This window comes from Rhodococcus sp. BE178 (assembly GCF_050433545.1).
Classification (GTDB): domain Bacteria; phylum Actinomycetota; class Actinomycetes; order Mycobacteriales; family Mycobacteriaceae; genus Prescottella.
The window spans coordinates 344,359-575,044 of record NZ_JBNPXA010000002.1 but is presented as its reverse complement, the minus strand read 5'-3'; the positions used below and the strand labels follow the sequence as shown (position 1 = coordinate 575,044).

The 230,686-nt window shown below is 69.0% G+C and carries 207 protein-coding genes, 1 tRNA gene and 1 pseudogene (2 of these 209 running past the window's edge); 123 read left to right on the top strand and 86 right to left on the bottom strand.

Going from position 1 to position 230,686, the window contains the following annotated elements:
* Positions 1-782, bottom strand: partial view of an alpha/beta hydrolase gene (locus J2X34_RS06685; protein WP_114722625.1) — the 5' portion only. Its footprint begins 253 nt before the window's first position; only the first 782 of its 1,035 coding nucleotides appear in the window; its start codon is at positions 780-782; its stop codon lies off the left edge, out of view.
* A gap of 294 nt (positions 783-1,076) precedes the next feature.
* Here J2X34_RS06685 and J2X34_RS06680 point away from each other — a divergent pair, with 294 nt between their 5' ends.
* The 10 genes from J2X34_RS06680 (at position 1,077) to J2X34_RS06635 (ending at position 12,538) form a co-directional block, all read left to right on the top strand.
* On the top strand, positions 1,077-1,829 hold the full coding sequence (locus J2X34_RS06680; RefSeq protein WP_114722626.1) for a YebC/PmpR family DNA-binding transcriptional regulator: 753 nt from the start codon (positions 1,077-1,079) through the stop codon (positions 1,827-1,829).
* 112 nt (positions 1,830-1,941) lie between these two features.
* Positions 1,942-2,517 carry a crossover junction endodeoxyribonuclease RuvC gene (gene ruvC / locus J2X34_RS06675; RefSeq protein WP_114722627.1) on the top strand — a complete coding sequence of 192 codons (576 nt, stop codon included), beginning with the start codon at positions 1,942-1,944 and terminating at the stop codon, positions 2,515-2,517.
* Positions 2,514-3,119: a Holliday junction branch migration protein RuvA gene (ruvA, locus tag J2X34_RS06670; protein WP_114722628.1), complete on the top strand. Its 606-nt coding sequence runs from the start codon at positions 2,514-2,516 to the stop codon at positions 3,117-3,119. The genes ruvC and ruvA overlap by 4 nt, the downstream gene beginning before the upstream one ends.
* Positions 3,116-4,255 carry a Holliday junction branch migration DNA helicase RuvB gene (gene ruvB / locus J2X34_RS06665; protein ID WP_254622909.1) on the top strand — a complete coding sequence of 380 codons (1,140 nt, stop codon included), beginning with the start codon at positions 3,116-3,118 and terminating at the stop codon, positions 4,253-4,255. Before ruvA ends, ruvB begins: the two co-directional genes overlap by 4 nt.
* A 166-nt stretch (positions 4,256-4,421) precedes the next feature.
* The gene (gene yajC / locus J2X34_RS06660) at positions 4,422-4,757 is read left to right on the top strand and encodes a preprotein translocase subunit YajC (protein ID WP_114722629.1); all 336 of its coding nucleotides are present in this window, start codon (positions 4,422-4,424) and stop codon (positions 4,755-4,757) included.
* 138 nt (positions 4,758-4,895) lie between these two features.
* Positions 4,896-6,596, top strand: a complete 1,701-nt coding sequence (gene secD, locus J2X34_RS06655) for a protein translocase subunit SecD (RefSeq protein WP_429516398.1) — start codon at positions 4,896-4,898, stop codon at positions 6,594-6,596.
* Between the two features lie 4 nt (positions 6,597-6,600).
* Entirely contained in the window at positions 6,601-7,782 is a 1,182-nt protein-coding gene (secF, locus tag J2X34_RS06650; RefSeq protein WP_114722631.1) for a protein translocase subunit SecF, read from the top strand.
* A 1-nt stretch (position 7,783) separates the two neighbouring features.
* Positions 7,784-9,538, top strand: coding sequence for an ABC transporter substrate-binding protein (locus tag J2X34_RS06645; protein ID WP_114722632.1), 1,755 nt, complete (start codon positions 7,784-7,786; stop codon positions 9,536-9,538).
* A gap of 8 nt (positions 9,539-9,546) precedes the next feature.
* Entirely contained in the window at positions 9,547-10,113 is a 567-nt protein-coding gene (locus tag J2X34_RS06640; protein ID WP_114722633.1) for an adenine phosphoribosyltransferase, read from the top strand.
* An 82-nt stretch (positions 10,114-10,195) separates the two neighbouring features.
* Complete coding sequence (locus J2X34_RS06635) at positions 10,196-12,538, top strand: RelA/SpoT family protein (protein ID WP_174909870.1); 2,343 nt, start codon at positions 10,196-10,198, stop codon at positions 12,536-12,538.
* Positions 12,539-12,626: 88 nt separating this feature from the next.
* On the opposite strand, the gene J2X34_RS06630 is transcribed toward J2X34_RS06635, so the two are convergent.
* Positions 12,627-13,415 carry a peptidylprolyl isomerase gene (locus tag J2X34_RS06630; protein ID WP_174909872.1) on the bottom strand — a complete coding sequence of 263 codons (789 nt, stop codon included), beginning with the start codon at positions 13,413-13,415 and terminating at the stop codon, positions 12,627-12,629.
* Positions 13,415-14,284: a peptidylprolyl isomerase gene (locus J2X34_RS06625; RefSeq protein ID WP_174909874.1), complete on the bottom strand. Its 870-nt coding sequence runs from the start codon at positions 14,282-14,284 to the stop codon at positions 13,415-13,417. The genes J2X34_RS06630 and J2X34_RS06625 overlap by 1 nt, the downstream gene beginning before the upstream one ends.
* Before the next feature lie 185 nt (positions 14,285-14,469).
* On the opposite strand from J2X34_RS06625, the gene J2X34_RS06620 reads away from it, so the two are divergent.
* The 5 genes from J2X34_RS06620 (at position 14,470) to J2X34_RS06600 (ending at position 20,882) form a co-directional block, all read left to right on the top strand.
* Positions 14,470-15,150: an MBL fold metallo-hydrolase gene (locus J2X34_RS06620; protein ID WP_429516397.1), complete on the top strand. Its 681-nt coding sequence runs from the start codon at positions 14,470-14,472 to the stop codon at positions 15,148-15,150.
* A gap of 15 nt (positions 15,151-15,165) precedes the next feature.
* Positions 15,166-16,440, top strand: a complete 1,275-nt coding sequence (gene hisS, locus J2X34_RS06615) for a histidine--tRNA ligase (RefSeq protein WP_429516396.1) — start codon at positions 15,166-15,168, stop codon at positions 16,438-16,440.
* Positions 16,441-16,486: 46 nt separating this feature from the next.
* Positions 16,487-17,068 carry a hypothetical protein gene (locus tag J2X34_RS06610; RefSeq protein ID WP_114722743.1) on the top strand — a complete coding sequence of 194 codons (582 nt, stop codon included), beginning with the start codon at positions 16,487-16,489 and terminating at the stop codon, positions 17,066-17,068.
* 99 nt (positions 17,069-17,167) lie between these two features.
* The gene (locus J2X34_RS06605; RefSeq protein ID WP_174909878.1) at positions 17,168-19,771 is read left to right on the top strand and encodes a helix-turn-helix transcriptional regulator; all 2,604 of its coding nucleotides are present in this window, start codon (positions 17,168-17,170) and stop codon (positions 19,769-19,771) included.
* 106 nt (positions 19,772-19,877) lie between these two features.
* The gene (locus tag J2X34_RS06600; protein ID WP_174909880.1) at positions 19,878-20,882 is read left to right on the top strand and encodes a malate dehydrogenase; all 1,005 of its coding nucleotides are present in this window, start codon (positions 19,878-19,880) and stop codon (positions 20,880-20,882) included.
* 26 nt (positions 20,883-20,908) lie between these two features.
* On the opposite strand, the gene J2X34_RS06595 is transcribed toward J2X34_RS06600, so the two are convergent.
* From J2X34_RS06595 to J2X34_RS06580, 4 genes are all read right to left on the bottom strand, one after another.
* Positions 20,909-22,270 (bottom strand): hypothetical protein, encoded by a 1,362-nt coding sequence (locus J2X34_RS06595; protein WP_429516395.1) that lies wholly within the window; start codon positions 22,268-22,270, stop codon positions 20,909-20,911.
* Complete coding sequence (locus J2X34_RS06590) at positions 22,267-22,596, bottom strand: type VII secretion target (protein WP_114722641.1); 330 nt, start codon at positions 22,594-22,596, stop codon at positions 22,267-22,269. Before J2X34_RS06590 ends, J2X34_RS06595 begins: the two co-directional genes overlap by 4 nt.
* Before the next feature lie 95 nt (positions 22,597-22,691).
* Entirely contained in the window at positions 22,692-23,372 is a 681-nt protein-coding gene (locus J2X34_RS06585) for a TetR/AcrR family transcriptional regulator (protein WP_429516394.1), read from the bottom strand.
* Positions 23,373-23,420: 48 nt separating this feature from the next.
* Positions 23,421-24,851, bottom strand: a complete 1,431-nt coding sequence (locus J2X34_RS06580; protein WP_429516393.1) for a putative nucleotidyltransferase substrate binding domain-containing protein — start codon at positions 24,849-24,851, stop codon at positions 23,421-23,423.
* Between the two features lie 239 nt (positions 24,852-25,090).
* Between J2X34_RS06580 and J2X34_RS06575 the strand changes: the two genes are divergently transcribed.
* From J2X34_RS06575 to J2X34_RS06550, 6 genes are all read left to right on the top strand, one after another.
* Complete coding sequence (locus J2X34_RS06575; RefSeq protein ID WP_114722643.1) at positions 25,091-26,611, top strand: amino acid permease; 1,521 nt, start codon at positions 25,091-25,093, stop codon at positions 26,609-26,611.
* Between the two features lie 25 nt (positions 26,612-26,636).
* Positions 26,637-27,470, top strand: a complete 834-nt coding sequence (locus J2X34_RS06570) for an urea amidolyase associated protein UAAP1 (protein ID WP_114722746.1) — start codon at positions 26,637-26,639, stop codon at positions 27,468-27,470.
* Positions 27,470-28,144, top strand: coding sequence for an urea amidolyase associated protein UAAP2 (locus J2X34_RS06565; protein ID WP_114722644.1), 675 nt, complete (start codon positions 27,470-27,472; stop codon positions 28,142-28,144). Before J2X34_RS06570 ends, J2X34_RS06565 begins: the two co-directional genes overlap by 1 nt.
* Positions 28,141-30,123 carry a 5-oxoprolinase/urea amidolyase family protein gene (locus tag J2X34_RS06560; RefSeq protein ID WP_114722645.1) on the top strand — a complete coding sequence of 661 codons (1,983 nt, stop codon included), beginning with the start codon at positions 28,141-28,143 and terminating at the stop codon, positions 30,121-30,123. Before J2X34_RS06565 ends, J2X34_RS06560 begins: the two co-directional genes overlap by 4 nt.
* A gap of 124 nt (positions 30,124-30,247) precedes the next feature.
* Positions 30,248-31,732, top strand: coding sequence for an MFS transporter (locus J2X34_RS06555; RefSeq protein ID WP_258557967.1), 1,485 nt, complete (start codon positions 30,248-30,250; stop codon positions 31,730-31,732).
* A gap of 14 nt (positions 31,733-31,746) precedes the next feature.
* The gene (locus J2X34_RS06550) at positions 31,747-32,304 is read left to right on the top strand and encodes a TetR family transcriptional regulator (protein WP_258557968.1); all 558 of its coding nucleotides are present in this window, start codon (positions 31,747-31,749) and stop codon (positions 32,302-32,304) included.
* Between the two features lie 58 nt (positions 32,305-32,362).
* On the opposite strand, the gene J2X34_RS06545 is transcribed toward J2X34_RS06550, so the two are convergent.
* Positions 32,363-32,911, bottom strand: a complete 549-nt coding sequence (locus J2X34_RS06545) for an AAA family ATPase (protein WP_114722748.1) — start codon at positions 32,909-32,911, stop codon at positions 32,363-32,365.
* A 144-nt stretch (positions 32,912-33,055) separates the two neighbouring features.
* A complete protein-coding gene (locus J2X34_RS06540) occupies positions 33,056-33,379 on the bottom strand; it encodes a hypothetical protein (RefSeq protein WP_114722647.1) in 324 nt (107 codons plus the stop codon).
* A gap of 270 nt (positions 33,380-33,649) precedes the next feature.
* On the opposite strand from J2X34_RS06540, the gene J2X34_RS06535 reads away from it, so the two are divergent.
* On the top strand, positions 33,650-34,696 hold the full coding sequence (locus J2X34_RS06535; protein ID WP_429516392.1) for an alpha/beta hydrolase: 1,047 nt from the start codon (positions 33,650-33,652) through the stop codon (positions 34,694-34,696).
* A 664-nt stretch (positions 34,697-35,360) separates the two neighbouring features.
* Positions 35,361-35,768: pseudogene (locus J2X34_RS06530) on the top strand (M23 family metallopeptidase); the annotation flags it as partial.
* A gap of 115 nt (positions 35,769-35,883) precedes the next feature.
* Here the strand turns inward: J2X34_RS06530 and J2X34_RS06525 are convergent.
* Complete coding sequence (locus J2X34_RS06525) at positions 35,884-36,249, bottom strand: RidA family protein (protein ID WP_114722649.1); 366 nt, start codon at positions 36,247-36,249, stop codon at positions 35,884-35,886.
* A 119-nt stretch (positions 36,250-36,368) separates the two neighbouring features.
* On the opposite strand from J2X34_RS06525, the gene J2X34_RS06520 reads away from it, so the two are divergent.
* On the top strand, positions 36,369-37,394 hold the full coding sequence (locus tag J2X34_RS06520) for an Rv2578c family radical SAM protein (RefSeq protein WP_114722650.1): 1,026 nt from the start codon (positions 36,369-36,371) through the stop codon (positions 37,392-37,394).
* A 9-nt stretch (positions 37,395-37,403) separates the two neighbouring features.
* Here the strand turns inward: J2X34_RS06520 and J2X34_RS06515 are convergent, their stop codons facing one another.
* The 3 genes from J2X34_RS06515 to ypfJ all read right to left on the bottom strand — a co-directional run bounded on the left by J2X34_RS06515 (position 37,404) and on the right by ypfJ (position 41,213).
* Positions 37,404-38,555 (bottom strand): acetyl-CoA C-acetyltransferase, encoded by a 1,152-nt coding sequence (locus J2X34_RS06515; protein WP_114722651.1) that lies wholly within the window; start codon positions 38,553-38,555, stop codon positions 37,404-37,406.
* Between the two features lie 119 nt (positions 38,556-38,674).
* Positions 38,675-40,213 carry an AMP-binding protein gene (locus J2X34_RS06510; protein WP_429516391.1) on the bottom strand — a complete coding sequence of 513 codons (1,539 nt, stop codon included), beginning with the start codon at positions 40,211-40,213 and terminating at the stop codon, positions 38,675-38,677.
* 58 nt (positions 40,214-40,271) lie between these two features.
* Entirely contained in the window at positions 40,272-41,213 is a 942-nt protein-coding gene (gene ypfJ, locus J2X34_RS06505) for a KPN_02809 family neutral zinc metallopeptidase (RefSeq protein WP_429516390.1), read from the bottom strand.
* Positions 41,214-41,380: 167 nt separating this feature from the next.
* On the opposite strand from ypfJ, the gene aspS reads away from it, so the two are divergent.
* Positions 41,381-43,162: an aspartate--tRNA ligase gene (gene aspS / locus J2X34_RS06500; protein WP_114722654.1), complete on the top strand. Its 1,782-nt coding sequence runs from the start codon at positions 41,381-41,383 to the stop codon at positions 43,160-43,162.
* 200 nt (positions 43,163-43,362) lie between these two features.
* Positions 43,363-44,541 (top strand): kinase, encoded by a 1,179-nt coding sequence (locus J2X34_RS06495; RefSeq protein WP_114722655.1) that lies wholly within the window; start codon positions 43,363-43,365, stop codon positions 44,539-44,541.
* Positions 44,542-44,547: 6 nt separating this feature from the next.
* Here J2X34_RS06495 and J2X34_RS06490 read toward each other — a convergent pair whose 3' ends face one another.
* A complete protein-coding gene (locus J2X34_RS06490; protein ID WP_114722656.1) occupies positions 44,548-45,309 on the bottom strand; it encodes a TetR/AcrR family transcriptional regulator in 762 nt (253 codons plus the stop codon).
* A 63-nt stretch (positions 45,310-45,372) separates the two neighbouring features.
* Here J2X34_RS06490 and J2X34_RS06485 point away from each other — a divergent pair, with 63 nt between their 5' ends.
* The 12 genes from J2X34_RS06485 (at position 45,373) to aroQ (ending at position 57,446) form a co-directional block, all read left to right on the top strand.
* Complete coding sequence (locus tag J2X34_RS06485) at positions 45,373-45,906, top strand: hypothetical protein (protein WP_429516389.1); 534 nt, start codon at positions 45,373-45,375, stop codon at positions 45,904-45,906.
* A gap of 95 nt (positions 45,907-46,001) precedes the next feature.
* The gene (locus J2X34_RS06480) at positions 46,002-46,160 is read left to right on the top strand and encodes a hypothetical protein (RefSeq protein WP_181818826.1); all 159 of its coding nucleotides are present in this window, start codon (positions 46,002-46,004) and stop codon (positions 46,158-46,160) included.
* Between the two features lie 53 nt (positions 46,161-46,213).
* A complete protein-coding gene (locus J2X34_RS06475) occupies positions 46,214-47,629 on the top strand; it encodes a replication-associated recombination protein A (RefSeq protein ID WP_114722658.1) in 1,416 nt (471 codons plus the stop codon).
* Positions 47,630-47,833: 204 nt separating this feature from the next.
* On the top strand, positions 47,834-50,518 hold the full coding sequence (alaS, locus tag J2X34_RS06470) for an alanine--tRNA ligase (protein ID WP_429516388.1): 2,685 nt from the start codon (positions 47,834-47,836) through the stop codon (positions 50,516-50,518).
* Between the two features lie 137 nt (positions 50,519-50,655).
* Entirely contained in the window at positions 50,656-51,129 is a 474-nt protein-coding gene (ruvX, locus tag J2X34_RS06465; protein WP_254622984.1) for a Holliday junction resolvase RuvX, read from the top strand.
* Positions 51,126-52,589 carry an endolytic transglycosylase MltG gene (mltG, locus tag J2X34_RS06460; protein ID WP_429516387.1) on the top strand — a complete coding sequence of 488 codons (1,464 nt, stop codon included), beginning with the start codon at positions 51,126-51,128 and terminating at the stop codon, positions 52,587-52,589. Before ruvX ends, mltG begins: the two co-directional genes overlap by 4 nt.
* Positions 52,589-53,410: a shikimate dehydrogenase gene (locus J2X34_RS06455; RefSeq protein ID WP_429516386.1), complete on the top strand. Its 822-nt coding sequence runs from the start codon at positions 52,589-52,591 to the stop codon at positions 53,408-53,410. The genes mltG and J2X34_RS06455 overlap by 1 nt, the downstream gene beginning before the upstream one ends.
* Positions 53,411-53,518: 108 nt before the next feature.
* The gene (locus J2X34_RS06450) at positions 53,519-54,100 is read left to right on the top strand and encodes a prepilin peptidase (RefSeq protein ID WP_174909923.1); all 582 of its coding nucleotides are present in this window, start codon (positions 53,519-53,521) and stop codon (positions 54,098-54,100) included.
* A gap of 60 nt (positions 54,101-54,160) precedes the next feature.
* Positions 54,161-55,348 carry a chorismate synthase gene (gene aroC / locus J2X34_RS06445; RefSeq protein ID WP_114722750.1) on the top strand — a complete coding sequence of 396 codons (1,188 nt, stop codon included), beginning with the start codon at positions 54,161-54,163 and terminating at the stop codon, positions 55,346-55,348.
* A 4-nt stretch (positions 55,349-55,352) separates the two neighbouring features.
* Positions 55,353-55,907, top strand: coding sequence for a shikimate kinase (locus tag J2X34_RS06440; protein WP_114722664.1), 555 nt, complete (start codon positions 55,353-55,355; stop codon positions 55,905-55,907).
* A 4-nt stretch (positions 55,908-55,911) separates the two neighbouring features.
* Entirely contained in the window at positions 55,912-57,021 is a 1,110-nt protein-coding gene (gene aroB, locus J2X34_RS06435) for a 3-dehydroquinate synthase (RefSeq protein ID WP_114722665.1), read from the top strand.
* Positions 57,018-57,446: a type II 3-dehydroquinate dehydratase gene (aroQ, locus tag J2X34_RS06430; protein ID WP_114722666.1), complete on the top strand. Its 429-nt coding sequence runs from the start codon at positions 57,018-57,020 to the stop codon at positions 57,444-57,446. Before aroB ends, aroQ begins: the two co-directional genes overlap by 4 nt.
* A 107-nt stretch (positions 57,447-57,553) precedes the next feature.
* Here the strand turns inward: aroQ and J2X34_RS06425 are convergent, their stop codons facing one another.
* The gene (locus tag J2X34_RS06425) at positions 57,554-58,234 is read right to left on the bottom strand and encodes a B-4DMT family transporter (RefSeq protein WP_114722667.1); all 681 of its coding nucleotides are present in this window, start codon (positions 58,232-58,234) and stop codon (positions 57,554-57,556) included.
* A 134-nt stretch (positions 58,235-58,368) separates the two neighbouring features.
* Here J2X34_RS06425 and J2X34_RS06420 point away from each other — a divergent pair, with 134 nt between their 5' ends.
* The 16 genes from J2X34_RS06420 to J2X34_RS06345 all read left to right on the top strand — a co-directional run bounded on the left by J2X34_RS06420 (position 58,369) and on the right by J2X34_RS06345 (position 76,131).
* Positions 58,369-59,487 carry a M24 family metallopeptidase gene (locus J2X34_RS06420; RefSeq protein ID WP_429516385.1) on the top strand — a complete coding sequence of 373 codons (1,119 nt, stop codon included), beginning with the start codon at positions 58,369-58,371 and terminating at the stop codon, positions 59,485-59,487.
* Between the two features lie 16 nt (positions 59,488-59,503).
* Positions 59,504-60,067, top strand: a complete 564-nt coding sequence (efp, locus tag J2X34_RS06415) for an elongation factor P (RefSeq protein ID WP_114722669.1) — start codon at positions 59,504-59,506, stop codon at positions 60,065-60,067.
* Complete coding sequence (gene nusB / locus J2X34_RS06410) at positions 60,068-60,607, top strand: transcription antitermination factor NusB (protein WP_114722670.1); 540 nt, start codon at positions 60,068-60,070, stop codon at positions 60,605-60,607.
* Positions 60,608-60,777: 170 nt separating this feature from the next.
* Positions 60,778-61,389, top strand: a complete 612-nt coding sequence (gene pyrR, locus J2X34_RS06405) for a bifunctional pyr operon transcriptional regulator/uracil phosphoribosyltransferase PyrR (protein ID WP_114722671.1) — start codon at positions 60,778-60,780, stop codon at positions 61,387-61,389.
* Positions 61,386-62,327: an aspartate carbamoyltransferase catalytic subunit gene (locus J2X34_RS06400; protein ID WP_429516384.1), complete on the top strand. Its 942-nt coding sequence runs from the start codon at positions 61,386-61,388 to the stop codon at positions 62,325-62,327. Before pyrR ends, J2X34_RS06400 begins: the two co-directional genes overlap by 4 nt.
* Before the next feature lie 56 nt (positions 62,328-62,383).
* Positions 62,384-63,703, top strand: a complete 1,320-nt coding sequence (locus tag J2X34_RS06395) for a dihydroorotase (protein ID WP_114722751.1) — start codon at positions 62,384-62,386, stop codon at positions 63,701-63,703.
* Entirely contained in the window at positions 63,703-64,245 is a 543-nt protein-coding gene (locus J2X34_RS06390; protein WP_114722673.1) for a transporter, read from the top strand. Before J2X34_RS06395 ends, J2X34_RS06390 begins: the two co-directional genes overlap by 1 nt.
* Entirely contained in the window at positions 64,242-65,402 is a 1,161-nt protein-coding gene (carA, locus tag J2X34_RS06385; RefSeq protein WP_114722674.1) for a glutamine-hydrolyzing carbamoyl-phosphate synthase small subunit, read from the top strand. The genes J2X34_RS06390 and carA overlap by 4 nt, the downstream gene beginning before the upstream one ends.
* Entirely contained in the window at positions 65,402-68,749 is a 3,348-nt protein-coding gene (gene carB / locus J2X34_RS06380) for a carbamoyl-phosphate synthase large subunit (protein WP_114722675.1), read from the top strand. Before carA ends, carB begins: the two co-directional genes overlap by 1 nt.
* A complete protein-coding gene (gene pyrF / locus J2X34_RS06375) occupies positions 68,746-69,594 on the top strand; it encodes an orotidine-5'-phosphate decarboxylase (RefSeq protein ID WP_114722676.1) in 849 nt (282 codons plus the stop codon). The genes carB and pyrF overlap by 4 nt, the downstream gene beginning before the upstream one ends.
* A gap of 475 nt (positions 69,595-70,069) precedes the next feature.
* The gene (mihF, locus tag J2X34_RS06370; protein WP_007535578.1) at positions 70,070-70,390 is read left to right on the top strand and encodes an integration host factor, actinobacterial type; all 321 of its coding nucleotides are present in this window, start codon (positions 70,070-70,072) and stop codon (positions 70,388-70,390) included.
* 78 nt (positions 70,391-70,468) lie between these two features.
* Complete coding sequence (gene gmk / locus J2X34_RS06365; protein WP_114722677.1) at positions 70,469-71,035, top strand: guanylate kinase; 567 nt, start codon at positions 70,469-70,471, stop codon at positions 71,033-71,035.
* 105 nt (positions 71,036-71,140) lie between these two features.
* Positions 71,141-71,422 (top strand): DNA-directed RNA polymerase subunit omega, encoded by a 282-nt coding sequence (gene rpoZ / locus J2X34_RS06360; protein ID WP_114722678.1) that lies wholly within the window; start codon positions 71,141-71,143, stop codon positions 71,420-71,422.
* Complete coding sequence (gene coaBC / locus J2X34_RS06355) at positions 71,419-72,702, top strand: bifunctional phosphopantothenoylcysteine decarboxylase/phosphopantothenate--cysteine ligase CoaBC (protein WP_429516383.1); 1,284 nt, start codon at positions 71,419-71,421, stop codon at positions 72,700-72,702. Before rpoZ ends, coaBC begins: the two co-directional genes overlap by 4 nt.
* 173 nt (positions 72,703-72,875) lie before the next feature.
* Entirely contained in the window at positions 72,876-74,087 is a 1,212-nt protein-coding gene (gene metK, locus J2X34_RS06350; protein ID WP_114722680.1) for a methionine adenosyltransferase, read from the top strand.
* Positions 74,088-74,109: 22 nt separating this feature from the next.
* Complete coding sequence (locus J2X34_RS06345; RefSeq protein ID WP_258557981.1) at positions 74,110-76,131, top strand: primosomal protein N'; 2,022 nt, start codon at positions 74,110-74,112, stop codon at positions 76,129-76,131.
* Here the strand turns inward: J2X34_RS06345 and J2X34_RS06340 are convergent.
* On the bottom strand, positions 76,128-76,691 hold the full coding sequence (locus tag J2X34_RS06340) for a TetR/AcrR family transcriptional regulator (RefSeq protein WP_114722682.1): 564 nt from the start codon (positions 76,689-76,691) through the stop codon (positions 76,128-76,130). The genes J2X34_RS06345 and J2X34_RS06340 overlap by 4 nt on opposite strands.
* Before the next feature lie 83 nt (positions 76,692-76,774).
* Between J2X34_RS06340 and J2X34_RS06335 the strand changes: the two genes are divergently transcribed.
* Positions 76,775-78,325 carry an MFS transporter gene (locus J2X34_RS06335; RefSeq protein ID WP_114722683.1) on the top strand — a complete coding sequence of 517 codons (1,551 nt, stop codon included), beginning with the start codon at positions 76,775-76,777 and terminating at the stop codon, positions 78,323-78,325.
* Here J2X34_RS06335 and J2X34_RS06330 read toward each other — a convergent pair.
* Together J2X34_RS06330 and J2X34_RS06325 are read right to left on the bottom strand one after the other, a co-directional pair.
* Positions 78,322-78,669: an EthD domain-containing protein gene (locus tag J2X34_RS06330; protein WP_114722684.1), complete on the bottom strand. Its 348-nt coding sequence runs from the start codon at positions 78,667-78,669 to the stop codon at positions 78,322-78,324. The genes J2X34_RS06335 and J2X34_RS06330 overlap by 4 nt on opposite strands.
* 64 nt (positions 78,670-78,733) lie before the next feature.
* On the bottom strand, positions 78,734-79,750 hold the full coding sequence (locus tag J2X34_RS06325; RefSeq protein WP_114722685.1) for a magnesium and cobalt transport protein CorA: 1,017 nt from the start codon (positions 79,748-79,750) through the stop codon (positions 78,734-78,736).
* Between the two features lie 241 nt (positions 79,751-79,991).
* Here J2X34_RS06325 and J2X34_RS06320 point away from each other — a divergent pair, with 241 nt between their 5' ends.
* Complete coding sequence (locus J2X34_RS06320; protein WP_429516433.1) at positions 79,992-80,966, top strand: esterase/lipase family protein; 975 nt, start codon at positions 79,992-79,994, stop codon at positions 80,964-80,966.
* A 522-nt stretch (positions 80,967-81,488) separates the two neighbouring features.
* Complete coding sequence (locus tag J2X34_RS06315) at positions 81,489-82,151, top strand: ANTAR domain-containing protein (protein WP_181818828.1); 663 nt, start codon at positions 81,489-81,491, stop codon at positions 82,149-82,151.
* Positions 82,152-82,292: 141 nt separating this feature from the next.
* Here the strand turns inward: J2X34_RS06315 and J2X34_RS06310 are convergent, their stop codons facing one another.
* From J2X34_RS06310 to J2X34_RS06270, 9 genes are all read right to left on the bottom strand, one after another.
* A complete protein-coding gene (locus J2X34_RS06310) occupies positions 82,293-82,934 on the bottom strand; it encodes an MspA family porin (protein WP_114722688.1) in 642 nt (213 codons plus the stop codon).
* Between the two features lie 67 nt (positions 82,935-83,001).
* A complete protein-coding gene (locus J2X34_RS06305; protein WP_429516382.1) occupies positions 83,002-84,372 on the bottom strand; it encodes a glycosyltransferase family 2 protein in 1,371 nt (456 codons plus the stop codon).
* 49 nt (positions 84,373-84,421) lie between these two features.
* On the bottom strand, positions 84,422-85,177 hold the full coding sequence (locus J2X34_RS06300) for a hypothetical protein (protein WP_220181932.1): 756 nt from the start codon (positions 85,175-85,177) through the stop codon (positions 84,422-84,424).
* A 117-nt stretch (positions 85,178-85,294) separates the two neighbouring features.
* Positions 85,295-86,821: a polysaccharide deacetylase family protein gene (locus J2X34_RS06295; RefSeq protein WP_220181933.1), complete on the bottom strand. Its 1,527-nt coding sequence runs from the start codon at positions 86,819-86,821 to the stop codon at positions 85,295-85,297.
* 107 nt (positions 86,822-86,928) lie between these two features.
* Positions 86,929-88,716, bottom strand: coding sequence for a glutamine--fructose-6-phosphate transaminase (isomerizing) (glmS, locus tag J2X34_RS06290; RefSeq protein WP_114722752.1), 1,788 nt, complete (start codon positions 88,714-88,716; stop codon positions 86,929-86,931).
* A gap of 127 nt (positions 88,717-88,843) precedes the next feature.
* Positions 88,844-89,866, bottom strand: a complete 1,023-nt coding sequence (locus tag J2X34_RS06285) for a glycosyl hydrolase family 18 protein (protein ID WP_429516381.1) — start codon at positions 89,864-89,866, stop codon at positions 88,844-88,846.
* Positions 89,867-89,904: 38 nt separating this feature from the next.
* Positions 89,905-90,900, bottom strand: coding sequence for a dTDP-glucose 4,6-dehydratase (locus tag J2X34_RS06280; RefSeq protein WP_114722693.1), 996 nt, complete (start codon positions 90,898-90,900; stop codon positions 89,905-89,907).
* Positions 90,901-90,943: 43 nt separating this feature from the next.
* Positions 90,944-92,242 carry a nucleotide sugar dehydrogenase gene (locus J2X34_RS06275; protein ID WP_181818830.1) on the bottom strand — a complete coding sequence of 433 codons (1,299 nt, stop codon included), beginning with the start codon at positions 92,240-92,242 and terminating at the stop codon, positions 90,944-90,946.
* Positions 92,243-92,740: 498 nt separating this feature from the next.
* The gene (locus J2X34_RS06270) at positions 92,741-92,947 is read right to left on the bottom strand and encodes a hypothetical protein (protein ID WP_114722695.1); all 207 of its coding nucleotides are present in this window, start codon (positions 92,945-92,947) and stop codon (positions 92,741-92,743) included.
* A 104-nt stretch (positions 92,948-93,051) separates the two neighbouring features.
* Here J2X34_RS06270 and J2X34_RS06265 point away from each other — a divergent pair, with 104 nt between their 5' ends.
* The 4 genes from J2X34_RS06265 to J2X34_RS06250 all read left to right on the top strand — a co-directional run bounded on the left by J2X34_RS06265 (position 93,052) and on the right by J2X34_RS06250 (position 98,300).
* Entirely contained in the window at positions 93,052-94,758 is a 1,707-nt protein-coding gene (locus tag J2X34_RS06265; RefSeq protein ID WP_181818831.1) for an alpha/beta hydrolase, read from the top strand.
* A 128-nt stretch (positions 94,759-94,886) separates the two neighbouring features.
* Entirely contained in the window at positions 94,887-95,810 is a 924-nt protein-coding gene (fmt, locus tag J2X34_RS06260) for a methionyl-tRNA formyltransferase (RefSeq protein ID WP_429516380.1), read from the top strand.
* Positions 95,807-97,330: an RsmB/NOP family class I SAM-dependent RNA methyltransferase gene (locus J2X34_RS06255; protein ID WP_114722697.1), complete on the top strand. Its 1,524-nt coding sequence runs from the start codon at positions 95,807-95,809 to the stop codon at positions 97,328-97,330. Before fmt ends, J2X34_RS06255 begins: the two co-directional genes overlap by 4 nt.
* 112 nt (positions 97,331-97,442) lie before the next feature.
* Positions 97,443-98,300: a mycofactocin-coupled SDR family oxidoreductase gene (locus tag J2X34_RS06250; protein WP_114722698.1), complete on the top strand. Its 858-nt coding sequence runs from the start codon at positions 97,443-97,445 to the stop codon at positions 98,298-98,300.
* A gap of 18 nt (positions 98,301-98,318) precedes the next feature.
* Here J2X34_RS06250 and J2X34_RS06245 read toward each other — a convergent pair whose 3' ends face one another.
* The gene (locus tag J2X34_RS06245; protein ID WP_429516379.1) at positions 98,319-100,685 is read right to left on the bottom strand and encodes a phosphoketolase family protein; all 2,367 of its coding nucleotides are present in this window, start codon (positions 100,683-100,685) and stop codon (positions 98,319-98,321) included.
* Between the two features lie 274 nt (positions 100,686-100,959).
* Between J2X34_RS06245 and J2X34_RS06240 the strand changes: the two genes are divergently transcribed.
* The 15 genes from J2X34_RS06240 to tpiA all read left to right on the top strand — a co-directional run bounded on the left by J2X34_RS06240 (position 100,960) and on the right by tpiA (position 117,684).
* Positions 100,960-101,970, top strand: coding sequence for a zinc-binding alcohol dehydrogenase family protein (locus tag J2X34_RS06240; RefSeq protein ID WP_114722754.1), 1,011 nt, complete (start codon positions 100,960-100,962; stop codon positions 101,968-101,970).
* Positions 101,971-102,058: 88 nt separating this feature from the next.
* Positions 102,059-104,410 (top strand): glycoside hydrolase family 65 protein, encoded by a 2,352-nt coding sequence (locus J2X34_RS06235; RefSeq protein ID WP_429516378.1) that lies wholly within the window; start codon positions 102,059-102,061, stop codon positions 104,408-104,410.
* A 204-nt stretch (positions 104,411-104,614) separates the two neighbouring features.
* Positions 104,615-105,298, top strand: coding sequence for a ribulose-phosphate 3-epimerase (rpe, locus tag J2X34_RS06230; RefSeq protein WP_114722701.1), 684 nt, complete (start codon positions 104,615-104,617; stop codon positions 105,296-105,298).
* 44 nt (positions 105,299-105,342) lie between these two features.
* A complete protein-coding gene (ribD, locus tag J2X34_RS06225) occupies positions 105,343-106,338 on the top strand; it encodes a bifunctional diaminohydroxyphosphoribosylaminopyrimidine deaminase/5-amino-6-(5-phosphoribosylamino)uracil reductase RibD (RefSeq protein ID WP_114722755.1) in 996 nt (331 codons plus the stop codon).
* 63 nt (positions 106,339-106,401) lie between these two features.
* Positions 106,402-107,013: a riboflavin synthase gene (locus J2X34_RS06220; RefSeq protein WP_114722702.1), complete on the top strand. Its 612-nt coding sequence runs from the start codon at positions 106,402-106,404 to the stop codon at positions 107,011-107,013.
* Between the two features lie 107 nt (positions 107,014-107,120).
* Positions 107,121-108,368: a bifunctional 3,4-dihydroxy-2-butanone-4-phosphate synthase/GTP cyclohydrolase II gene (locus J2X34_RS06215; protein ID WP_114722703.1), complete on the top strand. Its 1,248-nt coding sequence runs from the start codon at positions 107,121-107,123 to the stop codon at positions 108,366-108,368.
* Positions 108,365-108,862: a 6,7-dimethyl-8-ribityllumazine synthase gene (ribH, locus tag J2X34_RS06210; RefSeq protein ID WP_114722704.1), complete on the top strand. Its 498-nt coding sequence runs from the start codon at positions 108,365-108,367 to the stop codon at positions 108,860-108,862. The genes J2X34_RS06215 and ribH overlap by 4 nt, the downstream gene beginning before the upstream one ends.
* Positions 108,859-109,317: a PH domain-containing protein gene (locus tag J2X34_RS06205; protein WP_114722705.1), complete on the top strand. Its 459-nt coding sequence runs from the start codon at positions 108,859-108,861 to the stop codon at positions 109,315-109,317. Before ribH ends, J2X34_RS06205 begins: the two co-directional genes overlap by 4 nt.
* Positions 109,318-109,349: 32 nt before the next feature.
* A complete protein-coding gene (gene uvrC, locus J2X34_RS06200) occupies positions 109,350-111,524 on the top strand; it encodes an excinuclease ABC subunit UvrC (protein ID WP_114722706.1) in 2,175 nt (724 codons plus the stop codon).
* A gap of 29 nt (positions 111,525-111,553) precedes the next feature.
* Positions 111,554-112,420 (top strand): RNase adapter RapZ, encoded by an 867-nt coding sequence (rapZ, locus tag J2X34_RS06195; protein WP_114722756.1) that lies wholly within the window; start codon positions 111,554-111,556, stop codon positions 112,418-112,420.
* Positions 112,417-113,478 (top strand): gluconeogenesis factor YvcK family protein, encoded by a 1,062-nt coding sequence (locus tag J2X34_RS06190; RefSeq protein ID WP_114722707.1) that lies wholly within the window; start codon positions 112,417-112,419, stop codon positions 113,476-113,478. The genes rapZ and J2X34_RS06190 overlap by 4 nt, the downstream gene beginning before the upstream one ends.
* Positions 113,475-114,452 (top strand): DNA-binding protein WhiA, encoded by a 978-nt coding sequence (whiA, locus tag J2X34_RS06185; RefSeq protein WP_174914673.1) that lies wholly within the window; start codon positions 113,475-113,477, stop codon positions 114,450-114,452. Before J2X34_RS06190 ends, whiA begins: the two co-directional genes overlap by 4 nt.
* A 195-nt stretch (positions 114,453-114,647) precedes the next feature.
* Positions 114,648-115,667, top strand: a complete 1,020-nt coding sequence (gene gap, locus J2X34_RS06180) for a type I glyceraldehyde-3-phosphate dehydrogenase (protein ID WP_114722709.1) — start codon at positions 114,648-114,650, stop codon at positions 115,665-115,667.
* A 16-nt stretch (positions 115,668-115,683) separates the two neighbouring features.
* Positions 115,684-116,895, top strand: a complete 1,212-nt coding sequence (locus J2X34_RS06175; RefSeq protein WP_114722710.1) for a phosphoglycerate kinase — start codon at positions 115,684-115,686, stop codon at positions 116,893-116,895.
* Between the two features lie 3 nt (positions 116,896-116,898).
* The gene (gene tpiA, locus J2X34_RS06170; protein ID WP_114722711.1) at positions 116,899-117,684 is read left to right on the top strand and encodes a triose-phosphate isomerase; all 786 of its coding nucleotides are present in this window, start codon (positions 116,899-116,901) and stop codon (positions 117,682-117,684) included.
* A gap of 111 nt (positions 117,685-117,795) precedes the next feature.
* Here tpiA and J2X34_RS06165 read toward each other — a convergent pair whose 3' ends face one another.
* The gene (locus tag J2X34_RS06165) at positions 117,796-118,356 is read right to left on the bottom strand and encodes a hypothetical protein (RefSeq protein WP_258557978.1); all 561 of its coding nucleotides are present in this window, start codon (positions 118,354-118,356) and stop codon (positions 117,796-117,798) included.
* 83 nt (positions 118,357-118,439) lie between these two features.
* Entirely contained in the window at positions 118,440-119,351 is a 912-nt protein-coding gene (locus J2X34_RS06160; RefSeq protein WP_114722712.1) for a tyrosine-protein phosphatase, read from the bottom strand.
* A 449-nt stretch (positions 119,352-119,800) separates the two neighbouring features.
* On the opposite strand from J2X34_RS06160, the gene secG reads away from it, so the two are divergent.
* From secG to ppc, 3 genes are read left to right on the top strand one after another with little or no spacing between them, the layout of a single operon-like run.
* Positions 119,801-120,034 carry a preprotein translocase subunit SecG gene (gene secG, locus J2X34_RS06155; RefSeq protein ID WP_114722713.1) on the top strand — a complete coding sequence of 78 codons (234 nt, stop codon included), beginning with the start codon at positions 119,801-119,803 and terminating at the stop codon, positions 120,032-120,034.
* Between the two features lie 2 nt (positions 120,035-120,036).
* A complete protein-coding gene (locus J2X34_RS06150) occupies positions 120,037-120,447 on the top strand; it encodes a PPOX class F420-dependent oxidoreductase (protein ID WP_114722714.1) in 411 nt (136 codons plus the stop codon).
* A 55-nt stretch (positions 120,448-120,502) separates the two neighbouring features.
* The gene (gene ppc / locus J2X34_RS06145) at positions 120,503-123,310 is read left to right on the top strand and encodes a phosphoenolpyruvate carboxylase (RefSeq protein WP_429516377.1); all 2,808 of its coding nucleotides are present in this window, start codon (positions 120,503-120,505) and stop codon (positions 123,308-123,310) included.
* A 47-nt stretch (positions 123,311-123,357) separates the two neighbouring features.
* On the opposite strand, the gene J2X34_RS06140 is transcribed toward ppc, so the two are convergent.
* Positions 123,358-123,834 (bottom strand): MarR family winged helix-turn-helix transcriptional regulator, encoded by a 477-nt coding sequence (locus J2X34_RS06140; protein ID WP_429516376.1) that lies wholly within the window; start codon positions 123,832-123,834, stop codon positions 123,358-123,360.
* A gap of 106 nt (positions 123,835-123,940) precedes the next feature.
* On the opposite strand from J2X34_RS06140, the gene J2X34_RS06135 reads away from it, so the two are divergent.
* Positions 123,941-124,813, top strand: coding sequence for an alpha/beta fold hydrolase (locus tag J2X34_RS06135; RefSeq protein WP_114722717.1), 873 nt, complete (start codon positions 123,941-123,943; stop codon positions 124,811-124,813).
* 24 nt (positions 124,814-124,837) lie between these two features.
* Here J2X34_RS06135 and J2X34_RS06130 read toward each other — a convergent pair whose 3' ends face one another.
* The 10 genes from J2X34_RS06130 to tkt form a co-directional block, all read right to left on the bottom strand.
* A complete protein-coding gene (locus J2X34_RS06130; RefSeq protein ID WP_429516375.1) occupies positions 124,838-126,163 on the bottom strand; it encodes a vWA domain-containing protein in 1,326 nt (441 codons plus the stop codon).
* Positions 126,164-126,315: 152 nt separating this feature from the next.
* Positions 126,316-127,068 carry an AIM24 family protein gene (locus tag J2X34_RS06125; protein WP_114722718.1) on the bottom strand — a complete coding sequence of 251 codons (753 nt, stop codon included), beginning with the start codon at positions 127,066-127,068 and terminating at the stop codon, positions 126,316-126,318.
* Positions 127,065-127,748, bottom strand: a complete 684-nt coding sequence (locus tag J2X34_RS06120; RefSeq protein WP_429516374.1) for an AIM24 family protein — start codon at positions 127,746-127,748, stop codon at positions 127,065-127,067. The genes J2X34_RS06125 and J2X34_RS06120 overlap by 4 nt, the downstream gene beginning before the upstream one ends.
* A 29-nt stretch (positions 127,749-127,777) precedes the next feature.
* Positions 127,778-128,398, bottom strand: coding sequence for an AIM24 family protein (locus tag J2X34_RS06115; RefSeq protein ID WP_114722720.1), 621 nt, complete (start codon positions 128,396-128,398; stop codon positions 127,778-127,780).
* 257 nt (positions 128,399-128,655) lie between these two features.
* The gene (locus J2X34_RS06110) at positions 128,656-129,114 is read right to left on the bottom strand and encodes a DUF6389 family protein (RefSeq protein ID WP_174909988.1); all 459 of its coding nucleotides are present in this window, start codon (positions 129,112-129,114) and stop codon (positions 128,656-128,658) included.
* Between the two features lie 299 nt (positions 129,115-129,413).
* Complete coding sequence (pgl, locus tag J2X34_RS06105; protein ID WP_114722722.1) at positions 129,414-130,172, bottom strand: 6-phosphogluconolactonase; 759 nt, start codon at positions 130,170-130,172, stop codon at positions 129,414-129,416.
* The gene (gene opcA / locus J2X34_RS06100) at positions 130,165-131,073 is read right to left on the bottom strand and encodes a glucose-6-phosphate dehydrogenase assembly protein OpcA (RefSeq protein ID WP_368077042.1); all 909 of its coding nucleotides are present in this window, start codon (positions 131,071-131,073) and stop codon (positions 130,165-130,167) included. Before opcA ends, pgl begins: the two co-directional genes overlap by 8 nt.
* Positions 131,070-132,611 carry a glucose-6-phosphate dehydrogenase gene (gene zwf, locus J2X34_RS06095; protein WP_114722724.1) on the bottom strand — a complete coding sequence of 514 codons (1,542 nt, stop codon included), beginning with the start codon at positions 132,609-132,611 and terminating at the stop codon, positions 131,070-131,072. Before zwf ends, opcA begins: the two co-directional genes overlap by 4 nt.
* Positions 132,612-132,615: 4 nt before the next feature.
* Positions 132,616-133,749 carry a transaldolase gene (gene tal / locus J2X34_RS06090; RefSeq protein ID WP_429516373.1) on the bottom strand — a complete coding sequence of 378 codons (1,134 nt, stop codon included), beginning with the start codon at positions 133,747-133,749 and terminating at the stop codon, positions 132,616-132,618.
* A gap of 6 nt (positions 133,750-133,755) precedes the next feature.
* Entirely contained in the window at positions 133,756-135,858 is a 2,103-nt protein-coding gene (gene tkt / locus J2X34_RS06085) for a transketolase (protein ID WP_114722726.1), read from the bottom strand.
* A 194-nt stretch (positions 135,859-136,052) separates the two neighbouring features.
* On the opposite strand from tkt, the gene J2X34_RS06080 reads away from it, so the two are divergent.
* A complete protein-coding gene (locus J2X34_RS06080; protein WP_114722727.1) occupies positions 136,053-137,042 on the top strand; it encodes a heme o synthase in 990 nt (329 codons plus the stop codon).
* 81 nt (positions 137,043-137,123) lie between these two features.
* On the opposite strand, the gene J2X34_RS06075 is transcribed toward J2X34_RS06080, so the two are convergent.
* Entirely contained in the window at positions 137,124-138,089 is a 966-nt protein-coding gene (locus tag J2X34_RS06075) for a quinone oxidoreductase family protein (RefSeq protein ID WP_114722728.1), read from the bottom strand.
* Between the two features lie 83 nt (positions 138,090-138,172).
* Here J2X34_RS06075 and J2X34_RS06070 point away from each other — a divergent pair, with 83 nt between their 5' ends.
* Positions 138,173-138,526 carry a hypothetical protein gene (locus tag J2X34_RS06070; protein ID WP_114722729.1) on the top strand — a complete coding sequence of 118 codons (354 nt, stop codon included), beginning with the start codon at positions 138,173-138,175 and terminating at the stop codon, positions 138,524-138,526.
* A gap of 72 nt (positions 138,527-138,598) precedes the next feature.
* Here J2X34_RS06070 and J2X34_RS06065 read toward each other — a convergent pair whose 3' ends face one another.
* The 5 genes from J2X34_RS06065 to mptB all read right to left on the bottom strand — a co-directional run bounded on the left by J2X34_RS06065 (position 138,599) and on the right by mptB (position 144,754).
* On the bottom strand, positions 138,599-139,573 hold the full coding sequence (locus J2X34_RS06065; protein ID WP_114722730.1) for a COX15/CtaA family protein: 975 nt from the start codon (positions 139,571-139,573) through the stop codon (positions 138,599-138,601).
* 97 nt (positions 139,574-139,670) lie between these two features.
* Positions 139,671-141,236 (bottom strand): hypothetical protein, encoded by a 1,566-nt coding sequence (locus tag J2X34_RS06060; RefSeq protein ID WP_429516372.1) that lies wholly within the window; start codon positions 141,234-141,236, stop codon positions 139,671-139,673.
* A 67-nt stretch (positions 141,237-141,303) separates the two neighbouring features.
* Positions 141,304-142,101: an ABC transporter permease gene (locus J2X34_RS06055; protein WP_429516371.1), complete on the bottom strand. Its 798-nt coding sequence runs from the start codon at positions 142,099-142,101 to the stop codon at positions 141,304-141,306.
* Positions 142,098-143,051: an ABC transporter ATP-binding protein gene (locus J2X34_RS06050; protein ID WP_114722758.1), complete on the bottom strand. Its 954-nt coding sequence runs from the start codon at positions 143,049-143,051 to the stop codon at positions 142,098-142,100. The genes J2X34_RS06055 and J2X34_RS06050 overlap by 4 nt, the downstream gene beginning before the upstream one ends.
* A gap of 14 nt (positions 143,052-143,065) precedes the next feature.
* Complete coding sequence (mptB, locus tag J2X34_RS06045) at positions 143,066-144,754, bottom strand: polyprenol phosphomannose-dependent alpha 1,6 mannosyltransferase MptB (protein ID WP_114722759.1); 1,689 nt, start codon at positions 144,752-144,754, stop codon at positions 143,066-143,068.
* Between the two features lie 195 nt (positions 144,755-144,949).
* Between mptB and J2X34_RS06040 the strand changes: the two genes are divergently transcribed.
* The 8 genes from J2X34_RS06040 to J2X34_RS06005 all read left to right on the top strand — a co-directional run bounded on the left by J2X34_RS06040 (position 144,950) and on the right by J2X34_RS06005 (position 151,866).
* Positions 144,950-145,648 carry a helix-turn-helix transcriptional regulator gene (locus J2X34_RS06040; RefSeq protein ID WP_174910007.1) on the top strand — a complete coding sequence of 233 codons (699 nt, stop codon included), beginning with the start codon at positions 144,950-144,952 and terminating at the stop codon, positions 145,646-145,648.
* 71 nt (positions 145,649-145,719) lie between these two features.
* The gene (sufB, locus tag J2X34_RS06035; RefSeq protein ID WP_114722734.1) at positions 145,720-147,165 is read left to right on the top strand and encodes a Fe-S cluster assembly protein SufB; all 1,446 of its coding nucleotides are present in this window, start codon (positions 145,720-145,722) and stop codon (positions 147,163-147,165) included.
* Positions 147,165-148,352 (top strand): Fe-S cluster assembly protein SufD, encoded by a 1,188-nt coding sequence (gene sufD / locus J2X34_RS06030; RefSeq protein WP_114722735.1) that lies wholly within the window; start codon positions 147,165-147,167, stop codon positions 148,350-148,352. Before sufB ends, sufD begins: the two co-directional genes overlap by 1 nt.
* A gap of 48 nt (positions 148,353-148,400) precedes the next feature.
* Positions 148,401-149,198, top strand: a complete 798-nt coding sequence (sufC, locus tag J2X34_RS06025) for a Fe-S cluster assembly ATPase SufC (protein ID WP_114722736.1) — start codon at positions 148,401-148,403, stop codon at positions 149,196-149,198.
* Between the two features lie 5 nt (positions 149,199-149,203).
* Positions 149,204-150,466 carry a cysteine desulfurase gene (locus tag J2X34_RS06020; protein ID WP_429516370.1) on the top strand — a complete coding sequence of 421 codons (1,263 nt, stop codon included), beginning with the start codon at positions 149,204-149,206 and terminating at the stop codon, positions 150,464-150,466.
* 2 nt (positions 150,467-150,468) lie between these two features.
* Positions 150,469-150,963 carry a Fe-S cluster assembly sulfur transfer protein SufU gene (gene sufU, locus J2X34_RS06015; RefSeq protein ID WP_114722738.1) on the top strand — a complete coding sequence of 165 codons (495 nt, stop codon included), beginning with the start codon at positions 150,469-150,471 and terminating at the stop codon, positions 150,961-150,963.
* Positions 150,960-151,370, top strand: a complete 411-nt coding sequence (locus tag J2X34_RS06010) for a metal-sulfur cluster assembly factor (RefSeq protein WP_114722739.1) — start codon at positions 150,960-150,962, stop codon at positions 151,368-151,370. Before sufU ends, J2X34_RS06010 begins: the two co-directional genes overlap by 4 nt.
* Before the next feature lie 4 nt (positions 151,371-151,374).
* On the top strand, positions 151,375-151,866 hold the full coding sequence (locus J2X34_RS06005) for a DUF1990 domain-containing protein (RefSeq protein ID WP_181818832.1): 492 nt from the start codon (positions 151,375-151,377) through the stop codon (positions 151,864-151,866).
* A 4-nt stretch (positions 151,867-151,870) separates the two neighbouring features.
* On the opposite strand, the gene J2X34_RS06000 is transcribed toward J2X34_RS06005, so the two are convergent.
* A complete protein-coding gene (locus tag J2X34_RS06000; RefSeq protein ID WP_114722740.1) occupies positions 151,871-152,704 on the bottom strand; it encodes a Ku protein in 834 nt (277 codons plus the stop codon).
* 196 nt (positions 152,705-152,900) lie between these two features.
* Between J2X34_RS06000 and J2X34_RS05995 the strand changes: the two genes are divergently transcribed.
* Positions 152,901-153,896, top strand: a complete 996-nt coding sequence (locus J2X34_RS05995) for an alkaline phosphatase family protein (RefSeq protein ID WP_429516369.1) — start codon at positions 152,901-152,903, stop codon at positions 153,894-153,896.
* A gap of 1 nt (position 153,897) precedes the next feature.
* Here the strand turns inward: J2X34_RS05995 and J2X34_RS05990 are convergent, their stop codons facing one another.
* Positions 153,898-154,983, bottom strand: coding sequence for a lycopene cyclase family protein (locus tag J2X34_RS05990; protein WP_429516432.1), 1,086 nt, complete (start codon positions 154,981-154,983; stop codon positions 153,898-153,900).
* 29 nt (positions 154,984-155,012) lie between these two features.
* On the bottom strand, positions 155,013-155,783 hold the full coding sequence (locus J2X34_RS05985; RefSeq protein WP_114722741.1) for an SDR family oxidoreductase: 771 nt from the start codon (positions 155,781-155,783) through the stop codon (positions 155,013-155,015).
* A 163-nt stretch (positions 155,784-155,946) separates the two neighbouring features.
* Here J2X34_RS05985 and J2X34_RS05980 point away from each other — a divergent pair, with 163 nt between their 5' ends.
* The 3 genes from J2X34_RS05980 (at position 155,947) to J2X34_RS05970 (ending at position 158,615) form a co-directional block, all read left to right on the top strand.
* Positions 155,947-157,578: an ABC-F family ATP-binding cassette domain-containing protein gene (locus J2X34_RS05980; RefSeq protein ID WP_429516368.1), complete on the top strand. Its 1,632-nt coding sequence runs from the start codon at positions 155,947-155,949 to the stop codon at positions 157,576-157,578.
* 105 nt (positions 157,579-157,683) lie between these two features.
* The gene (locus J2X34_RS05975; protein ID WP_114723021.1) at positions 157,684-157,926 is read left to right on the top strand and encodes a helix-turn-helix domain-containing protein; all 243 of its coding nucleotides are present in this window, start codon (positions 157,684-157,686) and stop codon (positions 157,924-157,926) included.
* A 167-nt stretch (positions 157,927-158,093) separates the two neighbouring features.
* Positions 158,094-158,615 (top strand): hypothetical protein, encoded by a 522-nt coding sequence (locus tag J2X34_RS05970; RefSeq protein ID WP_174910021.1) that lies wholly within the window; start codon positions 158,094-158,096, stop codon positions 158,613-158,615.
* Between the two features lie 158 nt (positions 158,616-158,773).
* Here J2X34_RS05970 and J2X34_RS05965 read toward each other — a convergent pair whose 3' ends face one another.
* The 3 genes from J2X34_RS05965 to acnA form a co-directional block, all read right to left on the bottom strand.
* Positions 158,774-159,430 (bottom strand): maleylpyruvate isomerase family mycothiol-dependent enzyme, encoded by a 657-nt coding sequence (locus tag J2X34_RS05965; RefSeq protein WP_254622916.1) that lies wholly within the window; start codon positions 159,428-159,430, stop codon positions 158,774-158,776.
* A gap of 170 nt (positions 159,431-159,600) precedes the next feature.
* Positions 159,601-160,170, bottom strand: coding sequence for a TetR/AcrR family transcriptional regulator (locus J2X34_RS05960; protein WP_174910025.1), 570 nt, complete (start codon positions 160,168-160,170; stop codon positions 159,601-159,603).
* A gap of 111 nt (positions 160,171-160,281) precedes the next feature.
* Positions 160,282-163,083: an aconitate hydratase AcnA gene (gene acnA / locus J2X34_RS05955; RefSeq protein ID WP_174910027.1), complete on the bottom strand. Its 2,802-nt coding sequence runs from the start codon at positions 163,081-163,083 to the stop codon at positions 160,282-160,284.
* 320 nt (positions 163,084-163,403) lie between these two features.
* On the opposite strand from acnA, the gene J2X34_RS05950 reads away from it, so the two are divergent.
* From J2X34_RS05950 to J2X34_RS05910, 9 genes are all read left to right on the top strand, one after another.
* Positions 163,404-163,973, top strand: a complete 570-nt coding sequence (locus tag J2X34_RS05950) for a DUF6676 family protein (protein WP_258558014.1) — start codon at positions 163,404-163,406, stop codon at positions 163,971-163,973.
* Between the two features lie 359 nt (positions 163,974-164,332).
* A complete protein-coding gene (locus tag J2X34_RS05945; protein WP_429516367.1) occupies positions 164,333-165,781 on the top strand; it encodes an NlpC/P60 family protein in 1,449 nt (482 codons plus the stop codon).
* A 97-nt stretch (positions 165,782-165,878) separates the two neighbouring features.
* Entirely contained in the window at positions 165,879-166,994 is a 1,116-nt protein-coding gene (locus tag J2X34_RS05940; RefSeq protein WP_114723026.1) for an AAA family ATPase, read from the top strand.
* Entirely contained in the window at positions 166,991-167,947 is a 957-nt protein-coding gene (locus J2X34_RS05935; protein WP_114723027.1) for a DUF58 domain-containing protein, read from the top strand. Before J2X34_RS05940 ends, J2X34_RS05935 begins: the two co-directional genes overlap by 4 nt.
* Positions 167,944-168,924 carry a VWA domain-containing protein gene (locus tag J2X34_RS05930; protein WP_114723028.1) on the top strand — a complete coding sequence of 327 codons (981 nt, stop codon included), beginning with the start codon at positions 167,944-167,946 and terminating at the stop codon, positions 168,922-168,924. The genes J2X34_RS05935 and J2X34_RS05930 overlap by 4 nt, the downstream gene beginning before the upstream one ends.
* A 68-nt stretch (positions 168,925-168,992) precedes the next feature.
* Positions 168,993-169,715 (top strand): 3-oxoacyl-ACP reductase FabG1, encoded by a 723-nt coding sequence (fabG1, locus tag J2X34_RS05925; protein ID WP_114723029.1) that lies wholly within the window; start codon positions 168,993-168,995, stop codon positions 169,713-169,715.
* 52 nt (positions 169,716-169,767) lie between these two features.
* Positions 169,768-170,565, top strand: coding sequence for an NADH-dependent enoyl-ACP reductase InhA (inhA, locus tag J2X34_RS05920; RefSeq protein ID WP_114723030.1), 798 nt, complete (start codon positions 169,768-169,770; stop codon positions 170,563-170,565).
* Positions 170,566-170,607: 42 nt separating this feature from the next.
* Positions 170,608-171,678 carry a ferrochelatase gene (locus tag J2X34_RS05915; protein ID WP_114723031.1) on the top strand — a complete coding sequence of 357 codons (1,071 nt, stop codon included), beginning with the start codon at positions 170,608-170,610 and terminating at the stop codon, positions 171,676-171,678.
* A 62-nt stretch (positions 171,679-171,740) separates the two neighbouring features.
* A complete protein-coding gene (locus tag J2X34_RS05910) occupies positions 171,741-172,229 on the top strand; it encodes a helix-turn-helix domain-containing protein (protein WP_258558017.1) in 489 nt (162 codons plus the stop codon).
* A 26-nt stretch (positions 172,230-172,255) separates the two neighbouring features.
* Here J2X34_RS05910 and J2X34_RS05905 read toward each other — a convergent pair whose 3' ends face one another.
* Positions 172,256-173,068, bottom strand: a complete 813-nt coding sequence (locus J2X34_RS05905) for a hypothetical protein (RefSeq protein WP_114723032.1) — start codon at positions 173,066-173,068, stop codon at positions 172,256-172,258.
* A gap of 67 nt (positions 173,069-173,135) precedes the next feature.
* On the opposite strand from J2X34_RS05905, the gene J2X34_RS05900 reads away from it, so the two are divergent.
* The 3 genes from J2X34_RS05900 to J2X34_RS05890 are packed head-to-tail and all read left to right on the top strand — an operon-like array spanning position 173,136 to position 175,628.
* Positions 173,136-173,963 carry a DUF3097 domain-containing protein gene (locus tag J2X34_RS05900; protein WP_429516366.1) on the top strand — a complete coding sequence of 276 codons (828 nt, stop codon included), beginning with the start codon at positions 173,136-173,138 and terminating at the stop codon, positions 173,961-173,963.
* A 58-nt stretch (positions 173,964-174,021) separates the two neighbouring features.
* Positions 174,022-174,453 (top strand): NfeD family protein, encoded by a 432-nt coding sequence (locus J2X34_RS05895; RefSeq protein WP_114723034.1) that lies wholly within the window; start codon positions 174,022-174,024, stop codon positions 174,451-174,453.
* A gap of 5 nt (positions 174,454-174,458) precedes the next feature.
* Positions 174,459-175,628: an SPFH domain-containing protein gene (locus tag J2X34_RS05890; RefSeq protein ID WP_114723138.1), complete on the top strand. Its 1,170-nt coding sequence runs from the start codon at positions 174,459-174,461 to the stop codon at positions 175,626-175,628.
* Between the two features lie 78 nt (positions 175,629-175,706).
* Here the strand turns inward: J2X34_RS05890 and J2X34_RS05885 are convergent, their stop codons facing one another.
* The 5 genes from J2X34_RS05885 to J2X34_RS05865 all read right to left on the bottom strand — a co-directional run bounded on the left by J2X34_RS05885 (position 175,707) and on the right by J2X34_RS05865 (position 179,393).
* Positions 175,707-176,546, bottom strand: coding sequence for an alpha/beta fold hydrolase (locus J2X34_RS05885; protein WP_114723035.1), 840 nt, complete (start codon positions 176,544-176,546; stop codon positions 175,707-175,709).
* 141 nt (positions 176,547-176,687) lie between these two features.
* Positions 176,688-177,218, bottom strand: a complete 531-nt coding sequence (locus tag J2X34_RS05880; RefSeq protein ID WP_114723036.1) for a hypothetical protein — start codon at positions 177,216-177,218, stop codon at positions 176,688-176,690.
* Positions 177,215-177,796, bottom strand: a complete 582-nt coding sequence (locus J2X34_RS05875) for a hypothetical protein (protein ID WP_114723037.1) — start codon at positions 177,794-177,796, stop codon at positions 177,215-177,217. The genes J2X34_RS05880 and J2X34_RS05875 overlap by 4 nt, the downstream gene beginning before the upstream one ends.
* A gap of 66 nt (positions 177,797-177,862) precedes the next feature.
* Positions 177,863-178,522, bottom strand: a complete 660-nt coding sequence (locus J2X34_RS05870; protein ID WP_174910046.1) for a TVP38/TMEM64 family protein — start codon at positions 178,520-178,522, stop codon at positions 177,863-177,865.
* Between the two features lie 49 nt (positions 178,523-178,571).
* A complete protein-coding gene (locus tag J2X34_RS05865) occupies positions 178,572-179,393 on the bottom strand; it encodes a PaaI family thioesterase (RefSeq protein ID WP_114723038.1) in 822 nt (273 codons plus the stop codon).
* Between the two features lie 172 nt (positions 179,394-179,565).
* Here J2X34_RS05865 and mutA point away from each other — a divergent pair, with 172 nt between their 5' ends.
* The 3 genes from mutA to meaB are packed head-to-tail and all read left to right on the top strand — an operon-like array spanning position 179,566 to position 184,725.
* Complete coding sequence (mutA, locus tag J2X34_RS05860) at positions 179,566-181,461, top strand: methylmalonyl-CoA mutase small subunit (protein ID WP_174910049.1); 1,896 nt, start codon at positions 179,566-179,568, stop codon at positions 181,459-181,461.
* A 14-nt stretch (positions 181,462-181,475) separates the two neighbouring features.
* Positions 181,476-183,737, top strand: a complete 2,262-nt coding sequence (scpA, locus tag J2X34_RS05855) for a methylmalonyl-CoA mutase (protein WP_174910051.1) — start codon at positions 181,476-181,478, stop codon at positions 183,735-183,737.
* Positions 183,724-184,725, top strand: coding sequence for a methylmalonyl Co-A mutase-associated GTPase MeaB (meaB, locus tag J2X34_RS05850; RefSeq protein ID WP_254622918.1), 1,002 nt, complete (start codon positions 183,724-183,726; stop codon positions 184,723-184,725). Before scpA ends, meaB begins: the two co-directional genes overlap by 14 nt.
* A gap of 73 nt (positions 184,726-184,798) precedes the next feature.
* Here meaB and J2X34_RS05845 read toward each other — a convergent pair whose 3' ends face one another.
* From J2X34_RS05845 to J2X34_RS05835, 3 genes are all read right to left on the bottom strand, one after another.
* Positions 184,799-185,236: a VOC family protein gene (locus J2X34_RS05845; RefSeq protein WP_429516365.1), complete on the bottom strand. Its 438-nt coding sequence runs from the start codon at positions 185,234-185,236 to the stop codon at positions 184,799-184,801.
* Between the two features lie 88 nt (positions 185,237-185,324).
* The gene (locus tag J2X34_RS05840; RefSeq protein ID WP_429516364.1) at positions 185,325-186,005 is read right to left on the bottom strand and encodes a ScbR family autoregulator-binding transcription factor; all 681 of its coding nucleotides are present in this window, start codon (positions 186,003-186,005) and stop codon (positions 185,325-185,327) included.
* Between the two features lie 98 nt (positions 186,006-186,103).
* Positions 186,104-187,162, bottom strand: coding sequence for a nucleoside hydrolase (locus J2X34_RS05835; RefSeq protein ID WP_429516363.1), 1,059 nt, complete (start codon positions 187,160-187,162; stop codon positions 186,104-186,106).
* Positions 187,163-187,370: 208 nt separating this feature from the next.
* Between J2X34_RS05835 and J2X34_RS05830 the strand changes: the two genes are divergently transcribed.
* Positions 187,371-188,090, top strand: a complete 720-nt coding sequence (locus J2X34_RS05830) for a lysoplasmalogenase (protein ID WP_181818858.1) — start codon at positions 187,371-187,373, stop codon at positions 188,088-188,090.
* Here J2X34_RS05830 and J2X34_RS05825 read toward each other — a convergent pair.
* The gene (locus tag J2X34_RS05825) at positions 188,042-189,304 is read right to left on the bottom strand and encodes a CoA transferase (protein WP_429516362.1); all 1,263 of its coding nucleotides are present in this window, start codon (positions 189,302-189,304) and stop codon (positions 188,042-188,044) included. The genes J2X34_RS05830 and J2X34_RS05825 overlap by 49 nt on opposite strands.
* Positions 189,305-189,474: 170 nt before the next feature.
* Between J2X34_RS05825 and J2X34_RS05820 the strand changes: the two genes are divergently transcribed.
* On the top strand, positions 189,475-190,017 hold the full coding sequence (locus J2X34_RS05820; RefSeq protein ID WP_429516361.1) for a DinB family protein: 543 nt from the start codon (positions 189,475-189,477) through the stop codon (positions 190,015-190,017).
* Between the two features lie 81 nt (positions 190,018-190,098).
* Complete coding sequence (locus J2X34_RS05815; RefSeq protein WP_114723045.1) at positions 190,099-190,974, top strand: class II glutamine amidotransferase; 876 nt, start codon at positions 190,099-190,101, stop codon at positions 190,972-190,974.
* A 3-nt stretch (positions 190,975-190,977) separates the two neighbouring features.
* Here J2X34_RS05815 and J2X34_RS05810 read toward each other — a convergent pair whose 3' ends face one another.
* The 4 genes from J2X34_RS05810 to J2X34_RS05795 all read right to left on the bottom strand — a co-directional run bounded on the left by J2X34_RS05810 (position 190,978) and on the right by J2X34_RS05795 (position 194,721).
* Positions 190,978-192,228, bottom strand: a complete 1,251-nt coding sequence (locus J2X34_RS05810; RefSeq protein WP_114723046.1) for a saccharopine dehydrogenase family protein — start codon at positions 192,226-192,228, stop codon at positions 190,978-190,980.
* Positions 192,229-192,270: 42 nt separating this feature from the next.
* Positions 192,271-192,651 (bottom strand): DUF2784 domain-containing protein, encoded by a 381-nt coding sequence (locus tag J2X34_RS05805; protein ID WP_174910063.1) that lies wholly within the window; start codon positions 192,649-192,651, stop codon positions 192,271-192,273.
* Between the two features lie 92 nt (positions 192,652-192,743).
* Positions 192,744-193,139, bottom strand: a complete 396-nt coding sequence (locus J2X34_RS05800) for a universal stress protein (protein ID WP_429516360.1) — start codon at positions 193,137-193,139, stop codon at positions 192,744-192,746.
* Positions 193,140-193,278: 139 nt separating this feature from the next.
* Complete coding sequence (locus J2X34_RS05795; protein ID WP_429516359.1) at positions 193,279-194,721, bottom strand: SDR family NAD(P)-dependent oxidoreductase; 1,443 nt, start codon at positions 194,719-194,721, stop codon at positions 193,279-193,281.
* A 221-nt stretch (positions 194,722-194,942) separates the two neighbouring features.
* On the opposite strand from J2X34_RS05795, the gene J2X34_RS05790 reads away from it, so the two are divergent.
* Complete coding sequence (locus tag J2X34_RS05790) at positions 194,943-196,160, top strand: S8 family peptidase (protein ID WP_114723050.1); 1,218 nt, start codon at positions 194,943-194,945, stop codon at positions 196,158-196,160.
* A gap of 145 nt (positions 196,161-196,305) precedes the next feature.
* On the opposite strand, the gene J2X34_RS05785 is transcribed toward J2X34_RS05790, so the two are convergent.
* A tRNA-Leu gene (locus tag J2X34_RS05785) sits at positions 196,306-196,391 on the bottom strand.
* 213 nt (positions 196,392-196,604) lie between these two features.
* Between J2X34_RS05785 and J2X34_RS05780 the strand changes: the two genes are divergently transcribed.
* The gene (locus J2X34_RS05780; RefSeq protein WP_258558020.1) at positions 196,605-197,930 is read left to right on the top strand and encodes a M20/M25/M40 family metallo-hydrolase; all 1,326 of its coding nucleotides are present in this window, start codon (positions 196,605-196,607) and stop codon (positions 197,928-197,930) included.
* Positions 197,931-197,963: 33 nt separating this feature from the next.
* Positions 197,964-198,494: a YbhB/YbcL family Raf kinase inhibitor-like protein gene (locus J2X34_RS05775; protein ID WP_114723052.1), complete on the top strand. Its 531-nt coding sequence runs from the start codon at positions 197,964-197,966 to the stop codon at positions 198,492-198,494.
* Positions 198,495-198,557: 63 nt separating this feature from the next.
* Here J2X34_RS05775 and J2X34_RS05770 read toward each other — a convergent pair whose 3' ends face one another.
* The 8 genes from J2X34_RS05770 to J2X34_RS05735 form a co-directional block, all read right to left on the bottom strand.
* Positions 198,558-199,628 (bottom strand): quinone-dependent dihydroorotate dehydrogenase, encoded by a 1,071-nt coding sequence (locus J2X34_RS05770; protein ID WP_114723053.1) that lies wholly within the window; start codon positions 199,626-199,628, stop codon positions 198,558-198,560.
* Positions 199,629-199,636: 8 nt separating this feature from the next.
* Entirely contained in the window at positions 199,637-199,885 is a 249-nt protein-coding gene (locus J2X34_RS05765; protein WP_429516358.1) for a DUF5703 family protein, read from the bottom strand.
* Between the two features lie 6 nt (positions 199,886-199,891).
* Complete coding sequence (locus tag J2X34_RS05760; protein ID WP_429516357.1) at positions 199,892-200,908, bottom strand: hypothetical protein; 1,017 nt, start codon at positions 200,906-200,908, stop codon at positions 199,892-199,894.
* 123 nt (positions 200,909-201,031) lie between these two features.
* Entirely contained in the window at positions 201,032-201,898 is an 867-nt protein-coding gene (locus J2X34_RS05755) for a heme ABC transporter ATP-binding protein (RefSeq protein WP_114723142.1), read from the bottom strand.
* Positions 201,898-202,956, bottom strand: a complete 1,059-nt coding sequence (locus tag J2X34_RS05750; protein ID WP_429516356.1) for a FecCD family ABC transporter permease — start codon at positions 202,954-202,956, stop codon at positions 201,898-201,900. The genes J2X34_RS05755 and J2X34_RS05750 overlap by 1 nt, the downstream gene beginning before the upstream one ends.
* Positions 202,953-203,972 carry a heme/hemin ABC transporter substrate-binding protein gene (locus J2X34_RS05745; RefSeq protein ID WP_429516355.1) on the bottom strand — a complete coding sequence of 340 codons (1,020 nt, stop codon included), beginning with the start codon at positions 203,970-203,972 and terminating at the stop codon, positions 202,953-202,955. Before J2X34_RS05745 ends, J2X34_RS05750 begins: the two co-directional genes overlap by 4 nt.
* Positions 203,969-204,649, bottom strand: a complete 681-nt coding sequence (locus tag J2X34_RS05740) for a heme oxygenase (biliverdin-producing) (protein ID WP_114723058.1) — start codon at positions 204,647-204,649, stop codon at positions 203,969-203,971. Before J2X34_RS05740 ends, J2X34_RS05745 begins: the two co-directional genes overlap by 4 nt.
* Before the next feature lie 116 nt (positions 204,650-204,765).
* A complete protein-coding gene (locus J2X34_RS05735; protein ID WP_114723059.1) occupies positions 204,766-205,701 on the bottom strand; it encodes an aldo/keto reductase in 936 nt (311 codons plus the stop codon).
* 217 nt (positions 205,702-205,918) lie between these two features.
* On the opposite strand from J2X34_RS05735, the gene J2X34_RS05730 reads away from it, so the two are divergent.
* The 5 genes from J2X34_RS05730 (at position 205,919) to mshC (ending at position 210,421) form a co-directional block, all read left to right on the top strand.
* The gene (locus tag J2X34_RS05730) at positions 205,919-206,764 is read left to right on the top strand and encodes an undecaprenyl-diphosphate phosphatase (protein ID WP_429516431.1); all 846 of its coding nucleotides are present in this window, start codon (positions 205,919-205,921) and stop codon (positions 206,762-206,764) included.
* Positions 206,765-206,800: 36 nt separating this feature from the next.
* Positions 206,801-207,505 (top strand): histidine phosphatase family protein, encoded by a 705-nt coding sequence (locus tag J2X34_RS05725; RefSeq protein ID WP_429516354.1) that lies wholly within the window; start codon positions 206,801-206,803, stop codon positions 207,503-207,505.
* A gap of 39 nt (positions 207,506-207,544) precedes the next feature.
* Positions 207,545-208,138 carry a DUF3090 domain-containing protein gene (locus tag J2X34_RS05720; protein WP_114723061.1) on the top strand — a complete coding sequence of 198 codons (594 nt, stop codon included), beginning with the start codon at positions 207,545-207,547 and terminating at the stop codon, positions 208,136-208,138.
* Positions 208,139-208,143: 5 nt separating this feature from the next.
* Positions 208,144-208,965 carry an SCO1664 family protein gene (locus tag J2X34_RS05715; RefSeq protein ID WP_429516353.1) on the top strand — a complete coding sequence of 274 codons (822 nt, stop codon included), beginning with the start codon at positions 208,144-208,146 and terminating at the stop codon, positions 208,963-208,965.
* Positions 208,966-209,179: 214 nt separating this feature from the next.
* The gene (mshC, locus tag J2X34_RS05710) at positions 209,180-210,421 is read left to right on the top strand and encodes a cysteine--1-D-myo-inosityl 2-amino-2-deoxy-alpha-D-glucopyranoside ligase (RefSeq protein WP_429516352.1); all 1,242 of its coding nucleotides are present in this window, start codon (positions 209,180-209,182) and stop codon (positions 210,419-210,421) included.
* Between the two features lie 6 nt (positions 210,422-210,427).
* Here the strand turns inward: mshC and J2X34_RS05705 are convergent, their stop codons facing one another.
* The gene (locus J2X34_RS05705; RefSeq protein ID WP_429516351.1) at positions 210,428-211,705 is read right to left on the bottom strand and encodes an ATP-binding protein; all 1,278 of its coding nucleotides are present in this window, start codon (positions 211,703-211,705) and stop codon (positions 210,428-210,430) included.
* A 211-nt stretch (positions 211,706-211,916) separates the two neighbouring features.
* Here J2X34_RS05705 and J2X34_RS05700 point away from each other — a divergent pair, with 211 nt between their 5' ends.
* Positions 211,917-212,483 carry a nucleoside deaminase gene (locus J2X34_RS05700; RefSeq protein ID WP_429516350.1) on the top strand — a complete coding sequence of 189 codons (567 nt, stop codon included), beginning with the start codon at positions 211,917-211,919 and terminating at the stop codon, positions 212,481-212,483.
* A gap of 12 nt (positions 212,484-212,495) precedes the next feature.
* Positions 212,496-213,464 (top strand): antibiotic biosynthesis monooxygenase, encoded by a 969-nt coding sequence (locus J2X34_RS05695; protein ID WP_429516349.1) that lies wholly within the window; start codon positions 212,496-212,498, stop codon positions 213,462-213,464.
* A gap of 12 nt (positions 213,465-213,476) precedes the next feature.
* On the opposite strand, the gene J2X34_RS05690 is transcribed toward J2X34_RS05695, so the two are convergent.
* The 9 genes from J2X34_RS05690 to J2X34_RS05650 form a co-directional block, all read right to left on the bottom strand.
* A complete protein-coding gene (locus J2X34_RS05690; protein ID WP_114723069.1) occupies positions 213,477-214,733 on the bottom strand; it encodes an Nramp family divalent metal transporter in 1,257 nt (418 codons plus the stop codon).
* A 191-nt stretch (positions 214,734-214,924) separates the two neighbouring features.
* Positions 214,925-215,755 (bottom strand): glycoside hydrolase family 19 protein, encoded by an 831-nt coding sequence (locus tag J2X34_RS05685; RefSeq protein ID WP_258558022.1) that lies wholly within the window; start codon positions 215,753-215,755, stop codon positions 214,925-214,927.
* A gap of 390 nt (positions 215,756-216,145) precedes the next feature.
* On the bottom strand, positions 216,146-220,318 hold the full coding sequence (locus tag J2X34_RS05680; RefSeq protein WP_429516348.1) for a TIGR02680 family protein: 4,173 nt from the start codon (positions 220,316-220,318) through the stop codon (positions 216,146-216,148).
* Positions 220,319-220,331: 13 nt separating this feature from the next.
* Positions 220,332-221,747 (bottom strand): TIGR02678 family protein, encoded by a 1,416-nt coding sequence (locus J2X34_RS05675; RefSeq protein ID WP_429516347.1) that lies wholly within the window; start codon positions 221,745-221,747, stop codon positions 220,332-220,334.
* Positions 221,744-223,192, bottom strand: a complete 1,449-nt coding sequence (locus tag J2X34_RS05670) for a TIGR02677 family protein (protein WP_429516430.1) — start codon at positions 223,190-223,192, stop codon at positions 221,744-221,746. The genes J2X34_RS05675 and J2X34_RS05670 overlap by 4 nt, the downstream gene beginning before the upstream one ends.
* Positions 223,193-223,305: 113 nt before the next feature.
* A complete protein-coding gene (locus J2X34_RS05665; protein WP_114723074.1) occupies positions 223,306-224,373 on the bottom strand; it encodes a hypothetical protein in 1,068 nt (355 codons plus the stop codon).
* Between the two features lie 254 nt (positions 224,374-224,627).
* Entirely contained in the window at positions 224,628-225,479 is an 852-nt protein-coding gene (locus tag J2X34_RS05660) for a DUF1707 SHOCT-like domain-containing protein (protein WP_114723075.1), read from the bottom strand.
* A gap of 482 nt (positions 225,480-225,961) precedes the next feature.
* A complete protein-coding gene (locus tag J2X34_RS05655; protein ID WP_114723076.1) occupies positions 225,962-227,113 on the bottom strand; it encodes an MFS transporter in 1,152 nt (383 codons plus the stop codon).
* Complete coding sequence (locus J2X34_RS05650; RefSeq protein ID WP_114723077.1) at positions 227,110-228,018, bottom strand: PAC2 family protein; 909 nt, start codon at positions 228,016-228,018, stop codon at positions 227,110-227,112. The genes J2X34_RS05655 and J2X34_RS05650 overlap by 4 nt, the downstream gene beginning before the upstream one ends.
* A gap of 51 nt (positions 228,019-228,069) precedes the next feature.
* On the opposite strand from J2X34_RS05650, the gene metH reads away from it, so the two are divergent.
* Positions 228,070-230,686 carry the 5' portion of a methionine synthase gene (gene metH / locus J2X34_RS05645; RefSeq protein ID WP_429516346.1) on the top strand. It continues 953 nt past the right edge of the window, so only the first 2,617 of its 3,570 coding nucleotides appear in the window; it begins with the start codon at positions 228,070-228,072; its stop codon lies beyond the right edge, outside the window.

Sequence of the window (230,686 nt, the reverse complement as noted above, 5' to 3'; positions counted from 1 at the left end):
CCGAGCAGCGCACCTGGGGCGTCGTACTGTCCGGGCAGTCCGTTGCCCGACGCGATGTACAGCGACAGGCCGCGAAGCTGCGGTGCGAACACGAACGGGTCGTTGCGCATCCAGGCCCCGTTCCAGGGCGGACCCCACATCGAGTCGGAGTTGTAGCCACCGGAGTCGAGCATCGCGATGCGGATCAACTCGCGCATGCCGGGAGCCGACAGATTGAGGTAGCCGGAGTACGAACCGGCGAACTTGAACTGGTCGCGGTGATACGCGGCGAGGGTCAGTGCGGCCGAGCCGCCCATCGACAGACCGGTCACCGCGTTGTTGCTGCGCGAGACGCCGCGGGTTTCGAGGTACGCGGGCAGATCCCGGGTGAGGAATGTTTCCCACTTGTAAGTGATCTTCTGCCCGTTGAAGTTGCTGGGCGCGTACCAGTCCGAATAGAAGCTGGACTGGCCGCCGACCGGCAACACCAGGGTGACGTTGTCGAGGCGGAACTGGTCGAACGCGTTGGTCTCGAAGCTCCACGCGTTCGCGTCGTCGCGGGCGCGCATGCCGTCGAGCAGGTACAGCGCGGCGTTCCCGCCGCGCGACGCCCACTGGATCTGGACCTTGATCGGGCCCATCTCCGAATTGACGAACACTTCCTCGTAGCCGCCCGCCGGCGCGGCCGATGCGACCGGGGCCCCGGCGATGGCCGCGAACAGCGGAAGCGCGAGTGCCGCTGCTGCGACACCGATCAGACGCTTCTTCAGTCGCTTCGAGAAACCTGCTCTGTCAGTGCGCATTCGTTCGCCTTTCCCCCAACGGCCTGGCATGTTGTCGTGTGCGCCCCCGCGCGAAATGCCGTTCCGTCGTCATCGATGTCCAGTCACGGATGTCCCTGGAAGGCTTCCAACGAACCGGACGGACTGTCCACCGAACCTATCAAGAGGTATCGGATCGTGACCTTCGCTCGGAGGCGGTGTATCCGGCGTGGAGAGGTATGCAGGTAGCATCGAACATCCGACAAATGTGCAGTCGATTTCGTCGTGGGATTTGTCGTATCTGCCACGGCGCACTGCAGGAAGGGGCTCCCACGAATGAGCGGCCACTCCAAATGGGCCACCACCAAGCACAAGAAGGCCGTGATCGACGCCAAGCGCGGCAAAGCCTTCGCGAAGCTGATCAAGAACATCGAGGTGGCGGCTCGTACCGGTGGCGGTGACCCGGCGGGCAACCCGACGCTGTACGACGCCATCCAGAAGGCCAAGAAGACCTCGGTTCCCAACGACAACATCGAGCGTGCGCGCAAGCGCGGTGCCGGTGAAGAGGCGGGCGGCGCGGACTGGCAGACCATCATGTACGAGGGCTACGGCCCGAACGGTGTCGCGGTGCTCATCGAATGTCTCACCGACAACCGCAACCGTGCGGCCGGTGAGGTCCGTACCGCGATGACCCGCAACGGCGGCAACATGGCCGATCCGGGCTCGGTGTCCTACCTCTTCACCCGCAAGGGCGTCGTGGTGCTCGAGAAGAACGGTCGCACCGAGGACGATCTTCTGGAGATCGTGCTCGAGGCCGGCGCCGAGGAGATCAACGATCTCGGTGACTCGTTCGAGATCGTGTGCGAGGCCGGGGACCTGATCCCCGTGCGCACCGCGCTCGTCGATGCCGGCGTCGACTACGAGTCGGCCGACCCCGACTTCCGGGCATCCGTGGAGGTCCCCGTCGACGTCGAGGGCGCCCGCAAGGTGTTCAAGCTGGTCGACGCTCTCGAGGAATCCGACGACGTCCAGAACGTCTACACCAACGTGGACGTCTCCGACGAGGTTCTCGCCGAACTCGACGCGTAGTTCCACCTCGCGCAGCGGACGCTCCGGCGCCCGGCTGCGTGTTGGTACATCCACCCGCGCCCACCTCCCGCTATGATCGAACAGCTGTTCGGAAATGGCGAGAGGTGGGCGCGTGCGTGTTCTGGGAGTCGACCCCGGCCTGACGCGGTGCGGGTTCGGCGTCGTGGACTCCGGTCGAGGTCGTGCGGTGATACCCGTCGCGGTGGACGTCGTTCGCACGCCGCCGGACATGGAGCTGTCCCAGCGCCTGCTGGGGATCTCGAATGCCGCCGACGAGTGGCTCGACAGGTACCGGCCCACCGTCGTCGCCGTCGAGCGGGTGTTCTCGCAGCACAATGTGCGGACCGCGATGGCGACCGCGCAGGCCGGCGGGGTCGTCGCGTTGGCTGCGGCCAAGCGGGGGATCGATGTGTGCTTCCACACCCCCAGCCAGGTCAAGGCGGCCGTCACGGGCAGCGGAACCGCGGACAAGAAGCAGGTGACCGCGATGATCACCCGCATCCTGGGGCTCGATACCGCGCCCAAACCGGCCGACGCGGCGGACGCGCTCGCGCTCGCGATCTGCCATTGTTGGCGCGCTCCGATGCTCGATCGGATGGCCGCGGCCGAGGCCGCCGCCGCCGAACAGAAGCGACGGTACGAAATGCGGCTGAAGCAAGTCGCCGCGGGGAAGGCAGGAACACGGTGATCGCTTCGGTACGGGGTGAGGTCCTCGAGATCGGGTTGGACCACGCGGTGATCGAGGCCGCGGGCGTCGGCTATCGCGTCAACGCCACACCCGCCACGTTGGCGACGCTGCGCCGCGGTGACGATGCACGACTGCTGACCGCGATGATCGTCCGTGAGGATTCGATGACGCTGTACGGCTTTGCCGACGCGGAATCCCGGGATCTGTTCGGCCTCCTGCAGACGGTGTCCGGTGTCGGCCCACGGCTGGCGATGGCGATCCTCGCGGTGCTCGAGCCCGTGGCCCTGCGCAAGGCACTCGCCGAGGGCAATGTCACGGCCTTGACCCGGGTGCCCGGCATCGGCAAGCGCGGCGCGGAGCGGATGGTCGTCGAGTTGCGGGACAAGGTCGAGGCCGTCCCGGCTGCCGGGGACCTGCCGGGCGCGGCGCCGGGCGGATCTCCGAGTGTCGTGCGCGATGACGTCGTCGAGGCGCTCACCGGCCTCGGCTTCCGGCTCGACCAGGCCGAGAAGGCGACCGACACGGTCGTGGCCGCCGACCCGACCGCCACGACGTCGGTCGTGCTGCGCTCCGCGCTGGCGCTGCTCGGTAAGACACGATGAATTTCGATGCCGGGCACGGCGACGAAGCGTCGGACATCCACGCCGACGGGTCTGCCGGTTCCGAGGTCACCGCCAACTTCGTCGCGTCGGACGGTGAGATCGAGGCCAGCCTGCGGCCCAAGAGCCTGACCGATTTCATCGGCCAGCCGCGGGTGCGTGAACAGCTTCAGTTGGTGCTCACCGGCGCGAAGATGCGCGGCGGGACGCCGGACCACATCCTGCTTTCCGGTCCGCCCGGGCTGGGCAAGACCAGCATGGCGATGATCATCGCGGCCGAACTCGGGACGTCGCTGCGCCTCACGTCCGGGCCGGCGCTCGAGCGTGCCGGCGATCTCGCGGCGATGCTGAGCAATCTCGTCGAGGGCGACGTGTTGTTCATCGACGAGATCCATCGGATCGCGCGTCCCGCCGAGGAGATGCTGTACCTGGCGATGGAGGATTTCCGGGTCGACGTCGTGGTCGGCAAGGGGCCGGGTGCGACGTCCATTCCTCTCGAGGTGGCGCCGTTCACGCTGGTCGGGGCCACGACGCGGTCCGGCGCGCTCACCGGCCCGCTGCGCGACCGGTTCGGCTTCACCGCTCACATGGACTTCTACGAGCCCGCCGAGTTGGAGCAGATCCTGCTGCGGTCGGCGGGCATTCTCGGCGTCGATCTCGGACCCGAGGCGAGCGCGGAGATCGCCGGCCGATCGCGGGGCACACCCCGTATCGCGAACCGTCTGCTGCGTCGCGTCCGCGACTACGCGGAGGTGCGGGCCGACGGCATCGTCACCTGCGAGGTGGCCCAGGCGGCCCTCGCGGTGTACGACGTGGACGCTCTCGGTCTCGACCGTCTCGACCGGGCGGTGCTCGGCGCACTCGTGCGGAGCTTCGGCGGCGGACCGGTCGGTGTTTCGACGCTCGCCGTCGCGGTGGGGGAGGAGCCGGCGACGGTCGAGGAGGTGTGCGAGCCGTTCCTGGTGCGGGCCGGCATGATCGCCCGGACCCCTCGCGGTCGAGTCGCGACCGCGGCGGCGTGGGCGCAGCTGGGGTTGACCCCGCCACCCGATGCCGCAGTCGGCGGAATCGAGGTGCGTGCCCGGGAGCCGCAGCTGGGATTGTTCGACTCGGGGGAGCCCGACACCGAGGAACGCTGAGCGGGTTCGTCCGGCGCTCCCGTGACGCTTGTTCGATATGAGCGAAATGGGATCGGTGCCGAATTCCCTTTCGACGGCCCTGCTAATGGCACACTGGTGGGTGGCGCGGCACCGACCCGGATCCGTGCCGTAGACGTGTGTGACAACCCTGAGGACTGACTTTCCGATGCTCGAGTTGCTGTTTCCCGTTCTGATTCTCGCTCTGCTGGTGCCGATGTTCCTCGGCATCCGGCGCCAGAAGAAGGAGATGGCCAAGACCGCTGAACTCCAGGATTCTCTGCAGATCGGTGACCGGGTGATGACGACGGCGGGGCTGCACGCCACCGTCGCCGGCCTCGGCGACGGAACCGTCGACCTCGAGATCGCTCCTGGTGTCGTCACGACGTGGTCGCGCATGGTCATCCGTGAGCACCTCGTCGACGAGGACGCCGCCGGCGACGACGTGGTCGACGAGTCTGACGAGACGCCCGATGAAACGCAGCGTCGTCTGAACGGCGAGTAGTGCGTCGGCCGCCCCCGTAGGCAGGTTCAAGCCTGCCGGCGGGGGCGTGTTCGCGCCTGGCTCGCCGAGGGGCAGTGAGAATCTGCGGCCCATTGCGTCATTCACCTGAACCGCACGTACCGAGGAGACAGACAGACCGTGGCACCTTCGACAGGATCGGTGCATCCAGTGCGCGCGCTCGCCGTTTTCACGACGATCGTCGCCGCGCTGTATGCGTTGGTCTTCTTCACCGGAGACAAGTCCCCGACCCCGGAACTGGGGATCGACCTGCAAGGTGGGACACGAGTCACACTCACCGCGCGAACGCCTGACGGCAGCACTCCCAGCCAGGACAGCCTGCGTCAGGCACAGCAGATCATCGAGACCCGCGTCAACGGCCTGGGTGTCTCGGGCTCCGAGGTCGTGATCGACGGCGACAACCTCGTCATCACGGTCCCCGGCGACGACAGCTCGCAGGCCCGTTCGCTGGGACAGACCGCGCGTCTGTACATCCGTCCGGTGCTCGGCTCGCAGCCCGCGGCCGCGCCCGGCGCGCCGGAGCAGGCGCCGAACACGCAGGCCCCTGCTCCGACGGAGCCGAACACGACTCCGGGGGCGGAGGAGCCGGCGGCGCAGGAGCGCCCGTTCCCGGCGCAGAATCCCACCGAGCCGGCACCGTCGCCGACTCCGGCACCCGAGGCTCCTGCCACCCAGGCGCCGGAGCCCGGTTCGCCCGAGGCCGCGGCCGCGGAGATCTCGAAGGCCAAGGCCACCCGTCAGAGCGAGGACCCCGCGGTCCAGCAGCAGGCGATGGCCACGCTCGACTGCTCGGCACCCGACCCGCTCCAGGGCAACGACGATCCGGCGCTGCCGTTGGTCGCGTGCTCCACTGACGGCACCACCGTGTACCTTCTCGCCCCGAGCATCATCGACGGCCAGGAGATCTCCGACGCGTCGTCCGGCTTCAACGCGCAGCAGTCGCGCTACGAGGTGAGCCTGAGCTTCAAGTCCAGTGGCAGCTCCACGTGGGCGCAGTTCACGTCGGCGAACATCGGTAAGCAGGCCGCCTTCACGCTCGACTCGAAGGTCGTCAGCGCGCCGGTCGTGCAGGGCGCGACCCCGGTCGGCAGCTCGACGTCGATCACCGGTCAGTTCACACAGACCCAGGCGCAGGAGCTCGCCAACACCCTCAAGTACGGTTCGCTGCCGCTGTCGTTCGAGGCGTCGGAGGCCGAAACCGTCTCCGCGACCCTCGGCCTCCAGTCACTCGAGGCGGGTCTGATCGCGGGCGCCGTCGGTCTCGTGCTGGTGCTGGTCTACTGCCTCGTCTACTACCGCATGCTCGGCGTGCTCACAGCGCTCTCGCTCGTGCTGTCGGGCGTCATGGTGTACGCGGTGATGGTTCTGTTGGGCCGGTACATCGGCTTCACCCTGGACCTCGCCGGCATCGCGGGTCTGATCATCGGTATCGGTATGACCGCGGACTCGTTCGTGGTGTTCTTCGAACGCATCAAGGACGAGATGCGTGAGGGCCGCAGCTTCCGTTCGGCGGTGCCCCGCGGTTGGGCGCGCGCACGTCGGACGATCCTGTCCGGCAACGCGGTCAGCTTCATCGCGGCCGCGGTGCTGTACGCCCTCGCTGTGGGCCAGGTGCGTGGCTTCGCGTTCACGCTCGGCCTCACGACGATCCTCGACGTGGTCGTGGTGTTCCTGGTGACGTGGCCGCTGGTCTACATGGCGTCGAAGTCGCGCTTCTGGTCCAAGCCGAGCGTCAACGGGCTCGGGGCCGTCCAGCAGGTCGCCCGCGAACGCAAGATGGTCGCCGCGTCGACCTCCGCATCGTCCGACATGGAGGCATGAAGCAATGAGTGAGTCGAACACCTCCGCCGTCGACACGAACGTCACCGACGCCGGCGTCAACCAGGCACTGCTGCCGCACCACAGCTGGCTCCAGCGCCTGTACACCGGCACCGGTGGCTTCGAGGTCATCGGTCGCCGGAAGTTCTACTACCTGCTGACCGGCGCGATCGTCGCGTTGTCGCTGCTGAGCATCGTCGTTCGTGGATTCACACTCGGAATCGAGTTCGAGGGTGGCACTCGCATCCAGTTCCCGACGCCGGCCGGTGTCACCACCGAGCAGGTCGAGACGGTGTACTCGGACAGCCTCGGCAACGAGCCGGTGTCGGTCCAGACCGTGGGATCCGGTTCCAGTTCGTCGATCGAGATCCGCTCCGAGGCACTCGACGTCGCGCAGGTGGCCACGCTGCAGAATGCGCTGTTCGATGCGTTCCATCCCGAGGACAGCAACGGCAACCCGTCGAAGAACGCCATCAGTGTCGCGGACGTCAGTGAGACGTGGGGCGGCCAGATCACCCAGAAGGCGCTGATAGCGCTCGTGGTGTTCCTGATCATCGTCAGTATCTACATCGCGGTCCGGTTCGAACGCGACATGGCGATCGCGGCGATCATCTCGCTGTTCTTCGACATGATCGTCACCGCCGGCGTGTACTCGCTCATCGGTTTCGAGGTCACGCCCGCCACGGTGATCGGTTTCCTGACGATCCTCGGTTTCTCGCTCTACGACACCGTCGTCGTGTTCGACAAGGTCGAGGAGAACACCCGCGGCATCCTACACCTGAACCGCCGTACCTACGCCGAACAGGCCAACCTGGCCGTCAACCAGACCCTGATGCGGTCGATCAACACGACGGTGATCTCGATCCTGCCGGTGCTCGGCCTGATGGTCGTCGCAGTGTGGCTCCTCGGTGTCGGCACGCTGAAGGACCTGGCGCTGGTGCAGCTCGTGGGCATCCTGGTCGGTGCCTATTCGTCGATCTTCACCGCGACCCCGATGCTGGTGAGCATCAAGGAGCGGTGGGGTCCCGTCGCCGCACACACCAAGAAGGTGCTGGCCAAGCGTGAGGCGGCGTCCGGTGTGAAGAGTGTTTCGGCCGAGCGGGTAGAGCCGCGGGTGCGTCCCACCGCGGGCGGTGCGCCCAGGCCGGGAGCCACGCCGACCGGAAAGCGCAACAAGAAGAGGCACTGACATGCCGGATGCGAAAACCTCCCGTCGTGCCCCCCGTCCCACCCGCCGCGTCGTCAGGTCGATCGTTGCCCTGACGGCCGCGGCGGCGGTCGGTGCGACCGCCGCCTGCGGCGAGCCCGCCGATCAGGTGCCGTCGCTGGGCTTCGCGATCGACAACGTCGTGACGACCTACAACGGCAACACCGTCGAGGGCGCGGCGACGGGTGCGCGGCAGGCGCTCGGCCGGGTGCTCACCGGCATGAGCTACACCGGTCCCGCCGGTGGGCCGGTCGCGGACACCGATTTCGGCACGGCCAGCGTGCTTCCCGGCGACGTGCTCACCGTGCAATACCGGCTCAACCCGGCATCGGTGTACTCCGACGGTGTGCCCGTCTCCTGCGACGACCTCGTGCTGACGTGGGCGGCGGGCAGTGGACGGTTCACCCGGCCCGGTGACGGCGGCACCGGACCGATGTTCGAGGCGGCCACGAGGGCCGGCTACTCCGACATCGACCGCGTCGACTGCCAACCCGGATCGAAGGACGCCACCGTCGTCTTCAAGCCCGGCCGCGGCTACCTGGACTGGCGTTCGCTGTTCGGGGCGACCGAGGTGATGCCGGCTCACGTCGCGGCGCAGGCCGCGGGTGTGCCGGACCTGGTCGGTGCAGTCCATTCGGGTGATGCCGACGCAGTCGGTCGCATCGCCGACTTCTGGAACACGGGCTGGACACTGACGCCTGGTGAACCGGATCTGACGAGACTGCCGTCGTCGGGTCCGTATCGGATCGACTCCTACACCGCCGACGGCGGGCTGGTGCTCGTCGAGAACGAGCGCTGGTGGGGCAACAAGCCCGCCACGTCCCGAATCGTGGTGTGGCCCAAGGGTTCGGATGTGCAGTCCCGCATCGACGACGGTGACATCGAGGTCGTCGACATCGGTTCCGGATCGATCGAGGGCCTGAATCTGGGCGACGGCTTCGACGTCGTGGACCAGCCGTCGCGCAGCGTCGAGCAGTTGGTGCTGGCTACGCGCGGCACCCTCGGCTCGGTCGAGGCCCGGCGGGCGTTGGCATTGTGTCTGCCGCGTCAGCAGTTGTTCGACCAACTCGGTCATCCCGGTTTCGACGTGCCGACCGGGCTGGGTTCGGGCGTGGTCGACTCCCGGATCACGGCGCCCGACACGCTCTTCTACGCGTCGGCAGTCGCGGCCGAGGGCGGGATCTACACCGATCCGGACATCCCCGGCGCGACTGCGGCGCGGGAGGAGACGGGGCAGCAGCACCTCACGGTGCGTGTCGGCTACCTCGGACCCGACGAGCGGCGCGCGCAGACCGTTCAGGAGATCGCCGCGTCGTGCGCGGGTGCCGGGATCACCGTCGAGGACGCCGGCTCGCCCGACTTCCGGCCGACGGCCCTCGGCGCGGGCCAGGTCGATGCCGTGCTCGCCGGAACGGGTTCGGCGGCGGGTGCCGCCGGCGTGAGCGCGACGACCGACGCGGCCTTCGCGTTGCACTCGGGCAACGGCGACAACTTCGGCGGGTTCGCCAATGGTCGCTTCGATCAGATCGCCGATCAGCTCGCGGTCGACGGTTCCCTGGCGGCGCGGATGTCGCTGGCGGGGGAGGCGGAGGCGATCCTCTGGAACGAGATGCCGACGATTCCGCTGTTCGACCAGCCGCGGACGACCGCGCATTCGAAGGGGATGCACGCGGTGGTGCCGAACCCTACGAGGTCCGGTGCCGGGTGGAACATGGACAGGTGGATACTTCTCAGGTGATTTCTCAGATGGATGCGCCTGAAGCTGCCACGCCGAACCTCGCGACTGCGCTGGAGAAGGCCGGCGAAGCGGTGTCGCGTCTGACGCGCTGGTGTGACGACTTCCCGACGCCCGGGGTTCGGTTCGCCGACCTGACTCCGGTCTTCGCGGACGGTCCCGGTTACCGCGCCGTGATCGACGGTCTCGCGGCGGCGGGCACCGGTGCCGACCTCGTCGCGGGCGTCGACGCTCGGGGCTTCCTGCTCGGTGGCGGCGTCGCGCTCGAGTTGGGCTGTGGTGTGCTGGCGGTGCGCAAGGCGGGCAAGCTGCCGCCGCCGGTGTATGCGGAGAGCTATGCGCTCGAGTACGGCGCGGCGACGCTGGAGATCCCGTGCGACGCGCCCGACCTGAAGGGCCGGCGGGTGTTCGTGATCGACGACGTCCTCGCCACCGGCGGAACGCTGTTGGCGGCCGCCGAACTGCTGGCCCGGGCCGGTGCCGAGGTGGTCGGCGTCGCGGTGGTTCTCGAGATCGAGGAACTGGGTGGCCGGGAGCGGTTCGAGCGGTACCCGCTGACGTCGCTCGTGCGAGTCTGAGGACTACAGTTGTGCCTGGTGGTGTTGCAGTGCCGCCGGGTCCCGAGGGACCGCCCGCAGCGCGGTGGCAGGAGGTGACGGCATGACCCAGCATCTTGATCGGTCTCAGAACACAGGTGCACCCGGTACAGGGGCGACGCCACCTGCGGAGAAGTCCGCACCCGCGCCCGTACCGACCTCCGCGTCGCGACGGGTGCGCGCCCGGTTGGCACGGCGCATCACCGGTCAGCGCAACGCCCCGGTCCGCCCGGTGCTCGAACCGCTGGTGACCCTGCACCGCGAGCTGTACCCCAAGGCCGACTTCTCGCTGCTGCAGCGGGCGTACGACGTCGCCGAGCAGCGGCACGCCACGCAGTTCCGCAAGTCCGGCGACCCGTACATCACCCATCCGCTCGCGGTCGCGAACATCCTCGCCGAACTCGGCATGGACACCACCACCCTGGTGGCGGCGCTCCTCCACGACACCGTCGAGGACACCGGGTATTCGCTCGAGGAACTGACCGCCGAGTTCGGTGAGGAGGTGGCGCACCTCGTCGACGGCGTCACCAAGCTGGACAAGGTGGTCCTGGGATCGGCTGCCGAGGGCGAGACGATCCGCAAGATGATCATCGCGATGGCGCGCGATCCACGGGTGCTGGTCATCAAGGTCGCCGACCGGCTCCACAACATGCGCACGATGCGGTTCCTGCCGCCGGAGAAGCAGGCGCGCAAGGCCCGCGAGACGTTGGAAGTGATTGCGCCGCTGGCGCATCGACTCGGCATGGCGACCGTGAAGTGGGAGCTCGAGGACCTGTCGTTCGCGATCCTGCATCCGAAGAAGTACGAGGAGATCGTCCGGCTGGTCGCGGACCGGGCACCGTCGCGCGACACCTACCTGGCGAAAGTGCGGGCGGAGATCAACGCGACCCTGTCGGCGTCACGGATCAATGCCGTCGTCGAGGGCCGCCCCAAGCACTACTGGTCGATCTACCAGAAGATGATCGTCAAGGGCCGCGACTTCGACGACATCCACGACCTGGTGGGCGTGCGGATCCTGTGCGACGAGATCCGCGACTGCTACGCCGCGGTCGGCGTCGTGCACTCGCTGTGGCAGCCGATGGCGGGCCGGTTCAAGGACTACATCGCGCAGCCGCGGTACGGGGTCTACCAGTCGCTGCACACCACCGTGATCGGCCCCGAGGGCAAGCCGCTGGAGGTGCAGATCCGCACGCGGGACATGCACCGCACGGCGGAGTTCGGTATCGCCGCGCACTGGCGCTACAAGGAGACCAAGGGGCGGCACTCCGGCGATGTCGCCGAGGTCGACGACATGGCGTGGATGCGTCAGCTGCTCGACTGGCAGCGGGAGGCCGCCGATCCCGGTGAGTTCCTCGAGTCGCTCCGGTACGACCTCGCGGTCAAGGAGATCTTCGTCTTCACGCCGAAGGGCGATGTGGTGACGTTGCCCGCCGGCTCGACGCCGGTCGACTTCGCCTACGCGGTGCACACCGAGGTCGGACACCGATGTATCGGTGCCCGCGTCAACGGCCGGTTGGTGGCGCTCGAGCGCACGCTCGAGAACGGTGAGGTCGTCGAGGTCTTCACATCGAAGGCGGCCAACGCCGGGCCGAGTCGGGACTGGCAGTCGTTCGTGGTGTCGCCGCGGGCGAAGACCAAGATTCGGCAGTGGTTCGCGAAGGAACGCCGCGAGGAAGCGCTCGAAGCCGGCAAGGACGCCATCGCGAAGGAGGTTCGCCGCGGTGGACTTCCCTTGCAGCGCTTGATGAATGCCGAGTCGATGACGGCGATCGCGCACGAGTTGCGGTATGCCGACGTCTCGGCGCTCTACACCGCGGTGGGCGAGCACAACGTCTCGGCTCAGCACGTCGTGCAGCGCCTGGTCGCGCATCTCGGCGGCGTCGGCGCCGTCGAGGAGGAGTTGGCCGAGCGGTCGACGCCGTCGACCATCCCCACCCGCCCGCGTGGCACCGGCGACGTGGGCGTGCTGGTGCCCGGAGCGCCGGGCACGGTCGCCAAGCTCGCGAAGTGTTGCACCCCGGTGCCGGGCGACGAGATCATGGGCTTCGTGACGCGCGGCGGTGCGGTGAGCGTGCACCGCACGGACTGCACCAACGCGGCCTCGCTGCGACAGCAGTCGGAGCGGATCATCGAAGTCCAGTGGGCGCCGTCGCCGTCGTCGGTGTTCCTGGTGGCCATCCAGATCGAGGCACTCGACAGGCATCGGTTGCTGTCGGACGTGACCAAGGCTCTCGCCGACGAGAAGGTGAACATCCTGTCGGCGTCGGTGACTACGTCGGGGGACCGGGTCGCGGTCAGCAAGTTCACGTTCGAGATGGGCGACCCGAAGCACCTGGGTCATGTGCTGAACGTGGTGCGCAACGTCGAGGGCGTCTACGACGTCTACCGCGTGACGTCGGCCGCCTAGCGGGTTCGAGCCTCCGGAACGGGCTGAAGGGGCCCTTCGTGCGCTGTGAGCGTACGAAGGGCCCCTTCAGCTGTGCAGGGGAGGCGTGTCAGCCGAGTTTGGCGGTCTCGATGGTGACCGGGTTGGTCGGGGCGCCGTCGCCGGGCGACGTGGAGCCCTTCACGCCGGCCGCGGCGATCTTGTCCAGGGTGGCGAGCCCCTCGTCCGAGATCGTGCCGACCACCGTGTAGTTCGGCTGGAGCAGCGAGTCCTCGAAGACCAGGAAGAACTGGCTGCCGTTGGTGTCGGCGCCGGCGTTGGCCATCGCGACGGTGCCGCGGGGATACACGACGGGGTTGTTCAGCGCGGGATCGTTCGCGGCGAACTGATTGGTCGGGTACTCGTTGGCGTACTGGTAGCCGGGTCCGCCGCTGCCGCGTCCGGACGGGTCACCGCACTGCAGCATGCCCAGGCCGGGGACGGTGGAGATGCGGTGGCAGGGGGTGCCGTCGTAGTACGCCTGCTCGGTGAGGCTGACGAAGCTGTTGACCGTGCAGGGTGCCTTCGCGCGGTCGAGGGTGAGGCCGATCGGACCCGCATCGGTGGCGAGAGCGACCGGGACGGTGCCCTCGGTCGAGACGCCCGTTCCGTTCGGAGCCTTCACGTCCTTCGCGGCCGGACCGGCCGGGGCGTAGCTGCAGTCGACCGTCGGCGCGGCGGGTGCGGCGGCCGCGGGCAGGGCCGCGAAACGGGACATGTCGATCGACGGCGCGGCCGGTGTCGTCCAGGTGCTCGATGCGCTCGTGGAGGTGTCGGTGGAGCTGTCGTTGTCGGAGGAGCACCCGGTCAGGACGAGTGCCACGCCCAGTCCGACTGCGGCTAATGCTGTGCGCTTCATCAGTCCAGTCTCACACTCGTGATCTCGACGGGCAGGTTCGGCTTGCCGTCACCGGGCTGGTTGGACGCGTCGTTTCCGGCCGCGGCAACCTTGTCGAGGGTCGCGAGGCCGGTCTCGTCGATCGTGCCGAACACGGTGTAGTCCGGCGGCAGCTGCGAATCGCCGTAGACCATGAAGAATTGGCTGCCGTTGCTGTTCGGCACGGCGCTGTGCGCCATCGCCAGGGTGCCGCGGGGGTACAGCGCGGGCGTGCTCAACGCGGGATCGCCCTCGGCGTACTGGTCGGTCGGGAACTCGTTGGCGAAGCCGTAGCCGGGCCCGCCGGTCCCGGTCCCGGTGGGGTCGCCGCACTGCAGGACCTGCAGGCTGTCACCTGTGGTGAGCCGGTGGCAGCTGGTGGCGTCGAAGTAGCCCTGCGAGGCGAGGCTGACGAAATTGTTGACCGTGCAGGGCGATTCGCCGTTGTTCAGCGTCAGGCCGATGTTGCCCTGCGAAGTCTCCATGCTGGCGCTGACAGTCGCGACGGTGGTGTCGATGCCCTCGGTGCGCGGCGGAGTGTTGGGCTTCGACGGCGCGCTGCCGTCGGGCGTGTAGGTGCAGTTCACGAGATTCGCGAGCGCCTCGGCGCGACCGGCCGGCAACGCGCCGGCGGTCTGCGTCGGGGAGGCCGCGGTGTTCTCGGAGGACTTGTCCTCGTCCTTGCCGCTCAGCGTCACCACGACGGCCCCGACCGCGACCACGACGATGACGCCGACGATCGAACCGGCGATCGTCAACTGCTTGCGCTTTCGTGCGCGCGCGGCGCGCCGTTCGAGCTGGCGTTCCAGCTTTCTCTTCGCTGCTTCCCGGCGCTGCTGATTGCTCGGCACTGCGGTAGTCCTCCCGTACGTCTCGTTCGGTTTGTTCCGGAATATCTCGTGGCACCCGTCGCCGCCCGAGGGCTTCGGGCGAGTCTGTCATTCCAACCTGAGAAGATCCTGGCGCGACGACAGCCTAGGCTGTATGCGGTCCGCAACGGACCCCGTAATCGACCCGTACTTTAGGAGCTGCCGCCGTGCTCGTCACCGGATTCCCGGCCGGGATGTTCCAGACCAACTGTTACATCCTCGCGCAGGACGACTCGACGGACTGCGTTGTCGTCGATCCCGGCCAGGACGCGGCCGAACCGTTGGCGCAGTTCCTCGCCCAGTCGGAGCTCGAGCCCCGGGCGGTGCTGTTGACACACGGCCATCTCGATCACACGTGGTCGGTGCAGCCGGTCTGCGAGCGGTACGGCATTCCGGCCTACATCCACCCCGAGGACCGGTACATGCTCAGCGATCCCGCGCGCGGGATCGGACCGACCATGAACCAGTTCATCGTCGGGGTCGAGTTCCGTGAGCCGGCCGAGGTGATCGAACTCGCCGACGGTGACGAGTTCTCCGTCGCCGGGATCGACTTCGTGGTCGACCACACCCCCGGGCACACGCAGGGTTCGGTCGTCTTCCGCACCGAACTGTCGACCGATGACGGACCGCTGCAGGTCGCACTGACCGGAGACACGCTGTTCCAGGGTTCGATCGGCCGCAGCGACCTTCCCGGGGGCAACCACGAGCAGTTGCTGAGCTCGATCGCGCGCAAGTTGCTCGTGCTCGACGACAGCACCGCAATCCTGCCCGGCCACGGTGGATCGAGTTCGATCGGCCAGGAGCGTGCCGCGAACCCGTTCCTCGTTGGACTGACCGCCTCCCAGTAAGGAAAAGTAAGCACCGTGAGTAAGTCCAGCACCTTCTCGGCCCCCAAGGGCATTCCCGACTATGTCCCGCCGCAGTCCGCGGAGTTCGTCGCCGTGCGCGACGGGCTGACCCGCGCGGCGAGGTTGGCCGGCTACGGACACATCGAGTTGCCGATCTTCGAGGACACGGGTCTGTTCGCCCGCGGCGTCGGTGAGTCCACCGACGTCGTGTCGAAGGAGATGTACACGTTCGCCGACCGCGGCGATCGTTCGGTGACGCTCCGGCCCGAGGGCACCGCCGGTGTGATGCGCGCCGTGATCGAGCACGGCCTCGACCGCGGCCAACTCCCGGTCAAGCTCAGCTACGCCGGCCCGTTCTTCCGCTACGAGCGCCCCCAGGCGGGCCGCTACCGTCAGCTGCAGCAGGTGGGCGTCGAGGCGATCGGCGTGGACGATCCGGCGCTCGACGCCGAGGTCATCGCGATCGCCGACGCCGGTTTCCGGTCCCTCGGACTCGACGGTTTCCGGCTCGAGATCACCTCGCTCGGTGACGAGACGTGCCGCCCGCAGTACCGGGAGCGGTTGCAGGAGTTCCTGTTCGCGCTGCCGCTGGACGAGGAAACGCAGGCACGAGCCCGAATCAACCCGCTGCGCGTGCTCGACGACAAGCGCAAGGAGGTCCGCGAGATGACGGCGGACGCCCCGCTCATGCTCGATCACCTCTCGGAGAGTGCGAAGTCGCACTTCGATCAGGTCCTCGCACACCTCGACGCGCTCGGTGTGCCCTACGTCGTGAATCCGCGCATGGTGCGCGGCCTCGACTACTACACCAAGACCACGTTCGAGTTCGTCCACGACGGTCTCGGTGCACAGTCCGGCATCGGCGGCGGTGGTCGCTACGACGGCCTCATGGAGCAGCTCGGCGGTCAGCCGTTGTCCGGTATCGGCTTCGGCCTCGGTGTGGACCGCACCATCCTGGCGCTCGCGGCGGAGGGCAAGTCCGCCGGCAACCCCGCGCGCTGCGAGGTGTTCGGCGTGCCGCTCGGTGACGCGGCGAAGGCGCGGATGGTCACGATCGCGCGGGACCTGCGGGCGGCCGGCATCCGCGTCGACATGGTGTACGGCGATCGCGGGATCAAGGGCTCGATGAAGGCGGCGGACCGTTCGGGTGCACGGTTCGCGCTCGTGCTCGGCGACGAGGACCTCGCGGCCGACACGATCGGCGTCAAGAACCTGGGCACCGGCGAACAGACCTCGGTCCCATTGGAAGGTGTTGTCGCGCAGATCGGTTCGATTCTTGCCGACGCCTGACGGCGCGGGTGGGGAGCAGTTCTCCCTCGACCTCATCCCGGCGTCGATGTTGGCGCCCCGCATGCGCCGGATCGCCGTCGTCTCGATCGTGATCGGGATCGTGGTGGGCGCCGTGGTGGCGTTCTTCGCCGACCCGCTGGTCGCCGTCGCCATCGGCGCCGTGATCGGCCTGCCGACCGCGCTGTCGGCGCTGCTGGCAACCCGGCGCCGAATGTGGTTGGACGGCACCGTGATCCACGCATCGAACGGGCTCCGGCACCGTCGGATCGAGGTGGGCAAGGCGGTCAGTGTCGAGTTCGTCGTCCGGGCCGGGCGGATCAGTCAGGTCGCGGTACGGATCGGGGACGGCCGGGCTGCGCAGACCGTGCCGCTCGCGCTCTACACCGCGGACGGCGGGCGCGAACTCGAGGTGCTCGGGTTACGCAAGCTCGCCGACGCCCTCTCCGCGAGCGAACTGGCACCCGCGGCCGCCGCGGCATCGCTGCTCATCGAGCAGTTGCGAGCGGAGGCCCGGGGTGCCGGTCTGGAGGAGCGCCCGCTGTACCGAGCGGTCGTACTGGTCCGCGATGCGGGCCGGGTCCCGCAGACCGTGCTCACCGACCAGGAAGTCGCGACCCTGTCGATCTGACGTCCGTGCGCCGAGACGGACTGACCGGGCGGTAACTCCCTGGTTGCGGGTTCGGTCGTTCGCTTCGCTGCGCCGCCGGACAGGATTATCGTTCGAAGCATGGTCGGACTCTGGCCCGTCCTCGATCGCAAGGCTGTCTTCGAGGACGCAGAGGAACTGCTCCGCAACGGCACGTCGTGCGGAGTGGTGCTGGTCGGTACCGCCGGGGTCGGCAAGACGACGATGGCGCGGGAGTTGGTGGGTTCGCTCACCGGTGACGCCCGATGGATCGTCGGCACCGAGTCCACCCAGTCCATTCCCCTCGGGGCGTTCGCGCCGCACCTGGCCCGCACCACGTCGCGCGACCCCGTCGTCGCGCTGCGCGCGGTGCGCGACCTGCTCGCCGAGGACGGCTCGGCTCCCGACGGCTGGGTGGGGATCATCGGGGTGGACGACGCGCACCTGCTCGACGAGTTCTCGGCGGGACTGGTCCACCAGTTGGCGGTCGGCCGCGATGCCCGGCTGGTCGTCACCGTCCGCAGCGGTGCTCCCGTGCCGGGGGCGATCGAGGCGCTGTGGAAGGACGGCCTGCTCACCCCGTTCGTGGTCCCGCCGTTCACGCGGCAGGAGATGGACGAGGAACTGCACGCGGTTCTCGGCGCTCCGGTCGAGCGGTTCAGCGCGGACGAGATCTGGGAGGCGTCGGAGGGCAATCCGCTGTTCCTGCGGCACCTCGTGGAGGGCGCGCTCGACGGCGGCACACTCCGCAAATCGGGGGGTGTGTGGCAGTTGCGGGGTCGCCCCGGGGTGTCCGCGGCCCTCGCGTCGCTGCTCGAGTCGCGCTTCGCGCGGACACCGCGCGACGCCCTCGACGTGGTCGACTACCTCGCCTTCTGCGAGCCACTCGAGCTCGAGGTACTCAGCGAACTGGTGAGCCGGCGGTCGATCGAAGAGGCCGAGCGGCTGGATCTGGTGCGCATCCGGGACGTGGGAAACGCGCACGTCGTGCGCCTGGCACATCCGCTCTTCGGTGAGGTGATCCGCGATCGTGCCGGTGTGCTCGCCGCGCAGCGTATCAAGCGGCGACTCGTCGAGGTGCTGCGCGCGTCACCCGATCCGGGCGTGGTGACCTCGATGCGCATCGCCGAGCTGGCGATGGAGTCCGGAATGGACCCGGATCCGGATCTGCTGGTGCGCGGTGCGGAGGACGCGATCGCGATGGCCAGCCTCGATCTCGGTGCGCGCCTCGCGGGTGCCGCCGTCCGGCGCGGAGCCGGCTTCGACGCGTCGTTCGCGCTGGGTCGGGCCCTGATGTGGCAGGGCCGGGGCGACGAGGCCGAGAAGGTGTTCGCGGCCGTCGACCCGGACGCGTTGAGCGAGTACGACGTCGCCCGTTGGCTCCTGACCCGCGTCGCGAGCCTGTATCTGGAGGCCGGTCGCCCGCAGGAGGCGGTCGCGCTGTTCGAGCGCGAACGGGGCCGGATCACCGACCCCATGCTCGCGGTGTCGGTGGTGGCACTGGACGCGGTCCTGCACCTGTACGACCGTCGGCCCGCGGAGGCGATCGCACTGGCCCGGCAGGTGGGGGCGGCGCCGGAGGCCCACCCGTGGGCGCGTGCCAGCGCGGTGTTCGCGGGTGTCGCGGCGCTGACCGTGTCGGGCCGCGGCTTCGAGGTGGGCGCGCTGGCCTCGTCCGCGTGGGAAGCGATCTCGCACGGCGACGGCCTGCTGCGATTCCACATCGGTTACTTCGAGGTCCAGGCACTCACGCTCGTCGGCCGGTTGTCGGCGGCACAGCAGACGGCCGCCCGGTACCGCGACCTGGCCGCCGGACAGCCGAACAGCGCCGCCCTGGCCGACGTGGCGTCCGGCGTCGTGGAACTGACGAGCGGCAGGCTCAACGATGCCGCCGAGCACCTGACGGAGGCCCTCGCGGTGCTCGACCGCGAGACGCGATCGGAATGGATGCTGCTCGCGGCCGTGAGCCTGTGCGAGGTGCGGGCCGCGCAGGGGAAGCCCGACGACGCCACCGCCGCTCTCGCGATCGCGGAACGCCATTCCGGCCCCGAACTGGCCTTCTTCGACCCGCTCATCGACATCGCCCGGGCGTGGGTGGCGGGGGCGGCGGGGGAGGTGTCCGCCGCGGTCCATGCGGCGCGCCGCGGTGCGGACCGGGCTGCGCAGTCCGGCCAGTTCGCGGTGGAGGCGCTCGCGCTCGACGTCGCGACCACGTTCGGCGACTACTCCACCGTCCAGCGGCTCGTCGAGCTCGGGTCGGTCGTGGACGGGCCGTTCGCGAAGGTGGCGGCCGAGCGAGCACGCGCGCTGGCGAAGGCGGACGGACCCGCACTCGACCGGCTCGCCGCCGAGTTCGAGCGCGTCGGCGCCCTGATCGCGGCGGCGGACATGTACGCGCAGGCCGCCACCGCGTACTCGCGGTCGAGCGACCGCCGGGGTGAACTGTCGGCGGCGGCGAAGGCGCACTGGTTGTCGTCGCGGTGTGACGGGGCGACCACGCCCGCCCTGGCGAAGGCGGCCCGCCCGCTGCCGCTGACCGATCGTGAACGGGAGATCGCGGTTCTGGTCGGTCGCGGACTGTCGAACAAGGACATCGCCAGCCGACTGGTGCTGTCGGTGCGCACCGTCGAGGGCCACATCTACCGGGCGTGCGAGAAGCTGGCGCTGAGCCACCGCAGCGACCTCGCCAAGCTCGTCCAGGTGTGAGCCGTTCCACAATCGTCGATCGACGTGTGGTGTGACCGATCTCCTTCTCCCGCTGCCGGATTCGTGGCTACGGTGGGAAGTGTCGATGACGACGCGAGGAGGCGGCATGAGCACTGCACCTGTCGGTAACGCACCAGCCACTGTCACGGTCACCGGGGCCTCCGGGCAGATCGCGTACGGTTTGCTCTTCCGGATCGCGGCCGGCGACATGCTCGGTCCCGAGACCCCGATTCGCTTGAGATTGCTGGAGATTCCCGCTGCGGTCAGATCCGCGGAGGGTGTCGCGATGGAACTCGAGGACGGTGCGTTTCCGCTGCTCGACGGAATCGAGATCACCGACGATCCACTCGTCGGCTTCGACGGGTCCGACATCGCGATGCTGGTCGGGGCGCGTCCCCGCACGAAGGGCATGGAACGCGCGGACCTGCTGTCGGCGAACGGCGCGATCTTCACCGCGCAGGGCCGGGCGATCGAGGCCCGCGCATCGGACGACGTCAAGGTACTGGTCGTGGGCAATCCCGCGAACACCAACGCGCTGATCACGATGAACAATGCTCCCCGCGTGCCGCGAACCCGGTTCTCGGCCCTGACCCGGCTCGACCACAACCGGGCCATCGCGCAACTCGCGCACAAGACCGGTGAGCCGGCCGCCAGCATTCGTCGGATGACCATCTGGGGTAACCACTCGGCAACTCAGTACCCGGACCTGTTCCACGCTTTCGTGGGCAACAAGCCCGCGGACGATGCGGTCTCGGATCCTGCCTGGATCGAGGACGACTTCGTTCCCACCGTGCAGCAGCGGGGGACTGCCATCATCCAGGCCCGTGGGTCGTCGTCGGCGGCGAGCGCCGCGAGCGCGGCGATCGATCATGTCCGGGACTGGGTCCGCGGAACCGCCGACGGAGACTGGGTCTCGATGGCGGTGTGCTCGGACGGCTCGTACGGCGTCCCGGAGGGTCTGATCAGCTCGTTCCCGGTGACTTGCGCGAACGGTGAGTTCACCATCGTCCCGGACCTGGAGATCGACGACTTCTCGCGCGGACGGATCGCCCGGTCCGTCGCGGAACTCGAGCAGGAACGGGACGCGGTCCGCGCGCTCGGCCTGATCTGACGACGGGCCGAGCGCACGAACGGCGATCAGCGCGGGTCGAACTCGTCGGCCCCCAGCTCGCCGGGGTCGACGCCGCCGATGACCGCCGGGGCCACCATCGGCAGGTCGCCGACAACGTCGTTGCTCCGCGCCGCATCGACGAGGTAGCTCGGTGTGCTGCGATCCACGGTGTCGTCGTAGCCGCTGCGAGCCCCGGAGCCCATTCCGCCGGGCGCGAAGCCGCTGCCCGTTCCCGACGCCGCGGCGCCCAGGGCCGGTGCGGTCGGATTCGCAGGTCCGGCGGCGGGAGTGCCGGCCGGCACCTGTGCGGCAGCCGGCCCGCGCCCCGCCGAACCGGCGGCCGCAGCGCTGCCGCTTCCGATGCTTCCGAGGAAGCCGGACGTGGCGGAACCGCCTGAGCCACCGCCACCTCCGACACCGCCGCCGGCGGGGGTTGTCGGCGCTGCGGTCGTGGTGGCCGCGAAGTCCCCGGCGCCCCCGGTGATGCCCGCGGCCAGGGTGGGCGCCGCGACGGAATCCCCGAACTGTCCGGTGAGCGTCCCGACGAGGGGTTTTCCGACCGATTCGAGAAGTGAACTCGCGACCGCGATCGGCGACGGCCCGCCCCCGGGCGTGAGACCGGCTGCGGGAGCGGGCGCCGGCGGAACCGGGATCTCGGCCCCCAGTGCTGCCATCGCCGACTGGTGCCCGGCGAGTTCGGCGCGGGTTTCGGCGATCACGGTCAACGCGCGCTGGAGATGATCGGCAGCGGCCGCGATGAGCATGGTCTGTCCCGGCGGGGTGAGAGCCACCGGCCCGGCGGCAACGGCGGTCGCGACGAACGATTCGGCGACGGCAACGAGTTTCGCGTTGCCGCGAGCCACTGAGCCCGCGGCTTCCTGCGTGACCGTGGCGATCTCGTTTCCGCGTCGGCTGAGCTGCTCACCGGCGAGCTGGGCCTGCTGTCCCTGGGACTGGGCGGCGAGCGCGGCCCGACCGTCCCACGCCTGATCGAGGGTCTTCAGTCCGGACAGCCCCACGGACAGTGCGGTGTCGATGATCGACGACGACTGCTGCAGCAACGCCGTCGGATCGAAACCGCCGACCGTTCCGGTGCCGAACGCGCCGGCGAGCTCGGAGATCGGTTGCAGCAGTTGATCCAGACCCGGCAGCGGCGGCAGCGTGGGAAGCGGCGGTAGTGCGGGCAGTGGTGGGAGCGGCGGCAGGGCGCCCGCCGCGATGTCGGTGAACGGTGTGTCCAGCAGCGGCCCGAGCGGCGACGCGGCGAGCGCCTCCATCGGGGTGCGGGGGACCGGCATGTCGAGCACCGGTGCGACCGGTGACGCCTGCAACAGATCCAGCACCGTCGGCTGATCGCTCCCCGATGCCGTCGAATCCGAGGCCGTCATGCGTTCTCCCCCAGAGCATCTCGTGCGGCGCCGAGTGCGGCACCGGTGGACCGGTCCGCGCCGTCGTAGGCCGCCGCGATGGTGTGCGCGACCGAACTCGTGCCCGCGTACACGTTCGCCAGGGCCGCAACCGATCTCGCGTGCGTCACCTGCGTCGTGGCAAATGTCGCGAGGAAGTCGGCGCCGATGACACCGAACACCGGCGCCAGTGCCACGACGTTGGCGGCGGCGTCGAACGCGCCAGCCGCTCCGATGTTCGCGGCAGTCTCCGCCGCTATGTCCCCGTACGCGCGAATCTCGTCCGGCGCAGCCGTGAATCCGTCCATGTCGACCCCCCAGTCAGTGATTCCGGTGACACTGTAGCGGAGGCGGTGGGGCGTGCGCGCAGCGTCGGGGCCGGGCTGTGGACAACTCTCGGCAATCAGCTTTCGGGTATTCGGTCGAGGAGGGCCGTTGCCCGTCTCGCGATGTCGTCCGTCGGACCGGTCCAGCCCAGGGCCCGTAGGGCCGCGTCGGCGACCGCGTCGGGGGTGAGCGGCGACGTGGTGTCGTGCACCGCGGCGTCCGAACGGGAGCTGATGGTCGCCTCGACGAGCCGGAACGGCAGTTCGAGGGGGACGGAACCGCAGTCGGGGCCGGCGATCGCGTCGCGGGCGTCGTGCGCGAACGCCGCGTACCGCGCCATGAGGTCCGCCCGCAGTCCGCGGAACTCGGCGAACCGCTCCGTCGTCACCTCGGGCAGTAGGTACAGGGCGCCCAGATTCCAGCGGGACGCGACGAGCTGCCCGGCATCGAAGAGCGCGAGGGCGTACATGCCCACGACAGGATCTTCACAGTCCCGGCGCAGCTGTTCGGCGCACTCCACCGGAGCCGCGACGGTCCCGAGCAGGAGGGCGGCGAGGATGTCGTCCTTGGTGGCGAAATGGTGGTACATCGACGCCTGCCGGATCCCGACGGCGTCGGCGATCATCCGCGTGGACGTTCCCGTGAAGCCGCGGGTGGTGAACAGTTCCGCCGCCGCGTCGAGGATCTCCTCGCGTGCGGTCGCGCCGGGCCGTTTGCGCGTCGACAGTCTCGGCCGGCCGGCACCAGTTGTCGTCATGGATCCATCCTTACAGGAAAGCGACGCAGTGCGATTCGCGAAGCGCGGTCAGTCGGCGGGTGGGCCCGCATACGACAGCCGTCGCTGCACGCCGGCGATCTCGCGGACCGCCTCGGACAAGAGGCTCCGGAACAGCGGAGTGAGCGACCCGGCCGCGATCTCGTCGGTGACGGCGTGGCCCTGTTCGAGGATCTCGCACTGGTGTCGGAGCCGGATCTGTTGCACGACCTCGAACGATTCGGACAGTACGCGGGCATCGTCGTCGAGCAAGAGTCCGGTGCCGGCCGCCGCCCGCAGGCGTCCGGTCGTCGAGCGGTCGCTGACGCCGGCGCAGATCCCGGCCCATCGCGCGATGTTCACGACGGGCATCGCCGCATCGGCCTTGAGGTCGATGTTCCCCGTGCGGCGGGTCAGGAGGCGGCGCAGCGGGTGCAGGCGCGCGGGTTCGTCCACGGCCTGGCGCAGCAGCAGCCTCGTCGCGGCGGGGGCGGTGCGCAGTCGAGTCGCCACCCACTCGGCGAGGTGGGGACGCCCATCTCCCCAGGTCTCCCGGCTGTCCGCGAGCATCGACAGCATCACCAGACCGCGATCGGTGAACGGGTCGGCGATCCACCCCTCCACCGCACCGAGCCAGCGCTGGTGCGATCGGGAGAACCGGGTGCGGTCGGCGGTCGCGCCCTTGGCGTCCGCGCGAAGCCCACACGAGTCCAGGAGATCGTGAACCCGAGCGGCGAGCGCGGTGACGGTGTCGGTCTCGATGTCGGCTCCGACGACGACCGCGGTGTCGAGATCGGAGTTCGGTAGCGCCTCGCGCCGCGCGACACTGCCCAGGCTCAGCCAGGTGAGGTCCGGCGCGGCGCGCGCGGCCACCAGATCGAGTGCTCGTGCCACGGTCGCGTCGACGATCACCGACAGGATTGCGCTGACGTCGGTCGGTGCCACCCGCGCTCGATGTAGGTCCAGGACCAGGGCGGGGATCTGCCTTGCGGTGGCGATGAGCTCATCGGTGTCGGCGGCGCGCGCCACGGCGCCGCGCAGCAGGAAGCCGCCGCGCGCTGCGCCGGCGAGGAGATCGGCGTCCTCGACGATGCCGAGCACCTCGCCCCGTGCCGAGAGCACCGGCATCGTGCGAACCCCGCATTCGAGCATGTCGCGCAGGGCGTCGGCGCCCAGTCGGTCGGCGGGACACGTGTGTACCGGGCTGGTCATCGCGGCGGTGACGGGCGTGTTCGGGCCGAGGCCCGCGGCGACGACCCGCCGCGTGAGGTCGCCTTCGGTCACGATGCCGTGGGATCCGTCGGCCAGTGGCACGAGAACGCATCGCCGGCGCGTAGTTGTCATGAGAACGGCGGCGTCGCGGACGGTCGCCGTCGCCGGACACAACGGTGCGCGTCCCCGCAACAGCTCGCCCACCGGCCGGATCGCCGGGCTGGTCGCCACCGACGGACGCCGGTCCACCTGTTCGTCCACGATGTCCATCCTGGCAGTGGTACCCCCGCGCCCGGGTCGCCGCGCCCGTGACCTGCGCGTGTGAGTGGTTCGTCATCCGCAGGTAACCGATGACACGGGACTGCAACCGAAGACGTCCACCTGGACTCACGTTTGCAACGTCGGCGACATCGACCGCGTCATTTGGCTCGGAAAACTGTCGAGTGACAGAAACCGGTACCCGGGGCGGCCCGGGAGAGGTGACGCTTCCGTCCTCTGCAGGAGAGTTCATGACGACTACCGCGCCGACAGCGTCGAACGACCGGGGCGACCTGGCCGAGTTCGGCTACGAGCAGCAGTTGCACCGATCCCTCGGGAAGTTCGCGTCCTTCGCGGCGGGCTTCTCCTTCGTCTCGATCCTCACCACGATCTTCCAATTGTTCGGTCTCGGTTTCGGATTCGCCGGTCCGGCCTTCTTCTGGACGTGGCCCGTGGTGTTCCTCGGCCAGTTCATGGTCGCGCTGTGCTTCGCGGAACTCGCGGCGCGCTACCCGATCTCGGGAGCGGTCTATCAGTGGTCGCGTCGGATGGGCGGCGAGATCGTCGGGTGGTTCGCCGGCTGGTTCATGATCCTCGCGCAGATCGTCACCGCGTCCGCGGCCGCGATCGCGTTGCAGGTGGTGCTGCCGTCCGTCTGGAGAGGCTTCCAGGTGATCGGCGAGGATTCGGCGCTCACGTCGCCGAGCGGTGCCACGAACGCCGTCCTGCTCGGGTCGATCCTGCTGGTGCTGACGACCACCATCAACTGCGTCGGTGTGAACTGGATGTCCCGCATCAACAACATCGGAGTGACCTGCGAGATCGTCGGTGTCGTCGCGGTGGTGGGCATGCTGTTCACCCACGCCGAGCGTGGGCCCGAGGTCGTGTTCGACACGGGTGCCGCCGGCACCCAGCCCGGGTACATCTGGGCGTGGATCGTCTCGGGCCTGATGGCGGCGTACGTCATGGTCGGTTTCGGGTCGGCCGGTGAACTCGCGGAGGAAACGCGGAACCCTCGTCGCGTCGCCCCGCGCACCATCCGGTTGGCGCTGTCGGTGTCCGCACTCGGCGGTGGCCTCATGATCGTGGGTGCACTGATGGCGGCGCCGAGTCTCACCGACGGCCGCCTGGCCGCCGAGGGTCTGCCGTACGTGCTGACGTCGATCCTGAGCTCGCCGTGGGGAACCCTGCTCCTGGTGGACGTCGCGATCGCGGTGTTCGTGTGCACGCTCGCCATCCAGACCGCTGCCTCCCGGCTGATGTTCTCGATGGCACGCGACGGCCGGTTGCCCGCCAGCGGCGCGCTGTCGAAGGTCAACGGCAGGACCGGTACCCCGATCGCGCCGTCTGTGCTGATCGGTCTGGCATGCATCGTGGTCCTCGCCGTGAACGTCGGTAACTCGGCGATCTTCACGACGCTGTCGAGCGTGTGCATCGTGCTGATCTATCTCGCCTACCTGATGGTGACCGTTCCGCTTCTGGTCCGCCGGCTGAAGGGGTGGCCCAACGGCGGCGCACAGGTCGACGCGGACGGGCGAAAGTTGTTCTCGCTCGGCGTGTTCGCGATCCCGGTGAACATCGCAGCCGTCGCCTATGGGCTGCTGATGGTCGTCAATCTGTCCTGGCCTCGCGCCGAAATCTTCAACCCCACAGGGGAATTCCCGATCCTCCAGTGGTCCGCGCCGATCACCGTGGTGGCAGTGGTGCTCGTCGGAGCGCTCTGCTATCCGCGCAGCAAGGCCGTCCCGAACCCCGTCACGATTGGAGCCTGAAGTGACCACCACCAGCCCCGCCGAGCTGTCGACCTCCACCACGAACGGAGCCAGGGCGCACGCCCGCGCCCAGGCCGGCACCATCACCGATTCGATGCCCATTCTCCCGGCCTCCGCCTGGCCGACCCCACCCGCCGGTATCCCCGCCGAGCGCCTCACGTGGGCCGAGACGGTGCCGGGCGGGCGCTACACCTCCAAGGTGCTCGCTCGCGGAACCCGGATCCGGCTGCGCGACATCGACGGAGCGGCCTGCGCCAACGTCCTGCTGTACCGGGCCGACGCCCCGTGGGAGCGGCTCAACGTCGCCGACACGGTCAAGGTGCCGTGGCAGGCCTACCTCGGCGTCGGGCACCCGCTGCTCTCCGACGCGGGCCGGGTGCTGGCCACCGTGGTCGCGGACACCTCCGGTCGGCACGATGCGCTGTGCGGTACCACCAGTCGTGCCGGGAACACCGCGAAGTACGGGTCCGGGTCGGTGCACTCGCCGTCGCCCGCGGGCCGGGAGCTGCTGACCCTCGCCGCCGCGAAGCACGGACTGGAACCCCGGGACCTGCCGCCGGCGCTGTCGTTCTTCCACGGCGTCCGCGTCGAAACCGACGGCGCGCTGACGAGCATCGGCACCGCCGGCGCCGGAGCGTACGTGGAACTGCTGCTGCATCTTCCGCTGATCGTGCTGATCGCCGACGCGGCGCACCCGCTCGATCCCGACCCCGAGTTCTCCACCACCGCCCTCGAGGTTCTCGCGTGGTCCGCCCCCGACGACCTCGACACCCTCCCCACCGACGACCCCGAGTACCGCCGGGCCGTTCTCAACACCGAGGACGCCTGGACCGCGCTGCACCCCGGAAAGGACGCGTGATGACCACCATGCTGCCCGCCGCCCACACCCTGGCCCTCGTATCCGGCGAGGTGGTCCTCGACGAGACGGTCGCGGCCCGCGGCCCGTGGTCGGCCGTGATCGCGGCCGGCGACGTGCTCACGATCGTCGACCTGCACGGCAACCAGGCCGTCGACACCCTCGTCTACGCCGCCGACGAGCACTCCCGCAGGTACTCGGCCGCGGCGACCGTCGTCGCGCAGCGCAACCTGTTCCTCACCACGGGCAGCGTGCTGCGGGCCGACGACGGCGGCGCGCTCATGACGATCGTGGCCGACGAGGTGGGCAATCACGACACCGTCGGCGGCGCGTGCTCGCAGGAGTCGAACACCCTGCGATACGGCCACCACACCCGCCATCAGCACGCGTGCGTCGAGAACTTCCTGATCGAGGGCGCGCGCTGGGGACTCGGCAAGCGGGACCTGGTCTCGAACATCAACTTCTTCATGAACGTGCCGGTGGATCCGGACGGCGCGCTCGGCATCGTCGACGGGCTGTCCGCGCCGGGCAAGCGGCTCGCACTGCGAGCCGACGTCGACGCGCTGGTGCTGGTCTCGAACTGCCCGCAGATCAACAACCCCTGCAACGGGTTCGATCCCACCGCGGTCCGGATGATCGTCACCCGACCCTCCGGACTCGTGGAGGTGCGGTCATGACCGCGAAGTGCACAGTGCTCCGTCCGGGTATGGGCACCACCGTCCAGGACTACCCGGGCCGCACCGGCTACTGGCAGATCGGGGTGCCGCCGTCGGGTCCGATGGACGACCTGTCGTTCCGTCTCGGCAACGTCGCCCTCGGAAACCCGGAGGGGGTCGCGGGATTCGAGGCGGTCATGGCGGGCCCCGCGCTGCGTTTCGACGAGCCCACTCAGGTGTGCGTGACCGGTGCGCCCACCCGGGTGACCGTCGACGGAGTGATGGTCCCGCAGTGGCGCCCCGTCGCGGTGCCGGCCGGGGGAGTGCTGGACGTCGGTGCCGTCTCCGGGCCGGGACTGCGCATCTACGTGCTCGTCGCGGGCGGGCTCGACGTCCCCGAGTTCCTCGGCAGCGCGGCGACGTTCACACTGGGCCGGTTCGGTGGACACGAGGGCCGCACGCTGCGCGAGGGCGACACCCTGGCGCTGGGCGAGACACCCGTGGCGCGGCCGAATCCCGTTCCCGCCGAAGCGGTGCCGGCGCTGTCTCGGCACTGGGAGATCGCCGTGACGGAGGGGCCGCACGGGGCACCCGAGTTCTTCACCCGCGCCGACATCGAGACCCTGTACCGGACCGACTACGAGGTGCACTTCAACTCCGACCGCACCGGCGTGCGACTGATCGGCCCACAGCCCGACTGGGCCCGGCCGGACGGCGGGGAGGCCGGACTGCACCCGTCGAACATCCACGACAACGCGTACTCGGTCGGCGCGCTGGACTTCACCGGGGACACCCCGATTCTGCTCGGCCCGGACGGACCCAGCCTGGGCGGCTTCGTCTGCCCGGTCACGGTCGTCGCCGCGGACCGGTGGAAGCTGGGGCAGCTCGCACCGGGCAACACGGTGCGGTTCGCGCCGGTGCGGGCCGAGCATGCGGCGTCGAGGCGTGAGCTGGGCCTGGGCCGCCGGGCATCGCTACCGGCGGTGCTCTCGGCCGGCGGCGACGGCGACGACGGTGTGATCGCCCGCCGCGACGGCGACACCGCGGTCACGTACCGGCGCTCCGGCGACGACAACGTCCTCGTCGAGTATGGCGACATGACCCTCGACCTGGCGCTGCGGGCCCGCGTGCACGCGCTGCACCAGCACCTCGCCGCGGATTCGACCGCCGGACTGCTGGACCTGACGCCCGGCATCCGGTCGCTCCAGGTCCGTGTCGACCCCGACGTCCTGCCGGTGTCGACGCTGCTCGGCCTGCTCTCCGAGGCCGAGGACGCGATCCCGGCCGCGAACGAACTGGTGGTGCCGACTCGGACGGTGCGGATGCCGCTGTCGTGGGACGACCCGGCCACCCGGGAGGCGATCGCGCGGTACATGCACGGCGTCCGGTCCGACGCGCCGTGGTGCCCGTGGAACATCGAGTTCATCCGCCGGATGAACGGGCTCGAGTCGGTGAACGACGTCTTCGACACAGTCTTCGGCGCGGACTACATGGTCCTGGGCCTCGGCGACGTCTACCTCGGCGCCCCGGTCGCGACGCCATTGGATCCGCGGCACCGGTTGGTGACCACCAAGTACAACCCGGCGCGCACCTGGACCCCGGAGAACGCGGTGGGCATCGGCGGCGCCTACCTGTGCATCTACGGCATGGAGGGCCCGGGGGGCTACCAGTTCGTCGGCCGCACCACCCAGGTGTGGAACCACCGGCATCCGCAACGGTCGGGTCCGTTCGAAGACGGGACGCCGTGGCTGCTCCGGTTCTTCGACCGGATCTCCTGGTATCCGGTCGAACCCGAGGAGTTGCTGGACCTGCGGGCCGATCTCGCGGCGGGACGCGGCGGCGGCATCGAGATCGGCGACGGCAGTTTCTCGCTGGCCGAACACGAGGCGTTCCTCGACACCAACTCCGACTCGATCGAGGCATTCCGGGCACGGCAAGCGGTGGCGTTCGGCGACGAGCGGCGACGGTGGGCGGAAGCCGGCGAGTTCGCGCGCGGATGAACCGCTCGGTTGACGTCCCTGGGAGTGGGAGGCGATTTGCCGCGGGGTGGTGAATGGGTGTTCACTCGGGGGTGAACGCGCATTCACCGCCTTTACTGTGCCACTGCAGCTCGGAGATGATCCATTGTCAGCACGACCCGCGACCGCGCCGCTCTCGCAGCCCCCGTCCCCGACCCGCCGTTCCAGCGCGCTCATCACCGCGGTCCTGTGCATGTGCGGAACGATCGTGTCGCTGCAGCAGACCCTCGTCGTCCCGCTGCTACCGGATCTCCGAGACATCCTCGGAGTGAGCGCCGACGACGCGTTCTGGCTGGTCACGATCACTCTGCTCACCGCGGCCGTGGCCACCCCGATTGTCTCGCGCCTGGCGGACATGGTCGGCAAGCGCCGCATGATGCTGGTCGCGATGGGGATGATGGTCTGCGGTTCGCTGGTCGCCGCGCTCGGTGGCACGTTCGTCGCTGTGCTGATCGGACGCGGTCTGCAGGGCTTCGCGTCGTCCCTGATCGCGGTGGGCATCGGGATCATGCGCGACGAACTTCCCCGTGAGAAGGTCCCGGCCGCGACCGCGCTGATGAGCGCGACGCTGGGCCTGGGCAGCGCACTAGGACTCCCGCTGGCGGGCGTCATCTACGCGAACCTCGGGTGGCATGCGATCTTCTGGATCTCCGCCGCGGCCGGGGCGCTGCTGTTCGTGGCCGTGGTGCTGGTGGTTCCCGAATCGAAGGTGCTGACGCCGGGACGGTTCGACTTCCTGGGCGCACTCATCCTGTCGGTCGCGCTGGCATCGCTCCTGCTGGGCATTTCCAAGGGCGGGTCGTGGGGCTGGGGCAGCAGCCGAACGATCGGCTGCTTCGTGCTCGCCGTGGTGGTGCTCGCGATCTGGATGCCGTACCAGTTGCGGGTGAAGGATCCGATGGTCAACCTGCGGACCTCGGCGCGGCGCCCGGTCCTGCTCACCAACCTGGCATCGATGATCGTCGGGTTCGCGATGTTCGCGAACATGCTCTCGACCACCCAGCAGTTGCAGATGCCGGAGGGTACCGGCTACGGCTTCGGGCTCAGCGTGTTCACCGCCGGACTGTGCATGGTGCCGGCAGGTCTGGCGATGGTGGTCTTCTCGCCGCTGTCCGCGAAGATCACCACGCGATTCGGCGCCCGGATCACGCTCATCACCGGCGCGCTGATCCTCGCCGTCGCGTACGTGGTCCGGGTCCTGTTCAACGGTTCGATCGAGCTGATCATCCTGGGCTCGATGATGGTCAACATCGGTACGGCGATCACGTACTCGGCGATGCCGATCCTCATCATGCAGGCCGTGCCGATCTCGGAGACCGCCGCCTCCAACGGCCTGAACTCGCTGCTCCGCTCGATCGGAACCTCGACCTCGAGTGCGGTGGTCACCGCCCTCCTGACCGCGATGACGCTCGACGTCGCCGGGGTCCAACTGCCCACGCTCGCCGCCTTCCAGACGGTGTTCGCCGTCGCCTGTGGCATGGCGATCCTCGCAGCCGTCGTCGCGTGGTTCATCCCGCGGACGGCACGGAAGGTGCCGGTGTCCACGGTTGTGGAGGCGTCCGCCGAGGCGCGGGTGGAGACAGCGTCGTGACTAGGGTTGGCCACGTGAGCGGAAAGTCCACGCGAGAGAACATCATCGACGCGGCGCGTGCCCTGTTCGCCGACCGCGGCTACACGGCCACCACGATCAAGGACGTCGCCGAACGTGCCGGGTGCTCGCCCGCGATGGTGATGAAGCTGTTGGGGAGCAAGGCCGAGCTGTACTCGGCTGCAGCGCCGTCGCTGCCGTCTGCCGCGGATGATCCGCACGTGTGCGAGGACGAGTCGGTGGGTCTTCGGCTGGTGCGCAACATCGTCGAACGGCGCGACGCCGACGCGTCCGAGCCGTGGGTGATGATGCCGTTGCTCATCCACGAGGCGCCCGATCGCGACGCCGCCCAGGCCGAGGCGCGGGAACGCTACATCGGCGCCATCTCGTCGAAGATCGGCGACACCTCCGAGGATCGACTGCCCACCCAGATGGTGGTCTCGGTGCTCCTCGGGCTCGCGACGGGACTGCGCACGGTCGGCCTGCTGCCGGTGGACGCACTCGACAGCGACGAGCTCGTCCGACGCTACGGCGCGGTGGTCCAGTCGATCATCGACAGGATCGACCGGCCGTAGGCCGCGATCGGTCACCTCGCTCGTGGCGTCCGACGACATTCTTCTGCGAATCCAGCAACTAACTCGTAAACAGTCGGAAACGACCATCACCGACTGCCTCTGTCACCCGCCGGACACTGCGCTCTTCCGCTTCTTCCGACGTGTCGAGGACGTGGCCACCGAGCTCGCCGAGGTCGGAGAATTGATCCCACATCGTGAGGATCGGTCCCTCGTCGATCAAGGCGCTCGGAGCGGTCCGGGCTTGGGCTCGCTTCAGCGTGATGTCGCGCCGCGGTCGGAGCACGACGTAGTGGACCGCCAGGTCCGGGTGCTGCGCTGCGTGGGTTCGGAAGTGCCCGAGCATCCAGGGCCCCACGATTCCGTCGATCACCGTGGCGAAGCCGCCGAGCGCATAGGTGTAGGCGGCACCTGCGATCACATCCATCACCGTCTGGTTCTGTGCATCCGACGCGGGGTCGTACGGAGGTATGGCACCTGTAACGATGTAGTGCCAGAAATCGTCCGTGTGCAGATGAACGCCCTTGCTGTAACTGCGGGCAACCTTCGCGGCGAGTGTCGACTTGCCGGCTCCGGGTGGGCCGGTCAGGATGATCACTCGTCCGTTCACGGACGTCAAGCTACCCCGGTCCTGCTGTATTGAGCATCCGAGATTTCCCGTTCTGGTCGGTGTCGGGAAGGCAGGGGAAGTCAGGGGAAGTCAGGGGAAGCGTTGAGCTGCGAGGTCTCTGGATCAACCAGGCCACGACGATGGTCAGAACGTTGCGGGATTCCAGACGAAGAACGGCAGCGGCACGACGATCTGCGCGCGGTTGATGCGGTGTTTGTTGCCCCAGGGGTCGATCTGATAGATCTCGGTGACGCCGTGCCATGACGCGCAGTGCATGTCGGCAGTGCCGAAGGGGCTGAGTACGACATTCTTGGTGGGGGTGTCCGGCTCCCACGGGAGTCGGAACTGATTGCTGCAGGGCTGATACTGCCCGAAGCTGCCGAAATCCTGAGCCGCTGCTGCCGGAGCGAGAACGCTACTCAGTCCGATTGCGAGTACCCCAGCGGCGACAAACCCTGAAGACTTCATCCGACCCCCCACAACAGTCGTAGTTGGTGTGTTTCTCGATTCGGGGAGCGGCGGCGTTACACGCCCCTGGTCCTTCCCGGAGCACACGGTGAAACCGCGGGTGAATCTCGAGCCGACATCTCCGATCCGGACACTCGGGGCCTTTCCATCGGTATGGTCCACCACCGATGCCGTGTCCAGGGGGAGCGACCAGGCATCCGGATCGATCGCCGTCCGTGCGCACGTCCAGCAGCACGCGGCGTCTGCAGGTTCTCAGGGGAGGAAATTCGCATGGGGAGTTCGACACTCGGGTGCGCCCGCGTCCTGGCCGCCGCGGTGGCCGTGTCCGCTTCACTGCTTGCGGTGCCGGCGACGGCGTCCGCCGGTGGTGACGCTTCCGGTACGAGAGCCGCCGCCGCGTCGGACGTCTCGGCTCCCTACCTGGTGAGCACCACGAAGAACTCCGACCGGAAGGTCACCATCTCGGTGTACTCGGCTGCGATGGACCGCAAGATCCCGCTCGAGGTCATCCTTCCCGCGGACGCCAGTCAGCCGCGCCCGACGCTCTACCTCGTCAACGGCACCGGCGGCGGTGAGGACCGGGCCACCTGGCAGCGGCAGACCGATGTCATGAACTTCTTCGAGGACAAGAACGTCAACGTCGTCACCCCGCTCGAGGGTGCGTTCAGCTACTACACCGACTGGGTGAAGGACGACCCGACGCTCGGTCGCCAGAAGTGGCAGACCTTCATGCTCGAGGAACTGCCGCCGGTCATCGACGAGGCCTTCGACACCAACCGGGTGCAGTCGATCGCCGCGATCTCGATGACGGCGACCTCGGTACTCAACTACGCGATCGCCAAGCCCGGCTTCTACAAGAGCGTCGGCTCGTACAGCGGCTGCGCCGAGACCAGCACCTGGGCAGGCAAGAACGCCATCCAGATCGTGACCGGCGTGCGCGGCGGTGTCGACGTCACCAACATGTGGGGTCCCCTCGACGGGCCCGGCTGGGTGGACAACGATCCTGTCGTCAACGCCGAGAAGCTCCGGGGCACCGAGCTCTACATCACCACCGGTTCCGGGCTGCCCGGCCCGCACGAGACGTTGAACGGGCCCGGTATCAACGGGCAGGTGGGAACGCTCGCGAACCAGGTCATCGTCGGCGGGGTGCTCGAGGCGGCCACCAACTACTGCACTCACAATCTGGCGAACCGTCTCGCCCAGTTGAACATCCCGGCGACGTTCGACTTCAAGCCGGGCGGCACCCATTCGTGGGGCTACTGGCAGGACGACCTGCACAACAACTGGCCGGCGATCGCTCGGTCGATGGGAATCTAGCCCGCCGATTGCACCGCAGTGCGCCGCGTCCGGATCCGCGAACGGTCGCGTCCGGCTTCCGTTTTCGGCGCGATTCGGGGTCGGCGCCGCGTGCCGGCCGGGCGCACGCGCTCGAGCAGCGCGAATACGGTAGCCGAATTCGCGTGTGCGCGTCGGATGCCGGAGGAACTGAAACGAATCGGTCGCCGGATCGCTCAGTCATTGCTACCGTCACCGCACACAAGGAAACCGACAGGACTGGTGCGCGGGGTTGCGCCATCCCCAACGAAAGGCGGACCCGCGCAGATGATGTCGATGCCGCGTCTCCGTACGGCTCGACGACTGATTCCCGGGGACGTCGGATCCTGTTCCACCCGTGATCGAACGGGCTCATTTTCTTGTGGTTCCACCGATCCGATTCGGATCTGATTCGACCTTCGAGAAGGGTGCACGCATGGGAAGCGCGAAGTTGCGGTTGGGATTCCGGCGGTTGATTGCAGGTGCGTTAGCAGGTGCAGGGCTGACGTCGGCCCTCGTTATCGGTTCCGCATCGACCGCATCGGCGCAACCCGCGCTTCCACCCTTACCAGGATCGGCTGACGTGGCGCGGTTTCTGAACGATGCAGCCTCCACGTTGAACAACGTTGCAGGAGCGCTCCAGAGCTTCGACCTCGGCTCCAGTTCGGGACTGCCCTTCGGCAGCCTGGGTGGTCTCGGCGGCGTCGTCAAGCCGGCGTCCGGTCCGATCACCACCCGTTTCGGCGGCGGGCACCTGGGCATCGACATCGCTGCCAACATGGGGGCGCCGATCTACGCGGTGGCCGACGGCACCGTCATCAACGCCGGTCCGGCGTCGGGCTTCGGTCTGTGGGTCCGGATCCGGCACAACGACGGCACCATCACCACGTACGGCCACAACGACGCCAACCTCGTCTCGGTCGGTCAGCGCGTGTCCGCGGGCCAGCGCATCGCCAACGTCGGCAACCGTGGAAACTCCACCGGCCCGCACCTGCACTTCGAAGTCGACCTGCCCGGCGGAATCAAGACCGACCCCATCGCCTGGCTGGCGATGCGCGGCGTCCTCATGTTCTGACGCATGTTCTGACCCGACCGGGACATGACCGGGACATGACCGGGTCGTCGGACGGTTCGGGCCGCACCGCCGAGGAGACCTCGATGGTGCGGCCCGAGACGGCTTCGCCGTGCGCTCAGTCGGTGACGACGGCGTCGGCCTCGATCTCGATCAGCAGGTCGGAATCGATGAGCGCGCTCACCTCGAGAATCGTGGTGGCGGGGCGGATCTCGCCGAAGACCTCACCGTGGGCGAGGGCGGCCTCCTCCCACTTCGACATGTCGCGCAGGTACATGCGGGTGCGGATGACGTCGTTCAGCGACGCGCCGGCCTCGGTCAACGACGCCGCGATGGTCGCGAGGGCACCGCGCGTCTGCTCCTCGAGCGTCGCGCCGGGGGAGGTGGTGCCGGACACCGCGATCTGGTTCCCGATCCGCACTGCGCGGGAGTAGCCGATCTTGGGCTCCCATTCGGAGCCGGAGGAGATGTTCTTTCTGGTCATGGTCGGAGATTCTGGCAGTCCAATGTTTCGGGCATGTGGCCTGGCCTCCGTCCGGATGTCTCGAACATTTCTTCGAAGAATTGGTTGACATGGTTTAGTACACATGTTCGACTGGGTTCATGAGGTGGCAGGGTCAGACGCTCGACGCGGACGACGGCGCACTTCCAGGTCTCGAGCGTGCAGGCCTGGTGCGGAGTATTCAGACGCCGGAGTTCGAGGGAATCACCTTTCACGAGGTGCTCTGCAAGAGCGCGCTCAACAAGGTGCCGGAGGGTGCGTCGCTGCCGTTCGACTTCACCGTCAACGCCTTTCGCGGATGCAGTCACGCGTGCCGCTACTGCTTCGCCCGTCCGACCCATGAGTATCTGGACCTCGATTCGGGGCACGACTTCGACTCGCAGGTCGTGGTGAAGATGAACATCGCCGCCGTGCTCCGGCGCGAGCTGTCGCGTCGATCGTGGAAGCGGGAGCACGTCGCGCTCGGCACCAACACCGACCCGTACCAGCGCGCCGAGGGGCGCTACCGGTTGATGCCGGGCATCATCGGCGCGCTCACCGAATCGCGCACGCCCTTCTCGATTCTGACCAAGGGCACGCTGCTGCGCCGGGATCTGCCGCTGCTGCGGCAGGCGGCCGAGCGCGTGTCGGTCGGCGTGGGGGTGTCGCTCGCGATCCACGACCCGGAGTTGCAGAAGGCCGTCGAGCCGGGGACACCGTCGCCGCGGGCGCGGCTCGACCTCATCCGCGCGGTCACCGATGCCGGGCTGCCGTGCAACGTCATGGTGGCCCCGGTCATCCCGTATCTGACCGACTCGACGGCGCACCTGGACGGGCTGCTGTCGGCCATCGCCGAGGCCGGCGCGGCCGGGGTGACGATCTTCCCGATGCATCTACGGGGCAGCACCCGTGGCTGGTTCCTGAACTGGCTCGCGTCCGAGCATCCCGCCCTCGTCCGGCGGTATCGGCAGCTCTACGGTCGCGGTGCCTACGTCACCCCCGAGTACAAGGCATGGCTCCGGGCGCGGGTGGAACCGATGGTCGAGAAGTACGGTCTCGGCGGGCGTTCCGAGCATCGTGCCGTGCCCGCGCCGGACCGCCGCGAGTTGGTGGGGGCCGGCGCGGCGCCCGCACTGACCCTCTTCTGAGTGCTGCGGTCAGCCCAGTCGCTCGACGATCAACACGTTTGCGGTGCCGCCGCCCTCGCACATGGTCTGCAGGCCGTACCGTCCGCCGCGGCGTTCGAGTTCGCTCAGGAGCGTGGTGAACAGCTTGGTTCCGGTGGCCCCGAGGGGATGACCGAGCGCAATTCCGCCGCCGTTGACATTGACGCGCTCCGGATCCGCTCCGGTCTCGGACACCCACGACAACACTACCGATGCGAACGCCTCGTTGATCTCGATCACGTCGAAGTCGTCGATGCGCATCCCGGTCCTGCGCAGCGCGTACTCCGTGGCCGGAATCGGCGCGCTGAGCATGAAGACCGGGTCGGCGCCGCGGGCGCTGACGTGATGGATCCGGGCGCGGGGGACGAGGTTGTGCGCCTCGACGGCCGCCTCGGACGCGACCAGTACGGCGCTGGCGCCGTCCGAGATCTGGCTCGCCAGCGCGGCGGTGAGCCGTCCGCCCTCGCGCAGCGTCGGAAGTGCCGCCATGGCTTCGAGGCTCGTGTCGCGGGGACATTCGTCGACCGCGAACGTGCCGACCGGGACGATCTCGGTGTCGAACCGTCCCGCGCTGATCGCGTCGTTCGCCCGCGCGTGACTGCGCAGGGCCCAGTGCTCCATCTGCTCGCGGCTGATATCCCACTTCTCGGCGATCAGTTCCGCGCCCCGGAACTGGGAGATCTCCTCCGCACCGTAGCGGCGCTCCCATCCGATCGAGCCCGAATGCGGATCCTCGAAGCCGAACTGCCGTCCGACGGTCATCGCCGAGGAGATCGGGATCCGGCTCATGTTCTGCACGCCGCCCGCCACGACCAGATCGGCTGTGCCGCTCATGATTGCCTGCGCCGCGAAATGCAGCGCCTGCTGGCTGGAGCCGCACTGGCGGTCGACGGTGACTCCCGGGACCGTCTCGGGCAGGCCGGCCGCCAACGCGGAGGTGCGCGCGATGTTGCCTGCCTGGCCGCCGATCGCGTCGACACAGCCGAAGATCACGTCGTCGACGGCCGTCGGATCGATGCCGGTCCGGTCCACGATCGACCGGATCACGCTCGCGCCCAGGTCGATCGGATGGACGCCGGACAGGCCGCCGTTCCGGCGGCCCACCGCGGTGCGAACCGCATCGACTACGTATGCCTCGGTCATGGCCCGACCTCCTCGGTCGCCGTCGTCGCGAGCGGTGTCGGATCGACGGTTTAATTGGTTAGATAATTAATCTATACCAACCGACGGGGCCGATGTCCACGGTTGCCGGGGCGGGGCCGTCACCGGGAGTTCGCGGACGTCCAGTACGGCGCCCGCAGGAGGCGCTTGGTGAGTTTGCCCATGTTGCTGCGTCCCAGCGACTCTCGGAACTCGATCGTCCGGGGAATCTTGTAGCCCGCCAGCCGGTTTCGGCAGTGGGCGAGGAGCGCATCAGGGTCGGGCCGGTGGTCGACGTCCCGCGGCACGACCAGTGCCCGCACCGACTCGCCCATGTCGGTGTCCGGAACCCCGATGACCGCGACGTCCGCGACCTCCGGATGCGCCATGAGGACCTGCTCGATCTCGGCCGGGTAGACGTTGACGCCGCCGGAGATGATCATGTCGGTCTCGCGATCGGTGATGAAGATGAAGCCCTCGTCGTCGACGTACCCGACGTCGCCCAGGGTGAACAGTCCCGGTCGGATCAGGGCCTCGGCCGTCTTGTCGGCCGAGTTGAGATAGGCCACTGCTCGTCCGTCCCGTTCCTCGAACGCGAGCCGTCCCTCGGCTCCGGCGGGCAGTTCGCGGCCGTCGTCGTCCACGGCCACCGCCCGCACGAACGGCGGTCGCACCCGCCCGACGCTGCCCGGCCGCACCAGCCAGTCGGCGCTGGAGATCCCGCACAGCGGCCCGGATTCGCTGCCACCGTACGAGTCGAACAGCACCGGCCCGAACCAGTCGATCATGGCGCGCTTCACGTCCTGCGGGCACGGTGCGCCGGTGTGGGTGACGAGCCGCAGCGAGCTCACGTCGTACCGGGCGCGGACTGCGGCGGGCAACGACAGGAGACGGTGGAAATGCGTGGGCACCATCAGCGTTGTCGCGATGCGATGCCGCTGGATCGTCGCGAGCACGGTTTCGGCGTCGAACTTTTCGAGGACCGTGACCGGCCTGCCGGACGCGACCAGTCGGACACCGGCGAGGGGGCCGGTGTGGTGCAGCGGGCCGACGACGAGATGTCCGGGCCACTCCGCCAGCGGCAGCGTGCCCATCGAGCGGACGTAGTCGTCGACGGTCGCGCCCGGATCGGGGCTCCCGGCCAGGCTGTTGACGCCCTTGGGCCGGCCGGTGGTGCCCGACGTGTAACTCAGGAACGGCATCGCCGGGACCTCGGTCGGGGGAGCGGCATCCGACGCCGCTGCGAGCCACTCGTCCCAGTCGACGACGGCCTCGCCGGGCACCCGCCAGCCCACGACCAGCGGTACCCCCGCCGCGCGGGCCGCCGCCGCACCGATCGCGGCCGTCTCGGGACCGACGAACAGGGCGTCGGCGTTCGAGTCCTCGAGGATGTAGGTCAACTCCCGGGCCGTCAGGTGATAGCTCGCCGGCACCGGTGAGCTGCCCGCGTAGATGATGCCGACGTGGGCCAGGATGGTCTCGGCCGAGTTGCGGGCGAACACCGCAACCCGGCGATCGGGGCCGACGACCACCTCGCGGAGCGCGTTCGCGACCCGGTTCACGACCGATTCGACGTCCGCCCACGACAACTCGGCGCGGCCGTCGCGCAACGCGACCTCGTCGGGTGCGCTGAGCGCACTTTCGCGGTGCACGGTCGACACGGCGGCCTCCTTCGAGCGATCTACTGCGAGTGTCGAAGACAGGCTATGCGGCAGGCTCTCAGCGCAGTGCCGGAGGATTGTCCAGGCTGCGCGCCGAGTAGGTGTCGCACGCGCTCACCTTCCCGGTGTTGTAGCCGGCCAGGAACCAGGCCTGACGCTGGTCCGACGACCCGTGGGTCCAGCCCTCGGGGTTCACACGGGCGCCCGCGGACCGCTGGATCCGGTCGTCGCCCACCGCCGACGCCGCCGACAACGCGTCGCGGATGTCGTTCTCGGTGAGCGGCTTCAGGAACGGCTGGGAGCTGTTCGGGCCTGGCTGGGTGGATGCGTAGTGCGCCCAGATGCCGGCGTAGCAGTCGGCCTGAAGTTCGGTGCGCACGGCCTGCGAGGTTGCACCACGTGGATCCTGCTGCGCCCGTCCGATGTCACCGAGCTGGTTCTGGATGTGGTGGCCGAACTCGTGGGCAACCACGTACTCCTGCGCCAGCGGACCGGCATTGGCGCCGAATTGGTCGACGAGGAGTTGGAAGAAGCTTGTGTCGAAGTAGGCGGTGGAATCGGCGGGGCAGTAGAAGGGGCCCACGTCACTCGTGGCGTATCCGCATCCGGTGTTGACGGAGCCGGAGAAGAGGACGACCTTCGGCGCGACGTACTTCACCCCGGTCTGCGCGGGCAACTGGGCGCCCCACACGGCATCGAGGCTCTCCGCGGTTCCCGCCATGCGGCAGCCGATGTCGCGGTTCGCGTCGGTGCCGAATTCGCAGTCGTCGAGGGCCGCGCCGCTGACCGCGCTGGTGCCGGAGTCCAGGGGTGTTCCTGTCGCCCCGCTCAGACCGCCGAGGATCGAGCCCGGATCGCCCCCGAGTAGGAGCGCCAGGACCAGCACGATCAGGCCTCCGGCGCCGCCGCCGAGGACGAACTTGCCGCCGCGCCCGCCGCCTCCGCCTCCACCGACGGAGACGCGCTCCGCGTTGATGCGGACATCGTCGTTGAAGGTCATTGCGCTGGCTCCCTGTCCGAAACACCTGTGCTGGTCGTTACAGCTTTCCAGTAATCCGGCATGCGTTTGGCGATAACACGCGGTGCCTCCGTAGGATCGCAGCAGACAGAACACCGTGTTGGAAGCACGGATCGACAACTGTGCTGGAAGTTTGTGAAAGGAATCCCGTGCTGCGCACCCACCTGGCCGGCTCGCTACGACCCGAGCACGCTGAGCAGACCGTCACCCTCACCGGTTGGGTGGCGCGGCGGCGCGATCACGGCGGGGTGATCTTCATCGACCTGCGTGACGCCTCGGGCGTGTCCCAGGTCGTGTTCCGCGCGGGCGACGTGCTCGAGCAGGCGCACCGCCTCCGCGCCGAGTACTGCGTCAAGGTCACCGGCGTCGTCGAGGTCCGCCCCGAGGGGAACCAAAACTTCGAAATCCCCACCGGTGCCATCGAGGTCAACGCGACGGAGCTCGAGGTTCTCAACGAGAGCGCCCCGCTGCCGTTCCAGCTCGACGACCAGGCCGGCGAGGAAGCGCGGCTCAAGTACCGCTACCTCGACCTGCGTCGCGAGGGCCCCGGCCACGCGATCCGGCTGCGCTCGAAGGCCAACGCCGCGGCCCGCTCGGTCCTGGCTCACCACGAGTTCGTCGAGGTCGAGACCCCGACGCTGACCCGGTCCACCCCCGAGGGTGCGCGTGACTTCCTGGTGCCCGCGCGCCTGCAGCCCGGCAACTTCTACGCGCTTCCGCAGAGCCCCCAGCTGTTCAAGCAGCTGCTCATGGTCGGCGGCATCGAGCGGTATTACCAGATCGCCCGCTGCTACCGCGACGAGGACTTCCGTGCGGACCGTCAGCCCGAGTTCACGCAGCTCGACATCGAGATGAGCTTCGTGACCCAGGAGGACGTCATCCTGCTGGCCGAGGAGATCCTGCACGCCGTGTGGAAGCTCATCGGTCACGAGATCACCACGCCGATCGCCCGGATGACCTACGCCGAGGCCATGCGCCGTTTCGGCTCCGACAAGCCCGACCTGCGGTTCGGCGTCGAGCTCGTGGAGTGCAAGGAGTTCTTCAAGGACACCACGTTCCGCGTCTTCCAGGCCGAGTACGTCGGCGCGGTGGTCATGCCGGGCGGGGCCGCCCAGCCGCGCCGCGAGCTCGACCGCTGGCAGGACTGGGCCAAGCAGCGCGGCGCGCCGGGTCTCGCCTACGTGCTGGTCGGCGAGGACGGCGCACTGACCGGTCCGGTCGCGAAGAACCTGACCGACACCGAGCGCGCGGGTCTCGCCGCGCACGTCGGCGCCAAGCCCGGCGACTGCATCTTCTTCGGTGCGGGTGCGACCAAGTCCTCGCGCGCGCTGCTCGGCGCGGCCCGCGGCGAGATTGCGCGCAAGCAGAACCTGATCGACCCGGATGCCTGGGCGTTCGTGTGGATCATGGACGCGCCGATGTTCGAGCCCACCGCCGACGCGACCGCCAGCGGCGACGTGGCCCTGGGCTACAGCGCCTGGACCGCGGTGCATCACGCGTTCACCTCGCCCAAGCCGGAGTCGATCGACACCTTCGACACCGATCCGGGTTCGGCGCTGGCCTACGCCTACGACATCGTCTGCAACGGCAACGAAATCGGTGGCGGCAGCATCCGCATCCACCGCAAGGACATCCAGGAACGCGTCTTCAAGGTGATGGGCATCTCGCACGAGGAAGCCGAGGAGAAGTTCGGCTTCCTGCTCGACGCCTTCGCGTTCGGCGCCCCGCCGCACGGCGGCATCGCCTTCGGCTGGGACCGCATCACGGCCCTGCTCGCGGGCGTGGACTCGATCCGCGAGGTCATCGCGTTCCCGAAGTCCGGTGGCGGCGTCGATCCGCTCACCGACGCGCCGGCGGCGATCACCGAGCTGCAGCGCAAGGAGTCCGGCATCGACGTCAAGCCGGAGCCGGTCGGCGCAGAAGGCAAGTAACCACGCAGTTCGTCGGAGCCCCGCGCCACGCACATCGCCGTGGCGCGGGGCTCCGTCGTCGAACCGTGCTCAGCCGACGCGCCGAAAACGGCCGTAACCGACCTGCAACCCTGTATTCCCCCAGGTCGATGAGATCCGGATGGCGGGGCGGGCGATGAATGTCGGGCCGTGAGGGGCCGCGCCGGGTAGGTTGGTGATCGATGACCGCAATATTGGCGGAACCCCTCTCCGAGGTAGTTGCCGCAGCCGAGAAGTTGCTCACTCGTCGGACCGGGGCACCGGTCCGACTCGTCGACCCCGTCGATCTCGGGGGGAGCGGCCGCACCGTCGTCCTCCGCGTCCGGGTCGCCGAGAACCCGTTCTCGCTGCCACGGACGTTGGTGATCAAGCAGGTTCGCGAGACGTCACGCAAGGCCGATCCGCGACGCATCGAGTTCGAGGGCATGGCGGACACCGCCACGGTCGACGTCGCCTTCCTCCGCGAGGCGGTCTCCTACCAGTTCGCGACCGCGCTCGCGACCGAGAGCCGTCCGGGCGCCGAACTACTGGCGTACGACTTCGAGACCCGGTTGCTCGTCCTGGGTGACCTCGGCGACTCCACTCCGTTCGCCGCGCTGCTCAAGAATGCCGATCCGGACACCGTCACGAACTCGCTGATGGCGATGGCTCAGGCGCTCGGGCGGATGCATGCTGCGACCGTCGGGCGCGAGGAGGACTTCACCGCCCTGCTGCGTCGTGCGGAGGTGGCGCACTGCGGCGATGTGGTCGCCGAGCAGGCGGCGGCCTCGCTCGAGGTTGTGCCGGGACTACTCGCCGAGCACCTCGACGTCGAGGTGTCACCGGAGGTGCTCGCGATCGCGGCACGCGCCGGCAGGCTCTTCGGTGGCGGTCGGTTCCGCGCCTTCAGCCCGTCCGATCTGTGCCCGGACAACATCATCGTCAACGACGAGGGGGTCCGGTTCCTGGACTACGAGTGGGGTGGCTTCCGGGACGCGACGCTGGACCTCGCGTACGCGCTGGTGTCGTTCCCGGCGTGCCTGTGCAGCATCGACCTGTCGTACGAGCGGGCGAGTGCGATGACCGAGGCGTGGCGGGCCGAGGTCGTCGGGATGTGGCCGGTGCTGGCGGACGACGAATTCCTCACCGAACGGGTGATCGACGCGCAGCTCGTGTGGGTGTGGCTCAGCACGTTCCTGTTCCTGCCCGAGGACTACACGCGGATCGCCGCAGTGCGGGAGCACCATCTGTCGGCGCCCCGGAACGAGGCGCTCGCGGCGCGGTGGGAGGGCCTGGCCCGATTCGCGGAGCGGTCGGGACACGACGCCGTCGCCGAGCACGCGTCGCAGGTGCTGGAGCGCCTGCGCGAACGCCTCGGCTGATCCGACTCAGTCCCGGTCGGACCCGGCGGCGCCCGCAAGCAGCAACTCGAGTGCGCGGCGCAGGTTTGCGCGCGCCGCACGTTCCATGATCGGGGCGTCGTCGCCCGGGGGAGGAACGGCCGACTCGTCCCCGCCCATCAATCTGCTGGACAGTGGGTAACGGTCGGCGAAGTCAGGGGCCGCCGCGGCCAGCGCGTCCATCCTGTCGGCCCACCACTGCTCGTCGCCCTCGCCGGTCACCGACGGTGCCCGGCGGGCGTCGACGACGGTGCGGGCGGCGGCCGCCGCGAGCGAGAACGCGGACGACGCGATCGCGGCCACGTCGGCGTGGTGGAGTCCGATCGGCAGCAGGGTTCCGAGAAGCGACTCGAACGCGTCCTGCTGGTGTGGGCCCAGCACCGGTCGGGCGTGCGCGAGGTCGAGCATCCAGGGGTGCTCGACGTACAGCTCGAGCAGATGCTCGGCCCACTCCGTCACCGATATCGGTCGGGTCGCCGCGAAGCCGGCGTAGGCCCGGTCGTACATGAGGTCGAGCAACTCGGCCTTCCCGCCAACGTACGTGTAGAGCGCCATCGCGGTGCACCCGAGGCGATCGCCGATCGCGCGCAGGGGGACGGACGCGTCGCCGCGTTCATCGGCGATGGCGGTAGCCGCCGCGACGATCGAGTCGAGCGTGAGTCCCGAGCCGGCGTCGGATCCGGCGGTGGGGGATTCCCAGAGCAGGGACAGTGTGCGGGCCGCATCCCCGCGCCCGGTGATAGGACCCATTTCCGTTCCTTACATTGTATAGTTCCTGGTCCATTGCACTATACGTCGTAAGGAGCGCTGGAGATGGGGCAACGGCACGATGAGGCGGTGCTGCACGACGGCACCCGGATTCCGGTACTCGTTCGCGGTGATCGCCGCCGACTAGGACACCGGATGGCGCACCCTGCCTCGTACCTGGAGATGCTCGCTGTCACCCGTGCGGCCCCTGCCATGGCGGCCGCGCCGTCTGCGACCCACGCATCGGTCGAGGCCGGGGACTGGGACGCCGTCGCGGTCACCAGTACCGAGGCGCAGACCAGGCAGTTCGTGACGCTGTACGAGGCACTGCGGGCATTCGACGACACCGCGTCCGGGGCGGTACCGACGGTTCCGCGGCTGTGCTTCGCCGGTGCGGCCGACGAGATCGCCTACGGGCCCGGCTGGGGTGACGTCACGGTGAAGTTGGCCGAGCCGCTGCTGAAGCGTCGCGCGGACCTCGAAGCCCGCGGTTGGGTGGTGGAGGTGATGCCCGGCCGGGATCACATGAGCGCGATGGGCGCGGACGTCGTGCTGCCGCTGCTGACCGGATGGCTGGCCGGGGTGCGGGTGGACCGCTGACCGATCTAGTCGAGTGTGGGGATCGGCACATTGAAGTAGATACCCCTGGGGGTATTGTGGGTGCCACCTGCAACCCACGCTCGAGGAGATTCATCGTGTGCTACCCCGTTACCTGTCGGACCTGCAACAAGACCACCTGGGGAGGCTGTGGCCAGCACGTCGACAGCGTCATGCGCACGGTGCCGGCCGCCGAACGGTGCAAGTGTGAGCAGCCGGCCAAGCCGGGGTTCTTCAAGTCGCTGTTCGGGCGCTGACCGCGACGCGAGCGGCGTCGCCCGCCGTCGGTGGCGGCTAGTAGCGTCGGGGCGTGACTGATTTCTTCGGCGACATCGACACCGCGGGCGACGGGGCGGGTCTGTTCGAGGCTCCCGCGGCCGAGCCTGACTCGGAGTCGCAGCCGCTGACGTCGGTGCCACGGCAGGCCGCATCGCCGAGTCCGGGGGCGCCGCTTGCGGTGCGGATGCGTCCGGCCGCGCTGTCGGAGGTGGTCGGTCAGCAGCACCTGTTGGGTCCCGGGGCGCCGCTACGGCGTCTCGTGGAGGGCTCCGGTGCATCGTCGGTACTGCTCTACGGGCCGCCGGGAACCGGCAAGACCACGCTCGCATCGCTGATCTCGGGTGCGACGGGCCGGAAATTCGAGGCGCTGTCCGCGCTGTCCGCCGGGGTCAAGGAGGTGCGCGGCGTCATCGAACTGGCCCGCCGCCGCCTCCTTCAAGGCGAGCAGACGGTGCTGTTCATCGACGAGGTCCACCGCTTCTCCAAGACCCAGCAGGACGCGCTGTTGGCGGCCGTGGAGAACCGGATCGTGCTCCTGGTTGCCGCGACCACTGAGAACCCGTCGTTCTCGGTGGTGTCGCCGCTGCTGTCGCGGTCGCTCGTGCTGCAACTCCAGTCGCTAACCGCGGACGACATCCGCAGCGTCATCGAGCGCGCCCGCGAGGACGAGCGCGGCCTCGGCGGGTCCGTCGACCTCACCGACGACGCGCTCGAGCATCTCGTCCGGCTGGCCGCAGGCGACGCGCGGCGGGCGCTGACCGCGCTCGAGGCCGCCGCCGGTACCGCGCTCGACCGCACCGACGAACGCCCCGCGGTCGTCGACCTCGAGACGGTCGAGTCCAGCGTCGACAAGGCCGCCGTCCGCTACGACCGTGACGGTGACCAGCATTACGACGTGATCAGCGCGTTCATCAAGTCGATTCGCGGCTCGGATGTCGACGCCGCGCTGCACTACCTCGCCCGGATGATCACGGCGGGGGAGGACCCGCGGTTCATCGCCCGCCGCCTCGTCGTGCACGCCAGCGAGGACATCGGCATGGCCGACCCGACCGCGCTGCAGACCGCGACCGCCGCGGCTCAGGCCGTGCAGCTGATCGGCATGCCCGAGGCGCGGCTCGCCCTCGCGCAGGCCACGATCCACCTCGCGACCGCACCCAAGTCCGGTGCCGTCATCGCCGCGCTGGGTGCCGCGATGGCCGACGTCGCGGCCGGCAAGTCGGGCCTGGTCCCGCCGCACTTGCGGGACGGCCACTACGCGGGCGCGGCGCAGCTCGGCAACGCCGTCGGATACAAGTACCCGCACGACCACCAGGACGGCGTCCTGCCTCAGCAGTACCCGCCGGACGAACTGGTCGGTGTCGACTACTACGAGCCCACCACCCACGGCGCCGAGCGGGAGATCGCCGGACGGGTGGGCAAGCTCCGCCGGATCGTGCGCGGCCGCTGAGACCTGTTGCGCCGTCGGCGAGAACGTCGTCCGGTCGCGTGGGGCTCGTCACGGTGACGCCGGGAACCAGCGGGGCATCACGTGCGCCGAATAAACGATTGGTGCGGGGGCGTTAAGCTTGCCAATGGTCGTTTCGCGTCTCGGAGGCGTTATCGGCGGCCGGACACAGTGAATTTCGACGGACATACGTTAGGACGAACACAGGTGCAGACCCACGAGATCCGTAGGCGCTTCCTCGACCATTTCGTCAAGGCGGGCCACACCGAGGTGCCCAGCGCCTCGCTGATTCTCGACGACCCGAACCTGCTGTTCGTCAACGCCGGCATGGTGCAGTTCAAGCCGTTCTTCCTGGGCCAGCAGACGCCGCCCTACGACACCGCGACCAGCGTGCAGAAGTGCGTGCGCACCGGTGACATCGAGAACGTCGGCATCACCACGCGCCACAACACGTTCTTCCAGATGGCGGGCAACTTCAGCTTCGGCGACTATTTCAAGCGCGGTGCTATCAAGCACGCGTGGGCGCTGCTGACGAACAGCACCTCGGACGGCGGCTACGGCTTCGACCCCGAGCGGCTGTGGGTGACCGTCTACCTCGACGACGACGAGGCCCGCGACATCTGGATGGAAGAGGCCGGCATCCCCGACGAGCGCATCCAGCGCCGCGGCATGGCCGACAACTACTGGTCGATGGGCATCCCCGGCCCGTGCGGACCGTGCTCGGAGATCTACTACGACCGCGGCCCCGAGTACGGCGCCGAGGGTGGCCCCGAGGCCGACGAGGACCGGTACCTCGAAATCTGGAACCTCGTGTTCATGCAGAACGAGCGCGGCGAGGGCACCGGCAAGGACAGCTTCGAGATCCTCGGCCCGCTGCCGAAGCAGAACATCGACACCGGTATGGGTGTCGAGCGCGTCGCGTTCCTGCTGCAGGGCGTCGACAACGTCTACGAGACGGACCTCGTCCGCCCCGTGATCACCAAGGCCGAGGAGCTCTCCGGCCGCACGTACGGCGCCGAGGGCCCGGACGGATCTGCTGCAGACATTCGTTTCAGAGTCATCGCCGACCACGCACGCACCGCCGTCATGCTGATCGCCGACGGCGTCAACCCCGGCAACGAGGGTCGCGGCTACGTGCTGCGTCGTCTGCTGCGCCGCATCATCCGCTCGGCGAAGCTGCTCGGCGCCGAGAAGCCGAGCATGCGCGAGTTCGTCACCGTCGTGCGCGACACGATGTCGCCGTCGTACCCGGAGCTCGCCACCGACTTCGACCGCATCGTGGGTGTCGCGGTCGGTGAGGAGACCGCGTTCCTGCGCACGATCGCGGCCGGCTCGAAGATGTTCGAGGCGGAGGCCGACCAGGTCAAGGCGGCCGGCAAGACGGTCTTCGGCGGCAACGAGGCGTTCGTCCTGCACGACACCTACGGCTTCCCGATCGACCTGACCCTCGAGATGGCGGCCGAGGCCGGCCTGAACGTGGACGAGGACGGCTTCCGCTCCCTCATGGCCGAGCAGCGCAAGCGCGCCAAGGAGGATGCGCAGGCGCGCAAGCACGCCCACGCCGACCTGTCGGTCTACAAGGAGCTCGTCGACCGCGGCCCCACCGAGTTCACCGGCTTCAACGAGCTGGTCTCCGAAGCGCACGTGCTCGCGCTCATCTCGAACGGTGTCCGGGTGCCCACCGCGACGGCCGGTCAGGACGTCGAGGTCATTCTCGACCGCAGCCCGCTGTACGCCGAGGCCGGCGGCCAGATCGCCGACATCGGCTCGATCTCGGCGGCGGGCCTGCGCGTGCAGGTGAACGACGTGCAGAAGATCGCCAAGAAGGTGTGGGTCCACAAGGTCACCGTCAAGGAGGGGCAGATCACCGAGGGCGACGTCGTCCTCGCGCAGGTCGACCCGGAGTGGCGCAAGGGCGCTACGCAGGGCCACTCCGGCACCCACATGGTGCACGCGGCACTGCGACAGGTGCTGGGCCCCAACGCCGTTCAGGCCGGCTCGCTCAACAAGCCGGGCTACCTGCGCTTCGACTTCAACTGGCAGGGCCAGCTGTCGGAGTCGCAGAAGCAGGAGATCGAGGTCGTCACCAACGAGGCCGTCGCCGCGAACCACCCGGTGAACACGTTCGTCACCGATCTCGACCGCGCGAAGCAGATGGGCGCGATGGCGCTGTTCGGCGAGAACTACGGAGACGAGGTCCGCGTCGTCGAGATCGGTGGACCGTTCTCGATGGAGCTGTGCGGCGGCACGCACGTCCAGCACTCCGCGCAGATCGGCCCGGTGACGCTCCTCGGTGAGTCGTCGGTCGGTTCCGGTGTGCGTCGCGTCGAGGCGTTCGTCGGACTCGACTCGTACCGCTACCTGGCCAAGGAGCGGGCGCTGCTCGCCGGTGTGGCGTCGTCGCTGAAGGTGCCGTCGGACGAGGTCCCGGCCCGAGTCGAGGCGCTCGTCGAGCGTCTGCGCGCGGCCGAGAAGGAACTCGAGGCCACCAAGGCCGCCGCGGTCCTGGCGTCCGCCGGAACCTTCGTCGACAAGGCCCACCGCTTCGGTGAGGTGCTGCTCGTCGCCGAGCAGGCGCCCGAGGGTGTCGCCGGTAACGACCTGCGCAGCCTCGTCACCGACGTCCGGGGCCGCTTCGGCACCCAGCCCGCGGTCGTGGTGCTGCTCGGCAGCGCCGACGGCAAGGTCCCGTTCGTCGTGGCCACCACCAAGGCGGCGCAGAACCTGGGCATCAAGGCCGGCGACCTCGTCGCGAGCTTCGGACCCCAGATCGGCGGCCGCGGCGGCGGCAAGGCCGACATGGCCCAGGGCGCCGGCTCCGACGTCTCCGGTATCCCCGCAGCACTCGAGGGTGTCCGGGGTCGGGTCGCCGAGCTGGCCGGGAACTCCTAGCGGTGCCCCCGGCCCCGTCGGGTCCCGACCGTCCCGCACAGCCGGGTCCCGACCGTCCCGCACAGCCGGGTCCCGACCGTCCCGCACAGCCGGGGCCTGATCGGCCCGGAGTCGACGATCCCGGGCGCGGCCGTCGGATCGGCATCGACGTCGGAAGCGTGCGGATCGGGGTGGCCTCGTGCGACCCCGACTGCATTCTCGCGACGCCGGTCGAGACCGTCCCCCGCTCGAAGGAGAAGGGGCCCGACGCGCCGGATATCCGGCGGATTGTCGAGCTTGTCGAGGAGTACGAGGCCGTCGAGGTTATCGTCGGTCTGCCGCAGACTCTGCGCGGGGAACGCGGGAAGGCCGCGGGCCTCGCGTCCGCGTTCGCGCAGAGGGTGCGCCGCCGCATCGATCCGATTCCGGTGCGGATGGCCGACGAGCGGCTGACGACGGTCACGGCGTCGCGTGCACTCCGCGAGAGCGGCGTCAGTGCGAAAGGACAGCGGCCGATGATCGATCAGGCCGCCGCTGTGGCGATCTTGCAGGGATGGTTGGACGAGCGGAGCAGAGCGGTGAACGTAACGGACTCGGACGGTAGCGGCCGACCCACGGAGGACGGCCTGTGAACGATCATCGGCAGCCGGGGCGTCCCGAGTTCGAGTCGGCTCCCGGCTACGACGATCACCGCTACAACGACGGGTACGAGGACGATCCCGGGCAGGGCTACTACTCGGACCTCGGTTACGACACCGCAGGCGTCTACGGCGACGACCACGACGGCTACGAGGCACAGCACGGTTACCCCACCGGTCAGGACTACGGTTACGAACCGGAGTTCGACCACTACACGTACGACGACTCCACCCGACGGGCACTGCCGACCGCGGTCGGCGCGCAACCGTTGAGCCGCGGTGAGGTCCGGCGGGAGCGTGCGGCCGCGCGGCGCAAGCGTCGGGGCCGGGTCATCGGCGTCCTCGCCGGAGCGGTGCTGCTGGGCGGCATGGGCGCCGCTGCCGTCGCCGTCTACGGCAAGCTGAGCGGCAGCGACTTCGCCGATTACGCCGGGCCCGCCGGGCCCGAGGTGGTGGTGCAGGTCCACGCGGGCGATACCGCCGACGAGATCGCGAACTCGATGGCAGACAAGGACGTGGTCGCGAGCGAGTCCGCGTTCTACCGGGCAGCGCTGCGCAACGACGCCATGAACTCCCTGCAACCGGGCTTCTATGCGGTCGCCACGAAGATCTCGGGCGCCGACGCGGTGTCCGCGCTCGTGTCGCCGTCCGCGCGCGTCGGTCAGACGGTGATCTCGGAGGGCCGTCAGCTCCACGACACCCGCGACGTGCAGACCGGTGCGATCAAGAAGGGCATCTACACGCTGATCTCGGAGGCCAGCTGTGTCGGCCCGACCGAGGCACGTAAGTGCATCAGCTACGACGACCTCAACACCGCCGGCGCGAGCTCGGATCTGGCCGCCCTGGGCGTCCCGGACTGGGCGCGTAAGCAGGTGGCGAACGTCCCGGACCGCGACCGCCAGCTCGAGGGGCTGATCGCCGCCGGCAGCTGGGACTTCGATCCCACCGAGTCGCCCGTCGCGATTCTCGAGCACCTGGTCAGTTCGAGTGCGGAGAGCTACGAGTCCACCGGTATCAAGACGGCCGGTGGCAACGTCGGCCTCGACCCGTACCAGATGCTGATCGTGGCGTCGCTCGTCGAACGCGAGGCGCTGCCCGCGGACTTCGACAAGGTCGCCCGCGTCGTGGTCAACCGGCTCGCGGTGAACCAGCCGCTGCAGTTCGACTCGACGGTGAACTACTCGCTCGACGCGACGGAGGTCGCCACGACCGACGCCGATCGCGCCCGCGTCACGCCGTGGAACACCTACGCCAGCCCGGGGTTGCCGGCCACGCCGATTTCGTCGCCGAGCATCAATGCTCTTCGCGCGGTGGAGAATCCGGCTCCCGGTGACTATCTGTACTTCGTGACGATCGACAAGAAGGGCACCACGCTGTTCACCCGGAGTTACGACGAGCACCTCGCGAACATCGGGTTGGCGCAGCAGAGTGGCATCCTCGACAGTGGAAGGTGATGGCAGTGGCCGCGCGTAAGGCCGCCGTTCTCGGCAGTCCGATCTCGCACTCGAAGTCCCCGGATCTGCACCTGGCGGCGTATCGCGCGCTCGGGCTGACGGACTGGACGTACGAGCGCATCGAATGCACCGGTGAGCAGTTGCCCGGTCTCGTCGCGGGCCTCGGCCCCGAATGGGTGGGACTGTCGGTGACGATGCCCGGCAAGGTCGCGGCCCTCGAGTTCGCGACCGAACGCACCGAGCGGGCGGTCACGATCGGCTCGGCGAACACCCTCGTCCGCATCGACGGCGGCTGGCGCGCCGACTGCACCGACGTCGACGGTGTCCGCGGCGCCCTCGTCGAGGGCGGGATCGGGGACCTCGCCGGTGCCGCGGCCGTCGTGGTCGGCGCCGGCGGAACGGCCCGCCCGGCTCTCGTCGCGCTCGCCGACATGGGCGTGGCATCGGTGACGGTCGTCGCGCGTGATGCCGACCGCGCTCGGCCCACGCTCGAGTGCGCGGAGGCGGTGGGGCTGTCCGTGCGGCACCTGATGTTCGACGACGGGCGACTGGCCGACGTCTGCACCGCGTCGGCTGCACTGGTGAGCACCGTTCCCGCGGGGGCCGCCGCGCCGTTCGCCGACGCGATCGGTCGGGCCCCGTTCGTGCTCGACGCGATCTACGATCCGTGGCCCACCCCGCTGGCGGACGCGGTCGAGCGCACCGGCGGAACCGTCGTCGGTGGTCTGGCGATGCTGCTCAACCAGGCGTACGGGCAGGTCGAGCAGTTCACCGGCATGCCCGCACCGCGAGAGGCGATGGCGGCGGCACTGCCGCGCTGAGCCCGGACCCGGTCCGCGGTTCTCCACAGCCGCACACGCATCCACAGATCTGTTCGCGGCCGCCGATTCCCGCGGCCGGGCGTCCTGGCCGCACCGCATGCTCTCGGCATGTGGTGGATCGGTGTGGTGGGCGTTGCGGCGGGTGTCGCCGCCGGGGCCGGAACCAGGCGCGTCGTGGCACGGCTCGCGCGCGAGTCGCCGGTGCCCGCCGGATGGTGCGAGGTCGCGTGTGCACTCGGGTTCGCGGCGGTCGCGGTGCGGAACGGGCTCGTGCCTACCCTCGCACCGGCGCTGCTGTTCGTGTGGTGGACGATCGCGGCCGGTGTCGTCGACCTGCGGGTGCGCCGTCTCCCCAACGTCCTGACCCTTCCGGGCGCGGTGGCGATCGTGGGCTTCGCGACCGCCACGGGGCAGTGGCGGACGGCGGTCGTCGGCGGCCTGATGCTGTCGGGACTGTACCTGCTCGTGCACCTGACGGCGCCCGCGGCCATGGGTGCGGGCGACGTCAAACTGGCGCTCGGTCTGGGCGCCGCGGCGGGCCTCGGCGGGGCCCAGACGTGGCTCGCGGCCGCCGCTCTCGCGCCAGTCCTCACCGCCGTGGTGGGCGTGTTGCGGGGGAGAGCGGACGGGATGATCGCCCACGGTCCGTCGATGTGCGCGGCGACCGCGTTGGCGATGTGGCCGGTGTGACGGGAGCGGCGGACGGCCCGCTGTCGTACCGGACGCCGTGCTCGTGGAAAGATGCTGGATGTGTTGCGCTGGATAACTGCTGGAGAGTCCCATGGTCCCGCCCTCGTTGCCATGCTCGAGGGGATGGTTGCCGGCGTCGAGGTGACGTCCGACGACATCGCGGCGCAGCTTGCGCGCCGTCGCCTCGGCTACGGCCGCGGTGCCCGCATGAAGTTCGAGGCCGACAAGGTCACGATCATCGGTGGCGTGCGGCACGGTCGCACCCTCGGCGGTCCGATCGCGGTCGAGGTGGGCAACACCGAGTGGCCCAAGTGGGAGACGATCATGTCCGCCGACCCGGTGGACGAGGCGGAGCTCGCCGGTCAGGCCCGCAACGCGCCGCTGACCCGTCCGCGCCCCGGCCACGCCGACTACTCGGGCATGCTCAAGTACGGCTTCGACGACGCCCGCCCCGTCCTCGAGCGCGCCAGCGCCCGTGAGACCGCGGCCCGCGTCGCGGCCGGAACCGTGGCCCGTCAGTTCCTGCGCCAGCTGTTCGGCGTCGAGGTCGTCTCGCACGTCATCTCGATCGGCGCCTCCGACCCCTACGTCGGCCCCGGTCCCGCCGCCGACGCGCTCGACGCCATCGATGCCAGCCCCGTGCGTGCCTGCGACAAGGCCGCGGAAGAGTCGATGATCGCCGAGATCGAGGCCGCCAAGAAGGACGGCGACACCCTCGGCGGTGTCGTCGAGGTGATCGTCCACGGTCTGCCGGTCGGCCTCGGCTCGTTCATCAGCGGCGCGGACCGGCTCGACTCCAAGCTCGCCGCCGCCCTGATGGGCATCCAGGCGATCAAGGGCGTCGAGGTCGGTGACGGCTTCGAGACCGCACGCCGCCGCGGCAGCGCCGCGCACGACGAGATGCGTCCCGGCCCCGACGGCGTCCTGCGTTCGACCAACCGCGCCGGCGGCCTCGAGGGCGGCATGACCAACGGTGAGGCGCTGCGTGTGCGCGCCGCGATGAAGCCGATCTCGACGGTCCCGCGCGCGCTGTCCACGGTCGACATGTCGACCGGCGAGGAGGCCGTGGCGATCCACCAGCGTTCGGATGTGTGCGCGGTTCCGGCCGCCGGTGTCGTGGCCGAGGCGATGGTTGCGCTCGTGGTGGCCCAGGCCGCGCTCGACAAGTTCGGTGGCGACTCCCTCGCGGAGACCCGCTCGAACTACCAGCGTTACGTCGACGGCATCGCGGCCCGTCTGTCGCGGTGATGCGATGACGCCGCGCGCCGTCCTGATCGGGCCGCCGGGCGCGGGAAAGTCGACCATCGGCCGACGTCTCGCGCAGGCACTCGATCTGGAGTTGCTCGACACCGACACCGAGATCGAGCGCGAGACCGGGCGCACCATCCCGGAGATCTTCGAGACGGATGGGGAGCCCTTCTTCCGGGAGATCGAGGAGCGGGTGGTCGGGGAGGCCCTCGAGTCGCACGACGGGATCCTGTCCCTGGGCGGCGGCGCGATCCTGTCCGAACGCACCCGTTCCCGGTTGGCGGGGCATACCGTGGTGTACCTGGAGATCAGTGTCGCCGAGGGGCTCAAGCGAACCGGAGCGAACACGGGGCGACCGCTGCTGGCCGGCGCCGACCCCAAAGCCAAGTACCACGCCCTGATGCGTCGCCGCCGCCCGCTGTACCGGCAGGTGGCGACCATTCGGGTACGCACCGACAGCCGGAGTCCCAGCCGGGTCGTCCAGCAGCTGGTGACCAAGTTGACCGACGGGGCCGCCGCAGGCGACCCGGCAAGAGACGACACAGAAGCGGAGCAGTAGAGAAGTGACCGAACCGGTACGCGTCGAGGTCGCCACGGCCGATCCCTACCCCGTGATCATCGGGCGAGGTCTGCTCGGCGAGCTCGTCGAGGAACTCGAGGGCACCCGCACGGTGGCCATCTTCCACCAGCCGCCGCTCGCGGAGACCGCGGAGGCCGTGCGCGCAGCCTTGGCGGAGAAGGGAATCGACGCCCACCGTGTCGAGATCCCCGACGCCGAGGACGGCAAGGACCTCGCGGTCGCGGGCTTCTGCTGGGAGGTGCTCGGTCGAATCGGACTGACGCGCAGCGATGCGGTCGTCAGCCTCGGCGGCGGCGCCGCGACCGACCTCGCGGGCTTCGTCGCCGCGACGTGGATGCGCGGCGTGCGGATCGTGCACGTCCCGACGACGCTTTTGGCCATGGTCGACGCCGCAGTGGGCGGCAAGACCGGGATCAACACGGAGGCCGGCAAGAACCTGGTCGGTGCGTTCCACGAGCCGTCGGCGGTCCTGATCGACCTGGCGACGCTCGAGACGGTGCCGCACAACGAGATCGTCGCGGGCATGGCGGAGGTCATCAAGACCGGATTCATCGCCGACCCGGTGATCCTCGACCTCATCGAGGCCGACCCCGCCGCCGCGCTGGACCCGACGGGCACCGTGCTGCCCGAACTGATCCGCCGCTCGGTCGAGGTCAAGGCGAAGGTGGTCGCCGCCGACCTGCGCGAGTCGAACCTGCGCGAGATCCTCAACTACGGCCACACCCTCGGCCACGCGATCGAGCGCCGCGAGCGGTACCGCTGGCGCCACGGTGCCGCCGTGTCGGTGGGACTCGTCTTCGCCGCCGAGCTCGGCCGCCTGGCCGGACGACTCGACGACGCCACCGCCGACCGGCACCGCTCGATCCTGCAGCTGGTCGGTCTTCCCACGACGTACGACGGCGACGCGTTCGGGCAGCTTCTCGAGGGTATGCAGACCGACAAGAAGAACCGCGCCGGCCTGCTCCGCTTCGTCGTGCTCGACGGACTCGCCAAGCCGGGTCGGCTCGAGGGGCCGGATCCGTCGCTGCTCGCCGCCGCCTACTCGGCTGTCGCACGCGACGAGAGCCCGAGCGGCGGGGCGGTACTGCTGTGAGGGTCCAGGTCATCAACGGACCCAACCTGGGTCGGCTCGGCAAGCGGCAGCCCGAGGTCTACGGCTCGACCACGCACGACGACCTGGTTGCACTCTGTGAGAAGGCCGCCACCGACCTCGGTATCGAGGTGGTCGTCCGGCAGAGCGACAGCGAAGGCGAACTGCTCGGCTGGATCCACGACGCGGCGGACGCCCGCGAGCCGGTGATCCTGAACGCGGGCGGGCTCACCCACACTTCGGTGGTGCTGCGCGACGCGTGCGCCGAGCTGACCGCCGGCCTGGTGGAACTGCACATCTCGAACGTCCATGCGCGGGAGCAGTTCCGTCACCACTCGTACCTGAGTTCGGTGGCGACCGGGTCGATCGTCGGCTTGGGCGTCGCCGGCTATGCGTTGGCGCTGCGGTTCCTGGCCGAGCGCGGCTGACACAGTTGCGCCTCGACGCGAGTCGGGAAGCCTGGCACGACAGAACGGGCCGGGGCGGATCATCCGCTCCGGCCCGTTCGTCTCTCAGTGCGAGTTCGTTGCGCGGTCTACGTGTCGGCCCGGTGCGCCCCACCGGGCTTGCCGTCCGGGTCGACCGGCGCGAACACCTCGGTGTCGGTGTTGTCGGCGGGCACCGCGCCTTCGCCGCTCCCGTCTCCCGCGGCGCTGTCGGTGTAGCCGTAGCCGGTCTCGGTGCCGTGCTCGTACGACCACTCGCTGCCGGCGTAGTTCTCGGCGGCGGACTCTTCGACGTCGACATCGGCGTCGTCCGCATACGCGACTGCGCCGGCGGCCCGTGCCTTCGCGGAATCGCGTCCCACGAGGAACCGGCCGAGGGCGACGCCGATCGTCGCCGGGATGAAGATCAGCAGGATGGTGAAGGCTGCGCCGGAGGTGACCTCGAAGAACAGCGAGCCGTTGGTGATCGCGATGTCGAAGATCAGTCCGAGGATCCAGGCCGCGGCGCCCGCGAGGATGCCGGCGACGGCGGCGGCCTTGAGCCACATCATCGTCAGATCCGCGGACTCGTCCGGGTCGGGATTGGCGCGACGGTCGCGGATGCCGTCGAGCGCGCCCCACAGGAACGCCGCGAGGATCACGAGGATCAACGAGAACCACCTCAGGATGCTGCCCTGCTGGGGCCACTGCGTCACCGCGGCTCCCAGGAAAGTGCGCACCACGACGTGTACCAATGCCAGACCGAGACCGCGTACGACCCACCCATTCATGTGACACAGCGTAACCAGCAGGGTTCGGCACTTGTGTCCTAACCCACACAAACGGGTCGAAGAGGCGTCGGACACGTCTGTCGCGCCGGGGGAGCAGGGTGGGCGCAGGGTAGTTGCAGGGTAGTTTCGGAGGCATGTCGATCCACCGGGTGACCGCTTCGACCGCCGCGCGCCGCGGCCGACTTCGTGCTCTCCTGCGGGAGCACAGCCTCGACGCGCTGCTGGTGACGGACCTGCTCAACATCCGCTACCTCACCGGATTCACCGGCTCGAATGCGGCGTTGCTCGTGACCGCCGCCGACGAGTCGGGTGCCGAGGACCGGACCGTCATCTGCAGCGACGGTCGATACCTGGTGCAGGTCGCCGAGCAGGTGCCGGACCTGCGGGCGGAGATCGCCCGCGCGAGCGCGCCGCGCCTGCTCGAACTCGCTGTCGCCTGGGGCGCCGGCACGCTCGGCTTCGAGAGCCACGTCGTGACGTTCGACCAGCACGCCGCTTGGGTCGAGGCGGCACCGGAGATCGGTTTCACCCGCGCCCCGCGTCTGGTGGAGCAACTCCGAACCGTCAAGGACGAGGGCGAGATCGACCTGCTGCGTCGGGCGTGCGCGGCGGCCGACGATGCCCTCGCGGCGTTGATCGAGCGCGGGGGACTGCGCCCGGGGCGGACCGAACGCGAGGTGGGTCGTGAACTCGAGTCGCTCATGTTCGACCACGGTGCCGACGGAATCTCGTTCGAGACGATCGTCGCCGCCGGCCCGAACTCGGCGATCCCGCACCATCGACCCACCGACGCAGTCCTGCGGTCCGGCGACCTCCTCAAACTGGACTTCGGTGCGCAGATCGGCGGCTACCACTCCGACATGACCCGGACGTACGTGCTGGAGAAGGTCTCGCAGTGGCAGCGGGACCTCTACGACCTGGTCCGGGAGGCGCAGGCGGCGGGTCGGGCGGCGCTCGCGCCCGGCGCCGAGGTCGGCGCGGTGGACGCGGCGGCCCGGTCGGTGATCGAGAGCGCCGGATACGGCGACCTGTTCCTGCACGGACTCGGCCACGGCGTGGGGCTGGAGATCCATGAAGCACCCGGGATCGGCAAGCTCGGCACCGGTACACTGCTTTGCGGTGCGGTGGTGACCGTCGAGCCGGGTGTGTACTTCTCCGGGCGCGGTGGCGTCAGGATCGAGGACACGCTCGTCGTTCGCGAGCAGGGGCCGGAACTCCTCACTCTCACCAGCAAGGATCTCGTAATCGTCTGAAGGAGACGCGAACTAAGTGGCAGACACCAGTGATTTCAAGAACGGGCTCGTACTGAAGATCGAGGGCCAGCTCTGGCAGATCATCGAGTTCCAGCACGTCAAGCCGGGCAAGGGCCCTGCGTTCGTCCGCACCAAGATGAAGAACGTCCTGTCGGGCAAGACCGTCGACAAGACCTTCAACGCGGGTGTCAAGGTCGAGACCGCTACGGTCGACCGCCGCGACATGACCTACCTGTACCACGACGGTAGCGACTACATCTTCATGGATGGCGACACCTACGACCAGATTCCGATCGGCGAGGCCACCGTCGGCGACGGCGCGCGCTTCCTGCTCGAGAACATGCAGGTCCAGGTCGCGACGCACGAGGATGCCCCGCTGTTCGTCGAGCTCCCGGTCACGGTCGAGCTCGAGGTCAAGCACACCGATCCGGGCCTGCAGGGTGACCGTTCGACCGGTGGCACCAAGCCCGCCACCCTCGAGACCGGCGCCGAGATCCAGGTCCCGCTGTTCATCAACACCGGCGACAAGCTCAAGGTCGATTCGCGTGACGGCAACTACCTCGGGCGCGTGAATTCCTGAGTGTCGGGTACGCATAAGAAACTCGGAGCACGTCACAAGGCCCGCAAGCGGGCCGTCGATTTCCTGTTCGAGGCCGAGGCGCGTGACGTCGACCCGGTCGATCTCGCGGAGGAGCGGGCGCAGCTCGCGACCCGCGACGATTCCGTTGCCCCGGTGGCCCCGTACACGGTGACCGTGGTGCAGGGTGTCGCGGAGAACCTCGACCGGCTCGATCAGGTGATCGAGTCGCATCTGCAGGACTGGACGCTCGAGCGTCTGCCTGCGGTCGACCGGGCGATCCTGCGGATCGCCGTGTGGGAGCTGTTCCACGCGACGGACGTCCCGCCCGTCGTCGCCGTCGACGAAGCTGTCGAACTCGCCAAGGAGCTGTCCACCGACGACTCGCCCAGCTTCGTGAACGGAGTGCTGGGTCAGGTCGTGCTGGTGGCCCCGCAGGTCCGGGCCGCGGCCGCGGCGACCTCGCAGCGCGCGAAGGCGGACACCGCCGACGACGCTGACACCCCCGCCGGCCCTGCCGGCGGTGAAGATTCCGAGTCCTGAAGTGGACAAGCTGCCGCCCATCCCGATTTCGGGGTGGGCGGCAGCGCGTTCGGCACACTTCGAGGACTCGGCCTACCCGGAATCTGGCGCGGTGGTCGCCGCTGATAGGCTGACCGGCGTCAGACATCCTTTAACGATCCGTCCAGAGAGGCGGAGAAGGAGGTCGCTCTATGCGTATGCCCGAAGGGCCCTCATCCGGTCTTCCCCCCGCGAACGCGCGCGAACTGCTGTCCCCGGCCGACGTCGGCAGGACCATCGCCCGCATCGCGCATCAGATCATCGAGAAGACCGCGCTCGACGCCACGGATGGTTCCGCACCTCGCGTCGTCCTGATCGGGATTCCCACCCGAGGCACCACGCTTGCCGCACGCCTCGCCGACAAGATCGAGGAGTTCGCGGGTGTCCGCCCGCCGGTCGGCTCCCTCGACATCACGCTCTACCGCGACGATCTGCGGACCAAGCCGCACCGCCCGCTCGAGCGGACCTCGGTTCCGGAAGGCGGTGTCGACAACGCGCTCGTCGTGCTCGTCGACGACGTCCTGTTCTCCGGCCGGACGGTCCGATCCGCGCTCGATGCGCTGCGTGACCTCGGCCGCCCGCGTGCGGTCCAGTTGGCGGTCCTGGTCGACCGCGGACATCGTGAGCTGCCGTTGCGCGCCGACTACGTAGGCAAGAACGTGCCCACCGCACGCACCGAGGATGTTGCCGTGCTCCTTGCCGAGCACGACGGCCGTGACGGTGTGGTGCTGTCGAGCGGGCACGCAGAGGAGAACGAGAAGTGAAGCACCTGCTCTCCATCGCGGATCTGAACCGGGATTCCGCGACCGAGCTACTCGACGAGGCCGAACGGTTCGAGCAGGCGCTGCTCGGGCGTGAGGTCAAGAAGCTCCCGACGCTGCGCGGGCGGACCGTGATGACGGTGTTCTTCGAGAACTCCACCCGCACGCGGGTGTCGTTCGAGGTGGCCGGCAAGTGGATGAGCGCCGACGTGATCAACGTCAGCGCGTCCAGCTCGTCGGTGTCGAAGGGCGAGTCGCTGCGCGACACGGCGATGACGCTGCGCGCGGCCGGTGCCGACGCGCTGATCGTCCGGCACCCGGCTTCCGGTGCGGCGCATCAGATCGCGGCGTGGACCGGTGCCGCCGAGGACGGCGGTCCGTCGATCATCAATGCCGGTGACGGCACCCACGAGCATCCGACGCAGGCCCTGCTCGATGCGCTGACGCTGCGTCAGCGGCTCGGCGGCATCGAGGGACGGCGGATCGCGATCGTCGGCGACATCCTGCACAGCCGGGTGGCGCGGTCGAACGCGTTACTGCTGTCGATGCTCGGTGCCGAGGTGGTCCTGGTGGCGCCGCGCACGCTGCTGCCGGCCGGGGTCGAGACGTGGCCGGTGCGGGTGTCGCACTCGATCGACGCCGAACTGCCCGGACTCGACGCGGTCCTGATGCTGCGGGTGCAGGCCGAGCGGATGAACGGCGGGTTCTTCCCGTCGCCGCGCGAGTACTCGATCACCTACGGCCTCAACGAGAAGCGCCTGGGCCTGCTCGCCGACAACGCGGTGGTGCTGCACCCCGGTCCGATGCTGCGCGGCATGGAGATCGCGTCGTCGGTCGCGGATTCGCCGAAAACGGCTGTGCTGCAGCAGGTCACAAATGGTGTCCACGTCCGGATGGCAGTTCTGTTCCGGCTGTTGGTGGGAACGGAAGAGGTCGCGTGAGCGACCTGAACACAACGAGTAACGACAAGACGAGAAACGAGAAGGTGGCGCCGCAGATGTCCGCGAGCGGGAACGTGTTGATCAAGAACGTTCTGGTGTACGGCGAGGGCGATCCGACCGACCTGCTGCTGGGCGACGGCCAGATCCTCGAAATCGGTGCCGGACTGAATGCCGGCGACGACACCGAGGTGATCGACGGGCAGGGGCAGATCCTGCTGCCCGGCTTCGTCGACATGCACACGCACCTGCGTGAACCGGGCCGCGAGGACACCGAGACCATCGACTCCGGTTCGGCGGCGGCGGCCCTCGGCGGTTACACCGCGGTGTTCGCGATGGCGAACACCAGCCCGGTGGCCGACTCCGCCGTCATTACCGACCACGTGTGGCGACGCGGCCAGGAGGTCGGGCTCGTCGACGTGCACCCGGTCGGTGCGGTCACGGTCGGCCTCGAAGGCAAGCAGCTCGCCGAGATGGCAACGATGGCGGCCGGTGTCGGCCGGGTGAAGCTGTTCTCCGACGACGGCCACTGCGTCGCGGACCCGCTGATCATGCGCCGCGCGCTGGAGTACTCCGCGTCGCTCGGCGTCCTGATTGCGCAGCACGCGGAAGAGCCGCGCCTGACCGAGGGTGCAGTCGCACACGAGGGCCCCACCGCGGCCCGACTCGGACTGACCGGTTGGCCGCGCGCCGCCGAGGAGTCGATCGTCGCCCGCGACGCGCTCCTGGCCCGTGACGCCGGCGCCCGCGTGCACATCTGCCACGCGTCGACCGCCGGCTCCGTCGAGCTCGTGAAGTGGGCGCGCGGTCAGGGCATCTCCATCACCGCCGAGGTCACCCCGCACCACCTTCTGCTCGACGACTCGCGCCTCGAGACGTACGACGCGGTCAACAAGGTCAACCCGCCGCTGCGCGAGGCCTCCGATGTCGCGGCGCTGCGCCGTGGGCTGGCCGAGGGGATCATCGACTGCGTGGCCACCGATCACGCGCCGCACGCCGAACAGGACAAGTGCTGCGAGTTCTCGCAGGCCCGCCCCGGCATGCTCGGGCTCGAGACGGCACTGTCGATCGTCGTGGACACGATGGTCCGTCCGGGCCTGCTGGACTGGCGCGGCGTGGCCCGCGTGATGAGCGAGCGGCCCGCCGAGATCGTCGGACTCGACGACCAGGGTCGCCCGATCGAGGTGGGCGAGCCGGCCAATCTGGTGCTCGTCGACCCCGACACCGAGTGGACGGTGCACGGCCCGGAGTTGGCCAGCGTCGCGAACAACACGCCGTACGAGTCGATGACGCTGCCCGCGAGGGTGACGGCCACGGTGCTGCGCGGCCGCGTCACCGCACGTGACGGCAAGGTCCGGCCACTGGGAGAGGTGTACTGATGGAGCGCATTCTGTGGGTGGTCGGCTGCATCGCGGTCTGGGCGCTGGCGATCTTCCTGATGTACCGCGGCTGGAAGGGTCGGGCCAGGCGCCAGGCCGACCGGATCGGTGAGCTGCCGCAGGTTCCCGCGGACCTCGGCAAGCAGTTGATCGCCCCGAGCACCGGCCTGTACGTGGGCAGCACGATCGCCCCGAGCTGGCAGGACCGCATCGCGGTCGGCGACATCGGCTTCCGTGCGACCGGTGCGCTCAGCCGCTGGACGGGCGGCATCCTGCTCGAGCGGGACGGCGCGTCGGCGATCTGGATTCCCGAGGGATCGATCCGGGCGATCCGCACCGAGCGCGGCCTTGCCGGAAAAGTGATGACGAAGGACGGAGTCCTGGTGATCCGGTGGGAGTTGCCCACCGGCACCGAGATCGACACGGGATTCCGCGGAGACGACAAGACGGTGTACCCCGAGTGGGTGCGCGACACAGACAGTGATGACACAGCGAATGCGGCGGGCTCTGGTGAGGTCGAGCAGAACGGAGAAGACGCATGAGCGGCTTTGACAGCAATACGGCGGTCCTGGTTCTCGAGGACGGCCGTGTCTTCCGGGGAACGACGTTCGGTGCCGTGGGGCAGACCCTCGGCGAGGCGGTCTTCAGCACCGGCATGACGGGCTATCAGGAGACCCTTACCGATCCCAGCTACCACCGTCAGATCGTGGTGTCGACGGCACCGCAGATCGGCAACACCGGCTGGAACGACGAGGACAACGAGTCCGTCGGCCCCACCGGTAAGTCGTCGGAGTCGAAGATCTGGGTCGCGGGCTACGTCGTGCGCGACCCCTCGCGCCGCACCTCCAGCTGGCGGGCGACCGGGTCGCTGCAGGACGAGCTCGAGCGCCAGGGCGTCGTCGGCATCGCCGGCATCGACACCCGCGCCCTGGTTCGGCACCTGCGCACCCGCGGTTCGATGCGCGCCGGCGTCTTCTCGGGCGACGCGCTCGCCGACGTGGATGTCCTGCTGGATCGGGTGAAGAGCCAGCCGACGATGCTCGGCGCCGACCTGGCCGGCGAGGTGTCGACCCCGGACGGCTACATCGTCGAGCCGGCCGGCGGCGAGGCCCGCTACACCGTCGCGGCGATCGACCTCGGCATCAAGACCAACACGCCGCGCATGTTCGCCGAGCGCGGCATGCGCGTGCACGTGCTGCCGTCCACCGCGACGCTGCACGACATCCTGGACATCAAGGCCGACGGCGTCTTCCTGTCCAACGGCCCGGGCGACCCGGCCACCGCGGACGGTGCCGTGCACCTCACCAAGGAGATCCTGGGCCAGGGGCTGCCGCTGTTCGGCATCTGCTTCGGCAACCAGATCCTGGGCCGCGCGCTGGGACTGAACACCTACAAGATGAAGTTCGGCCACCGCGGCATCAACATCCCGGTCGTCGAGCACGAGACCGGACGCATCGCGATCACCGCGCAGAACCACGGCTTCGCGCTCGAGGGTGAAGCAGGCCAGGAGTTCGACACCCCGTTCGGCCGCGCGGTCGTGAGCCACACATGCGCCAACGACGGCGCCGTCGAGGGCGTCCGCCTGCTCGACGATTCCGCGTTCTCGGTGCAGTACCACCCCGAGGCCGCGGCCGGCCCGCACGACGCCGCGTACCTGTTCGACCGTTTCGCCAACCTGCTCGAGGGAGTCAAGAAGTAATGCCACGTCGTACAGATCTCGAGCACATCCTGGTGATCGGCTCCGGGCCGATCGTCATCGGACAGGCCTGCGAGTTCGACTACTCGGGCACCCAGGCCTGCCGGGTTCTCCGCGAGGAGGGCCTGCGCGTCTCCCTGGTGAACTCCAACCCGGCCACGATCATGACCGACCCCGAGTTCGCCGACTCCACTTACGTCGAGCCGATCACGGCCGAGTTCGTCGAGAGGGTCATCGCCCGGGAGGCGGAGAAGGGCCACAAGATCGACGCCGTGCTGGCGACGCTCGGTGGCCAGACCGCGCTCAACACCGCCGTGGCGCTGCACGACCAGGGCATCCTGGAGAAGTACGACGTCGAGCTGATCGGTGCCGACTTCGACGCCATCCAGCGCGGCGAGGATCGCCAGAAGTTCAAGGACATCGTCGAGAAGGTCGGCGGCGAGTCCGCGCGCTCGCGTGTCTGCTACACGATGGACGAGGTCAAGGCCACGGTCGCCGAGCTCGGTTACCCCGTCGTCGTGCGGCCGTCGTTCACGATGGGCGGCCTGGGCTCCGGCATGGCGTACGACGAGGCGGATCTCGAGCGCATCGCCGGCGGCGGCCTGGCCGCGTCGCCCACCGCGAACGTCCTGATCGAGGAGTCCATCCTCGGTTGGAAGGAGTACGAGCTCGAGCTGATGCGCGACGGTCGCGACAACGTCGTGATCATCTGCTCCATCGAGAACGTCGACCCGGTCGGTGTCCACACCGGCGACTCGGTGACGGTGGCCCCGGCCATGACGCTCACCGACCGCGAGTACCAGAAGATGCGCGACCTCTCGATCGACATCCTGCGCGAGGTCGGCGTCGACACCGGCGGCTGCAACATCCAGTTCGCGATGGATCCGACCGACGGTCGCCTCGTCGTCATCGAGATGAACCCGCGCGTGTCCCGCTCGTCGGCGCTGGCGTCGAAGGCGACCGGCTACCCGATCGCGAAGATGGCCGCGAAGCTGGCCATCGGCTACACGCTCGACGAGATCGTCAACGACATCACCGGCGAGACCCCGGCCTGCTTCGAGCCGACCCTCGACTATGTCGTCGTCAAGGCGCCGCGGTTCGCGTTCGAGAAGTTCCCGGGCGCCGACGGCACGCTGACCACCACGATGAAGTCCGTCGGTGAGGCCATGTCCATCGGCCGCAACTTCACCGAGGCGTTCGGCAAGGTCATGCGCTCGCTCGAGACCAAGCGCGCCGGCTACTGGACGGGCCCCGAGGTGGAGGCGACGGACTTGGAGTCGCTGCTCGAGGAGCTGAAGGTTCCGCACGACGGCCGCATGTACGGCATCGAGAAGGCGTTCGCGCTGGGCGCCACGATCGAGCAGCTGTTCGACGCGACCGCGATCGACCCGTGGTTCCTGGATCAGATGCAGCAGATCCACGAGCTGGGCGAGCAGATCCGCGCTGCGGAGAAGTTCGACGAGCGGCTGCTGCGTCAGGCCAAGTACCACGGCCTGTCGGATCGGCAGATCGCGGCACTGCGCCCCGAGTTCGGTGAGGGCCAGGCCGCGGAGGACGCGGTCCGCGCGCTGCGCGACGAGCTGAAGGTGCGCCCGGTCTACAAGACCGTCGACACCTGCGCCGCCGAGTTCGAGGCCAAGACGCCGTACCACTACTCGACGTACGAGCTCGATCCCGAGGCGGAGACCGAGGTCGCGCCGCAGACCGAGCGTCCCAAGGTGCTGATCCTGGGCTCGGGCCCGAACCGCATCGGTCAGGGCATCGAGTTCGACTACTCGTGTGTGCACGCCGCGCAGACGCTGTCCGAGGCCGGCTACGAGACCGTCATGGTCAACTGCAACCCGGAGACCGTCTCGACGGACTACGACACCGCCGACCGCCTGTACTTCGAGCCGCTCACGTTCGAGGACGTGCTCGAGGTCTACCGCGCCGAGTCGGAGTCCGGCACCGTCGCGGGCGTCATCGTCCAGCTCGGCGGCCAGACCCCGCTGGGCCTGGCGAAGCGCCTCAAGGAGGCCGGTGTGCCGATCGTGGGTACCAGCCCCGAGGCCATCGACCTGGCGGAGGACCGCGGCGAGTTCGGTCGCGTGCTGACCGAGGCCGGCCTGCCGGCTCCGAAGTTCGGCACCGCCACCACGTTCGAGGGTGCGCGCGATATCGCGTCCGGCATCGGCTACCCGGTGCTGGTGCGTCCGTCGTACGTCCTCGGCGGCCGCGGCATGGAGATCGTGTACGACGAGAAGGCGCTCGAGAGCTACATCTCCCGCGCCACCGAGATCTCCGACGACCGGCCGGTGCTGGTCGACCGCTTCCTGGAGGACGCGGTGGAGATCGACGTCGACGCCCTGTGCGACGGCACCGAGGTATACCTCGGCGGCGTCATGGAGCACATCGAGGAGGCCGGTATCCACTCCGGTGACTCGGCGTGCGCGCTGCCCCCGATCACCCTCGGCCGCGCCGACCTGGAGAACGTCCGTCGTTCCACCGAGGCGCTCGCGAAGGGCATCGGCGTCAAGGGCCTGCTCAACGTGCAGTACGCGCTCAAGGACGACATCCTGTACGTCCTCGAGGCCAACCCGCGCGCGTCGCGGACCGTGCCGTTCGTCTCCAAGGCCACCGCGGTGCAGCTGGCGAAGGCGTGTGCCCGGGTGATGCTCGGCGAGTCGATCGCCGAACTGCGCACCCAGGGACTGCTGCCCGCCGAGGGCGACGGTGGAACGGTCTCGATGGACGCACCGGTCGCCGTCAAGGAAGCGGTGCTGCCGTTCAACCGGTTCCGTCGCGCCGACGGCACCGGCGTCGACACGCTGCTGAGCCCCGAGATGAAGTCCACCGGCGAGGTCATGGGCATCGACGCGGACTTCGGTACCGCGTTCGCCAAGAGCCAGACCGCCGCGTACGGCTCGCTGCCCACCAGCGGCTCGGTGTTCGTCTCGGTCGCCAACAAGGACAAGCGTTCGCTGATCTTCCCGGTCAAGCGTCTCGCCGACCTCGGCTTCCGGATCCTCGCGACCGAGGGCACCGCCGACGTCCTGCGCCGCAACGGCATCACGTGCGAGCAGGTCCACAAGCAGTCCGGCGAGGACCTGCCCGAGGGTGCGCAGACCATCGTCGAGCAGATCAAGGCCGGCGACGTCGACATGGTGATCAACACCCCGTACGGCAACTCCGGCCCGCGCGTCGACGGCTACGAGATCCGCAGCGCCGCGGTGTCGAAGAACATCCCGTGCATCACCACCGTGCAGGGTGCGTCCGCAGCCGTGCAGGGCATCGAGGCCGCCATCCGCGGCGACATCGGCGTCCAGTCGCTGCAGGAGCTGCACTCGCGTCTGCGGGACTCGCAGCAGTGACGTCGGAGCAGACGTCGGGCACGTCCTTCGGGGCGCGGGTCCACGCGGCACTGGGCCATCACGGCCCGCTGTGCGTCGGCGTGGACCCGCACCCCGAGCTGCTGGAGGCCTGGGGCCTGCAGCAGACCGTCGAGGGCCTCGAGCAGTTCAGTGAGATCTGCGTCGAGGCGTTCGTCGGCCGGGTCGCCCTCGTCAAGCCTCAGGTCGCGTTCTTCGAGGCGTACGGCTCCGGTGGCTTCGCGGTCCTCGAACGCACCATCACGGTCCTGCGGGAGGCCGGCACGCTCGTCCTGGCCGACGCCAAGCGTGGCGACATCGGCTCCACGATGAGCGCGTACGCCCAGGCGTGGCTGGGGGAGGGCTCGCCGCTCGCGTCCGACGCCGTGACGGTGTCGCCGTACCTGGGCTTCGGGTCGCTCGATCCCGTGCTCGAGCTCGCCGAGCGCAACGACGGTGGACTGTTCGTGCTGGCGGCGACGTCCAATCCGGAGGGCGCGCAGGTGCAGCTCTCGACCGCCGTGGACGGCCGCAAGGTCAGTCAGGTGATGGTCGACGAAGCCGCCGCCCGCAATGCCGGCGCGGACGTCCTGGGCTCGGTCGGTGTCGTCGTGGGCGCCACGCTCACGCAGGCCCCCGACCTGAGCGGCCTGCACGGGCCGATCCTGATGCCCGGTGTGGGCCATCAGGGCGGCACCGCCGACGACGTCCGGCGGCTGGCGGGCGACAGCCTGCGTGCCGTGGTGCCGAGCGTGTCGCGCGAGGTGCTGCGGGCGGGGCCGTCGGTGTCGGCGATCCAGGAGGCCGTGGCGCGTTCCGTCGACGCGTTCGCGTTCCTGCAGGACTAGGCGCCGGCGCGCGTCGTGCAATCTCCCGGCAAGGCCGGGTTCGGGCTCGGCCCGAACCCGGCCTTCGTCGTCGTGACGGCCGGCTCGGGCCACCCGGCGATTGCACGACACGCGCTGACGCACGGAAGTTTTCGTAATCTTTTCCAAATTTTTCCGACCTGGCGCCTCCCACCGGACGAACTGTGGGACATGCCACGTCGCGGGGCCGGTCCGGCGGCGCTTCCGATCGGGATAAATGTCCGTCGACCTGCGAAAACAGGGAGACTTCGGGGTGTCGGCGCCCGGCGGTCGGCGGATGTGGGTGCCCGGACGCGGTCCCTTCGAACGCACCGTCGAATGAACACATAACCCACCCGAATCGGGCGCTGACGTCGGGGGGTGGGTTAGCAATCGGCGCCCGGCGTGAGTACGGTCGCTATCGCCGCTGGTTATCCAGTGGTTGTAGACCATTTGCACACGACGAGACGGAGGAACCGTGGCCCTTCCCCAGTTGACCGACGAGCAGCGCGCTGCTGCTTTGGAGAAGGCGGCTGCCGCCCGTAAGGCCCGGGCTGAGCTCAAGGAGCGCCTCAAGCGCGGCGGCACCGACCTGAAGCAGGTCCTGAAGGATGCCGAAGAGGACGAGATCCTCGGCAAGATGAAGGTGTCGGCTCTGCTCGAGGCCCTGCCCAAGGTTGGCAAGGTCAAGGCGCAGGAGATCATGACCGAGCTCGAGATCGCTCCGACCCGTCGCCTTCGTGGCCTCGGCGATCGGCAGCGCAAGGCTCTGCTCGCCAGGTTCGATTTCGAGGCCTGAGCGCGACAAGTGATTGCTGACGCACAACAAGTGTCAGGCAGCAACGCCACCTCGGCCTCGACCGAGGATGGCAGCGCAGTGCGGAGGGGCCGGCTGGTAGTACTGGCCGGCCCCTCGGCCGTGGGTAAGTCCAGCGTTGTCCGGTTGCTGCGTGAACGTATGCCCGAGATCGTCTTCAGCGTCTCGGTGACCACCCGGGACCCGCGGCCGGGCGAAGTGGACGGACAGGACTACCACTTCATCTCGCGGGAAGAGTTCGACCGCATGATCACCGCCGGTGACCTGCTCGAATGGGCCGAGATCCACGGTGGCCTGCAGCGCTCCGGTACTCCGGCCGAGCCGGTGCGCCAGGCGCTCGCGGACGGCAAGCCGGTGCTGCTCGAGGTCGATCTGGTGGGTGCCCGCTCCGTGCGGGCGTCGATGCCGGAAGCGATCCTGGCGTTCATGGCACCGCCGAGCTGGGACGTTCTGGTCTCGCGGTTGACCGGTCGCGGTACCGAACCGGCCGACGTCGTCGAGCGCCGCCTGCAGACTGCGAAGGTCGAATTGGCGGCCCAGGACGAGTTCGACACGGTCATCGTGAACGAGGACGTCAGCCAGGCCTGCGATGAGTTGGTATCCTTGTTGGCTGGACGACAGGTCTAGGTCCTTTCCGGTCCTGACCAAGTGCCGTTGCCCCTAATTCCGACATTCAATTTGACAGTTTCCAGTCAAGTTCAGGAGAACCGAGTGAGCAGCACCGAAGCAGTAGTGTCCGACACCGCAGGTCGTGCCCTGCCTGCCTACGACACCCCGCTCGGCATCACCAACCCGCCGATCGACGAGCTCCTCGAGCGCACGTCGTCCAAGTACGCGCTGGTCATCTACTCGGCCAAGCGCGCCCGGCAGATCAACGACTACTACAACCAGCTCGGTGACGGCATCCTCGAGTACGTCGGCCCGCTCGTCGAGCCGGGTCTGCAGGAGAAGCCGCTGTCCATCGCGCTGCGCGAGATCCACGCCGACCTGCTCGAGCACACCGAAGGCGAGTGAGCGGAGCAACGTCCGTGCCTGAGCGCGAACCCGGCACGGCATCCGAGGGCCCCAAGCGGATCGTCGTCGGTGTCGGCGGCGGGATCGCCGCCTACAAGAGTTGTGCGATCGTGCGCAGCTTCACCGAGAGCGGTCACCACGTCCGGGTGATTCCTACCGAGTCTGCGCTGCAGTTCGTCGGTCGGGCCACCTTCGAGGCGCTGTCCGGCAACCCCGTGCACACCGGCGTGTTCGCCGACGTGCCCGAGGTGCCGCATGTGCGTCTGGGCCAGGAGGCCGACCTGGTCGTCATCGCGCCGGCCACCGCGGACCTCATGGCCCGGGCCGTCGCCGGTCGTGCCGACGATCTGTTGACCGCGACGCTGCTGACCGCGCGTTGTCCGGTCGTGTTCGCTCCGGCGATGCACACCGAGATGTGGGAGCACCCCGCGACGGTGAGCAACGTCGCGACCCTGCGCGAGCGGGGCAACACCGTGATCGAACCGGCGTCCGGTCGGCTCACCGGCAAGGACACCGGCGCGGGCCGGATGCCTGATCCCGAGGAGATCGTCGCGCTCGCGTCGCTCCTGCTCGAGCGACCGGCCGCGTTGCCCCGGGATCTCGAGGGGCGACGGGTCGTGATCTCGGCCGGCGGTACCCGCGAACCCCTCGACCCGGTGCGGTTCCTCGGGAACCGCAGTTCCGGTAAGCAGGGGTACGCGCTCGCGCGCCTCGCCGCCCAGCGTGGCGCCGAGGTGACGCTCGTGGCGGGTGCCACGGCCGAACTCGCGGATCCCGCTGCCGTCGACGTCGTCCATGTGCGGACCGCGGAGCAGATGCGCGAGGCGGTCATGAAGCACGCCGTCGATGCGGATGCCGTGATCATGTCGGCCGCGGTGGCGGACTTCCGGCCGGCCACCGTCGCCACCAGCAAGATCAAGAAGGGCGCCGACGAACCCGATTCGATTCCGCTGATCCGAAACGAGGACATTCTCGCGGGTCTCGTGCAGGCTCGACGGGACGGAACCGTCGATACCGCGACCGCGATCGTCGGTTTCGCGGCCGAGACCGGTGACGCGTCGGGCAGTGTTCTCGATCATGCGCGAACGAAGTTGACACGCAAGGGTTGTGATCTTCTCGTCGTCAACGCTGTCGGTGAGGGTAAGGCCTTCGAGGTCGACCACAACGACGGTTGGCTGCTCGGCGCCGACGGTACCGAGTCCGCGATCGAGCCCGGGTCGAAGTCACTGATGGCCAGTCGGGTGCTCGATGCACTCGCAGCGCTCCTCGTTCCCGAGTAACACACTCCGGTGGCGATCGCCGCCGGGACCCGCTTTCTGGCACTAGGGTCGAGCGCGGTATTGAATAGAAGTAGAAACGAAAATCAGCTCAGGTGTCGTATCGGGGCCAACCGAATTCGCGTCGTCGGATTCGAGGGACACGGACCCTGGACAGAACGTCGAGAGGGAGATCTGTGAGCACGTCCGGCAAGCGGCTATTCACCAGTGAGTCCGTGACCGAAGGTCATCCGGACAAGATCTGTGATGCGATCAGTGACTCCATCCTCGACGCGATGCTCGAGAAGGATCCGCGCAGCCGCGTCGCGGTCGAGACCCTGGTGACGACCGGGCAGGTGCACGTCGCCGGCGAGGTGACCACCTCCGCCTACGTCGACATCCCGAAGATCGTTCGCGACAAGGTGCTCGAGATCGGCTACGACTCGTCCGCCAAGGGCTTCGACGGCAACTCGTGCGGCGTCAACATCGCGATCGGCGCGCAGTCGCCCGAGATCGCGCAGGGCGTCGATCACTCGCACGAGGCGCGTGTCGGTGGTGCCACCGACGACGAGATCGACCGTCAGGGCGCCGGTGACCAGGGCCTGATGTTCGGGTACGCCTGCACCGACACCCCCGAGCTGATGCCGCTGCCGATCGCGCTCGCGCACCGTCTGTCGCGTCGCCTCACCGAGGTCCGCAAGACCGGCGTGCTGCCGTACCTGCGTCCGGACGGCAAGACCCAGGTCACCATCGAGTACGACGGTGACCGCCCGGTCCGCCTCGACACCGTCGTCATCTCGACGCAGCACGCGGCCGACATCGACCTCGACAATCTGCTCACCCCGGATCTGCGCGAGAAGGTCCTCGGCCACGTGCTGTCCGAGCTGGACATCGAGCTGGACACCTCGGACGTGCGCCTGCTCGTCAACCCGACCGGCAAGTTCGTGCTCGGCGGCCCGATGGGCGACGCCGGCCTGACCGGTCGCAAGATCATCGTCGACACGTACGGCGGCATGGCCCGGCACGGTGGTGGCGCGTTCTCCGGCAAGGATCCGTCGAAGGTGGACCGTTCCGCGGCGTACGCGATGCGTTGGGTCGCCAAGAACGCCGTCGCGGCGGGCCTCGCGGACCGCATCGAGGTCCAGGTCGCGTACGCGATCGGCAAGGCGGCCCCGGTGGGTCTGTTCGTCGAGACGTTCGGCACCGAGAAGACCGACCCGGAGAAGATCCAGACCGCGATCAGCGAGGTCTTCGACCTGCGCCCCGGCGCGATCATCCGCGACCTGGACCTGCTGCGCCCGATCTATGCGGGCACCGCGGCGTACGGCCACTTCGGCCGTACCGACATCGATCTGCCGTGGGAGCGCACCGACCGCGCCGAGAAGCTGCGCGCGGCGGCCGGTCTCTGACCGTCGACGACAAGTCAGCTCGCTGAGCGGCACCGACAAGACAGCGGCAGCACACGCGCCCGTGGCGCGAGTGCTGCCGCTGCTTCCTCTCGCCCATCTCGATCGGGAGTTCGACTACCTCGTTCCCGCCGACCTCGACGAGCAGGCCCGACCCGGGGTGCGCGTGCGGGTGCGGTTCGCCGGGCGGCTCGTCGACGGTTTCCTGCTCGAACGGGCCGATTCCAGTGACCACACCGGCAAGCTCGGCTGGCTCGACAAGGTGGTGTCCGCCGAGCGCGTCCTCACCCCCGAGGTGCGGGGCCTGGTCGACGCGGTGGCGCAGCGGTACGCGGGGACCCGTGCGGACGTCCTGCGCCTGGCCGTGCCGCCGCGGCACGCGAAGGTCGAGTCCGAGGAGGCCGCCGAGCGGCCCGTCCCCGAGGCGCCGAAGGTCGACCGTGACGCGTGGTCCGCGTACGTGCACGGTCTCAATTTCGTCGAGGCCCTCGAATCGGGGCGCGGCCCACGCGCGGTGTGGCAGGCCCTGCCGGGGGAGGACTGGGCCACCCGGATCGCCGAACTCGCCGGTGTCGTCGCGGCGTCGGGGCGGGGTGTGGTGCTGGTGGTGCCCGATCAGCGCGACCTGGACCGGGTGCTCGCCGCGTGCGAGTCGGTGATCGGGAAGGACGACGTGGTCGGTCTCGCGGCCGGTCTCGGTCCGTCCGCCCGGTATCGGCGGTGGCTGGCCGCGCTGCGGGGAACCGCCCGGGTGGTCGTCGGTACCCGCGCGTCGGTGTTCGCTCCGACGCCGGACCTCGGCCTGATGATCGTGTGGGACGACGGCGACGACAACCTGTCCGAGCCGCGCTCGCCGTACCCGCACGCGCGAGAGGTTGCGCTGCTGCGGGCGCACGGCACCGGTTGCGCGCTGGTGCTCGCGGGACATTCGCGCACCGCGGAGGGCCAGGCCCTCGTGGATTCGGGTTGGGCGCACGACCTGGTCGCCCCGCGTGACGTGGTGCGCGCGCGGTCACCCAAGGTGACGGCCCTCGCCGACAGCGACCACGCCCTGGCCCGCGATCCGGGCGCGCGGGCGGCCCGCCTGCCGGCGATCGCGTTCGCGGCGGCGCGCCAGGCGATCGCCGCGGGTGCCGGTGTGCTGGTTCAGGTTCCACGCCGCGGGTACGTTCCGTCGCTGGCGTGTGCGAAGTGTCGTGCACCCGCGCGCTGTCGCCGCTGCAACGGCCCGCTGTCGCTACCGGCGGCCACCGGACCGGACGGTGCCGGTACCCCGACCTGTCGCTGGTGCGGTGTCGCTGACGCCAACCACCGGTGCCACGCGTGTGGGGCGCGGGCGCTGCGGGCCGTGGTGGTGGGAGCGGGACGGACCGCCGAGGAGCTCGGACGCGCGTTTCCGGGTGTCGCCGTGCACACTTCGGGGGGTGCCGACGTCAAGGCCGAGATCGCGCCGGGCCCCAAACTGGTTGTCTCGACCGTGGGCGCCGAACCGGTGATGCCCGATGGTTACGGCGCGGCGCTGCTGCTCGACGGCTGGGCTCTGCTCGGCCGCGCCGACCTGCGGGCCGCGGAGGAGACGTTGCGGCGGTGGATGACCGCGTCGGCGCTGGTGCGTTCGCATCAGGACGGCGGCGAGGTGGTGGTGGTCGCCGACTCCGGGATTCCGACCGTCCAGGCGCTGGTTCGGTGGGACCCGTTGTGGCACGCGCAGGCTCAGCTCGCGGAGCGTGCCGAGGTGGGTTTTCCGCCGGCGGCGCACATGGCGGCGGTCGACGGTACGGCGGCGTCGGTCGCCGAGCTTCTGGAACTCGCTTCGCTGCCCGACTCGGCCGAGGTGCTCGGCCCGGTGCCGCTACCGCCGGGCCAGCGGCTGCCGTTCTCGAGTGACGAGCCCGAGCCGGAGGACGTGGAGCGCATGCTCGTTCGCGTGCCCCGTAGTGCGGGGCGGGAGCTCGCGAAAGGCCTGGCCGAGGCGCAGGCCGTCCGCAGCGCCCGCAGGTCCGCCGGACCGGTGCGCGTCCAGGTGGATCCGCTTCGGATCGGCTAGGAGCGGCCCTCCGCGCCGGCACGGGCGTCACCGATGATGCGTCGCACGATGGTGAGCAGTTCGTTCATCTCGTCGTCGGTGACGATGCTCGGTGTGCCGGACATCGCGGCGTTGTAGTACAGGCCGTCGCCTATCAACATCACCGTCTGCGCGATCGCGCGGTCGGGGATCTCCTCCGCCATCGCGTCCATCCAGCAGTCGCGGATTCGAAGCAGGGCGTCCTGGGCGCGGGTATTGGCACCCTGACTCAGACAGATCGTCGCGACGATGGCCCGGTCGAGAACCGTGTCCTCATAGTTCGAGGTCCGTACGTAGTAGGCGGCCGGGCCCTCCGGCGCGGTGCGCATGGCCTCCACGTCGGCCGCACCCAATCCCTCGAGGTGCTCGGCCAACCCTGCCACCAGGGCGTCCTTCGACGCGAAATGGTAGAGCAGACCGCCTTTGGACACGCCCGCGGCCGCGGCGACGGCTTCGAGCGTCGCTGCGCGTTCCCCCTGCTCGATCAGGATCTGGATGAACGCGTCCAACAGCTTGGCGCGGGCGGCGGGTGGCGGTGGCATGAGACGAACGATAGCCGCTCGTTACTGAACCGTCCGGCTGGTACAGTAACGGGCGTTGCTCACCCCACGATCAGGAAGCTTTCATGTCGACCGACACTCGCATCGAACGAGCCCAGCCCGCCGCCCTGGCCGGCCCGCGGGAATGGATCGCGCTCGCGGTTCTCATGCTCCCGGTGCTGCTGGTCTCCGTCGACAACACGGTGCTGGCCTTCGCATTGCCGTCGATCACGGAGACGCTGGGCCCCTCCGCCGCGCAGCAGCTGTGGATCATCGACATCTACCCGCTGGTCCTCGCCGGCCTACTCGTGTCGATGGGCAGCCTGGGCGACCGGTTCGGCCGTCGGCGGCTGCTACTCATCGGTGCCACCGGCTTCGCCGCGGTGTCCACGTTCGCCGCCTATGCCCCCGACCCGCAGACACTGATCGCGGCGCGGGCCGCGCTCGGGTTCTTCGGCGCGATGCTGATGCCCTCGACGCTGTCGCTGCTGCGCAACATCTTCATCGACGCCACGCAGCGCCGACTCGCCATCGCCGTGTGGGCGGCGTGCTTCGCCGCCGGTGCTGCTCTCGGTCCGATCGTGGGCGGGTTCCTGCTCGAGCACTACTGGTGGGGCTCGGTGTTCCTGCTCGCGATCGCGGTGCTTGTCCCGCTACTGATCCTGGCGCCGATCTTCGTGCCCGAATCCAAGGACCCGAACCCGGGCCGGATCGATCCGGTCAGCATCGCGCTGTCACTGCTCGCGCTGGCGCCGATCGTGTACGCGATCAAGAACATCGCCAAGGACGGCTCGCTCGTGTACACCCTGGTGCCCGCGATCGTCGGCGTCGCCGCCACGACGCTGTTCATCCGGCGTCAGCTGCGGCGGCCCGATCCGATGCTGGACGTGCGATTGTTCACGGTGCCCACTTTCTCGGGTGCGGTGGTGGTGAACCTGCTCAGTGTGTTCTCGCTCGTCGGCTTCCTGTTCTTCGTCTCGCAGCACCTGCAGCTCGTGATCGGCCAGAGCCCGATGCAGGCCGGCATCAGCCTGCTTCCGGGCTTGGCGGTCATGGTGGTCTCGGGACTGGCAGCGGTCCCGCTCGTCCGCCGGGTGAAGCCGGTGACCGTCGTGGTGGTCGCGCTGCTGGTGTCGGCCCTCGGTTACGCCGCCGTGTTCGCGTTCGCGTCACCGAGCTCGGTCGCGCCGATCCTCGTCGCGTTCGCGCTCCTCGGTGCCGGTATCGGCGCGGCGGAGACGATCTCCAACGACCTGATCGTCTCGAGCGTGCCCGCGACGAAGGCCGGCGCCGCGTCCGCGGTATCGGAGACCGCCTACGAGCTCGGCGCGGTCCTCGGCACGGCCATCCTGGGCACCATCCTGAGCGCCTCCTACCGTTCGAATCTCGTCGTTCCGGAGGGCGTCGACGCAGACGCTGCGGAGACCGCGCGCGAGACCCTCGGCGGCGCCCATCAGGTCGCGGCCGGCCTTCCGGCGGAACAGGGCGCCGCGCTGCTCGAGTCCGCCGGGCACGCGTTCGACACCGGCGTCGGCTTCACCTCGGGCATCGGCACGGTGCTGATGATCATGGCGGCGGGCCTGGCGCTGCTGACGCTGCGGCCCCGGCCCGGTCCCGTGGGCGTCGACCTGCCCTAGCTCTCGCGCACGTCCACGACGTACATCCGGGTGCGCGAGCGGTCGAGGAAGTTCGCCTCGTCCGCCTCGATCGCCGCCGCGACGTCGGGTCGGGCGTGTGTGGCGAGCATGGCGTCGTAGGCGACCCGGTCGTCGAATACGAACTCGCTGATCACGTCGAAGTCCGGGTCGGCTGCACCGTCCGCGCCGATCCCGGAGTCGCGGTCGAGATAGTTGCGGCGGTACTCACGGATCTGCGGCAGCAGACGTCGGATCAGTTTCGAGTGGTTGTCCTCGTAGTACGCGACGAAATCGGCGTGCGACAGTCCGGGTTTGCGGGCGAGCAGTGCGACGGCCTTGATCATGACGGGACCCTATGTCGCTCAGCATCACCGGGGCGAGCTGTGATCTCGCTCACCGGAAAGCGGGTCAGAGCCAGTGCTGACGCTTGAACACGAAGAACAGCGTCACCGATGTCGCGACCATCAGCAGGACCGCCATCGGATACCCGAACTGCCAACTCAGCTCCGGGATGTCCTCGAAGTTCATGCCGTAGACGGTGCCCACCAGTGTCGGTGCGAAAAGGATTGCGGCCCAAGCTGAGATCTTCTTGACCTCCTCGTTCTGGGCGAGGCTGGTCATGGTCAGCCGTTGCATCTCCTCGTTCTGTTTCTGAGCGACGAGTGTCGCGTGGACGGTGAGCGCGGTCTGCAGGTGCGCGCGCGACGAGTCGGCGCGCTCGATCACCCGGATCGTGTGGTCGAGGACGTCACGCAGGTGTCGCCGGAGTTCGACATCGACGTGGTACTTGTCGGAACCGCGTTCGAGAGCCTCGAGCATCGACACCAGCGGGTGCGTCGCGCGCTGGAAGTCGATCACCTCGCCGGACAGGTCGTAGATGCGCCGTGCGACGGCCGGATCGCCGGTGAACACCTGGTTCTCGATCTCGTCGATGTCGTTCTCGAGTCCCGCCGCGACCGGCAGGTACTCGTCGACGACCTGGTCGAGGATCGCGTACAGGATCGCCTCGGGGCCCAGGCACAGCAGTTCGGGCGTCGCCTCGAGCCGTCGGCGCACCTGGGCGAGATCGGGGGCCTCGGCGTGTCGGATGGTCACGACGAAGTCGGGTCCGACGAAGACGTGCACCTCGCCGAACTCGACCTTCTCGACGTCGTCGAGGTACCGGGCGGGGCGGAGCACGACGAACAAGGTCTTGTCATAGCGCTCGAGTTTGGGGCGCTGGTGCGCCGCGATCGTGTCCTCCACGGCCAGATGGTGCAGGTCGAACTCGCGTGCCAGCGACTCCACTTCGGCGGCGTCGGGGCGATACAGTCCGATCCACGCCATCCCGTCCAATCGGCGCATCGTGCGGTAGGTGTTGTCCAGTGACGTCGGGCTGTCCACCCGCGCGCCGTCGACGTAGACGGCGTTGTCCACGATGGTCATCCGGGCCCCGTTCGGTCGGCGATGGACCCCAATTCCACCATGTGGAAGTGGATTCGTGCGCCATTGCGCGACCGTGATCGTCCGGTGCCCGGGGCCGTTCGCGCGGAGATTCGTGGCGAGACCGTTATCCGTCGGTGCGCCTGCCCGCCGTGCGGAGTGGGCGTGATCTTGCTAGACACGCTGCAGTGGCACGACCGGTCGTTCGGGCGAAGTGAGGTGTGCGGTGAAACTTTTCGGGAGAGTGCTCGCCAACGGCGCGGCGGCGGTGACGGCGGCGGTCGTCACGGTCTCGGGGGCCCAGGCGGCCCCGGCGCCGGACGTCGACGGTTCGGCGCCCACCTTCGTGGTGCCGGTGGATCCGGGGCCGATCCAGACCCGGCACGCGGAGGCGCTGCGGTACGCGGAGGAACATCCGGGCTCGGCTCCACTGGGCGCGAACGATTTTCGCTGCCGTCCGGGAAGCGATCACCCCAATCCGGTGGTCCTCGTCCACGGCAGCGACTCGGACTCGTACTCCGACTGGGCGGCCTTGTCGCCGATGCTCGTCGAACGAGGATTCTGCGTGTTCAGCCTCAACTACGGTTCGGACGGCAAACCGGGGAAGTACGCCCGCGCCGACATCGCCCACAGCGCACGTGAGGTGGGGAAGTTCGTGGAGCAGGTCCGCGAGGCCACCGGAGCGGTGGAGGTCGATCTGGTCGGCTACTCGCAGGGCGCCACTGTGGCACGGTACTTCGTCAATCGCCTCGACGGCGCCGCCGCGGTCAATCGTTGGGTAGGGGTGGCTTCACCCACCTACGGCGGCATCATGTTCGGACTCGTGCCGCTGTTGCGAATGCTTCCGTACCCCGACCGGATCGCCGAGTTTCTCACCTCCGAGGCGATCAGCCAACAGATGCAGGGATCGTCGTTCCTGGCCGCGCTCAACGCCGGCGGCGACACCGTGCCGGGAGTGGAGTACACGACCATCGGGTCGCGCTACGACGAGATGATCCAGCCCCACACGAATATCGCCCTTCGCGACCCCGGGGCGGTGAATCTGTCGGTCCAGGACCTGTGTCCGGAGAACCGGGGCGGGCACTTCAATATGGTCTACGACCCATTCGCGCTCGGTCTCGTTCTGCAGAGCCTCGACCCGACGGTTCCTGCGGCCGCGTGTGCGCCGGTGCCCCTCGGTGCCGGAATTGTCGATATGATCGTCGAAAGCAATTCGTGATCGAACGCGGGTGTCGATCGGTTTTTCCAGTCGATCATTAGTTGCCAGAATTTTCGAAGCCTGCGGACTCGACGAAAGTTGCCGGGCCGTCAATTATGTCTTCCGGATCAAGGTTGGATAAACAAGATCAAATTTGGTCAGCCAAGCCTTCGTTGCTCCAGGTGAATGTGAACAATTGTTACAGTATTCGCGGACTTCTCGGTGTGAGTGTCCGGTCCTTGATGCTTCAAATATGCGCTCCGAATCGGTTCCGGGATCCATGCTGAACCCGATAGGCTTTATCCTGCAGGGCTTCCTCGTTCTCGGTGGACGTCGCGTCATCGGGACGGGGGAGAGGCTGTTGAGGCGGGGGCAGGAAACAGCTCGTTCGGATCTGTATCTCGAGGCTATTACGAATCGGCTGGAATGTGTGTCAGCGCCACTCCTGTGTGTGGGTGGCTGTCGGATCTTCCAATGTCGGGGTGTCTTATTCTCGAACAGGGGGACTGTCGATTGTTTGATCAAGGTTGTTTTGTGGCCGTCGTGGAGAGATTCACGAAGCTGCAGGCGGCGTCATCCGAAACCGACCGTGTGCTGGCGGGTTTGGTCGATCTGGTTTCGGATCTGCTCGCCCTGACCGGCGGCGGAGTCGTGGCCGATCTCGACGGGCTGCCGACTTCGACGACCAGCAGGGGCGTGCCCCTCGACCGTCTGGCTCAGTTGGTGTCGGACGGTCCGGGTGTAGATGCCATCGCCCGCGGGAGAGTTCTGCACATCGCGGCAGTCGATGATCACCGGGAGTCTTGGCCGCTGTTCGTCGCGGAGGCTCGACGATCGGGTGTGGCGGCGTTGGCGCTGTTCCCGCTCGTGCACGACGGGCGCGCACTCGGTGTGCTCGTCCTGATTTCGGATCGGCCGCGGTGTTGGCTCGAGGACGAGATCTCCATGGTCGGCGTGCTGGCCGACATGGCGTCCGTCTACCTGGCCCAGAGGTCGGCGGTACGTCACTTCGAGCAACTGTCCGGACAACTCGAACGGGCGCTGACGAGCCGCGTCGTCGTGGAGCAGGCTAAGGGGATCATCTCGAACGCCAACGGTATCGGCGTCGATGCCGCCTACCAGCTCATCCGGAGTCACGCCCGCTCGCACAATGCCACCGTGCGCACCGTCGCGGAAGCGATCGTGACTCTCGAGCTGCGCGTGTAGCCGCTTCGATCCGCGGTCGCAGCGCCTCGGCGCCAATGGTTGCAGCCGGCGCTGCTCGCCCGCACTGTCCGATGCGGGCCAGCAGCGCCGGCTGGAGCCGGCCGGAGCTGATCAGTGTTGGTCGGTGTTGGTCGGTGTTGGTCACAGGAGGCGCGAGGTCCCGTACGTCGCGACCGAGTGGCTTCCCCGATCGGTGGTCACGGTGTAGACGGCGTACGGCCGAATCGTGACGTCACCGAGGCATCCGTCGATCTTCACGCGTGCCGCATCGAGCGACACGCCGGACTCCGGCCCGTACGACACCTGCTTGCCGAGTGAAACGTCCTGAGAGGTACCGAGCTTGGGGTTGATCAGGATCGATGGTCCGACACCGAAGTTCATGCCCAATCCGGGCGTGGGAAGGAACGTGATCGCCGGGCCGGCCAGCATCTCGATCGCGAGCTGCACGCCACCGGACACATCGACCGCGCAGCCGACCTGGTAGCCGACGTCGAGGTTGCCGCTTGTGATGTCCTGGGAACCGGCACCCGTTGCGGTGGCGACGGCCGAGATCGAGACGAGGCCCTCCCTCGAGGTCGGCATCAGTGTGAGACCCGGAACCGGTTCGACGACATCGTTCGCCAGCGTCACGGTCAACGTGCCGGCCGGGGTGGGCGCCGTTCGTTCGCTTGCCTCCGCGGCACCCGACGTGACGAGGGCCAACGCGGCCGCCAGGGGGAGGAGTGCGGCTGCCGACCAGGCGGCGGACCGCCGAGGACGAGCTTGGATTGACACCGAATTCATTGCGACATTCCTAACCTGTAGTGCGGATATGGGCGGTCGTGCGCTGTGCTCGCAGTGCCGGAGGTCGTCAGGCGATCTCGCCTCGGAACTGATGCTCGTGTTGGTGGTCTCCGACCACGCGCAGTCGCGGTGGTGTGGTCTGTGTCGTCGAGGTCGCCGCTACGTCGTCGGCGGGTGGCTCGGATCGTGAACGCCTTGCGGGACTACGCCACACCCCGGAGTCTCGACTGCTCCACGCAAGCGGCAGTGTCCTCAAGCAGACCGCGGCATCGACGACACGCATGAGAGGGAAGGCGAGGGCGTACAGCAGGTAGTGGGGACGGCGGCTGATCACGGCGGCAAACACAGTCAGCACGAAGTCGGGAACCAGTACGCCGAGGAGTAGCGTCTGGGGTTGCAGCACCTGCGCCAGTTGCCAGGTTCCGATCCCGAGGTTCCCGACGACTTGTGCGGTGACCGAGAGAGCCAGTAGTGGTACGAGGAGCACGAACAGGATGCTGCTGGTGACCAATTCGGCGACGTATGCCGCCAGTGCCACCCAGAATCGGCCGGCGTGGAGCCGATGGCGACGCAGCGTCTGCCAGAACCCGAGGGTCCAGCGCCGGATCTGTTTGACGTAGTCGCGGAAACTGTCGGGATCCTGCGTGTAGGCAATTGCGGCGCGGGGATGGAAGGCGATGCGGCCCAGACGCTTTGCGTGGACCTCGAAGGTCATGTTGAAGTCCTCGATGACGAGTCCGGGAGCGCTCACATCGATGTGTTCCAGTGCCGACGTGCGGTACATGCTGGCGAAGCCGGGCGCGATTGTGACGGCATCGGCCCAGCGTGCGGCCTGACCGTACTTGAGCAGGTACTGCACCGCGATGTACACCCGCTCGCGGTATGCCACCAGGAATCGACCCAGCCAGTTAGGCGGGTCCGGCGTGGCGATCGTGGTGGCCCGGCCCGCGACGGCGACCACTCCAGGCTCTGCGAACTGGGCGAGACCGGTGGTGAGGTAGTCCGGCGCCAGATCGGTGTCCGCGTCGAGCAGCATCACCACCTCGAATCGCCGGCACAGGCCGAAATGCTCGAGTCCCGCGGCGAGCGCTCCGGCCTTGCCCCGGTTCGGGTTCAGCTCGAGGACCTGGGCGCCCGCAGCACGGGCGATGTCGACCGTGCGGTCGGACGATCCGTCGGAGATGACGAAGACGTTGGACATGGGGACCAGCGAGCCTGCGGAGTCGATCGTCTCGGCTATCACGAGTTCCTCATTGTGCGCCGCGATCAGCACGGCCACGTCGCCCGGATTCGGCGGCGGGGGACCGGATGCGGCGGAGGAGGGTCTTCCACGCCAGCGGGTCCACCAGGACGTGAACGCCCGCCCTATCCCGACCGACGTCCAGAAGAGGGTGTTGATCCCGAACACGAGCACCATGATCAAGATGAGAGTCGCCATCGAAACCCCTTGTGTCGAAGGATGAGTGGGTCGTGTAGAGCGGAACCGATCACTGCTGCACGCCGCTGGTGGTGACGATCGTGCGCCAGGGGCCCGGAGGGACGTCGTCCTCGTCGACGAACTGCCAGTCGACGCGGTCGCCCAGACCGTCGAGTTCGCGGAATCCCAGGCAGCCGTTCAGCGCCGGGGAGACATCGAGTCCCGCGCCGTCGAACTCGTTGTCGGCGGGTCTGCGATCGTCCGAGCCGAACACGTAGTCGGCATCGTGGTAGTTCGCCGGCCCGGCATCCTCAATCTGGCCGTAACACGTATTTTCACCGCTACTCAGACGCACCCAGCGGTTCTTCATCAGGCTGAACGCGGGGTCCGAGACGTGCTCGCGGTAGGGAGACTCGTCGGCCCAGGGAATCACCTCACCGCGCTGCGCGAAGGCGGTCTCGTCGTTGACGTCGTCGAAGGGCAGATCGAGATAGAAGGGGTTCTCCCGCGGCGTCATGTTCTTGGGGAAGTACCCGGTGTCGGCGGTGCGGGGCTCCGTCCGGCAGTCCCCGTCCGCCGAGACGCCGTCGCACCCGCCGTAGCTCTCGATCCAGTTCGCGTCGTACGTCGACATCACCTGGCTGCCGTCCTCGGCCGTGGGGTCGAAGATCTCGCCGACCCAGAACGTCGTCGCGACGATGTCGGTGTGCCACGGGTATTCGGCGGCATCGTCGGCATGGGCCGCGTCAGCCGCGCAACCCGTCACGGCGGCCGCACCTGCGACCGCTACCACTCCCAGCAACCTGGTGACGGTGTGGGGGGCCATGTGGTTCTCCTTCTGCTCGGATTTCCCTCGTCGTGCTGACAGCCGGTCCCCGCCAGGGGCCGACCGGTCCGAAATTCGACCCTCGGGCCGGTCGGCGGTGGTTGGTGGACGCCGGGACTAGTCCCCGAGCGGACCTGCGTCCGGCAGGAAGGTCTGACCGGGCTTCAGTTCATCCGGCCCCGGTACGTAGTGGAGCCGGGGATCGATCGGCCCGCGCCGATCGATCCGGTCGGTGTCGGGGCTCGTCCTGATCCCGCGTTCCGGTGCCGCGACATCGCCCGGTGCTGCGGCGCCCGAGCCACCGCCGAGCGTCCAGGATCCCGTGGACGGCTGCACCGCGGTGTCGGTGAGCGAGTAGTCGTCGGTATGCAGCTGGCCGTCACCGAACAGGTTGAGCCCGAAGCTGATTCCGGTCGCGCCGGCAGGAACCGCCGGCGTGGTCCACGTGGCCTCGGTATAGTCGGCCGCGGTCTCGAACCAGGGGCTCGACGTCCAGTACGCCCACGTGCCGACCGCGGTCCGGTAGTACACCGCGAACTGCGTCGGGGCGGTGGACTTGTACCAGGCCGACAGCGCATAGGTGTGGCCGGGAACGGCTCCCGGTGAGCATTCACCGAGATCGAGTACGGGCAACAGTTTGGCATCGCCGTCCACGTAGCCGGTCATCGACAAGCGCTCGGCAATGCTGCCGCCGTGTGCTTCGGGGACCGTGGCGAACGTCGGTGAATTGACGCCGTAGCCGCCCGCCATCCAGCAGGTGGGCAGTCCGTTGGCGCCGACCGTCTCGAGGCCGGGGTTCGGTGCTCCGTTGACGCCCGGGGCGGCGGCAGGCACGACGGGACCGGGTGCAGTCGGTGCCACCGCGCCGCCGATCACCTCACGCACGGTCTTGACCGTCGTGTTGGCGGTCGACCGTGCAGCAAGCCAACCAGCGAACTGATCGAGTAGTTCCGGTGAGACCGACAGGCCGCCCGGATCGCAGTTGCCGGCGCATACATGGTGGAAGGTCAACTGGATCCACCCGCCGCCGTTGTTCTCCGCGTTGGTGACGACATTCTGCAGGTCCGCGAGGGTCCAGGTGCTGTCCACCTGGTCCGGCGCCTGCGTGTAGAACGGGTTCTGGGGCGGAATAGCTTCGGCGCGGTCGCATCCCTGGCATCCGAATCGAGTCTCGATATCCCCGAGCCCGCGTGCACTGTTGTATCCGCACTGCCGCGCGATTGCCTCGGTCTCGGCGGACGCCGACGCAAATGGGTACGCGAACGAGGTGACGTCGAAACCCCAGCCGGTGAGGTTCACGCGGTCGTTACAGATCTGTCTCGTTGCCTCGTCCCGTGACATCGAGGCGAGGTCCGGGTGCGTGACGGAATGACCGCCGATCTCGTGGCCTCCGGCTTCGATCCCGTGGAGATCGGCCTGCGTCATGTAGCCGGGCTGATCGATGTAGCCCGACGGGACGAAGAACGTCCCGCGCAGTCCGTTGGCCTGCAGTGTCTGGGCGGCCACGGTCGCATTCGCATTGCCGTCGTCGAACGTCAGGCTCACCACTGTGGGTGCTCCGGCGGCGCCGGCGGGCGCGCCGGCGCCGACCGAGATCAGGGTCGGGGCGAGGAGGAGGGCCAGGGCGCTGACCAGCCCCAGCATGCGGCGGCGCCGGGCGGGAGGTCGTTGAGGTCGTGGATGCCGGGATCCGGGACGGGCCGGGCATATCCAGTTGTGACTGTTCATACTGTGCCTTTCGGTTCGGCGGATCATTCGACGGTCACTGACTTGGCGAGATTGCGGGGCTTGTCGACGTCCCGGCCGAGCGCGAGGGCGAGCTCGCGCGCCAGCACCTGCATCGGAACGACTGATTCGAGCGGACCGCACGGTGCCGGTCCCGGGTGCAGCACCGGAACCGTGCTTCCCTCGATGCCGATGGTGATGATTCGCCCGCCGCGCGCCCGGACCTCGGCGATGTTCGCGGCGATGCGCGGGTCACCGTGGTCGACGACGACGACCGGGGTCCCCGACTCGATCACGGCCAGCGGCCCGTGTTTGAGTTCGCCGGCCGGATGGTGTTCGGCCCAGCGGTAGGTGAGTTCCTTGAGCTTCAGCGCGCCCTCGGCGGCGTAGGGCACACCGGCTCCGCGCCCGAGGAAAACGAATCCGGTCGATGTGGTCAGTTCGTCCACGATCGGCGGGATCAGCTGCTGCGCCGCCTCGGTCGCGGCCGCAAGTCGCGCGGGGATGCCGTTGAGAGATCGCATCAGCCGAGAGGCGATGTCCGGAGCGAGTCGTTCGGTCGCCACCATTGCGGACATCATGAGCGCGACTCCCGATATGACCTGGCATACGAAAGTCTTCGTGGCCGCCACGCCGATCTCGGGACCGGCGGAACAGGACTGGACCGCGTCTGCGCGACGGGCGAGCGTCGAATGTGTGGAATTGGTCAACGCGAGCAGCGGTCCGTCGCCGGGGGCGTGGAGGTCCAGCGCGCGCAGGACGTCAGCGGTTTCGCCGGACTGGCTGATCGCGAGCGTGAGCGTGTTCGGGTCCGAGTGCTCTCGCAGCATTTCGCTGGCGACCGTTGCGGTGAACGGTATCGCGCCGGCCCCGCGCACGCAGTTGCCGATCACCTGACCGGCGTGCAGCGAGGTGCCGCACGCGACGACGCGCAGTCGGTCGAAGTGGGGGAGGCCGAGCCCGGACCACAGCGATCCGTCGGCGACGCCGCCGCCGATCTGTGCGAGCAGGCGCGCGGCGACCTCCGGCTGCTCGGCGATCTCCTTGCTCATGAAGTCGGTGTGCCGGCCGAGACTGATGTCCGTGCGGTCCCACGCCTGCCGCCTGAGCGGCGGCGGTGAGCACCGCAGTCCGTGGTGGCTCCAGGTGAAGACGTCGCCGAGTTCGACGACGTCCCCGTCGTCGAGAGTGCGGAACTCGTCGACCCAGTCCGCGATCGCGGCCGAGTCGCTCGTGGCGAAGGCACAACCTCTGGCGCGAGCGACCAGCAGGGGCGATCGGTTCGCGGCGGCGACGAGGCGGCCGGTGCCCTGCTCGAGGACCGCGAGCGCCCACGAACCGGAGAGCCGGTCCACCGTCTGCTGGACGGCTGTCAACAGGTCGCCCGAGACCGTGAGACAGTCCTCGATGAGGTGGGTCACCACCTCGCTGTCCACTTGGGATGCGAACTGATGTCCGGTCGCGCGGAGTTCCCGCTCCAGCTCCTCGGCATTGGTGATGATCCCGTTGTGCACCACTGCGATTCGACCGGTGCAGTCCAGGTGTGGGTGCGCGTTGGCCTCGTCGACGCCGCCGTGGGTGGCCCAGCGCGTGTGCCCGATCCCGAGTCCGTCGAGCTCGGGTCCGTTCCATCGCGTCACTTGCTGCTCGAGAGCGCCGATACGCCCGATCGTCCGTAGGCGGGCGATATCGCCGTCGTCGGTGCGGACGGCGACACCCACCGAGTCGTAGCCGCGGTATTCGAGCCGCTTCAGTGCCGGTAGTAGGTAGTCGAGGGCGGGACCATTGGTCCGGCAAGCGATAATTCCGCACATTGCTGATCCTTCGAAGCCAGAGGGAACGCGCCGGCGGGGCCGGTCGTATGACGAGATGTCGCCGGGTGCTCCGGCGTCGAACCGCGGTCCGAAGCGTCCGGTCTCCCGGACGGTGCCCGGCATGTGGTCACGGGCCGAGCCGCCAGATCGACGGGTCCTCCCCGCCGAGACGCCACAACGCGATGCCGGCGAGACCGTGACGCCGCGCGAGTGCGGATTTGGCCTCGACACTGCGTGCGTTCTCGAACCACACCTCGTGGGTGATCCCGTCCACGACATAGGTGAAGTGGGTGGACAGGCTGGTCTCGTCCCAATGCATCGGCGACCGGTGCACCTCCGCGACCGACATCACCTCGGCCCACGTGAGCGGTGTTGCCGCCGAGCCGACCCAGTCGTAGCCGTAGAGCCCGACTCCGAGAACGAGCTTCTCCCGCGGAATCCTGGTGACGGCATAGCGGATCACCTCCTCGACCCAGTCGTACGGGGCGATGGGCCCCGCTGTGCTGGTCGCCCAGTGCCGGTCGTACGCCATCACGATCACTCTGTCGGCGCCCGCGGCGATCGCGGCGTAGTCCTGGGCCTCGTTGTGCGGTCCGTAGCCCGTATCGTTCGGCTTGGCGTGAACTGCGACGTAGAGCACCCGGTCGATCCGGTGCAGCGCGTCGCCCAATTCGCGGACGAAGGTGGAGAAGCTGTCACGATCGGCGGCCGACAGGTTCTCGTAGTCGATCTGGACGCCGTCGAAGCCGTACTCTTCGACGAGGCCGGTGAGTGCCTCGACATGGGCGCGGCGCAATGCCGGATCGAGCAGGACCTTCGCTATGGTCTCGCGGTCCCATCGACCGTCGGTCGTGTTCGTGATCGTGGGAATCGTCCGAATACTGCTGTCGCCGGAATGCGTGCCAAGCTCGGAATCGGCGTCCGGCCTCGTACCCTCGGCCACCGTCGGCGTGCCGTCCGCGGACACCGAGTACGACCAGGGAGAGGCGACGTCGATGTAGCGGGCGTACGTGCGCATCGAGGTCAGCGCGGCGCTTTGGTCCCAGTACGGAATCGCCCCGATCACCAGCGGTAACTGGGGTCGATCGACCACCCGCGCGTCCGCATGGAGTTGCGAGAGCGCGGCCGTCGCGGCCAGTGCGACGGTCATGCACGTCCGTGGACGATCCCGCAGAGTGATTCGGGGGGTCATCGGCGCGCGCCCACCGCTCGTCCGGCCGTGTCCGTGTCCGGCAGTGCAGCGGCGACGCGGGCGATGATCTCGTCCACGGCGGTGACAGGCTCGAAGCCCACCAGCTCGCGGGCGGCCCGGTTGTCCGGAACCCTGCGTCGCATGTCCTCGTATCCCGCCGCGTACGCCTGCTCGTACGGCACCAGGGAAATCGAGCTGTCGGAGCCGAGTACCTCGACCACCCGCTCGGCCAGCTCGATGATCGAGATCTCCTGCGCTCCACCGAGGTTGAAGGCTCGGCCGTATGCTGCGGGCTCGCCGGCAATCGCGACGATCGCCGGTACGACGTCCTCGACGAACGAGAAGCATCGCGTCTGACGGCCGTCCCCGAAGACCGTGAGTGGGTCGCCTCGCAGGGCTTGTCCGACCAGTGTCGGGACCACCATTCCGTATCGGCCGGTTTGGCGCGGGCCGACCGTGTTGAACAATCGAACTGTCGCCACTCGTAGTCCGAACTCGCGCCAGTACGCGTGTGCGAACGCCTCGTCGATCCCCTTCGCGGCCGCGTACGTCCATCGGGCGGTGAGCGGTGAGCCGAGGATGCGATCGGCATCCTCGGACAGGGCATCGGCGGTGTTCTTGCCGTAGATCTCGCTGGTCGACGCGAGCAGCAGGACCGATCCCGCGTCGAGGCACGCGTCCAGGACGGTCTCGGTGCCGTGGATGTTCGTGCGCAGACTCTCCAGCGGACGGTCGACGATCAACCGGACGCCGACGGCCGCCGCGAGATGGAACACCCGGTCCGCGCCGCCGATCGCGCTGTCGACGGCGCCGCGGTCGAGGATCGAGCCTTCGATGAAGCGGAATCCGTCGGCGCCCGATACGGATTCGAGGTTGGCAAGTCTGCCGGTCGAGAGGTCGTCGAGCACCACGACCTCGTCGCCCTGCCGCAGTAGGTATTCGACCAGGTGACTGCCGATGAAGCCTGCCCCTCCGGTCACTGTGGTTCTCATCGTGCGCAATCCCTTTCGTTCGCCGGGGTTTCGGGCTCGTTCGCTACAGGGCGACGCGGCGCGGGAGACGATCCAGCCGATAGGTGGTGTCGAGGACCGCCGGCGCCGTGGCCAGCCAGTCGAGATCGACGACGTCGTGTGCGGTGTGCACGATCACGAGATCGGCCTCGAAACGTCCCGGGTCCGCCACATCGGTGAGCACCGTGCCGTCGGACAGAGTCAGGATGGGGAAGTTCGGATCGTGGTACGCCACCGCGGCGCCCATCTCGAGGAGGGCGGCGATGATCTCCAGCGCCGGCGATTCCCTCAGATCCTCGACATTGGGCTTGTAGGCGACTCCGACGACGAGGACTCGGGCACCGACGATCCCGCAGCCTTGCTCGGAGAGCGTCTGCCGGGCGCGTTCGGCGACCTGGTGAGGCCGGGCCGCGATGCCGGTCATGGCCTGTTCGATCAGTGGCGTGCTCAGCCGCTTCTTGCGCAACTGCCACAGCAGGTAGTGCGGGTCGCAGGGGATGCAGTGCCCACCGACTCCCGGCCCGGGGAAGAAGGGCATGAATCCGTAGGGCTTGGTCGCGGCGGCTTTGATCACGTCCATCACGTCGAGACGCAGCGATCGGCAGATCTCCGCGAACTCGTTCGCGAGCGCAATGTTGACGGCTCGGAAAGTGTTCTCCACGAGCTTTGTCATCTCGGCGGCGTCGGTCGATTCGACGCCGTGGACATTCTTCGTACAGCGGTGCAGTACCGCGGTCGCGGCCTCGGTGCACGATGCCGTTGTGCCCCCGACGACGCGCGGAACCTCCTCGTGGGGGAACCGTTCGTTTCCGGGGTCGATCCGCTCCGGGCTGAAGGCGACGAACACGTCGGTTCCGACCCTCAACCCCTTCGCGCTCAACTCGGTGGCGAGCAGATCGCGTGTGCTGCCCACGTACGTCGTGGAGGTGAGGATGAGGACCTGGCCGGGTACGGCATGCTCGACGACGGACTTGCATGCCCTGCGAAGGATGCCGAGCTCGGGGGTGAGGTGCTCGTCGACCGGGGTCGGGACACACACGATCACCGCGGCGGCGTCGGAGAGGCGCGCGATCTCGCCGGTCGTCGCGTATCCCGGGTCCTCCAGCGCGTCCGCGAGTCGACGACGGTCCGCGTCGACGAGATCGGCGCGTTGTCGGCGGACGATGTCGAGCCGATTCTCGCTGATGTCGATGCCGAGTACCCTGCAACCGGCGGCGTGGAACGCCAGTGAAGTCGGAAGCCCGACATACCCCAGGCCGATGATCGCCACATCGAACGCGAACCCCTTTCGGGTCGCGGACGCGGCGCCTTCGAGTAGATCCATTCCGATCGTGTCAGTGTGGCCGGGCTTCGTATCCCTCAATAGCATGGCGGTACCCCTTACGGAGAAGTCGTGGGTGCTCGGGCTGCGGTGAATCGGCCGGCGCGTGGTGATCCAAGACCGCCGCCGACCCGATCAGGTGCTGGTGAAGGATCAGATCATCTTGTTGCACAATGTTTTTCGTGCCTATTAGAGATCTGGTTCCAGTCTCGCCGATCTGTCCGACGCTGGGCTGATCGAGGCGCTGGTCCGAGAATGTGAAGCCACCGGTTTGCTGGGGTGGCCCGTGAGATGCCCTGTCCTGCCGGGGTGCTGGGGCAGTGGGGTCGAGTCGAAAGTTACCTCGAGCAAGTTCGCTTTCGCGCTGTAATCGCAAAAATATGATTCGCGAGAATCGGCGTGGCGCACGAAATTTGGGGCGAACCCGTGGTATCGGACGCCTGGGTCGATGTTCCGGTATGTGCGGTGACGTCTACCTGCGTCGAAACCGGGGTGCTCGTGCTATTCGGCGAGTTCGGCGATCGCCTGGGCCCAGCGGAAGAACTTGTTGGTGCCGAGATCCCGGACAGTGCTGATCCCGAAGGCCGCCCGTAGGTGCTCGGCATCGGACTCGCTCAAGCCGCGTAGGGCGGTGACCGGCGCATCGGCCAGGTCGTCGACGGGCCGGGACTCGAATGCCTTGTCGAACTTGCTTGCGATGCCGGACATGTCTGCCTCCAGGGGCGCAACAGGGATGACCCGTAGTTCCGGTGTACACGCCGCGGGAGGGCCGGTCCAGCGCTCGTGGCATCGTCGCGCATATCGTTCCGCGCATGACAACCGCCCCCGAGCGAGCCCCCGAAGGCGTCGCCGATCCTGTACGGCCGGTGATCCGACGGTTCTGGACCCAACTGCGCGGCTGTGTGCGTCGCTCGAATCCGGTGGGCCTGGCCGTCGCTCTCGTGTTCTTCACCTGGTCGATGAGCCCGTCGCTGCTCCCGCGCGCCTGGTATCTGCAAGGGCTGGCCACCGGCATCTCGGTCGCGCTCGGGTACGGCGTCGGCTGCCTCGCGGCGTGGATCGTGCGCTCGTGCGGCGTCGAGCCGGCGTGGTCGGCGCGGACGCGCCGGATCGGGTGGTGGATTCTCGGAGTCGCCGCGGTGATCCTCGTTCCGGTGTTCCTCGTGCTCGGGGCGGTGTGGCAGAACTACGTTCGCGATCTCGTCGGCCTGGAACACACCAACCAGGGGAACATCCTGCTCGTGTTCCTCATCGCAGTCGCGGTGTGGTTCGTGCTCCTCGAGGCGGGGCGCGGTATCCGGAAGGGGACGCGCAAACTCACCGACCTGGCCCGACGCCTGGTGCCCCGGCCCGCGGCGAACGTGGCGGGCCTGCTGGTGGCCGTCGTGATCGCCGTCCTGGTCGTCAACGGTGCGCTCTACAAGGGCCTGATCGCGTTCGCCAACTGGAGCTTCTCGGGCGCCGACACCGCGACTGCGGAGGGGGTCGAGGAACCGACAGTGCCCGAGCGGAGCGGATCACCGGCGTCCGCCCAGGCGTGGGACACCCTGGGGCAGGAGGGCCGCACCTTCGTGGGCCGCGGCCCCGGCGCGGACCGGATCACCGAGGTGACGGGGCGGCCCGCGAAGGAGCCGATCCGGGTCTATGCCGGCCGTGAATCGGCCGACTCCGTCGCCGGCGTCGCCGATCTCGTCGTCGCCGAACTCGATCGCACCAAGGCGTGGGAACGAAGAGTGCTCGCGGTCAACACCACCACCGGCCGGGGCTGGGTGAACCAGAACGTCGCATCGTCGCTGGAGTACATCGAAGCGGGCGACACGGCGATCGCGTCGATGCAGTATTCCTTCCTGCCGAGCCCGTTGGCCTTCATCGCCGACCGGGAGACCCCGCAGGTGGCCGGTCGGGCCCTGTTCAACGCCGTGTTCGCGCGCTGGATCGACCTGCCCGTCGAGACCCGGCCCAAGCTTGTCGTGTTCGGGGAGAGTCTCGGTTCGTACGGCGGCCAGAACGCGTTCGCGGGCTATCAGGACATGGCGACGCGGGTGGACGGTGCCCTGTGGGTGGGGACGCCGAACTTCACGCCGCAGTGGCGGGAGGTGACCGCGGACCGCGACCCGGGATCCCCGGAGATCCTTCCGATCGTCGAGGACGGGAGGTCGGTCCGGTTCGCGTCCGAGCCCGGCGACCTGGACCTCGACGCCGAGTGGGGTCCGCGGCGGGTCGTGTACTGGCAGCACGCGAGCGACCCGATCGTGTGGTGGTCGCCGTCGCTGCTGTTCAACGAGCCGGACTGGTTGCGTGAACCGCGTGGACGCGACGTCGATCCCAACATGTCCTGGCTGCCGCTGGTCACCTTCTGGCAGGTGACGCTCGACATGATCTTCTCCGCGGACGTCCCGGCAGGCCACGGGCACTCGTACGGTCCGGAGGCCGCCGGCATGTGGGCCCGGATCCTGCAGCCCGACGGCTGGTCCGACGCCGACACCGAGCGGGTGGAGGCGGCGCTGACCGGTGGCTGAGCTGCTCCTTCGGGTCCGTAGAATCCCGGAGTGAACCTTCTTCCGGCACCGCCGGGATTCGATGCTCCGGGAGCCGCCCTCGTGAACACCTCGCCCACCCGCTCCGACCACCTGGAGGCCCGGAGCTGATGCGCATCGTCTTCGCGGGGACGCCCGAACCGGCCGTGCCGTCGCTGCAGCGGCTGATCGACTCCGAACGTCACGAGGTGGTCGCCGTCGTGACCCGGCCCGACGCCGTCGCCGGTCGCGGGCGGAAGCTGGTCCGTTCGCCCATCGGGCAGCTCGCCGACCAGCACGACATCGAGGTGCTCACGCCCGCGTCGGCGTCGGACCCGGAGTTCCTGGCGCGATTGCGGGAACTCGAGCCCGACGCGTGCCCGGTGGTCGCTTACGGAAACCTGCTGCCGCGCCCGGTGCTCGACGTTCCGCGGCACGGGTGGATGAACCTGCACTTCTCGCTGCTGCCCGCGTGGCGGGGTGCCGCTCCCGTGCAGGCCGCGATCAACGCCGGCGACGAGATGACGGGCGCGACGGTCTTCGATCTCGACGAGGGTATGGACACCGGACCCGTGTATGGAGTCGTGACCGAGGCGATCCGCACGACCGACACGGCGGGGGCCCTGCTCGGGCGCCTCGCCGAGAGCGGCGCGCTGCTCCTCGAATCGGTGCTCGACGGTGTCGAGGACGGCACCGTGCACGCGGTCCCGCAGCCGCCGGACGGTGTGTCCCATGCGCCGAAGGTGTCGGTCGAGTCTGCCCGAATCCGCTGGGACCAGCCGGCTCTCGCCGTCCACCGGCACGTGCGTTCGGTGACTCCCGCTCCCGGGGCGTGGACGATGATCGGGGATCTGCGGGTGAAGGTCGGACCCGTGACGCTGGCGCAGGAGACGTTGCGGCCCGGGCAGATCGAGGTCCGCAAGGACGGCTTCTACGTGGGCACCTCCACGACGGCGGTCCGGCTCGATCAGGTCCAGCCGCAGGGCAAGAAGCAGATGGCAGCGGTCGACTGGGCGCGCGGTGCGCGTCTCGACGGAGAGGTTCGGGCACAGTGAGCGAGTCGAGGCGACCCAACAGGTCCGGCGGCGGACAGGGCGGCGGCCAGGGCGGCCGCCGCACCGGGGGCCGCGGCGGCAGCGGTGGTCAGGGCGGCCGGAGCGGTGACAACAACCGGCCGCGGCAGGCGAAGCGGCCGGATCCGGCGCAGGCGTCGGTCGACCAGTCGCGGCGCGCGGCCCGGGACGTGTTGCGCGCGGTGCGCGAACGCGACGCCTATGCGAATCTCGTTCTGCCGGGGCTGCTCCGGGAACGACGGCTCGACGGCCGCGACGCGGCCCTGGCGACCGAGCTGGCGTACGGCGCCGCCCGCGCCCGCGGTCTGCTGGACGCCGTGATCGCGAAGTGCGCGGGCCGCCCGATCGAGGAGATCGACGGCCCGCTGCTCGACGTCCTGCAACTCGGCGCCTACCAGTTGCTGCGCACCCGCATCGCGTCGCACGCCGCGGTCGCGACGTCGGTGGATCTCGTTCGTGCCGAGGCGGGTTCGGGCAAGGCGGGTTTCGTGAACGCCGTCCTGCGCCGGGTGTCGGAGAAGACCGAGGACCAGTGGGTGGCCGAACTGGCCCCGGACGCCGCCGTGGACCCGGTGGGACACCTCGCCTTCCGGTACGCCCACCCGACGTGGATCGCGCAGGCGTTCGCCGACGCCCTCGGCGCCGATGCGGGCGAGCTCGAGGCCGTCCTCGCTGCCGACGACGCCCGTCCGGCGGTCCACCTGGTCGCCCGGCCCGGTGAGATCTCGGCGGAGGAGCTGGCTCTGATCACCGGCGGCGAGGTGGGACCGTACTCGCCGTACGCGGTCCACCTGGACGGTGGTGATCCCGGTCTGCTCGACGCGGTCCGGGAGGGTCTGGCGGGCGTGCAGGACGAGGGCAGCCAGCTGGTGGCCCGCGCGCTCACGCTCGCGCCGATCGACGGGCCCGACAGCGGACGCTGGCTCGACCTGTGCGCCGGCCCGGGCGGCAAGGCCGCGCTGCTCGGTGCGTTGGCAGGGATCGAGGGCGGACGCCTCGACGCGGTGGAGCCCGTCGAGCACCGTGCCGACCTGATCCGCAAGACCACCCGCGAGCTGCCCGTCGACGTGCACGTCGCGGACGGTCGCGACCCCGGTCTGGACGGCGGCTACGACCGGATTCTCGTCGACGCCCCGTGCACCGGGCTGGGCGCCCTGCGTCGACGTCCGGAGGCGCGGTGGCGGCGGCAGCCGGCGGACGTGGCGGGTCTGGTGAAGCTGCAGCGCGAGCTGCTGGCGTCGGCGCTCGAGCTGGTCCGGCCCGGCGGGGTGGTGCTGTACTCGACGTGCTCGCCGCACGTGTCGGAGACGGTGGCCGTGGTCGCCGACGCCGTGCGCCGGCACGGGGCGATCCCGCTCGACACGCGGGAGTTGCTGCCCGGGGTGCCCGGCCTGGGCGACGGGCCCGGGGTCCAGCTGTGGCCGCACCGGCACGGGACGGATGCGATGTTCATGGCGGCGCTGCAGCGGCCTGCAGACGACGCCGGGGCCTCCGGGTCCTGATTCCGGCCCGGGCCCGCGGCTCGGAATGTGTTCCGATTCACACTGCAACGTGTTGTAATCCACAGTGGGTGGCGGCCCGTCACCCACTGTGGGCAGGCACGGAGGAGGACTGATGAATCGGGTTGCCGGGAAAGTCGTTCTGATCACGGGCGCCGCGCGCGGGCAGGGCCGTAGCCACGCCGTCCACCTCGCCGACGAGGGCGCGGACATCATCGCGTTCGACGTGTGTGCCGACATCGAGAGCAACGAGTACCCGCTGGCCACGGAGGCCGATCTCGAGGAAACGGCGCGGCTCGTCGAGAAGGCGGGCAGCCGTGTCGTTGCCGCGAAGGTCGATGTCCGGGATCGGATCGCTCTGGAACGTGAACTCGCCGAAGCGGTTTCGAAGCTCGGGCGGCTCGACGTCGTGGTCGCGAATGCGGGAATCTGCCCGTTGGGCAATGACGTGCCGGTGCAGGGCTTCGTCGATGCGTTCGACGTCGACTTCGTCGGCGTCGTCAATACCATCCACGCCGCGATGCCGTACCTGGGCGCCGGGGCGTCGATCATCGCCACCGGTTCGGTCGCGGGTTTGGTGCCGCAGATCGGGATCAACGGCCAGCAGGCGATGCAGGGTCCCGGCGGGGACGGCTACGGGCTGGCGAAGAAGATGATCTGGACGTACACGCAGTCCCTGGCGCTGACGTTGGGTCCCAGTTCGATCCGCGTCAACGCGATCCACCCCACCAACGTCAACACCGACATGCTGCAGAGCCCGCCGATGTACAGGACGTTCCGGCCCGATCTCGAGAACCCGACGGCCGAGGACGCGAAGGTGACGTTCCCGTTCATGCAGGCGATGCCGACGCCGTGGGTCGAACCGGAGGACATCTCGCACGCGGTGGTGTACCTCGCGTCCGACGAGTCGCGCTTCGTCACCGGCCAACAGTTGCGGGTGGACGCCGGTGCGGGGATGAAGCTGGGGATCTGACCGCGCGGCCGGCCCGCCTCACACCGGTTCCGGCCAGACCCAGTTGCACACCTCCGGCATGTCCTCGAGGTGTTCGCGGACGTATCCGTGGTGCCGTTCGAGCATCCGCTCGCAGTAGCCCGTGAGATCCGCGGCGCCGTCGGGTTCCCGTCGGCACCGGCGCAGCGCCTCGATCGCCAGGTGGTAGCGGCTCATGTGGTTGAGCACCACCATGTCGAACGGCGTGGTGGTCGACCCCTGCTCGGTGTAGCCGCGCACGTGGAACCGGTCCGGATTCATCCGGCCGTGCAGCAGTTGGTGGAAGGACCGCGCGTAGCCGTGCCACGCGACGACGACGTCCACATCCTCGGTGAACAGGCGTGCGAAGTTCTCGTGCGAACGGCCGTGCGGATGGACGTCGGGCGGCGCCATCGACATCAGGTCCACCACGTTGACCACCCGGACCCGCAGCTCAGGCACGTGCCCACGCAGCAGTGCCGCCGCGGCCAGCGTCTCCTCGGTGGGGACGTCACCCACGCACGCCAGCACGATGTCGGGTGCCGCGCCGTCGCCGGTCTCGCTTCCGGCCCAGTCCCACACCGACGCCCCGGCCCCGACGTGCTCCCGGGCCTGCTCGAGCGTCAGGTACTGCGGGTGCGACTGCTTGTCGACCACCAGCAGGTTCGCGCAGTCGCGGGTGGCGAAGACGTGCTCGGCGACGATCAGGAGCGAGTTCGCGTCCGGTGGCAGATACACGCGGGTGACACCACCGGACAGCGACAGCACCGTGTCGATCAGCCCGGGCCCCTGATGCGAGAACCCGTTGTGGTCGTTGCGCCAGCACGTCGAGGTGAGCAGGATGTTCAGGCTCGCGACCGGGGCCCGCCAGTCGAGGGAGCGGGCGCGTTCGAGCCACTTGGTGTGCTGGATCGTCATCGACGCGCTCACCATCGCGAACGCCTCGTACGTCGCGAACAGCCCGTGCCGGCCGGTCAACAGATAGCCCTCGAGCCAGCCCTGGCACAGGTGTTCCGACAGCACCTCCATCACCCGGCCGTGGTGCCCGACATGGTCGTCGCCGGGAATCAGGGTGCCGACGAAGCAGCGGTCGGTGACCTCGAAGACGGCGCCGAGCCGATTGCTGTTGGTCTCGTCCGGGCAGAACAACCGGAAGTCGTCGGGGTTGGCCGAGTAGATGTCGCGCAGCATCTCGCCGAGCGGACGGGTCGTCTCGTGGTGGACGGCGCCGGGCACGCGCACCTCGACGGCGTACCGGTCGGGTGCGGGCAGATCCAGCGGGCGCAGGAGTCGCCCGCCGTTCGCGTGCGGGTTCGCACCCATCCGCTTGTCACCGGACGGTGCCAGCGCCGCCAGTTCGGGGACCAGGCGGCCCTGCGGGTCGAACTGTTCCTCGGGCCGATACGAGCGCATCCACTGCTCGAGCGTCTGCAGGTGCGTGGGGTCGTCGCGTACGTGGGCGATCGGTACCTGGTGCGCTCGGAACGTGCCCTCGACCTGCACGCCGTCGACGATGTCCGGTCCCGTCCAGCCCTTCGGCGTGCGCAGCACGATCGCCGGCCACCGCGGCCGCTCGGTGAACCCCGACCGGCGCGCATCGTCCCGGATCCGCGCGATGGCGGTGTGCGCGCGATCGAGCGTCTCCGCGAGGTCGCGGTGTACCTGCATCGGGTCGTCACCGGAGACCGCCACCGCGTCCCAGCCGATCGCGCGCAGCACAGCCAGAACCTCGTCGTCGGTGCGTCGTCCGAGGACCGTCGGGCCGGAGATCTTGTAGCCGTTGAGGTGCAGAACGGGCAGTACCGCGCCGTCGTGGGTCGGGTCGAGGAAGAACGGGACCTTCCACGACGCGGCCAGCGGACCGGTCTCGGCCTCACCGTCCCCGACGACGCACGCCACGATCAGGTCCGGGTTGTCCATCGCGGCGCCCGCGGCATGCGCCAGCGAGTAGCCCAGTTCACCGCCCTCGTTGATCGAACCCGGGGTCTCCACGCCGGAGTGACTCGGGATCCCGCCCGGCGTCGAGAACTGCCGAGCCAGTCGGCGCAGTCCGGCCTCGTCGGGGCTCACCTCCGGGTACAACTGCGAGTACGTGCCCTCGAGATAGGTGTTTGCGACGACGGCGGGTCCGCCGTGACCAGGACCGGCCACGAACAGCACGTCCGCGCCGGTTCGCCGGATCAGCCGGTTGAGGTGGGCGTAGACGAGGGACAGGCCCGGGCTCGTGCCCCAGTGTCCGAGCAGTCGCGGCTTGATGTCGGGCGGTACCAGCGGGCGTCGCAGCAGGACGTTGTCGCGCAGGTAGATCTGGGCCACCGTCAGGTAGTTGGCCGCCATCCAGTACCGGTGGAGCAGTTCGAGATCGTCGTCGGTCGGGTGCTCGTCCACGGATCGGCTCCTCCGGTCGAGGCGAAGGTCTCTCCATCCTGACGGTTGTCGGCTCCATTTGCCAGGGCCGACCCGCGGGTGGGCCCACACTGACCGGTACCTCCGGTTGCCCCTGTCGCCGGGCCACCGAACCAGGCATCCTGGAAGAAGCGACACCGGCATCGTCCACAGGTGCCGCGCACCGGTTCCGGCCGGCGCCGACGACACGAAGTACGGATCTCGTATGCGGACTGAAAACTCGCGGACCTCACGAACCACGACGTCGACCACCATGATGCGTGCCTGGCGGACGACGAGACCGGGTCCACTCACCGATCGCCCGCTCCAGATCGGCCGGGAACTTCTGCCCCGACCGAACAGCGGCGAACTGCTGGTCCGGGTGCTCGCGTGCGGTGTGTGCCGCACCGATCTGCACGTCGTCGAAGGCGAGTTGCCGCCGCACCGCCTCAACGTCATACCGGGGCACGAGGTGATCGGCGAGGTCGTGGGCGTCGGCGAGGACCTCGGCGAGCACGCCGGACGGTTCACGCCGGGACAGCGCGTCGGCGTCCCGTGGCTGCGCAGCACGTGCGGACACTGCCGCTACTGCGTGCGCGGAGACGAGAACCTCTGTCCCTATTCGACGTACACCGGCTGGGACGCCGACGGCGGTTACGCCGAGTACACCACCGTGCCGGCCGACTTCGCGCTGGAACTGCCCACCGGCTATCCGCTGGTGGAACTCGCGCCGCTGCTGTGCGCGGGCATCATCGGCTATCGGTCGCTGCTGCGCGCCGATCTGCCCGAGGGTGGCCGGCTCGGCATCTACGGGTTCGGCGGCAGTGCGCATCTCACCGCGCAGGTCGCGCTGGCGCGCGGCGCGCGCGTGCACGTGATGACGCGTGGGGAGGAGGCCCGGGAGCTGGCGTTCAGTCTCGGTGCGGCATCGGTGCAGGGCGCCGCGGACCCGCCGCCGGAACCGCTGGATTCGGCCATCCTGTTCGCGCCGACCGGTGACCTCGTGCCGCCCGCGCTGGAGGCGCTCGACGCCGGCGGCACGCTCGCACTGGCCGGCATCCACCTGAGCGACATTCCGCCCCTCGACTATCAGCGGCACCTGTTCCGCGAACGGCAGCTTCGCAGTGTCACCGCGAACACGCGGAAGGACGCGCGGGAGTTCCTCGCGTTCGCGCAGCAGCACCGGCTCCGGGTGAGCGCCCACCGATATTCGCTCGACGCCGCCGACCGGGCGCTCGCGGATCTGGCGGGCGGCGTGTTCGGGGGAGCCGCGGTGCTCGTCCCGTGAACCGGCGCCGTGAACGCCGGGGGTGTCCTAGCGTGGACTGACGGGTGCGTTCGGACGGCCCGCGCCCGCGAGTGGGAGGACGGCCGCCATGATCACCCATCCCGCCTTCACTGTCGACCCGTGGAGCCTGCGCGCCACCAGCCTCGACCTCGACGTGCTCGCGCAGACCGAGTCGCTGTTCACCCTCGCGAACGGTCACCTCGGGTGGCGGGGCAACCTCGACGAGGGCGATCCACACGGGCTGCCGGGCAGCTACCTGGCCGGTGTCTACGAGGTCCGACCCATGCCGTACGCCGAACCCGGCTACGGATACCCCGACTCGGGCGAGACGATCATCAACATCACCGACGGCAAGATCGTGCGGCTCCTCGTCGACGACGAGCCGTTCGACGTGCGCCGCGGACACGTCGTCAAGCACGAGCAGGAACTCGACATGCGCGCCGGTGTGCTGCGCCGGGTCGTCGAGTGGCAGTCCCCGGCCGGCCGGACGGTGCGGGTGTCGACCGTGCGGTTGGTGTCGTTCGCCCAGCGGACGCTCGGTGCGATCCGGTACGAGGTGGAGCCGCTGGACGGGCCGGCGCGGGTGGTGCTGCAATCGGAACTGGTCGCGAACGAACCGATGCCGCACGCGGAGGCAGATCCCCGGGCGGCCGCGGTGCTCGCGGAGCCGTTGATCGCGGAGGAACACTTCGATCACGACGCGCTGGTCCAGTTGGTGCACACGACCGGCGAGAGCGGCCTGCGCATCGCGGTCGCGATGGACCACGAGGTGTCGGGGCCCGACGTGCACGTCGAGACCGAGAGCTACCCGGACCAGGGGCGGGTCACCGTGACCGGTCACACGAGGCCGGGCCGGGCCCTGCGCATGGTCAAGTACGTCGCGCACGCCTGGTCGGCGCGGCGGACAGCTCCCGCGATGCGCGACCAGGTCGCGGGGGAGTTGACACTGGCCCGCGAGAGCGGCTGGGACGGACTGGCCGCCGAGCAACGCGCCTACCTCGACACGTTCTGGGCGCGCGCCGACGTCACCGTCGACGGCGACCCCGAGGTGCAGCAGGCGGTGCGGTTCGCGTTGTTCCACATCCTGCAGGCGTCGGCGCGGGCCGAGGGGACGGCCGTCGCGTCCAAGGGCCTGACCGGACGCGGATACGACGGCCACGCCTTCTGGGACACCGAGATGTTCGTGCTGCCGGTCCTCACGTCGGTGCTGCCGGATGCGGTGGGCGACGCGCTGACCTGGCGACACTCCACGCTCGGGATGGCGCGGGCGCGGGCGCGGCAACTAGGTTTCGACGGCGCGGCCTTCCCGTGGCGGACCATCACCGGCAAGGAATGCAGCGGGTACTGGCCGGCCGGGGCCGCCGCCTTCCACGTCAACGCGGCCGTCGCGCACGCGGTGAGCGGGTATCTGCGGGCCGACGGCAACCCCGACTTCGAGCTGACGGTGGGCCTGGACCTGCTGGTCGAGAGCGCGCGCCTGTGGCATTCGCTGGGCTACTTCGACGAGGACGGCCGCTTCCGGATCGACGGGGTGACGGGCCCCGACGAGTACAGCGCGCTGGTCCGCAACAACCTCTACACCAACCTCATGGCCCGCGAGAACCTGACCGCCGCAGTCGAGATCGTCGAGCGACACCGGGACCGGATGCCCGACCTCGGCGTCACGGACGAGGAGATCGGCGGGTGGCGGACCGCGGCCGATCGCATGTTCGTGCCCTACGACGCCCGGCGCGGCGTGCACCCGCAGTCGTCGGGCTTCACCGATCGGCAGGTGTGGGATTTCGCCGGCACGCCCCCGGAGCATTATCCGCTGCTGCTGCACTATCCGTACTTCGACCTGTATCGCAAGCAGGTGGTCAAACAGGCTGACGTGGTGCTTGCGATGCAGTGGGTGCCCGACGCCTTCACCGCGGAGGAGCGGGCACGCAACTTTGCCTACTACGAACGGCTCACGGTGCGGGACTCGTCGCTGTCCGCGTGCAGCCAGGCCGTGGTCGCCGCCGACGTCGGCGCACTGGACCTGGCGTACGCCTACCTGGGCGAGACCGCGCTGATCGATCTGCTCAATCTCGAACACAACACGAGCGACGGGCTGCACCTGGCGTCGCTGGCCGGCATCTGGATCGCGTTGGTGCAGGGCTTCGGCGGTGCCCGCCGTCGGCGAGCCGGGCTGACGTTCCGGCCGGCGCTGCCACGGGGGATCGATCGGCTCGCGTTCGGTGTGGCGGCCGCCGGGTGCCGGCTGCGCGTCGAGATCGACCGGGTCGAGACGCGGTACCGGCTGGCGGAGGGCGACGAGTTGACCCTGTACCACGACGGAACCCCGGTCACGCTGCGCCGCAACGAGGTTCGGGTGATGCCGACCGTGCATCCGCCGGCGGGGCCGGTCGTGACCCAGCCGCCGGGGCGGGCGCCCGCGCGGCGGGGGAGCGGCGGATGATCGTGCGGTGATCCCGCGGACGTGGGTGGATGCTCCCGGTGTGTCGGTGGCCCGATCGCGAGACGGGAGTGTTTGTCGCAGGGGTTCTCCCGCCGTCGCACGGGTTCTCCGTATGCAGAACCCCTGCGGCACTGCCGGAACCCCTGCGGCCCTCACCCGAACCGCGCACACCCACCCCACGCGGCAACAACTAAACTCGCTGCCGTGGCAACCCCGATGATCGCTCCGTCCATTCTCTCCGCAGACTTCGCACGCCTCGCCGAGGAGGCCGACGCCGTTGCCGGCGCCGACTGGCTGCACGTGGACGTCATGGACGCCCACTTCGTGCCGAACCTGACGCTCGGCCTGCCCGTCGTGCAGAGCCTGCTCAAGGCCACCGACATTCCGCTGGACTGCCACCTGATGATCGACGATCCGGGCCGCTGGGCGCCGCCGTACGCCGAGGCCGGTGCCCACAACGTCACCTTCCACGCCGAGGCCACCGACGATCCGGTCGCGGTCGCCCGCGACATCCGCGCGGCCGGCGCCAAGGCGGGCCTGAGCGTGAAGCCGAACACGCCGATCGAGCCGTACCTCGATATCCTCAAGAGCTTCGACACCCTGCTCGTGATGAGCGTCGAGCCCGGCTTCGGCGGCCAGTCGTTCATCCCGGCCGTGCTCGACAAGGCCCGGGCCGTGCGCAAACTGGTCGACGCGGGCGAACTGCGTCTGCTCGTCGAGATCGACGGCGGCATCAACGTCGACACCATCGAGCAGGCGGCCGAGGCCGGCATCGACTGCTTCGTCGCCGGTTCCGCCGTCTACGGCGCCGCCGACCCCGCCGCCGCAGTCCGCGGACTGCGTGAGCAGGCGGCCAAGGCGTCCCCGCACCTGACACTGTCGATCTGACGGACCCGTCCGTGACGACCTCTGCGCGTGCCCTCGAGGCCGCGATGCGGCTGGCGATCGACGCCTCGCACGGCGTGCGGGGCACCACCAGCCCCAACCCGCCCGTCGGCGCCGTGATCCTCGACGCGTCGGGCGCGGTCGTCGGTATCGGCGCCACCCGGCCCCCGGGCGGTGCGCACGCCGAGGTCGTCGCGCTCGCCGAGGCCGGGCAGCGGGCCCGCGGAGGGACGGCGGTCGTCACGCTCGAACCGTGTAACCACCAGGGCCGCACCGGTCCCTGCTCGCAGGCGCTGATCGACGCCGGGGTCGCGGCCGTGCACTACGCCGTGTCCGACCCGAACCCTGCCGCGGCGGGCGGCGCCCAGCGGCTCCGGGAAGCGGGCGTGACGGTGTCGGCGGGCCTGTCGGCCGACGACGTCGAACACGGCCCACTGCGCGCGTGGCTGCACCGGCAGCGTCACGGACGTCCGCACGTCACGTGGAAGTTCGCCGCCACCCTCGACGGTCGCAGCGCCGCCGCGGACGGCACCAGCCAGTGGATCACCGGGCCGGAGGCGCGGGCACGGGTGCACGCCGACCGGGCGCGGCTCGACGCCATCGTCGTCGGAACCGGCACGGTCCTGGCCGACGATCCGTGGCTCACCGCGCGCCTGCCCGACGGCTCGCTCGCCCCGCACCAGCCGCTGCGCGTAGTGGTCGGGACGCGCGAGATCCCGCCCACCGCGAAGGTCCTGGACGATGCAGCCCCCACGCTGGTACTGCGCACCCACGACGTCGACGACGTGCTGGTCGCCCTCGCCGATCAGGACGATGTCCTGATCGAGGGCGGCCCCCGGCTGGCCGGGGCGTTCCTCGCCGCCGGACGGGTCGATCGGGTCCAGGCGTACCTCGCGCCCGTCGTGTTGGGCGCAGGGTCCCACGCAGTGGAAGACGCGGGGGTCCACACCATCGCCGAGGCGCTACGGTTTCGGCGGGAGAGCGTCGAGACGATCGGCGACGACCTGTTGTTGAACCTGATCCCGCGGGGGATCCGAAGTTGAACCGATCCCTCCGGGATCACCGTTGAACCGATCCCTCCGGGATCCGAAGGAGTGAGCGAAGACATGTTCACCGGAATCGTCGAGGAACTCGGCGAGATCGTCGCCAAGGAGGACCTGGCGGACGCCGCTCGGTTCACCGTGCGCGGACCGCTGGTCACCTCCGATGCGGGGCACGGCGACTCGATCGCCGTCAACGGCGTCTGCCTGACCGTCGTCGACGTCCTCGACGGGGAATCGTTCACGGCCGACGTGATGCGCGAGACCCTCGTGCGGTCGAGCCTCGGCGCCCTCGATGTGGGCAGCCGGGTCAACCTGGAACGTGCCGCCGCGGTGAACAGCCGGCTCGGCGGGCACATCGTTCAGGGCCACGTCGACGGCACCGGCGAGGTCATCAGCCGGAGCCCGTCCGAGAACTGGACCGTGGTGCGGATCTCGCTGCCGTCGAGCATCGCCCGGTACGTCGTCGAGAAGGGCTCGATCACCGTCGACGGTGTGTCGCTGACCGTGTCCGCGCTGGGCGGACAGCCCGGCGACGAGTACTTCGAGATCTCCCTGATCCCGACCACCCTCGGCCTGACCACGCTCGGCTCGGCCGAGCCCGGCACCCCGGTCAACCTGGAGGTGGACGTCATCGCCAAGTACGTCGAACGCCTGCACACCGCCGGCGGCCGATAGCCGGAATAACGACCTCGTATCGCGAGGTCGTACTGTTGAGGTGCATCTGAAGCGATGCGCCGGGACATACTCGAGCACACCAGTTCAAGAATTTGGAGCCCAAGCACGTGACCAGGTTCGACAGCATCGAGCGCGCAGTCGCTGACATCGCCGCAGGTAAAGCGGTTGTCGTAGTCGACGACGAGGATCGCGAGAACGAGGGCGACCTCATCTTCGCGGCGGAGAAGGCCACCCCCGAACTCGTGGCGTTCATGGTTCGTTACACCTCGGGTTACCTCTGCGTCCCGCTCGACGGCGAGGACTGCGACCGTCTCGGCCTGCCGCCGATGTACGCGACCAACCAGGACAAGCACGGCACCGCGTACACGGTCACCGTCGATGCGCGCGAGGGCATCGGCACCGGCATCTCCGCCTCCGACCGTGCCGCGACGATGCGTCTGCTGGCCGACCCGGACAGCGGTGCGAACGACTTCACCCGTCCCGGCCACGTCGTGCCGCTGCGCGCGAAGGAGGGCGGCGTCCTGCGTCGCCCCGGTCACACCGAGGCCGCGGTCGATCTCGCCCGCATGGCGGACCTGCGTCCGGCCGGCGTGATCTGCGAGATCGTCAGCCAGAAGGACGAGGGCCACATGGCCCAGACCGAGGAACTCCGGGTGTTCGCGGACGACCACGATCTGGCCCTGATCTCGATCGCCGACCTCATCGCGTGGCGCCGCAAGCACGAGAAGCACGTCGTGCGTGTCGCCGAGGCCCGGATCCCCACCCGTCACGGTGACTTCACCGCCGTCGGCTACCGCAGCATCTACGACGACGTCGAGCACGTCGCGCTCGTCCGCGGCGACCTCTCCGACAGCGACGGCAGCGACGTGCTGGTCCGCGTGCACTCGGAGTGCCTCACCGGCGATGTCTTCGGTTCGCTGCGCTGCGACTGTGGCCCCCAGCTGGATGCCGCACTCGACATGGTGGCGCAGGAGGGCCGCGGTGTCGTGCTGTACATGCGCGGACACGAAGGCCGCGGCATCGGCCTGATGCACAAGCTGCAGGCGTACCAGTTGCAGGACGCGGGCTCGGACACCGTCGACGCGAACCTGCAGCTCGGCCTGCCGGCGGACGCCCGCGACTACGGCATCGGCGCGCAGATCCTCGTCGACCTCGGCATCAAGTCGATGCGGCTGCTGACGAACAATCCGGCCAAGCGAGTAGGCCTCGACGGCTACGGCCTGCAGATCACCGACCGGGTTCCGATGCCGCTGCGCGCGAACGCCGAGAACCTCACGTACCTGCGCACCAAGCGGGATCGCATGGGCCACGACATGATCGGTCTGGACGAGTTCGAGGCCGGGGACGCACTGTGAGCGGCGAGGGACGCCCCGACCTCCAGCTCGGCATGGCCAAGAATCTCAAGCTCGCGATCGTCGCCGGCCAGTGGCACCCCGAGATCAGTGAGGCGCTCGTCGCCGGCGCCAGGCGCGTCGCCAAGCAGGCTCAGATCGAGGAGCCGACGTTGATCCGCGTGGCGGGCGCGATCGAGTTGCCCGTCGTGGCGCAGGAACTGGCGCGCTCGCACGACGCCGTCGTCGCGCTCGGCGTCGTGATCCGCGGCGGCACACCGCACTTCGAGTACGTGTGCGACGCCGTGACGGCCGGCCTGACCCGGGTGTCCCTCGACGAGGGCACCCCGGTCGGCAACGGCGTGCTCACCACCGACACCGAGCAGCAGGCACTGGACCGGTCGGGCCTGCCCGGCTCGGTCGAGGACAAGGGCGGCGAGGCGTGCGCGGCGGCGATCGACACCGCGGTCACGCTCGCGCAGCTCCGACGCATGCGGACGGAGCAGTCGACCCGATGAGCGCGAACGAGGACTGGGAGTTCGAGGTCCGCTCCAAGAAGTCGCCGCGCTACGCGATGATCGCCGCGGCCGTGCTGGTGGTGGTGCACGTGACGCTCGGCGTCCTGCTCCGGACGTCGGCGACCGGTGTGTACTTCCGGGTGGTGGACCAGTTCGCGATGGCGGGCATCGGGATCCTGCTGGCGGGCGGCGTGCTGCTGCTGACCCGTCCGCGCCTGCGGGTCGGTCCGCGGGGCATCGCGGTCCGCAACATCCTCGGTGAGCGCATCGTCGACTGGGATCTGGATGAGGGCATGTCGTTCCCGGACGGGGCGCCGTGGGCCCGGATCGAGCTGCCCGACGACGAGTACGTGCCGGTGATGGCGATCCAGGCCAACGACGGCGAGCACGCGGTGCGGGCGGTCCGCCGGTTCCGCGAGCTCGAAGCGAAGTACACGGGCTCGCGCGCCGCCTGAGTGCCGTCGGTACCGCCGACTAACCTTGAATCGTGCCTGATCCTTCGACGTATCGCCCCGCCCCGGGAACCATCCCGGCGGCGCCGGGTGTCTACAAGTTCCGCGACCCGCACGGCCGGGTCATCTACGTCGGCAAGGCGAAGAGTCTGCGGTCGCGACTGAACTCGTACTTCGCGGACGTCTCGTCGCTGCATCCGCGGACCCGGCAGATGGTCACCACCGCGGGCAGTGTCGAGTGGACGGTCGTCAGCACCGAGGTCGAGGCACTGCAGCTCGAATACAACTGGATCAAGGAGTTCGATCCACGGTTCAACGTCCGCTATCGCGACGACAAGACGTACCCCGTCCTCGCGGTGACGTTGAACGAGGAGTTCCCGCGACTGTTCGTCTACCGCGGTCCGCGCCGCAAGGGAGTGCGCTACTTCGGTCCGTACTCGCACGCCTGGGCCATTCGCGAGACGCTGGATCTGCTGCTGCGGGTTTTTCCTGCCCGGACGTGCTCGGCCGGAGTATTCAAGCGGCACAGCCAGATCGGCCGGCCGTGCCTACTCGGCTACATCGACAAGTGCTCGGCGCCGTGCGTCGGCCGGGTCAGTGCCGCGGAGCACCGGGAGATCGTCGAGGACTTCTGCGACTTCCTGTCCGGGCGCACCGATCGGCTGGTCCGCCAGCTCGAGGTCCGGATGCAGGACGCCGCGGAGGAACTCGACTTCGAGACCGCCGCTCGGCTGCGCGACGACATCGGTGCACTGAAGAAGGCGCTCGAGAAGCAGGCCGTCGTCCTCGGTGACGGCACCGACGCCGACCTGGTGGCGTTCGCGTCCGACGACCTCGAAGCGGCGGTGCAGGTGTTCCACGTCCGCGGCGGCCGGGTCCGGGGCCAACGCGGCTGGGTGGTCGAGAAGGCGGGCGACGTGATCGAGCGGGACGCGGTCGCCCTCGATGCCGCCGATGCCGCCGGCGCCCCCGGCGCCTCGGAGGAGGCGATCCTGGTGGAGCAGTTCCTCACCCAGTTCTACGGCGAGCAGGCCGCCCTGGGCGACGGCGGCGCACAGACCGACCAGCCGGCCAACGCCGTTCCCCGGGAGGTGCTCGTCCCGGTGCTGCCGCGGGGCGCCGAAGAGATCCAGCGGTGGCTCTCGACGCTGCGCGGGTCATCCGTGCAGTTGCGGGTCCCGCAGCGCGGCGACAAGAAGGCGCTCGCCGAGACCGTCGAGCGCAACGCCAAGGAGGCGCTCACGCAGCACAAGCTCAAGCGTGCCGGCGACTTCACGTCGAGATCGGCTGCGCTGCAGGGTATCCAGGAGGCGCTCGACCTGGATTCGGCCCCGTTGCGGATCGAGTGCGTCGACATCAGCCACGTCCAGGGCACCGACGTCGTCGCGTCGCTGGTCGTGTTCGAGGACGGTCTTCCGCGCAAGTCCGACTACCGCCACTACGCGATCAAGGAGGCCGCCGGTGACGGCCGCTCCGACGACGTCGCGAGCATCGCCGAGGTGACCCGTCGCCGGTTCCTGCGGCACAACCGGGACGTCGCTGCGGGGGCGAACCCCGGCGCCGACATCGACGGTGACGGGGCCGACGGTGGCGATCTCGCGCCGGAGGCCGCGCTCGACCCCCGGACCGGGCGGCCCCGTAGGTTCGCGTACCCGCCCAACCTGTACGTCGTGGACGGCGGTGCCCCGCAGGTCGCGGCCGCCGCGGAGGTGCTCGACGAGCTCGGCATCACCGATGTCGCGGTCATCGGACTCGCGAAGCGCCTCGAGGAGGTGTGGGTGCCGGGGGAGGAGGATCCGGTGATCCTGCCCCGGACCAGCGAATCGCTGTACCTGCTGCAGCGGGTCCGCGACGAGGCGCACCGTTTCGCGATCACGTTCCACCGCAGCAAGCGATCACGGCGGATGACCGCGTCGGCCCTGGACTCGGTGCGCGGGCTGGGGGAGACCCGGAGGACCGCACTCGTCACCCATTTCGGGTCCGTGGCCAGGTTGCGCAGCGCGACCGTCGAGGAGATCACCGCCGTTCCGGGGATCGGCACCGCCACCGCACAGGCGGTCCTCGAGGCGCTCGCTGGGTCCGATCCGGCGGCCGATCCGGCGCCTGCACCGGGCGATGCCGGATCGGATGTCGCTGCGGGCAGCGCCGTCGTGGGGGATGATGTGACGGACATCGGCGCTTCGAAACGAACAGGACACACTCGCGAGTGAACGACCTGCAGGATTCTGGTGGGCAAGGCATGGAGGTTGCGCTCGTCACCGGACTGTCCGGTGCGGGGCTGAGCACGGCGGCGAAGGTCCTCGAGGACCTCGGCTGGTATGTCGTCGACAACCTGCCGCCCGAGCTCATCGCCCGGATGGTCGACCTCGGGGTCGAGTCCGATCCGCCGATCCGGCGGCTCGCAGTGGTGATGGACGTGCGCAGCCGCCCGTTCTCCGGCGACCTGGGCCGGGTCGTGACCGCGCTCGAGGCGATGCCCGTGCAGATCCGGGTGCTGTTCCTCGAGGCCAACGACTCGGTCCTGATCCGCCGGTTCGAGCACGTGCGACGCAGCCACCCGCTGCAGAGCGACAGCAAGGAAGGCACCCTCTCGGAGGGGATCGCCGCCGAGCGGGCGAAGCTGGCTCAGGTGCGGGCCGCGGCCGACCTGGTAGTCGACACGTCCTCGCTCGCGGTCCGCGAGCTGCGCGAGAAGATCGAGACGGCCTTCGGCGGCGAGGGCAGCTCCGAGATCCAGGTGACCGTGCAGTCGTTCGGGTTCAAGCACGGTCTGCCGATGGATGCGGACCTGGTGTGCGACGTGCGGTTCCTGCCGAATCCGCATTGGATTCCCGAACTGCGCGAGCACACCGGACTGGAGGAGGCGGTTCGGGACTACGTCCTGTCCCGCGACGAGGCCCAGGAGTACCTGGATACGTACCTGCGCCTGCTGGAACTGACGACGGCGGGATACCGCCGGGAGGGAAAGCGCTACATGACCATCGCGGTCGGATGCACCGGCGGCAAGCATCGCAGTGTTGCCATGTCGGAGGCGCTCGCGGCGCGTCTGCAGAAGGAAGACGGCCTCGCCGTCCGCGTCGTGCACCGTGATGTGGGGCGCGAATGAGCGACGATCGATTGCACGGCAACGGCCGCACACCCCGAATCGTCGCGCTGGGTGGAGGCCACGGTCTGTACGCGACGCTCAGCGCCGCGCGGCGGCTGAGTTCGGACGTGACCGCGGTGGTCACGGTCGCCGACGACGGAGGTTCCTCGGGACGGCTGCGCGGTGAACTCGGCGTGATCCCGCCGGGCGATCTGCGGATGGCACTGGCCGCGCTCGCGTCGCGGGAACCACAGGTCCAGACGTGGACGGACGCCGTCCAGCACCGCTTCGGCGGCACGGGCGCCCTCGCGGGCCACTCGGTCGGGAACCTGATTCTCGCCGGTCTCACCGAGGTCCTCGGCGACACCGTCGCGGCGCTCGACACCGTGGCGCGACTGCTCGACGTCGAGGGCCGGGTGCTGCCGATGTCACCGGTGGCGTTGGAGATCGAGGCGGACGTCGTCGGACTGGAGTCCGATCCACGGGTGAGCCGGTGCATCCGCGGACAGGTCGCGGTCGCGACCACACCGGGAAAGGTGCGCCGCGTGCGGCTGCTGCCGGCGAGCCCGCCCGCGTGCCCCGACGCCCTGGCCGCGATCGAGAATGCCGATGTCGCCGTGCTCGGACCCGGTTCGTGGTTTTCGAGTGTGATTCCTCACGTTCTCGTGCCGGACCTGCTCGACGGTCTGATGCGTTCGTCTGCGCGGAAGGTGCTGATCCTCAACCTCGCGCCCGAACCCGGCGAGACCGCAGGATTCTCCGCGGAACGTCATCTGCACGTACTGTGCCAGCACGCGCCCGAATTCCGTGTCGACCACGTGGTCGTCGACTCGGCATCGGTTCCGGCCGGGCGTGAACGCGACCATCTGTGCCGCGCCGCGACGCAACTCGGCGCGGACGTCGTCTACGCGGATGTCGCCGAGGACGGAACCCACAAGCATCATGCGGGCAAGCTCGCGGCGGTGCTCGAACGCCTCACCGCGCAACAGACGGGCGAGCACCGCCCGGTCGAGGTGCGCGGGAGCGAGCAGCCTGCCGAACGGACAGCAGGGGGAAGGGAGAGCGCCACGTGGCGATGACAGCCGAGGTCAAGGACGAGCTCAGCAGGCTCACGGTGACTCAGGTGAGTTGTCGGAAGGCGGAGGTGTCGGCGCTGCTCCGGTTCGCCGGCGGGCTGCACATCGTGGGCGGCCGGGTCGTCGTGGAAGCCGAGGTGGACCTCGGATCGATCGCACGGCGCCTGCGCGGCGAGATCCTCGACCTCTACGGGTACCACTCGGACGTGCACGTGCTGAGCGCCAGTGGCCTGCGCAAGAGCTCCCGATACGTCGTGCGGGTCGCGAAGGAGGGCGAGGCGCTGGCCCGCCGGACCGGACTGCTCGACATGCGGGGGCGTCCGGTGCGGGGCCTGCCGGCACAGGTCGTGGGCGGCAGCGTGGGGGACGCGGAGGCCGCGTGGCGCGGCGCGTTCCTGGCGCACGGCTCGCTCACCGAGCCGGGGCGCTCCTCGGCCCTGGAGATCAGCTGCCCGGGCCCGGAGGCGGCCCTCGCGCTGGTCGGCGCGGCCCGGAGGCTCGGCATCACTGCGAAGGCGCGCGAGGTCCGTGGCACCGACCGGGTGGTCGTGCGCGACGGCGAGGCGATCGGCGCGCTGCTCACCCGGATGGGTGCGCAGGACACCCGGCTCACGTGGGAGGAACGCCGCATGCGCCGCGAGGTGCGCGCCACGGCGAACCGTCTCGCGAACTTCGACGACGCGAACCTGCGCCGGTCCGCGCGCGCGGCCGTCGCGGCTGCGGCGCGGGTCGAACGGGCTCTCGAGATCCTCGGCGAGGACGTCCCCGACCACCTCGCGGCGGCGGGCACGTTGCGCGTCAAGCATCGGCAGGCCTCGCTCGAGGAGTTGGGGCAGCTCGCGGATCCGCCGATGACCAAGGACGCCGTCGCCGGTCGCATCCGGCGACTGCTGTCGATGGCGGACCGCAAGGCCAAGGAGGTCGGGGTCCCCGACACGGAGTCGGCGGTGACCCCGGAGTTGCTCGAAGAGGCGTGACGATCGGTCGACGACCCACCCCGGTTCCGGCGACCGGGGCAGATGCGCGCGTATGCGGGTGCGCGCACTAGGGTGGGACACGCATCGACCGATGAGTCTCGCGTTTCGGTTCGATAGTCGTGGGTATCACGTGCTCGCGGGGTTCTCGCGGGCGAAAAACTGGCACACCAGAGTAGATGGGCAAAGGAGCTAACTGTGACGGTCCGGGTAGGCATCAACGGCTTCGGTCGTATCGGACGTAACTTCTTCAGGGCGGTCGATGCGCAGAAGGCGCTCGGCACCACCGACATCGAGATCGTGGCGGTCAACGACCTCACGGACAACGCGACGCTGGCTCACCTGCTCAAGTACGACTCGATCCTGGGTCGTCTGCCGCACGAGGTCTCGCTCGAGGGTGACGACACCATCGTCGTCGGCGACACCAAGATCAAGGCGCTGGCGCACCGCGGCCCGCTGAGCGAGCTCCCCTGGGGCGAGCTGGGCGTCGACGTCGTCGTCGAGTCCACGGGCATCTTCACCGACGCCGAGAAGGCCAAGGGCCACCTCGAGGCCGGTGCCAAGAAGGTCATCATCTCCGCGCCCGCCAAGGGCGAGGACATCACGATCGTGATGGGCGTCAACGACGACAAGTACGACGGCAGCCAGGACATCATCTCCAACGCGTCCTGCACCACCAACTGCCTCGGCCCGATCGCCAAGGTCCTCGACGACGAGTTCGGCATCGTCAAGGGTCTGATGACGACGGTCCACGCGTACACGCAGGACCAGAACCTGCAGGACGGCCCGCACAGCGACCTGCGTCGCGCCCGCGCCGCCGCGCTGAACGTCGTTCCGACCGGCACCGGTGCCGCCAAGGCCATCGGCCTGGTCCTCCCGCAGCTGCTGGGGAAGCTGGACGGCTACGCGCTGCGCGTGCCGATCCCCACGGGCTCGGTCACCGACCTGACGGTGAACCTCGCGAAGCCGGCCACCATCGCCGAGATCAACGCCGCGATGAAGGCTGCCGCCGAGGGCCCGCTGAAGGGCATCCTCAAGTACACCGAGGCTCCCATCGTGTCCTCGGACATCGTGACGGATCCGCACTCCTCGATCTTCGACGCCGGCCTGACCAAGGTCATCGACGACCAGGTCAAGGTCGTCTCCTGGTACGACAACGAGTGGGGCTACTCGAACCGCCTCGCGGACCTCATCGGCCTCGTCGCCAAGTCCCTCTGATCCGGGTCTGGTCCACGTGGCTGTCAAGACTCTGAAGGATCTGCTGGACGAGGGGGTCGAGGGCCGTACCGTGCTGGTGCGCTCCGACCTCAACGTTCCGCTGGACAACGGAACGATCACCGATCCGGGCCGGATCGTCGCGTCCGCGCCGACCATCTCGGCGTTGGCCGAGGCGGGCGCCAAGGTCATCGTGATGGCGCACCTCGGCCGCCCCAAGGGCGAGCCGGATCCGGCGCTGTCGCTGGCGCCTGTCGCCACGAAGCTCGGTGAGGTGCTGGGCCGCAACGTCCAGCTGGCCGGTGACGTGGTGGGCCAGGACGCGCTCGCGCGTTCCGAGGGCCTGACGGACGGCGATGTCCTCCTGCTGGAGAACATCCGTTTCGATCCGCGCGAGACCAGCAAGGACGACGCCGAGCGCGAGGCGCTGGCGAAGGCGCTCGTCGACCTCGTCGACGGCGACGGCGCGTTCGTCTCCGACGGTTTCGGCGTCGTGCACCGCAAGCAGGCGTCGGTCTACGACGTGGCCGAGCTGCTCCCGCACTACGCGGGCAACCTGGTCGCGGCCGAGGTCGAGGTGCTGCAGAAGCTGACGCAGGACTCCGAGCGTCCGTACGCGGTCGTGCTCGGCGGCTCGAAGGTGTCGGACAAGCTCGCCGTGATCGAGGCGTTGGCCCCCAAGGTCGACACCCTCGTCATCGGTGGCGGCATGTACTACACCTTCCTTGCCGCGCAGGGCATCTCGGTGGGCAACTCGCTGTGCCAGGAAGAGATGATCGGCACCTGCAAGGACCTGCTCGAGCGGTATGCGGACGTCATCCACATCCCGCAGGACGTGGTGATCGCGGACTCGTTCTCGGCGGACGCGGAGTCGAAGACGGTCTCCGTCCTCGAGATCCCGGACGGCTGGATGGGTCTGGACATCGGACCGGAGTCGGTGGAGCGCTTCGCGGCGATCCTCTCGGGTGCCAAGACGGTGTTCTGGAACGGCCCGATGGGTGTGTTCGAGTTCTCGAAGTTCGCGGCCGGCACCAAGGGTGTCGCCGAGGCGATCGTCGAGGCCACCGGCAAGGGTGCGTTCAGCGTCGTCGGCGGCGGTGACTCCGCGGCGGCCGTGCGTCAGCTCGGTCTGCCCGAGGACGGCTTCTCGCACATCTCGACCGGCGGCGGCGCGTCCCTCGAATACCTCGAGGGCAAGACCCTGCCCGGCATCGAAGCACTGGAGGGCTGAGGTTTGACTCGAAAGCCCCTGATCGCCGGCAACTGGAAGATGAATCTCAACCACCTCGAGGCCATCGCCCTGGTGCAGAAGATCGCTTTCTCGTTGCCCGCGAAGTACTTCGAGAAGGTCGACGTGACGGTGATCCCGCCGTTCACCGACATCCGCAGCGTGCAGACGCTGGTCGAGGGCGACAAGCTCCTGCTCACCTACGGTGCGCAGGACGTCTCGGCGCAGGATTCGGGCGCGTTCACCGGCGAGATCAGCGGTTCCATGCTGGCCAAGCTGGGTTGCACGTTCGTCGTGGTCGGACACTCCGAGCGGCGCACGCTGCACGGTGAGTCCGACGAGCTGGTGCTCGCCAAGACCAAGGCGGCGCTGAAGAACGGGCTCACCCCGATCGTGTGCATCGGTGAGGGCCTGAACATCCGCGAGGCCGGCGAGCACGTGGCGTACAACGTCGCGCAGCTGAAGGGCTCGCTCGCGGGCCTGTCGGCGGACGAGATCGCCAAGGTCGTCGTCGCGTACGAGCCGGTGTGGGCCATCGGCACGGGCAAGGTGGCCTCGGCCGCCGACGCCCAGGAGGTCTGCAAGGCAGTGCGCGAGACCCTGGTCGAGCTGGCTTCCCCGGAGGTCGCTGCCGGTGTCCGCGTGCTCTACGGCGGCTCCGTCAACGCCAAGAACGTCGGCGAGATCGTCGGCCAGGCGGACGTGGACGGTGCGCTCGTGGGCGGCGCCTCGTTGAAGGCGGACGAGTTCGCGACGCTGTCGGCCATTGCGGCCGGTGGCCCGCTGCCGTGAACGGCTGATGTCGCTGCCGTGAACGGCTGATGTCGCTGCCGTGATCCGGTAGCAACCGAAGACGAACGCTGGGCGCGTGACCGTGAAGGTCACGCGCCCAGCGTTTTTCGTTCATGCGCGCAGAGGGGCAGCTTTGCCTGCAGCGTGACGATCGTTGCCCGGTCGACGCCGAGTCCCTCCGCCAGGTACCGGTCGAAGGTGCCGTAGTTCCGGTCGACCTCCCGCGAACGAGGCTTCGAGGTAGCTCGCATCGACCCCGATGAGTTGGTGGTAGATCTCGGCCGCCTCGGGCCCCTTGACTGCGGGGATCTGGTCGAGAGTGGCCCGGATCGTCGCGGCCGAGTACTCGTTGGACAGCCCGCCGCGGCCGGTGTACCCGACTCCGTTTCCCGCGATGTCACGGACGTTGTGCACCGACGTAGGGCGTGGCGTCTCGGCCTGCCCGGGAACGCCGGATCCCGGATCCGATGAACCGAGCGAGCTCGGTGACGAGGCGTCGGCGACGGCCGGTCCGGCGAGGAGCAGTAGCCCCGTCACGGTCAGTGCGGCCGTCGTTCGGCCACGTCGGAAACGCTTGCGGTGCACAGGGTTCGTCACATCGATGATTCCTTCCGCGTCGGTGTCGTCCGACTGGAAGGTATCGACGAACGCCTGCACTGCGAGTGGTCTCACTCAGTGGTTCGCCAGGCGTTACGGGCGCTGCCGGGCGCGGACAGTGAATCTGTCGCGCGCCCAGCCGCGTTCACGGGTGTGTGTCAGCCGAGCAGTTTGAGGGCGAGCTTGCCGATGGTCACCGGCGAGAGGCCGAGACCGGTGCGCAGGTAGTTCTGCACGGTGCCGTACTTCGCGGTCAGCTCGTCCAGGCCGGCCTGCAGGTAGCTGGCGTCGACGCCGAGCAGCGGGTCGTAGACCTGGGCGACTGCTTCACCCTGGCTGGCGACGATGCCGGCCCGGGACCTGGCCATGGATGCGACGGTGTACTCGTTCGTGAGCAGGTAGTCGCTCATGATCGTCTCGCGCGGCACGCCGGCGATGCTCTGCAGCAACATGGACGCCCAGCCCGTCCGGTCCTTACCGGCGGTGCAGTGGAACACCTGCGAGCCGGGGGTCTCGGCCAGATCGGTGAGCAGTTTCGTGAACCCCGCGCGCGCCGCGGGATCGTTGACGAATGCACGATTCATGTCCCGCATGAAGTTCTGCGAGTCCTCAGGGGTCTTCAGCTTGGCGACGCCGGCCTCGAGATCGCCGGACAGGATCGGGATGTGCACGTAGGCGGTGCCGGCGACGGTGCGGTCGGGCTTGTGGGCCACCTCTTCCTCGGTGCGGACGTCGTACACCGCGGTCAGCTTCAGCGATTCGAGCGTCGCGAGGTCGGCGTCGTTCGGGGTGAGCGCGTTGGCACGGTAGAAGACGCCGGTGCGCATGAGGCCGAGTGGAGTCTTGTAGCCGGGGCCGGCGACGTCCCGGAAGTTGTCGACAGTCGCCAACCGGGGCGCCTCGACGATGGTCGGTGCGCTCGAGCCGAGTGCGGAGGATCCGAAGGACGACAGGTCGAGGGAACCGGTGGCCCCTGCCGCGGCAGTGCCGGCGAACAGGAACGAGCCTGATACCGCGAGTGCCACTGCGGTCCGGGTGGTGTGGCGCAGAGCTGTGGAGCGGTGCGTCATGGTGAGGCCTTCCTCGCATGGGGGTGACTGACTGCTCGGAAGGTAATGCGGCACGTTGTGCCACGAAAGTGAGTTGTCTCACTACACGGGAGGATTGTGGTGACGGTCGCTCGGAACCGCTTCCCGCGCGAGCGAATTGCGCACGGGAAGCGGGTCGGCAGGTTACCGAGCGACCCGAACGTCGCGAGTGAGCCTTCCGGTAGGCCGGTGAGGCGATCCCTCGGTGGTGTCGGCTGCCTTCGTGACCGCGGTGGGGTACAGGGGCGGTGCGGTGTGATCTCCATAACAGATACGGACGGTAACGACAAACGAACGATCGGCGCGTCCCGATCGTCAGGTTCCGTCTCCCGGCCACTGTGGCGGGTTTGCGCTCGATCGCCCAGGTAACAGGTAAGCTGAGCGCGCTAGTGGCCGAAATCCGTCGTGCGTGAAGGGCAGCGAATACCGAAATGGCACTGTTCCTGGACATCCTGCTGGTCATCACCAGCTTGCTGCTGATCCTGCTGATCCTTCTGCATCGCGGTAAGGGCGGCGGTCTGTCCAGTCTCTTCGGTGGCGGTGTCCAGTCCAGCCTCGCCGGCTCGAGCGTCGTCGAGAAGAACCTCGACCGACTGACCGTCTTCACCGCGGCGATCTGGCTGATCGCGATCCTCGGCATCGGGCTCGAGATCAAGTTCAGCTGACGATGGCGGGGTACCACAGCTCCACCTCCATCCCCGATGCTGCTGCGGCCCTGATCGACGCGCCCGAATTCGCGACACTCGCGACCGTCGAGCCCGGAGGCCAGCCGCAGCTGTCCGTCGTGTGGTTGGAGCGGGACGGCGACGAGGTGCTCATCTCGACCGTCCGTGGCCGCCGCAAGACCGACAATCTCCAGCGTGACCCGCGTGCGACGGTGCTGATCTATCCGGCCGGCGGGCCGTACCGCTACGTCGAGATCCGCGGTACCGCCACGATCACCGACGACCCGGGTGGGTCGCTGATCCACAAGCTGGCCCGCAAGTACACCGGGGCCGCGCGTTGGGAGCACGACACACCGGACACCCCGCGGGTGATCGTGCGGTTGAAGCCGTCGAAGGTGATCTGGAAGGGCTGACGCCCGGTCGGACGGTTGCCGTGCGGGTGTCCGGTCATCGGTCGATAATCAGGTGATGACCGGGATCCCCGATTCATCGCCAGCGTCCTCCGCTCCGCCTTCGTCGGCTCCGCGTGCTGCCACCGAACCGCTCCGAGAGGACATCCGCCTGCTCGGGGGCATCCTGGGGGAGATCGTCCGGGAGCAGTCCGGTGACGAGATCTTCGCGCTGGTCGAGCGGGCGCGGGTCGAGTCGTTCCGGGTCCGGCGTTCGGAGATCGACCGGGCGGAACTCGCGGAGATGTTCGAGCAGATCGACACCGCGGACGCCATCCCGGTGATCCGAGCCTTCAGCCATTTCGCGCTGCTTGCCAACGTCGCCGAGGACATTCACCGCGAGCGGCGGCGCGCGATCCACGTCCGGGCCGGCGAACCTCCACAGGACAGCAGCCTGGCGGCCACCTACGCGAAACTCGATGCGGCGACCCTCGACCCGGCCACCGCGAGCGCCGCGTTGGTCGGTGCGCTCGTGGCGCCGGTGATCACCGCGCACCCCACCGAGACGCGCCGGCGGACGATCTTCGAGACCCAGAACCGCATCATGGAATTGATGCGGATGCGGGAGTGGGTTGCCGGGGACGTCGACGAGGCGGCCGCGATCGGTCTCCAGCTGCGCCGCCAGATTCTCACCCTGTGGCAGACGGCGCTGATCCGCCTGTCCCGATTGCGGATCCAGGACGAGATCGAGGTGGGCCTGCGCTACTACGATGCCTCACTGTTCGAGGTGGTCCCACAGATCAACGCCGACCTCCGGGACGGTCTGCGGGCCCGGTGGCCGGGCTCGACTCTACTCGCGGAACCGATACTGCGGCCGGGGTCGTGGATCGGCGGCGATCGGGACGGGAATCCGTTCGTCACAGCCGAAGTCGTCGGCCGGGCTACTCACCGTGCGGCCGAGACCGCGCTCGAACATCACCTCGAGGAGCTCGAGGTACTGGAACGGGAGCTGTCGATGTCGGCGCGGCTGGTCACGGTGACCGCCGAGTTGGACCGGCTCGCGGACGAGTCCGGTGACGAGTCGGCGTTCCGCGCGGACGAGCCCTACCGGCGCGCCGTCCGTGGTCTGCGTGCACGCCTGACGGTCACCGCGGACCGGATCCTCGGCCATCCCGCCGTTCACCGCGTCCGAGCGGCCTCGACGGACCTGCCGGGATACGACAGCCCGGCCGAGCTGCTGGCGGACCTCGATGTCATCGACACGTCCTTGCGGTCGCATGGCGACGACACCGTCGCCGACGACCGTCTGGCGCAGCTGCGGAACTCGGTGGAGGTCTTCGGCTTCCACCTGTGCGGTCTGGACATGCGGCAGAACTCGGAGGTCCACGAGTCGGTGGTCGCCGAGTTGCTGGCGTGGTCGGGGGTGCACCCGGACTACCGGTCGCTGTCGGAGGACGAGCGGATAGCGCTGCTGTCCCGGGAACTCGCGACCCGTCGGCCGCTGTCGGGTCCGCACGCCGAGTTCAGCGAGCTGACCACGAAGGAGCTGGGCATCCTGCGGGCCGCCGCCGAGGCCGTCGAGCGGATCGGGCCGGAAGCGATCCCGAACTACATCATCAGCATGTGCGACTCGGTGAGCGACATGCTCGAGGCCGCGATCCTGCTCGCCGAGGTGGGGTTGTTCGACCCGGACGGCGACGACGGACCGTGGTGCCCGGTGGGGATCGTGCCGCTGTTCGAGACCATCGAGGACCTGCGGCACGGCGCCGCGACCCTCACCCGAACGCTCGAGGTGCCGATCTACCGGGCTCTGGTCGCGAACCGCGGCGACAGCCAGGAAGTGATGCTCGGATACTCCGACTCGAACAAGGACGGCGGATATCTCGCCGCGAACTGGGCGCTGTACCGGGCCGAGCTCGAGTTGGTGCAGGCGGCGCGGAAGACAGGAATTCGGTTGCGGCTCTTCCACGGTCGCGGCGGCACCGTGGGCCGCGGCGGCGGACCGAGCTACGATGCGATCCTCGCGCAGCCGCCGGGCGCGGTGCAGGGGTCGCTGCGGATCACCGAGCAGGGTGAGGTGATCGCGGCCAAGTACGCCGAGCCGCGGCTCGCCCGCCGCAATCTCGAGGCGCTCGTCGCGGCCACCCTCGAATCGACCCTGCTCGACGTCGAGGGGCTCGGCGACGACGCGGCACCCGCGTACGAGATCCTCGACGAACTGGCCGAGCTGGCGCGCGTCGCGTACGCGGACCTCGTGCACGACACCCCCGGCTTCGTGGAGTACTTCAAGGCGTCGACGCCGGTCGCGGAGATCGGTGCCCTCAACATCGGCAGCCGGCCCGCATCCCGCAAGCCGACCGCGTCGATCTCTGACCTGCGCGCCATCCCGTGGGTGCTGTCCTGGAGCCAATCGCGGGTGATGCTGCCCGGGTGGTACGGCACCGGAACGGCCTTCGAGCAGTGGGTGGGCGGCGATGAGCAGCGACTGAAGACATTGACCGACCTGTACGAGCGGTGGCCGTTCTTCCGTACCGTGCTGTCGAACATGGCGCAGGTCATGGCGAAGTCCGACATGGGCCTCGCGGCGCGCTACGCGGAACTGGTGCCGGACGTCGCGTTGCGGGACGAGGTGTTCGGCAAGATCGCCGCCGAGCATGCCCGCACGATCGCGATGTACACGTCGATCACCGGGCACGACAATCTGCTGTGGGACAACCCGGCTCTCGACCGCTCCGTGCACAACCGGTTCCCGTACCTCGAGCCGCTCAACCATCTGCAGGTGGAGTTGCTGCGCCGCTACCGCGCCGGCGACGACTCCGACGGCGTCCGGCGCGGCATCCAGTTGACGATGAACGGTCTTGCGACCGCGCTGCGGAACAGCGGCTGATCCGACCGCGATCGCCACCGGATGCGACGGGGTGGCGCGCCAGCGCGTCAGAGTTGTTCGGCGCGTACGCCCGCCGCCACGGCGTGCATCTTCTCGAGGAATGCTCCGATCGTCTCCCGCTCGCGTGGCGAGAAGGATTCGATTGCCACCACCGCGCGGTCGATGAGGGGTCCGAAGAACGACGTGCCCAGGTCCACGGCGTGGGATGTGACCTCGACGACGACCCGACGGCGATCGGCGGTGTCGCGCGAACGGCACAGGAGTCCCTGCTTCTCGAGCCGGTCGATCAGGGCGGTCGTGGAGGCGGAACTGATGCCCAGCTGCTGCCCCAGCCATCCCGGTGTCGCGGGATGGCCCGCGCGCGCCGCGTCGAGGAGGGCGATCAGCGCGCGCAGGTCGGTGGTGTGGAGGTGGTGGCTCCTGGCGAACTCGGCGCCGAAGAGGTTGAGTTCCACGGTCAGTGCCCGCAGTTGATGCACCGTTGCGTGGCCCCGGATTCGGGGGTCGAGTTCGTCGTCGTGCATTGCTGCCTCTTTCCGGCTGGGTCTGGACGCCAGTTGCCTCGTCTGCCTAGTATCTCGATGATCGAGATAAATGTCGAGTGTCGAGGATTCAACCAGGGGTGGGCAGATGAACCGAAGTGATGCAGTCCATTTCGCGTCGACGGAGAGCGGGCGCGAGTTCGAGCGTCGGTACGACCGGGTGCTCGGACGGTGGCCGGGACCGGTGGAGCGTGTCGATGTCGGCACCGGGTTCGGCACCACACGCGTCAACGTCTGTGGGCCCGAGGACGCGCCGCCCGTGATCCTCTTGCCCAGTGGCCGAGCCACCTCCACCGTGTGGTTCGCCGTGGCCGCGGAGCTCTGCGGGGACCACCGGGTGTTCGCGGTCGATCTCCCCGGCGACATCGGGCTCGGGGTGGTCACCGAACCGCTGCGGAGCCGGGACGATCTGATGGACTGGATATCGGCGGTCGTTCACGGTCTCGAGCTGGAAACGTATGGCGTCGTGGGTCATTCGTACGGCGCGATGGTCGCCCTCGCGCATGCCGTGCGGCGACCCGACGGGTTGGACAGGCTCGTACTGCTGGATCCCAACTCGTGCTTCGCGGGCATGAGTCCGCAGTACCTCGCCCGTGCAGTCCCGCTGCTCGTTCGCCCGACCGGTGAACGCCAACGACGCCTCATCGGATGGGAATCGGCCGGCGCCACGATGGACGCCGACTGGCTCGACCTGGTCGCGTTCGGCGCCGAACGGTTCCCGGCACACCGCCCGGTGGTGCCGCGGCGACCCCGGCCACAGGATCTCCAGGAACTCCGAGCCGAGGTGACCGTCGTGCTGGCGGAGCGCAGCCGGGTACATGACGCGGCGCGGATCGGTGAGCGGGCACGGAGCTCGATGCCGCGGGCCGCAATTCGCGTCATTCCCGGTGAGTCCCACTACACGCTGCCGATGAGCTCATCGCCGGAACTAGGCGCGGCGCTGCGGACCGCGCTCGGCTAGTGCGTGTCTCCCTGCGGCCCGGTGTCAGCGCAAGATGTGCGCGGCGCGGGCGGCGCGCAGCCAATCTGGATACTCCGACAACAGGAGTCGGTACAGCTCCGCATCGGAGAGCGCGTCGACTTTGTTCACGGAGAAGAATCCCGCATTGTCGACTTTCCGACCGGACATTGTGTCGAGCTTCTCGAGCACACCGAAGCTGCTTCGGCCGATCCCGATGAACTGCCAGAACGCCGGCCGAGATGAGGCCCGGCGCATCAGCTTTTCGATGGCAGAGCGTTTGCTGAATCCGCCATCGGTGAAGAACAGGATCAGCGTCGGTACGGTGGTGTTCTCGTCCAAGCCGGCGAGAACCTCAGTCATGATGGGGATCTCGTCGTTGAAGCCACCGATCTCGTTGTCGTAGTCGATACCGCCGTGTACCCCTTGCAGATGGATGTACTCGTCGATCCACTGGTCGGCGCGGTCGACTGTAACGTCGGGGAGCTTGGCGAAATTGACGCCGTACAGGTATGCCTCGAGCTGTCCGTCGGCGTCGAGCTGCGTGGCCACCGGGACCATGCGGCGCACAGTCTCCTGCACCTCGCCGTCAGAGTAGCGCCGGCTCATCGATCCGGTCTTGTCGATCACCAGGATCACCCGACCGACGTAGTCTCGGGCGCCGTTGGCGAGCAGGACCTTCGCGACCTCCTTCTTGCGCAGGTCCAGCTTCTGTCGCTTCTCCAGCGACAGCTTCGCCTCAGCCGGAACCGTGCGAACCCCGTCTGCGTCCACCGTCGCCACCCCCGCAGGTGGGGTCGGCGCGGTAGCCGTGACAGCAGGTACGGAGGTGGAGGTGGTGGGTTGTGCCGGTGTGTCGTCAACGGCGACGCCGTGCTCGGTGACCAATGCGACCAGGCCGTCGTTCCAGCCGGCGGAGACGTTGCGAACCTTCCATGCCCCGTTCCGGCGGTACACCTCGAGCAGCACCGCGGAGCGCTCGGTGGTCAGTCCCTCCGCAGCCGCGGTGACGGTCGTGCCGCCAGGTTGGGTCACGGCAACCGCCAGCGCGGGCACCGCCGACAGTGGGCCGGTTACGGTTTCGTCGACCGACACCGCTATCGCGATCCGCTCGATTCCCGCGGGGATCGCCGCGAGATCGAGTCGCACCTGCCCCTGGGTCACGAGGGTGACTGCCCCCTCCGGGGAGGTCGGGTTGTTGAAGAACACCAGGTCCTCGTCGCTGCGGACCTTGCGACGCTCGTCGAGTTGGAACACGAACAGGTCGACGCTGCCGGGAGAGGTTCCGGTCACTCCGATCGTGGTGGCAGTGGTGGCGACGCTGGTATTGGCGCCTCGGGTCAGGGCGGTCACGGGTCGGTCAGTCCTTTCGGCAGGAGGCGGAGCCCGGGCGGACCCTCTGGCGGATGCTGTTGCGTGACTGGCTCAACGCCGCGAAGCATACGACCCCACCGCTCGGGCACCATGCGGCTCGTGCCGAATCCCGACACCGATCACCGATGTCGTCAATGCTGGCTTCCCAGCTGGCTGCTGATCTCCTGGTTGATCTGATGCAGTCCTGGCGAGGAGACCCCCGGCAGCATGCCGAGGATGCTACGAACCAGCGACTGATCGTTGATGACCTTCTCGCTGGACTGCACCAACACGGTGCCGGCGCCGGTGAAGTCGTATTGCCGTTCCTCGCCCGACTGCACGCCGACGCGGCGCGCGGCGGCCTGCACGAACCCGGTCACCCACGCTTGGTCGAAGTGGTGGCTCGGCGACGGGCAGTCCGCCCACCCGACAAGCGCTTCCGGGTCCACCCGCACCGGTGGCTCGACGAACATGACCGGCCCGTTCGATGACGCGAGGAACTTGCCGGTGCCGATCAGCGTCACAAAGCCCGGAACGATCGATTGGTTGAGCGCCAGGGCGGGCTCGAACGCCAGAAGGTTCGCGGCTCGAATGGTCAGGTTGCCGTCATCGAGGTCGTAGGAGTTGATGTCGTAGCCGCGGTCGCCGAGGATCAGCTTGCCCTGTCCGTCGGCGACGACGAAGTCGTGCAGGTGCAGGGGAGCGGAGAACTGCTGGGCGACCATCTGCAGCATGTGGCCCTGCAAACCGTGCTGGAGCGAGGTGAACGTCATCTGCCCGTAGTAGGCGATCATCGCGCCCTTGGACATGAACCACGGGTGCTGCAGATCCACGGTGAACGTGTAGTGGTTGCCTGGGATGTTGTCGTTGCCGGGCAGCGTCGCCGGATTCCAGACCGTGCTCACAGTTTCTCCTCCGATGCCTGGACGAACACCACACCGTGACCGGTGCACTCGAGTTGCATGTTCTCCCCGCCGCTGCGGGCGACGTTGCGCCAGCTCATCCCGGACTTCAATGTCGTCGTCACCGACCCGAGGGCTGCGACGTAGGCCTGCGGATCGACCGTCACCGGCCGATCGGGGGTGACCTGGAGTTCCAGAAATCCGCCGTGACCGAGGACCACCGCGAAACCGTGTCCGGAGAGCTGGGTGGTCGACATGCCTTGCCCGGTGGCCACTCCTGCGGCGGCGCCACGCAGCGTCCCCCGCAATCCGCCGCCCCCACCACTGGACGGGGCGGCCGCGGAGACGACCGAGACCTGCAACCCGCTCGTGTAGGCCAGCAGACGGGAGGCTTCGACCCGCAGTTGCCCCGCGGCCGAAACGTCGACGATGTGGGTTTCGATTCCGCGGAACCCGTAGTGCACGGAGCCGGTTCCCTGCGCGAGCATCGTCGCCTCGTGCTCGCCGTGGAGCATTCGGCCGGCCATGGCCCCGAGCCCGCCACCGCCCCCGAGACCCGGGACGTGGTGCGGGGTGAACTGCACCTGCCCGGTGTAGAACAGCATCGCGCCGCGGCGCGCCACCACGGGCCCTGTCCGGCCCAGATCCACGGTGACAACTTTGTCGTTGACCTGTGTGAACATCCGTTGCTCCCTGTCTCCGCTGTGACGGATCAGCGTTCGGCCGGTTGGATCGACACCACGCCTGTGCCGTCCCACTTCAGGGAGAACGCCTCACCGTTGCCCTGGCCCACCGCGGTCCGCCAGGACGCATCGGTGACGAACGACTGGGTGAGTTGACCTCGAGCGCACACGAACGCATCGGGGTCGACGACCAGTGGGTGCTGCGGGGCCACCTCGAGGTGGACGAGAGGACCGCCGTGGGACATCAATGCGACCTGGCCGGTGCCGGTGACCGTGGTGGTGAACAGGCCCTGGCCGCTCATCGCTCCGCGCAGTCCGGTGAATGACACGGCGGTGCGTAGGTTCCCGGTCAGTGCCAGTAACTGTTCGGACTCGACCTGCAGCGTCTCGCCCGCCATTTCGATGAGCGTGAGATCTGCGGCGTCGTGCGCGAGATAGACGGTGCCGGTGCCGGTGCACTCCATCAGCGACAAACCCTCGCCGGTGGTGCGTTGTTTCAGCGCTGCGAGCACCCCGTCGCCGCCACCGAATCCGGCGGACTTGAACGTGACCTTGCCGTCGTAGGCGATCATCGATCCGCTCAGTGCGCGGATAGTGTCGCCGGTCAGGTGCGCCTCGAGGATCCTCTTGGATCGCTGCACCAACTGCATGTTCGTCTCCCCATACGTTCGACCGGCAGCCCTTCGCCGGCGACATCTCGGTACAGAGTGAATCACGGGGGCCTGGAGGTGAACTCGACCGCCTCGGGAACTGGGCGACCCAAGTTGATCATTGCGGGCCAACCGAGTTGCTCACGGGGGCTGGGGTTCGTCTCCTGTTCGGCGAGGAGTCGCAGCCAGGTGCTCCGATCCGACCGCCTCTCTTCAGGAGACACGCTCTGGGGTGCAGGGCCCGTACGCCGCGGTCCCTACCCGGTCGGCGGGGTGAACAGCAGCGGGGTGATGGTTCCGTAGCCGTCGTCGCCCTCGATGTGCCAGGGCACCCTCGAGCGACCCTCACCGACCCGGGACCACAACGTCGTGAGCCAGGTCGCGGCGGCGTCGACCACCGCGTCCTGGATGCAGAAGGGCGTGTTGCGGGTGGGCCAGAGCGGAACGTCGGGGTCGAGTCCGTCCTCGGTGTGGACCACCCCGAACAGGTGGCGGTGGTCGTCGATCGGCCGGTTCAGCACGAAGGCGTCCGGGCCGTCGAATCGCGCCCACACATCGAAGGTTCCCTCCCCGTCCTGATCGGGGAACACGTCGAACCACAGGGCGGTCGCCTCGGTGGGGCAGGCGTCGAGAATCTCCGAAATCCGCTGCGCGGCAGTCTCCGTGTAGCGGCCGAGGACGGTCGCCAGTTCCGACAGGTACTCGGTGCGGTTCACGACGGAATAGTAGCGCCGGGACCCGGCCGGCGGCGGCGAGGGAACCGTTCGACGATTCGTCGCGTCCTACAGAGCGAACGGATTCGAAAAAGGGGAACGGCGGCGGAGGGAGTGGGCGAATGGATCGGTGCCCGAGGGGAGCCACGTATCGGCGGCCGACATTGCGCGCGTCGGCCGGGCCGCGCAGCGGTGGACTCCTGTCGACCGGATGTCGGCCACGACCGATCGTGGCCGACACCGGTGAACCTCCGCAGTCGGTCCGGCCCGTCGACGACCAGCCGGAATGACGGACGTCGAGGTCAGGCGCGGGGCAGTGCGCCCGCCGCGGTCTCGTCGAGCAGCCACACGGTCTTCTCGATCCCCCGAGCACCCGCGGCCGGGATCTCCTCGGCGGATGCGCCTCCGATCGCGGCGGCGACCGCGTCGGCCTTCGCCTCGCCCGAGACGATGAGCCACACCTCGCGCGCCGACTGCAGCGCCGGCAGCGTGAGCGTCACGCGGACCGCCGGCGGCTTGGGGGAGTCGGTGACGGCGACGACCAGCTGCTTACTCTCGCGGACCGCATCGGTGTGGGGGAACAGCGAATTGATATGTCCCTCACCGCCCATACCCAGCAGGTGGATGTCGAACAACGGGCCGGTGCGATCGGACCCGAACGCATCGAGCACCTCGGCGTACGCGGCCGCCGCGGTGACCGGATCGCTGTTGTACGCGCCGTCCGATGCCGCCACCACGTGCACCCGGGACTGGTCGACCGGGACGTGGTCGAGCAGGGCCTGGTGTGCCTGCACCTCGTTGCGCTCGGGATCACCCGAGGGCAGGAAGCGTTCGTCGCCGAAGAACACGTCGAGCGCCGACCAGTCGATCGCACCCGGGTTCTTGCGGACGTGCTCGAGCAGTGCGATGCCGGTGCCGCCTCCGGTGAGGACCACCGATGCCGACCCGCGCTCGCGCTGCGCCGCGACGACGGCGTCGACGAACCGCGTGGCCGCAGCCTGCACCAGTGCGTCGGTGTCCGGGTACCGCTGGATCTCCTGCTGTGCATTCACGTCAGACATATTCCACCTTCGACAGTCCGGTCAGGGCGGCCTCGTAGATCTCGTCCGGGTCCAGTCGGCGCAGTTCCTCGGCGAGGCAGTCGCGGGTCTCGCGCCGGGCCAGCGCCACCAGGGCGTCGGGCTGACCGGTCCGGCTCAGCGTCGCGGTCGTCTCGGCCTGCGGGCGGCTGATCGAGATGGTGTCGTTCGCGAGCTTCAGCTCGACGAACAGATCACCGGTCTGCCGGCGGACCGGGCCGTCGATGCGATCGGCCAGCCAGCCCGCGAGCACGTCGAGGGCCGGTTCGGTGGCCAGACCCGACACCGTCGCCGAGACGATGCGCTCGTGCGGCGGCTGGTCGAGGGCGGAGGTCAGCAGCGCGCGCCAGTACGTGACCCGGCTCCACGCCAGGTCGGTGTCCCCGGCGGTGTACGACCCGAGCCGGCTCTTGATCGTCGATGTCGGGTCCTCGGCGCCGGTGGCGTCGGTGATGCGGCGGATCGCCAGGCGACCCACCGGATCCAGTGCCGGCACGGTGGGGGCGTCTTCGGGCCACCACGCGACGACGGGGGTGTCGGGCAGCAGGAACGGGACGACGACACTCGCCTCGTGGTCGGCAAGCTCTCCGTACACCCGCAGCACCACGACCTCGGAGGCGCCGGCGTCGCCGCCGACCCGGATCTCGGCGTCGAGATGTGTCTCCTCCGAGCGGGATCCGCGCGCCACCACGATGACGCGGCAGGGATGCTCCCGGCTGGCCTCGTTCGCGGCGTCGATGACGTCCTCGGAGTTCTTGCTGTCCCGGGTGCACACGACCAGCGTCAGGACGCGGCCCAACGTGACGGCGCCGCCGGACTCGCGGAGCTCGACGAGCTTCTTGTTGATCGCTCCGGTGGTGGTTCCCGGCAGCTCGATGATCACGGCCTTCTCCATTCACGACCGGTGCGGCGCATCATTTCCTGCGCCGACGGCGGACCCCACGTGCCTGCCTCGTAGGGCTCGGGCTTGCCCTGCTTCGCCCAGTGTTCGAGGACCGGGTCGAGGATCTTCCACGACAACTCGACCTCGGCGTTGACGGGGAACAGGGACGGCTCGCCCAGCAGGACATCGAGGATCAGCCGCTCGTAGGCCTCCGGGGAGGACTCGGTGAACGCCTGTCCGTAGCTGAAGTCCATGTTGACGTCCCGGACCTCCATGCTCGATCCCGGCACCTTGGAGCCGAACCGCATGGTGACGCCCTCGTCGGGCTGGACCCGGATCACGAGGGCGTTCTGGCCGAGGTCCTCGGTCATGGTCGCGTCGAACGGCAGATGCGGGGCCCGCTTGAACACGACGGCGATCTCGGTGACCCTGCGGCCCAGCCGTTTTCCCGTACGCAGGTAGAACGGCACCCCGGCCCAGCGGCGGGTGTCCACCTCGAGGGTGATCGCCGCGTAGGTCTCGGTGGTGGAGTCCTTCGCGAATCCCTCCTCCTCGAGGAGGCCGACGACCTTGCGTCCGCCCTGCCACCCACCGGCGTACTGACCGCGTGCGGTGGTCTCGTCGAGGGGCTCGGCGAGGCGGGTCGCGGAGAGCACCTTGATCTTCTCGGCCTGCAGCTCGGACGGTTCGAAGCTGATCGGCTCCTCCATCGCGGTGAACGCCAGCAGCTGCAGCAGGTGGTTCTGGATGACGTCCCGTGCGGCGCCGATACCGTCGTAGTACCCGGCGCGCCCCCCGAGACCGATGTCCTCGGCCATCGTGATCTGCACGTGGTCGACGTAGTGCGCGTTCCAGATCGGGTCGAACAACTGGTTCGCGAACCGCAGCGCCAGGATGTTCTGGACCGTCTCCTTGCCCAGGTAGTGATCGATGCGGAACACCGTGTCCTCCGGGAACACGTTGTTCACCACCGCATTGAGTTCCTGCGCGCTCTCGAGGTCGTGCCCGAACGGCTTCTCGATGACCACCCGGCGCCACTGCCCGTCGGCGGACTTGGCCAGACCCGACGTCGACAGCTGTTCGCACACCGTGGGGAACTGGGCGGGCGGAATCGACAGGTAGAAAGCGTGATTGCCGCGGGTGCCGCGTTCACGGTCCAGGGCGTCGAGGGTGTTCGAGAGGTTCGTGAAGGCCTCGGCGTCGTCGAAGCTGCCCTGCACGAAGCGAATGCCCTTCGCGAGCTGCTCCCACACGTCCTCGCTGAACGGTGTGCGGGCGTGCTCGCGCACGGCGTCGTGCACGACCTGGGCGAAATCCTGGTCCGCCCAGTCACGCCGGGCGAACCCGACCAGAGCGAACCCGGGCGGCAGGAGGCCTCTGTTGGCGAGGTCGTAGACCGCGGGCATCAGCTTCTTGCGAGCCAAATCGCCGGTGACACCGAAGATCACCAGGCCACAGGGGCCGGCGATGCGAGGCAGTCGCCGGTCCCTGCTGTCCCGAAGTGGGTTGGTCCAACCGTCCGCCGCGGGTCCGCTCACGGGGTCAGCTCTCTCGAGCAGCGGTGAGCTGCTCCGAGATCGCGTCGAGGAGCTCGTTCCACGAGACCTCGAACTTGTCCACGCCCTCCGTCTCGAGCTTGTCGAACACCGCGGGGATGTCGATACCGACGGCGGCGAGCTGGTCGAAGACGGCCTGCGACGCCGCGGCGGTGCCCGAGATGGTGTCCCCGGAGACGACGCCGTGATCGGCGACCGCTCCCATGGTCTTCTCCGGCATCGTGTTGACCGTGCGAGGGGCGACGAGCTCGGTGACGTACAGCGTGTCCGAGTAGTCGGGATTCTTCACACCGGTCGAGGCCCACAGCGGACGCTGCACGCGGGCGCCGGCGGCGGCCAGCGCCTCCCAGCGCGACCCGCCCTCGAACACCTGCTGGTACGAGGCGTACGCGAGGCGGGCGTTGGCCAGACCGGCCTTGCCGCGCAGTGCGAGCGCCGCGTCCGAGCCGATCTTCTCGAGCTGTCCGTCGATCTCGCTGTCCACGCGGGAGACGAAGAACGACGCGACCGAGTGGATCTTCGACAGATCGTGTCCGGCGGACTTCGCGGCCTCGAGGCCCGCGAGGTACGCGTCGATGACGGCCTCGTAGCGCTCGACCGAGAAGATCAGCGTGACGTTGACGCTGATGCCCTCCGCGATAACCCGGGTGATCGCGGGCAGACCCGCCATGGTGGCCGGGATCTTGATCAGCAGGTTGTCGCGGTCGACGAGCTTCCACAGTTCGATGGCCTGCGCCACCGTCGCGTCGGTCTCGTGTGCCAGTCGCGGATCGACCTCGATCGACACCCGGCCGTCGACACCGTCGGAGGCCTCGGCCTGCGGGGCCAGCACCTCGCACGCCGCCCGGACGTCGTCCGTGGTGAGCGCGCGGACGGTCTCGTCGACGTCGGCGCCGTTCTTCGCGAGCTCGCGCAGCTGCGCGTCGTACGCCTCGCCCTTGGTGAGGGCGCCCTGGAAGATCGTCGGGTTGGTAGTGACGCCGACGACGCTGCGGGTCGCGATCAGCTCCGCGAGGTTGCCGGTCTCGAGCCGCGTGCGCGACAGATCGTCGAGCCACACGGACACACCCGCCGCGGACAGCGCCGCGAGGTTTGCATTCTGGGTTGCAGTGTCAGTCATGGTGATTCATCCCTTCACACGTGCGAGGGTGCGGCGAGCCGCATCGGTGACCGCCTCGGCCGTGAAGCCGAACTCGCGGAACAGCGTCTTGTAGTCGGCGGAAGCGCCGTAGTGCTCGATCGACACGGCCTCGCCGTCACTGCCGATGAACTTGTACCACGGCATCGCGATACCGGCCTCGACGGAGACGCGGGCCCGCACCGCCGGCGGCAGCACCGCGTCGCGGTAGGCCTGGTCCTGCTGCTCGAACCAGTCGAGGCAGGGGACCGACACGACGCGGGTGGCGATGCCGTCGGCTTCGAGCACCTCGCGGGCGGCGACTGCCAGCTGCAGCTCCGAACCGGTACCCAGCAGGATCACCTCGGGGGTGCCCGTCGACGCCTCGGCCAGGATGTACGCGCCACGGGCGACGCCCTCGGCGGCCTTGTCGCGGGTGCCCTCGAGGACCGGGATGTCCTGACGGGTCAGGGCCAGGGCGGTGGGGCCGGTCTTGTGTTCGAGCGCGGCCTTCCAGGCCTGCGCGGTCTCGTTCGCGTCACCCGGACGGATCACGGACATGTTCGGGATCGCACGCAGCGCGGCCAGGTGCTCGATCGGCTGGTGCGTGGGGCCGTCCTCGCCGAGACCGATGGAGTCGTGCGTCCACACGTAGATCGCCGGCGTCTTCATCAGCGACGCCAGTCGGACCGCGGGACGCATGTAGTCGCTGAACACGAGGAACGTGCCGCCGTAGGCGCGGGTGGGTCCGTGCAGCACGATGCCGTTGAGGATCGAGCCCATCGCGTGCTCGCGGATGCCGAAGTGCAGCGTCCGGCCGTAGGGCTGCGCGTTCCAGTCCTTGGTGGAGATCGACGTCGGACCGAACGAGTCGGAACCGTCGATCGTGGTGTTGTTGCTGCCGGCGAGGTCGGCCGAGCCGCCCCACAGCTCCGGCAGGATCGGGCCCAGCGCGTTGAGGGTCTTGCCCGACGCCTTGCGGGTGGCGACGCCCTTGGCGTCCGCGTCCCACGTCGGCAGGTTGTCGGTCCAGCCCTCGGGGAACTCGCCGGCGTGGAGGCGGTCGAACAGCGCCTTGCGCTCGGGCTCGCGAGCGGCCCACGCGTCGAAGTCGGCCTGCCACTGTGCGTGTGCCGCGGCGCCTCGATCCAGGACCTCACGGGCGTGCGCGAGCGCGGCCGGATCGACGTCGAAGCTCTTCTCCGGGTCGAATCCGAGGGCCCGCTTGACGCCGGCGACCTCTTCGGCGCCCAGAGCGGCACCGTGCACGTCGCCGGTGTTCATCATGGTCGGCGCCGGGTAGCCGATGATCGTGCGGAGCAGGATGATCGACGGCTTGTCGGTGACCGCCTTGGCGGCCTCGACAGCGTCGAGGATCGCGGAGACGTTCTCGCCGCCCTCGACGGTCTGCACATGCCAGCCGTACGCCTCGTAGCGCTTGGCGACGTCCTCGCCGAGGGCGATCGCGGTGTCGTGTTCGATCGAGATCTTGTTGTCGTCGTAGAAGACGACGAGGTTGCCCAACTGCTGGACACCGGCGATCGACGACGCCTCCGACGTGACGCCTTCCTCCATGTCACCGTCGGAGGCGATCACGTAGACGTAGTGGTCGAACGGGCTGGCGCCGGCCGCGGCGTCCGGATCGAACAGGCCGCGCTCGCGGCGGGCGGCCATCGCCATGCCGACCGAGGACGCCAGGCCCTGGCCGAGCGGCCCGGTGGTCATCTCGACGCCGACCGTGTGGCCGTACTCCGGGTGGCCCGGGGTCAGCGAGCCCCACGTGCGCAGTGCCTCGATGTCGGACAGCTCGAGTCCGTAACCCGACAAGTACAGCTGCAGGTACAGCGTCAGGCTGCTGTGGCCGCAGGACAGGACGAAGCGGTCGCGACCCACCCATTCCGGGTTCTTCGGATCGTGGCGCAACACCCGCTGGAACAGGGTGTAGGCGAGAGGTGCGAGGCTCATCGCGGTGCCCGGGTGGCCGTTGCCGACCTTCTGGACGGCGTCCGCGGCGAGGACTCGGACGGTGTCGACGGCCTTGGTGTCCAGGTCGGTCCAATCGGCAGGGTGGACCGGTTGCGTGAGGACGCGGATCTCGTCTGTGATCGACACGGGCAGATGTCTCCTGACATGGTTGTACGTGGAGCCGGAGGGAGCTGTGGGCGTTAGCGGGCCTCTTGTGCGCCTCCAGCCTAGTTGTGCCTCCCCATTCGGGTCGATTCGGTTCGCAGGTTTGCGGCGTCTACCATCGTTTGTAGTAGTGCAGTAGCAAGCGAGGATGTAGTCGCGTGGGGCAAGGAGATAGCGTGCGTACAGGGCATCGGCCGAGCGGACATGGCTTCGGCAGCCCCGCCGCCGCATCCGAATCGAAGACTGCGCGGGACACCACCACGCTGTGGGGCCGCGTTTCGGCGACGATTCTGGCGTACATCGCATTGACGAAGCCGCGGGTGATCGAGCTGCTGCTCGTCGCCACGATTCCGGCGATGCTGCTCGCGGACCGCGGCCACATCGATCTCGTCCTCATCATCAGCACGCTGTTCGGTGGATGGATGGGCGCGGCGAGCGCCAACTCGCTCAACTGCGTCGTCGACGCCGACATCGACAAGGTGATGAAGCGGACGGCGCTGCGTCCCCTCGCACGTCAGGCCGTCCCGACCCGGCACGCTTTCGTGTTCGGCGTGACGCTCGGTGTCGCGTCGTTCCTGTGGCTGTGGTGGCGCGCCAACCTGCTCGCCGGGTTCCTCGTGGTTCTCACCATCGCCTTCTACGTGCTCGTCTACACGATGGTGCTCAAGCGTCGGACGTGGCAGAACGTGATCTGGGGCGGCGCCGCCGGCTGCATGCCGGTCATGGTCGGCTGGGCCGCGGTTACCGGATCGCTGAGCTGGGAGCCGGTCGTCCTGTTCCTGATCATCTTCTTCTGGACGCCGCCGCACACCTGGGCGCTCGCGATGCGCTACAAGGAGGACTACAAGGCTGCCGGTGTCCCGATGCTCCCGGTCATCGCGTCCGAGGAACACGTCACCAAGCAGATCGTGATCTACACGTGGGCGACGGTCCTCGCGTCGCTGGCGCTGGTCCCGGCGGCCGGCTGGATCTACGCGGGCGTCACCCTGCTGGCCGGCGCGTGGTTCCTGTTCGTCGCTCACCAGCTGTACAACAGCGTGCGCGGCGGCACCCCGATCAAGCCGCTCAAGCTGTTCCTGCAGTCCAACAACTACCTCGCGGTCGTGTGCTGCGGACTCGCCGTCGACTCCGTGCTCGGCTGGAACACCATCGCCAGTTACTTCTGACGAACTCTCGGCGAGGGGCCCCGGTCGTTTCAACGACCGGGGCCCTCGCCGTTCGACAGCCTCCGTCGTTCGACGGGCTTGCTAGGGCACCAGCACGATCGACCCGATGGTCCGGCGTCCCTCGAGGTCCCGGTGCGCCTGCGCGGCGTCCGCGAGGGGATATGTGCCGCCCACTCGCAGTTTCAATGTCCCGGCGGCGATGGCGTCCAGTACCGCACCGGCGCGCCACGTCAGCTCTTCCCGATTCCGCACGTAGTGCGCGAGCGTGGGGCGGGTGACGTACAGCGATCCGGAGGAGTTCAGACGCTGCAGGTCGAAGGGCGCGACGGGTCCGCTGGCGGCCCCGAACAGCACGAGGGTGCCGCGGATCCGCAACGACGCGAGACTCGCGTCGAACGTGTCCTTGCCGACGCCGTCGTACACGGCGGCGACCCCTTCGCCGCCGGTGAGCTCACGAACCTGGTCCGCGAGCCCGGCACCGTACCGCAGGACCCGCCACGCGCCGGCCTCGCGCGACAGCGATTCCTTCTCGTCGCTCGACACCGTCGTGATGACCTTGACGTCCTTCGCGGCGGCCATCTGGGTGAGCAGCAGGCCCACCCCGCCGGCTCCGGCGTGCACGAGGACGGTGTCCCCGGCCTGCGCGGGAAACGCCGACTCGATCAGGTAGTGCGCGGTCATGCCCTGCAGCAGCGCCGACGCCGCGAACTCGGGAGCCACGCCGGCGGGCACCTTCACCGCCACCGCGGCGGGCACCGCGACCTTCTCCGCGTAGCCGGCGGCTGCGGCCGCCCACGCGACGCGGTCGCCCACCGCGAAGTCGGTGACGTCGGACCCGACCTCGAGGACCACGCCGGACCCCTCGTCGCCGGGCACGTATGGGACGTCGCGGGCATAGGTTCCGGTGCGGAAGTACGTGTCGATGAAGTTGATGCCGATCGCCTCCGTGGCAACCAGCAGGTCACCGGGGCCGATCTCCGGATCGGGCACCTCCGTGGGGACGAGAACCTCCGGACCGCCGAACTGGGACACCACGATTGCACGCATGCTCTTTGTTCTACACCGGCTCACGCCGTGCGGTACCGGAAGGTCGTGACGGTCGTTCGGCTACCGCACAGTAGTCTGGCCCCATGAGCACCGATACCCAGAGCACCGCTGCGGCCCCGGTCCTGCCCTCGGGCACGGTCGCCGCGATCCGCAAGTTCCTGTCCGAGCACGGTGGATCCGCGAGCGCGGTCATCCAGCCGGTGGGTCGCGCGGGCGTGCGCATCACCCTCGTCGGCGCCGACGGCATCCTCGGCGACCAGGTGGTCGACACGGTCGCGATCGCCAACGCCGTCGTGGCTTCGTTCGACGAGATCACGGTCTCCGAGTGGGACCGCGCCCTCACCAGCGTCGTGACCCCGCGCAAAGGTCATTTCGCGAAGATGGCGGGCTGGGTGGCCCACCAGACGCGATTCCCGAAGGCTCGCAACGAGCGCTGACACCTGAGAAGGCCGGGTCCCCGCGGTAGTCGCGGGGACCCGGCCTTCGTTGTTCGTTGTGGTGACGCGGCGTCAGGCCGACGCGACAGTTTCGGCTTCGGCGCGGTCGGCCACCGGCTCGCGGATCCGGCCCGCCGCGTACAGGGCAGCGGTCGCGGCGGTGCACGCACCGGCGAGCGCCACATGGATCGTCACCAGCACCGCCGGCACGTGCGTCCAGAACTGCACGAGTCCGACGCACGCCTGCGCGACGACCAGCGCGATCACGACCTTCAGGCGCAGCTTCACCGCGGCGCTCGCCCGGACTGCGTACAGGCCGAAGCCCAGGCCGATCAGCAGCGCCAGGTAACCGACGAGCAACTCGGCATGCAGGTGCACCAGGTTGGTGATGTCGAGGTCCAGACGTTCGACCGTGCGCTCCGGGTTCTTGTCACCGGCGTGCGGGCCGGCACCGGTCACCATCGTTCCCGCCACCAACGTGCCGGCCAGCGCGACGCCGGTGAGGGCGGTCAGCCAGCTCAGCTGCTTGGGCAGGGTGGTGACCTCGACGCCGTCGTCCGGTTGGTCGATCTTGTGGTACAGCATCACCGACAGCCACACCATTGCCATCGACACCAGCAGGTGCAGCGCCACCGTCCACCAGAGCAGCCCGGTGAGCACCGTGATCCCGCCGAGCACCGCCTGCGCGACGGTCGACAGCGGCATCAGCCACGCGTACACGAGCACCTCGCGCCGCCGCGCCGCGCGCGTGACCGCGAGGACCACCGCGGCGGCGGTCGCGATCACCAGGAACGTGAGCAGGCGGTTACCGAACTCGATGGTCTGGTGGAACCAGGGCGCCGTCGAATCACCGGTCGGGACGAAACTGCCCGGGTAGCACTGCGGCCAGGTGGTGCATCCGAGGCCGGATGCCGTCACGCGGACCACCGATCCGGTGACCGCGATGCCGCCCTGCGTCACGATCACCGCGATCGCGATCCACTTCTGGACCGCAAGCGACGGCAGCGGTAGACGGTTGACCAGGCTCACAAACCCGCGATACAGCACAACCCGATGGTAGAGGGCCTTCCACTACGCGGTGTAGTTGGGCCCGGCTCGGCCGGGGTGTCGTCGACCCGGGCCCGGTGCCCGGCGACCGCGGGGATCACGACCCCGACGATCCCGAGCCGCTCGAGCCGCCGCCGTCCGGGTTGACCGACACGATCCCCGAGATCGTGCCCTGCATGTACCGGCCGTCCTCGGTGATCAGCGCCGACATCTGCAGGGTGTCCCCGAGCATGGTGCCGGTGATCGTCCTGGTGGTCTTCACCGCGCCGGTGTCGGGGTCGATCACCGCGTAGGCGAAGCCGTCGAGCGGCGTCGTCGCGTCCAGTCCCTGCCGGACCATCGTGTAGATGTTGCCGTCCGCCGTGGACAGGTGCGGCACCGCCGAACTGCGGACCTCGTTCTGCCATACGGTGCTGCAGCCCTCGCCGTCGGTGTCGACGTCCACGCGCGTCATCCCGCCGCGGAACGGCGCCGACGCGGGAACCGCCTCGCCCGCGCCGTCCGGGACCGTCGGGTACGGGTAGCCATAGGTGCTCGCGACGAACACCGAGCGCCCGATGCCGATGGGGGAGTTCTCGCTGCCGCTGCCCGATCCGGTGCTCCCGGTGGCGCTCCCGCTCAGGCTGCCGGTGCTGCCCGACAAGCTGCCGCCGTCGTCGCCCGGAGGCAGGACCGGTTCCTTGCAGATCTCGGCGCCGGTGTCGGACCGGTAGACCAGCAGGTTCACCTGGCCGTCGGCGTTGTCGACGATCGTGACGTACTCGGATCCGGTGGCGGGCCCGAAGTAAGTGGGTGTCGAACCCGTGCCCCAGCTGAGCTGGCCGGGCTTGCGCGCCGACCCCCGGTCGTACTCCTGCCGCCACTCGAGTTGTGGCTGCGAGTCCGGTCCGGCGGTGAACTGGTAGGTGGCGTGGGTGGACGCGACCGAGGTGCCCGTCGGTGACGTCGAGATGCTGTTCTGCACCTGTTCGCCCGCCGGTAGGGGCACGGTGCGGGCGGTGCCGGTGTGGTCGACCGTGCCCACGACACCGTTGCCCGTCGCGAACCACACGTTGCCGGCCCAGTCGGGCGCGAGTCCGGTGACGTTGTCGCCGTCGGGAATCGCCGACGTCAGATCGGTGCTCGAGTCGACCGTGAGCGTCCAGGTGCCGTCCGGGTCCTGGGCGTGGCCCACCCGCAGCAGGTGACGGCTGCCGTCGACCACCACGAGGCGGTCGTCCGAATCCAGGTAGGCGTACACCCCGCCGAGCAGGCTGCCCCTGGCCAGCTCCAACTGGGCCAGCGTGCCACCCACCGGGAACGTCGACGCGGTCGGATCGAGCAGGTGCACGGTGGGCGTCCGGCCCAGCATCGTCGTGCACAGTGCGACGACCAGGCCGTCGGAGCCCTGCAGCAGCGTCGGGCAGGCCGACGCGAGCGGGTACTGCGCGATCGAGACCGCGCCGGCGCCCGGGCCGGCCAGCCGCGTCGCGTCCGACGATCCGGCGTCCCCGTGCATGGTGGAGGTCCCGTCGGGGCCCAGATACGGGTTGGCCGGTGCGAGGGGCCCCCACCCGGGGGCCGCATCCGCGGTCACCGGGGCCAGGGCCAGAGCGAGTGCGCCGCACGCGGCGATCGAGGTACGACGGAATCCGGTGATCAGGGAAGCAGTCACGACGGTCATTGTGGTACCGGACGGTCGGTGCCGGGAGCGTTTCGCCCGACACGAGCCGAATGCACGAATACTCGTGTCAGGTGAACTTGAAGGTGCGGGTCGCGACGAAACCGGCCACCGCCGCCCACACCGCCAGCACTGCCACGCACATGACGTTGATGCTGCCCGTGGTCGCGTCCTCGAGGGCCTGCGCCAGCGCCCCAGACGGGATGAGCTGCGCGCCGATCCGGACACCACTGTGCAGTTGATCGGCGAAGATGACGCTGCCGACACCGGCCATCACGAACCACAGGATGTTGGCGAGAGCGAGAACGATCTCGGCGCGCAGCGTGCCGCCGAGCAGCAGGCCCAGCGCCGCGAACGTGACCGTGCCGAGCGCGATGACGACGCTGCCGAGGAGCAGTCCGAGCGCCTCCGGCCGCCAGCCCAGGGCGAAGCCGATCGCTCCGAGCAGGAGGGACTGCATCGCGACGACGATGACGACAGCCGCGCTCTTGCCCGCGATGATGCCCCAGCGCGGCAGGGGAGTGGCCCCGAGTCGTTTCAGCGCGCCGTAGCGCCGGTCGAAGCCGACCGCGATCGCCTGCCCCGTGAACGCCGTCGACATGATCGCGACCATCATCACGGCCGGGACGATGGTGTCGACGCGGTCGTCGCCGAAGTCGCCGACGGGGAGGAGCGTCAGACCGATCAGCAGGGTGATCGGGATGAACATGGTGATGAGCAACTGCTCGCCGTTGCGCAGCAGCAGCGTGAGCTCGAGCCGGGTCTGCGCGGCGAGCATGCGGGCCGCGGGCGCCGGCTGCGGGCGCGGCGTGAAGGTTCCGTCGGCGAATCGGTTGTCGGCCAGGCGGTCGTGGTGCGTCACGCTCATCCCCTCAGGTCCCGTCCGGTGAGTTCGAGGAAGACATCCTCGAGTCGGCGCTGGTCCACCCGGATCTCCGTGGCGAGCGCGTCCTGTCCGGCACACCACGACGTGACCGCCGCGACGATGTGCGGATCGATGGTGCCGCGCACCGCGTAGTTGCCGGGAGTGCGCTCGAGGGCCTGGTAGTCGGCAGGCAGGACGGCGCGCAGACGCTCGAGGTCGAGACCGGGCGGCGCGACGAGGCTCAGCTGGCCCTCGGCCCCGGTCCGGGTGACCTCGGACGGTGTACCGGACGCGACGATCTGCCCGTGGTCGATGATGACCAGTTCGTCGGCCAGTTCCTCGGCCTCGTCCATCAGGTGCGTGGTCAGCAGGACGCTGACGCCGTCGCGGCGCAGGGCGTCGATCAGCTCCCACACCAGCAGACGGGCCTGCGCGTCCAGGCCGGCGGTCGGTTCGTCGAGGAACACCAGCTCGGGGCGCCCGACGAGTGCGCATGCGAGCGCGAGGCGCTGCTGCTGGCCACCGGACAGTCGTCGGTACGGCGTCCGGCGCGCGTCCTGCAGTCCGAGGCTCTTCAGGAGCCACTCGGGATCGAGCGGGTCGGCCGAGTACGACGCCACGAGGTCGAGCATCTCCCCGGCCTTCGACCCGGGGTAGGCGCCGCCGCCCTGGAGCATGACGCCGATCCGCGGGCGCAGGGCGGCCGAGTCGGCGATGGGGTCGAGACCGAGGACGCGCACGGACCCGGCATCGGGGGAGACGAAGCCCTCGCACATTTCGACGGTCGTGGTCTTGCCGGCGCCGTTGGGGCCGAGCAGGGCAAGTACCTGCGCGGACTCGAGCGTGAGGTCGAGTCCGTCGACCGCGCGCAGGTCGCCGAACGACTTGACCACGCCCTCGAGTCGCACGGCGGGACCGCCCCTGTTGGACGTCGTGTTCGACGCTCTGACAATCACGAGGAACCAGCCTAAGCCCCGGCCGGATCAGTCTGAGCCGGCGGTCCGGGCTGCGCCCGCCACAACAGCTGATTCCGTGTCAGGACGATCAGGGCGATGCTCGTCACCGCGGTCGCGATGGCGGCCTGGACGATCATGAACGGCTCGTACTCGGCGCCGTTGGGCATCAAGATCACGCTGACGAACGACGAGAAGGCGATCGCGGGGATACGGAAGATGGGCCGGGTGGCCCACGCGGCCAGCGGGATCACCGCCCACAGCAGGTACCAGGGCTGCACCACGGGGAAGAGGAGGACGATCGCGCCCAGCGAGACGCCGAGCGCGCCCACCGGATGGATTCGTCCGACTAGGACGGCGATCAGCATGCGGACCGTGATGAAGGCGGCGATCAGCGACGCGATCGGTCGTGTGAGGCTGAGCACAGCGGTGGTGTGGTCGCCGAGGCCGAGCAGGACGCCGGCGAGACCGGTTCCCAGTCCGAGCAACGTCGGGATCGACATCCAGCTGCGCACCTCCGTTGCGGTGCCGAGCGTCTGGGTCCAGCCCATGCCCAGTCCGCTCGCGACGCTGACGAACACCGTCACCGCGATGGTCACCGCGCCGAGGATGGCCGCAGCGGACACCAGTGACTTGAGGTTGCCGCCCCACCGCCGGGCCAGGGCCATGCCGACGAAACCGAGTGCCAGTAGCGACGGAATCTTGATCGTCGAGGACAGCACGATCAGCGTCGCGCCCGCGAGCAGGAGGAGCAGGACCCGGCCCCGGATCGGTTGGACGCTGTCGACGGCACGCAGGGCCACCTCGACGCCGGCCAGCATCAGGCCGATCATGAGAGCCTCGTTGTGGATGCCGGCGACCAGGTGGAACAGCACCAGTGGGTTCGCCGCGCCCAGCCACAACGCGCTCACAGCGGAGACGCCGCAGCGGCGGGCGAGGCGGGGCAGCGCCCACACGATCAGCGCGACACCGGCGAGCGCGAGAATGCGGTGCAGGAAGATCCCGGCCACGATGTTGTCGCCGGTCAGGTAGGTGATTCCGCGTCCCATCCAGAGGAACAGGGGACCGTAGGGCGCCGGCGTCTCACGCCAGATGTTCGGCACGGTCCGGGTGAGGACGTGATCGACGCCGAGTGCCCCGGCCGGTCCGATCTCGTACGGATCGAGGCCGCGGGCGGTGATCTCACTCTGCGCGAGGTAGGAGTACACGTCGCGGCTGAACATCGGCGGAGCGACTGTGAGGGGAATCACCCACAATAGAAGGGTGCGGTCGAGTTGCGACCGGCTCAGCTGTCGGGGCGCTCGGCCGCCGCGGATGTTTCCGACCGCGAATCGGCCGAGTAGCAGCCAGGCCAGCACCACCATGACGGTGCCCGTCATCGCCATGCTCAGGGTCGCGCTCGGCATACGTGCCGGCAGGCCGAGGATCCGCAGGCCCTGGACCGGGTTCTGCAGAACAGGTTGCGCTCCCGCGCCCAGCGCGCCGACGGCCATCAATACTGCGCCGGTCGCACCGAAGAGTCGGATGTGGTGCAGTTGGCGGTTCTCGCGGGCGTTGAGACCTGGCGACTCCGGTTCGTCGCCGTGGAGGGCGTCGCCTACCGACGGGCGGGGGGAACGCCCGTCGATCCCGAGCGCGCGCTTGGCGAAGGTCGTCGCCCGCTCGGCCCGAGATCGGGCCGGGGCGTCCGACTCGTTGTCCATCTCGGTCTGCGGCACACGGTGCAGCGTAGCGGGGCGGGCGGGGGACTCCGGTCACGGCGGATCGACGACCCGGCCGAATCGGTGTGGCGCCCGTTACACAGGCAACCCTTCGTGGACCGCTGGGCCTAATTCCGTCACACTGGTGTTGTGAAATCGGAAGCGGCTCGACGTTCGAGTGGAGAAAGCGCAGCTCACGTGACTGCGTCGTCCTCCGCTGGTTCCACGGTGTCCGTTGCCGGTGCACACGAAGGACACACTCGCGCCGCGGTCGTTCAATTGCTCGTCGAGGAGGGGCCGATCTCGGCCACCGACATCGGCGTGCGACTCGGTCTCAGTGCGGCCGGTGTCCGACGGCATCTGGATGCGCTCATCGATGCGGGTGAGGCGCAAGCCGCGAGTGCCGCCAGTTGGCGGCAGCGTGGTCGTGGCCGTCCCGCGAAGCTGTTCCAGATCACCGCAGCGGGTCGGGGCAAGCTCGGCCACACGTATGACGACCTCGCCGGTGCCGCGATGCGGCAGTTGCGGGAGATCGGTGGCGACGCGGCCATCGAGGACTTCGCCCGACGTCGGGTGCAGTCCATCGTCGGCGACGTCGCGCCGGTGACCGAGGACAAGCCGGAGGAGGTGGAGTCCACCGCCGAGGAGATCGCGGAGGCGTTCACCTCGGCCGGGTTCGCCGCCTCGATCCGTCCGGTCGGCAACGGGGTGCAGATCTGCCAGCATCACTGCCCGGTCTCGCACGTGGCCGAGGAGTTCCCCGAACTGTGCGAGGCGGAACGGGCCGCGTTCGCCGCCTTGCTCGGCCGACACGTGCAGAGGTTGGCGACCATCGCCAACGGGGACTGCGCCTGCACCACGCATGTCCCGCTCGCGTTACCCCGAACGACCGAATAGATGATCTCGATTTTCTCCCTGCCGGTGTCCAGCTCTCACCGGTACGTACCAAGACTCCGGAAGGAGCTCGCATGACCGTCACATCAGACCAGGTGACACCCGAGGCGCCACTGACGCAGGAAGAGACGATCGCCTCGCTGGGCAATTACGGCTACGGCTGGTCGGACTCCGACGCCGCCGGTGCCAGTGCACAGCGAGGTCTGTCCGAGGCCGTCGTGCGGGACATCTCCTCGAAGAAGAACGAGCCCGAGTGGATGCTCGACATCCGCCTCAAGGCGCTCAAGACCTTCGACAAGAAGCCCATGCCGCACTGGGGTTCGAACCTCGACGGCATCGATTTCGACAACATCAAGTACTTCGTGCGGTCCACCGAGAAGCAGGCCGAGAGCTGGGAAGACCTGCCCGAGGACATCAAGAACACGTACGACAAGCTGGGCATCCCGGAGGCGGAGAAGCAGCGCCTGGTCGCCGGTGTCGCCGCGCAGTACGAGTCCGAGGTGGTCTACCACCAGATCCGTGAGGATCTCGAGGCTCAGGGCGTGATCTTCCTCGACACCGACACCGGTCTGCGCGAGCACCCGGAGATCTTCCAGGAGTACTTCGGCTCGGTCATTCCGGCCGGCGACAACAAGTTCTCCGCGCTGAACACCGCCGTCTGGTCCGGTGGCTCGTTCATCTACGTCCCGCCGGGTGTCAAGGTCGACATCCCGCTGCAGGCCTACTTCCGGATCAACACCGAGAACATGGGTCAGTTCGAGCGGACGCTGATCATCGTCGACGAGGGCGCCTCGGTGCACTACGTCGAGGGCTGCACGGCCCCGATCTACAAGTCCGACTCGCTGCACTCCGCGGTCGTCGAGATCATCGTCAAGAAGGGCGGCCACTGCCGCTACACGACGATCCAGAACTGGTCGAACAACGTCTACAACCTGGTGACCAAGCGCACCAAGGTCGAGGCCGGCGGATCCATGGAGTGGATCGACGGCAACATCGGCTCCAAGGTCACGATGAAGTACCCGGCCGTGTGGATGATGGGCGAGCACGCCCGCGGCGAGGTTCTCTCCGTCGCGTTCGCCGGCGAGGGCCAGCACCAGGACACGGGTGCGAAGATGCTGCACCTGGCGCCGCACACGTCGTCGACGATCGTCAGCAAGTCCGTCGCCCGCGGCGGCGGCCGCGCGTCCTACCGCGGCCTGGTCCAGGTCAACAAGGGTGCGCACGGGTCGAAGGCGACCGTCAAGTGTGACGCCCTGCTGGTCGACCAGATCAGCCGTTCCGACACGTACCCGTACGTCGACGTCCGCGAGGACGACGTGACGATGGGCCACGAGGCGACGGTGTCGAAGGTCAGCGACGACCAGTTGTTCTACCTCATGAGCCGCGGTCTGACCGAGGACGAGGCGATGGCCATGGTGGTGCGAGGGTTCGTCGAGCCCATCGCCAAGGAGCTGCCGATGGAGTACGCCCTCGAGCTCAACCGCCTGATCGAACTGCAGATGGAAGGGGCGGTGGGCTAGTGAGCACCCCCGTGACGGGAGTACAGGGTGCGGTGGCCGGCGAGAACGTCGCCCCCGCAACCAACAAGGGTGAGGTCTTCACCTCGTTCGACGTGAATGCGTTCGAGGTGCCCGCCGGACGCGACGAGGCGTGGCGGTTCACCCCGCTGCGCCGGCTGCGGGGTCTGCACGACGGCACCGCCGTCGCATCCGGCTCGGCCACTGTCGAGGTCACCGGTGGCGACATCACCGTCGAGACCGTCGGCCGTGACGATGCCCGCCTCGGCCAGGGCGGCGTCCCGTTCGATCGTGTCGCCGCGCAGGCGTACTCGTCGTTCGAGACGGCGACCGTCGTGACCGTCGGTCGCGAGACCGAGGTGGCGGAGCCGATCAACATCGTCGTCACCGGACCCGGTGAGGGCCAGGTGGCGTTCGGCCACCTGCAGATCCGCCTCGAGACCTTCGCGAAGGCGACCGTCGTCCTCGATCAGAAGGGCAACGGAACCTACGCGGAGAACGTCGAGTTCGTGCTCGGCGACGGCTCGTCGCTGACCGTCGTCGCGGTCCAGGACTGGGAGGACGACGCGGTGCACGCGGCGGCCCACCACGCGATGCTCGGCCGGGACGCGGTGCTGCGGCACACCTCGGTGAGCCTGGGCGGCGACCTCGTCCGGATCACGCCGACGGTCAAGTACGCGGGCCCCGGCGGCGACGCCGAGCTGCTCGGCCTCTACTTCGCCGACGCCGGTCAGCACTTCGAGCAGCGCCTGCTGGTGGACCACTCGCAGCCGCACTGCAAGTCGAATGTCGTGTACAAGGGTGCGCTGCAGGGCGATCCGGCCTCCGGTAAGCCCGACGCACACACCGTGTGGATCGGCGACGTGCTGATCCGTGCCGAGGCCGAGGGCACCGACACGTTCGAGCTCAACCGCAACCTGGTGCTCACCGACGGCGCGCGCGCCGACTCCGTGCCGAACCTCGAGATCGAGACCGGCGAGATCGTCGGCGCCGGACACGCCAGCGCGACCGGACGTTTCGACGACGAGCAGCTGTTCTACCTGCGCGCCCGGGGTATTCCCGAGGACCAGGCGAGGCGACTGGTGGTGCGTGGTTTCTTCCACGAGATCATCAACCGCATCGCCGTTCCCGAGGTGCGCGAGCGCCTCGAGGCCGCGGTCGAGGCCGAACTCGCCGCCGTCGGCGCCTGATCCGGGCCCGCCTCCAGCTTTCCGCCGATACTTCCCAGAGGAAATCGAATGTCTACCCCTGAAAACTCGGTTCTCGAAATCAAGGACCTGCACGTCAACGTCGCCAGCTCGGACGAGAACGCCGAGCCGATCAACATCCTCAAGGGCGTGAACCTCACCGTCCGCTCGGGTGAGACCCACGCGATCATGGGCCCCAACGGCTCCGGCAAGTCCACCCTGTCGTATGCGATCGCCGGCCACCCCAAGTACGAGGTGACCTCCGGTTCGATCACCCTCAACGGTGAGAACGTCCTGGAGATGAGCGTCGACGAGCGCGCCCGCGCCGGTCTCTTCCTGGCCATGCAGTACCCGGTCGAGGTTCCGGGCGTGTCGATGTCGAACTTCCTGCGCACCGCTGCCACCGCGGTCCGTGGCGAGGCCCCCAAGCTGCGCCACTGGGTCAAGGAGGCCAAGGAGGCGATGGTCGAGCTCGAGATCGATCCCGCGTTCGCCGAGCGCAGCGTCAACGAGGGCTTCTCGGGTGGCGAGAAGAAGCGCCACGAGATCCTGCAGCTGGGTCTGCTCAAGCCGAGGATCGCGATCCTCGACGAGACCGACTCCGGCCTGGACGTCGACGCGCTGCGCGTCGTCTCCGAGGGCGTCAACCGCTACAAGGAGCGTGAGAACGGCGGCATCCTGCTGATCACGCACTACACGCGGATCCTGCGCTACATCGAGCCCGAGTTCGTGCACGTGTTCGTGAACGGCCGCATCGTCGAGTCCGGTGGCGCCGAGCTCGCCGACGAGCTCGAGACCAACGGCTACGTGCGGTTCACCCAGGCTGCAGCGTCCGGGGCAGAGGCGTAGTTCGGATGACCACCACGGCGGCAGCGCTGGACGTCACCAGGATCCGGGAAGACTTCCCGATCCTGGGACGTACCGTGCGCGACGGAAAGCCCTTGGTGTACCTGGACTCCGGTGCCACGTCGCAGCGTCCGGTCCAGGTGCTCGACGCCGAGCGGCACTTCCTCACCACGTGCAACGCCGCGGTGCACCGCGGTGCGCACCAGCTGGCCGAGGAGGCCACCGACGCGTACGAGGGTGCCCGCAGTGCAATCGCGTCGTTCGTCGGCGCCGGCGCGGACGAGCTGGTGTTCACCAAGAACGCCACCGAGTCGCTCAACCTGGTTGCGCACGTGTTCGGTGACGACCGGTTCTCCCGGGTCGTCGGCCCGGGCGACGAGATCGTCGTGACCGAGCTCGAGCATCACGCGAATCTCGTTCCGTGGCAGGAGCTTGCGCGCCGCACGGGCGCGACGCTGCGCTGGTACGGCATCACCGACGACGGGCGCATCGACCTGGACTCGCTCGAGCTGACCGACAAGGTCAAGGTCGTCGCGTTCACGCACCAGTCGAACGTGACCGGTGCGATCTCGCCGGTGACCGAGCTGGTCCGGCGGGCGCAGGCCGTGGGCGCGCTGACGGTGCTCGACGCATGCCAGTCCGTGCCGCACATCGCCGTCGACTTCCACGCTCTCGACGTCGATTTCGCGGCGTTCTCGGGACACAAGATGCTCGGCCCGTCCGGCGTCGGCGTCCTCTACGGCAAGCGCGCGCTGCTGGCGTCGATGCCGCCGTTCATCACGGGCGGCTCGATGATCGAGACCGTGACGATGGAGGGCAGCACGTACGCGCCCCCGCCGCAGCGCTTCGAGGCCGGTGTGCCGATGACGTCGCAGGTGGTCGGGCTCGGTGCCGCCGTGAAGTACCTCGAGGACATCGGCATGGATGCCATCGCGGCACACGAGCATCAGCTCGTCACCGCGGCGCTGGAGGGGCTCGCCGGGATTCCCGGCGTCCGCATCGTCGGCCCGACGGACGGAATCGACCGCGGCTCTGCCGTGTCGTTCCTCGTCGACGGGATCCACGCCCACGACCTGGGCCAGGTCCTCGACGACGACGGCGTGGCCGTCCGCGTCGGCCATCACTGCGCGTGGCCGATGCACCAGCGGTTCGGCATCGCCGCCACCGCGCGGGCGTCGTTCGCGCTGTACAACACCCTCGACGAGGTCGATGCGCTGATCGCCGGTATCCGGCGGGCGCAGGACTTCTTCGGTGTCGGCGGAGGAGCCTGAGCGTGCGTCTGGAGCAGATGTACCAGGAAGTGATCCTGGACCACTACAAGCACCCGTTGGGTCGCGGTCTGCGCGATCCGTTCGGCGCCGAGGTGCACCACGTGAACCCGACGTGCGGTGACGAGATCACGCTGCGCGCGCACCTGTCGGAGGGTGAGGACGGCCGGCCCGTCGTCGCAGACATCTCCTACGACGGCCAGGGCTGCTCGATCAGCCAGGCGTCGACGTCGGTGATGTTCGACCAGATCGTGGGTATGCCCCTCGATGAGGCGCTGCGCACGGTCGACGCGTTCAGCGAGATGGTGAGCAGTCGGGGCACCGTCGAGGGTGACGAGGACGTGCTCGGCGACGGCATCGCGTTCAGCGGCGTGTCGAAGTACCCGGCGCGCGTGAAGTGCGCGCTGCTGGGATGGATGGCTTTCAAGGACGCCGTTGTTCGAATAGTCGACGGCAATCCCGAAGACGACCTTGCTCGAACCGGAGGACAGACATCATGACCGAGACCCAGGCCGAGCAGGCCCAGCCCGAGAACGCGGCGACCGAGGCCGAGAGCGGTGCCGAGTACGGCGCATCGCTCACCCCGGAGCGCCTCGACGAGCTCGAGGAGGCGATGCGTGACGTCGTCGACCCCGAACTCGGTATCAATGTCGTCGACCTCGGCCTGGTCTACGACTTCAAGGAGATCGACGAGAACGGCATCGACGTCGTCCTACTCGACATGACGCTGACGTCCGCGGCCTGCCCGCTGACCGACGTCATCGAGGAGCAGTCCAAGCGCGCCCTGGTGAACAGCAGCCTGTGCGACGAGCTGCGGATCAACTGGGTCTGGATGCCGCCGTGGGGCCCGGACAAGATCACCGAGGACGGCCGCGAGCAGCTGCGCGCGCTCGGCTTCACGGTCTAGCGGGTTGGCCCGGGATTCCCGGGTACTGACCTACCGCGAGGTCGGTGCCACCGCCGGAGAGCTGCCGGCCGGCTACCGACACCTGCGGGAATCGACCGCCATCGGACGCGGCGAGGATGCCTTCCTCGCCGCGTCCGACGCGTTGATGGGCTGGGATGTCCACCGGCGTGCATGCCTACGGGTGGAGGCCGAGTCGCCGATCGCGGTGCCCGGCACCACCGTCGAGTTGCGGTGGTTCGGCTTCACGATCCCGTGCCGCGTGATCTACGTCGTCGACGAGCCCGACCGTCGCGGATTCGCGTACGGCACGCTGACCGGTCATCCCGAGTCGGGGGAGGAGCGGTTCTGCGTCGAACGCCACGCCGACGGCGCGGTGGTCGCGACGATCACCGCGTTCTCGCGTCCCGGCCGCTGGTTCACCCGCGTCGGCGACCCGGTGGCACGTCTCGTGCAGCGTGCGATGACGCGGCGCTATCTGGACGCGTTCGCCGACTGACGCGTCAGGCCCGCTTGCGGCCCGCCTTCTTCGCGGGTGCGGGCTTGACGTCCTCGCCGGCCGCCTCGAGACTGCGCTGCAGGGCCGCGACCAGGTCGACCACCTCGGCGTCCTCGCCGCCTGCCTCGGCCCGTTCGGCGGCGGGGATGACCTTCTTGCCACCGCTGGCGATCGCGTCGTCCAGGAGTTGGCGGAGCTGGATCTGGTAGTCGTCGGTGAACTCGGTGGGGTCGAAGTCCTCGGCCATGCTCTCGACGAGCGTGCCGGCCATCTTCAGTTCCTTGGCCTTAGGTTCCTCGGCGTCGTCGAGGGACGGGAATGCGGCCGCGCGGACCTCGTCGGGCCACAGCAGTGTCTGGATCACCAGCACCCCGTCCCGTTCCCGCAGTGCCGCCAGTCGGGTCTTCTGGCGGAGGGTGAAGTGCACCAGTGCGGTGCGATCGGTCTTCGCGAGTGTCTTCGCCAGCAGCACGTACGCCTTCGGTGTGGCCGAGTCCGGCTCGAGGTAGTAGCTCTTCTCGAACAGGATCGGATCGATCTGGTCGGTGGGCACGAACTGCAACACCGGGATCTCGTGTTGCTCGGCCGCCGGCAGCTTCTCGAAGTCCTCGTCGGTGAGGATGACGCGATCGCCGTCGTCGGAGTCGTAGGCCTTGTCGATGTCCGCGAACTGCACCGTCTGGCCGCATTCACTGCACACCCGGTTGTACTTGATCCGTCCGCCGTCCTTGGCGTGGACCTGATGGAAGCGGATGTCGTGGTCCTCCGTCGCGGAGTACACCTTGACCGGCACGTTGACCAGCCCGAACGCGATGGAACCCTTCCAGATTGATCGCATGGAACCCACTATTGCCCAGATCGGGGCACGGTGTCGGCTCCGCCGAGAAGATCATCACCATCTCGAGACATTTCGGCGACGTCGGACCGACAGGCAGGCGTCGTCGCGGCGTCTGCGGCGAACGCCCGTCGAACAGTCGACGAACGGTCCGTCCGGCGTCGGGAGAATTGGTCTAGTCCGATTCAGGCTGTTCGTTGTGACTAACAACATCACATCCCCCAAGGCCCTGTCCCTCCTCCTCGCCGCCGGTGCCGTCGCGGCCGGTGTCGTCGGCGCAGCGGGTACCGCGAGCGCCGCGCCCACGCCGTCGGTCACCAAGACCGTCGTCATCGGACTCGACGGCACGATGCTCGACTACGTCAAGGACGCGAACACCCCCAACCTGCATCGGCTGATCGCCGAGGGCACCAGCGGGCAGTCGTCGATCCTCGGTCACCCGACGATCTCCGGTCCGTCGTGGTCGACGATCCTCACCGGCGTGTGGCACACCAAGCACGGTGTGGTCGACAACTCGTTCAACGGCTCGCGCTACGACCAGTACCCGACGGCCTTCACCCGCATCGAGCAGGTGAAGCCCGAACTGCGCACCGCCTCGATCTCGACGTGGGGCGGCATCGCCACCATCGCCGGATCGGGCACACCCAAGGCCGACGTCGTCGTGACGACCCCGGGTGCCGGCAGCGAGGCCGCGACCGACGCGGCCACCGCGACTGCCGTCGCCGCCGAGATCGCCTCCAATGGTCCGGATTTCGTCTTCACCCAACTCGACCAGGTGGATGGCGCCGGACACTCCTCGGGCACCGTCGGATCGGAGTACGCGCCGGCCCTCGAGCGCGTCGACGCCGAGGTCGGCAAGATCGTCGACGCGGTCGACGCGCGCAGCAACGCCACCGGCGAGAAGTGGACGATCATCGTCACCTCCGACCACGGCCACAAGCCGAACGGCGGCCACGGCGGCCAGAGTGCCGAGGAGGCAACGACGTTCGTGATCGCGCGCGGTGCGGGCTACCAGGCCGGCGTCGCCGACGACGAGTACACGATCGCCGACGTCGCTCCCACGGTCCTCGACAACCTGGGCATCGCCCAGCCCGCCGACCTCGACGGCGCCCCGCTGCCGAAGACCGCGCCGACCGTGACCGGTTCCCTCGGCCGGCTGCCGTCGTGGATCCCGACGGGCTCGCTCGGGTCCTGAGTCACGACCGTCGGACGCCGGCTGCCGCCAGCGTCCGACGGATCGGCGGCGGTGCCTTCCGGAAGATCTCCCACATCGCCGCGGCGATGGCCGCGGGGTGATCACGTCCGGACAGGTAGGCCCGCTGCCGGTCCACCGGCAGGGCGAAGAAGGCCTCGAAGAACGCGGCGGTGCATGCCGGATCGAGGCTCAGCAGCGCCCGCAACCCCACCTCGCGCAGGGTCCGGACGGCTCGGGTGGGTAACGGCCACAATGCTTTTGTGGGGTCCCTGCCGGTGGTGAGCGCGGTGACCACCTCGTCGACCGCGCACAGGGACGCCGCCACGCTGTAGCCGGTGCCCGGGTGGATCAACCCCGCCCGGGCACCGAACGCGGCCACCGCGGACCCACCGCGCGGAGCCTCCACGGGAAAGCGCACCCGTTCGGCCGGCGCGGCGGCGGGCAGTTCGACGCCGCGGTTACGCAGCCGGGTCGCGAGTCGCGTGCGCAGCGAATCGGGCGGCAACCCGGGCCGTCCCACGAGACAGGTCTCCTCGAGCAGCACCCGGTCGGCACCGAGGGGGACGGCATAGAGGAACGACGCCGGATCGTCCGGCGCGGTGCCGTTATCGCGGCGCCAGTCCATGAACCAGCCGTCGGCCCCGGCCATCGCGGGGGCCGCGACCTCCTCGGACACCACGATCCCGAACGCGGTCTGCTCCGCCAGCGCCGGATCGGGGCGCAGGCCGCGCGAATCGATCACCCGTGCCGCGCGGATCTGCGTGCCGTCGCGCAACGTGACCGTGCCGGGGCCGATCTCGGCCGCTACCCCGCGAACGACGCGATCGAATCCGAGCCGCGCATGCAGGGCGGAGTTGTCGAGCACGGCGTACGCGCGGTCGAGGCTCCGTTCGCGCGTCGTCCACACCCGGGGTCGGGACACCCGGGCACGCAACACCGACGAATCCAGCCAGGACGGCAGTTCGTCGACCCAGGCCGCGTAGGTGGGCGTCCACGGTCGGTCGGGCGTCGGGTCGACACCCACCACCCGCAGCCCGGCGGCGGCGGCGCGGTGGGCGAGGGCGCGGCCGGCGGGACCGAGGCCCACCACCGCGACATCGGCGGAGAACGTAGGGATCAGAGCCCGCCCGTCGCGAGCAGTCCGCCGTCGACGCGGACGGTCTCGCCGGTGATCCAGGCGGCATCGTCGGAGACGAGGAAACCGACCAGGGCGGCGACGTCCTCCGGGGTTCCCAGCCGCTTCATCGGGTAGACCGACGACGCCTGATCCTCGCCGGCCGACACGAGGGCCGCCGCGAACTTGGTCTTCACCACGCCGGGGGCGACGGCGTTGACCCGGATCTTCGGCCCGAGCTGCCACGCGAGTTCCTCGGTGAGCCGGATCAGCGCGGCCTTCGAGGCGCCGTACGCGGCGATGACGCCGGTCGAGCGGATGCCGGCGACGCTCGCGAGGTTCACGACCGCGCCACCGTGCTCGCCCATCCAGGCCCGGTACGCCTCCTGGACGTAGCCGAGGGCGGCGACGACATTGACGTCGAAGATCTTGCGGACGGCGTCGAGGTCGGCGTCCATCAGCGCGCCGTAGACCGGGTTGATGCCGGTGTTGTTGATCAGGATGTCGATCGATCCAAGGTCGCTCACCGTGCGGGCGACGGCCTCGGTGCGGGCGTCGGCGTCGCCGGAGTTCCCGACGATCGCGATGACCTTGCCGGCGTGCCCGAGGGCGCGCAGGTCCGCGGCCGCTTCCTCGAGCGGTTCGGGTTTGCGCGCGGTCACCACGACGTTGGCGCCGCGCCACAGCAGTTCCGCGGCGATGGCCTTGCCGATTCCTCGGCTGGCGCCGGTGACGAGGGCGTTGCGTCCCTGCAGATCGTTCGCACGTGTCATGGAGCCGAACGTTAGCCGACTCACTGCACCGCGGTGTGGCGACAATCCCGCGTCACGGTAAAATCGGTGGTTCTTGTGCTCTATCGCGGGCACGATGACGTCCGAATGGCGCAGTGCGTGCGCTTCGGGGCCGTCCCGCCTTTTCTCACCTAGGGAGTTTTGCTTGATTACCGCCACCGACCTCGAAGTTCGTGCCGGTGTGCGGACGCTGCTGTCTGCCCCGGGTTCGGCGTTGCGTGTGCAGGCCGGGGACCGGATCGGTCTGGTGGGGCGTAACGGTGCGGGGAAGACGACCACCCTGCGCATCCTGGCGGGGGAGGGCGAGCCCTACGCGGGTGCGGTGATCCGCAGCGGCGAGTTGGGGTATCTGCCGCAGGACCCGAAGGAGGGCAACCTCGACGTCCTCGCGAAGGACCGGGTGCTGTCGGCGCGGGGTCTCGACGAGATCATGCGCAAGATGGAAAAGCAGCAGACCATCATGGCCGAGGCCGTCGACGACGCGGTCCGTGACAAGGCCGTGCGCAAGTACGGTTCGCTCGAGGACCGGTTCTCCGCGCTCGGCGGGTATGTGGCCGAGTCCGAGGCGGCCCGCATCTGCAACAGCCTCGGGCTGGCGGATCGCATCCTGGAGCAGCCGCTGCGCACCCTCTCCGGTGGTCAGCGTCGCCGCGTGGAGCTGGCCCGGATCCTGTTCGCGGCCTCGGACGGTTCGGGCGGCAAGTCGAACACCACGCTGCTGCTCGACGAGCCCACCAACCACCTCGACGCCGACTCGATCACGTGGTTGCGTGGTTTCCTGCAGAACCACGACGGCGGCCTGATCGTGATCAGTCACGACGTGGACCTGCTCAACGACGTCGTGAACCGGGTGTGGTTCCTCGACGCCGTGCGCGGCGAGGCCGACATCTACAACATGGGCTGGAAGAAGTACCTCGACGCCCGCGCCACCGACGAGCAGCGGCGCCGGCGTGAACGCGCGAACGCCGAGAAGAAGGCCGGTGCGCTGCGCGTGCAGGCGGCCAAGCTCGGCGCGAAGGCGACGAAGGCGACCGCGGCGCAGAACATGGCCAAGCGCGCCGACAAGATGATGGCCGCTCTCGACGAGGTGCGGGTGGACGACAAGGTCGCCCACATCCGCTTCCCGGAGCCCGCCACCTGCGGCAAGACACCGCTGATGGCCGAGAACCTGACCAAGATGTACGGCTCCTTGGAGATCTTCGCCGGTGTCGATCTGGCGATCGACCGTGGCAGCCGGGTGGTCGTGCTCGGGCTCAACGGTGCCGGTAAGACGACGCTGCTGCGCATCCTGGCGGGCACCGAAACGCCCAATGCGGGCGAGCTGGTCCCCGGTCACGGCCTGAAGATCGGCTACTTCGCTCAGGAACACGACACCCTCGACGACGACGCGACCGTGTGGGAGAACATCCGGCACGCCGCCCCCGACACCGGGGAGCAGGAACTGCGTTCCCTGCTGGGGGCGTTCATGTTCACCGGCCCGCAGCTCGAGCAGCCGGCCGGCACGCTGTCCGGTGGCGAGAAGACGCGTCTGGCGCTGGCCGGGCTGGTGTCGTCGGCGGCGAATGTGCTGCTGCTCGACGAGCCGACCAACAACCTCGACCCGATCTCGCGCGAGCAGGTGCTCGACGCGCTGCGCAGCTACAAGGGTGCCGTCGTCCTCGTCACGCACGATCCGGGCGCCGCCGAGGCACTGAACCCGGAGCGGGTCATCCTGCTGCCTGATGGGCAGGAAGATCACTGGTCCCAGGAGTACCTCGAACTCATCCAGCTCGCCTGATTCGTCCCATCCCCGCTGGCTGAGCGAGTTTTCGGTTTGTTGATCACGCGTCGATCGGTGATCTAGCCTGGAAACCGGGGCTCGCTCAGCTGACCGGAGGATGTCATGGCGGAGAGCACGGGGATCGGCGGGGTTTCCGGCGGGGTTTCCCGGGGGGCCCGAATCACCGGGGAATCGCGTGACAAACTCCGCGACGAACTGAAAGCCCAGTACGAAGCCGGTGCGAGCATCCGCACCCTCGCCGAACAGACCGGCCGCTCGTACGGGTTCATCCACAACGTGCTCGTCGAGGCGGACGTGACACTGCGGCGGCGGGGTGGGCCGAACCGGCGCAAGAAGACTGTTTGACCAGGCTGTTACCGGATCGGGGAGCTTCTGGTGGGATCCCACCAGCCGGAGCCAACAGGGATTCCAGTTTCGATCGGCCGGTCCGCGAGATTCTGCCGTCCGGCGAGGGCTTGTGGTATCACGGAAAATCGCCAGCTTGAAGGTCCGCGTTATGTACTGTCCGAATCATGCGTATGCGGGCTGTAGCTGCGTCCTTGCTGCTCGCTGCCGCCGTGGCCGGTTGCGCGAGCACCGGTACGGGCGGTGATGGGCTCGACTCGCCCGTATCCTCGCCGCCGAGTGAGGAATCTCAGCTCTACTCCGCTGCGCTGCACCAACTGGTTCTCGTCGACAATCCCTTCGCGAGATCGCCGTCGCCGGTCGGGTACGTCTACGTCGTCGACGGTTCGCAGTTCGACACCGACCTGAAGAACGACATCACCGCACAGTCCGGCGATCTTCCCTCTGTCGAGTTCATTGCAAGCCCTGATCAGCGGGCAGATGTCGGAAGGCAAGGCTTGACTGGCGTCGAGAACGACGGAGTCATCATCGAGCTCGATCCGACGCAGCGACAGGACGACGGGAGGGCCCACGCCGGCGTACGACTATGGTGTGGCATCGATTGCGGAATCGGGCTCACCTACGTCCTCGAGCGCATCGACGGACAGTGGACAGTCACCGGAACGACGGGCCCCGTTACCATTTCCTGAAGCATGGTTCTTGTTCGGTGCGCCACCGCTACGTCGTCGCGCGAGGCTGTAACTGGACTCCGCGGGGAGGCCGCCGTTTCCATTCGACACGGATGCCTACGGATCCCCGCCGGATCGCCACCCACACCCAACGCCGACGTCCATCCGGGAGTGGCCCGCTAGACGTTTGCCGGTGGGCGGCCGGATGAGGAACCGCCGAGCCGTACTCGCAGCGTCGCCAGGCCGGGGCCCTCGAGCTCGTTCGCGACATCGCCGCGTCCGGCGACGGACATGAGCAGGGCCTCGCCGGGTCCGCGGACTTCAGGTCCGCTTCCCGCGGTCCAGTCCAGGTCTGTTGCCGCCAATCGAAGGCCCCGGATCCGTCGGTGTGCGCCTATCGGGGGCGCGATGCGCGCGAAGTCGAGAGCGGGCACGAGCGCCTCGGCGGGGATATCCCGCGGGAGGCCGAGCGGCCGACGAATGTCCTGCTGGTGGATCATGCCGTCGACGAGCGCGATTCGGCTCCCGAATGCGGTGGTGAGTCCTCGGGGCTGCAGGCTGCGATCCAGTAAGTCGAGCAGTTGGTGTGGGCTGTGCTCTGCGAAGTCGTCCAGCCCGATCGCGTTGGCGCGGTCGAACCGCAACCAACCGCGAGCGAACCTGCTCGCCACCCCGCCGGGGCCCAGCTCCTCGTAGCTCAGCATGTGGGCAACGACGTCGCGGACGCTCCAGCCCGCGCACAACGATGGCGTCTGCCACTGCTGTGGGGTGAGTGAATGCAGGAGAGTCGCGAGTTGGGTCCGCTCGGCGCGGGCCAACTCCTTCACGTCACGCACTGCAACTCCCGGACTGGTCCAAGACCACGAGTAGCCCGTGCCCATTGCCGGCCGTTCCCCTGTTGTGCCGCGGTCGGCGATCAGTAGCCATGACGCAGTATCACTCGATCTCGGCCGGCGGCGGGCCGGTTACGCGCGAACGCCCGCAGCTGATGAAGGGACGAGTCGGTTCAGGTATCTCTGCGACGCACCGATTCCTCGACGAGATCGAGCACGGCCGAGAGGTTCTCGCCGCCGTGGCCGGAGGCGATGCGTGCGATCAGGCCGTCGAGGACCAGGTCGAGGTAGTCGAGCAGAACGTCGGTAGGCAGGTCGTCGCGCAGGCGTCCGGCCGACTTCTGGCGCTCGAGGCGGCGGACGGTGGCCTCGGTGAGTTCGGCACTGCGCTGTGTCCAGTCGCGGGCGAACTCGGGGTCGGTGCGCAGCCGTCGGGCGATTTCGAGTCGCGTTCCGAGCCAGTCGAACTGCTCGGGGGACGCGAGCATGTCGCGCATCACCTGGACCAGACCGCCCTCGGCGACGACGTCGGCCATGCGTTTGGCGTCCTCGTGGGCAAGGGCGAGGAACAGTCCGTCCTTGTCCTTGAAGTGGTGGAAGATCGCACCGCGCGAGAGCCCGGTGGTTTCCTCGAGGCGGCGCACGGTGGCGCCGTCGTAGCCGTACTGCGCGAAGCACTGGCGGGCCCCGTCCAGAATCTGGCTCCGCCGCGCCGCGAGATGGTCTTCACTGACCTTGGGCACAGCCGACATCCTTTCGTACGAAACTGCAACGGCGGGCCCGAGACTGACGTCCCGAGCCCGCCGTCAACGCGCTGAGTGATCCCGGGGAACCGGGATCACACGATCAGGTGACTAGCCCCGGATCATGTTGCGCAGCACGTACTGCAGGATGCCGCCGTTGCGGTAGTAGTCCGCCTCACCGGGGGTGTCGATACGGACGACCGCATCAAACTCTGTACGAGACCCATCCGCCTTGGTCGCGGTGACCTTGACCGTCTCCGGGGTGACGCCCTCGTTCAGCTTCGCGACGCCCGCGATGTCGAAGGTCTCGGTGCCGTCCAGGCCCAGCGAGCCTGCCGACTCACCTGCCGGGAACTGCAGCGGGACGACGCCCATGCCGATCAGGTTCGAGCGGTGGATGCGCTCGAACGACTCGACGATGACGGCCTTGACGCCGAGCAGGCTGGTGCCCTTGGCGGCCCAGTCACGCGACGAACCGGAGCCGTACTCCTTGCCGCCCAGCACGACCAGCGGGATGCCGGCGGCCTGGTAGTTCTGCGACGCGTCGTAGATGAACGACTGCGGGCCACCCTCGAGGGTGAAGTCGCGGGTGTAGCCGCCCGAGACGTCGTCGAGGAGCTGGTTGCGCAGACGGATGTTCGCGAACGTGCCGCGGATCATCACCTCGTGGTTACCGCGACGCGAGCCCAGGGAGTTGTAGTCCTTGCGCTCGACACCGTTGGCGTCCAGGTACTGCGCGGCCGGGGTACCGGGCTTGATCGGGCCGGCCGGGCTGATGTGGTCGGTGGTGACCGAGTCGCCGAGCAGCGCGAGCACGCGGGCGCCCGAGATGTCGGTGACCGGAGCCGGATCCATCGTCATGCCGTCGAAGTACGGCGCCTTGCGGACGTAGGTCGACTTCTCGTCCCACGCGAAGGTATCGCCCTCCGGGGTGGCCAGGTTCTGCCAGCGCTCGTCGCCTGCGAAGACCGTGGCGTAGGACTTGCGGAACATGTCCTGGCTGATGGCCGACTTGATGGTGTCGTCGATCTCCTGCGCGGACGGCCAGATGTCCTTGAGGAAGACGTCGTTGCCGTCCTGGTCCTGACCCAGCGCGTCGGTCTCGAAGTCGAAGTCCATGGTGCCGGCCAGCGCGTACGCGATGACGAGCGGCGGGGACGCCAGGTAGTTCATCTTGACGTCGGGGGAGATGCGACCCTCGAAGTTGCGGTTGCCGGAGAGCACCGCGGTGACCGACAGGTCGTGCTCGTTGATCGCCTTGGAGATCTCCTCCGGCAGCGGACCGGTGTTACCGATGCACGTGGTGCAGCCGTAACCGCCGAGGTAGAAGCCGAGCTTCTCGAGGTACGGCCACAGGCCGGCCTTCTCGTAGTAGTCGGAGACGACCTGCGAACCCGGAGCCATGTTGGTCTTGACCCACGGCTTGGTCTCGAGGCCCTTCTCGACCGCATTGCGGGCGAGCAGAGCGGCGCCGAGCATGACCGACGGGTTCGACGTGTTGGTGCAGGAAGTGATGCCGGCAACCGCGACCGCGCCGTGGTCGAGAACGAACTCGCCGCGCTCGGTCTTCACCGTCACCGGCTTGCTCGGGCGTCCGTGCGAACCGTTGGCGGCCGACGGAATCACCGAGGCGACGTCGGAGACGCCGGCCGTCGAGGCCGGGTCGGACGCCGGGAAGGACTCCTCGACGGCCTCGTCCAGCGCGGAGTGGGCGGCCTCGGCACCGTTGGTGACGTAGGTGACGATGTCGCGACGGAACGCGTCCTTCGACTCCGACAGCAGGATGCGGTCCTGAGGACGCTTCGGGCCGGCGATCGACGGCACGACCGTCGACAGGTCCAGCTCGAGGTACTCGGAGTACGCGGGCTCGTGGTCCGCGTCGTGCCACATGCCCTGCTCCTTGGCGTACGCCTCGACGAGCGCGAGCTGCTCCTCGGAACGTCCGGTCAGACGCAGGTAGTTGATGGTCTCGCCGTCGATCGGGAAGATCGCTGCGGTGGAACCGAACTCGGGGCTCATGTTGCCCAGGGTCGCGCGGTTGGCCAGCGGCACCTCGGCGACGCCCGCACCGTAGAACTCGACGAACTTGCCGACCACGCCGTGCTTGCGCAGCATGTCGGTGACGGTGAGCACGACGTCGGTCGCGGTCACGCCGGGCTTGATCTCACCGGTCAGCTTGAAGCCGACGACGCGCGGGATCAGCATGGAGACCGGCTGGCCGAGCATGGCAGCCTCGGCCTCGATGCCGCCGACGCCCCAGCCCAGCACGCCCAGGCCGTTGACCATCGTGGTGTGCGAGTCGGTGCCGACGCAGGTGTCGGGGTATGCCTGACCGTTGCGGGTCATGACGGTGGGCGCCAGGTACTCGATGTTGACCTGGTGCACGATGCCCATGCCCGGGGGGACGACCTTGAAGTCGTCGAACGCGCCCTGGCCCCAGCGCAGGAACTGGTAACGCTCGCCGTTGCGCTGGTACTCGAGGTCGACGTTGCGCTCGAGAGCGTCGGCGCGGCCGAAGACGTCGAGGATCACCGAGTGGTCGATGACCATGTCGGCCGGGGAGAGCGGGTTGACCTTGTTCGGGTCGCCGCCGAGGGCGGTGACGGCCTCACGCATGGTGGCGAGGTCGACGACACAGGGCACGCCGGTGAAGTCCTGCATGATCACGCGCGCGGGGGTGAACTGGATCTCGACGCTCGGCTGCGCCGAGGGGTCCCAGTTCGCGATGGCGCGAATGTGATCGGCGGTGATGTTGGCACCGTCCTCGGTGCGCAGCAGGTTCTCGGCGAGAACCTTCAGCGCGTAGGGCAGCTTCTCGGTGCCGGGGACGGACGCGAGGCGGAAGATCTCGTACGAGTTGTCTCCGACCTCGAGCGTTCCCTTGGCGCCGAACGAATCAATACTGGTGGTCACGTCAGCTCCACTCGTCTTTGAGGTTCGCCGTCGACGGGGCTGTGTCGACGGCTGAAGCGAGGCACGCGAACAGGACCCGATTCGGTCGGCGGACCGAACCCGACAGTTCCGCGGGCGTCTCGAAACGAGTCTAACAGTACGCTTGTCCTGTGAGACTGCAGGGTATTGCCGAGTTCCGGCCGGGGCTGACGGGCCTGCTCGCGTCGGTCCAATCCTCACGCAGTCGGCGCGCGGGCGCAACGGACGAGGCGGTCTCGGCGGCGGGCCGTCACGTACTGTGCAGTGCACGCTTGCCCTTCGTCACCGAACCCGGATGAGAGATGTCTGCTCCTATCGCGCATGCCCTGCTCCCGCTCGTCGCCACCATTCCCGATGGCGTCTCCGTCGACTCGGTGCTCGCGGACCTCGCGGACGACGGAGTCTCGGCGCCCGCATCGGACGTGGAGGGTCTGCGCGACGTCGTGATCCGCGCCGAGGAGCACGGGATCAAGCTCAGTGTCGTTGTCGTGGACAAGGATCCGGGCCGATCCGAGCAGTTGCGGGACCTCGCGACCGAGGTGGGGCAGACCGAGGGCGGCACGGTGCTGGTGCTCGGACCGTCGGCGCCCGGCACCTACAGCGACACCGTGAGCCGGGTCGTGCTCGAGGGTGCGCAGGACCGCACGTACACCGGTAACGCCGTCGAGTCGGCGAACAACTTCGTCGACGAGATCACCGAGCCCGGTACGCCGTGGGGCCTCGTCACCGCCCTCCTGGTGCTGGTGGTGGTGCTGGTGGGCGGGGTGTCCTACTTCGCGAAATCGCGCCGTGGACCCGCCCCCGCGTCTGCCCCGTCCGGTCCGGCCGTGGGCGCCGATGCCGATTCCGACGGGGACAGCGCCGCCCGCTGACGCCCGGCGTTCGCCGCCCGAACTCCCACCCACCGTCCCGACCGCCCGTACCTGCGCGAGGGCCGTCGATTCGGCGTATTCGCGCCATTTCCCCAGGTCGAATTACGTCCACGTCATTTGTGACAAGAGTTCACCAGAGAGCGCAAAGTGTCGTACGGTGCCAATGGCACTTTTTGGGGAAGAAGTGTCGCGAGAGTGATGTGACGATTCGCGTGACCGTTGTGCCGTCACGCGATCTGCGCGTCGCCGGCGGTGCCGTCGGCGTACCTCCCCGCACGGGTCGGACAAGCCGCCGGCCCGGTCACAGCCTTAGGGAGGGTGTTGTGAGGCGGAGGGGTTCTAGGAGTTCACGCGGTGGCGTGCGACGTCCGGGCTTCTCGCGGACGCGTTCACGGTTCGCCCGAGTCGTGTTGGGTGTGAGCATCGTCGGCGCGCTGGTAGCGGGGACACCGGGCATCGCGGCCGCCGTGCCGCCGCCACCGCCCAATCCGTCCGATGCCGAGATCCAGAGCGGCAACGCGCAGGTCTCGGAGGGCGTCGTCCAGGTGGGTGACCTCATCAACCGAGTGGCCACCGCGAACCAGGAGTTGTCGCGGCTCGACGACGAGGTCGCGATCAAGCGCGAGGACGTCAATCGCGCCCTCGTCGACCTGCAGAGCGCTCGGGACGCCGCGGATGCCGCGGGCGGCATGGTGGCGCAGAGCCAGCAGGCGCTTCGTGACGCCGGAACGCAGATCGAGCAGGCCCAGAAGCGGTTCACCGACTACGCGGTGTCGAGTTACACCAAGGGGCGCAACGTCGCGTCGCTGTCGTCGTACTTCGGTGCCGAGGGGCCCGACGACATCCTGGACCGCGCCCAGATCATGCGGGTGCTGTCGGCGAGCCAGAAGGCGGTTCTCGAGAACCTGCAGCGGGCGCGGACCGAGCAGGCCAACCGGGACTCCGCCGCCCGCGAGGCCAAGCAGCGCGCGGACGCCGCGGCAAGCGAGGCCGAGTCGAAGAAGGCGGAGGCGGAACAGGCGATCGTCTCGGCCCGGAGTGCGCTCGAGGAACAGGCCACCCGGAAGGCTCAGATCGAGGCCGACCGCAATTCGGCCCAGGCGCAGCTCGACGCCGCCCGGAGCAACGTTGCCGGACTGCAGGGCCAGCGCGAGGCATACATCAACTGGGACAACCAGCGGCAGGCGGAGGAAGCAGCCGCTGCTGCCGCCGCTGCCGCCGCCGCCGAGGCCGCGCGGCGGGCCGCGGAGGATCGCGCGGCGAACGAGCGGGCGGCCCAGCTGGCGGACGGTGAGCGCCCACACACCCAGATCGACGACGGGGACTCCGGCTGGACGCCACCGGCCCAGTCCCAGCCACGCCCGATGTCTCCGGCCGTCACCGGGAGCGCGGCGATCGAGACGGTGATCGACCGTGGCATGTCGCAGCTGGGCGTCCCGTACGCATGGGGTGGCGGGAACGCCAGCGGCCCGACACTGGGCATCCGCGACGGCGGCGTCGCCGACAGCTTCGGCGACTTCGACAAGGTCGGATTCGACTGCTCGGGACTGATGATCTACGCGTTCGCCGGTGTCGGAATCTCCTTGCCGCACTACACCGGATATCAGTACACGGCGGGCACCCAGGTGGCGTCGTCGGACATGCGTCGTGGCGACATGATCTTCTACGGCCCGAACGCGAGTCAGCACGTCGCCCTCTACCTCGGTGACGGGCAGATGCTCGAGGCGCCGCAGTCCGGGTCGATCGTGAAGGTCTCGCCGGTGCGGTGGGACGGGATGACGCCCTACGCTGTCCGTATGGTGTCCTAGGTCACCTCGCCTGCGTGCGGGGAACGGGTGACACCTGGAATAGTTGAGCGGACAGTCGAGTCGATGAGAACGATCTAGGTGGAAGCGGGGATTCTTGGTGACCTCACGTGACGGCGCGGTAGCTGGGTCCGGCTCGGAGGGAGCGCACGCGAGCGCGGGGGCGCCGGCGTCCGATCTCGCTCGTGACGTGCACACCCTCGAGCGGGCGATCTACGAGGTCAAGCGAGTCATCGTCGGGCAGGACCGCCTGGTCGAGCGCATGCTCGTCGGCGTGCTGGCCAAGGGGCACGTGCTGCTCGAGGGCGTTCCGGGCGTCGCGAAGACGCTGGCCGTGGAGACGTTCGCGAAGGTCGTCGGCGGATCGTTCTCCCGCGTGCAGTTCACCCCGGACCTCGTGCCCACCGACCTGATCGGTACCCGCATCTACCGGCAGGGCCGCGAGCAGTTCGACACCGAGCTCGGCCCGGTCGTGGCGAACTTCCTGCTCGCCGACGAGATCAACCGCGCACCCGCGAAGGTGCAGTCGGCGCTGCTCGAGGTCATGGCCGAACGCCACGTGTCGATCGGCGGCAAGACGTACCCGATGCCCGAGCCGTTCCTGGTGATGGCGACGCAGAACCCGATCGAGAACGAGGGCGTCTATCCGTTGCCGGAAGCCCAGCGCGACCGCTTCCTGTTCAAGGTGCTCGTCGACTACCCGTCGGTGGAGGAGGAGCGCGAGATCGTCTACCGGATGGGCGTCGCCGCTCCGGAGCCGCATCAGGTTCTCGACGCGCACGAACTCGTCCGACTGCAGAAGGTCGCGAGCACCGTGTTCGTCCACCACGCGCTGGTCGACTATGTGGTCCGTGTGATCGCCGCGACGCGCACGCCTCGACAGTTCGGCCTCGACGACGTCGCCGGTTGGATCGCCTACGGGGCGTCGCCGCGCGCGACGCTCGGCATCATCTCCGCGTCCCGCGCCCTGGCGCTGCTCCGCGGACGCGACTACGTCGTCCCGCAGGACGTGCTCGAAGTCATTCCGGATGTGTTGCGCCACCGTCTGGTTCTGTCGTACGACGCGCTCGCCGACGAGGTGTCGCCGGACGACGTGATCACCCGGGTGCTGCAGACCGTCGGGCTGCCGCAGGTCGGCGCCCAGCCGGTTGCGCCGGTGGCACCGCCGGCGTTCGAGCCCGCGCACCTGTCCTCGTCGGGCACGCAGCAACAGTGACCCGTCGCGCGGGAGCAGTGCCGTCGTTCCGCTCCGGATCGCTGCGCGACCCGGAACTGACCGCCGCCCTGCGGACCCTCGAACTGACCGTCCGCCGACGCCTGGACGGGGTGCTCCACGGCGATCACCTCGGTCTGATCCCCGGTCCGGGCTCCGAACCGGGCGACGCCCGCGAGTACCAACCCGGTGACGATGTGCGCCAGATGGATTGGTCGGTGACCGCCCGCACCACCCATCCGCACGTCCGGCAGACGGTCGCCGACCGGGAGCTCGAGACGTGGCTCGTGGTCGACCTGTCGTCGAGTCTGGACTTCGGAACCGTCGGGTGCGAGAAGCGCGACCTCGCGGTGGCCGCGGCCTCGGCCATCACCTACCTCGCCGGCGGCAGCGGGAACCGGATCGGTGCCATCGTCGCCACCGGGGATCGGACGGTGCGGATTCCGGCGCGTGGGGGCCGCGTCCACGCGCAGGCGATGCTCCGGCGCATCGCGTCCACCCCGCACGCCGCCGACGGTGTCCGCGGCGACCTGCGCGGCGCGCTCGAGTCGCTCCGCCGCCCGGAGCGCCGACGCGGTCTCGCCGTGGTCATCAGCGATTTCCTGGGGCCGATCGACTGGGAGCGCTCGCTGCGCGCCCTGTCCGGCCGGCACGAACTGCTCGGCGTCGAGGTACTCGACCCGCGCGATACGGCGCTGCCCGACGCGGGCGACGTCGTGCTGTTCGACCCCGAATCGGGTCGGACGCGGGAGTTCTCGACGACACCCCGGTTGCGCGCCGACTTCGCGCGCGCCGCGCAGTCGCATCGCGACGACGTGGAGGCCGCGCTGCGACGCTGCGGGGCACCACGACTGAGCTTGAGTACCGATCGGGACTGGATCGCCGATGTCGTGCGGTTCGTCACCTCCCGTCGGCACAGCTACGGCGCTCCCGGGACCCGGGCGGCGCGCGGATGAGCCTGTCGCAGTTCGCTTCTCCCTGGTGGTTGTTGTTCCTGGTGGTCGTGGCGGGGTTGGCCGCGGGCTACGTCGTCATTCAGCGTCGCCGCCAGAAGCACGTGTTGCGCTTCGCGAACATGGAGCTGCTCGAGAAGGTCGCACCCAACCGGCCGAACCGGACCCGGCACATCCCGATCGCCCTGATGCTCGTCGGGCTGGTCTTCCTGACCGTCGCGCTCGCCGGGCCGACCGCCGACAAGCGGGTCCCGCGGAACCGCGCGACGGTGGTGCTGGTGATCGACGTGTCGCTGTCGATGAAGGCCACCGACGTCGAGCCGAGTCGTCTCGCGGCCGCGCAGGAGGCGGCGAAGTCGTTCGCCGACGGCCTGACTCCGGGGATCAACCTCGGGTTGGTCGCGTTCGCGGGCACCGCATCGGTTCTGGTGTCGCCGACGCCGAATCGCGACGAGACCAAGGCCGCGATCGACAACCTGAAGCTCAGCGAACGGACCGCGACCGGTGAGGCGATCTTCACCTCGCTGCAGTCGATCGACACGCTCGCAGCGGTTCTCGGCGGCAGCGAGCAGGCGCCGCCCGCCCGCATCGTGCTGCTCTCGGACGGCAAGCAGACCGTGCCGGAGAGCCCCGACGACCCGCGCGGTGGGTTCACCGCGGCCCGGCAGGCGAAGGACAAGGGCGTGCCGATCTCCACGATCTCGTTCGGTACGAGCTACGGCACCGTCGAGATCGAGGGCGACCGCATCCCGGTGCCGGTGGACGATCCCTCGCTCCGGGAGATCGCGAACCTCTCGGGCGGCAACTTCTTCACCGCGTCCAGCCTCGAGGAACTACGCGACGTGTACGACACACTCGAGGAGCAGATCGGTTTCGAGAACGCCCGCGGCGACGCCAGTCGACCCTGGCTCGTCCTCGGCGTGCTCTTCAGCGCGGCGGGACTCGCGACGGCACTCGTGCTGCGGCAGCGCCTGCCCTGATCTGGTCCGTTACGTCGAATTCGTCCACCTCCGCCCGAAACCGGCAACCGAACAGATAGGTTGATCGCATGTCGAAATCCAGCTCCCCGTCCCGTTCCGTGCTCGTGACCGGAGGCAACCGCGGCATCGGCCTGGCCGTCGCGCAGCGCCTTCTGGAGGACGGGCACAAGGTTGCCGTCACTCACCGCGGGTCGGGTGTGCCGGAGGGCCTGTTCGGCGTCAAGTGCGATGTGACGGACGCGGAGTCGATCGACCGTGCGTTCAAGGAGGTCGAGGAGCATCAGGGTCCGGTCGAGGTCCTGGTCGCCAACGCGGGCATCACCGACGACACGCTTCTCATGCGGATGGACGAGGAGCAGTTCTCGCGCGTCATCGACTCCAATCTGACCGGCGCCTTCCGATGCGCCAAGCGCGCCAATCGGGCGATGCTGCGCGCCCGTTGGGGACGGATGATCTTCCTGGGCTCGGTCGTCGGCCTCGCCGGCCAGGCAGGCCAGATCAACTACGCGGCGTCGAAGGCCGGCGTCATCGGCATGGCGCGGTCGATCACCCGTGAACTGGGGTCGCGGTCGATCACCGCGAACGTGGTGGCACCGGGCTTCATCGAGACCGACATGACCGCGGAACTGTCGGAGGACCTGCGCGACACCGCCAAGAAGTTCATCCCGCTGCAGCGCCTGGGCAAGGCCGAGGACGTCGCCGCGGTGGTCAGCTTCCTCGCCTCCGAGGACTCCGCGTATGTCTCCGGTGCCGTGATCCCGGTCGACGGCGGCATGGGCATGGGCCACTAGGCCCTCCCGAAACATCACGCACCCACAGACTTTCATCTACAGGAGAAGCAACATGGGCGGACTGCTCGCGGGCAAGACCATTCTCGTCACCGGAATCATCACCGACGCATCCATCGCGTTCCACGTCGCGAAGGTGGCGCAGGAGCAGGGCGCGAAGGTGATCATCACCGGGTTCGACCGGCTCCGGCTGATCGATCGCATCGCGCAGCGTCTGCCGGAGCCGGTGCCGCCGGCCGTCGAGCTGAACGTCCAGGACGACGAGCATCTCGCGACGCTCGCCGACCGGGTCCGGGAGTTGGCGCCCGAGGGCATCGACGGGGTCGTGCACTCCATCGCCTTCTCGCCGCGCTCGGGTCTGGGTGCCCCGTTCCTGGACGCACCGTGGTCGGACATCTCCAAGGCAATGGAGATCTCCGCGTACTCGTACGCCTCGCTTGCCAAGGCGCTGCTGCCGGTCCTCAACGACAACGCGTCCATTGTCGGCATGGACTTCGATCCGTCCCGTGCGATGCCGTTCTACAACTGGATGGGTGTGTCCAAGGCCACGCTCGAGGCGGTCAACCGGTACGTCGCCAAGGAGGTCGGCGTGCGCGGCATCCGCTCCAATCTCGTTGCGGCAGGGCCGGTCAAGACGCTGGCGGCGAAGGCCATCGCCGGCGACGCGACCGGTGCCGGCGACGAGCTGAACAAGCTGAACACCGCGTGGGACAGTGCCGCGCCGATCGGATGGGACGTCGACGACCCGACCCCCGTCGCCAAGAGCGTGTGCACGGTGCTCTCGGACTGGCTGCCCGGCACCACCGCGTCGATCATCTACGTCGACGGCGGCTTCCACGCGGTGGTCGGCTGACCCGTCCACGGCGGTGTTTCGGCGACGGGCGAGAATGAGGGCATGAGCGGTCAGCAGGAGACGGAGTTCGACGCACTACTCGTGCTCTCGTTCGGGGGGCCCGAGAAGCCCGAGGACGTGCGGCCGTTCCTCGAGAACGTGACCCGGGGCCGGGGGATCCCGCCCGAGCGGCTCGACGCCGTCGCCGAGCACTACATGCACTTCGGCGGGGTGTCGCCGATCAACGCTCTCAACCGCGACATCATCGAGCGCGTCGAGGCGGATCTGCGCGTCGCCGGGATCGATCTGCCGGTGTACTTCGGCAACCGCAACTGGCACCCGATGGTGGAGGACACCGTCGCACGCATGCGTGACGACGGTGTCCGCACCGCGCTGGTGTTCCCGACGTCGGCTTGGGGCGGGTACTCCGGCTGCCGGCAGTACCACGAGGACATCGTCCGGGCCCGTGCGGCGGTCGGCGCCGACGCTCCGACGCTCGCGAAGCTGCGGCAGTACTACGACCATCCGCTCCTGATCGGGGCCTTCGCCGACGCGATCCGCGTTGCGCGACAGCAGCTTTCGGGGAACGTGCGGGATCGCGCGCGGCTGGTGTTCACGGCGCACTCGGTTCCGATCGCCGCCGATGCCGCCGCCGGGCCCCCGGCCGAGGGCGGGCATCTCTACAGCCGGCAGGTCGCCGAGGCGGCCCGCCTGTGTGCGGAGGCCGTCGGCGTCGACGACTTCGACCTGGTGTGGCAGTCGCGGTCCGGTCCGCCGCAGGTGCCGTGGCTCGACCCCGACATCTGCGATCACCTCGACACGGTGGCCGCCGCGGGTGCCCCGGCGGTGATCGTGTGCCCGGTCGGGTTCGTGTCCGACCACCTGGAGGTGGTGTGGGACCTCGACACCGAGGCCCGCGACAAGGCCGCGGAACTGGGCATCGAGTTCGTCCGGGTCGCGACGCCGGGCACCGATCCGCGTTTCGCTCGGATGGTGCGCGCGCTGGTCGAGGAGCGGCGAACCGGCACGGCGCCGGCTCGGCTCGGACGGGAGCCGCTGCTGGGCGCCACCGTGGACGGGCTGCCCTGCGCCACCGAGTGCTGCGCGCCGGCGCGTCGTCCGGCGGGTCGCTGACGCCGGACCCGCCGGCGCGTTTCCGAATGGAAACGCGGGATGTGGAGGGCTATGTTGGGCGGGTGCACGACACCCTCTATCACCGCTTCGAATTCTCGTTCATCGTTCCGCTGCTGACACTTTCGCGGGAGGCGACGATCGCGGAGGAGTTCGGCGGCCGCGTCGACGAACGTTCGGGGCTGCAGCTGCTGACGGTGACGACCGAGGGCATGCGCTGCGCGACCGCCGGTATGAGCCTGGTGGACCAGTTGGCGGCGCGGGGGGTGCGTCCGCTGCGCACCCATCCGGATCTCGTGACTCGGCAGGACGTCGCCGACCGTGCCGGGGTCACCCGCCAGGCGGTGGGGCAGTGGGTGCGCGGCGTGCGGCAGAAGGGAACCCCGTTCCCGGTGCCGTTCAACACCGTCTCCGGCGGCATCTGGCTGTGGGGCGACGTGTACGCGTGGCTGCGGCACCACGACTACGGTCGCGACACCGGCCTGCGATACCCCACCCTCGACGAGCACGTGCGGATCGACCGGCACATCGTGATGAACCACCGCGACGACTGAGCCGTCTCGGGGCCGTCTCGGAGCGGTCAGGCCCGGTGTGCTGACCCCGCGCACGCGGACACCGCGGCCACCCGGGCCGAACGGACCGCCGCCCACAGTGGGCGCAACAGTTCCTCGCGGGCGGCGGCGCTGGACGCCGACGGCGCCTCGGTCGGTGAATCGTCCTCGGCGACAGCGAGAATCGTGGCCACCTGGTCGGCGGAGTCGAGGATGCGCAACGCCCGCGTCGGGATCGCGTCGGGGTACCGATGGTGGGCGCGGTCGTCGAGCGCCTCGGCGATGCGCCGGCGGGGATCGCCGTCGGCGCGGCCTGTCTGCACCGACGACAGGCGCAGCAGTGCGTCGGCGGCGCCGCGGATGGCCTCGCGCATCGCGTACTCGGCCTCGCCCAGTCCCGTGTAGTCGGCCGCCGGCGGCACCGTCGCGATCGGAAAGACCGTCCACCGCAGCACGTCCGGTCCCTCGATCACGGGCACGAGTCCGGTTCCCGGATGCCCGGTCTCGCCGACGATCACGCCCTCGCCGGCCTCGAGCGCCGCCCGCGCGAAGCCGGTGCCGGCGGGCAGGCCGCGCACGTCACCCGGTGCCGGTAGGACGAGACGCACCTCGGCCCCCGCGGGCGCGGTGCCCTGTCGCACGATGCGCAGCAGGAGCGGCCCCGCGCCGTCCTGAACGCCCGGCCAGTCCAGCCCGGCCGACTGCGCGGTTGCGGCGTCGGAGGCGCCGACGATGTGCATCGGCGCCCACTGGTGCAGGGCGTCGATCACGTCGTCGGGGGCGCTGTCGCCGGCGAGCCAGGAACCGGCCCACACGGTCAGCGTCGCGCTGGGGGAACTCACGGTTAACGAGCATAGGACGGCGTGGCGACCGGCGCGCGCACGCCTTGCTCGCATAGCGTGAAGTGCCGTGAACGCGAGCAACAAGTACGGCGACATCTACGCCGGCCACCCCCGGACCCGGAAGCCCTCGATCCCGAAGGTGCCGGCGGAACGGGACCTGGTGGTCGAGGACGCCTCGACCGGATTCTGCGGGGCCGTCGTCGGCTTCGAACGCACCTACGACGGCGACTTCGTCCGACTCGAGGACGGTGCCCGGCGCACCCGACTGTTCGCGATGCGCGAGGCCGCGTTCCTCATCGACGGTCGACCCGTCACCCTCGTCCGTCCCGCGCCGCAGCAGCAACAGAACGCGGCGGCGCAGCGTTCGGCGTCCGGTTCGACGCGCGTCGAGGGCCTGCGGGCCCGCACCGCGCTGCCCAGCCGGATCTGGGTGGAGGGCGTCCACGACGCCGCGCTCGTCGAGCGGGTCTGGGGGCACGACCTGCGCGTGGAGGGCGTCGTCGTCGAGCATCTGGAGGGGCTCGACAACCTCGCGGACCGGTTGGTCGAGTTCCAGCCGGGTCCGGGACGCAAGGTCGGTGTGCTCGTCGACCATCTGGTCACCGGTTCCAAGGAGGAGCGGCTGACGCAGGGGCTCGGCCCGCACGTGATGGTCACCGGCCACCCGTACATCGACGTCTGGGAGGCGGTGCGACCCAAGGCGGTCGGGATCGACGCGTGGCCCAAGGTGCCGCGCGGCCAGGACTGGAAGACCGGTGTGTGCGACGCGCTGGGCTGGGGCACACCGCAGGACGGGTGGCGCCGCGTCTACGGCGCGGTCAGCAGTTTCCGGGATCTCGAGGCCCCGCTGATCGGTGCCGTCGAGCGGCTTGTCGATTTCGTCACCGTCGATTGATCCACAGCCGGGTCCGCGGTCCCGGCGGCCGCGTCCCGAGTTCTGGTTAGATGGTGGCGTGGCAGCTCTGATTTGGCTGGTGGCGGGGGTGTTGTTGGCGGCTGCGGAGGCGTTGGCGGGGGAGTTCTTCCTGCTGATGCTCGCCGGTGGCGCGTTGGCGACGGCCGGCTTCAGCGCGGTGACCGACTTCCCGGTGTGGGTCGACGCGATCGTGTTCGGTGTCGTCTCGGTCGCGCTGGTCTTGGGGGTGCGCCCGGTGTTGTTGCGGCGCTTCGAAGCTCCACCGCTCAAACTGACCAATGCGGCCGCGTTGGCCGGCAAGCAGGCGCTCGTCCTCGAGGAGGTCGGGGCGCACGCCGGGCAGGTCAAGCTCGACGGTGACGTGTGGACGGCGCGTCCACTCGACGTCACCGAGGTGTATCCGCCGGGCACGACTGTGACGGTGATGGAGATCGACGGCGCGACCGCCGTCGTGTGGAGGGGACCGTAGAAGACATGGCAGCACTGATAGTTCTGGCGGTACTGGTCGTACTCGTCGTCGTAGTGGTCGCGAAGTCGGTGGCCCTCGTGCCGCAGGCCGAGGCGGCCGTGATCGAGCGGCTCGGCCGCTACGTCAAGACCGTGTCCGGTCAGCTCACGTTCCTGATCCCGTTCGTCGACCGGATCCGGGCCAAGGTCGATCTGCGTGAGCGCGTCGTGTCGTTCGCGCCGCAGCCGGTCATCACGCAGGACAACCTAACCCTGTCGATCGACACGGTCGTCTACTTCCAGGTGACCAACCCGCAGGCCGCGGTGTACGAGATCAGCAACTACATCGCCGCCGTCGAGCAGCTCACCATCACCACCCTCCGCAACGTGGTCGGTGGCATGACCCTCGAGGAGACGCTGACCTCGCGCGACTCGATCAACGGTCAGCTGCGCGGCGTCCTCGACGAGGCCACCGGACGTTGGGGTCTGCGCGTCGCGCGGGTCGAGCTCAAGAGCATCGATCCGCCGCCGTCGATCCAGGAGTCGATGGAAAAGCAGATGAAGGCCGACCGCGAGAAGCGCGCGATGATCCTCACTGCGGAGGGCCACCGCGAGTCGTCGATCAAGACCGCCGAGGGCGCGAAGCAGAGCCAGATCCTCGCCGCCGAGGGCGCGAAGCAGGCCTCGATCCTCGGGGCCGAGGGTGAGCGTCAGTCCCGGATCCTGCGGGCGCAGGGTGAGCGCGCCGCGAAGTACCTGCAGGCGCAGGGCGAGGCCAAGTCCATCGAGAAGGTGTTCGCCGCCATCAAATCGGGCAAGCCCACCCCCGAGATGCTCGCGTACCAGTACCTGCAGACGCTGCCGCAGATGGCGCAGGGCGACGCGAACAAGGTCTGGCTCGTCCCGAGCGACTTCGGTGACGCCCTCAAGGGATTCGCGAAGACTCTCGGCGCACCGGGCGACGACGGTGTCTTCCGCTACGAGCCCACCCGCACCGAGGACGAGGACCTGCCGCGGCCCGAGGACGACTCGGAAGAGGTGGCCAGCTGGTTCGAGACCAAGACCGACCCGGCCGTCGAGCGGGCGGTCCGTGCGGCGGAGGCCGTCGCGCGGACGCCCGTCGAGAGCCCGCTCACCCAGGAACACCTGCTCGGCGGCACCGACGAGCCCGGCGAATTGCCTCCCGGCAAGGAGTAGGCCGTGCCGCGGTGACGCGGCCGCGGGCCTGTCGAGCGACGCACGCACGTCGCGGCATCGGCCATCGGGGCATTGTCGTCATCGGAGGTGGGTGCCGAGGAACTCGACCACTCGGGGCACGACATGGTGCGCGTGGGTCATGACGCCGCCGTGGCCGGCGTCGGGGACGACGCACAGTTCGGCAAGGGGCATCTGTTCCACTGCCGCTCGGGCCTGGGTCGGACCGAGCAGTGGATCGAACTCGAAGGCGACGGCAAGAACCGGAACGTCGATCTTCGGCAGCCGGTCCATCCGGCCGTGGTCTCGGAGCCAGGCGTGAGACGCACGTGCCTGGGCGACTTCGCCGTCGCTCGACGTCCACTGCGCACTCTGATAGGCGGACATGGCGGCCCACTGTTCGACCATGGGCGACGCTGTGGCCAGTGCTGTGGGCGGCAGTGCCGTCAGGAGGGTCTGCATGGTCATCACGTCCGCAGGCAGAGCGCCCAGTTGATCTATCAGGGTCGATTCGCTGTTGACGACGGCATGCAGGAGGGGCGTGGTCGGACCGGGGCCGGCGATGAGGACTGCGGCGGCGAAGAGCTCCGGCTGTGTGGCGAGCAGGTGTTCGGCGGTGAAGCTGCCCAGCGAGTAGCCGACCAGTGCGGGTGGGCGGTCGAGATCGAGGGTGGCGATGAGGGCCAGCAGATCGTCGCCGAGGTCCTCGACCGTGCAACTCGCGGACGGTGCCTCGCTCGGTACGACGCCCCGAGATGCATAGGCGATGGCATCGAAGCCGTGATCGACGAGGGCTGGGGTCAGCCCGGCAACGTCCCAGGCGACGGGAGGCATCCCCGTGCCGCCGATCAGGACGACGGGAGGGCCCTCTCCTCGGCGATCCACCCCGAGCCGGATTCGTCCGGTATCGATCATCTCCATGGCAGGGATTCAATCACCGGGAGCTCGGTGGAATGTCGACAATGACCTTCCTCTGACCTTTCGCTGCCGGCGCGGGCGCTACGGCAGCGCGATTGTCGCGAAGCCTCGGGACAGGTCGCTGCTCGGACGGAGCCTGTGGCCTCAGGTCAACAGCGCCCGGCCGACACCGGCGGCGGCCACGGCCCACAGCACGCTGGTGAAGGTGCCGATGATGAACTGCTCCGACGCGTGCGGTTCGCGCAGTTCGGGGTAGCGGGCGAGGCCCTTCACCGCGAGGACGATCGCGATGCCCTCGGGCCAGCCGGCGAGGATCGAAACGGCGACTGCGGCCCGTTCCAGGAGACCGATGACCCGGCCGCCGCGGAGCGGGCCGTCGTCGGGTTCCGGACCGGCGTCGGGCTGGCGGCGGGCGAACCGGAAGGCCGCCAATACCATCGGCGCGCCGCCGGTAGCGGCGGCCGTCACTGCCAGGACGTAGGTCGCGGCGAGTGCGAACCCCGTGACCGGGGGCGCGCCCGTCGCGGCGACGGCCGCACCGCCGAGCGCCAGTACGGCGACCACGGGCGCGATCCGGACGACCGCCCCGGAGTGCGCGGACGACGCCGCGAGGCGGCCCGCGACGGTCCCCACGAGCGCGGCGACCCCGATCAGGGTCAGGCTGAGTACGGTCATCGATCGGCCTTCCGGAGTAGTCGCTCGGTCAGTCGGCGGCCCGCAACCTCGGCTTGCCAGCCCGCGGCGGTGAGTCGCTGGGATACGGCCTGTTTGCTGATGCCGAGTGCGGCGGCGGCCTCGGCCTGCGTGAGGCCGCGTTCCATGAGCGACACCGCGGCGTGCCCCTGTGGGGAGCGGCGCGAGACGAGTAGCGCGACGAGGGTCAGTGCCGCGTCGGCGTCGGCGGCGGCATCCGGGTCGGCCGCCTCGACCGCGACGCCGCCGGGGGCCTTCTTCGCGCGTTCGACGGCCACCCGGGCGGCCTCGAACGCCGGCCCGCGACCGGCCCGCGTCTGGGTCGGCAGCGGTTCCTCGACGATCCCGATACCGATTCCGATGCTCCAATGACCTCGCCGAACGAGGTCCAGCACGAGGTCGACCACGGCGGCAGCGTCGTCGTCGACGGCCTGGACCTCGTCGCCGGCGGTGCGTTCGAACGGGCGGAGCAGGCGTCGGTTCCCGAGATCGGCGAGCAGTGGACCGACGCGGTCGATGTCGCGTCGGCTGCCCCGTTGATCCACGGTCAGAACGAACATAGAGCAAGGCTAAGAGCTTGAAACCGGAAGATCAAGCTTCAAAGCTTTACTTTACGAAGTCCAGTCTCAATCCTTGACTGCCGCCTCGGGGACCGGCGTTCGCGCATCGACGAACAGGCCGAGGACGCCGACAGCGATGCACACTCCCGACACCGCCAGCATCGCTGGATCGGTCTTGCCGGTCAGTGCGTCCGCGAGCAGCACCACCCCGACTGTGCCCGGAACGGTCCCGACGACGGTGGCGACGGTGTAGGGGAGTACCCGGATCGACGACACTCCGCAGCAGTAGTTGACCACCGAGAACGGGATCGCGGCGATCAATCGGAGAGACCCGACCGCGAGCCAACCGCGTCGCGCCAGGCGCGCATCCACCGCCTTCACCGCCGGGTGGGTCAGATGGGCGGCGACCGCATCACGACCGATCGCGCGCACCACCAGCAGCGCGAGAACCGCGCTGACGGTCGTGGCTGCGAGTGCGACCGCGATGCCCGTCGCGGCACCGAAAAGCACGCCCGCGCTGACTGTGAAGATGGTGCGGGGAATCGGTGCCATCGTCACGACGACGTGCACAATGAAGAATGCGACCACGAACATCGGCCCGACCGACTCGGACCACGTCCGGACCTGGTCGATCGAGGGGTGCGGCACCATCGCGGCGGCGACGAACAGCACCGCCAGGCCGACGAGGGCAGCGAGGAGCCGGGGATCCCTCAGTCGCGCAATCACAATCGGCCAGGATACCCGCGCTCGACCTGGTTTCCGTCGGTCTGCCCGGCTATCGACTCGGCCGGCGGCACGTCACGGTGGCGACCGCGCACACGCGTCCGTCCGCGTCGGTGCTCGTCACCCGGGCGACCGCGACCGCGCGACCGGCACGGATCACCTCCGCAGTGAAGACGAGGTCGGCGTCGACGGGAGAAGGCCGGAAGAAGTTGATCCGCAGCGATGCGGTGTGCATCGGCGTATCCGGTGCGCTGACGGCGGCATTGCCGATCAGATCGATCGCGCAGGCCTGGATCCCGCCGTGCATCACGCCGAGCTTGTTGGCCAGGGCCTGGTTCGGCGGCACGATCAGCCGCGGATGCTCACCGGCGCGCTCGATCCGGCCACCGATCCGGACGAGCGGCGCGACCGACGCGGCCGGCACCGAGGCGGCCGTTGCGAGGGGGCGGACCACCGTCGCGCTGCGATCGGTGCCCGCGTCCACGAAGTTTCCCCACGCGGTGCCGGTCGCGATCACCGTGCCGGCGCTGTCGCGGATCTCCGTCGAGCTGGTGCCACCGTCCGCCGTCACGGCCACGACCCGGCCGTCGGCGTGCAGTTCGGGCCCGTGCCACCCGGTGGGTGTGACGAAATCCACTGACAGGTCCGCGGTCACCAGTCCGCTGCGTTCGCCGCGCCGGTCCCACAGCGTGAATCCGAGGATGTCGTCGACGAGAATGCCCAGCGTGGCGGTGGGGGAGGTGGCCCAGGAGTCGAGCCCTTCGATGTCCATCGTGAGCCGGTTGAACCCGTCCAGGCGCTGCGGCGGACGCATCCGGAACAACCTCTGGGGAGTGACGGACACGCCTTCTTCCAGCACGTTCGCAACGCTCATGAGCCGAGGCTAACGAACGTCGGGTGGTCCTCACGTCAGCGGCCACGAGGATGCGGTTAGCATCACAGGTCAGAGGACGACAATCGTCCCATTTGTTTGCCCGATTGTTTTGCCCGATTGGAAGACCGGTCGCCATGAGCGATCGCACGTGAGAGTGAGAGGGAGCCGCCCCGTGTCACCAGCTTCAGAGGCCGAGGACGCCGCGCGCGCCTACTCGGAGTGGCAGCAGGCCGTGGCCGGCGTGCTCGCCAAGTCCCGTCGAGTGGACGCCGCCGAGCTGGGCCCGGAACCGCAGAAGCTTCTCGAGACGACCACCTACGACGGTGTGACGATCTCGCCGTTGTACACCGGACGTGACGAGCTTCCCGAGTCGCCGCTGCCCGGACAATTCCCGTTCGTCCGTGGCACCGATGCCAGCCGCGACGTCAACGCCGGCTGGTTGGTCAGTGCCCAGTTCGGTCAGGACACGCAGAACGCCGCCGAGGTCAACCGCGCGATCCTCGACGGCCTCGAGAACGGCGTCAGCGCCGTGCGGCTGTCGCTCGGCGGCCAGAACCTTCCCGTCGCCGCGCTCGACCTCGCGCTCACCGGTGTGCTGCTGGATCTGGCGCCGCTCACGCTGGACGCCGGTGCCGACACCGCCGCCGCGGCACAGCAGCTCTTCGCCCTGCTCGACCAGCGCGCCACCGCCGGTGACGGTGTCACCGACCGCGCCCAGGTGCGGGCCGGTCTCGGTGCGTCACCGCTGACGGACGCGTTCGCCGGCGCCGCGGGCGTCGAGCTGTCGGATGCCGTCTCGCTCGCCGAGACCGCGGCCGGCCGTGACGAGTCGATCCGCGCGATCACCGTCGACGGCACCGCATTCCACAACGCCGGTGCGAGTGACGCCGAGGAGCTCGGTGCGGCCGTCGCGGCCGGCGTCGAGTACCTGCGGGCGCTCACCAACGCGGGTCTGACGATCTCGGCGGCCCTGGGCCAGCTCGAGTTCCGCCTGGCCGCCACCGACGACCAATTCCAGACCATCGCGAAGTTCCGCGCCGGCCGCCAGGTGTGGGCCCGCGTCGCGCAGGTGTGCGGTGCCTCCGAGTTCGGTGGCGCGGTGCAGCACGCGGTCACCTCCGCCGCGATGATGGCGCAGCGCGATCCGTGGGTGAACATGCTCCGCACGACGCTCGCCGCGTTCGGTGCCGGTGTCGGCGGCGCCGACTCCGTGACCGTGCTGCCCTTCGACGTTGCACTGCCCGCGGGTGCCGCAGGCGTGTCGAAGTCGTTCTCGGCGCGCATCGCCCGCAACACCCAGCTGCTGCTGCTCGAGGAGTCGCACCTGGGGCGCGTGCTCGATCCCGGCGCCGGTTCTTGGTACGTCGAGGACCTCACCGAGGAGATCGCGGCCAAGGCGTGGGAGTTCTTCCAGCAGATCGAGACCGTCGGCGGCTACTCCGCGGCGATCGGCTCCGGCGTGATCGGTGACCGCATCGCCGCCACCAAGGCTGCCCGCGACTCCGACATCGCGCACCGCAAGACCGCCGTCACCGGTGTCAACGAGTTCCCGAACCTCGCTGAGGCCCCGCTGCCGGCGGGCGCTGCCGAGGCCGGTGCCACGGTGGCCCGCTACGCCGCGGCGTTCGAGTCGCTGCGCGATCGTTCCGATGCGTTCCTCGCGGCGAACGGCGCACGGCCTCAGGTGTTCCTGGCGCCGCTGGGGCCCGTCTCCGAGCACAACGGACGGTCCACGTTCGCATCCAACCTCCTCGCCTCCGGTGGTATCGAGGCGATCAACCCGGGTCCGCTGGACGCCGGAGACGGCAGCATCGCACCGGCGGTGAAGGAGTCCGGAGCCCGCATCGCGGTGCTGTGCGGCACCGACAAGCGCTACGCGGAGCAGGGCGCGGCGGCCGTGGCCGCACTGCGGGAGGCCGGCATCGAGCAGGTGCTGCTGGCCGGTCCCGAGAAGATCTTCGCTGACGTCGAGGGCGCTCAGCGTCCCGACGGATTCCTTACCGCTCGCATCGATGCAGTGACGGCGCTGTCCGGCCTGCTCGACGCAATCGGCGGCGACAACAAGTGACTGGGAGCATCGAAGTGACAACGAACGAGGTGCAGCACGTCATCGGCAGTTTCGCCGACGTCGCGCTGACGGACCCGCAGTTCCCGAAGCCGGCTGCACCCACCTCCGAGCAGACCGAGGCGCTCATCGAGAACCTCGCGACGGCGAACAACTACACCCCCGAGCAGGTGGTGTGGTCGACGCCCGAGGGCATCGACGTCAAGCCGGTCTACACCAAGGCCGACCGGGACGCCGCCGAGGCCGACGGCTACCCGCTGGGCAGCTACCCGGGTGCGGCCCCGTTCCTGCGCGGCCCCTACCCGACGATGTACGTCAACCAGCCGTGGACCATCCGCCAGTACGCCGGCTTCTCCACCGCCGCCGAGTCGAACGCGTTCTACCGCCGCAACCTCGCGTCCGGTCAGAAGGGCCTGTCGGTCGCTTTCGACCTCGCGACGCACCGCGGCTACGACTCCGATCACCCGCGCGTGCAGGGTGACGTCGGCATGGCCGGTGTGGCGATCGACTCGATCCTCGACATGCGTCAGCTGTTCGACGGCATCGACCTGTCGCAGGTGTCGGTGTCGATGACCATGAACGGCGCGGTGCTGCCGATCCTGGCGCTGTACGTCGTGGCGGCCGAGGAGCAGGGTGTCGCTCCCGAGCAGCTGGCCGGAACCATTCAGAACGACATTCTGAAGGAGTTCATGGTCCGCAACACCTACATCTACCCGCCGAAGCCGTCGATGCGGATCATCTCCGACATCTTCGCGTACACGTCGGCGAAGATGCCGAAGTTCAACTCCATCTCCATCTCGGGCTACCACATCCAGGAGGCCGGTGCGACCGCCGACCTGGAGCTGGCCTACACGCTCGCCGACGGCATCGAGTACATCCGCGCCGGTCTCGACGCGGGCATGGACATCGACAAGTTCGCGCCGCGCCTGTCGTTCTTCTGGGCGATCGGCATGAACTTCTTCATGGAGGTCGCCAAGCTCCGCGCCGGGCGTCTGCTGTGGGCCGAGCTGGTCGAGAAGTTCGCTCCGAAGAACGCCAAGTCGTTGTCGCTGCGTACCCACTCGCAGACCTCCGGCTGGTCGCTCACCGCGCAGGACGTGTTCAACAACGTCGGCCGCACGTGTGTCGAGGCGATGGCCGCGACGCAGGGCCACACCCAGTCGCTGCACACCAACGCGCTCGACGAGGCGATCGCGCTGCCGACCGACTTCTCGGCCCGCATCGCCCGCAACACGCAGCTGCTGATCCAGCAGGAGTCGAACACGGTCCGTCCGATCGACCCGTGGGGTGGCTCGCACTACGTCGAGTGGCTCACCAACGAACTCGCGAACCGGGCCCGCGCCCACATCGCCGAGGTCGAGGAGGCCGGCGGCATGGCGCAGGCCATCGGTGAGGGCATCCCGAAGCTCCGCATCGAGGAGGCCGCGGCCCGCACCCAGGCCCGCATCGACTCCGGCCGGCAGCCGCTGGTCGGCGTCAACAAGTACGTGCCGGACGAGCCGGACAGCATCGAGGTCCTCAAGGTCGACAACACCAAGGTGCGTGCCGAGCAGATCGCCAAGCTGCAGCAGCTGCGCGCCGAGCGTGACGAGGCCGCCACCCAGGCGGCTCTCGCGGAGCTCACCCGCGCCGCGGCGTCCACCGAGGGCGGCATGGAGAACAACCTGCTCGCTCTCGCCATCGACGCCGCCCGCGCCAAGGCGACCGGCGGCGAGATCTCCGACGCGCTCGAGAAGGTGTACGGGCGCCACCAGGCCGAGATCCGGACCATCAGCGGTGTGTACCGGGACGAGGCCGGAAAGGTGAGCAACATCTCGAACGCAATCGAACTGGTCGAGAAGTTCGCCGAGGACGAGGGACGTCGTCCCCGCATCCTCGTCGCGAAGATGGGCCAGGACGGCCACGACCGCGGCCAGAAGGTCATCTCCACGGGCTTCGCCGACCTCGGCTTCGACGTCGACGTGGGACCGCTGTTCCAGACCCCCGAGGAGGTCGCCCAGCAGGCGGCCGACGCCGACGTCCACATCGTCGGTGTGTCCTCCCTCGCCGCCGGTCACCTCACGCTGGTGCCGGCGCTGCGGGAGGCCCTCGCTGCGGTGGGTCGCCCCGACATCATGGTCGTCGTCGGCGGCGTCATCCCGCCGGGCGACTTCGAGGAGCTGTACCAGGCCGGTGCCGCGGCGATCTTCCCGCCCGGCACGGTCCTGGCGGATGCGGCCATCGGTCTGTTGCAGAAGTTGTCGGAGCAGTTGGGACACGATCCGATTGCCGCCGACTAGCCGTCCGCCGCTCGATCTGGCTGCGCTCGGTGACGCGGTCCTGGAGGGCCGGCGAAGTGATGTGTCCAAGGCCATCACCCTCGTCGAGTCCACCCGGGCCGATCACCGGGAGCAGGCGCAGCAGTTGCTGCTGGGCCTGCTCCCGCACGCCGGAAGCGCGATCCGGGTAGGCATCACCGGTGTTCCCGGTGTCGGCAAGTCGACGACCATCGAAGCGCTCGGGATGCACCTGATCTCGTTGGGGCACAAGGTCGCCGTCCTCGCGGTCGACCCGTCCTCGACGCGCACCGGCGGCTCGATCCTCGGCGACAAGACCCGGATGCAGAACCTGTCGGTGGAACCGAACGCGTTCATCCGGCCGTCCCCGACATCGGGCACCCTCGGCGGTGTCGCGAAGGCGACCCGCGAGACGATGGTTCTGCTCGAGGCGGCCGGCTACGACGTGATTCTCGTCGAGACGGTCGGTGTCGGGCAGTCGGAGGTGACGGTCGCGAACATGGTCGACACGTTCACGTTCCTCACCCTCGCCCGGACCGGTGACCAGTTGCAGGGCATCAAGAAGGGTGTCCTCGAGCTCGCCGACATCGTCACCGTCAACAAGGCCGACGGCAAGCACGAGACCGAGGCGCGGGTCGCGGCTCGCGAACTGGCCGGTGCACTCCGGTTGATCTATCCGCACGACGCTTTGTGGAAGCCGCCGGTGCTGACGATGAGTGCGCTCGAGAACATCGGCGTCGACAAGTTCTGGGACGAGGTGCTCCGGCACCGCCAGGTGCTCGGCGACGCCGGTGAACTCGAGCGTAAGCGGCATCAGCAGCAGGTGGACTGGACGTGGTCGATGGTGCACGACCAGCTGTTGCGCCGACTCGACTCGAACGCGCGGGTGAAGAAGATTCGTGGCGACGTCGAGGACCAGGTTCGTGAGGGGTCGCTCACCGCGGCTCTCGCTGCGCACCGGATCCTCGAGGCATTCGACGGCGCCGAGTAACGCTGTCCCGCAGTCGGAACCACGACGAGGGCTCCACACCGTCCGACGGTGTGGAGCCCTCGTCGTTTCCGTCTCACATGTCGGTGGTCAGCCGTACCCGTCCCTCGGAATCGATACTCCAGCCAGGGTTGTGGCAGATCTCCCAGATCACGCCGTTGGGGTCGGCGAAGTGTCCGTGATAGCCGCCGAACGCCGCGCGCTGCGGGTGTTTGATCAACGACGCTCCCGCGCGGACCGCCGCGGCGACCAGTGCATCGACCGCTTCCGGTCCGGCGACGTTGTGCGAGAACGTGATCCCCGATGTGGCGACGTGGGTACCGGGCCGGCCGATGTCCTCACGGAACTTCTCCGCGTCGAACAGTCCCAGGACCATCCCCGGCGCGGTCTGGAAGAAGATGATCTCCCCAGGCACGTCCAACAGCGGTTCCCACCTGAGTCCGCCGCAGTAGAACGCGCGCGCCGCGTCGAGGTCGGGCGTCGCGAGGGTGACGAAGTGGATGTGTTGTTCCATGTCCCGGAGTGTCGCACCGATACGTGTGATCCGCACGAGCCCCGCATCGCCGATCACGATGCGGGGCCCGGGCGGTGTGTGAATTGATTCAGACGTCGACGGACGGATCCGCTGTCGCCGTGACTGCTTCGGCCGGGGGTGTCCACCGCGCGACGCGGACCTCGGCGAGTTCGGCCGCGTCCTGGGTGGTCGCGATGCTCGGCAGCAGGTATCCCCACATCTCGTCGACGCGTTGCTCGATGTCTCTGCGGCGTGCCAGGACCTGGGATACGAGTTGGACGCCGGTGAACGACCCGATCATGAAGCGGGCCAGCGTGGGAGGATCGACGGTCCCGCGGATCTCACCCCGGGCGATGCCCGACTCGATGAGTTTCTGCGCGCTCGCGATCCAATCGATGTATGGCTGGGCCGGGGCGTCCGCAGTTCCGCTGAACTCGAGTGTCAGCCGCGTGCCCGCGCGGACGATCGGATCGTGCACTATCTGCCGGGCCATCTCGTGACACAGCATCACGAGTTGTCGCAGTGAGCCCGCACCGGTGTTTGCGATCGCATCGACCGTGTCGATCGACGTTCGATGGTGCTCCTCTATGACGACCCTCGCGAGTTCGTCCTTGGACCGGAAGTGGAAGTAGAGCGCACCCTTGGTGGTTCCCGCCCCGTCGACGATGTCGCCGAGGCTCGCTCCTTCGAATCCTGACTGCTCGAACATTCGAGCCGCTCCGGTGATGATCTGTTGCCGTGTTGCCACAGCGCGTGCCTGTCTTACCACGTGAACCGCCTTTTCCCGACTTGACGATCCGGTCGAGCGCACGGTCGCTGTGCGGACTGGACGCTCTTCCAGATCGACGAAACCGTACCAGTGTCGAGCTACCGGTCGGTTCGGTTCCCCGGGGGTGTCACGGTGCGTGCGAAGGCGGCGAGACGGAGGATCAGGTCGTCGAGAAATGCGTCCGCGTCGGTTTCCCAGGTGATCGCCGCGTTGGGAGACCTTCCCCACAATCCGTGCCAGTCGGCGACGGTCTGCCCGCGGGTGATCCGCCCCTCGGTTTCCACGTCCACCGTGGCGGCGCGATAGCGGGCGATCGTGGGATCGAGCGCGACGGCGGCGGCGAACGGATCGTGCATGTGCGCGATGAAACCCTGTCCGTGGTCGCGGTGGAACTGGAAGTAGAAGCGCACCGCGTCAGACAGGTGTCGCACGATCGGATTCGACGTCGTGGACCGGGCGTCCGGGGCGTCGTCGGAGCCGATGAGCTCGACCGGTGTGCTGTCGGCGAGCTCGGCCAGCCGACGCAGATGGTCGGGGCGTAGCTCGATCCGCTCGGTGACGTCGAGGCCGCAGACGATCGGGGCACGGTCCTCGGGCACCGACGAGAACGCCGCGAAGACCTCGGCGGCCGCCTCGGGGTCGACCGAGATGTTCCACTCCGCGACCGGCGTGGTGTTGCCCGGGTGCTGGAAGGCCCCACCCATCACGACCAGCCGCCGGAGCCGCTGGGGGAGTTCGGGATCGGCGCGGATCGCGAGCGCCAGATTGGTGAGGGGACCGGTCACGAGCCCGACCAGTTCGCCGGGATTCTCGCGGGTGAGTTCGATCCACGCCTGCGCGGCGGAACGCTCGGACAGGGCCCGAGTGGACGGCGGCAGGACCGCGTACCCGATGCCCTGCGGGCCGTGGGTGTCCTCGGTGGTGCGCAGCGGGATCTTCAGGGGGCCGTCGGCGCCGACCGCGACCTCGATGTCGGGGCGCCCGCACAGGTCCAGCCACGCCAGGTTGTTGGCCGCGACCTGCGCGGTCGGGACATTGCCGGCGGTCGACAGGACCGCGACGATGTCGGCGTCCTCCCGTGCCAGCAGATAGAGCAGCGCGACCGAGTCGTCGATCCCGGTGTCGACGTCGACGATCAGTCGGGTCGGCGGGGTCATCGCGAACCGGCCGTGACGGTTTCCCGGTGATGGACCGGGAAATTGACGGATCGGGCGATGAAGCAATTCTCGGGGGCGACCACATGATCGCCTGTCCAGGTCACGTCGAGGACGTAGCTGTGTATGGTCACGTCCCCATTCTCGCGGAATCCGGTTGGATGCGAGACAAACTCGTGTCCGGCCGGAAGCGGCCGCCTAGCATGACGGCGTGATTCCTCGGCAGCGTGCGGTGCGGTTCGTGTGGGTGGTATTCGGGTTGCTGGCGATCGTGCACCTGTCGGCGCAATTGGTCGACCGGGAGCGGGTCGCAGACGTCACCCAGTGGTTCCTGATGCCGGTGCTGGCGGGAGCGTTGTGGCTCGGGACGGGCGGGTCTGCCGCCCCCGGACGCAGTCGACTGGTCGTGCTGACCCTCGTCGCACTGGGCTTCTCGTGGCTGGGCGACACCGCTCCCGATCTCGCCGACGGCGACCTCTCGTTCCTGCTGATGGTCGGATTCTTCCTGCTGGCACAGGTGGCCTACATCGCGGCGTTCGCGCCGTACGGGCGCGTGGAGGTGTGGGGTCGTCGCCGCTGGTCGACCGTCGGGTACCTCGTCGCGGGCGGGTTCCTGGTCCTGGCGTGCGCGCCCGGCGCCGGCCCGCTGCTGGTGCCGGCCCTGCTCTACGGTTCCGCGCTCGGTGCGATGGCCATCCTCGCTGCGGGGGTGAACCGTTTGGTCGCGGTCGGCGGCGCACTGTTCCTGGTGTCCGACGGCATGATCGCGCTGGGCGCGTTCGCGGACTGGTTTTCTCCGCCGGTCGAGGGGTTCTGGGTGATGTTCACCTACATCGCCGCGCAGGTGCTGATCGCGCTCGGCGTGCAGGCGGCGGACCGCGATCACCAGCGCGGTTCGTCGGCACCCCACGTTCTCGCCGGGAACGGGTAGTCGTCGAACCCGGCAAGGACCGGTCGTGCCGTGGTGATTCCGCCGTGGCTCACGACCGTGTCCGGTCCGGGAAGTTGGGCGGCCCGAGCGGCCTCCCGGCGTCCGGGGGCGTCGAGCAGCGATGAGGCGGTGCGCGCGAGGGAGACGTCGATGTCCCGTCCCGCGCCGTCGGCGAGGCGCCCGGTCAGGGCGTCGAGGACACCGGCGGCGAGCAGATTCCCCGACGCGTGGTCGAGCACCTGCGCGGGCAGCGCGCCCGGTCGGCCGTCGCCCTCGATCAACGCGATGCCCGACGCTGCCTGGACGATGCTGTCGAATCCGCGACGCCCCGCCCACGGCCCGGCGTGCCCCCACGCGCAGACGCGGCCCCGGACCAGGCCCGGACGAACCTCCGAGAGGTCCCCGACGAGCGCCTCGAGGGCGCCCGGCCGGTAACCGGTGAGCAGCACGTCTGCGCCCGACACCAGATCCCGAAAGGTTGCGAGCCCCTGAGGATTCCGCAGGTCGAGCAGCGCCGAGCGCTTCCCCTGCCCGTTCTCGAGATGCTGCCATTCGATCTCCGGCAGCTGCGGCGGATCGATCCGGAGGACGTCGGCGCCGAGCAGGGCCAGCGAGCGCGAGGCCACCGGGCCTGCGATGACGCGGGTCAGGTCGAGGACCCGGACCCCCGACAGCGGGGCGGACGGCGTTGCAGTCGGGGCGGCCGGGCCGTGATCGCGGCGGACTCGGACGCCCACCATATCGCCCGCGGCGGCGGCGATTCCGGGCTCCGACGACGCCCACTCCCGTTCGCTGCGCACGCGCACCGCGATCGCGCCGGCGGCCGCAGCGGTGTCCTCGATGTCGGTGGCCGACAGCTCCGCGACCCGGCGGGCGAAGCTCGCGCGAGTGGTGTCGTCCGGCAGTGCCAGCGCCGTGAGCAGGCGCGCCCGGTGATGCGGATAGTTCGCGTGCGTGCGGACCCAGCCGTCGGCGGTCGCGAAGAATCCTGACAACTCGGCGAACCCCTCCACCGGCTGCCCGTCGCGGCGAAACATCCTGTCCCCGGAGAACGACGCCGCGATCCGGTCCGGAGCGGGTCGGTACGGCGACACCGGGAGCCCGACTGCGGCCCGCAGTCCGTCGGCCGCGGCGGCGAACCGGGACACCGCCAGGTGCGCCAGGTCGAGCGCGGGCAGCCGTGCGGACAGATATTCGTCCGAGTGGGTGGTCACTGTCGCGAGCGTACGGTCCGTGCCGAGCGTCGGCGCTGCGACCCGCGGCGCCGTCTCCCGGCAGCGGCGACTCCTGAGCCGCGTCCCAAGATTGCGGACCGTAGTTGTCCGTAATTGCTCGTAGCGTGGTTCTCATCGAGCTTCACCGACACGACCGAAGGGCGACAGACATGACCGGGAACTCCACGACCCCCACCGCCGGCGAGAAGGCCGACATCCTCGCGATGCTTGCGGACCAGCGCAACAGTCTGCTCATCACCGTCCGCGTCATCGACGACGAACAGGCCCGGGCGCGCAGCACTGTCAGCGATCTGACGCTCGGGGGCCTGATCAAGCACGTCTCGCGGATGGAGCGGAACTGGGTCCGGAACATCGTCGAACGGGACGAGACCGCGGAGTTCGACATGGAGGTCGCGATGGAGACATATTTCATGGCCGAGGGCGAGTCGATCTCCGGGTTGCTCGCCGAGTACCGGGCGGCGGTGGAGGAGACCGAGCGGGTGGTTGCGTCGCTCGACGACCTCGATCTGCAGGTGCCGTTGCCCACCGCTCCGTGGGCGCCGGAACGTCAGTGGTGGAGTGCCCGCCGCGTGCTGCTGCACATCCTGCGCGAGACCGCCCACCATTCGGGCCACGCGGACATCATTCGCGAGGCCCTCGACGGGGCGAACACCACGATGCAGATGGGGGCGGACGCCGGTATGGAGTTCTGATGGGGGAGAACGGGCACGCCGCGCGGGTGTGCCCGTTCATACTGGTCGAAACCCGGCCTCGAGACGAGGAGGACGACGGCCATGTGTCGACTGTTCGGACTGTCCGCGGCCCCACACCGCGTCATCGCCACCTTCTGGCTGCTCGACGCCGAGGACAGCCTCGCGGAGCAGAGCAGGCGCATGCCGGACGGTACCGGCCTCGGCACGTTCACCGCGGACGGTTTGCCTCGCGTCGAGAAGCAACCCCTCGCGGCGTACCGGGACCGGCAGTTCGCGCGCGAGGCGAGGGAGCGCGAGTCGGAGACGTTCGTCGCGCACGTGCGGTACGCCACGACCGGAGAGAACGACGCCGTCAACACGCACCCGTTCGAGCAGCAGGGACGACTGTTCGCGCACAACGGGGTGATCGAGGACCTGACCGAGCTCGAGGCCGAACTCGGTGACTACCGCGATCTCGTCAGGGGCGAGACCGACTCGGAGCGGTTCTTCGCGCTGATCACCCGGCGCATCGACGAGAACGGCGGTGACGTCGCGGCCGGCATCGCGGCGGCGACCGGGTGGATCGCCGACAACCTCCGGATGCTCGCGCTGAACTTCGTGCTCGCGACTGCGGACGAGTTGTGGGCGTTCCGGTACCCGGATGCGCACGACCTGCTGGTCCTGCGGCGCCGACCCGGCGGGTCCAGCGGGCGCCGACACCTCGAACAGGCCAGCACGGCCGGCACCGTCCGCGCCCGGTCCGGGGCCCTCGCGTCGCTGCCCGCGGTGGTGGTCGCCACCGAGCAGATGGACGAGGATCCGGACTGGGAGTCGCTGTGTCCGGGCGAGTTGCTGCACGTGGCGGCGGATCAGACGGTGACCAGGACCATGGTGCTCGACAGGCCGCCGCGACACCGGCTGGCCCTGTCGGACCTCACGGGCCGTGCGGCCGCGGCTCAGGCGCCGAGCGGCCCCTGAGCCTCAGGCGCGCTGCGCCCGAATGACCAATCCGGCGTCCCGCAGTCGCGTCACCAGCACGTCGCCCAGCGCCGTCGCCGGCGTCAACACACCGGACCTGTCCGGGAGGTCGTCGCGCTGCAACGCCAGCGCCAGGGCTGATTCGCCGAACATCACCGCCGTCGCCGCGTACCCGGGATCGCCCTCGGCGGCGACACGGGCCGTGTAACGAGCGCCCGTCGTCGTGTCGCCGTACAGATCGATCGTGAAGTGGCCGTTGCGCCGGGCCTTCTCGCTCGGCCCCTCGCCGGGCTTCGGCAGTACCCGATCCAGCAGCCACCGGGTCGGCGGAAACAGTAGCCCGGCCACGGCCGCGCCCATGCCGACCGCCACTGCGCCCGCGATCGCCCGTGACGCGAACGACGACCCGACGTTCATCACCTCGCGGTAGCGGAACTGCTTGCCGTACGCGTAATCGGCGAGGGCGTTGCTGCGGCGCACGACGCGGGTGTTGGCCGACGCCATGAAGAACGGTGCCTTCCAGCCCTCCAGCCCGGGCGCGATGTCCGACCCGCGGACGACCGCCATGTCGGACTGGCGACCGAGGTCCGGTTCGGCCGCGCGGTCCGGGCTCAGCGAATACGGCGCCGCGGCGATGCGCCGCAAGGTGGCGTCGCGTTTGACGACGTCGAGTTGGGTGCGGACCGAGTCGATCGTGCCGCCGCTGGCACCCCCGCTCATCGAGGTCACGACCAGCGTCGTGTCGGTCAACTCTCCGGCGCCGTCGGCCTCCACCTGACGATGCAGGACGTGGACGCCCAGGTCCGAGGGAATCGAGTCGAAGCCGCACGAGTGGACGATCCGCGCGCCGCTCGCGCGGGCGGTGTCGTGGTACAGGTCGATGCTGTCGCGCGCGAAGAGGGTCTCGCCGCTGAGGTCGGCGTAGTCGGTGCCGGCCTCCGCGCAGGCCCGGACGAGCGGCAGACCGTACTTGGCGTACGGGCCGACCGTCGTCGCGACGACGTGCGTGGCGGCGGCGAGGGCGCGGAGAGAAGCGTCGTCACCGGCATCGGCCAGCAGCAGGGGCCACTCGGCGGCGGCCGGTCCCAGCTGGCGGCGAACCCGTTCGAGCCGGTCGATCGCGCGGCCGGCCAGCCCGATGCGGGTGCGGGCGGGCGCATGTTCGCTCAGGTACTCGGCCACCAGCCTGCCGACGAAGCCGGTGGCTCCGTAGACGACGACGTCGAGATCGCGGGTTCGCGGGGCAGCTGTCATGCCGACGACCCTACTCGTGGGTAATGATTTGTGCGGCGTACATCACACCGGCGCGTGCCACCACCCCGAGCGATGACGCCGCAGGACGACGTACCCGATCCACGACGCGATCACGCACGCCGCGACCAGGCCGCGGACCAATCCCACGGCATTCTCGGGATACACGACACCGGTCAGATAGTGGGAAATGAACCCAGTGGACGGCAACTGCTGGTCACCGGCCCGCTGCCGGGCCCAGTTCTCGAGGTTCGTGAGCGGACATTCCAGGCCGGCCAGGACCGTGCTGAAACCCCAGGCGACCGCGGCGACGTGCAGCCAGATCGTGCGGCGCCACCGCCACGCGAGGAAGCCGCCGGCCACGACATAGCCGAGGAATGCCAGGTGGACCACCACCGTGGCATCGGCCAACAATCGATACAGCACCGCGACACCTCCCGACGTCGGGATGGGACCACTCGGTTTTCAGGCTACTGCGGGTCGAGCTGCCTGCGGTGCTACTGCGGTGCTATTGGGTGCTATTGCGGTTCCTTGACGACGAGGATCGGCACGTCGACCTCCAGCAGTAGGCGCTGCAGCGACCGTTCGAGAAGGAACTTGCCGATCGGCGACATCCGTTTGCTGCCCGCGACGAACAATCCTGCGCCGCTGTCGGAGACCAGGTCGACGAGAGCGCCGACACGGTCGCCGCTGTGCTCGCCCGTCCGCAACTCCCACGGAGATCCCCCCACCCCGCCGTTGTCGAGAACGGTCTGCACCGACGCACGCATTGCCTCGACGTCACCGTCTCCTGCGGCGTCGTCGAGGATGTGCAACACCAGGAGCTGCTCGCGACGCTGCATGGCCTCGCGTGCGGCGAACACCATCGCAACGCGCCCCTCCGGAGTATCGCTGTATGCAACGGCAATGGCCATGGAGCCTCCCAGACGAGTGAAACAGTGCCCGTCCAGTATCGCCGCTCGGCCGTCGAAGCACCGTGTGGCACACGTCGCGATTCAGGTGTGACGTGCGCCCGTCGGCCCGAGTTTCGGGGTCGTGCGTGGGAGTGAGTGGCTACCAGGGCGAGGTCTGATAGTCCTTGAGGAAGCACCCGTACAGGTCGACGCCCGCCTCACCCTGCACGATCGGGTCGTACACACGCGCCGCGCCGTCCACCAGGTCGAGCGGGGCGTGGAAGCCCTCGTCGGCCAGTCGCAGTTTCGTGTAGTGCGGGCGCTCGTCGGTGATCCAGCCGGTGTCGACCGCCGTCATGAGGATGCCGTCCTCGAGCATCTCCTTGGCGCTGGTGCGGGTGAGCATGTTCAGCGCGGCCTTCGCCATGTTGGTGTGCGGGTGGCCCGGACCCTTGTATGCGCGGCTGAACTGTCCCTCCATCGCGGAGACGTTCACCACGTACTTGCGCCGCGCCGCCGCCGCCGCCATCGACGGCCGCAGCCGCGAGACGAGGATGAACGGGGCGACCGAGTTGCACAACTGCACCTCGAGAAGCTCGATCGGGTCGACCTCCTCGACCGTCTGCACCCAGCTGTTGGTGTGTGCGATATCGGGCAGCAGGCCGCCCGCGTCGATCGCGACGCCGCGCTCGATGCGGGCGGGTGTCGCCGAACCGGCGACCAGCGCGAGCGAGCTGACCTCCGCGGCCGACAGGTTCGCGGCCGAGGCGAGCGTCGCCGTCGACAGCGATCCGGCCAGGGCCGCCGGGTGTGCCTCGCTGGTCTTGCCGAACGTCACGACGTCGGGCAGTTCGCCCGCAGGCAGCGCGCCGGACTCGGCCTCCGCGAGCGCGCTGTAGGCGCCGGGGGAGCGGCGGACCGTCTGCGCGGCATTGTTGATCAGGATGTCCAGCGGACCCTGTGCGGCAACGGAATCGGCGAGCGCCACCACCTGGGCGGGATCGCGCAGGTCGATGCCGACGACCCGCAACCGGTGGATCCAGTCGGCGCTGTCCTCCATCGCCTTGAAGCGGCGGATGGCGTCGTTCGGGAATCGCGTCGTGATGGTCAGGTGGGCGCCGTCGCGCAGCAACCGCAGCGCGATGTACATGCCGATCTTGGCGCGTCCGCCGGTCAACAGGGCGCGGCGCCCCGTGAGATCGGTGCGGGCGTCACGCTTGGCGTGACTGCGGGCCGCGCACTCCGGACACAACTGGTGGTAGAACGCATCCACCTGTGTGTACCGCTGCTTGCAGATGTAGCACGGCCGCGGGCGGATGAGGGTCCCGGCGGTCGCGCCGGCGGCGCTGGAGGTGAGCGCAATCCCCGCGGTCTCGTCGTCGATCCTGTCGGGTGAGCCCGTGGCGGTGGCCGCGACGACGGCCCGATCGGCCTCGGACACCGCGTCCCGCGTCTCGACGCGACGGCGGCGCTTGAGTTTCTTGAACAGGTTGCCGACCGCGCGCTGGAGCGCGACCGAGTCGGGGTGGTCCGCGTCGAGTGCGGATGCCTCCGACAGCACCCGCATGCAGATGTCCAAATCGGCGGGATCGATACCCGTCATCGGTTGTGCCATCGGTAGGTAACTCAGTCCTGATCTCGTGCGCGTGTGCGTGATCCCGTGCGGGTGGTCGACGGATCAGTCTACCGAGTACTCGATCGGGCTCTTCCGGCCGCTGTGCTGGTGACACCGTGCCCTCGTCAGAGGAGCATGTGAAGTACCAGGGGGAGTGCCCCCGGGGCAGTCCCCCGCTCGAGAGATGACACTCGAGGAGGGTGAGGACAATGAGCAAGTCGAACGGGTCCGGCCAACCCGGATCGGACCGATCGGGCGCGTCGACGGCCTCCGCCGTCGGCACATTCGAGATGTTGCACGCGGAATCGGTGGTGCCGGTCGAGTCGCCACTGCAGAAGGAAGGCCCATTTCTTCCGGAACTGACCGAGGTGGATCTGCTGGTACGCGCACCCGAGGCGCGACGCGACTTCAACGTGTCGGGCTCCGGCGTCACCGTCGCGGTGCTCGACACCGGATTGCGTTCCACGCACGTCGATTTCGCGGGACGAGTGGTTCCGGGCCGCAACTTCACCTCCGACTACGGCGGGGATCCCGCCGAGATCACGGACGGGAACGGACACGGCACTTCCGTCGCGGGCATCGCCTGTGCGGGACGGATCCACACCGGAATCGCACCGAACGCGCGGGTGGTGCCGGTCAAGGTCCTCGCCAACGACGGCACGGGTCGCTTCGCCGACATCCGCGACGCACTGGACTGGGTCCTCGACCGGCGCGCGTCGCTCGGGATCTCGGCGCTGTGCCTGGCGACCGGTGCGTCCGACAACCGCACGACGGACACCGACATGCCCGGCGACGCGATCGGGGCGCTGCTGCAGGAACTCACCGACGAGGGCGTGTGCTGCTGCGTGGCGGCCGGCAACGACTACTACGCACACGGCGGCATGCAGGGAATGTGCTATCCGGCGGTGTTCCGTCAGACGATCAGCGTCGGTGCGGTGTACGACGCCGACGAGGGCAGCTTCCGCTACCGCGACGGCGCCAAGGCGTTCGCGTCGGACTCCGACCGCCTCACGCCGTTCACGCAGCGACTGCACCGGACCGTCGGTGGCCCGTGTGCGACCGACACCTTCGCACCGGGATCGCCGATCACCTCGTCGGGCATCCTCAACGACACCGGTGAGTCGATCCAGTACGGGGCCAGTCAGGCGACACCGGTCGTGCTGGGCGTCGTGGCGCTGCTGCAGTCGTTCTACCTGCGCACGATGGGGCATCTGCCCACCGTGGTGGACGTCAAGCGGTGGCTGGCCCGTGGCTCGACAGTGGTCTATGACGGCGCCGACGACCACGACAACGTCAATCACACCGAGCTGACCTTCCCGCGGACGAGCGCGCTCGGATCGCTGCTGGTGTGTGCGAAGGACCTCGCGGTGCGGGAACTGGCGACGGCCGATCGGGCGAGCATGCGGATGGGGGCGATGCGCCACTGAGACGAGTTCGCGGGAACATGTACGGAGAAATCGAAAGACGGTGGCTCCGAACGAGAGTGGCTCCGAGGAGTACACAGAAACGAGAAGATCCCCGGCTCCTGGAAAACCAGGTACCGGGGATCTTCTCGTCTGTCTCAACTCAGAGTGTCCGAGGGGGGACTTGAACCCCCACGTCCGTTAATAGGACACTAGCACCTCAAGCTAGCGCGTCTGCCATTCCGCCACTCGGACTCGTTGTTGCAAGCTGTTCAGTTGTTTTTCTCTTTGCCCCGTTCTCCGGGTGCCTGGAAAGATTATCCGATCTTTCGCCAGGTCCAAAATCGCCTGGTCAGAGGGGGGTTCTGGACCAAAAGCGGGCATCGATGGTTGCACGTGCGGTCGCTGCGACGGTGGTAGGAAAGTGAGGTGCCATCACATGAAGAAGCAGTGTCCTCACCACAGCCCGTGAGTCGCGCCGAATCGGAGGTCGTCGACCTCGTCAGCGCGCTGATCCGGTTCGACACCTCCAACACCGGCGAACTCGAGACCACCAAGGGCGAGCGGGACTGCGCCCTGTGGGTGCAGTCCAAGCTCGAGGAGGTCGGGTACGAGACCGAGTACGTCGAATCCGGTGCCCCCGGGCGGGGCAATGTCTTCGCGCGGCTGCGCGGTGCGGATCCCGGGCGCGGAACGCTGATGATGCACGGCCACCTCGACGTCGTGCCCGCCGAGCCCGCGGACTGGAGCGTGCACCCGTTCTCGGGGGCCGTCGAGGACGGCTACGTGTGGGGCCGTGGCGCGGTCGACATGAAGGACATGTGCGGGATGATGCTGGCGTTGGCCCGCCAGTTCAAGGCCGAGGACACCGTGCCGCCGCGGGACATCCTGTTCGCGTTCGTCGCGGACGAGGAGGCCGGCGGCAAGTGGGGCTGCCAGTGGCTGGTCGATCACCGGCCCGATCTCTTCGAGGGCGTCACGGAGGCGGTCGGGGAGGTGGGCGGCTTCTCGCTGACCATCCCGCGCGCGGACGGCACGGAACGCCGCCTGTATCTCGTGGAGACGGCCGAGAAGGGGCTCGGCTGGATGCGGCTCACTGCCAAGGCCACCGCAGGCCACGGATCGTTCCTGCACGAGGACAACGCGGTGACGATCCTCGCCGACGCGGTCTCCCGGCTCGGCAACCACACCTTCCCCCTCGTGATGTCCGATTCGGTCGCGGAGTTCCTCACCGTCCTCTCCGAGGAGACCGGCGTCGACTTCGACCCGAACTCGCCCGACATCGACGGCACCCTGGCGAAACTCGGCAGCATCGCCCGGATCATCGGCGCGACGCTGCGCGACACCGCGAACCCGACGATGCTCAAGGCCGGCTACAAGGCCAATGTGATCCCGCAGACCGCGGAGGCCGTGTTCGACTGCCGCGTCCTGCCCGGCCGGCAGGCCGCGTTCGAGCGTGAGGTGGACGAGCTGATCGGGCCGAACGTCACGCGCGAGTGGATCACCAAGCTCGATTCGTACGAGACGACGTTCGACGGCCACCTGGTGGACGCGATGAACGACGCCGTGCTCGCGCACGATCCGAACGGCCGCACGGTGCCGTACATGTTGTCGGCGGGCACCGACGCAAAAGCGTTCGCGCGCCTGGGGATTCGCTGCTTCGGCTTCGCGCCGCTGCGGCTGCCGCCGGAGTTGGACTTCGCGGCGCTGTTCCACGGCGTCGACGAGCGGGTGCCGGTGGACGCATTGCACTTCGGCACCCGAGTGATGGAACACTTCCTGCTACACAGCTGACCCGCTGTACCCGAGATCTGGGAGAGGATTCACATGGCACACGATCCGTACGACGGACTGCCCGACCTGCCGTCCTTCACGCTGACGTCCGACGACGTCACCGACGGCGCCCCGCTGAAGAACGATCAGGTCAGCGGGATCTTCGGGGCCGGTGGACACGACATCTCGCCGCAGCTGTCGTGGTCCGGGTTCCCGCCCGAGACCAAGAGCTTCGCGATCACGATGTTCGACCCCGACGCGCCGACGGCGTCGGGCTTCTGGCACTGGGCGGTCGCGAACATTCCCGTCACCACCACGTCGCTGCGCGCCGATGCGGGCGACGAGACCGGTTCCGGGCTGCCCGAGGGCGCCGTGACGCTCCAGAACGACGGCGGCCTCGCCCGGTTCCTCGGCGCGGCGCCGCCGCAGGGGCACGGGCCGCACCGCTACATGTTCGCGGTCCATGCGGTGGACGTCGACCACCTCGACGTCACGCCCGCCTCGACACCGGCATTCCTCGGCTTCAACCTGTTCTCGCACGCGATCGCGAGGGCGATCATCACCGGTACGTACGAGCAGAAGTAGGCCGGCACACAGCAAGGCCCGTCACCGCGATCGGTGACGGGCCCTGCTCGTGGAATCCGGGTATTACGTGCGCGCGCCGGCACCCACCGCGTCGCGGATCGACTGGAACCCGGCCTCACGGACCTTCCGGGCCAGTCCCTTGTGCAGCTTGTGGGCGTAGAACGGCCCGCCGTAGATGAAGCCGGTGTAGCCCTGGACCAGGGTCGCCCCCGCGAGGATCCGTTCCCAAGCCTGATCGACGGTCTCGATGCCGCCCACCGAGATCAGCACCAGCTTGTCGCCGACCCGCGCGTGCAGACGGCGCAGCACCTCGAGTGAACGCCGCGCGACGGGGGCGCCGGACAGGCCGCCCGCGCCGATCTCCTCGATCCGCGACTGCGGGGTGCGCAGGCCCGTGCGGGAAATCGTGGTGTTGGTCGCGACGATGCCCGCCAGGCCCAGTTCGACGGCGAGATCGGCGACGGCGTCGACGTCCTCGTCGGACAGGTCGGGTGCGATCTTCACGAGCACCGGGATGTGCACGGTGTCGAGCACCGCCTGCAGCAGCGGGCGCAGCGATTCGACGGCCTGCAGGTCGCGCAGCCCGGGGGTGTTGGGGGAGCTGACATTGACGACGAGGAAGTCGGCGAGCGGTCCCAGTAGGCGCGCGCTGGCGGTGTAGTCGCCGGCCGCCTCCTCCGCGGGGACGATCTTGGTCTTGCCGATGTTCGCGCCGATCGGTACGTCACCGCGGCGGTGCCGCAGGTAGTTCGCGGCGTTGCCTGCGCCGTGGTTGTTGAAGCCCATCCGATTGATCAGTGCGCGATCGTCGGACAGACGGAACAGGCGCGGCGCGGGATTGCCGGGCTGGGCCTGCGCGGTGACGGTGCCCACCTCGGCGAAGCCGAAGCCCATCGGTCCCCACGTGTCGACGCCGGTCGCGTCCTTGTCGAACCCGGCGGCAAGCCCGACCGGTGCCGGGAAGTCGACGCCGAACGCCTTGGTGCGCAGTGCCGGATCGTCGACGACGAGCACCTTGGCGACCAGTGCACGGATCGGAGCGAAGCGCGTCACGAGCCGCATCGCGGCGAACGCGAGGTGATGGATGCGTTCCGGGGGGATCCGGAACATCAGACGCAGAAGCAGGTGGTACACGAATCTCCCTAGATTCCAGGTGCCGGAATGTGATGGGTGGTCTTGCGGCGGCGGAGCAGGATCCGACGGCTGCCGTCGGTGTACAGGCGGACGCGTGAGAGCTCCCAGCCGCCGAACTCGGCCTGCAGTGCCAGTCGCATCGACGCGCTCACCCGGGTGACGTCACGGGGCAGGCTCAGCGGAATGTACTCGAACTCCTCGGAGTCCGTCTCCCATTCGCGGGGAATCCCGCGGCGCCGCTGCGACCTGGACGTCACCGTGGATCACCCCGCCGCGAGCGGGATCGTCTGCAGTCCGTCGCCGACCGCGGACCCGACGACGAGAGTGCCGGCGGCGGTGTCCACCGCAACGGAGTTGGGCTGGCGGACGGTGTCGTAGCGGACCTTCTCGACGGGGATGCCGGTCGAGATGTCGTAGCCGACCACCTTGTTACTGGCGGTCAGCGTGACCCACACGAGATCGGTCCGCTCGTCGTAGGCGATCCCGTACGGGGCGTTCGCGACGGGGTAACGCTGGCGCATGATCAGCGGGTCGGTGGTGAACACCAGCAGTTCGTTGCCGGCGGTGTCGGTGACCAGGATCCGCCCGTGCTCGTCGGTGATCAACTGGGTGGCGCCCTCACCGGCGCGCAGAGCCAAGCCCAGGTCCGCGTCGTCGAGGTCGATCTGTGTCAGCGACGTCTGGCGGCGATCCAGTGCGCTGAGGTCGCCCTTGGTGAGCGCGAGCGCGTCGACGGAGGCCAGACCCGAGATCGTCTCGCTGACCGATCCGGTGGGGTCGACGATCTGGATCTGGCCGTTGGCCAGGCCCACCGCGAGCTTGCCGTCGGGCAGGAAGACCGCCGAGCGCGCGTCGCCGTCGACGGTGACGGACGACGACACGCCCCCCGCCTTCAGATCGACGATCTGCACGCGGCCGTTCATGGGCAGCAGGAGTCGGCCCTCGGGGGCCGACGTCATCTGCGCGGCGACACCGTCGATCGGGATCTCGCGGGGCGTGCCGCCGCCGTCCGGTGTGGCGTTGAGGGTGAACAGTTTGCTGTTGCCGTCGGTCAGCAGCGCGGTGGTGTTCGACGTGGGGTCGAACGTGATCGCGTCGATCGGCCGACCGAGATTCTGCACCGCACCGGTGGGGGTGGCGCCGGCGGGGGAGACTGCCGCGGTGGCCGGTTCGATGGTCTTGAGGTCGTCGGCGTTCTTCTCGGACGAACACCCGGTGAGCAACAGCAACGCGGCAGCCCCAATCGTGCAAGCGGTGATGCGCGGTGCCGGTACTCGCATGGGTGTGCTCCTCGGATGCTGCAGCGGTGCTGCCGTGTGGTGCGTGTGTGCTCGCCTTCTAGCATCCATGATCGACCGGACCGGCCGGAATCCGAGTCACCCCGGACGTGAGGCGTACGACACTCACTTCCCGGCGGCCGGTGTGCCGTCCCGGCGCGGGAGCACCAGCGTGGCGCCCGACCTGGGGTGCCTGAATACCTCGACCGGATGACCGTAGACGCGGGACAGCAACTCCTCGGTGAGCACCTCGGCCGGTGGTCCGTCGACGGCCGCACGGCCGTTCTCGAGGACGCAGATCCGGTCGGCGTAGGCCGCGGCCAGTCCCAGGTCGTGGAGCACGACGACGACCGCGGCACCGTCGGCCGCCCGGTCGCGGGCGATGCGCATCACGGCCTCCTGGTGACCCAGGTCGAGGGCCGCGGTGGGCTCGTCGAGGAGGGCGGTCTCGGTGTCCTGCGCGAGCACACGGGCGAGTGCGACGCGCGCGCGCTCGCCGCCCGAGAGGACGCTGAACGGCCGGTCCGCGAGGTGTCGGACGTCACAGATGTCCATGCACTCGTCGATGACCTTGTCGTCGTCGGCGTCCCGCCCGGTGCGCTGCCACGGCGCGCGCCCCATCGTGACTACCTGGCGGGCGGTGAACGAGAACCCCACGGTGTGCTGCTGCGGCAGCACAGCGCGCCGGCGCGACATGTCCGACGGTGTCCAGTCGCCGAGCGGCTTGCCGTCGAGTTCGACGGTGCCCGCCGCGACCGCCTGGTCGCCCGACAGCGCCGCCAGCAGCGTGGACTTGCCGGCGCCGTTGGGGCCGACCAGCGCGAGCACCTCACCCGAGCGGACCGTGAGATCGACGCCGTCGAGGACGGTGCGTCCGCCTCGCTCGACGCTGATCCCGGTGGCCCGCATCGTCACGGCGCCGCGTTCGGTGCGCGCGGGGACGTCGGCGGCGCGGCCGAACAGGCTTCGGGTGCGGTCGATCATCGAACCCATCACGCCCACCCGCCCTGACGGGAACGGGTGCGGCGCAGGAGCCAGAAGAAGAACGGTCCACCCACGAGCGAGGTCAGCATGCCGAGCGGAAGGTCGGCGTTGTCCACGAGCGTGCGGGAGCCGAGGTCGGCGGCCAGCAGGACCACTGCGCCACCGAGCACGCTCGCGGGTAGTAGTAGTCGATGCCCGGGGCCTACGAGCATGCGCATCACATGCGGTACGACGAGGCCGACGAACAGGATGATGCCGGTGAACGCGACGCCCGACGACACCAGCACCGCGACGATCACGATCGCGATCAGTCGCAGCTTCTCGACGTCGACACCGAGGTGCCGCGCCGCGCTCTCGCCGAGGGCCAGCAGGTCGAGTTTCGGGGCGATCAGCATCGACGCGGCGATGCCCGCGATCGCCATCGGAGCGACGATCGCGACGGCGTTCCAGCTGGCGCCGTTCAGGCTGCCCATCTGCCAGAACACGATCTGGTCGCGGGCAGCGGGGCTCGCGACGAACGTGAAGAACGCGATGACTCCTCCGGCGAACGCGTTGATCGCGACACCGGTGAGCACGAGGGTGACCACCTCGGTTCGGCCGTCGGAACGGGCGAGTAGGTAGACGAGGGTGGTCGTGATCAGTCCCGCCACGAAGGCGGAGCCCGCGACGGCCGGTCCGGCGGTGAATGCGCCGCCCAGCACGATCGCGGCACTGGCACCCACCGCCGCGCCGGCCGAGACGCCGATGACGCCCGGCTCGGCGAGCGGGTTGGAGAACACGCCCTGCAGGAGGGCTCCCGAGCAGCCGAGCGCCGCGCCGACGAGGATCGCGAGGATCACGCGCGGGAACCGCACCTGCCACAGCGTCACCTCGCCGCTGGGATGCGACGGCATCGGTCCGATGTCGAGCCCGATGCGGTGCAGGACGCTGCCCAGGACCTCGGCCGGGCTGGTCGGCACCTGACCGATGCAGGCCGACGCGAGGGCCAGCACGGCCAGCAGGACTACCAGCCCGACGATGACCGTGCCGGGCCGCACCCGGGGCCGGCTGGCTACCGAGGTACTCATTCCGCGTCGGGGTGGTAGATCGCCTCGGCCAGCGCCGCCAGCACCTGGCCGGTGTTGGAGCCGAAGCTGAGCAGCATGGTGTCGGACATGTCCACGACCCGCTTGTTCTGGCCGGCCGGAGTCTGCGCGATACCCGGAACCTTCTCCAGGCCGTCGACTCCACCGATGGATTGGAGGCCACCGCTCATCATCAGCATGACGTCGGGTGCCGCCGCGATCATGGCCTCACTCGTGATCGGGACGAACTCGCTGGTCAGGCCCGAAGCGGTGCCCGCGTCTGTGGCGCCGAGCGCCTCGATCAGCGAGTCGGCACCGGAACCGGGCCCCCCGAGCATCGTGATCGAGGGACCACGCATGTAGAGGAATGCGATCTTCAGCGCCTCGGAACCGGCAGGCACCGACGCCTTCGCGTCGGCGATCTCCTGCTCGGTCCGTGCGACGAGCTGCTCTCCCTGTGCGGGCACGCCCAACGCCGCGGCCACCGCGGTGATCTGCCCCGGCACACCCTCGAGTGTGCGGGTGGGATCGAAGTAGACGACCGGAACCCCGGCGGCCCGGAGCTGTTCCTGCACCGACTTGGGGCCGATGCTGGTGTCGGTCAGCACCATGGTCGGGGCAAGGTTCAGGATCGCCTCGGCATTCATCGCCTGTCCGCCGGGGGTGATGTTGGGGATGTCCTTCGCGGCCGGGAAACCGGATGCAGTGTCGCGACCGACGACGCGGTCACCGAGACCCAGTGCGAACACCGTTTCGGTCAGGGTGCCGTATCGGTCGGCGGTGACGATCCGGCTGGCATCGTTGATCGTGACGTCGACACCGTCGAAACTGCGCACCGTGACCGGAAGCTGCGGGGTCGGGCTGTCCGCAACCGGCCGTGGATCGGCGTCGGCGACCACCGCGGTGGTCTGGCCGTGCTGCGCGGTTTCGTCGGTCGCGACGGACGTGCAGGCCGCGAGTGAGACTACGGTCGCGGCCGAGGCGGCCACGACGAGGAGCCGGGAGAGCGCAGATCTCATTTCACAAGGTAGCGATCGATATCGGCCTCGAGATCGGCGAACAGGCCGCCGTTGAGGCCGTAGGCGAGGTTGACCTCGCTGATGAAGCGTGCCTGCTCGTCTGCGGACAGCGGTGCCTGATCGAGCTTGGCGCGGTACTCGTCCTTGAACACCTTCGGCTTGGCGATCTGGTCGAAGATGTAGAACCGCAGGCCGTCGACCTCGTAGCCGTACGCGCGCTCGAGCATGCGTCGGATGATCTGACCGCCGGACAGGTCGCCCATGTAGCGCAGGTAGTGGTGCGCGACGAAGTCCGCCGGGGAGGTGAAGGCGACCTCTTCGAGGCGCGCGACGTACGCCGCGGTCGCGGGAGTCGCGACCAGCTGGTCGCGCCAGGCCGGGCCGAGCAGGAACTCGAGGTCGGCCGCGAGGGCCGGGAGGCGGACGAGCTCGGGAGCGATGAACGGGGCCGCGATCGGGTCGGCGACGTGAGTGTCGGCGGCGCGCTCGAGCACCTCGTACACCAGGTAGGTCTGTGCCAGCAGGGCGGCGAAGCCCTCCTTTGTGAGCTTGCCCGCAAGGAGATCGCCCACGAACCGGGACTGCTCGGTGGCGCGGTGAGCCGCATCGGTCTCGGTCTTGATGCGCTCGGCGAAACCGAGCTCGCCGGCCTCGGTACCCTGGTCGAGCACGTCCATGTGATCTCCTTCACGATGACATTCGTCAGACACAACGGCTACGAGGTTAGCCTATCCTCGGGATCGTTGTCGTTACTAATCACCCTGAATCAATCGAAAGTTGGACGCTCGACCGATCAGGCGCTGACGTCGTCGAGCGCCGACGCGATCGCCGCCGGCAATTCGAGCTCCTCGGCGGACAGCACGCCGGTGAGCTGGGCAAGATCTCGTGCGCCGACGACCGCGCTCGCGACACCGGGCCGGTCCCGCGCCCACGCGAGGGCCACCGCGAGCGGTGACGTGCCCAGACCGTCGGCCGCGGTGAGGACCGCGTCGACCACCCGGACCGACGACTCCGTGAGGTAGCTGCGAACCTCCGCGGCATGCTGCTCGTCCGCGCCGCGCGAATCGGCCGGGATCCCGTCCCGGTACTTGCCGGTGAGGACGCCCCCCGCGAGCGGCACCGCGGCGAACACGCCGATTCCGTGGTGCGCCGCGGCGGGAAGAAGCTCTTCCTCGACACCGCGGGCGAGGAGCGAGTACTCGGCCTGGGTCGCGACCAGTCGTCCAGGCCCGCGATAGCCCGCCGCGGTCGCGAGCTGCCAGCCCAGGTAGCCGCGGGCCCCCGTGTATCGGACGCGGCCGCTGCTGACCGCCTGGTCGAGGGCCGACGCGACCTCGTCCACCGGGGTCAGTGGATCCCAGGTCGCCACCTGCCACATGTCGAGGTGGTCGGTGCCGAGTTCGCGCAGTGTCGAATCCAGCTGCGCGAGCAGACCGCGGCGGGAACAGTCCACACGCTGCCCGTTGTGCGCGTACGGATTGATTCCGGCGCTGCCGCCGAGGATCAGGTACTCGCGGGGCACCACGTCGTCGAGCAGTTCCGCGAGCAGGCGCTGGGCCTTGCCGTCGCCGTAGGCGGGGGAGGTGTCGACGAGGGTGCCACCGGCATCGACGAAGGCGGACAGCTGTGCCGCAGCTTCGTCCCCGTCGGTATCCCGACCCCAGTGCAGGGTCCCCAGCCCGAGCCTCGACACGCGTAGACCGCTCGTTCCCACCGCTCTGTATTCCATAACCGCCCACGTTTCGACACCGGATGTTTCAGCTGACTTCACCGGCAGGACAACACCCGCCGGTGAAGAACACTAGTAGCGCGCACGGCGCGCCGAGTACAGCCACGCCGGGTACCGTCTGTCCGGTGAAACTTGGACCACACGCGTGTAATACGGATCCCCGCAACCTGATCCGCCGTACCTCACTCGACGCGAGTGGCCCGGGGTCCCTCGCGTGATCGGGGAGGCCATGACCTGGCTCCAGGCGATCGTTCTCGGCGCGGTGCAGGGGCTCACGGAGTTCCTGCCGATCTCGTCGTCGGGCCACCTGCGGATCGTCTCGGAGATCTTCTTCGGCACCGACGCCGGTGCGTCGTTCACCGCGGTGACACAGCTCGGCACCGAGGCCGCGGTGCTGTTGTACTTCGCCCGGGACATCGGCCGCATCGTGGCGGCCTGGTTCCGCGGACTGTTCCATGCAGAGCACCGCGGGGACCTCGACTACCGCATGGGCTGGTACGTCATCATCGGCACCATTCCCGTCGGTGTGCTCGGCTTCCTATTCAAGGACCAGATCCGCACCGGCGCAAGGAATTTGTGGCTGATCGCGACGATGCTGATCGTCTTCGCGCTCATGATCGCGGCGGCCGAGTACTACGGGCGCAAGACCCGGCCGATCGAGGACCTGCGCGCTCGGGACGGCATCATCATGGGTTCCGCGCAGGCGCTCGCGTTGATCCCCGGCGTCTCGCGCTCCGGCGGCACCATCAGTGCCGGCCTGTTCCTCGGCCTCACCCGCGAGGCCGCCGCCCGCTACTCGTTCCTGCTCGCGATCCCCGCGGTGGTCGCCTCCGGATTGTTCAGTCTCCCCGACGCATTCGAGCCAGAGGGGGAGGGACTGATCGCGTCCGGGCCGCAACTGTTGGTGGCGACGTTGATCGCGTTCGCCATCGGTTACGCCTCGATCGCCTGGCTGCTCCGCTTCGTCGTGAATCACTCGATGTACTGGTTCGTCGGGTACCGCATCATCCTCGGTGTCGTCGTACTCGCTCTGCTCGCGACCGGCGTGGTCTCGGCGACGTGACCGGTCTCGGAGCGGGACGCCATTAGGCTGTAGCCCATGACGGTGATCCTGCTCCGACACGGACGTTCGACGGCGAACACCTCGCGCATCCTCGCCGGTCGTTCGCTGGGCGTCGCGCTCGACGACGTCGGAGTCGAGCAGGCCAAGGGGCTCATCGACCGGCTGTCGGGTGTCGCGATCGCGGAGATCGTGCAGTCGCCGCTGCTGCGGTGCGAGCAGACCGTCGCCCCGCTCGCGATCGACCGGGGGCTGACGCCGCGGACCGACGAGCGACTGGCCGAGGTGGACTACGGACAGTGGACCGGCCGGAGTCTGAAGGACCTGGTCGAGGAACCCCTGTGGCGGGTGGTCCAGCAGCACGCGTCGGCCGCCGTCTTTCCCGGCGGTGAGGGGTTGGCGCAGGTCCAGGCCCGTGCGGTGGCGGCGGTGCGGGAACACGACCGGCGCCTGGCCGAGGAACACGGCGGGGACGTCGTGTGGATCGCCTGCAGCCACGGCGACGTGATCAAGTCGGTGCTCGCCGACGCGGTGGGCAGCCACCTCGACGGATTCCAGCGCATCGTGACCGAGCCGGCGTCGATCAGCGTCGTGCGGTACACGGCGACCCGACCGTTCGTCCTGCGGATGAACGACACCGGGAGCGACCTCGCCGCCCTGAACGGCGCCGGCGACGGGAAACACGACGCGCAGGAGTCGGTGCCCGGCGGTGAGGTCGGCAATGATCGGCCGCCGGGACAGTAGGCGGATAATGAAGCGGTACGCAGAATTCGAGGAGGTGCAATGCCACGCGCGATACATGTTTTTCGCACCCCTGATCGATTTGTTGCGGGGACGGTCGGCGAACCCGGCGACCGGTCGTTCTATCTCCAGGCCGTGCACGACGCGCGGGTGGTGAGCGTGCTGCTCGAAAAGCAGCAGGTTCAGGTGCTCGCCGATCGGATGGGTCTCCTGCTCGAGGAGGTCCACCGGCGGTTCGGCACCGCAGTGCCGCCCGAGGCGGGCGAACTCGGTGACCTCAGCCCACTGCTGACACCGCTGGACGTCGAGTTCCGGGTTGGCACGATGGGCCTCGGATGGGACGCCGAGGCGGAGTCCGTCGTCGTCGAACTGCTCGCGGTAAGCGAGACGGAGTTCGACGAATCGGTCGTCCTCGATGATGCGGAGGAGGGCCCCGACGCCGTGCGGGTGTTCCTCACCCCGATCCAGGCGCGCGAGTTCGCGTTGCGGTCCGAGCGCGTGGTCGCGGCGGGTCGTGCCCCGTGCCCGCTGTGCGGCGAGCCGCTCACCGCGGACGGCCACGTCTGCATTCGCACCAACGGATACCGGCGGATCGCGGGATTCGATTCGTCCGTCGAGTTCGGAGAAGAGCTCTGACTGCGGTGTCGATCGACCCGTCGGATCCCGCGGCCCGCGAACTGCTCGCGGACGGTGAACTGACGCTGGTCGGTCGGATCGTCCACGCGAGTAACGCGACGCTGGTGTGTGAGGCGTCGACGAACGGCCGATCGGTGCGCTGCGTGTACAAGCCGATCCGGGGCGAACGCCCGCTGTGGGACTTCCCGGACGGCACCCTCGCGGGCCGCGAGGTCGCGTCGTATCTGATCTCGGAGGAGCTGGGCTGGGGCGTGATTCCCCGCACGATCCTGCGTGACGGTCCGTTCGGCCCCGGCATGGTGCAGCAGTGGGTCGAGACCCCGGACCGTCACCCCGAGTCGGGCGGGCAGCTCGATCTGGTGGACATCTGCCCTCCCGAGGAGGTGCCGCCCGGCTTCTTCGAGGTGCTGCGCGCCCTCGACGTCCAGGGCACCGAGGTGGCGTTGATCCACGCCGACGATCCCCGGCTGCAGCGGATGGCGGTCCTCGACATCCTGCTCAACAACGCCGACCGCAAGGGCGGGCATGCACTCGAGGGGGTCGACGGGTCGGTGTACGGCGTCGACCACGGCATCTGCCTGCACGAGGAGAACAAGCTCCGCACGGTGCTGTGGGGCTGGGCGGGCTCGCCGATCGGGGACGACCTGATGGCCGACGTGGCCGGGTTCGCGGAGCGGCTCGAGGGCGAGGAGTTCCCGGCCGTTCTCGCCCGGCACATCACGGCCCGTGAGGTCGATGCTCTCCGCGACCGTGCGCGGGCGCTGGTCGCGGCACCGGTGATGCCGCATCCCGCCGGATCCCGGCCCATTCCCTGGCCCGCGTTCTAGTCTGCTCGCGGCGCCCGGCGGGCGCTCATCGTTACCGGCGGTGTGCTGCCGGATGTGCTGGTCGTGCGGTCGCTGCCGGTGCCCGCGCTCACGATCGACGTCGGACGGAGGGTCTGGTGGCCGAGCTGTCCGGCGTCGGCATCGGAGGCCGGACAGGTGCTGCTGTCGACTCCGCCCGCAGAGGTGGAATCGGCTCTCCACTAGGCTCGTTCCCATGCAGTCTTGGTCCGATACCGCTGTCCCGTCCGTGCCCGGTCAGGGGCCGGCCCTCCGGCTCTACGACACCGCGGACCGGCAGGTCCGGCCGGTCACTCCCGGCCAGGTGGCGAAGATGTACGTGTGCGGCATCACGCCGTACGACGCGACCCACCTCGGGCACGCCGCGACCTATCTGACGTTCGACCTGGTGAACCGGATCTGGCGGGACGCCGGTCACGACGTGCACTACGTCCAGAACGTCACCGACGTCGACGACCCGCTGTTCGAGCGAGCCGCACGCGACGGCGAGGACTGGATCGTGCTCGGCATGCGGGAGACCGCGCTGTTCCGTGAGGACATGGAGGCGCTGCGGGTGCTGCCCCCGCGCGACTACATCGGCGCGGTGGAATCGATCAACGAGGTCGTGGAGTTGGTCGAGAAGTTCGTCGCATCCGGTGCGGCGTACATCGTCGACGACCCCGAGTACCCCGACGTGTACTTCCGGGCGGACGCCACCGCGCAGTTCGGCTACGAGTCCGGCTACGACCGCGCCACGATGGATCATTTCTTCGCCGAGCGTGGCGGCGACCCCGACCGCGCGGGCAAGCAGGATCCGCTGGACGCCCTCGTGTGGCGCGCGCAGCGTCCCGGCGAGCCGTCGTGGCCGTCGCCGTTCGGTCCCGGCCGTCCGGGCTGGCACATCGAGTGCGCCGCAATTGCGCTGAACCGCATCGGGTCCGGTTTCGACGTTCAGGGCGGCGGCAGCGACCTGATCTTCCCGCACCACGAGTTCTCGGCGGCCCACGCGGAATCCGCCACGGGCACGGAGCGTTTCGCGCGCCACTACGTGCACACGGGCATGATCGGGCTCGACGGCGAGAAGATGTCGAAGAGTCGCGGCAACCTGGTGTTCGTCTCGAAGCTGCGCGGTGAGGGTGTCGATCCGGCCGCGATCCGGCTCGGACTGCTGTCAGGCCACTACCGGACCGACCGGGCGTGGACGGACCAGGTGCTCGCCGATGCGCAGGCCCGGCTGGAGTTGTGGCGCAAGGCCGCGGTGGTCGAGTCCGCACCCTCGGCGGAGGACACGATCGCCCGGGTGCGGCAGCATCTCGCGGACGACCTGGACACGCCCAAGGCGCTCGATGCGATCGACGGTTGGGCCCGCCGGGCACTCGACCACGGTGGACCGGACGAGTCCGCGCCGGCCGCACTCGGGGCGGCGGTCGACGCGCTGCTGGGCGTCGACCTGCGCTGAGCGCGGTCACAGCCGCGTGAATCGTTCCCGGTCCTCCTTGAACTCGGTGAGGATCTCGGTGGTCAGTGTCGGTCGGGTGTCGGCGATCGCCGCGAGGTAGTCCTCGGTGGTCGCCGGCCGGCCCGAGCGTTCGGACACCTCGCGTTCGAACGCGGCCTGCGAGCCCTTCCGGGAGGCGAACTCGATGTCGGCGGGGGTGAACAGTTCGCTGGCCTCGACCAGTCGGTCGAGGTCCACGTGGACAGCTGACGCGCCCAGGTAGCGCTGCCACACGGCGCGGCGTGCGGGCGCGTCGGGCGGTCCGACGGGGATGACGTAGTCGAATCGGCCGGGACGCAGGAACGCGGAGTCCAGTGAATGGACCGAGTTGGTCGCGCACACCATCAACCGACGCTCCGCTTCCCGGAATGCCGGGATCAGCTTGAGGAGTTCGTTGGTGACGCCGTGTGCCGGACTGGTGGCGAGTCCGGTTCGGGCACTGGCGATCTCCTCGACCTCGTCGATGAACACCACGACCTCGTCGAGTTCGGCGAGGTCTGCGAACACCTCGCGTAGCGACGCCGCCAGGCCGCCCTCGGACGTCGCGGCCAGGCGGGAGGGGAACAGTTCCACGAACGGCCAGTCCAGCCGGGACGCGATGGCCTTGGCGAAGCTGGTCTTTCCGGTACCGGGCGGGCCGAAGAGGATGACCGCCTTCGGCGGCTGGACGCCGTACTGGTCTGCAAGGTCCGGGTTTTCGAGCGGCGAGACGATCCGCCGCTCGATGACCGCCTTGACGTCCTCCATTCCGGACATCGTCTGCCACAACCCGTTCGGCATCACCCGGCCACCCAGTTCGCTCAGCAGAGTCTTGTCCGGGCCGAGGGGCTCGAGCAGTTCGTAGTAGACCAGTCCGTCGCGGCGGAGGTACCCGGAGTGTTCGAACGCGGCGGACCCGGTCGCGGCCTCCGGAAGGACCGCCGAGATCCGATGGGCGCCGGCGCTGCGCAGCCGACGTTCCAGGTTGGCGAGCAGCGCGCTGCCGATGCCGCGGTTGCGCCAGCGGGATCCGAGCGCGACCAGCAGGATCCACGCGCGTTCGCCGTGGACCTGCGCGACAGCCATGCCGACGAGTTCGTCGCCGACGGCGGCCACCACGGCGGGTTGACCGGCACGTGCGGCCGCCATCACCTCGGCGAGGGTGAAGACGGGCTCGGGGGACCCGGGGGACCGGCTCTGGTCCCATACCTGAATCGCCTGATCCAGGTCGTCGTTCTGGAAGTCTCGCAATCGCCACACCGGCATCTGCGCTCACCTCGGCTCGATCGGCAGCGGGTGTACCCAGTACACACCCGGAGCGCTGCGGTGTCAGGTTGTCGGCGGTCGCGAGGCGGTGCCGGGAACGGCGCATTTGGGCAGGTCGCGTCCCTGATCGGCGCCGAAGTCGTGTGGTGAGGCTCACCGGCTCGGTAAATTGTGGGAAGGGGCACTGCGACGCTCCGGAGGCGAAACGGCCATGACACCAGACGAACTCATGAACGAGGCATGCCGGCTCGCGATCGAGTCGGTGACGAACAACTGGGGTGGCCCCTTCGGCGCGGTGATCTCCCGGGACGGTGAGATCGTGGCGCGCGGTCAGAACCGGGTGCTGTTGACCGGTGACGTCACCGCGCACGGGGAGATCGAGGCGATCCGCAAGGCGGTCCTGGTGCTCAATGCCGAGGCCCCGAGCATCGCGGCCGAGCATCTCGACCAGTCGACGCTGAAACTGGTTCCGCGCCCCGAGGGCTCACCGGATCGCGTTCCCGAGCGCGCTCGGATGCTGATGGGGATGGAGATCTACACCAGCGGCGCTCCGTGCCCGATATGCATGAGCGCGATCTACTGGTCCCGCCTGGACGCGATGTACTTCGCGAGCGACCTGGCCGCGACCACCGCCATCGGGTTCGACGATGCGTTCCAGTACGACGATTTCACCCGTCCGTACGGGGAGCGATCCATCAAGATGGAACAGGTGCGTCAGGATCTGGGGGCGGCCGCGTACGCGGTGTGGTCCGAGAAGTCCGACAAGCACCCCTACTGAGCCGTCACCGCGATGGTCGCCTCGGATGCCGGATCGCCACGTCGCGCCCCGGCGACCGTGGTGGTCACCCACGTGCTCCGGTCCGGCCGCGAGCCGGACTTTCGGCGCTGGCAGCACGAAGTCGACACGGCGGCAGCAGGATTCGACGGATTCCTCGGGACGGAGATCACCCGGCCCGCGGACGGTGGGCACGAGTGGTCGGTCGTCTACCGGTTCGACTCGGTGGCCAATCTGCAACGTTGGCTGCGCAGCGAACACCGCCGCGACCTCGTCTCCCGCGCCGGCCCGCTGTTCGAGCGGGAGCCCACCCAACACGTGCTCGTCGACGACGAGGCTCGGGAGACGGTGACCGTCGTCGTGGCACATCCGCCGGTGCCCGGTCGAGAGCAGGAGTTCCTGTCGTGGCAGCGGCGAATCACCGAGGCCGAGAAGCGCTTCCCGGGGTTCCGGGGCTCCGAACTGCATGCGCCGATCCCGGGTGTCCAGGACGAATGGACGATCCTGTTCACGTTCGACTCGCAGACCGACCTGGACCGTTGGCTCGGGTCGCCGGAGCGGGCCGCGCTGCTCGCGGAGGGGCGAGAGTTCCGGGACTTCAGCCTGCGATCCATTCCGAACCCGTATGGGTCGTGGTTCCCGTCTCCCGGTGGCGCAGTCGCGCCCGTGCCGTCCTGGAAGACCGCGATGTCGGTGCTCGTCGGTCTCTATCCGCTGGTCGTGGTGCTGACGATCACGATCGACGAGGTGTGGCCCGCGGCGCCGCTGTGGTTGAGCCTGCTGATCGGCAACATCGCGTCGGTGGGCCTGCTCACGTGGGTCGTGATGCCGATCGTCACGCGCGCGCTGCACTTCTGGCTCGAACCCGGCGACCACACCGACCGGCGGGTCGACACTCTCGGCCTCGTGTTGTCGGTGGCTTTCCTCACCCTTGCGGCCGCGGTGTTCTGGCTCCTGACCACGGTGGTGTGGGCGCTGCCGTGAGCGGCCCGCGGCCTAGCCGGATCCGGTGACGGTGAGCCACAGCAGGGCCACGTTGAGGGCGATGATCAGACCCGCGGACACCCAGGCGAGTGCGGTCGTCGCCGACGCGTTGCGTTCGGGCCCCATGAGTTCGGGATCCGACGTCATCCGCACCAGAGGCACCAGCGCGAACGGGATGCACAGGCTCAGCACGACTTGACTGATGACGAGTGCGTACGTGGGATCGACCCCGATCCCGAGCACGATCAGTGCGGGGATGAGCGTCACGACCCGGCGGGTGAGGACGGGGATCCGCACGTGCAGCAGTCCGTGCATGATCTCGGATCCGGCGGCGCACCCCACCGAGGTCGAGGCGAGACCGGAGGCGAGCAGTCCGATCGCGAACACCACCGCGACACCGGGGCCCAGCGCCGCCTGGATCGCGGCGTGAGCACCCTCGATGCTGTCGGTGTCGGGGACGCCACGCAGGGCGGACGCGGCGAGCAGCAGCATGCCGATGTTGACGCCGCCCGCGATGATGAGGGCGCCGGAGACATCCCAGCGGGTCACACGCAGCAGTCGACGCAGACGGGGCCCGTGTCCGGCTGCGCCGTGGCGATCTCGGGCCAGCGCGGAGTGCAGGTAGATGGCGTGCGGCATGACCGTCGCACCGAGCATGCTCGCCGCGAGGAGGACGGTCTCGGCGCCCTCGAATCGGGGGACGAGTCCGGCGACGGCTTCCTTGCCCGAGACATCGGTGAACGCGAGGCCCGTGAGGAACCCGATTGTGATGATCGCGAGCAGGCCCATGACCACGAATTCGAACGTGCGTTGTCCACGGCGGGACTGGATGGACAGGATGACCATCGAGACCACGCCGGTGACGAGACCGCCGACGAACAGGGGCAGGCCGAACAGGAGATGAAGGGCGATGGCGCCGCCGATGACCTCGGCGAGGTCGGTGGCCGCCGCCATCACCTCGGCCTGCAGCCAGAAGGCCCGGCGGTTGCCCTTGCGGAGGCGCTGGCCCAGCATCTCGGGCAGCGACCGTCCGGTCACCAGGCCCAGCTTGGCCGACAGGTACTGGATCAGCACGGCCATGGCGTTCGCTAGGACCAGCACCCAGATCAGCAGGTAGCCGTACTTCGCGCCCGCGGTGAGGTTCGCCGCGACGTTGCCGGGGTCGACGTAGGCGATGGCGGCGACGAATGCCGGCCCGAGCAGGGCGGCGGAGCGGAGACTGCCGCCCTTGCGTCGCCGTGCGGCGGGTGCGTCGGTCTCGGTGCTCACTGGACTCCGCTCGCTGAATTCTCCGGGGCATTCCGCGAGCACCGACCACGTCGGTTCGCGTATACGCACTATAGAGTTCGGTTGACCGAACTTTCAAGCGAGGGTGTTACGCACCCAGGGGCGGAGCGCCTGCTCACGGAACGAACGAAGCCCCCGTCCGTAGTCGGAAGAGGGCTTCGTTCAGGGGTGGGTCAGTGGAGGACGGCGAGTCCCCGCATGAAACTGTCGATGCGCTGCGGCAGGCCGTGGGTTCCGCCGTTGACGACCCGCGAGACCTGCTCGATGCCGGCGGTGTCCGCCGTGGCGTTGAGGTTGCGGGACTGCCAGTACCACGCGGCGGTCTCGAACGCGTTCTCCGGCGTTGCCATCAGCTCGGGGTGTGCGACGAAGTCGATGCCGAGGTAGTCGCTGACGCTCTGGTAGTTGTGCCGGCCGGTCACCTGGATCGCGCCGCGACCCTTGTACCGCTCGCCGTCGCCGGGCGCGAAGTTGCCCAGGTCTGCACGGCCCTCGTAGGCGCGGCCCGAGGCGTACTCCTCGAACGTACGGAAGGAGTCGGACTCGACGACGAGCTGGGCAATGAAGGCGGCCTTGCGGACGGGGGTGTCGATCCCAGCCTTGGCGAGCGCCTCGTTGAGCGGCGCGACGTACTGTGCGAGCTGGTCGGGCGCCACCTGCGGAACGATGCTCACGAGCTCGTCGAGGGTGACCGATGCGGGGCTGGGTGCCGCCGGTGCGACCGGGGGGGCGACCGGCGCGGCCGCCGGTGCAGGCGGCGCGGCCGGATCGGCCGACCCGAGGGTCGGCATGACACGGGCCTGGGCGACGGGGGCCGCCGCGGAGGTCGATTCGGGAAGGTCGAGCGCCTTCCGCAGGTTGGTCGTGTCGAGGAACTGCACCGCTGCGGCCGGTGTCGGCAGGGTCTCTGCTGAGCTGGATGCGATGGGTCCGATCGCGAGGTTGCCGACACACAGTCCGGCGACGGTCGCGGTGGCGAGACCGGCGATGCGGACTCGTGACATAAGGCTACGCGGGGTGGACGTCGTCTGGTCGGGCGTGCTTTCAGAAGTGCATTCAGGGGAGGTGTGCAAGGCTCTGCTCCGGCTTGGGGCTGCAACGGGGCAGCCACGTCGGGCGTGAGCACCGGTAGAATCGGCAATGGTCTACGAGATCGAGACCGAAGATCACTCGGTGGTCACGGCAATGTCACAACCAGATAACAGGCCGTTACACGGAATGTTCAAGTCATAGAGGCAAGGGTCACTCTGGGCTCGGATTGTGGCGCAGATCACAAAACGATCGGCGTGTCGGTTCGGGACATGCCGATAATTCGCTGGTAAAGGGTTCATTCGACGATGACGGCCACCGGTCGGATTCGTCTTCTCCCCGCCCGGTGAGCCGCATTCGCCCGACTAGACCTCGGCGAATTCGAGGCCGCCCTCCGCGGTGGCCGGGACGCGTCGCCGCATCGGTGACCCCAGTGCCCGGGCCAGATCGCTGCCGTCGTGCTCGGCCAGCAGTTTGCCGCCGGACCACACCAGCAGCGCGGCGCTGACGCTCTGCTCGGCGGTCGAGTGCGCCAGGTCGTAGTGTGCGCACCCCGGCACACCGCCGTAGGTGATCCACAGGTCGTATCCGGTCATGAACAGGTCCAGGTCGAACTGGACGCTCAGCCCCAGCAGTTCGCTGCGGCCGTTGTCGTCGACACCGGCGAACGCCTCGTCCAGGCCGAGCAGGCGCGGTGAGTGCGGATCGGCCGACGAGAGCATCACGTGTGCCGCGGCGAACAGCGGCAGGTGCAGCGACACCGACTGTTCACCGCCGGACAGTGCGCTGTGCCGGGCGACGGTGAGGCGGTCCTCGCTGCCGTCGCTGCCGATCAGTGTGAAGGAGAACACCCGCCACCGTCGGTAGTCGAGCGCGGAGGCGAGGATCTCCGGGTACGACCGCTCGGGATGGGCGGCGCGGGCGATCCGCACCTGAGCTGCGAAGTGCGCCCGGACGGTCGCCAGTTCGTCGGCACTCAGGGCCGACGGGGCCCGGTCGAGGAGCTTGGACACGGCTCGCGAGCTGTCGTCGAGGTTGTCGGCAAGGACCCAGTGCACGCCGATCGTGCTGCCCGACGACATGCGCCGCTCGCGCATCTCCGCGCCCATCTGGGCGATCAGGTCGCGGGCGTCGGCGGTGCGCTCGTGGATCTGCTGTGCCAGTCCGGTGAGCAGAGCGTCCTCGAGGATGCGGCGCTCGGAGTCCGTGAGCAGTACCTCCTGGTCCTGGCGGGCCGCGGCGATCCGGGTCGCGAACTCGCCGATCGACGAGTAGCCCTGGTCGTCCTGCACGCGGACCACCGTCAGACCGTCCGGTGCGTCCCACTGCAGGCGATAGTCCTGTCCGGCCGCCGCGAGCTGGGCGTCGAAGTCCTGCAGCGCCGCGGTGAGCGCCGAGCGGGTGGCCTTCTTGGCGTTCTCGCTGGTCTTCACCGAGGCGGTCGCCGCATCCATCGCGCGGTACAGCGCGTCCACCTCGGGCGGCAGGATCGGCGATTCCACGTCGCCCTCCGTCGCGATCCGGTACACCAGCTGGTCGGCTGTGAGCCACGCGGCGCTGCTCTGGGGCCACGAGTGCGAGCCCTCGACGCCGAGAAGATCGAGTAGATCGCGTCGCGCATAGGGTGCGAGGCGGTCGACATCGGTGCGCGTCTCGGTCAGCGCGCTGCGCAGCGCCTCGATCGCGGCGCTGTGGGCGCCCTCGGCCTTGCCGATCTGCTCGACGGCCGCGTCGTAGGCCTTGCGTGCGGATCGCTGCTCGGTCTTGCAGACCTCGATTCGGGCGCGAACCTGCTCGAGGTCGGCATCGATCTGCTCGGCACTCGAGCCCAGGGCTTCCCGGAGCGTCTCGAGACGGGAGATCTGCTGCGCGTAGTTTTCCTCCGCGACTGCAGCCTCCTCGACGAACTCCTCGGTGTTACCGCGGGCCTCCTCGAGCCGGTAGACGGCCTCCCGGTGGAGTTCGAGCTCCTTCTCCTGCTCGCGACGGCAGCGCAGCAGCTGCTCGCCCCGACTCTCGAAGTGCCGGATCGAGGCCGCCACGGCGTCGATGTCGCGCGCCTGGTGCGACATGCGATGTGCGACGGCGACCGCGCGGAGCTCCTTGTCCTTGGCGGTATGGTCCGCGATCGCGTGATCGAGTTCGTCGCCGGCGCTCGCGGTGGACTCGGACCGGCTGCGGAGCGCGCCGGCGGCTTCGGTGAGCTTCTTGATCGCGGCGAGGACGCCGGACGTGCGGGGAAGCGACTTTCCGGCGGTCGAGATCCGGTCGAGCAGCGCGGTCGTCTCGGACTCCTCGGCGTGGGCGGTGTCGCGCCGTGCCTCGGTTTCGGTGATCTCCTGTGCGATCTCCTCGATCCGCTGTGCCCGGCGCCGCTTCCGTGCGGTCGTGCCGATGTACTCGGCGTCGGCCTTGACGTGGCGGCCGCGTTGCACGCCCTGCCAGAACCGGCCGTCCACCCCTACTCCGACGGCGCCGGCGCTCGCGGCGCCGGCGGTGTCGAGCGCGATGGACTCGATGATCGCCTGCACCACCGCCTCCGGGACCCCGGCATCGGGTTCCACCTCGAGGACGTCGGCCAGGGTCGGGCCCTGCGGCCGCAGGGCCTCGGGCAGTGGCATCAGGAACTGCTCGGATTCGGCGTCCGGCTGCGCACCGTCTCCGGCCGACACCCAGCCGTCGAGCAGGTTCGCGGCGGCCAGCGCGGATTCGACGCCCGCGGCCACCGCGGGCTCGACGCCGTCCGCGAAGCGCACCAGCCGCCACAGCGGGGCCCCGGACAGCTCGCTCCGATCGCCGGTACGGAACGCGAATCGCGCAGGGGCATCGTCCTTCTCGGCCGCGACGCGATCGCGGTCGGCGCGCAGCGCGGCGATCCGTTCGGTGGCCGCGGCCTGCTCGGACACGGCGTGCCGCCGCCGCGCGCGCTGGTCGTCGAGGGCGGACTGCGTCCGCTCGTGCAGCACCGTGGTGAGGCTGGGGGAGTCGTCCTCGCCGGCCAGCGACAGCGCGGTGTCCAGTGCGGAGAACACGTCGGCGGTCACCCCGATCGAGGCGTACTCCGCCGAGTGCTCGGTCCACCAGGCCCGCAGCGCGGCGGCGCAATCGGCCCGCGCCAACGCGACCGTGGCCTCGGCCTCGGCGACCGCGGCCTGCGCCGCCTCGAGCAGTTCGCGGCCCTTGTCGGCGGCGCGATCGGCCCGCGCTCGTTCGGTGCCGGCCTTGTCGACCGTGGCGAGCGCCGCCCGGACCGCGCGGACGTCGCCGTCGCGTTCCTCGGCGTGTCCACGGACCGCGGTAGTGATCTGGTCGGACCGCGCCCCGTCGGGCAGCGGGCTCCAGACGATGCCGGCCTGCTCGGCGGCCTCGGCCAGCTGCTCCTCGGCGCGCACCAGCTCGGCAGTCGCCCGCTTCACCGAATCCGATGCCCGCGTGGCCTCGTCCGTGCGCTGCTCGAGCGTCGCCTGCGCCCGGCGTGCCTTGTCGGCCTGCTGCTCGGTGGACAACTTGAGCTGTGCGACGGCGGCAGCCAGGTCGTCGAGCTGCTGCTTGCCCTCGTAGGCCCCGGACCGCTGCAGCGTCTCGAGGTCGGCGCGGCCCTGTTCGAGGGCGCGCTCGGCGGCGGTGAACCGACCCTCGGCGAGCAGCCGCTCCTCCTGCCGGGACGTCTGCAGTGCGACGGCCTCGTCCAGCACGGTCTTCGCTCGTTCCACCGACTCGATGCGCCGGGAGACCTGTTCGACGTCGGTACGGGCCTGCTGGCTCAGGTACTTCGAGTACACCGTCACGAAGCTGTGCGCGGCCTGGTCGGCGGCGGCGAGACCCTCGAGCGCGCGGCTCACCTCCTCCATGTCGCTGAAGGAACGCGCCGCCTCGAGCACCAGCTGCTCGTCGAGGGGGCGCAGGCCGTCGGTGAGTGCCTGCGACAGCCCCTTCGGGTCGAGGTTCTTGGCCAGCTGCGGGCGGCGCAGGGTCAGGATGAGGTTGATGAGCTGGTCGTAGCGTTCGGTGCCCAGCCCGAACAGCCGGGCGTCGATGGCGGCCCGGTAGTCGACAGGACGGTCGGTGATGGCGTCGCTGCCGAGCTGCTCCGCGAGCTGCTTCTTGGTCAGCGGCCGGTCGTCGCTACCGAGGAGGGAGAAGTCGACGCCGACGCGGCCTTCCGCGACGAAGTACCAGCGGGTGACCTTGTCGTTCTGGCGGCTCGCGCGCATTCCGATTCCGACCGTGACGGCCTCCGGGTCGTCCTGCGAGCCGCGCGCGAACTCCATCCACACGTACGAATGCGCCGAATCCTGGCCTCGATACAGCAGGTTCGACTTCATCGTGCGTTCCTCACCCGCGAACGGGTTCAGGCGGCGCGGCTCGATGCGGCCGTCGAAGACGAACGGGAACAGCACCTCGAGCGCCTTGGTCTTGCCCGAACCGTTGGGTCCACGCAGGACGAGACGCCCGTCCGCGAACGAGAACTCCTGGTCGCGGTAGTCCCACAGGTTGACGATCCCGGCGCGGGTCGGCTTGAAGCGCGCGTGTGCCATGCGAAAGATGCCTCTACTTCTCTACGGGTGCGTTCTCGTGGGATTCGCTGGGAACGGGATCGTCGAACAGCTCGGACTGGGCGGTGCGGTCCCGGATGCTGACCACGACGCCGCGGAACCGCGCGATCGTCGGCAGCACCAGGACACCACCGTCGACCACCCGGATCAACTGCAGGCGATGGAGCAGTGCGATCGCATTGCGCTTCAATCCTTGCCGATCGGCCTGCCACTGCGCCGCGAAGGTGCGCCCGAAGCGCAGCACCAACTCGTCGACGGCCGCCGCGATCCAGGCGTCGTCCAGCATCGAGTACAACGCCGGCTCGGGTCGATCGCCCTCGTCGGTGTCGTCGTCGTGGTCGGCAGGATCGATGTGCTCGGCGAGCTCCTCGAAGATTCCCGCGCTCGGAATGGCCGCGTCGAGTCGGGCGATCACCTCGCGCTGGTTCGACTCGGGCAGCGGGCGGCGCGGGAGACCGGGCGCGTCGAGGTCGAGGACCCGATCGGCCATCTCGCCGGCGAGCAGCAGCGCGACCTGGGAGACGGTGCCGGTGCTCGGGAACCGGATGTCGGACATGCGGCCCGACGGGTCGATCATCGCGATCCCCTCGGCCCGGCGTTCGGCGACCAGTCCGGTCAGCTCCTCGACATCGGCGGCGGTGCGGGGCAGCGCGAGCTGCAGTCGCTCGTCGTCGGTCAGTTCGTCCGCGTACACCACCGGCCGCTCGACGAGGGCCCGTCGCATCCGCCGTGCGGTCTCGCGGGGATCTCCGGTGCGCAGGCCGATCAGGTCGTCGTCCTGCGGTGCCTTCTCACCCGAGAGCAACGTCCGGACCGAGGTCAGGTGCTGGAGTGCGCGGGGCGGACGGAACAAGGCGACGACGACCGACCGGTCGATGTCGTAGAGAGCCTCGCCCGCATCGGGATTGGACGCCCAGCCGCCGGCGTCGCCGTCGGCGAGGACGATCGCGCCGCGGGCCGCGAGCCAGCCGACGGCATCGACGAACGCGTCGCGGTCGGCGGCCCGGTCGGTGGACAGCGTCACGCCGGGCACCTGCGCGGCCTCGGCGGCGACGTGGTCGGCCAACTCCGACAGGGTGATCTGGTTGCCGGCCCGGCCGAGCGCCGCGAGTACCAAGGCGAGGTAGGCGTAGCGGTGCCGGTCGAACGTCCGGTCGTTGGCGGTGCGTGCCGGGATTCCCGATTCGAGTCGGTCCGCGACGGTGAACAGGCGGGCGGTGGTCTCGGTGACCTCGAGCCGATATCCGAACAGGTCGAGCAGGTCGTCGCGCAGTTCGGTGGCCCACCGCCGCAGCAGCGGCAGCGCGAGTCGGTCGGGATACGTCTGCGTCACCAGGTGATTCGACAGGATCACCCGGGCGGCCCGCTGGTACGAGTCGAGGTCCAGCGGCGAGACGGAACGAGACCTCACTGCACGCTCACCTGCAGTCCGTCGAGATGCAGCCGGCCACGGACGGTCTGCACCACCGTCGTCTCGCCGTGCGGGCGCAGCGTGAGCCGGACACCGTTCTCCGACCCCGTCGAGCTGGGCACGGTGCCACTGACCGGCACTCGCGCGGTGAGCGCGGCATTGAGCAGGCTCAGCAGCACGTCGGTCTCGTCGGCGTCGAGGACCCGGTCGTAGGCTCCGGACGCGGCCAGCGACGACGCCGCGACGGCGCGGGCACGCTGAGCTGCCAACTGTTCCTCGCGAAGTCGTCGGATGCTGCCCTCGTTGCGCTGGACCCGCGACGGCATGCCCGGCTGCGCGGCGCGACCGGTCTCGGCGAGCGTGCGCGAGATCTCTACGGGCGTCGCGTCCCACCACGATCGCGAGTCGGGAATGATGTCGGCATCCGGATGCACCATCGACAGGTGCCGCGGGCGTCCGAGGTCGAAGACGAGCTGGAACAGGGCGTGCGCCGAATCCTCGTCGGGAGTGGCAGCGAACCACCCGGCGAGGTGCCGCAGCTGACTCTCGCGGCTCACGCCGCCCCGGCGGGTCTCCGTGACCCGGCGCAACAGCGACAACACCGCGGCGATCGCGCTCATCGTCCCCTCCCTCAGACGATCCGACTCGCTGGGACCCGACACCCCGACGAACCACTGGGCCAGGCCCGACCAGCGTGCGTTCCAATCGGATTCGCGTTCCTCGCGGGAGAGGAAGACGCGATCGTCGCTGGCCGCCGCCCGCGCGATGAGGGACGCGATGCCGGTGGCCTCGACCGCCTCGATGGCCGCGCGCAGCTTCGGTGCGTACCGCGCCAGGTCGGAGCTGAACTCGCGCATGTGGCTCAACAGGGCGTCCTTGTGTGCCAGGAACGCCTCGGGCGTGATCTCGGTGGTGCGCACCAGGTCGCCGAGCATGAGATAGAACTGCGCCGCCCGCGCCGCCATGTCGGTTAGCGTGGAGTCCAGCCGGGCGAGCTTGCGGTAGATGAGATCCCCGTCGCCGCGACGGTTGGCTTCGGCGAGCTCGTCGAGATCGGCGAGCAGATCCGGCAGTGCCAGTCGAGACAGCGTCGCATCCTCGAGCCGGGCACCGAGCAGATCCTCGACGGCGCGGAAGGCCAGGTAGCCGGCCTGACTGAACTGGTACACGAAATGACGGTTCCGGTACTCCGCGAGAGTTGAGGCGCGACTGCCGTCGTAGCTGCGTTCGAGCACGCCCCACGTGTGCAATTGCTCCAGCAGCGGGGTGATCTCGGTGGATGTCAGCGCTGCGGCCGGGTCGTCGCCGGAGATCCGACCCAGGATCTCCGCGACCTCACCGGCGTGCAACAGGACGACGTAGTTGGCACGCGCGTGGTCGAAGGCGCGGAGCACCCACAGGTACTCGGCGCGTTTCTCCGCGGTCGTGAAGGAGAACAGCCGCAGCCGGTCCTCGCGCACGGCGAAATCACCGCCGGAGGACGTGCGAGGGTCACCTGAATCGCTCACCGTGACAGCCTAGGGCGTCGTTCGGGTCGCGAGCGAACACACCGCCCCGGTCACCGGCCGCGCCCCACGGGCCGGCGCCAGGATTCGTCCGCGGTGAGCGCGGTCAGCTGGTACTCCGCGGCGTCGGGATGACGGAACGGGCCCGCCACCAAGTCGGCGTACGCGTGGCTCGGCGCGACGCAGCGCAGCCCGTCGCGATACTGCATCCGCTCGAAAACCGCTGCCGACCACGGCGTCGCGACCACGACGTCGGCCCCGCCGGTGATCGGGCGCAGGTCCAGCGCGGCCGCGAAGGCGTCGACGTCGTCGGCGTAGAGCTCGAGCACCGATGCCGACGCATAGTCGGTGGCGCCGATCCCCGTCACCGCATAGGCAGGGTCGCCGTTACCCGACGCGAGCCGCGCGCGTAGTTCGTCGAGCCCGTTCGGGGCGGCGAAACTTCGGGTGGCGCAGGGTTTGCGGTCGGCGGCCCACGCGCGGAGCATGTGCGGCCAGCGAACGTCGGTGATGGGGCCTCGGGGCAGACGGGTGAGCAGTTCCCGTTCGAAGAGGACCTCGACCACCCGGTAGGCCGCCCCCGTCGACGCTCCGGAGAGCTTGATCAGTTCGGGCACCGAGATCTCCCCGACGTGATCGGCGAGCGCTCGAACCACCCGCTCGGACGGCTCGCCGGTGAGGACCCCGGACGGACGGCCGGGCCCGCGCCACGGATCGGCGTCGGCGCCGCGGTTCCGGACCCAGATCGCCGGCCGGTCCGCGACCAGGTTCAGGTTCCCGGTGGCGTCCGCGTACGACAGACCGTGGCCGTCCAGCTGGCGGCGCACCGGTTCGGAGAGGTAGTGCGCGCAGACGAATCCGCGGTCGCTCTCGGAGAGTTCGGCCGCGATCCGGGCGACATCACCGCTCAGGACGCCCTTGGATGCAGTGATCGCGTAGGACACGGATTCGCCGTCCGGTGCCGTGATCAGCAGTCGATTCGGTGCGGCGGGGGAGCGGGGGCGGTCCGCCGACACCGTCCACCCGTGGGGGAGTTGCGCCTCCAGCCAGGACAGGGCGCGCCGATAGATGTCGATGCTGCGTTCGGGCCGCGGGTTCGGTGCAACGTCCGTCAGGGTCACATCCGCAACAGTAGTCACTCTGTGCACAACGGAACCGGAAGAAAAGCGGAATCGGGGGCGCGTGTCGCGACAGAGATCGGTGCGGGACGGAATCGAGGGAAAATCCGAAAGTGCACGGGCTCGGTCGTGCCGGTCCGCTGGAGGATCACGCCCGGGCGGCCACCGCGGCCTGCCACGCTGTAGGCGGCCGCGCTGCGGGATCGTCTGCCAGGGACCGAGATCCCTGGGAACGTCCCGCCACGCGATCCCGGCTGTCAGGCGGTCTGGACGTCGACGACCTCGCCGGCGAGTGTCGCTGTCACGTTCCCTTTGGCGACGTCGGTGTCCACGACGTACACCGTGACGCGAGGCTCGGTGACGCCCGGCCGGGAGTGGTCGGCGCGGATCGCGACGCGATCGATGTGGCCGCTGGGCAGGCGGACGAGACTGGTGGCGTTTTCGATGAGATCGCCGATGCGGTCGACGTCGAGCTGAGCGAGATCGACCGTCTCCTGGTCCTGATCCCGGATCGAGGGCGGGGTCCACGGCTCGAACCCGGCGGTGCCGGTGAACATCCACCTCTGCAAGCTGGTCGGCTGTCGGGGGGTCATCCTCGCGACCACAGCGTCTTTGCTGTACAGATCGACATCGTCGGCGGTCAGGTCACCGAACTTCAGCTCGAACCGGCGCAGGAACTCGCGCATGCCGTCGGCGGTGAGCGTGTCGATCGGCTCGGCCCGGTTCGGGTCGGATGTGCTCGACACGGGAGATGCGGTGTCGGCGCCGATGGCGTCGGTGCCCCCAGCGAACAACACGCGGGCGAGGGCAGCCACGATCATCGCGACAACGGCTGTCACAGCGACAACAAGGCCGCGGCGACGGCGGTGAGGGTGGCCGGCCGGGTCCTCGGATGCGGTCGCGGCATCGAGGAGATGATCGGGGATTTGCAGGTCCTTGGTCAGCGCGCTCAGGGCGCCGAGAGTCGTCGCGTGCATCGCCGTCGCGGTGCGGGACTCGTGCTCCTCGGCGCTGAGCTGACCGTCGGCGTATGCGGCGTCGAGCAAGCTGCAGGTCTGCGCGCGGTCGATGTCCCGCGCTCGGGTCTTGGCAGATCTCGCGTCGGGCACGCCCAGACTCTACTGGGTGCTGTGACGGTGCGGCGCCCCTGCAACGTCGTCGAACGATCCTTCGCCGCACTCGAACATTGGTGCGGGCGTGGTCCTCTCGGCGGTTCGCATTCGGCTGAGATCCGTCACGAAACAGGAGGCGCGGTCCAGCAGCCCAGGGGAGTGGCCCCGAATGTCACGACGGCCGGGACGCGCCGAGCGAAGGGGGCGGCCCGGCCGTGGGGCGGCGCTAGCACTCGAACCGCCGCGTTTCGTTTACGAAAGACGCAGCTGCGGAGATGGTTTCGGTGAGGCACGGCTGTTTGGTTGGCGGACGGCAGCCGCCGGTGTGTGGGGCCGCGCCCAGCGCGGGTCCCGGGCGTAGAAGTCGGTGAAGGACGGAATCGTGGGGATTTCGGAACCCGTACCCGTGTGCGCGTCCTTCGCGATCGACGCCGACTTGGGAGCACGCCATCAACGACGGGGAGCGCGGGTGGACGGGGTCAGTCGCTCCTCGGCGTCCGCGGCATCAACAGGGGCGGCAGGACGGCCAACAGGAGTGCCGGGAGCAGGAAACTCGCGCTCGGGTGGACCGCGTACAGGGGCGTGAGCGCGAGCGGTGCGAGGGCGGCACCCGAGAACCGCAGCGACTGCACCACCGAAACCGCACCGCCGCGGTTCCCGCCCTGGGAACCGAGGACGGCGGCGTTGACGCCGACCAGCAGGAACTGCGATGCGATGCCCGCGAAGAACCACGCGACGGCGGCGACGGCCGCCAGGCCGACGGTGCCGGCAGTCGCGACCAATGCGGCGCCGGCGAGGGCGCCGACGACGACCGTCCGGCGGGCCCCGATGCGGTCGATCAGCAATCCGACGGGACGGGCCGTCAGGATCCCGGCGACACCGAACCCGGTCAGAAGCAGGCCCCGGACGGCCGGGCTCATGCCGAATACGTCCTCGGCCCGGAATGCCAGGAGGAACCCCAGACCGCCGAGCGCTCCCCACCCGAGGAGCGCGACGACGCCGACGCGCAGCACCTCCGGGCGCAGTGCATCGCGCAGGCGGGCGCCGGTGTCGGCCGGGATGTTCCGGGCGGCGTCGGGCAGGCCGAGCGCGCCGAGCAGTCCGGCGACGACCGCGATCGCGAGGAAGGCCAGGCGCCAGTTCGCTTCCGCGGCGAGACCACCGATCAGCGGTGCGCTCGTCTGCCCGGCGGCCTGGAGTGCCCCGAATGCACCGAGGGCGCGGCCGAGTCTGTTCTGCGGTGTCATCGCGGCCAGGGTCGCCAGCAGCAGGGGCGTGGTGAAGGCGTTGGCGCAGCCCTGCAGGACGCGGGCGCCGAGGAACAACTCCAACGTGGGTGCGGCGAAGCACGCGACCGATGCCGCGAGATAGACCCCGTACGCGATGCGGACGGTGCGCATCCGGCCCCAACGCGAGCCGAGGGTGCCCGAAACCAGCATGACCAGAGCGAACGGCAGCAGATACGCCGTCAACGACGTCGCGGCGGCCGACGCATCCACGCCGAGGTCGTCGCCGATCTCCGGGAGCATCGACGTGACGACGCCACCGCCGAACGGGCCCAGGAATCCGCCGGCGTACAGCGCGGATAGCTGAAGCCGCGTGCGAAATCCCTGGGCGGTCTCCCCGGTCACGCCCCGAAGCGGCCGGGGCCGCGACGGCGCAGGTACTTCTCGAACTCCGCGGCCAGCGCGTCGCCGTCGATCTTCGAGATCGCGTCGGAGATGTTGGTCTCCGCGTCGCCGCGCTCCTCGAGGGTGCGCACGTACTCGGCGATCTCCTCGTCGTCGCGGGTCATCTCGGAGATCGACTCCTCCCAGTCCTCCGCCTGGTTCGGCAGGTCACCGAGCGGGACCTCGATGTCGAGGACATCCTCGACGCGCTGCAGCAGCGCGATGGTGGCCTTGGGGTTGGGCGGCTGGGACACGTAGTGGGGGACCGCGGCCCAGAACGACACGGCCGGGACGCCGGCCTTGACGCACGCGTCCTGCAGGACCCCGGCGATGCCGGTCGGTCCCTCGTACCGGGTCTGCTCCAGGTTGAAGTGCTCGGCGGCCTCCACGCTGTGCGCGGTGCCCGTCACCGGAACCGGCCTGCTGTGCGGGGTGTCGGCGAGCAGCGCACCCAGGATCACGACGGTGTGCACGCCGAGTTCGTCGACGAACTCGAGCAACTCGTCGCAGAAGCTGCGCCAGCGCATGTTCGGCTCGATGCCGCGCAGCAGCACCACGTCCCGATCGCTGCCCGGAGGGGAGCACAGTGACAACTGTGTGGTGGGCCACACGATCTCGCGGGTGACCCCGTCGACCTGCCGGATGATAGGCCGGTTCACCTGGTAGTCGTAGTAGTCCTCGGAGTCGAGTTCGGCGAGCGGCTTGGCGTCCCATGTGAGCTCGAGATGCTCGACGGCGCCGCTCGCGGCGTCGCCTGCGTCGTTCCAGCCTTCGAACGCGGCGATCAACACGGGATCGCGCAGGGTCGGCACGTCCGCGTCGGTATCGTCCGATTCGGTGGTGTCGGGGAACTCGGGTGAACTCACCTACCCAGCCTACGACCAGCCACCGTCGAGCCGCCCACTACTCTGGACGGCATGTCTGCACCATTCCACTCTGCCCTGCTTGATGCGCTGAAACAGCGCGTTGTCATCGGCGACGGCGCCATGGGCACGATGTTGCAGGCCGCGGATCTGACTCTCGACGACTTCCTCGGCCTCGAGGGCTGCAACGAGATTCTGAACGAGACTCGCCCCGACGTGCTGCGCGACATCCATCGCGCGTACTTCGAAGCCGGCGCCGACGCGGTCGAAACCAACACCTTCGGCTGCAATCTGCCGAACCTCGCCGATTACGACATCTCCCACCGCATTCGCGATCTCTCCGAGCGGGGCACCCGCATCGCCCGTGAAGTGGCCGACGAGATGGGGCCCGGCCGCGACGGCATGGGCCGATTCGTGCTCGGCTCCATGGGGCCGGGCACCAAGCTGCCCACCCTCGGTCACGCGCCGTTCGCAGTGCTGCGCGACGCGTACGCCGAATCGGCGCTCGGCATGATCGAGGGTGGCGCGGACGCGATCCTGATCGAGACCTGCCAGGACCTGCTCCAGGTGAAGGCCGCGATCATCGGCAGCCAACATGCGATGGAGAAGCTCGGCCGCCGCCTCCCGATCATCACCCACGTCACCGTCGAGACCACCGGCACCATGCTGCTGGGCAGCGAGATCGGCGCGGCCCTGACCGCGCTCGAGCCGCTCGGGATCGACATGATCGGTCTGAACTGCGCGACGGGCCCCGCCGAGATGAGCGAGCACCTGCGCCACCTGTCGCGGCACTCGACGCTGCCGGTGTCGGTGATGCCGAACGCGGGTCTGCCGCAGCTCGGCCCCAACGGCGCCGAGTACCCACTCACGGCAGAGGAACTGGCCGTCGCGCTGTCCGGGTTCGTCAGCGAGTTCGGGCTGTCGTTCGTCGGCGGCTGCTGCGGCACGACGCCCGAGCACATCCGTCAGGTCGCCGACGCGGTCCGTCTGGTGGAGAAGGCACAGCGCAGTCCGCAGCCGGAGGACGGTACGTCGTCGCTGTACGCGGCCGTCCCGTTCGACCAGGATGCGTCGATCCTGATGATCGGCGAGCGCACCAACTCCAACGGCTCCAAGGCATTCCGTGAGGCGATGATCGCCGAGGATTACCAGAAGTGCCTCGACATCGCGAAGGACCAGACGCGCGACGGCGCGCACATGCTCGACCTCAACGTCGACTACGTGGGCCGTGACGGCGCCGCCGACATGTCCGCTCTCGCGAGCCGGTTGGCGACGGCGTCGACGCTGCCGATCATGCTGGACTCCACCGAGCCGAACGTCCTGCAGGCCGGACTCGAACACCTCGGCGGCCGGTGTGCCGTGAACTCGGTCAACTACGAGGACGGCGACGGTCCGAACTCGCGCTACCAGCGGATCATGAGGCTCGTCAAGGAGCACGGCGCGGCCGTCGTCGCGCTGACGATCGACGAGGAGGGTCAGGCCCGCACCGCCGAGCACAAGGTCCGCATCGCCGAGCGTCTCATCGAGGACATCACCACGACGTGGGGTCTGGCGGAGTCGGACATCATCATCGACGCGCTGACGTTCCCGATCTCCACCGGTCAGGAGGAGGTGCGCCGCGACGGCATCGAGACCATCGAGGCGATCCGCGAGATCAAGCGGCGGCACCCCGACGTCCACTTCACGCTCGGTATCTCCAACATCTCGTTCGGCCTCAATCCGGCCGCGCGCCAGGTGCTCAACTCGGTGTTCCTGCACGAGTGCACCGAGGCCGGCCTCGACACCGCGATCGTGCACGCGTCCAAGATCCTGCCGATGGCGCGGATCCCGGAGGAGCAGCGCGAGACCGCACTGGACCTGGTCTACGACCGTCGCCGCGAGGGATACGACCCGCTGCAGAAGCTGATGGAGCTGTTCGAGGGCGTCTCGGCCGCGTCGGCGCGTGCGTCGCGGGCCGAGGAACTCGCGGCCCTGCCGCTGTTCGAGCGCCTGGAGCGTCGGATCGTCGACGGTGAGCGCAACGGCCTCGAGGCCGACCTCGACACCGCGATGACCGAGCGTCCGCCGCTCGAGATCATCAACGAGACCCTGCTCTCGGGTATGAAGACCGTCGGCGAGTTGTTCGGCTCCGGCCAGATGCAGCTGCCGTTCGTGCTGCAGTCCGCCGAGGTCATGAAGGCGGCCGTCGCGTACCTCGAGCCGCACATGGAGTCCACCGGCGACGACGGCAAGGGGCGGATCGTGCTCGCCACCGTCAAGGGCGACGTCCACGACATCGGCAAGAACCTCGTCGACATCATCCTGTCCAACAACGGATACGAGGTCGTCAACATCGGCATCAAGCAGCCGATCGCGACCATCCTCGACGTCGCCCTCGACAAGCGCGCCGACGTCATCGGCATGTCCGGTCTGCTGGTGAAGTCGACGGTCGTGATGAAGGAGAACCTCGAGGAACTCAACACCAGGGGCGTCGCCGAGCAGTTCCCGGTGCTCCTGGGCGGTGCGGCGCTGACGCGCTCGTACGTCGAGAACGACCTGTCGGAGGTGTACGAGGGTGAGGTGTCGTACGCGCGTGACGCGTTCGAGGGCCTGCACCTGATGGACACGATCATGGCCGTCAAGCGCGGCGAGGGCCCGGCCTCGGACAGCCCGGAGGCGTTGGCGGCCAAGG

What these genes read in the sequence shown, in the direction of transcription:
- J2X34_RS06680 (WP_114722626.1), top strand. Translation starts at nt 1,077, where the DNA reads ATGAGCGGCCACTCCAAATGGGCCACCACCAAGCACAAGAAGGCCGTG.
- ruvB (WP_254622909.1), top strand. Translation starts at nt 3,116, where the DNA reads ATGAATTTCGATGCCGGGCACGGCGACGAAGCGTCGGACATCCACGCC.
- yajC (WP_114722629.1), top strand. Translation starts at nt 4,422, where the DNA reads ATGCTCGAGTTGCTGTTTCCCGTTCTGATTCTCGCTCTGCTGGTGCCG.
- secF (WP_114722631.1), top strand. Translation starts at nt 6,601, where the DNA reads ATGAGTGAGTCGAACACCTCCGCCGTCGACACGAACGTCACCGACGCC.
- J2X34_RS06645 (WP_114722632.1), top strand. Translation starts at nt 7,784, where the DNA reads ATGCCGGATGCGAAAACCTCCCGTCGTGCCCCCCGTCCCACCCGCCGC.
- J2X34_RS06640 (WP_114722633.1), top strand. Translation starts at nt 9,547, where the DNA reads ATGGATGCGCCTGAAGCTGCCACGCCGAACCTCGCGACTGCGCTGGAG.
- J2X34_RS06635 (WP_174909870.1), top strand. Translation starts at nt 10,196, where the DNA reads ATGACCCAGCATCTTGATCGGTCTCAGAACACAGGTGCACCCGGTACA.
- J2X34_RS06630 (WP_174909872.1), bottom strand. Translation starts at nt 13,415, where the DNA reads ATGAAGCGCACAGCATTAGCCGCAGTCGGACTGGGCGTGGCACTCGTC.
- J2X34_RS06610 (WP_114722743.1), top strand. Translation starts at nt 16,487, where the DNA reads ATGTTGGCGCCCCGCATGCGCCGGATCGCCGTCGTCTCGATCGTGATC.
- J2X34_RS06605 (WP_174909878.1), top strand. Translation starts at nt 17,168, where the DNA reads ATGGTCGGACTCTGGCCCGTCCTCGATCGCAAGGCTGTCTTCGAGGAC.
- J2X34_RS06600 (WP_174909880.1), top strand. Translation starts at nt 19,878, where the DNA reads ATGAGCACTGCACCTGTCGGTAACGCACCAGCCACTGTCACGGTCACC.
- J2X34_RS06595 (WP_429516395.1), bottom strand. Translation starts at nt 22,270, where the DNA reads ATGACGGCCTCGGATTCGACGGCATCGGGGAGCGATCAGCCGACGGTG.
- J2X34_RS06590 (WP_114722641.1), bottom strand. Translation starts at nt 22,596, where the DNA reads ATGGACGGATTCACGGCTGCGCCGGACGAGATTCGCGCGTACGGGGAC.
- J2X34_RS06585 (WP_429516394.1), bottom strand. Translation starts at nt 23,372, where the DNA reads ATGACGACAACTGGTGCCGGCCGGCCGAGACTGTCGACGCGCAAACGG.
- J2X34_RS06580 (WP_429516393.1), bottom strand. Translation starts at nt 24,851, where the DNA reads ATGGACATCGTGGACGAACAGGTGGACCGGCGTCCGTCGGTGGCGACC.
- J2X34_RS06575 (WP_114722643.1), top strand. Translation starts at nt 25,091, where the DNA reads ATGACGACTACCGCGCCGACAGCGTCGAACGACCGGGGCGACCTGGCC.
- J2X34_RS06565 (WP_114722644.1), top strand. Translation starts at nt 27,470, where the DNA reads ATGACCACCATGCTGCCCGCCGCCCACACCCTGGCCCTCGTATCCGGC.
- J2X34_RS06560 (WP_114722645.1), top strand. Translation starts at nt 28,141, where the DNA reads ATGACCGCGAAGTGCACAGTGCTCCGTCCGGGTATGGGCACCACCGTC.
- J2X34_RS06540 (WP_114722647.1), bottom strand. Translation starts at nt 33,379, where the DNA reads ATGAAGTCTTCAGGGTTTGTCGCCGCTGGGGTACTCGCAATCGGACTG.
- J2X34_RS06535 (WP_429516392.1), top strand. Translation starts at nt 33,650, where the DNA reads ATGGGGAGTTCGACACTCGGGTGCGCCCGCGTCCTGGCCGCCGCGGTG.
- J2X34_RS06525 (WP_114722649.1), bottom strand. Translation starts at nt 36,249, where the DNA reads ATGACCAGAAAGAACATCTCCTCCGGCTCCGAATGGGAGCCCAAGATC.
- J2X34_RS06520 (WP_114722650.1), top strand. Translation starts at nt 36,369, where the DNA reads ATGAGGTGGCAGGGTCAGACGCTCGACGCGGACGACGGCGCACTTCCA.
- J2X34_RS06515 (WP_114722651.1), bottom strand. Translation starts at nt 38,555, where the DNA reads ATGACCGAGGCATACGTAGTCGATGCGGTTCGCACCGCGGTGGGCCGC.
- ypfJ (WP_429516390.1), bottom strand. Translation starts at nt 41,213, where the DNA reads ATGACCTTCAACGACGATGTCCGCATCAACGCGGAGCGCGTCTCCGTC.
- J2X34_RS06495 (WP_114722655.1), top strand. Translation starts at nt 43,363, where the DNA reads ATGACCGCAATATTGGCGGAACCCCTCTCCGAGGTAGTTGCCGCAGCC.
- J2X34_RS06490 (WP_114722656.1), bottom strand. Translation starts at nt 45,309, where the DNA reads ATGGGTCCTATCACCGGGCGCGGGGATGCGGCCCGCACACTGTCCCTG.
- J2X34_RS06485 (WP_429516389.1), top strand. Translation starts at nt 45,373, where the DNA reads ATGGGGCAACGGCACGATGAGGCGGTGCTGCACGACGGCACCCGGATT.
- J2X34_RS06455 (WP_429516386.1), top strand. Translation starts at nt 52,589, where the DNA reads ATGGCAGTGGCCGCGCGTAAGGCCGCCGTTCTCGGCAGTCCGATCTCG.
- J2X34_RS06450 (WP_174909923.1), top strand. Translation starts at nt 53,519, where the DNA reads ATGTGGTGGATCGGTGTGGTGGGCGTTGCGGCGGGTGTCGCCGCCGGG.
- J2X34_RS06440 (WP_114722664.1), top strand. Translation starts at nt 55,353, where the DNA reads ATGACGCCGCGCGCCGTCCTGATCGGGCCGCCGGGCGCGGGAAAGTCG.
- J2X34_RS06425 (WP_114722667.1), bottom strand. Translation starts at nt 58,234, where the DNA reads ATGAATGGGTGGGTCGTACGCGGTCTCGGTCTGGCATTGGTACACGTC.
- J2X34_RS06420 (WP_429516385.1), top strand. Translation starts at nt 58,369, where the DNA reads ATGTCGATCCACCGGGTGACCGCTTCGACCGCCGCGCGCCGCGGCCGA.
- pyrR (WP_114722671.1), top strand. Translation starts at nt 60,778, where the DNA reads ATGCGTATGCCCGAAGGGCCCTCATCCGGTCTTCCCCCCGCGAACGCG.
- J2X34_RS06395 (WP_114722751.1), top strand. Translation starts at nt 62,384, where the DNA reads ATGTCCGCGAGCGGGAACGTGTTGATCAAGAACGTTCTGGTGTACGGC.
- J2X34_RS06390 (WP_114722673.1), top strand. Translation starts at nt 63,703, where the DNA reads ATGGAGCGCATTCTGTGGGTGGTCGGCTGCATCGCGGTCTGGGCGCTG.
- carA (WP_114722674.1), top strand. Translation starts at nt 64,242, where the DNA reads ATGAGCGGCTTTGACAGCAATACGGCGGTCCTGGTTCTCGAGGACGGC.
- carB (WP_114722675.1), top strand. Translation starts at nt 65,402, where the DNA reads ATGCCACGTCGTACAGATCTCGAGCACATCCTGGTGATCGGCTCCGGG.
- J2X34_RS06340 (WP_114722682.1), bottom strand. Translation starts at nt 76,691, where the DNA reads ATGCCACCGCCACCCGCCGCCCGCGCCAAGCTGTTGGACGCGTTCATC.
- J2X34_RS06335 (WP_114722683.1), top strand. Translation starts at nt 76,775, where the DNA reads ATGTCGACCGACACTCGCATCGAACGAGCCCAGCCCGCCGCCCTGGCC.
- J2X34_RS06330 (WP_114722684.1), bottom strand. Translation starts at nt 78,669, where the DNA reads ATGATCAAGGCCGTCGCACTGCTCGCCCGCAAACCCGGACTGTCGCAC.
- J2X34_RS06325 (WP_114722685.1), bottom strand. Translation starts at nt 79,750, where the DNA reads ATGACCATCGTGGACAACGCCGTCTACGTCGACGGCGCGCGGGTGGAC.
- J2X34_RS06310 (WP_114722688.1), bottom strand. Translation starts at nt 82,934, where the DNA reads ATGAATTCGGTGTCAATCCAAGCTCGTCCTCGGCGGTCCGCCGCCTGG.
- J2X34_RS06305 (WP_429516382.1), bottom strand. Translation starts at nt 84,372, where the DNA reads ATGGCGACTCTCATCTTGATCATGGTGCTCGTGTTCGGGATCAACACC.
- J2X34_RS06300 (WP_220181932.1), bottom strand. Translation starts at nt 85,177, where the DNA reads ATGGCCCCCCACACCGTCACCAGGTTGCTGGGAGTGGTAGCGGTCGCA.
- J2X34_RS06295 (WP_220181933.1), bottom strand. Translation starts at nt 86,821, where the DNA reads ATGCTGGGGCTGGTCAGCGCCCTGGCCCTCCTCCTCGCCCCGACCCTG.
- glmS (WP_114722752.1), bottom strand. Translation starts at nt 88,716, where the DNA reads ATGTGCGGAATTATCGCTTGCCGGACCAATGGTCCCGCCCTCGACTAC.
- J2X34_RS06285 (WP_429516381.1), bottom strand. Translation starts at nt 89,866, where the DNA reads ATGACCGTCGCACTGGCCGCGACGGCCGCGCTCTCGCAACTCCATGCG.
- J2X34_RS06280 (WP_114722693.1), bottom strand. Translation starts at nt 90,900, where the DNA reads ATGAGAACCACAGTGACCGGAGGGGCAGGCTTCATCGGCAGTCACCTG.
- J2X34_RS06275 (WP_181818830.1), bottom strand. Translation starts at nt 92,242, where the DNA reads ATGGATCTACTCGAAGGCGCCGCGTCCGCGACCCGAAAGGGGTTCGCG.
- J2X34_RS06270 (WP_114722695.1), bottom strand. Translation starts at nt 92,947, where the DNA reads ATGTCCGGCATCGCAAGCAAGTTCGACAAGGCATTCGAGTCCCGGCCC.
- J2X34_RS06265 (WP_181818831.1), top strand. Translation starts at nt 93,052, where the DNA reads ATGACAACCGCCCCCGAGCGAGCCCCCGAAGGCGTCGCCGATCCTGTA.
- fmt (WP_429516380.1), top strand. Translation starts at nt 94,887, where the DNA reads ATGCGCATCGTCTTCGCGGGGACGCCCGAACCGGCCGTGCCGTCGCTG.
- J2X34_RS06250 (WP_114722698.1), top strand. Translation starts at nt 97,443, where the DNA reads ATGAATCGGGTTGCCGGGAAAGTCGTTCTGATCACGGGCGCCGCGCGC.
- J2X34_RS06240 (WP_114722754.1), top strand. Translation starts at nt 100,960, where the DNA reads ATGCGTGCCTGGCGGACGACGAGACCGGGTCCACTCACCGATCGCCCG.
- J2X34_RS06235 (WP_429516378.1), top strand. Translation starts at nt 102,059, where the DNA reads ATGATCACCCATCCCGCCTTCACTGTCGACCCGTGGAGCCTGCGCGCC.
- ribD (WP_114722755.1), top strand. Translation starts at nt 105,343, where the DNA reads ATGCGGCTGGCGATCGACGCCTCGCACGGCGTGCGGGGCACCACCAGC.
- J2X34_RS06220 (WP_114722702.1), top strand. Translation starts at nt 106,402, where the DNA reads ATGTTCACCGGAATCGTCGAGGAACTCGGCGAGATCGTCGCCAAGGAG.
- J2X34_RS06205 (WP_114722705.1), top strand. Translation starts at nt 108,859, where the DNA reads ATGAGCGCGAACGAGGACTGGGAGTTCGAGGTCCGCTCCAAGAAGTCG.
- rapZ (WP_114722756.1), top strand. Translation starts at nt 111,554, where the DNA reads ATGGAGGTTGCGCTCGTCACCGGACTGTCCGGTGCGGGGCTGAGCACG.
- J2X34_RS06190 (WP_114722707.1), top strand. Translation starts at nt 112,417, where the DNA reads ATGAGCGACGATCGATTGCACGGCAACGGCCGCACACCCCGAATCGTC.
- whiA (WP_174914673.1), top strand. Translation starts at nt 113,475, where the DNA reads ATGACAGCCGAGGTCAAGGACGAGCTCAGCAGGCTCACGGTGACTCAG.
- J2X34_RS06160 (WP_114722712.1), bottom strand. Translation starts at nt 119,351, where the DNA reads ATGACGCACCGCTCCACAGCTCTGCGCCACACCACCCGGACCGCAGTG.
- secG (WP_114722713.1), top strand. Translation starts at nt 119,801, where the DNA reads ATGGCACTGTTCCTGGACATCCTGCTGGTCATCACCAGCTTGCTGCTG.
- J2X34_RS06150 (WP_114722714.1), top strand. Translation starts at nt 120,037, where the DNA reads ATGGCGGGGTACCACAGCTCCACCTCCATCCCCGATGCTGCTGCGGCC.
- ppc (WP_429516377.1), top strand. Translation starts at nt 120,503, where the DNA reads ATGACCGGGATCCCCGATTCATCGCCAGCGTCCTCCGCTCCGCCTTCG.
- J2X34_RS06140 (WP_429516376.1), bottom strand. Translation starts at nt 123,834, where the DNA reads ATGCACGACGACGAACTCGACCCCCGAATCCGGGGCCACGCAACGGTG.
- J2X34_RS06135 (WP_114722717.1), top strand. Translation starts at nt 123,941, where the DNA reads ATGAACCGAAGTGATGCAGTCCATTTCGCGTCGACGGAGAGCGGGCGC.
- J2X34_RS06120 (WP_429516374.1), bottom strand. Translation starts at nt 127,748, where the DNA reads ATGTTCACACAGGTCAACGACAAAGTTGTCACCGTGGATCTGGGCCGG.
- J2X34_RS06115 (WP_114722720.1), bottom strand. Translation starts at nt 128,398, where the DNA reads ATGCAGTTGGTGCAGCGATCCAAGAGGATCCTCGAGGCGCACCTGACC.
- pgl (WP_114722722.1), bottom strand. Translation starts at nt 130,172, where the DNA reads ATGTCTGACGTGAATGCACAGCAGGAGATCCAGCGGTACCCGGACACC.
- tal (WP_429516373.1), bottom strand. Translation starts at nt 133,749, where the DNA reads ATGACTGACACTGCAACCCAGAATGCAAACCTCGCGGCGCTGTCCGCG.
- J2X34_RS06075 (WP_114722728.1), bottom strand. Translation starts at nt 138,089, where the DNA reads ATGCGTGCAATCGTGGTGTCCCAGTTCGGCGGTCCGGAGGTTCTCGTC.
- J2X34_RS06070 (WP_114722729.1), top strand. Translation starts at nt 138,173, where the DNA reads ATGAGCACCGATACCCAGAGCACCGCTGCGGCCCCGGTCCTGCCCTCG.
- J2X34_RS06060 (WP_429516372.1), bottom strand. Translation starts at nt 141,236, where the DNA reads ATGACCGTCGTGACTGCTTCCCTGATCACCGGATTCCGTCGTACCTCG.
- J2X34_RS06055 (WP_429516371.1), bottom strand. Translation starts at nt 142,101, where the DNA reads ATGAGCGTGACGCACCACGACCGCCTGGCCGACAACCGATTCGCCGAC.
- mptB (WP_114722759.1), bottom strand. Translation starts at nt 144,754, where the DNA reads ATGGACAACGAGTCGGACGCCCCGGCCCGATCTCGGGCCGAGCGGGCG.
- sufB (WP_114722734.1), top strand. Translation starts at nt 145,720, where the DNA reads ATGACCGTCACATCAGACCAGGTGACACCCGAGGCGCCACTGACGCAG.
- sufC (WP_114722736.1), top strand. Translation starts at nt 148,401, where the DNA reads ATGTCTACCCCTGAAAACTCGGTTCTCGAAATCAAGGACCTGCACGTC.
- J2X34_RS06020 (WP_429516370.1), top strand. Translation starts at nt 149,204, where the DNA reads ATGACCACCACGGCGGCAGCGCTGGACGTCACCAGGATCCGGGAAGAC.
- J2X34_RS06010 (WP_114722739.1), top strand. Translation starts at nt 150,960, where the DNA reads ATGACCGAGACCCAGGCCGAGCAGGCCCAGCCCGAGAACGCGGCGACC.
- J2X34_RS06000 (WP_114722740.1), bottom strand. Translation starts at nt 152,704, where the DNA reads ATGCGATCAATCTGGAAGGGTTCCATCGCGTTCGGGCTGGTCAACGTG.
- J2X34_RS05985 (WP_114722741.1), bottom strand. Translation starts at nt 155,783, where the DNA reads ATGACACGTGCGAACGATCTGCAGGGACGCAACGCCCTCGTCACCGGC.
- J2X34_RS05975 (WP_114723021.1), top strand. Translation starts at nt 157,684, where the DNA reads ATGGCGGAGAGCACGGGGATCGGCGGGGTTTCCGGCGGGGTTTCCCGG.
- J2X34_RS05970 (WP_174910021.1), top strand. Translation starts at nt 158,094, where the DNA reads ATGCGTATGCGGGCTGTAGCTGCGTCCTTGCTGCTCGCTGCCGCCGTG.
- J2X34_RS05950 (WP_258558014.1), top strand. Translation starts at nt 163,404, where the DNA reads ATGTCTGCTCCTATCGCGCATGCCCTGCTCCCGCTCGTCGCCACCATT.
- J2X34_RS05930 (WP_114723028.1), top strand. Translation starts at nt 167,944, where the DNA reads ATGAGCCTGTCGCAGTTCGCTTCTCCCTGGTGGTTGTTGTTCCTGGTG.
- fabG1 (WP_114723029.1), top strand. Translation starts at nt 168,993, where the DNA reads ATGTCGAAATCCAGCTCCCCGTCCCGTTCCGTGCTCGTGACCGGAGGC.
- inhA (WP_114723030.1), top strand. Translation starts at nt 169,768, where the DNA reads ATGGGCGGACTGCTCGCGGGCAAGACCATTCTCGTCACCGGAATCATC.
- J2X34_RS05915 (WP_114723031.1), top strand. Translation starts at nt 170,608, where the DNA reads ATGAGCGGTCAGCAGGAGACGGAGTTCGACGCACTACTCGTGCTCTCG.
- J2X34_RS05890 (WP_114723138.1), top strand. Translation starts at nt 174,459, where the DNA reads ATGGCAGCACTGATAGTTCTGGCGGTACTGGTCGTACTCGTCGTCGTA.
- J2X34_RS05885 (WP_114723035.1), bottom strand. Translation starts at nt 176,546, where the DNA reads ATGGAGATGATCGATACCGGACGAATCCGGCTCGGGGTGGATCGCCGA.
- J2X34_RS05880 (WP_114723036.1), bottom strand. Translation starts at nt 177,218, where the DNA reads ATGACCGTACTCAGCCTGACCCTGATCGGGGTCGCCGCGCTCGTGGGG.
- J2X34_RS05875 (WP_114723037.1), bottom strand. Translation starts at nt 177,796, where the DNA reads ATGTTCGTTCTGACCGTGGATCAACGGGGCAGCCGACGCGACATCGAC.
- J2X34_RS05865 (WP_114723038.1), bottom strand. Translation starts at nt 179,393, where the DNA reads ATGAGCGTTGCGAACGTGCTGGAAGAAGGCGTGTCCGTCACTCCCCAG.
- J2X34_RS05845 (WP_429516365.1), bottom strand. Translation starts at nt 185,236, where the DNA reads ATGGAACAACACATCCACTTCGTCACCCTCGCGACGCCCGACCTCGAC.
- J2X34_RS05835 (WP_429516363.1), bottom strand. Translation starts at nt 187,162, where the DNA reads ATGACCCCGCCGACCCGACTGATCGTCGACGTCGACACCGGGATCGAC.
- J2X34_RS05820 (WP_429516361.1), top strand. Translation starts at nt 189,475, where the DNA reads ATGACCGGGAACTCCACGACCCCCACCGCCGGCGAGAAGGCCGACATC.
- J2X34_RS05815 (WP_114723045.1), top strand. Translation starts at nt 190,099, where the DNA reads ATGTGTCGACTGTTCGGACTGTCCGCGGCCCCACACCGCGTCATCGCC.
- J2X34_RS05810 (WP_114723046.1), bottom strand. Translation starts at nt 192,228, where the DNA reads ATGACAGCTGCCCCGCGAACCCGCGATCTCGACGTCGTCGTCTACGGA.
- J2X34_RS05800 (WP_429516360.1), bottom strand. Translation starts at nt 193,139, where the DNA reads ATGGCCATTGCCGTTGCATACAGCGATACTCCGGAGGGGCGCGTTGCG.
- J2X34_RS05795 (WP_429516359.1), bottom strand. Translation starts at nt 194,721, where the DNA reads ATGACGGGTATCGATCCCGCCGATTTGGACATCTGCATGCGGGTGCTG.
- J2X34_RS05790 (WP_114723050.1), top strand. Translation starts at nt 194,943, where the DNA reads ATGAGCAAGTCGAACGGGTCCGGCCAACCCGGATCGGACCGATCGGGC.
- J2X34_RS05775 (WP_114723052.1), top strand. Translation starts at nt 197,964, where the DNA reads ATGGCACACGATCCGTACGACGGACTGCCCGACCTGCCGTCCTTCACG.
- J2X34_RS05760 (WP_429516357.1), bottom strand. Translation starts at nt 200,908, where the DNA reads ATGCGAGTACCGGCACCGCGCATCACCGCTTGCACGATTGGGGCTGCC.
- J2X34_RS05755 (WP_114723142.1), bottom strand. Translation starts at nt 201,898, where the DNA reads ATGGGTTCGATGATCGACCGCACCCGAAGCCTGTTCGGCCGCGCCGCC.
- J2X34_RS05750 (WP_429516356.1), bottom strand. Translation starts at nt 202,956, where the DNA reads ATGAGTACCTCGGTAGCCAGCCGGCCCCGGGTGCGGCCCGGCACGGTC.
- J2X34_RS05745 (WP_429516355.1), bottom strand. Translation starts at nt 203,972, where the DNA reads ATGAGATCTGCGCTCTCCCGGCTCCTCGTCGTGGCCGCCTCGGCCGCG.
- J2X34_RS05740 (WP_114723058.1), bottom strand. Translation starts at nt 204,649, where the DNA reads ATGGACGTGCTCGACCAGGGTACCGAGGCCGGCGAGCTCGGTTTCGCC.
- J2X34_RS05735 (WP_114723059.1), bottom strand. Translation starts at nt 205,701, where the DNA reads ATGGAATACAGAGCGGTGGGAACGAGCGGTCTACGCGTGTCGAGGCTC.
- J2X34_RS05725 (WP_429516354.1), top strand. Translation starts at nt 206,801, where the DNA reads ATGACGGTGATCCTGCTCCGACACGGACGTTCGACGGCGAACACCTCG.
- J2X34_RS05720 (WP_114723061.1), top strand. Translation starts at nt 207,545, where the DNA reads ATGCCACGCGCGATACATGTTTTTCGCACCCCTGATCGATTTGTTGCG.
- mshC (WP_429516352.1), top strand. Translation starts at nt 209,180, where the DNA reads ATGCAGTCTTGGTCCGATACCGCTGTCCCGTCCGTGCCCGGTCAGGGG.
- J2X34_RS05705 (WP_429516351.1), bottom strand. Translation starts at nt 211,705, where the DNA reads ATGCCGGTGTGGCGATTGCGAGACTTCCAGAACGACGACCTGGATCAG.
- J2X34_RS05700 (WP_429516350.1), top strand. Translation starts at nt 211,917, where the DNA reads ATGACACCAGACGAACTCATGAACGAGGCATGCCGGCTCGCGATCGAG.
- J2X34_RS05695 (WP_429516349.1), top strand. Translation starts at nt 212,496, where the DNA reads ATGGTCGCCTCGGATGCCGGATCGCCACGTCGCGCCCCGGCGACCGTG.
- J2X34_RS05685 (WP_258558022.1), bottom strand. Translation starts at nt 215,755, where the DNA reads ATGTCACGAGTCCGCATCGCCGGTCTCGCCACCGCGACCGTCGCCGGA.
- J2X34_RS05680 (WP_429516348.1), bottom strand. Translation starts at nt 220,318, where the DNA reads ATGGCACACGCGCGCTTCAAGCCGACCCGCGCCGGGATCGTCAACCTG.